Origin of the sequence: Streptomyces aureus (assembly GCF_000725495.1) — a bacterium.
Classification (GTDB): Bacteria; Actinomycetota; Actinomycetes; order Streptomycetales; family Streptomycetaceae; genus Streptomyces; species Streptomyces aureus_B.
Window position 1 is genome coordinate 114,486 of record NZ_JNZD01000001.1, and the last position, 227,263, is coordinate 341,748.

Annotated in this window: 210 protein-coding genes, 3 tRNA genes and 3 pseudogenes (2 of these 216 only partly in view); 110 read left to right on the forward strand and 106 right to left on the reverse strand. The window is 70.5% G+C overall.

From position 1 onward, the window contains the following. Positions 1–636, forward strand: the end of a protein-coding gene (locus IO36_RS42845; RefSeq protein ID WP_051899865.1) for a cell wall-binding repeat-containing protein. 1,389 nt of this gene lie to the left of the window's left edge; the window shows 636 of its 2,025 coding nt (coding positions 1,390–2,025); its start codon lies beyond the left edge, outside the window; the stop codon is at positions 634–636. Between the two features lie 208 nt (positions 637–844). On the opposite strand, the gene IO36_RS00505 is transcribed toward IO36_RS42845, so the two are convergent. The 3 genes from IO36_RS00505 to ctaD all read right to left on the reverse strand — a co-directional run bounded on the left by IO36_RS00505 (position 845) and on the right by ctaD (position 4,783). Further along, positions 845–2,308 carry an FG-GAP and VCBS repeat-containing protein gene (locus IO36_RS00505; RefSeq protein ID WP_037614700.1) on the reverse strand — a complete coding sequence of 488 codons (1,464 nt, stop codon included), beginning with the start codon at positions 2,306–2,308 and terminating at the stop codon, positions 845–847. Positions 2,309–2,627: 319 nt separating this feature from the next. After that, positions 2,628–3,191, reverse strand: coding sequence for a hypothetical protein (locus IO36_RS45650; protein ID WP_063764807.1), 564 nt, complete (start codon positions 3,189–3,191; stop codon positions 2,628–2,630). A 2-nt stretch (positions 3,192–3,193) separates the two neighbouring features. Further along, entirely contained in the window at positions 3,194–4,783 is a 1,590-nt protein-coding gene (gene ctaD / locus IO36_RS00515; protein WP_051899867.1) for an aa3-type cytochrome oxidase subunit I, read from the reverse strand. Between the two features lie 859 nt (positions 4,784–5,642). Between ctaD and IO36_RS46615 the strand changes: the two genes are divergently transcribed. Further along, a complete protein-coding gene (locus IO36_RS46615) occupies positions 5,643–6,308 on the forward strand; it encodes a DUF4142 domain-containing protein (protein WP_051899869.1) in 666 nt (221 codons plus the stop codon). Positions 6,309–6,475: 167 nt separating this feature from the next. On the opposite strand, the gene IO36_RS42850 is transcribed toward IO36_RS46615, so the two are convergent. Continuing rightward, positions 6,476–7,105, reverse strand: coding sequence for a hypothetical protein (locus tag IO36_RS42850; protein WP_051899871.1), 630 nt, complete (start codon positions 7,103–7,105; stop codon positions 6,476–6,478). Positions 7,106–7,668: 563 nt separating this feature from the next. Here IO36_RS42850 and IO36_RS00530 point away from each other — a divergent pair. Continuing rightward, on the forward strand, positions 7,669–8,013 hold the full coding sequence (locus IO36_RS00530; RefSeq protein ID WP_037614702.1) for a MerR family transcriptional regulator: 345 nt from the start codon (positions 7,669–7,671) through the stop codon (positions 8,011–8,013). Between the two features lie 92 nt (positions 8,014–8,105). Then, positions 8,106–8,453, forward strand: a complete 348-nt coding sequence (locus tag IO36_RS00535) for a hypothetical protein (protein WP_037614704.1) — start codon at positions 8,106–8,108, stop codon at positions 8,451–8,453. Between the two features lie 179 nt (positions 8,454–8,632). On the opposite strand, the gene IO36_RS00540 is transcribed toward IO36_RS00535, so the two are convergent. Together IO36_RS00540 and IO36_RS00545 are read right to left on the reverse strand one after the other, a co-directional pair. Further along, the gene (locus tag IO36_RS00540) at positions 8,633–9,454 is read right to left on the reverse strand and encodes a hypothetical protein (RefSeq protein WP_209441127.1); all 822 of its coding nucleotides are present in this window, start codon (positions 9,452–9,454) and stop codon (positions 8,633–8,635) included. Between the two features lie 91 nt (positions 9,455–9,545). Next, positions 9,546–10,757 carry a threonine/serine exporter family protein gene (locus tag IO36_RS00545; RefSeq protein ID WP_245173069.1) on the reverse strand — a complete coding sequence of 404 codons (1,212 nt, stop codon included), beginning with the start codon at positions 10,755–10,757 and terminating at the stop codon, positions 9,546–9,548. Positions 10,758–11,328: 571 nt separating this feature from the next. On the opposite strand from IO36_RS00545, the gene IO36_RS00550 reads away from it, so the two are divergent. The 5 genes from IO36_RS00550 to IO36_RS00570 all read left to right on the forward strand — a co-directional run bounded on the left by IO36_RS00550 (position 11,329) and on the right by IO36_RS00570 (position 15,797). Continuing rightward, entirely contained in the window at positions 11,329–12,798 is a 1,470-nt protein-coding gene (locus tag IO36_RS00550; protein WP_037614707.1) for a glutamate/gamma-aminobutyrate antiporter GadC, read from the forward strand. Continuing rightward, positions 12,795–13,232, forward strand: a complete 438-nt coding sequence (locus tag IO36_RS00555) for a hypothetical protein (protein WP_037614708.1) — start codon at positions 12,795–12,797, stop codon at positions 13,230–13,232. Before IO36_RS00550 ends, IO36_RS00555 begins: the two co-directional genes overlap by 4 nt. Before the next feature lie 2 nt (positions 13,233–13,234). Continuing rightward, positions 13,235–14,593: a dipeptidase gene (locus tag IO36_RS00560; RefSeq protein WP_037614709.1), complete on the forward strand. Its 1,359-nt coding sequence runs from the start codon at positions 13,235–13,237 to the stop codon at positions 14,591–14,593. Between the two features lie 58 nt (positions 14,594–14,651). Further along, entirely contained in the window at positions 14,652–15,266 is a 615-nt protein-coding gene (locus IO36_RS00565; protein WP_063764808.1) for a hypothetical protein, read from the forward strand. A 135-nt stretch (positions 15,267–15,401) separates the two neighbouring features. After that, the gene (locus tag IO36_RS00570; RefSeq protein WP_037614712.1) at positions 15,402–15,797 is read left to right on the forward strand and encodes a TOBE domain-containing protein; all 396 of its coding nucleotides are present in this window, start codon (positions 15,402–15,404) and stop codon (positions 15,795–15,797) included. Between the two features lie 16 nt (positions 15,798–15,813). On the opposite strand, the gene IO36_RS00575 is transcribed toward IO36_RS00570, so the two are convergent. Beyond that, on the reverse strand, positions 15,814–16,311 hold the full coding sequence (locus tag IO36_RS00575) for a molybdopterin-dependent oxidoreductase (protein WP_037614714.1): 498 nt from the start codon (positions 16,309–16,311) through the stop codon (positions 15,814–15,816). Between the two features lie 217 nt (positions 16,312–16,528). Between IO36_RS00575 and modA the strand changes: the two genes are divergently transcribed. The 3 genes from modA to IO36_RS00590 all read left to right on the forward strand — a co-directional run bounded on the left by modA (position 16,529) and on the right by IO36_RS00590 (position 19,504). Then, positions 16,529–17,374: a molybdate ABC transporter substrate-binding protein gene (modA, locus tag IO36_RS00580; protein ID WP_037614716.1), complete on the forward strand. Its 846-nt coding sequence runs from the start codon at positions 16,529–16,531 to the stop codon at positions 17,372–17,374. Between the two features lie 20 nt (positions 17,375–17,394). Beyond that, positions 17,395–18,264, forward strand: coding sequence for an ABC transporter permease (locus tag IO36_RS00585; RefSeq protein ID WP_037614719.1), 870 nt, complete (start codon positions 17,395–17,397; stop codon positions 18,262–18,264). A gap of 61 nt (positions 18,265–18,325) precedes the next feature. After that, the gene (locus tag IO36_RS00590) at positions 18,326–19,504 is read left to right on the forward strand and encodes an ABC transporter ATP-binding protein (protein ID WP_078942919.1); all 1,179 of its coding nucleotides are present in this window, start codon (positions 18,326–18,328) and stop codon (positions 19,502–19,504) included. A gap of 227 nt (positions 19,505–19,731) precedes the next feature. Here IO36_RS00590 and IO36_RS00595 read toward each other — a convergent pair whose 3' ends face one another. Further along, entirely contained in the window at positions 19,732–20,670 is a 939-nt protein-coding gene (locus tag IO36_RS00595; protein WP_037614721.1) for an FkbM family methyltransferase, read from the reverse strand. An 80-nt stretch (positions 20,671–20,750) separates the two neighbouring features. On the opposite strand from IO36_RS00595, the gene IO36_RS00600 reads away from it, so the two are divergent. Both IO36_RS00600 and IO36_RS00605 read left to right on the forward strand, forming a co-directional pair. Next, positions 20,751–21,209: a cupin domain-containing protein gene (locus IO36_RS00600; protein WP_037614724.1), complete on the forward strand. Its 459-nt coding sequence runs from the start codon at positions 20,751–20,753 to the stop codon at positions 21,207–21,209. A 215-nt stretch (positions 21,210–21,424) separates the two neighbouring features. Continuing rightward, on the forward strand, positions 21,425–21,847 hold the full coding sequence (locus tag IO36_RS00605; RefSeq protein ID WP_245173070.1) for an ATP-binding protein: 423 nt from the start codon (positions 21,425–21,427) through the stop codon (positions 21,845–21,847). 196 nt (positions 21,848–22,043) lie between these two features. Here IO36_RS00605 and IO36_RS00610 read toward each other — a convergent pair whose 3' ends face one another. Both IO36_RS00610 and IO36_RS00615 read right to left on the reverse strand, forming a co-directional pair. Next, positions 22,044–22,247 (reverse strand): cold-shock protein, encoded by a 204-nt coding sequence (locus IO36_RS00610; RefSeq protein WP_037614726.1) that lies wholly within the window; start codon positions 22,245–22,247, stop codon positions 22,044–22,046. A 278-nt stretch (positions 22,248–22,525) separates the two neighbouring features. Further along, entirely contained in the window at positions 22,526–22,840 is a 315-nt protein-coding gene (locus IO36_RS00615; protein WP_425535502.1) for a MerR family transcriptional regulator, read from the reverse strand. A gap of 198 nt (positions 22,841–23,038) precedes the next feature. Here IO36_RS00615 and IO36_RS00620 point away from each other — a divergent pair, with 198 nt between their 5' ends. Beyond that, a complete protein-coding gene (locus IO36_RS00620; protein WP_037614732.1) occupies positions 23,039–23,887 on the forward strand; it encodes a hypothetical protein in 849 nt (282 codons plus the stop codon). Between the two features lie 88 nt (positions 23,888–23,975). Here IO36_RS00620 and IO36_RS00625 read toward each other — a convergent pair whose 3' ends face one another. The 3 genes from IO36_RS00625 to IO36_RS00635 all read right to left on the reverse strand — a co-directional run bounded on the left by IO36_RS00625 (position 23,976) and on the right by IO36_RS00635 (position 26,328). Continuing rightward, a complete protein-coding gene (locus IO36_RS00625; protein ID WP_037614735.1) occupies positions 23,976–24,197 on the reverse strand; it encodes a hypothetical protein in 222 nt (73 codons plus the stop codon). 438 nt (positions 24,198–24,635) lie between these two features. Then, positions 24,636–25,256, reverse strand: a complete 621-nt coding sequence (locus tag IO36_RS00630) for a hypothetical protein (RefSeq protein WP_245173072.1) — start codon at positions 25,254–25,256, stop codon at positions 24,636–24,638. A 121-nt stretch (positions 25,257–25,377) separates the two neighbouring features. Beyond that, positions 25,378–26,328: a L,D-transpeptidase gene (locus IO36_RS00635; protein WP_051899874.1), complete on the reverse strand. Its 951-nt coding sequence runs from the start codon at positions 26,326–26,328 to the stop codon at positions 25,378–25,380. 111 nt (positions 26,329–26,439) lie between these two features. Between IO36_RS00635 and IO36_RS00640 the strand changes: the two genes are divergently transcribed. Continuing rightward, positions 26,440–26,994 (forward strand): SigE family RNA polymerase sigma factor, encoded by a 555-nt coding sequence (locus tag IO36_RS00640; RefSeq protein WP_051899876.1) that lies wholly within the window; start codon positions 26,440–26,442, stop codon positions 26,992–26,994. After that, complete coding sequence (locus IO36_RS00645; RefSeq protein ID WP_037614739.1) at positions 26,984–27,664, forward strand: hypothetical protein; 681 nt, start codon at positions 26,984–26,986, stop codon at positions 27,662–27,664. Before IO36_RS00640 ends, IO36_RS00645 begins: the two co-directional genes overlap by 11 nt. 48 nt (positions 27,665–27,712) lie before the next feature. Here IO36_RS00645 and IO36_RS00650 read toward each other — a convergent pair whose 3' ends face one another. Beyond that, positions 27,713–29,056, reverse strand: coding sequence for a helix-turn-helix domain-containing protein (locus tag IO36_RS00650; RefSeq protein ID WP_037614741.1), 1,344 nt, complete (start codon positions 29,054–29,056; stop codon positions 27,713–27,715). Positions 29,057–29,206: 150 nt separating this feature from the next. On the opposite strand from IO36_RS00650, the gene IO36_RS47305 reads away from it, so the two are divergent. Next, complete coding sequence (locus IO36_RS47305; protein WP_167347377.1) at positions 29,207–29,380, forward strand: hypothetical protein; 174 nt, start codon at positions 29,207–29,209, stop codon at positions 29,378–29,380. A 72-nt stretch (positions 29,381–29,452) separates the two neighbouring features. Then, positions 29,453–30,700, forward strand: a complete 1,248-nt coding sequence (locus tag IO36_RS00655; protein WP_037614742.1) for an amidohydrolase — start codon at positions 29,453–29,455, stop codon at positions 30,698–30,700. A 233-nt stretch (positions 30,701–30,933) separates the two neighbouring features. Here IO36_RS00655 and IO36_RS45660 read toward each other — a convergent pair whose 3' ends face one another. From IO36_RS45660 to IO36_RS00670, 3 genes are all read right to left on the reverse strand, one after another. Then, a complete protein-coding gene (locus IO36_RS45660) occupies positions 30,934–32,313 on the reverse strand; it encodes a hypothetical protein (protein ID WP_037614744.1) in 1,380 nt (459 codons plus the stop codon). A gap of 226 nt (positions 32,314–32,539) precedes the next feature. Continuing rightward, positions 32,540–33,691 carry a PP2C family protein-serine/threonine phosphatase gene (locus IO36_RS00665; RefSeq protein ID WP_037615326.1) on the reverse strand — a complete coding sequence of 384 codons (1,152 nt, stop codon included), beginning with the start codon at positions 33,689–33,691 and terminating at the stop codon, positions 32,540–32,542. 70 nt (positions 33,692–33,761) lie between these two features. After that, the gene (locus IO36_RS00670; protein ID WP_037614746.1) at positions 33,762–34,400 is read right to left on the reverse strand and encodes an NAD(P)-dependent oxidoreductase; all 639 of its coding nucleotides are present in this window, start codon (positions 34,398–34,400) and stop codon (positions 33,762–33,764) included. Between the two features lie 204 nt (positions 34,401–34,604). On the opposite strand from IO36_RS00670, the gene IO36_RS00675 reads away from it, so the two are divergent. After that, a complete protein-coding gene (locus tag IO36_RS00675; RefSeq protein WP_037614747.1) occupies positions 34,605–35,021 on the forward strand; it encodes a hypothetical protein in 417 nt (138 codons plus the stop codon). 342 nt (positions 35,022–35,363) lie between these two features. On the opposite strand, the gene IO36_RS00680 is transcribed toward IO36_RS00675, so the two are convergent. Continuing rightward, positions 35,364–35,918, reverse strand: a complete 555-nt coding sequence (locus tag IO36_RS00680) for a hypothetical protein (RefSeq protein ID WP_037614749.1) — start codon at positions 35,916–35,918, stop codon at positions 35,364–35,366. 248 nt (positions 35,919–36,166) lie between these two features. Here IO36_RS00680 and IO36_RS00685 point away from each other — a divergent pair, with 248 nt between their 5' ends. The 6 genes from IO36_RS00685 to IO36_RS00710 all read left to right on the forward strand — a co-directional run bounded on the left by IO36_RS00685 (position 36,167) and on the right by IO36_RS00710 (position 47,556). After that, complete coding sequence (locus IO36_RS00685) at positions 36,167–37,066, forward strand: hypothetical protein (protein ID WP_037614751.1); 900 nt, start codon at positions 36,167–36,169, stop codon at positions 37,064–37,066. Between the two features lie 408 nt (positions 37,067–37,474). After that, positions 37,475–39,409, forward strand: a complete 1,935-nt coding sequence (locus IO36_RS00690) for an FUSC family protein (protein WP_037614753.1) — start codon at positions 37,475–37,477, stop codon at positions 39,407–39,409. A 304-nt stretch (positions 39,410–39,713) separates the two neighbouring features. Continuing rightward, positions 39,714–41,702 (forward strand): VWA domain-containing protein, encoded by a 1,989-nt coding sequence (locus tag IO36_RS00695; protein ID WP_037614755.1) that lies wholly within the window; start codon positions 39,714–39,716, stop codon positions 41,700–41,702. 179 nt (positions 41,703–41,881) lie between these two features. Beyond that, positions 41,882–43,606 carry a methionine--tRNA ligase gene (gene metG / locus IO36_RS00700; protein WP_037614756.1) on the forward strand — a complete coding sequence of 575 codons (1,725 nt, stop codon included), beginning with the start codon at positions 41,882–41,884 and terminating at the stop codon, positions 43,604–43,606. Positions 43,607–43,802: 196 nt separating this feature from the next. Then, complete coding sequence (locus tag IO36_RS00705; RefSeq protein ID WP_037614758.1) at positions 43,803–46,892, forward strand: FG-GAP-like repeat-containing protein; 3,090 nt, start codon at positions 43,803–43,805, stop codon at positions 46,890–46,892. Positions 46,893–47,079: 187 nt separating this feature from the next. Then, a complete protein-coding gene (locus tag IO36_RS00710; protein ID WP_037615328.1) occupies positions 47,080–47,556 on the forward strand; it encodes a hypothetical protein in 477 nt (158 codons plus the stop codon). Between the two features lie 111 nt (positions 47,557–47,667). On the opposite strand, the gene IO36_RS00715 is transcribed toward IO36_RS00710, so the two are convergent. Together IO36_RS00715 and aspS are read right to left on the reverse strand one after the other, a co-directional pair. Further along, on the reverse strand, positions 47,668–48,591 hold the full coding sequence (locus IO36_RS00715; RefSeq protein ID WP_037614759.1) for an intradiol ring-cleavage dioxygenase: 924 nt from the start codon (positions 48,589–48,591) through the stop codon (positions 47,668–47,670). A gap of 161 nt (positions 48,592–48,752) precedes the next feature. Next, complete coding sequence (aspS, locus tag IO36_RS00720; protein ID WP_037614761.1) at positions 48,753–50,516, reverse strand: aspartate--tRNA ligase; 1,764 nt, start codon at positions 50,514–50,516, stop codon at positions 48,753–48,755. A gap of 186 nt (positions 50,517–50,702) precedes the next feature. Between aspS and IO36_RS00725 the strand changes: the two genes are divergently transcribed. After that, positions 50,703–53,114, forward strand: coding sequence for a SpoIIE family protein phosphatase (locus tag IO36_RS00725; protein ID WP_245173074.1), 2,412 nt, complete (start codon positions 50,703–50,705; stop codon positions 53,112–53,114). Here IO36_RS00725 and IO36_RS00730 read toward each other — a convergent pair. The 3 genes from IO36_RS00730 to IO36_RS00740 all read right to left on the reverse strand — a co-directional run bounded on the left by IO36_RS00730 (position 53,054) and on the right by IO36_RS00740 (position 55,921). Next, positions 53,054–54,130, reverse strand: coding sequence for an AI-2E family transporter (locus tag IO36_RS00730; RefSeq protein WP_037614763.1), 1,077 nt, complete (start codon positions 54,128–54,130; stop codon positions 53,054–53,056). The two genes, IO36_RS00725 and IO36_RS00730, sit on opposite strands and share 61 nt — an antisense overlap. A gap of 167 nt (positions 54,131–54,297) precedes the next feature. Further along, complete coding sequence (locus IO36_RS00735; protein WP_037614766.1) at positions 54,298–55,275, reverse strand: pirin family protein; 978 nt, start codon at positions 55,273–55,275, stop codon at positions 54,298–54,300. 154 nt (positions 55,276–55,429) lie between these two features. Next, a complete protein-coding gene (locus tag IO36_RS00740; RefSeq protein ID WP_037614767.1) occupies positions 55,430–55,921 on the reverse strand; it encodes an SseB family protein in 492 nt (163 codons plus the stop codon). Between the two features lie 142 nt (positions 55,922–56,063). Here IO36_RS00740 and IO36_RS00745 point away from each other — a divergent pair, with 142 nt between their 5' ends. The 5 genes from IO36_RS00745 to IO36_RS47310 all read left to right on the forward strand — a co-directional run bounded on the left by IO36_RS00745 (position 56,064) and on the right by IO36_RS47310 (position 61,363). After that, complete coding sequence (locus IO36_RS00745) at positions 56,064–57,890, forward strand: acyl-CoA dehydrogenase (RefSeq protein WP_037614768.1); 1,827 nt, start codon at positions 56,064–56,066, stop codon at positions 57,888–57,890. 153 nt (positions 57,891–58,043) lie between these two features. Continuing rightward, the gene (locus IO36_RS00750) at positions 58,044–59,336 is read left to right on the forward strand and encodes a M18 family aminopeptidase (protein ID WP_037614770.1); all 1,293 of its coding nucleotides are present in this window, start codon (positions 58,044–58,046) and stop codon (positions 59,334–59,336) included. A gap of 171 nt (positions 59,337–59,507) precedes the next feature. Further along, positions 59,508–59,753 carry a DUF6458 family protein gene (locus IO36_RS00755; RefSeq protein ID WP_037614773.1) on the forward strand — a complete coding sequence of 82 codons (246 nt, stop codon included), beginning with the start codon at positions 59,508–59,510 and terminating at the stop codon, positions 59,751–59,753. A gap of 358 nt (positions 59,754–60,111) precedes the next feature. Further along, the gene (locus tag IO36_RS00760) at positions 60,112–61,149 is read left to right on the forward strand and encodes a glycosyltransferase family 2 protein (RefSeq protein WP_037615332.1); all 1,038 of its coding nucleotides are present in this window, start codon (positions 60,112–60,114) and stop codon (positions 61,147–61,149) included. Between the two features lie 49 nt (positions 61,150–61,198). Further along, on the forward strand, positions 61,199–61,363 hold the full coding sequence (locus tag IO36_RS47310) for a hypothetical protein (RefSeq protein WP_167347378.1): 165 nt from the start codon (positions 61,199–61,201) through the stop codon (positions 61,361–61,363). A gap of 21 nt (positions 61,364–61,384) precedes the next feature. Here the strand turns inward: IO36_RS47310 and IO36_RS00765 are convergent, their stop codons facing one another. Together IO36_RS00765 and IO36_RS00770 are read right to left on the reverse strand one after the other, a co-directional pair. Further along, positions 61,385–63,226, reverse strand: coding sequence for an NHL domain-containing thioredoxin family protein (locus IO36_RS00765; RefSeq protein ID WP_037614776.1), 1,842 nt, complete (start codon positions 63,224–63,226; stop codon positions 61,385–61,387). Positions 63,227–63,309: 83 nt separating this feature from the next. Continuing rightward, positions 63,310–63,720, reverse strand: a complete 411-nt coding sequence (locus IO36_RS00770) for a cupin domain-containing protein (protein ID WP_037614777.1) — start codon at positions 63,718–63,720, stop codon at positions 63,310–63,312. Positions 63,721–63,771: 51 nt separating this feature from the next. Here IO36_RS00770 and IO36_RS00775 point away from each other — a divergent pair, with 51 nt between their 5' ends. Together IO36_RS00775 and IO36_RS00780 are read left to right on the forward strand one after the other, a co-directional pair. Further along, positions 63,772–64,914, forward strand: a complete 1,143-nt coding sequence (locus IO36_RS00775; RefSeq protein WP_078942923.1) for a helix-turn-helix domain-containing protein — start codon at positions 63,772–63,774, stop codon at positions 64,912–64,914. A 17-nt stretch (positions 64,915–64,931) separates the two neighbouring features. Further along, positions 64,932–65,426, forward strand: a complete 495-nt coding sequence (locus tag IO36_RS00780; RefSeq protein WP_037614780.1) for an LURP-one-related/scramblase family protein — start codon at positions 64,932–64,934, stop codon at positions 65,424–65,426. Between the two features lie 273 nt (positions 65,427–65,699). Here the strand turns inward: IO36_RS00780 and IO36_RS00785 are convergent, their stop codons facing one another. Next, entirely contained in the window at positions 65,700–66,515 is an 816-nt protein-coding gene (locus tag IO36_RS00785; RefSeq protein WP_037614782.1) for a carbon-nitrogen family hydrolase, read from the reverse strand. Positions 66,516–66,669: 154 nt separating this feature from the next. Here IO36_RS00785 and IO36_RS00790 point away from each other — a divergent pair, with 154 nt between their 5' ends. After that, a complete protein-coding gene (locus IO36_RS00790) occupies positions 66,670–67,494 on the forward strand; it encodes a maleylpyruvate isomerase family mycothiol-dependent enzyme (RefSeq protein WP_037614784.1) in 825 nt (274 codons plus the stop codon). Between the two features lie 64 nt (positions 67,495–67,558). On the opposite strand, the gene IO36_RS00795 is transcribed toward IO36_RS00790, so the two are convergent. Both IO36_RS00795 and IO36_RS00800 read right to left on the reverse strand, forming a co-directional pair. Then, positions 67,559–68,857 (reverse strand): MFS transporter, encoded by a 1,299-nt coding sequence (locus IO36_RS00795; RefSeq protein WP_037614786.1) that lies wholly within the window; start codon positions 68,855–68,857, stop codon positions 67,559–67,561. Continuing rightward, entirely contained in the window at positions 68,854–69,528 is a 675-nt protein-coding gene (locus tag IO36_RS00800; RefSeq protein ID WP_037614788.1) for a GntR family transcriptional regulator, read from the reverse strand. The genes IO36_RS00795 and IO36_RS00800 overlap by 4 nt, the downstream gene beginning before the upstream one ends. Before the next feature lie 213 nt (positions 69,529–69,741). Here IO36_RS00800 and IO36_RS00805 point away from each other — a divergent pair, with 213 nt between their 5' ends. Then, positions 69,742–70,638 carry a D-alanyl-D-alanine carboxypeptidase family protein gene (locus tag IO36_RS00805; RefSeq protein WP_037614790.1) on the forward strand — a complete coding sequence of 299 codons (897 nt, stop codon included), beginning with the start codon at positions 69,742–69,744 and terminating at the stop codon, positions 70,636–70,638. A gap of 209 nt (positions 70,639–70,847) precedes the next feature. Here the strand turns inward: IO36_RS00805 and IO36_RS00810 are convergent, their stop codons facing one another. Genes IO36_RS00810 through pdhA (IO36_RS00820) form a run of 3 tightly spaced genes read right to left on the reverse strand, consistent with a single transcriptional unit; the run spans position 70,848 to position 74,518 of the window. Next, on the reverse strand, positions 70,848–72,296 hold the full coding sequence (locus IO36_RS00810) for a dihydrolipoamide acetyltransferase family protein (protein WP_037614793.1): 1,449 nt from the start codon (positions 72,294–72,296) through the stop codon (positions 70,848–70,850). Between the two features lie 9 nt (positions 72,297–72,305). Further along, entirely contained in the window at positions 72,306–73,286 is a 981-nt protein-coding gene (locus IO36_RS00815) for an alpha-ketoacid dehydrogenase subunit beta (RefSeq protein WP_037614796.1), read from the reverse strand. A 2-nt stretch (positions 73,287–73,288) separates the two neighbouring features. Further along, a complete protein-coding gene (gene pdhA, locus IO36_RS00820) occupies positions 73,289–74,518 on the reverse strand; it encodes a pyruvate dehydrogenase (acetyl-transferring) E1 component subunit alpha (RefSeq protein WP_037614798.1) in 1,230 nt (409 codons plus the stop codon). Between the two features lie 412 nt (positions 74,519–74,930). On the opposite strand from pdhA (IO36_RS00820), the gene IO36_RS00825 reads away from it, so the two are divergent. After that, a complete protein-coding gene (locus IO36_RS00825) occupies positions 74,931–75,596 on the forward strand; it encodes a response regulator (RefSeq protein ID WP_037615335.1) in 666 nt (221 codons plus the stop codon). 174 nt (positions 75,597–75,770) lie between these two features. On the opposite strand, the gene IO36_RS00830 is transcribed toward IO36_RS00825, so the two are convergent. Then, positions 75,771–76,898 (reverse strand): protein kinase domain-containing protein, encoded by a 1,128-nt coding sequence (locus tag IO36_RS00830; protein ID WP_078942925.1) that lies wholly within the window; start codon positions 76,896–76,898, stop codon positions 75,771–75,773. 2 nt (positions 76,899–76,900) lie between these two features. On the opposite strand from IO36_RS00830, the pseudogene IO36_RS00835 reads away from it, so the two are divergent. After that, positions 76,901–78,235, forward strand: a pseudogene (locus IO36_RS00835) (protein kinase domain-containing protein); the annotation flags it as partial. 227 nt (positions 78,236–78,462) lie between these two features. Here IO36_RS00835 and IO36_RS00840 read toward each other — a convergent pair. Beyond that, positions 78,463–79,005: a bacterial proteasome activator family protein gene (locus IO36_RS00840; RefSeq protein ID WP_037614800.1), complete on the reverse strand. Its 543-nt coding sequence runs from the start codon at positions 79,003–79,005 to the stop codon at positions 78,463–78,465. Between the two features lie 228 nt (positions 79,006–79,233). On the opposite strand from IO36_RS00840, the gene IO36_RS42855 reads away from it, so the two are divergent. Beyond that, positions 79,234–80,121, forward strand: a complete 888-nt coding sequence (locus IO36_RS42855; protein ID WP_051899877.1) for a hypothetical protein — start codon at positions 79,234–79,236, stop codon at positions 80,119–80,121. 147 nt (positions 80,122–80,268) lie between these two features. On the opposite strand, the gene IO36_RS00850 is transcribed toward IO36_RS42855, so the two are convergent. The 8 genes and pseudogenes from IO36_RS00850 to pdhA (IO36_RS00880) all read right to left on the reverse strand — a co-directional run bounded on the left by IO36_RS00850 (position 80,269) and on the right by pdhA (IO36_RS00880) (position 89,128). After that, complete coding sequence (locus tag IO36_RS00850; RefSeq protein WP_037614802.1) at positions 80,269–81,249, reverse strand: NAD(P)H-quinone oxidoreductase; 981 nt, start codon at positions 81,247–81,249, stop codon at positions 80,269–80,271. 62 nt (positions 81,250–81,311) lie between these two features. Beyond that, the gene (locus IO36_RS00855; protein ID WP_037614806.1) at positions 81,312–82,409 is read right to left on the reverse strand and encodes a potassium channel family protein; all 1,098 of its coding nucleotides are present in this window, start codon (positions 82,407–82,409) and stop codon (positions 81,312–81,314) included. 48 nt (positions 82,410–82,457) lie between these two features. Then, positions 82,458–83,909, reverse strand: a complete 1,452-nt coding sequence (locus tag IO36_RS00860; protein ID WP_037614808.1) for a molybdopterin molybdotransferase MoeA — start codon at positions 83,907–83,909, stop codon at positions 82,458–82,460. Continuing rightward, a pseudogene (locus IO36_RS43660) lies at positions 83,906–84,463 on the reverse strand (DUF6457 domain-containing protein); the annotation flags it as partial. The gene IO36_RS00860 and the pseudogene IO36_RS43660, both read right to left, overlap by 4 nt. Before the next feature lie 474 nt (positions 84,464–84,937). Continuing rightward, positions 84,938–85,354: pseudogene (mobA, locus tag IO36_RS43665) on the reverse strand (molybdenum cofactor guanylyltransferase); the annotation flags it as partial. Positions 85,355–85,431: 77 nt separating this feature from the next. Then, a complete protein-coding gene (locus tag IO36_RS00870) occupies positions 85,432–86,958 on the reverse strand; it encodes a dihydrolipoamide acetyltransferase family protein (protein ID WP_037614809.1) in 1,527 nt (508 codons plus the stop codon). Continuing rightward, positions 86,958–87,962: an alpha-ketoacid dehydrogenase subunit beta gene (locus IO36_RS00875; protein ID WP_037614811.1), complete on the reverse strand. Its 1,005-nt coding sequence runs from the start codon at positions 87,960–87,962 to the stop codon at positions 86,958–86,960. Before IO36_RS00875 ends, IO36_RS00870 begins: the two co-directional genes overlap by 1 nt. Further along, positions 87,959–89,128 (reverse strand): pyruvate dehydrogenase (acetyl-transferring) E1 component subunit alpha, encoded by a 1,170-nt coding sequence (gene pdhA, locus IO36_RS00880; RefSeq protein ID WP_037614813.1) that lies wholly within the window; start codon positions 89,126–89,128, stop codon positions 87,959–87,961. The genes IO36_RS00875 and pdhA (IO36_RS00880) overlap by 4 nt, the downstream gene beginning before the upstream one ends. Positions 89,129–89,302: 174 nt before the next feature. Between pdhA (IO36_RS00880) and IO36_RS00885 the strand changes: the two genes are divergently transcribed. Further along, positions 89,303–89,821 (forward strand): Lrp/AsnC family transcriptional regulator, encoded by a 519-nt coding sequence (locus IO36_RS00885; RefSeq protein ID WP_078942927.1) that lies wholly within the window; start codon positions 89,303–89,305, stop codon positions 89,819–89,821. 100 nt (positions 89,822–89,921) lie between these two features. Here the strand turns inward: IO36_RS00885 and IO36_RS00890 are convergent, their stop codons facing one another. Further along, the gene (locus IO36_RS00890; RefSeq protein WP_037614815.1) at positions 89,922–90,512 is read right to left on the reverse strand and encodes a TetR/AcrR family transcriptional regulator; all 591 of its coding nucleotides are present in this window, start codon (positions 90,510–90,512) and stop codon (positions 89,922–89,924) included. Beyond that, on the reverse strand, positions 90,509–92,023 hold the full coding sequence (locus IO36_RS00895; protein WP_037614816.1) for a 3-hydroxyacyl-CoA dehydrogenase: 1,515 nt from the start codon (positions 92,021–92,023) through the stop codon (positions 90,509–90,511). The genes IO36_RS00890 and IO36_RS00895 overlap by 4 nt, the downstream gene beginning before the upstream one ends. Positions 92,024–92,171: 148 nt before the next feature. On the opposite strand from IO36_RS00895, the gene paaN reads away from it, so the two are divergent. Next, positions 92,172–93,887 carry a phenylacetic acid degradation protein PaaN gene (gene paaN, locus IO36_RS00900; RefSeq protein ID WP_037614818.1) on the forward strand — a complete coding sequence of 572 codons (1,716 nt, stop codon included), beginning with the start codon at positions 92,172–92,174 and terminating at the stop codon, positions 93,885–93,887. An 83-nt stretch (positions 93,888–93,970) separates the two neighbouring features. Here paaN and IO36_RS00905 read toward each other — a convergent pair whose 3' ends face one another. From IO36_RS00905 to IO36_RS00915, 3 genes are read right to left on the reverse strand one after another with little or no spacing between them, the layout of a single operon-like run. After that, positions 93,971–94,720: a TrmH family RNA methyltransferase gene (locus IO36_RS00905; protein WP_037614820.1), complete on the reverse strand. Its 750-nt coding sequence runs from the start codon at positions 94,718–94,720 to the stop codon at positions 93,971–93,973. Further along, complete coding sequence (locus tag IO36_RS00910) at positions 94,717–95,949, reverse strand: HTTM domain-containing protein (protein WP_037615344.1); 1,233 nt, start codon at positions 95,947–95,949, stop codon at positions 94,717–94,719. The genes IO36_RS00905 and IO36_RS00910 overlap by 4 nt, the downstream gene beginning before the upstream one ends. After that, positions 95,946–97,109, reverse strand: a complete 1,164-nt coding sequence (locus IO36_RS00915) for a DUF5819 family protein (protein WP_107065602.1) — start codon at positions 97,107–97,109, stop codon at positions 95,946–95,948. Before IO36_RS00915 ends, IO36_RS00910 begins: the two co-directional genes overlap by 4 nt. A 261-nt stretch (positions 97,110–97,370) precedes the next feature. Here IO36_RS00915 and paaA point away from each other — a divergent pair, with 261 nt between their 5' ends. The 6 genes from paaA to IO36_RS00945 all read left to right on the forward strand — a co-directional run bounded on the left by paaA (position 97,371) and on the right by IO36_RS00945 (position 102,254). After that, positions 97,371–98,411, forward strand: coding sequence for a 1,2-phenylacetyl-CoA epoxidase subunit PaaA (gene paaA, locus IO36_RS00920; protein WP_037614822.1), 1,041 nt, complete (start codon positions 97,371–97,373; stop codon positions 98,409–98,411). After that, on the forward strand, positions 98,408–98,695 hold the full coding sequence (paaB, locus tag IO36_RS00925; RefSeq protein ID WP_037614825.1) for a 1,2-phenylacetyl-CoA epoxidase subunit PaaB: 288 nt from the start codon (positions 98,408–98,410) through the stop codon (positions 98,693–98,695). Before paaA ends, paaB begins: the two co-directional genes overlap by 4 nt. Continuing rightward, positions 98,692–99,411 (forward strand): 1,2-phenylacetyl-CoA epoxidase subunit PaaC, encoded by a 720-nt coding sequence (paaC, locus tag IO36_RS00930; protein ID WP_051899879.1) that lies wholly within the window; start codon positions 98,692–98,694, stop codon positions 99,409–99,411. The genes paaB and paaC overlap by 4 nt, the downstream gene beginning before the upstream one ends. Next, positions 99,405–99,938: a 1,2-phenylacetyl-CoA epoxidase subunit PaaD gene (gene paaD, locus IO36_RS00935; protein ID WP_037614828.1), complete on the forward strand. Its 534-nt coding sequence runs from the start codon at positions 99,405–99,407 to the stop codon at positions 99,936–99,938. Before paaC ends, paaD begins: the two co-directional genes overlap by 7 nt. Further along, positions 99,938–101,002, forward strand: a complete 1,065-nt coding sequence (locus IO36_RS00940) for a 2Fe-2S iron-sulfur cluster-binding protein (protein ID WP_037614831.1) — start codon at positions 99,938–99,940, stop codon at positions 101,000–101,002. Before paaD ends, IO36_RS00940 begins: the two co-directional genes overlap by 1 nt. 118 nt (positions 101,003–101,120) lie before the next feature. Then, positions 101,121–102,254, forward strand: coding sequence for an acyl-CoA dehydrogenase family protein (locus IO36_RS00945; RefSeq protein WP_037614832.1), 1,134 nt, complete (start codon positions 101,121–101,123; stop codon positions 102,252–102,254). A 90-nt stretch (positions 102,255–102,344) separates the two neighbouring features. Here the strand turns inward: IO36_RS00945 and IO36_RS00950 are convergent, their stop codons facing one another. The 4 genes from IO36_RS00950 to IO36_RS00965 form a co-directional block, all read right to left on the reverse strand. Next, positions 102,345–102,692, reverse strand: coding sequence for a rhodanese-like domain-containing protein (locus IO36_RS00950; RefSeq protein ID WP_037614834.1), 348 nt, complete (start codon positions 102,690–102,692; stop codon positions 102,345–102,347). Positions 102,693–102,728: 36 nt separating this feature from the next. Then, positions 102,729–103,799: a hypothetical protein gene (locus IO36_RS00955; protein WP_245173076.1), complete on the reverse strand. Its 1,071-nt coding sequence runs from the start codon at positions 103,797–103,799 to the stop codon at positions 102,729–102,731. A 146-nt stretch (positions 103,800–103,945) separates the two neighbouring features. Further along, positions 103,946–105,289 carry a DUF2252 domain-containing protein gene (locus tag IO36_RS00960; protein WP_037615355.1) on the reverse strand — a complete coding sequence of 448 codons (1,344 nt, stop codon included), beginning with the start codon at positions 105,287–105,289 and terminating at the stop codon, positions 103,946–103,948. Between the two features lie 394 nt (positions 105,290–105,683). Beyond that, on the reverse strand, positions 105,684–106,052 hold the full coding sequence (locus IO36_RS00965; RefSeq protein WP_037614836.1) for a winged helix-turn-helix transcriptional regulator: 369 nt from the start codon (positions 106,050–106,052) through the stop codon (positions 105,684–105,686). Positions 106,053–106,325: 273 nt separating this feature from the next. Between IO36_RS00965 and IO36_RS00970 the strand changes: the two genes are divergently transcribed. Together IO36_RS00970 and IO36_RS00975 are read left to right on the forward strand one after the other, a co-directional pair. Then, positions 106,326–106,979: an FMN-dependent NADH-azoreductase gene (locus tag IO36_RS00970; protein WP_037614839.1), complete on the forward strand. Its 654-nt coding sequence runs from the start codon at positions 106,326–106,328 to the stop codon at positions 106,977–106,979. Positions 106,980–107,289: 310 nt separating this feature from the next. Beyond that, complete coding sequence (locus IO36_RS00975) at positions 107,290–107,874, forward strand: TerD family protein (protein ID WP_037614840.1); 585 nt, start codon at positions 107,290–107,292, stop codon at positions 107,872–107,874. A gap of 553 nt (positions 107,875–108,427) precedes the next feature. Here the strand turns inward: IO36_RS00975 and IO36_RS00980 are convergent. The 4 genes from IO36_RS00980 to IO36_RS00995 form a co-directional block, all read right to left on the reverse strand. Then, positions 108,428–110,014: a hypothetical protein gene (locus IO36_RS00980; RefSeq protein WP_158997162.1), complete on the reverse strand. Its 1,587-nt coding sequence runs from the start codon at positions 110,012–110,014 to the stop codon at positions 108,428–108,430. A 246-nt stretch (positions 110,015–110,260) separates the two neighbouring features. Beyond that, on the reverse strand, positions 110,261–111,712 hold the full coding sequence (locus IO36_RS00985) for a ThiF family adenylyltransferase (RefSeq protein WP_037614845.1): 1,452 nt from the start codon (positions 111,710–111,712) through the stop codon (positions 110,261–110,263). After that, positions 111,694–112,074, reverse strand: coding sequence for a hypothetical protein (locus IO36_RS00990; RefSeq protein ID WP_037614847.1), 381 nt, complete (start codon positions 112,072–112,074; stop codon positions 111,694–111,696). The genes IO36_RS00985 and IO36_RS00990 overlap by 19 nt, the downstream gene beginning before the upstream one ends. Before the next feature lie 11 nt (positions 112,075–112,085). Beyond that, on the reverse strand, positions 112,086–112,364 hold the full coding sequence (locus IO36_RS00995; protein ID WP_037614850.1) for a multiubiquitin domain-containing protein: 279 nt from the start codon (positions 112,362–112,364) through the stop codon (positions 112,086–112,088). 107 nt (positions 112,365–112,471) lie between these two features. Between IO36_RS00995 and IO36_RS01000 the strand changes: the two genes are divergently transcribed. Together IO36_RS01000 and IO36_RS01005 are read left to right on the forward strand one after the other, a co-directional pair. Next, a complete protein-coding gene (locus IO36_RS01000; RefSeq protein WP_037614853.1) occupies positions 112,472–112,831 on the forward strand; it encodes a helix-turn-helix domain-containing protein in 360 nt (119 codons plus the stop codon). Between the two features lie 5 nt (positions 112,832–112,836). Further along, complete coding sequence (locus IO36_RS01005; protein ID WP_037614855.1) at positions 112,837–113,409, forward strand: ImmA/IrrE family metallo-endopeptidase; 573 nt, start codon at positions 112,837–112,839, stop codon at positions 113,407–113,409. A 48-nt stretch (positions 113,410–113,457) separates the two neighbouring features. Here IO36_RS01005 and IO36_RS01010 read toward each other — a convergent pair whose 3' ends face one another. After that, positions 113,458–113,919 (reverse strand): hypothetical protein, encoded by a 462-nt coding sequence (locus IO36_RS01010; protein WP_037614857.1) that lies wholly within the window; start codon positions 113,917–113,919, stop codon positions 113,458–113,460. Positions 113,920–113,966: 47 nt separating this feature from the next. Next, on the reverse strand, positions 113,967–114,422 hold the full coding sequence (locus IO36_RS01015) for an NUDIX hydrolase (protein WP_037614859.1): 456 nt from the start codon (positions 114,420–114,422) through the stop codon (positions 113,967–113,969). Positions 114,423–114,590: 168 nt separating this feature from the next. Here IO36_RS01015 and IO36_RS01020 point away from each other — a divergent pair, with 168 nt between their 5' ends. Then, entirely contained in the window at positions 114,591–115,676 is a 1,086-nt protein-coding gene (locus IO36_RS01020) for a TniQ family protein (protein ID WP_037614862.1), read from the forward strand. Positions 115,677–115,812: 136 nt separating this feature from the next. Here the strand turns inward: IO36_RS01020 and IO36_RS01025 are convergent, their stop codons facing one another. Next, positions 115,813–117,060 (reverse strand): pyridoxal phosphate-dependent aminotransferase, encoded by a 1,248-nt coding sequence (locus IO36_RS01025; RefSeq protein ID WP_245173077.1) that lies wholly within the window; start codon positions 117,058–117,060, stop codon positions 115,813–115,815. 43 nt (positions 117,061–117,103) lie between these two features. Further along, positions 117,104–117,277, reverse strand: coding sequence for a hypothetical protein (locus IO36_RS46620; protein ID WP_158997164.1), 174 nt, complete (start codon positions 117,275–117,277; stop codon positions 117,104–117,106). Positions 117,278–117,467: 190 nt separating this feature from the next. Here IO36_RS46620 and IO36_RS01030 point away from each other — a divergent pair, with 190 nt between their 5' ends. Next, complete coding sequence (locus IO36_RS01030; RefSeq protein WP_245173078.1) at positions 117,468–117,788, forward strand: ArsR/SmtB family transcription factor; 321 nt, start codon at positions 117,468–117,470, stop codon at positions 117,786–117,788. A 107-nt stretch (positions 117,789–117,895) separates the two neighbouring features. Here the strand turns inward: IO36_RS01030 and IO36_RS01035 are convergent, their stop codons facing one another. After that, complete coding sequence (locus IO36_RS01035; RefSeq protein ID WP_209441129.1) at positions 117,896–118,960, reverse strand: permease; 1,065 nt, start codon at positions 118,958–118,960, stop codon at positions 117,896–117,898. 95 nt (positions 118,961–119,055) lie between these two features. On the opposite strand from IO36_RS01035, the gene IO36_RS01040 reads away from it, so the two are divergent. From IO36_RS01040 to IO36_RS01050, 3 genes are all read left to right on the forward strand, one after another. Next, positions 119,056–119,427, forward strand: coding sequence for an ArsR/SmtB family transcription factor (locus IO36_RS01040; RefSeq protein ID WP_037614864.1), 372 nt, complete (start codon positions 119,056–119,058; stop codon positions 119,425–119,427). A 240-nt stretch (positions 119,428–119,667) separates the two neighbouring features. Then, positions 119,668–119,949, forward strand: a complete 282-nt coding sequence (locus tag IO36_RS01045; RefSeq protein WP_158997166.1) for a hypothetical protein — start codon at positions 119,668–119,670, stop codon at positions 119,947–119,949. Between the two features lie 74 nt (positions 119,950–120,023). Continuing rightward, positions 120,024–121,625: a GNAT family N-acetyltransferase gene (locus IO36_RS01050; RefSeq protein WP_037614866.1), complete on the forward strand. Its 1,602-nt coding sequence runs from the start codon at positions 120,024–120,026 to the stop codon at positions 121,623–121,625. Between the two features lie 105 nt (positions 121,626–121,730). On the opposite strand, the gene IO36_RS01055 is transcribed toward IO36_RS01050, so the two are convergent. Continuing rightward, positions 121,731–122,702, reverse strand: a complete 972-nt coding sequence (locus tag IO36_RS01055; RefSeq protein WP_342455101.1) for a helix-turn-helix transcriptional regulator — start codon at positions 122,700–122,702, stop codon at positions 121,731–121,733. A 547-nt stretch (positions 122,703–123,249) separates the two neighbouring features. Here IO36_RS01055 and IO36_RS46625 point away from each other — a divergent pair. The 5 genes from IO36_RS46625 to IO36_RS01080 are packed head-to-tail and all read left to right on the forward strand — an operon-like array spanning position 123,250 to position 127,495. Continuing rightward, positions 123,250–123,567, forward strand: coding sequence for a hypothetical protein (locus IO36_RS46625; RefSeq protein ID WP_158997168.1), 318 nt, complete (start codon positions 123,250–123,252; stop codon positions 123,565–123,567). Positions 123,568–123,601: 34 nt separating this feature from the next. After that, positions 123,602–124,912 carry a 3-phosphoshikimate 1-carboxyvinyltransferase gene (gene aroA / locus IO36_RS01065; RefSeq protein WP_037614871.1) on the forward strand — a complete coding sequence of 437 codons (1,311 nt, stop codon included), beginning with the start codon at positions 123,602–123,604 and terminating at the stop codon, positions 124,910–124,912. After that, complete coding sequence (gene gpmI / locus IO36_RS01070) at positions 124,909–126,447, forward strand: 2,3-bisphosphoglycerate-independent phosphoglycerate mutase (protein ID WP_037614872.1); 1,539 nt, start codon at positions 124,909–124,911, stop codon at positions 126,445–126,447. Before aroA ends, gpmI begins: the two co-directional genes overlap by 4 nt. Continuing rightward, positions 126,444–126,791, forward strand: coding sequence for a hypothetical protein (locus IO36_RS01075; protein ID WP_037614875.1), 348 nt, complete (start codon positions 126,444–126,446; stop codon positions 126,789–126,791). The genes gpmI and IO36_RS01075 overlap by 4 nt, the downstream gene beginning before the upstream one ends. Next, positions 126,788–127,495 (forward strand): glutamine amidotransferase-related protein, encoded by a 708-nt coding sequence (locus IO36_RS01080; RefSeq protein WP_078942931.1) that lies wholly within the window; start codon positions 126,788–126,790, stop codon positions 127,493–127,495. Before IO36_RS01075 ends, IO36_RS01080 begins: the two co-directional genes overlap by 4 nt. Positions 127,496–127,519: 24 nt before the next feature. On the opposite strand, the gene IO36_RS01085 is transcribed toward IO36_RS01080, so the two are convergent. After that, positions 127,520–127,945, reverse strand: coding sequence for an ArsR/SmtB family transcription factor (locus tag IO36_RS01085; RefSeq protein ID WP_063764809.1), 426 nt, complete (start codon positions 127,943–127,945; stop codon positions 127,520–127,522). A gap of 262 nt (positions 127,946–128,207) precedes the next feature. Here IO36_RS01085 and IO36_RS01090 point away from each other — a divergent pair, with 262 nt between their 5' ends. From IO36_RS01090 to IO36_RS01100, 3 genes are read left to right on the forward strand one after another with little or no spacing between them, the layout of a single operon-like run. Further along, on the forward strand, positions 128,208–129,116 hold the full coding sequence (locus IO36_RS01090; protein ID WP_051899882.1) for a phosphate ABC transporter substrate-binding protein: 909 nt from the start codon (positions 128,208–128,210) through the stop codon (positions 129,114–129,116). A gap of 2 nt (positions 129,117–129,118) precedes the next feature. Further along, entirely contained in the window at positions 129,119–130,951 is a 1,833-nt protein-coding gene (pstC, locus tag IO36_RS01095; protein ID WP_245173079.1) for a phosphate ABC transporter permease subunit PstC, read from the forward strand. Beyond that, a complete protein-coding gene (locus IO36_RS01100) occupies positions 130,939–131,628 on the forward strand; it encodes an ATP-binding cassette domain-containing protein (RefSeq protein ID WP_037614879.1) in 690 nt (229 codons plus the stop codon). Before pstC ends, IO36_RS01100 begins: the two co-directional genes overlap by 13 nt. An 89-nt stretch (positions 131,629–131,717) precedes the next feature. Here IO36_RS01100 and trxB (IO36_RS01105) read toward each other — a convergent pair whose 3' ends face one another. Further along, on the reverse strand, positions 131,718–132,716 hold the full coding sequence (gene trxB, locus IO36_RS01105) for a thioredoxin-disulfide reductase (protein WP_037614881.1): 999 nt from the start codon (positions 132,714–132,716) through the stop codon (positions 131,718–131,720). Positions 132,717–132,723: 7 nt separating this feature from the next. After that, positions 132,724–133,146 carry an arsenate reductase ArsC gene (locus IO36_RS01110; RefSeq protein ID WP_037614883.1) on the reverse strand — a complete coding sequence of 141 codons (423 nt, stop codon included), beginning with the start codon at positions 133,144–133,146 and terminating at the stop codon, positions 132,724–132,726. Between the two features lie 71 nt (positions 133,147–133,217). Here IO36_RS01110 and IO36_RS01115 point away from each other — a divergent pair, with 71 nt between their 5' ends. Genes IO36_RS01115 through IO36_RS01130 form a run of 4 tightly spaced genes read left to right on the forward strand, consistent with a single transcriptional unit; the run spans position 133,218 to position 135,992 of the window. After that, the gene (locus tag IO36_RS01115; protein ID WP_037614885.1) at positions 133,218–133,532 is read left to right on the forward strand and encodes an ArsR/SmtB family transcription factor; all 315 of its coding nucleotides are present in this window, start codon (positions 133,218–133,220) and stop codon (positions 133,530–133,532) included. 44 nt (positions 133,533–133,576) lie between these two features. Next, the gene (locus IO36_RS01120; protein WP_037614887.1) at positions 133,577–134,371 is read left to right on the forward strand and encodes an aquaporin; all 795 of its coding nucleotides are present in this window, start codon (positions 133,577–133,579) and stop codon (positions 134,369–134,371) included. After that, entirely contained in the window at positions 134,368–135,408 is a 1,041-nt protein-coding gene (locus IO36_RS01125) for an ArsO family NAD(P)H-dependent flavin-containing monooxygenase (RefSeq protein WP_037614889.1), read from the forward strand. Before IO36_RS01120 ends, IO36_RS01125 begins: the two co-directional genes overlap by 4 nt. A 41-nt stretch (positions 135,409–135,449) precedes the next feature. Continuing rightward, positions 135,450–135,992, forward strand: a complete 543-nt coding sequence (locus IO36_RS01130; protein ID WP_209441130.1) for a DinB family protein — start codon at positions 135,450–135,452, stop codon at positions 135,990–135,992. Here the strand turns inward: IO36_RS01130 and IO36_RS01135 are convergent. Together IO36_RS01135 and IO36_RS01140 are read right to left on the reverse strand one after the other, a co-directional pair. Then, a complete protein-coding gene (locus IO36_RS01135; protein ID WP_037614892.1) occupies positions 135,985–136,479 on the reverse strand; it encodes a GNAT family N-acetyltransferase in 495 nt (164 codons plus the stop codon). The two genes, IO36_RS01130 and IO36_RS01135, sit on opposite strands and share 8 nt — an antisense overlap. Continuing rightward, entirely contained in the window at positions 136,476–136,841 is a 366-nt protein-coding gene (locus tag IO36_RS01140) for an ArsR/SmtB family transcription factor (RefSeq protein ID WP_037614894.1), read from the reverse strand. Before IO36_RS01140 ends, IO36_RS01135 begins: the two co-directional genes overlap by 4 nt. A gap of 112 nt (positions 136,842–136,953) precedes the next feature. On the opposite strand from IO36_RS01140, the gene IO36_RS01145 reads away from it, so the two are divergent. The 4 genes from IO36_RS01145 to IO36_RS01160 all read left to right on the forward strand — a co-directional run bounded on the left by IO36_RS01145 (position 136,954) and on the right by IO36_RS01160 (position 141,114). Further along, positions 136,954–138,315 (forward strand): NAD(P)-binding domain-containing protein, encoded by a 1,362-nt coding sequence (locus tag IO36_RS01145; protein ID WP_037614896.1) that lies wholly within the window; start codon positions 136,954–136,956, stop codon positions 138,313–138,315. A gap of 51 nt (positions 138,316–138,366) precedes the next feature. Beyond that, a complete protein-coding gene (locus IO36_RS01150; RefSeq protein WP_037614899.1) occupies positions 138,367–138,828 on the forward strand; it encodes an ArsI/CadI family heavy metal resistance metalloenzyme in 462 nt (153 codons plus the stop codon). A 3-nt stretch (positions 138,829–138,831) separates the two neighbouring features. Further along, entirely contained in the window at positions 138,832–140,085 is a 1,254-nt protein-coding gene (locus tag IO36_RS01155) for an MFS transporter (RefSeq protein ID WP_051899883.1), read from the forward strand. A gap of 594 nt (positions 140,086–140,679) precedes the next feature. Further along, on the forward strand, positions 140,680–141,114 hold the full coding sequence (locus IO36_RS01160) for a hypothetical protein (protein WP_037614901.1): 435 nt from the start codon (positions 140,680–140,682) through the stop codon (positions 141,112–141,114). Positions 141,115–141,387: 273 nt separating this feature from the next. On the opposite strand, the gene IO36_RS01165 is transcribed toward IO36_RS01160, so the two are convergent. Next, positions 141,388–141,612: a helix-turn-helix domain-containing protein gene (locus IO36_RS01165; RefSeq protein WP_037614904.1), complete on the reverse strand. Its 225-nt coding sequence runs from the start codon at positions 141,610–141,612 to the stop codon at positions 141,388–141,390. Between the two features lie 932 nt (positions 141,613–142,544). On the opposite strand from IO36_RS01165, the gene IO36_RS47875 reads away from it, so the two are divergent. Then, the gene (locus tag IO36_RS47875) at positions 142,545–142,718 is read left to right on the forward strand and encodes a hypothetical protein (RefSeq protein WP_245173080.1); all 174 of its coding nucleotides are present in this window, start codon (positions 142,545–142,547) and stop codon (positions 142,716–142,718) included. Next, the gene (locus IO36_RS01175; RefSeq protein WP_051899884.1) at positions 142,715–144,517 is read left to right on the forward strand and encodes a hypothetical protein; all 1,803 of its coding nucleotides are present in this window, start codon (positions 142,715–142,717) and stop codon (positions 144,515–144,517) included. Before IO36_RS47875 ends, IO36_RS01175 begins: the two co-directional genes overlap by 4 nt. Positions 144,518–144,712: 195 nt before the next feature. Here IO36_RS01175 and IO36_RS01180 read toward each other — a convergent pair. Beyond that, positions 144,713–144,796, reverse strand: a tRNA-Leu gene (locus tag IO36_RS01180). Positions 144,797–145,278: 482 nt separating this feature from the next. Here IO36_RS01180 and IO36_RS48850 point away from each other — a divergent pair. The 8 genes from IO36_RS48850 (at position 145,279) to IO36_RS01215 (ending at position 154,111) form a co-directional block, all read left to right on the forward strand. Beyond that, entirely contained in the window at positions 145,279–145,404 is a 126-nt protein-coding gene (locus IO36_RS48850; protein WP_280923709.1) for a hypothetical protein, read from the forward strand. After that, on the forward strand, positions 145,392–146,231 hold the full coding sequence (locus IO36_RS01185) for an FhaA domain-containing protein (protein WP_037614907.1): 840 nt from the start codon (positions 145,392–145,394) through the stop codon (positions 146,229–146,231). The genes IO36_RS48850 and IO36_RS01185 overlap by 13 nt, the downstream gene beginning before the upstream one ends. A gap of 10 nt (positions 146,232–146,241) precedes the next feature. Next, a complete protein-coding gene (locus IO36_RS01190; protein WP_037614909.1) occupies positions 146,242–146,763 on the forward strand; it encodes an FHA domain-containing protein FhaB/FipA in 522 nt (173 codons plus the stop codon). Positions 146,764–146,883: 120 nt separating this feature from the next. Beyond that, positions 146,884–148,422, forward strand: coding sequence for a Stp1/IreP family PP2C-type Ser/Thr phosphatase (locus tag IO36_RS01195; RefSeq protein WP_245173081.1), 1,539 nt, complete (start codon positions 146,884–146,886; stop codon positions 148,420–148,422). A 26-nt stretch (positions 148,423–148,448) separates the two neighbouring features. Further along, a complete protein-coding gene (locus tag IO36_RS01200; protein WP_037614914.1) occupies positions 148,449–149,897 on the forward strand; it encodes an FtsW/RodA/SpoVE family cell cycle protein in 1,449 nt (482 codons plus the stop codon). Next, complete coding sequence (locus IO36_RS01205; protein WP_037614916.1) at positions 149,894–151,375, forward strand: peptidoglycan D,D-transpeptidase FtsI family protein; 1,482 nt, start codon at positions 149,894–149,896, stop codon at positions 151,373–151,375. The genes IO36_RS01200 and IO36_RS01205 overlap by 4 nt, the downstream gene beginning before the upstream one ends. 170 nt (positions 151,376–151,545) lie before the next feature. Then, positions 151,546–153,528 (forward strand): Stk1 family PASTA domain-containing Ser/Thr kinase, encoded by a 1,983-nt coding sequence (gene pknB, locus IO36_RS01210; RefSeq protein WP_037614918.1) that lies wholly within the window; start codon positions 151,546–151,548, stop codon positions 153,526–153,528. A 139-nt stretch (positions 153,529–153,667) separates the two neighbouring features. Next, on the forward strand, positions 153,668–154,111 hold the full coding sequence (locus IO36_RS01215) for a hypothetical protein (RefSeq protein WP_037614921.1): 444 nt from the start codon (positions 153,668–153,670) through the stop codon (positions 154,109–154,111). A gap of 74 nt (positions 154,112–154,185) precedes the next feature. Here the strand turns inward: IO36_RS01215 and IO36_RS01220 are convergent, their stop codons facing one another. From IO36_RS01220 to IO36_RS01245, 6 genes are all read right to left on the reverse strand, one after another. After that, on the reverse strand, positions 154,186–154,950 hold the full coding sequence (locus IO36_RS01220) for a class E sortase (protein ID WP_037614923.1): 765 nt from the start codon (positions 154,948–154,950) through the stop codon (positions 154,186–154,188). Between the two features lie 96 nt (positions 154,951–155,046). Then, positions 155,047–156,156 carry a class E sortase gene (locus IO36_RS01225; protein ID WP_280923710.1) on the reverse strand — a complete coding sequence of 370 codons (1,110 nt, stop codon included), beginning with the start codon at positions 156,154–156,156 and terminating at the stop codon, positions 155,047–155,049. A 398-nt stretch (positions 156,157–156,554) separates the two neighbouring features. Then, the gene (locus IO36_RS01230) at positions 156,555–157,193 is read right to left on the reverse strand and encodes an aminodeoxychorismate/anthranilate synthase component II (RefSeq protein ID WP_037614927.1); all 639 of its coding nucleotides are present in this window, start codon (positions 157,191–157,193) and stop codon (positions 156,555–156,557) included. Then, a complete protein-coding gene (locus tag IO36_RS45665; RefSeq protein ID WP_037614928.1) occupies positions 157,190–157,351 on the reverse strand; it encodes a hypothetical protein in 162 nt (53 codons plus the stop codon). The genes IO36_RS01230 and IO36_RS45665 overlap by 4 nt, the downstream gene beginning before the upstream one ends. 31 nt (positions 157,352–157,382) lie before the next feature. Further along, positions 157,383–158,105 carry a class E sortase gene (locus IO36_RS01240; protein WP_037615374.1) on the reverse strand — a complete coding sequence of 241 codons (723 nt, stop codon included), beginning with the start codon at positions 158,103–158,105 and terminating at the stop codon, positions 157,383–157,385. 67 nt (positions 158,106–158,172) lie between these two features. Then, positions 158,173–158,952, reverse strand: a complete 780-nt coding sequence (locus tag IO36_RS01245; RefSeq protein ID WP_037614930.1) for a DUF881 domain-containing protein — start codon at positions 158,950–158,952, stop codon at positions 158,173–158,175. Positions 158,953–159,094: 142 nt separating this feature from the next. On the opposite strand from IO36_RS01245, the gene crgA reads away from it, so the two are divergent. After that, positions 159,095–159,349, forward strand: a complete 255-nt coding sequence (gene crgA / locus IO36_RS01250) for a cell division protein CrgA (RefSeq protein ID WP_037614932.1) — start codon at positions 159,095–159,097, stop codon at positions 159,347–159,349. 336 nt (positions 159,350–159,685) lie between these two features. Here crgA and IO36_RS01255 read toward each other — a convergent pair whose 3' ends face one another. Next, positions 159,686–160,597, reverse strand: a complete 912-nt coding sequence (locus tag IO36_RS01255) for a rhomboid family intramembrane serine protease (RefSeq protein WP_037614934.1) — start codon at positions 160,595–160,597, stop codon at positions 159,686–159,688. A 145-nt stretch (positions 160,598–160,742) separates the two neighbouring features. Next, on the reverse strand, positions 160,743–161,276 hold the full coding sequence (locus IO36_RS01260) for a peptidylprolyl isomerase (RefSeq protein ID WP_037614936.1): 534 nt from the start codon (positions 161,274–161,276) through the stop codon (positions 160,743–160,745). 475 nt (positions 161,277–161,751) lie between these two features. On the opposite strand from IO36_RS01260, the gene IO36_RS01265 reads away from it, so the two are divergent. Beyond that, complete coding sequence (locus IO36_RS01265; RefSeq protein ID WP_037614938.1) at positions 161,752–162,453, forward strand: DUF5324 family protein; 702 nt, start codon at positions 161,752–161,754, stop codon at positions 162,451–162,453. Between the two features lie 481 nt (positions 162,454–162,934). On the opposite strand, the gene IO36_RS01270 is transcribed toward IO36_RS01265, so the two are convergent. Further along, positions 162,935–163,007 (reverse strand) — tRNA-Ala (locus tag IO36_RS01270). A gap of 181 nt (positions 163,008–163,188) precedes the next feature. Here IO36_RS01270 and IO36_RS01275 point away from each other — a divergent pair. Together IO36_RS01275 and IO36_RS01280 are read left to right on the forward strand one after the other, a co-directional pair. Then, positions 163,189–163,737, forward strand: coding sequence for a helix-turn-helix domain-containing protein (locus IO36_RS01275; RefSeq protein ID WP_037614940.1), 549 nt, complete (start codon positions 163,189–163,191; stop codon positions 163,735–163,737). Between the two features lie 126 nt (positions 163,738–163,863). Further along, complete coding sequence (locus IO36_RS01280) at positions 163,864–166,050, forward strand: serine/threonine protein kinase (RefSeq protein WP_037614942.1); 2,187 nt, start codon at positions 163,864–163,866, stop codon at positions 166,048–166,050. A 54-nt stretch (positions 166,051–166,104) separates the two neighbouring features. On the opposite strand, the gene IO36_RS01285 is transcribed toward IO36_RS01280, so the two are convergent. Beyond that, positions 166,105–167,664, reverse strand: coding sequence for a hypothetical protein (locus tag IO36_RS01285; protein ID WP_209441131.1), 1,560 nt, complete (start codon positions 167,662–167,664; stop codon positions 166,105–166,107). A 224-nt stretch (positions 167,665–167,888) separates the two neighbouring features. Beyond that, positions 167,889–168,017, reverse strand: coding sequence for a DLW-39 family protein (locus tag IO36_RS47620; protein WP_003999697.1), 129 nt, complete (start codon positions 168,015–168,017; stop codon positions 167,889–167,891). 327 nt (positions 168,018–168,344) lie between these two features. On the opposite strand from IO36_RS47620, the gene IO36_RS01290 reads away from it, so the two are divergent. Both IO36_RS01290 and IO36_RS01295 read left to right on the forward strand, forming a co-directional pair. Further along, on the forward strand, positions 168,345–168,767 hold the full coding sequence (locus IO36_RS01290; protein WP_078942934.1) for a DUF6344 domain-containing protein: 423 nt from the start codon (positions 168,345–168,347) through the stop codon (positions 168,765–168,767). 1,078 nt (positions 168,768–169,845) lie between these two features. Then, the gene (locus tag IO36_RS01295) at positions 169,846–171,009 is read left to right on the forward strand and encodes an FUSC family protein (protein WP_063764810.1); all 1,164 of its coding nucleotides are present in this window, start codon (positions 169,846–169,848) and stop codon (positions 171,007–171,009) included. An 86-nt stretch (positions 171,010–171,095) separates the two neighbouring features. Here IO36_RS01295 and IO36_RS01300 read toward each other — a convergent pair. The 9 genes from IO36_RS01300 to dnaA all read right to left on the reverse strand — a co-directional run bounded on the left by IO36_RS01300 (position 171,096) and on the right by dnaA (position 184,537). Further along, a tRNA-Ile gene (locus IO36_RS01300) sits at positions 171,096–171,172 on the reverse strand. 101 nt (positions 171,173–171,273) lie between these two features. Then, positions 171,274–171,981: a DUF3566 domain-containing protein gene (locus tag IO36_RS01305; protein ID WP_037614944.1), complete on the reverse strand. Its 708-nt coding sequence runs from the start codon at positions 171,979–171,981 to the stop codon at positions 171,274–171,276. Between the two features lie 18 nt (positions 171,982–171,999). Further along, positions 172,000–174,591, reverse strand: a complete 2,592-nt coding sequence (gyrA, locus tag IO36_RS01310; RefSeq protein ID WP_037614946.1) for a DNA gyrase subunit A — start codon at positions 174,589–174,591, stop codon at positions 172,000–172,002. 42 nt (positions 174,592–174,633) lie between these two features. After that, positions 174,634–176,697, reverse strand: coding sequence for a DNA topoisomerase (ATP-hydrolyzing) subunit B (gyrB, locus tag IO36_RS01315; RefSeq protein ID WP_037614948.1), 2,064 nt, complete (start codon positions 176,695–176,697; stop codon positions 174,634–174,636). A 700-nt stretch (positions 176,698–177,397) separates the two neighbouring features. After that, positions 177,398–177,964 carry a DciA family protein gene (locus IO36_RS01320; RefSeq protein WP_037614950.1) on the reverse strand — a complete coding sequence of 189 codons (567 nt, stop codon included), beginning with the start codon at positions 177,962–177,964 and terminating at the stop codon, positions 177,398–177,400. Further along, positions 177,961–179,085 carry a DNA replication/repair protein RecF gene (gene recF / locus IO36_RS01325; protein ID WP_037614952.1) on the reverse strand — a complete coding sequence of 375 codons (1,125 nt, stop codon included), beginning with the start codon at positions 179,083–179,085 and terminating at the stop codon, positions 177,961–177,963. Before recF ends, IO36_RS01320 begins: the two co-directional genes overlap by 4 nt. Positions 179,086–179,225: 140 nt before the next feature. Further along, positions 179,226–180,101, reverse strand: coding sequence for a phosphogluconate dehydrogenase (NAD(+)-dependent, decarboxylating) (gene gnd, locus IO36_RS01330; protein ID WP_037614954.1), 876 nt, complete (start codon positions 180,099–180,101; stop codon positions 179,226–179,228). A gap of 190 nt (positions 180,102–180,291) precedes the next feature. Further along, positions 180,292–181,422: a DNA polymerase III subunit beta gene (gene dnaN / locus IO36_RS01335; protein ID WP_037614956.1), complete on the reverse strand. Its 1,131-nt coding sequence runs from the start codon at positions 181,420–181,422 to the stop codon at positions 180,292–180,294. A gap of 1,084 nt (positions 181,423–182,506) precedes the next feature. Then, the gene (gene dnaA, locus IO36_RS01340) at positions 182,507–184,537 is read right to left on the reverse strand and encodes a chromosomal replication initiator protein DnaA (RefSeq protein WP_037614958.1); all 2,031 of its coding nucleotides are present in this window, start codon (positions 184,535–184,537) and stop codon (positions 182,507–182,509) included. 398 nt (positions 184,538–184,935) lie between these two features. Between dnaA and rpmH the strand changes: the two genes are divergently transcribed. The 9 genes from rpmH (at position 184,936) to IO36_RS01385 (ending at position 191,947) form a co-directional block, all read left to right on the forward strand. After that, the gene (gene rpmH, locus IO36_RS01345; protein WP_006381191.1) at positions 184,936–185,073 is read left to right on the forward strand and encodes a 50S ribosomal protein L34; all 138 of its coding nucleotides are present in this window, start codon (positions 184,936–184,938) and stop codon (positions 185,071–185,073) included. A 21-nt stretch (positions 185,074–185,094) separates the two neighbouring features. Then, positions 185,095–185,466, forward strand: coding sequence for a ribonuclease P protein component (rnpA, locus tag IO36_RS44045; RefSeq protein ID WP_078942937.1), 372 nt, complete (start codon positions 185,095–185,097; stop codon positions 185,464–185,466). After that, positions 185,463–185,813, forward strand: a complete 351-nt coding sequence (gene yidD / locus IO36_RS01355) for a membrane protein insertion efficiency factor YidD (protein WP_037614961.1) — start codon at positions 185,463–185,465, stop codon at positions 185,811–185,813. The genes rnpA and yidD overlap by 4 nt, the downstream gene beginning before the upstream one ends. Positions 185,814–185,816: 3 nt before the next feature. Further along, complete coding sequence (yidC, locus tag IO36_RS01360) at positions 185,817–187,115, forward strand: membrane protein insertase YidC (protein WP_037614963.1); 1,299 nt, start codon at positions 185,817–185,819, stop codon at positions 187,113–187,115. A 15-nt stretch (positions 187,116–187,130) separates the two neighbouring features. Next, positions 187,131–187,640 (forward strand): Jag family protein, encoded by a 510-nt coding sequence (locus tag IO36_RS01365; RefSeq protein WP_037614965.1) that lies wholly within the window; start codon positions 187,131–187,133, stop codon positions 187,638–187,640. Positions 187,641–187,758: 118 nt separating this feature from the next. Then, positions 187,759–188,475: a 16S rRNA (guanine(527)-N(7))-methyltransferase RsmG gene (gene rsmG, locus IO36_RS01370; RefSeq protein WP_037614966.1), complete on the forward strand. Its 717-nt coding sequence runs from the start codon at positions 187,759–187,761 to the stop codon at positions 188,473–188,475. A gap of 362 nt (positions 188,476–188,837) precedes the next feature. Further along, positions 188,838–189,911 (forward strand): ParA family protein, encoded by a 1,074-nt coding sequence (locus tag IO36_RS01375; RefSeq protein ID WP_078942938.1) that lies wholly within the window; start codon positions 188,838–188,840, stop codon positions 189,909–189,911. Beyond that, positions 189,908–191,002 (forward strand): ParB/RepB/Spo0J family partition protein, encoded by a 1,095-nt coding sequence (locus tag IO36_RS01380; RefSeq protein ID WP_037614968.1) that lies wholly within the window; start codon positions 189,908–189,910, stop codon positions 191,000–191,002. The genes IO36_RS01375 and IO36_RS01380 overlap by 4 nt, the downstream gene beginning before the upstream one ends. A 327-nt stretch (positions 191,003–191,329) precedes the next feature. After that, complete coding sequence (locus IO36_RS01385; RefSeq protein ID WP_037614969.1) at positions 191,330–191,947, forward strand: GNAT family N-acetyltransferase; 618 nt, start codon at positions 191,330–191,332, stop codon at positions 191,945–191,947. 94 nt (positions 191,948–192,041) lie between these two features. On the opposite strand, the gene trxA is transcribed toward IO36_RS01385, so the two are convergent. The 7 genes from trxA to IO36_RS01420 all read right to left on the reverse strand — a co-directional run bounded on the left by trxA (position 192,042) and on the right by IO36_RS01420 (position 201,760). After that, positions 192,042–192,374, reverse strand: coding sequence for a thioredoxin (trxA, locus tag IO36_RS01390; RefSeq protein WP_037614971.1), 333 nt, complete (start codon positions 192,372–192,374; stop codon positions 192,042–192,044). A 49-nt stretch (positions 192,375–192,423) separates the two neighbouring features. Further along, positions 192,424–193,383 carry a thioredoxin-disulfide reductase gene (trxB, locus tag IO36_RS01395; RefSeq protein ID WP_037614973.1) on the reverse strand — a complete coding sequence of 320 codons (960 nt, stop codon included), beginning with the start codon at positions 193,381–193,383 and terminating at the stop codon, positions 192,424–192,426. A gap of 169 nt (positions 193,384–193,552) precedes the next feature. Next, a complete protein-coding gene (locus IO36_RS01400) occupies positions 193,553–194,461 on the reverse strand; it encodes a hypothetical protein (RefSeq protein WP_037614975.1) in 909 nt (302 codons plus the stop codon). After that, positions 194,458–195,186, reverse strand: coding sequence for an RNA polymerase sigma factor SigM (gene sigM, locus IO36_RS01405; RefSeq protein ID WP_037614978.1), 729 nt, complete (start codon positions 195,184–195,186; stop codon positions 194,458–194,460). Before sigM ends, IO36_RS01400 begins: the two co-directional genes overlap by 4 nt. A 29-nt stretch (positions 195,187–195,215) precedes the next feature. Beyond that, positions 195,216–196,934 carry a protein kinase family protein gene (locus tag IO36_RS01410; RefSeq protein ID WP_037614979.1) on the reverse strand — a complete coding sequence of 573 codons (1,719 nt, stop codon included), beginning with the start codon at positions 196,932–196,934 and terminating at the stop codon, positions 195,216–195,218. Between the two features lie 118 nt (positions 196,935–197,052). Next, on the reverse strand, positions 197,053–199,287 hold the full coding sequence (murJ, locus tag IO36_RS01415; RefSeq protein ID WP_037614980.1) for a murein biosynthesis integral membrane protein MurJ: 2,235 nt from the start codon (positions 199,285–199,287) through the stop codon (positions 197,053–197,055). Between the two features lie 46 nt (positions 199,288–199,333). Next, positions 199,334–201,760 carry a DUF6049 family protein gene (locus IO36_RS01420; protein WP_037614983.1) on the reverse strand — a complete coding sequence of 809 codons (2,427 nt, stop codon included), beginning with the start codon at positions 201,758–201,760 and terminating at the stop codon, positions 199,334–199,336. Between the two features lie 236 nt (positions 201,761–201,996). Here IO36_RS01420 and IO36_RS01425 point away from each other — a divergent pair, with 236 nt between their 5' ends. Next, a complete protein-coding gene (locus IO36_RS01425; RefSeq protein WP_078942939.1) occupies positions 201,997–203,463 on the forward strand; it encodes a CCA tRNA nucleotidyltransferase in 1,467 nt (488 codons plus the stop codon). Between the two features lie 100 nt (positions 203,464–203,563). Here IO36_RS01425 and IO36_RS01430 read toward each other — a convergent pair whose 3' ends face one another. The 4 genes from IO36_RS01430 to IO36_RS01445 form a co-directional block, all read right to left on the reverse strand. Then, positions 203,564–204,040, reverse strand: coding sequence for an LppU/SCO3897 family protein (locus tag IO36_RS01430; RefSeq protein ID WP_037614987.1), 477 nt, complete (start codon positions 204,038–204,040; stop codon positions 203,564–203,566). Positions 204,041–204,152: 112 nt separating this feature from the next. Continuing rightward, on the reverse strand, positions 204,153–205,415 hold the full coding sequence (locus IO36_RS01435) for an MFS transporter (RefSeq protein ID WP_037614990.1): 1,263 nt from the start codon (positions 205,413–205,415) through the stop codon (positions 204,153–204,155). Positions 205,416–205,494: 79 nt separating this feature from the next. Continuing rightward, the gene (locus IO36_RS01440; RefSeq protein WP_037614991.1) at positions 205,495–206,577 is read right to left on the reverse strand and encodes an inositol-3-phosphate synthase; all 1,083 of its coding nucleotides are present in this window, start codon (positions 206,575–206,577) and stop codon (positions 205,495–205,497) included. A gap of 44 nt (positions 206,578–206,621) precedes the next feature. Further along, positions 206,622–207,305 (reverse strand): PadR family transcriptional regulator, encoded by a 684-nt coding sequence (locus IO36_RS01445; protein WP_037614993.1) that lies wholly within the window; start codon positions 207,303–207,305, stop codon positions 206,622–206,624. A 568-nt stretch (positions 207,306–207,873) separates the two neighbouring features. Between IO36_RS01445 and IO36_RS47880 the strand changes: the two genes are divergently transcribed. From IO36_RS47880 to IO36_RS01460, 3 genes are all read left to right on the forward strand, one after another. After that, on the forward strand, positions 207,874–208,053 hold the full coding sequence (locus tag IO36_RS47880; RefSeq protein ID WP_245173082.1) for a hypothetical protein: 180 nt from the start codon (positions 207,874–207,876) through the stop codon (positions 208,051–208,053). Then, positions 208,050–210,452 (forward strand): transglycosylase domain-containing protein, encoded by a 2,403-nt coding sequence (locus tag IO36_RS01455; protein WP_037614997.1) that lies wholly within the window; start codon positions 208,050–208,052, stop codon positions 210,450–210,452. Before IO36_RS47880 ends, IO36_RS01455 begins: the two co-directional genes overlap by 4 nt. A gap of 108 nt (positions 210,453–210,560) precedes the next feature. After that, positions 210,561–212,066 (forward strand): glycosyltransferase family 87 protein, encoded by a 1,506-nt coding sequence (locus IO36_RS01460; protein ID WP_037614999.1) that lies wholly within the window; start codon positions 210,561–210,563, stop codon positions 212,064–212,066. 97 nt (positions 212,067–212,163) lie between these two features. On the opposite strand, the gene IO36_RS01465 is transcribed toward IO36_RS01460, so the two are convergent. From IO36_RS01465 to IO36_RS01475, 3 genes are all read right to left on the reverse strand, one after another. Continuing rightward, positions 212,164–213,195, reverse strand: a complete 1,032-nt coding sequence (locus IO36_RS01465) for an alanine racemase (RefSeq protein WP_037615001.1) — start codon at positions 213,193–213,195, stop codon at positions 212,164–212,166. A gap of 160 nt (positions 213,196–213,355) precedes the next feature. Then, the gene (gene femX / locus IO36_RS01470; RefSeq protein WP_037615003.1) at positions 213,356–214,477 is read right to left on the reverse strand and encodes a peptidoglycan bridge formation glycyltransferase FemX; all 1,122 of its coding nucleotides are present in this window, start codon (positions 214,475–214,477) and stop codon (positions 213,356–213,358) included. Positions 214,478–214,640: 163 nt separating this feature from the next. After that, positions 214,641–214,952, reverse strand: coding sequence for a hypothetical protein (locus IO36_RS01475; protein ID WP_037615005.1), 312 nt, complete (start codon positions 214,950–214,952; stop codon positions 214,641–214,643). A gap of 288 nt (positions 214,953–215,240) precedes the next feature. On the opposite strand from IO36_RS01475, the gene rpsF reads away from it, so the two are divergent. The 4 genes from rpsF (at position 215,241) to rplI (ending at position 216,958) form a co-directional block, all read left to right on the forward strand. After that, entirely contained in the window at positions 215,241–215,531 is a 291-nt protein-coding gene (gene rpsF, locus IO36_RS01480) for a 30S ribosomal protein S6 (RefSeq protein ID WP_037615007.1), read from the forward strand. Between the two features lie 74 nt (positions 215,532–215,605). After that, the gene (locus tag IO36_RS01485; RefSeq protein ID WP_037615009.1) at positions 215,606–216,199 is read left to right on the forward strand and encodes a single-stranded DNA-binding protein; all 594 of its coding nucleotides are present in this window, start codon (positions 215,606–215,608) and stop codon (positions 216,197–216,199) included. Positions 216,200–216,256: 57 nt separating this feature from the next. Continuing rightward, the gene (gene rpsR, locus IO36_RS01490) at positions 216,257–216,493 is read left to right on the forward strand and encodes a 30S ribosomal protein S18 (RefSeq protein ID WP_003949403.1); all 237 of its coding nucleotides are present in this window, start codon (positions 216,257–216,259) and stop codon (positions 216,491–216,493) included. 18 nt (positions 216,494–216,511) lie between these two features. Then, on the forward strand, positions 216,512–216,958 hold the full coding sequence (rplI, locus tag IO36_RS01495) for a 50S ribosomal protein L9 (RefSeq protein ID WP_037615012.1): 447 nt from the start codon (positions 216,512–216,514) through the stop codon (positions 216,956–216,958). A 274-nt stretch (positions 216,959–217,232) separates the two neighbouring features. Here the strand turns inward: rplI and IO36_RS01500 are convergent, their stop codons facing one another. Then, a complete protein-coding gene (locus IO36_RS01500; RefSeq protein WP_037615380.1) occupies positions 217,233–218,570 on the reverse strand; it encodes an MATE family efflux transporter in 1,338 nt (445 codons plus the stop codon). Positions 218,571–219,028: 458 nt separating this feature from the next. Between IO36_RS01500 and dnaB the strand changes: the two genes are divergently transcribed. After that, on the forward strand, positions 219,029–220,498 hold the full coding sequence (dnaB, locus tag IO36_RS01505; protein WP_037615014.1) for a replicative DNA helicase: 1,470 nt from the start codon (positions 219,029–219,031) through the stop codon (positions 220,496–220,498). Positions 220,499–220,597: 99 nt separating this feature from the next. Here dnaB and IO36_RS01510 read toward each other — a convergent pair whose 3' ends face one another. After that, entirely contained in the window at positions 220,598–221,164 is a 567-nt protein-coding gene (locus IO36_RS01510; protein WP_037615016.1) for a dihydrofolate reductase family protein, read from the reverse strand. Positions 221,165–221,380: 216 nt separating this feature from the next. Between IO36_RS01510 and IO36_RS01515 the strand changes: the two genes are divergently transcribed. Beyond that, positions 221,381–222,766, forward strand: coding sequence for a serine hydrolase domain-containing protein (locus IO36_RS01515; RefSeq protein ID WP_037615018.1), 1,386 nt, complete (start codon positions 221,381–221,383; stop codon positions 222,764–222,766). 66 nt (positions 222,767–222,832) lie between these two features. Here IO36_RS01515 and IO36_RS01520 read toward each other — a convergent pair whose 3' ends face one another. Beyond that, positions 222,833–223,285, reverse strand: a complete 453-nt coding sequence (locus IO36_RS01520; RefSeq protein ID WP_037615020.1) for a GNAT family N-acetyltransferase — start codon at positions 223,283–223,285, stop codon at positions 222,833–222,835. A 9-nt stretch (positions 223,286–223,294) separates the two neighbouring features. Beyond that, the gene (locus IO36_RS01525) at positions 223,295–223,783 is read right to left on the reverse strand and encodes a MarR family winged helix-turn-helix transcriptional regulator (RefSeq protein WP_037615022.1); all 489 of its coding nucleotides are present in this window, start codon (positions 223,781–223,783) and stop codon (positions 223,295–223,297) included. A 138-nt stretch (positions 223,784–223,921) separates the two neighbouring features. Between IO36_RS01525 and IO36_RS01530 the strand changes: the two genes are divergently transcribed. Further along, on the forward strand, positions 223,922–225,130 hold the full coding sequence (locus IO36_RS01530) for an MFS transporter (RefSeq protein ID WP_037615024.1): 1,209 nt from the start codon (positions 223,922–223,924) through the stop codon (positions 225,128–225,130). Positions 225,131–225,230: 100 nt separating this feature from the next. Beyond that, complete coding sequence (locus IO36_RS01535; protein WP_037615026.1) at positions 225,231–225,653, forward strand: GlcG/HbpS family heme-binding protein; 423 nt, start codon at positions 225,231–225,233, stop codon at positions 225,651–225,653. Between the two features lie 142 nt (positions 225,654–225,795). Here IO36_RS01535 and IO36_RS01540 read toward each other — a convergent pair whose 3' ends face one another. After that, positions 225,796–226,662 (reverse strand): GNAT family N-acetyltransferase, encoded by an 867-nt coding sequence (locus IO36_RS01540; RefSeq protein WP_037615382.1) that lies wholly within the window; start codon positions 226,660–226,662, stop codon positions 225,796–225,798. Positions 226,663–226,821: 159 nt separating this feature from the next. Between IO36_RS01540 and IO36_RS01545 the strand changes: the two genes are divergently transcribed. Beyond that, a protein-coding gene (locus tag IO36_RS01545) for an HAD family hydrolase (protein ID WP_037615028.1) crosses the window boundary here: on the forward strand, positions 226,822–227,263 show its 5' portion. 191 nt of this gene lie beyond the right edge of the window; the window shows 442 of its 633 coding nt (coding positions 1–442); its start codon is at positions 226,822–226,824; its stop codon lies off the right edge, out of view.

Below are 227,263 nucleotides of genomic sequence, written 5' to 3' on the forward strand. Positions count from 1 at the left end.
GCCGCCGGTGCCATGGGCACCTCGGGGACCGCGGTCGTCCTGCTGACGCAGGGCTCGACCATGACCGCGTCGGTGTACGGCTACCTGAACAAGTACAGCCCGAGCACGACGAAGATCATCACGGTGGGGGTCGACGCCGAGTCGGCGCTGACCAAGGCCTACAACGGCGGCAAACTGCCCCACTGGCCCAGCAAATACAGCTACTACCGGCTCACCGGCAGTCCGGCCAGGGCCGCCCTGCAACTTGCCGACTTCTGGTGGTCGTCGCCGTCGGACGCCGCGGTGGCCTCGGTCAACAGCTGGACCGGCGGCGTCTCCGCGTCGTCGGCGATGACCACGTTCGGCCCGCTGCTGTGGACCGACGTCACCTCGCTGACGTACGACACCAAGGCGTACCTGATGACCACGTCGGCGAGCCTGAACCACGTGGCCGTCTTCGGCGGCAACGGCTCCGTCGACGCGAAGGTGATCCCGTTGATCGGCAGGGCCATCGGCGTGGACAGCGCCTACACGTACACCCCGTACTACAAGGGTGACGTCCCGCAGAGCCCGGCCTCCCAGCCGTTGTCCGCGAGCACCGGCAAGCCCGTTCCGGCCCCGGATCTGGCCCCGCTCAAGGTCACGGTCTCGAATTGACCCCGTGTCCGGGCCGCCTTCCTTCCGGTCGGCGGCCCGCGGCGCGGCTGACCGACCGACTCGCCGGAACACCGCTCGTGCCGGACCCTGCCGGAATGCTGTGAGCACGGGAAACGGCGGGCGGTCCGGAGTGGGAACGCGGAGAAGGCCCGGGCGGTTGCCCGGGCCTTCTTGCTGAGCTGCTCAGAGCTGCTCAGGGGGTCGGGGTCTAGTCCGCGAAGACCGAGCCGAACTGGGGGTAGCCCGAGGTCGACAGGCCCGAGGCGCTGGCGGACAGGGCACGGGAACCCGTCGTGACGATCTTCGTGCCGTTGGAGGGCAGGTACGTCACGGCGCCGTCGGCCGTGTTCTCGTACGAGCCGACGAGGAGGTCGGCCCTGCCGTCGCCGGTGACGTCGTCGAGCTTGACGTCGGCGCCGAACAGGTCGCCCTTCTCGTCGCTGCCCGGGACGCCCACGGTGCTCTGGGCGAAGGACTGGACGCCGGAGGTGACGTTCACGCCGTCCGCGGAGCCGTAGAGCACCGTGACCATGCCGGTGTTGCTCACCCCGTCGATGTCCTCGTTCGGGGCCGAGACCACCAGGTCCTGGTAGCCGTCGCCGTTGACGTCACCGAGGTCGAGGTCCCAGCCGAAGGCGTCGCCCTTCTCCGAGGTGCCGGGCACGCTGCCGGTGTTCTGGGTGATGTACGTGGTGGCGGCCGGACCGGACGCGGAGCCGTACGTGATGTTCATGCGGCCGCCGTCGGAGGAGTCCGGGACGGTCTCGCCCTCCGAGGTCTTCGCGTCCCAGCCGACGCCGGTGACGATGTCGCCGAAGCCGTCGCCGTTGATGTCACCGATGCCGGTGACGATGCCGAGCCGCAGCTTCACGGCGGAGGACGCGCTCAGCCCGCTCGCGGTGCCGGGAAGCCAGTAGTTCACGTTCCAGTCGTCGGAGTAGCCGTTGACGACCAGGTCGGTCCTTCCGTCGCCGTTGACGTCACCGGCGGCGAGGTGCTGAGGACCGTTGGTGCCGCCGGCCACGATCGGCGGCTTGACCGTCGTACGGGCGCCGGGGGTGCCCGCCGTGGTGAAACCGCCCTTGTAGACGTAGAGGGTGGCGGCGGAGCTGCCGACGACGAGGTCGGCCTTGCCGTCGCCGTCGAAGTCGCCGGCGGCGAGCGTCATGCCCCAGTAGTCGTGCGAGGAGGGCGCCGGGTCGGTGACGGTGACGCTCTTGCCGGTCAGGCCGCTCCGGGAGCCCCAGAGGATGGCGACGGTGCCGCCGTCGGTGTCGGTGCCGACCTTCTCGTGCGGGGTGCCGACGGCGAGGTCGTCGAAGCCGTCGCCGTTGAAGTCCGCGTAGGCGAGGGCGTAGCCGAACTCGTCGCCCTTCTCCGCGGTGCCGGGAACACCGGTGGTGTTCTGGCTCAGGGTGCTGCGCCGGGTGGTGGACACACCGGTGGCGGAGCCGTAGAGCGCGACGACGGACCCGGCGTCGGCCTGACCGCTGACCGCGGCACCGGAACCGGACGCGGCGACATCGCCGATGCCGTCGCCGTTGAAGTCCGCCTGGGCGACCTTGGTGGCGTCCGCGGCGGACGCCGGGAGCGCCGCGACGGTCAGCAGACCGCCCGTCAGGGCGGCGGCCGTTGCGGTCGCGAGAGCGATCCGCAGGTGCTGCTTCTGCATGCGAGATCTCCTGCTGCGTGCGAGACGCCCGGGGCACCCCGCAGTCGATGAGGCACCGATCCGCCACGTTCGCCGGGAGTTGTCCTGGACGTCCCCGGGGCGACACGAGCGGTTCGGTGATCAAGAGACCAACGCCGGGAGGCAAGGGTTGTACGGCAGTTCGAGCGGATGACGGACACGATCCGGAGCCGCACACACGACACCCCCCGGCCGGCGGCACGGGGGGTGTCGGTCGTACGAGCGGGGGTGCGCGTCACCAAATGGAACGACCTCTGGCACATGCGCGAGCCGCCGAACCCCCTCGACCGGGAGGGGACCCTCAGGGGCGGCCCGGGTGGCGGTTCGCCGGATGGCGGCCGCCGGGCGGGTGGGCCGCCGTGGCCGCGAGCAGGAGGAACAGGGCGACCAGGGTGGCGGGGACGGCGGCCGTCAGCCAGTACGGGCCGGTGGGGCCGCCGGCCAGCAGGAGGGCCGCCGTGGCCGCCGCGGTGAGGAGTCCCGCGGCGAGCAGGGCCGCGAAGGCGTTCCGGCCGGTGCGGGAGCGGTCGTCGGCGGCCTGCGCCCTGCTCCCCAGCCGGGCCCAGTGGCGGGCCGTCTCCTCGGCCTCGCGCCGGCGCCGCAGGGCCGCCCGCGTCCGGTAGCCGCACGAGACGGCCGCGCCCGCCGCGGCGGTGAGGGCCGGAACCCACCACGGCCCGGCCACCAGGAGCAGGACCGCCGTCACCCCGGTCGCGCCCCAGGCGCTCACGCAGGCCGCGGCCGCGTCCCGGCGGGAGCGGGGACGGTCGTCCCCGGCGCGCAGATCGGCGAGGGCGGGGACGTACCAGACGCTGCCGGACACCGTCAGCAGGGCGGCGCCCAGCGCCAGAACGGGCTGCGCCACGGTCAGTTCACCGCCTCGGCCGCGGCGATCTCCGGGTGGTGCAGGTCGAACGCCGGGGACTCGGAGCGGATCCGGGGCAGCGAGGCGAAGTTGTGCCGCGGCGGCGGGCACGAGGTCGCCCACTCCAGCGAACGACCGTAGCCCCAGGGGTCGTCGGTCTCGACCTTCTCGCCGTACCGGGCCGTCTTCCACACGTTGTAGAGGAACGGCAGGATCGACAGGCCCAGCAGGAACGAGCCGATCGTGGACAGGGTGTTGAGGGCCGTGAAGCCGTCCGAGGCTAGGTAGTCGGCGTACCGGCGGGGCATGCCCTCGGCGCCCAGCCAGTGCTGCACCAGGAAGGTGAGGTGGAAGCCGACCGTGAGGGTCCAGAAAGTGATCTTGCCGAGGCGCTCGTCGAGCATCCTGCCGGTCATCTTCGGCCACCAGAAGTGGAACCCGGCGAACATCGCGTACACGACCGTGCCGAACACCGTGTAGTGGAAGTGGGCCACGACGAAGTACGAGTCGGAGACGTGGAAGTCCAGCGGCGGTGACGCCAGGATGACCCCGGTCAGCCCGCCGAAGACGAAGGTGACCAGGAAGCCCGTGGTCCACAGCATCGGTGTCTCGAAGGACAGACTTCCCTTCCACATCGTGCCGATCCAGTTGAAGAACTTCACCCCCGTCGGCACCGCGATCAGCAGGGTCATGAAGGAGAAGAACGGCAGGAGGACGCCACCGGTCACGTACATGTGGTGGGCCCACACCGTCACCGACAGGCCCGCGATCGCGATCGTGGCTCCGATCAGGCCCATGTAGCCGAACATCGGCTTGCGGGAGAAGACCGGGATCACCTCGGAGACGATGCCGAAGAACGGCAGCGCCAGGATGTAGACCTCCGGATGGCCGAAGAACCAGAACAGGTGCTGCCAGAGCAGCGCTCCGCCGTTCGCCGGGTCGAAGACATGGCTGCCGAACTTCCGGTCGCACTCGAGCGCGAGCAGCGCCGCCGCCAGGACCGGGAACACGATCAGGACCAGCACCGCGGTCAGCAGCACGTTCCAGGTGAAGATCGGCATGCGGAACATGGTCAGCGCGGGGGCGCGCATGCAGACGATGGTGGTGATGAAGTTGACCGCGCCGAGGATGCTGCCGAAGCCCGACAGCGCGACCCCCATGATCCACATGTCGGCGCCGAGCCCCGGCGAGTGGACCGCGTCCGAGAGCGGCGCGTACAGGAACCAGCCGAAGTCGGCCGCCCCGCCCGGGGTGAGGAAGCCGAACGCGGCTATGGAGGACCCGAACAGGAACAGCCAGTAGGCCAGCATGTTGAGCCGGGGGAAGGCCACGTCGGGCGCGCCGATCTGCAGCGGCATGATCCAGTTGGCGAAGCCGGTGAACAGCGGCATCGCGAACATCAGCAGCATGATCGAGCCGTGCATCGTGAACGCCTGGTTGAACTGCTCGTTCGACATGATCTGCAGCCCGGGCCGGGCCAGTTCGGCGCGCATCAGCAGCGCCATGACACCGCCGACACCGAAGAAGGCGAACGCGGTCACCAGGTACAGCGTCCCGATCCGCTTGTGATCGGTGGTCGTCAGCCAGTCCACCCAGGACGCGCGGACGGGATCCTCGGCGGGCGCGGCACCAGACGTGCCGGCTGGGCGGGGCGCGGCACCAGACGTGGCGGTTGTGCGGGGCGCGGCACCCGACCTGCCGGTTGGGTCGGGCGCGGCACCCGACGTGGCGGCGGTGTCCGGCGTGGCACCCGACGTAGCGGCCGTGTCGGGCGCGGAGGCCGCGGTGCGTGGTCGCACCGCCTCCCGCGGGTCTGTCTGTGCCTCGTCCACCGGACGACTCCCTCCCCTTCTCTCCTGGACCGCCCGCGGCACGCGTCCCGCTCGGGGCGTCCGTCCCGCCTGGGCGTCGGCGGGCCGGGAAGTGCCGCGCACGGGGGTGGACGCGGCGCCGCTTCCCGGCCGCCGCCTCATGATCGACGCGGGGGCACGGGGGCCGGATAGGGCCGAACAGCCCTCGCAAGGGCCCTGTCCGAAGGGCCCAACGGCCCCCTCCGCCCTCTCGCCGAGGGCGGACGACCCCCGGCCCGGCTCCCGCACGCGGTCCGTACGACGGGCCCGGATGCCCCCCTTTGTCCGGCGCCGCACGGGGCAACTGCCCCACGGCAGCGCGAAAGCGGGCGTGCGGAGGGAGAACGGGGCGTGCCCGGACCAGTCGTGCACCCGGGCATCCGTCCGGCCCGGTTCCTTGGGCCGTTCGGCCCTATCGGCCCCGTGCGGCGCGGTGATCTTCTGGCCGGGCGGCCGGGTGCCCCGCTCACTCGACTCCCGTTCCCCCGTGCGGGAGAGGGGTCGGAGCACTCGGTACGCGCCAAGAACGGCTCCGGCCGGTACGGACCGCACCGGCCTGGTGAAGGTTGCCGGAGAACAGCCGGTCCTCAGGGAGGCTCAGTTGCGGCGCAGCTTCATCACGATCTGCTTGATGCTGGCGATCGGCGCCACCATCGGTTCACTGGCGTACCCGGTCTTCTACTCCTACCCGCACCGCTTCGACGCGGTGAAGGCCGCCATCGCCGACCCCGGCCCCGTGGTGAACACACCGTGGGGACCGCTGAGCAGGGCCGACCGCGACCTCGTGGTGCAGGTGGAGGTCGACGGGCTGTGGGAGATATCCGCGGGCAGGCAGGCGGTCGACCGGGCCCCGACGAAGGCCATCAAGGAGGCCGGCAGCGAGCTGGTGACCGGCCACACCGCGCTCGACAAGCAGGTGAGCACGGTCGCGGCCAAGCTCGCCATCACGCTGCCGACCGGGCCGACCGTGGAGCAGCAGGGCTGGCTCGCCCAGCTGACGGCGGCTCAGGGCGACAGCTACCGGAGGGAGTTCGCGAACCTCTTGCGCGAGGAGCACGGCAGGCTCTTCCAGCAGCTCGCGCAGGTGCGCAGCAGCACCCGTAATTCGCTGGTGCGGGATCTGGCCACCGCCACCAACCGGACCGAGCTCGGTCACATCACCGCGCTGGAGAAGACCGGTTACGTCGACTTCGACACCGTCGCGACCGACGCGACGGCCTCTCCGGCCACGGCGGCCACGCAGGTTCCGGCGCCGGCGGCGTCCTGAGACGGGCGGCGCCGGCACTGCGGGTCCCACCGGCCCGGACGCCCGGCACCCCCGGTCCGCGCACCCGGCACCCCCGGTCCGCGCACCCGGCGCCCCGCACCTCCGGGACGCCGGGGAGCCTGCACGGCCCCGGCGCCATGCGGTGCGGTGCGGTTGACTCAGCGGGCTCAGGGCGCGATCGAGCAGTCCCCCCAGACCGTGGCCAGGGCGGGGGGAATCGCGGCGATGTCGCCGCAGCCGTGCGCGCTCGCCGGAAAGCCGTCGGTCGCGACGTAGGCCCAGCCGCCGCCCGTGTCACGGAAGTACTTGGTGGCGCTGCCCTCGTCCTGCATGCCCACGAGTTCCGCCTGGCCGGCGCCGGCCACGGGCTGGAAGCGGGTCGCGGCGTAGCGGACGGTGCCGCACCGGCCGTAGAAGAACAGATGCGGCACCGGTCCGATGTGCTCGAGGTGGACGACGCGCCGGTACACCCGGGTGACCTCGGCCTTCACCGGGCCGTCGGCCGTCAGGTTGCGGCAGCCGGCGGCGGGCGTGGCCGAGTGACCGGCCGGGGCGGCGGAGGCGGACTTCGCCGGCGACCCGTCGGCCGGCTCGCGCGAGGGGGTGGACGCGTCGGCGGAACCCGCGCTGGGTGACGCGGCCGGCGCGGACGTCCGTACGGCGGCCGGGGCCGAGGAGTTCGCGGAGGTCGGGCCGTCCCCCGCGGCGGAACCCGCACCCCCCGAGTCCTGACAGCCTGTCAGCAGCATGATCCCGCTCGCCAGTGCCAGCACCGCGTCACGTCTGAGACCGGACATCTCCCACCCTTGCTCTCAACGGCTTTGCCCCACAGGACAGCAGGGAACCACCTGGTAGTTGCAGGGTGAAGGAGGCGGGATGGTCACGGTTGCGCATCCGGGCGCCGGTCCGCCGCCCGCGGCTCCGCCCACCCCCTCGCCACCCGCGGCGATCGCTGCGCGCCGCAGAAAATCTGATTCCGGTGCGGCGCGAAATCTATGTTTGTCACGGTAGACATCGGGCGTCGGCGTGATTAGGGTTTCTTGTACAGACCTCGTCGGCTCGGTGGAGTCCAACTCCCGGCCCGGCGAGGGAGTGACTCCGAGCCAAGGACGGAGGAAGCAGACGCCATCAGGATCGCCCGGCCCCGGAGCAGCACGGCCGGGTACGCAAGAACCCGGAATGGACGGTGGTTCCCGGTCACGGCATACACGATCCCCGCTCACCCGCCCCGCAGTCGGGCCCGGTAGCGGAAACAGAAGGTCGGCTCCGTGACGGAGCCGTCAGATGGTGTTCAATCTCCTTCGGGGCCCTGGTGCCGTACGGCAACGGGGCCCCTCGACGCGTGCCACGACGAGGTGAAATGACAGCGGACACTCCACTCGGTGGTCGTCTCGACGACGACGACTATCCCGCGTACACGATGGGCAGGGCCGCCGAGATGATCGGCACGACTCCCGGATTCCTCCGGGCCGTCGGAGAGGCCCGGCTGATCACTCCGCTCCGCTCGGAGGGCGGCCACCGCCGCTACTCCCGCCACCAGCTGAGGATCGCCGCGCGCGCCCGGGAACTCGTCGACCGGGGGACACCGATCGAGGCCGCCTGCCGCATCGTCGTCCTCGAGGACCAGCTCGAAGAATCCCAGCGCATCAACGCCGAGTACCGGCGCGCCGAGCAGGCGGCGCCGGAGGGATCGGCCGCCGGCTGAGCACGTCCCGGCGGTGACCTTCCGGACCGTCCGCCCCGGCCCGCGCCACCCGGCGTGCCCTTGCCGGTACGACGTACAGGAAGTGGCCGACCATGATGTACGACCAGACACGCGCCCAACAGCCCGCGGACGGAAAGCCCCGTCCCGCCGGACGCCGGACGCAGGGCCCGGAGCCGCTGCTCGGGCCGGACGAACGTGCCGACGTCACCCGGCGGCTCCACCACGCGCTCAACACGTTCGCGCAGAATCCGCTGGAGGCGCTGGAGGAGGCCGAGACCGCGTTCGACGAGGCCGCGGCCCAGCTCATGAGCGCCCTCACGGAGCGGCGCCGCGACCTTCACGCCGGCTGGCACGGCCAGGAACCCGAGCCCCAAGGGGAGGAACTGCGCCACGCGCTGCGGCAGTACAGCGAGATGACCCAGCGACTGCTGCGCATGTGAGCCCGCACCGGCCCGGCGCGGCCGGCCCGGCCCAGGCGGTCGGGCGCCCCGGGTCCGGCCCCGGTGGTCCGGTGCCGGTGATCCGGGACTGGTGATCCGGAGCCGTGCGGCAGCGACCGTGCCGGTGCGGCAGCGACCGTGCCGGTGCGGCGGCGGCCGTGCCGGTGCGGCGGCGGCCGTCAGGTCACGTCGACGAAGTCACCGGCCGCGGTGGCCGAGCCCGTGGTGGACGTGCCGCCGAAGACCCAGCGCCAGTAGCCGTCCGCGTTCGCCGTGACCGTGGTCTTCAGCGCGCCGGTGGAGGACGAGGTCACGGTCTTCACCGTGGAGTACGTGGAGCTGTCCTTCGGGCGGAACTGGAGCTTCACCGACTGCCCCGCGAAACCGGTGTACTTGTGCTTCACCCAGTCGGCCCGGGTGAGGCCGCCCGTGACGGTGAGCGTCTTTCCCTTGGCGACGGGCTCGGGAGCCGCGTTCGCCGTGAGCTTCGCCCAGCGCTTGACCGCGACGCTGCCCGGAGCCGTCTTGTACTCCTCGGCCTTGAGCGAGCCGCTCGTCTTGAACAGACGGATCGACAGCCCGATCTTCCAGGTCGTGGCGTCGGCGTTGGAGTCGAGGCGGTAGCGCGGTTCGATGTACAACTCGCCCTCGCAGTGCGCCTTGTGGGTGCTGCCCGCCTCGAAGCAGGTGTAACTGCCGATGTAGATCCCCCCGCTGTCGGCACCGGCCGTCACGGTGGTGCCGTGGTAGAGGAAGGGATGGGCGTCCCAGCTCGGCTCGGGGCCCTCCACCGTGTACCCGGTGGGCAGGGTGAGGTCGAAGGTGACCGGAGGTTCCTTCACCTCCGAGGTGCCCACCACGATCGGCAGGCCCTTGTTCACGACCACGTTCGACACGGTGACGCCGGTGCTCGCGGCCTGCGCCTGCGGGGCCGTCAGCGCGGTGAGCGCCAGGGCCCCCGCGAGCGCGGCCACCGTGCCGATTCGTCTGCCAGGGTTCATTCACGCCTCTTCGATGCACGTACGCGATACGGAACCGCCCCGGACGGACAACTGTCCTGGTGACGGGACGGGGAGGGTATCAAGGACGTGATCATGTCTCCGAGGAGAGGTGCCCGCCGCGGCGGGCGGGGTGCGCCGGCTGGGCCAGCACCGCTCCGAGGACGAGGCCGACCGCGATGGCCGTGACGATCGTGACGAGTTTCAGCAGGTCACGGAAGCCCTCGATGACATAGCCGCCGGCCAGGGTGGTCAGCCCGCGCATGCCGAGGGAGCCGACGGTGAGGGTGAAGAAGCCGGGCAGCAGCAGGACGAGCCGGGGCGGCTGCTTCGGGCGCAGGGTGAGCCTGGTCGTGACGGCGGCCAGGACGGCGGCCGCGACGAACGTTCCGCCCGTCTCGCCGATCGCCTTGGTGGCCAGCGACTGCACGCCGACGGTGACGTACACCAGGGCGAGCAGGAGCGGCAGGAGCCGGAAGGGGATGGCGAAGGCCAGCAGCGTGCCGGCCGTGAAGACGATCCAGCTCAGGAAGAGCGCCCAGCGCGGCAGATCGGACGCGGCGGCCACGTCGAAGAGGGCGCGGGTGGAGGTGCCGGTGAGATACAGACCCAGCAGGACGCCGACGTAGAGCTGTACGAGGAGGAAGGCGGCGTAGACGAGCCGGATCGCGCCGGTGGTGATGAAACCGGCGGCGAGTTCGGCCGTGGCGGCGCTCAGATAGTCGCCGGGGACGAAGAAGAAGAGCGCGGGCAGCATGAGCAGGACGGGGCCGCCGTGCGCGGTGTCGCGGGCGAACACCTCGACGGTGATCACGGAGACGGTGGTCGAGACGACCAGCGGGAGCACCGGGGCGTACCGGGGGAACCGGTCCGCCGTGACGGCCAGCACGGCGGAGACGCTGCCGAGGACGGCCGTGGCGCCCACCTCGTACCAGGTGGACTGCATGAGCGGGGCGAAGCCCAGGGTGAACAGGACGATGCCGAGCAGCTTGAGCCACCAGGGGTAGGGCGGCGGGGACGTCTCGATCGCCACCAGCCCCCGGTGGGCCTCGGCCAGGCCGGTCCGCCCCGCGCGCACGTCCTGGACGAGCGGTTTGAGCGCCACGACCTGGTCGAGCCGGAAGACCTCGGGCACTCCGCGCAGGGTGACCGTCCGGGCCTCGCCGCGGACGGTGACGGTCAGCGCGGCGGCGTCGGGCACGAGGAGGACGGAGGCGTCGGCGCCCAGGGCGCGGGCGGTGTGCCGGACGGTGTGCTCGACGTCGACGGCGCCCTCACCGCTGGAGCGCAGCAGCAGCCCGGTCAACCGGGCCAGGAACGCGACGACTTCCCCCGGACCGGCCTCGACACCCGACCCGGCGCCCGGTCCACCGTCCCGCCCGGGGTCCGGCTCGGCATCCGGCCCGGGTTCCCGTCCGGCATCCGACCCGGGTTCCCCTGCGGCGTCCGGTCCGTGGTCCGGCCCGGCGTCCCGCCCGCCGTCGTGCCCGGCATCCGCCCCGGTGTCCCGCCCGCGGTCCGGCCCAGGTTCCCGTCCGGCGCCCGGCCCGGAATCCCGCCCGGAATCCCGTCCGGAATCCGGTCCCGTGTCAGGTTCCATCGGCCGCCTCCCCTCGCCGCGTGCCCCACCACCCGCCGGGATGCGCGCGGCCCCACCCCAGCCTGCGGAGCACCCGCCCGGCGGGCGAGCGAGGCGGTCCGAACGAGTGAGTGCGCCCTGGCGACGCGCGAACAGCCCCTCAGCCGGCCCGGGGTGTCAAGCGTCGGGGGCCGGTGGCGGTGGGCGATCACTCGGACGGATCACCCTGCGCGCGGAGCCGCTCACTCGGACAGAGGCTGGCCCCATCGCTCTCGACGCGCGGAACAAGGAGGGTCCGATGAGCTCGATGGACATGCCCGCGGACGCGCCACGGCCGGCGGCGCAGACGGCGCGGGTCTCGGTGCCGGCGGCACCCAGACTCACCTGGCTGACGCTGGCGCTCATGACGACCGCCTCGGTGGCGAGCCTGCGGGCCGCCCCCACGATGGCGGTGTACGGCCTGGCCTGCGTGTTCCTCTACATCGTCCCGGCCATCGTGTTCCTGCTGCCCACCGCGCTGGTCTCGGCCGAGCTGGCCTCGGGCTGGAACGGCGGTGTCTACCGCTGGGTGAGCGAAGGACTGTCGAAACCGCTCGGATTCCTCGCCGTGTGGTGCCAGTTCGCGATGACGATCTTCTACTACCCGAGCCTGCTGGCCTTCGTCGCGAGCACCATCGCGTACATCATCGACCCGGCCCTCGCCTCCAGCGGCCTCTACACCGCGATCGTCATCGTGGTCCTGTACTGGACCGGCGTCTGGGTCTCCTCCCGCGGCACCAAGGCACTGGCCGGACTGTCCAGTTGGGGCCTGGTCATCGGCACCCTGGTGCCCGGCACGATCCTCGTCGTGCTCGGCATGGTCTTCCTGGCCCAGGGCAACCCCTCGGCGGCGCCCATGACGGCGAGCCACCTGCTGCCGGAGTGGACGGGCCTGGCCAGCCTCGTCCTGATCGTCAACAACTTCCTCTCCTACTCCGGCATGGAGATGAACGCCGTCCACGTCTCCTCGCTGAAGGACCCGGCGAAGGAGTACCCGAAGTCGATGTTCCTGGCCATGGGCCTGGTGCTGCTGATCTTCATCCTGCCCGCGCTCGCCATCAGCTGGGTCGTGCCCGCCGACCAGACCAGCCTCACCGCCGGTGTGATGCAGGCGTTCGACGCGTTCTTCTCGTACTTCGACATCGGCTGGATGACCCCCATCGCCGCGGTGATGCTGATCTCCGCGTCGCTGGCGGGCATGCTGACCTGGCTCGCCGGGCCGTCCAAGGGCCTGCTGGAGATCTCCCGCAGCGAGGGCTACCTGCCGCCGTACCTGCAGCAGCTGAACCGGTTCGGCATCCAGCAGAACATCCTGGTCAGCCAGGGCATCGTGACCACGGTGATCGCGCTGGGCTACGCGTTCATCCCGAACGTCTCCAACGTGTACTGGATCTTCTCGACGATCACCACGCAGGTGTACCTCATCGTCTACCTGCTGATGTTCGTCGCGGCGGTCCGGCTGCGGAAGAACCAGCCCGACCACCCGCGCGGCTACCGCGTCCCGGCGCTCACCCTGGTGTGCGTGGTCGGCTTCCTGGCCTCGGCCGCGGCCATGGTCATCGGCTTCGTGCCGCCGTCCCAGTTCGGCAGCAACAGCGTCCTGGTGTACGTCGTCATCATCGGCTGCGGTCTCGGCGCCCTCGGCCTGCTGATCCCCTGGGCGTTCCTGAAGTTCCGCAAGCCCAGCTGGCAGTCGGAAGCCGCTCGCGAGGAGGAGGCGGGGGCATGAGTCCCACCCGGTTCGCGTCCGAGCACAAGTGGATCTACTACGGCGCGATCATCGTGCTGCTGGGCCTCGTCGTGGCCGGCCTCGTGCGCTACAAGGCCATCACGACGAACAACAAGGCCGTGAGCAAGGCCAACCAGCTCGCCGACGCCGCCGTGGAGGCCGGACTCCCGCGCCCCGACACGGAGTTGATCGCGAGTGTTCTGGGCACCGACGGCGGCCTGGTCTGCGACGATCCGGCCAGCGCCCTCAAGTCGGCACTGTGGAAGATCAACGTGTCCAACGGCGCCGCGTTCGTCGGGCAGCGGCCCGTCATCGGCGACGGCAGGGCACTCCGGGCGGAGGCCACGATCATCGAGATCTACTGCCCGGACAAGCTGGACAAGATCCAGGACCGGCTCGACGACCTGAAGACCGACGACACGGTGAGGCGCTGACCATGTCCGAACTCGCCGCGACGATCGCCGGGTTGATGGGCCGGGCCAAGACCGACCTGGCCGAACTCGTCGCGATCCCCTCCGTCGCCGACCCGCGCCAGTACCCTCCCGAGGAGTGCCGGCGCGCCGCGCAGTGGGTCGCGGACGCCTTCACCGAGGCCGGACTGCACGACGTCCACCTCGCCGAGACGCCCGACGGCAGCCACGCCGTCATCGGCCACCGCCCGCCGCCGCCCGGCGCCCCCACCGTCCTGCTGTACTGCCACTACGACGTGCAGCCGCCGCTGGACGACGACGCCTGGACCACACCGCCCTTCGCCCTGACCGAACGCGACGGCCGCTGGTACGGCCGGGGCACCGCGGACTGCAAGGGCAACATCGTGATGCACCTGACCGCCCTGCGGGCGCTCGGCGACGACATCCCGGTCGGCCTGAAGTTCGTCGCCGAGGGCTCGGAGGAGCAGGGCACGGGCGGCCTGGAGGGCTACGTCGCCCAGCACCCGGAGCAGTTCCTCGCCGACGCGCTGCTGGTGTGCGACACCGGCAACGCGGAGGTCGGCACGGGCACCGCCACCATCACCCTGCGCGGCCTCGTCAACGTCGTCGTCACCGTCGAGACACTGGCCGGAGAGATCCACTCGGGCATGTTCGGCGGCCCCGCCCCGGACGCGCTCGCCGCGCTGATCCAGCTGCTCTCCACCCTGCGCGACCCGGCCACCGGCGCCACCCGCGTCGAGGGACTGGACTGCGAGGGCACCTGGGAGGGCGTCGGCTACGACGAGGGGCAGTTCCGCGCGGACGCCGGAGTGCTGGACGGCGTGGGACTCACCGGGACCGGCACGGTCGCCGACCGGCTGTGGGCCCGCCCCGCCGTCACCGTCCTCGGCGTCGACTGCCCCCGGGTGGTCGGCTCCGCCGCCGCCGTGCCACCCACCGCCCGGGCCCGTGTCAGTCTGCGGATTCCCCCCGGCACGGACCCCGCGGCCGCCCGCGCCGCCCTCACCCGGCATCTCACCGGGGCCGCGCCCTGGGGAGTCCGGGTGAGCGTCGAGGACGAGAGCGCCGGCGCCCCCTTCCGGGCGGCCACCGACGGCCCCGCGTACGCGGCACTCGGCCGCGCCATGGACGAGGTCTACGGCAAGCCCCTGGCATTCCTCGGCCAGGGCGGCTCCATCCCGCTGTGCAACGTCCTCGCCGAGACCTACCCGCGCGCCGAGATCGTCCTCATGGGCGTGGAGGAGCCCAAGTGCCTCATCCACGCGCCGAACGAGAGCGTGGATCCGTCCGAGATCGAGCACATGGCCCACGTCGAGGCGCTGTTCCTGCGCACCTACGCCGACGCCAGGGAGCGCGGCCGCTGAACGAATCCCCCGGCCCGCGCGTCCCCGTACCGACCGGACGGCGGACGGGGAGGACCACATGAGGAAGCAGGGCAGGGCGAGGGCGATCGGCGGCATGACGGCCGCGACCGCGGTGGCACTGGTGGTGGTCCAGGGGTCCGCCGCCGGGTCGGGAGGCGGCGGGCGGGAGCCCGTCGCGGAGCACACGTCCGTGTGCGTCGGCACCCGGGCGGCGCACACGCCGCCCGGCCGGGAGCCGGCGGTGATCCGGATGGCCTCGTACGCGGACGGGATCGGCAAGGGGCGCCACAAGGACGTCTACACCGGCGTGTCCGTGGACGAGCGCCACAAGGCCGTGGACGTGTACCGGATCCCCTCCAAGGCCTTCGACGCGGACCTCTGCGCCCATGCCGAGAAGGGACTGAAGGTGCGGATCCACGACACGGACGTCACCGAACGACGGCTCATGACCCTCGTCGACCGGGTGGGCGACGACATGGACCGCTGGGACGGCCGGTTCCGGCTGAACCAGGTGGGCCCCGACATCCACGGCTACGTGATCTTCGGTGTGGACCGCCCGGCGACGGCCGAGCCCATCCTGAAGAAGGCCTTCGGCGCGTTCTGGGCCCGGCACATCAAGGTGATCCGTACGCAGACGCCGAGCACCGACTCGGGGACGGCGCGGCTCGGCTGACGGCGGCGCGGCCGGGCCCGGCCGAGGGCGGTGCGGGGCCGGTGCGCGGCCGGTGCGCGGCCGGCCGTGAACGGCCCGCGCCACGCCCGGGGTTCGGCTTGCAGGGGCGCGAACCACCTGCCTATCGTCGCGCCCATGCAGTCGTACACCATCGGCCAGGCCGCCCGGCTCCTCGGCGTGAGCCCCGACACCGCCCGCCGCTGGGCGGACGCCGGGCGGGTGGCCACGCACCGGGACGAGAGCGGACGGCGCCTGATCGAGGGCCGCGACCTCGCCGCGTTCTCGGTGGAACTGGCCGGAACCGGCGGCGAGGAGGGCGTCGCGTCCACGACCTCCGTGCGCAACGCGTTCCCCGGCATCGTCACCGCCGTCAAACTCGGTGACGTGGCGGCCCAGGTGGAGATCCAGGCGGGACCGCACCGGCTGGTCTCGCTGCTGACCCGCGAGGCCGTCGAGGAACTGGGCCTGGAGGTCGGCGTGGAGGCCACGGCCCGGGTCAAGTCGACGAACGTGCACATCGACCGCGCCTGAGAGCGGGCACGAGGGGTCAGTCGGCGACCTCGTCCGGCCAGGACGGGTAGCGGCCGTCCACCCTGATCGTGCCGATCCCGCTGATGTGCCGGGCCCCGCACCGGTCCTGGGGAAGGACGAGCTGCGGTCCGGCCCGGTCGAGCGGGGTGCCGTCGATGGCCACCGCCAGCAGTACCGGGGCGTCCGCGAAGTCGGGGTCGATCTCGGCCCAGGTGAGCAGCGCGTGATGGCCGTCCGCGCCCGCCACCGCGATGAGGAAGCGCAGCCGGTCCTTGCGGCGGGCCGGGTCGAAGCGGGGGCCGGCGTCCCGGAGCACGTCGTGCAGCAGCGGGCCCTCGAACGCGTGGTGCCGCACTCCGCTGGTGGCGCACTCGAAGGCCACCTTCACCCGGTGCTGGGGCCAGGCGAGCAGATCGGGCACGGTCAGCCGGGCGGGCCGGGCGAGATCGCCGGTCAGGGCGAGTTCCGCGAGCGGCGGGGCCGGCGGCGCCGGCCGGGTCGGGGACTGGCTCACTGGACAGCACCTCCCGGTGGACCGTACCCCGCGGGCGGCCCGGAGCAAACGCACATGCGTACATCCGAAGCTCATGGGCACAGCTCATGCGATACGACAGGAGACTTACAGCTCGCATCTGCGGAAGTATGATCAGGCCATAGCAGAGCGTGAGCCCAGGACTGAGGATCACGACGGAGGCTCCAGCGAGCCTCAGAGTCTTCGAGGGAGTAGATCCGTGACGACCCGATCCGCCCGCCGGAACCGCCGCAGCACCCGGACCCTGCAGGTGGCCGCCGTCGGTGCCGCCGCGCTGCTGGCCCTGAGCGCCTGTTCCTCCTCCGACGACAAGGCCGACTCCTCGGACACGACGAAGTCGTCCTCGTCCTCCTCCCCGAAGCTCTCCGGCACGGTGACCGTGTTCGCCGCGGCCTCCCTGAAGGAGAGCTTCACCGCGCTCGGCCAGCAGTTCGAGAAGGAGCACCCGGGCACCAAGGTCACCTTCAGCTTCGGCGGCAGCGACAGCCTCGCGGCGAGCATCACCGGCGGCGCCCCGGCGGACGTCTTCGCCGCGGCCAGCCCGAAGACGATGGCCATCGTGACCGACAAGGGCGACGCGGCGACGGCCCCCGCCACCTTCGTGCGCAACCAGCTGGAGATCGCGACCCTGCCCGGCAACCCGCACAAGGTCGCCTCGCTGAAGGACCTCACCAAGTCCGGTCTCAAGGTCGTCCTGTGCGACAAGACCGTGCCGTGCGGCGCCGCCGCGCAGAAGGCGCTGGACGCGAGCAAGCTGAAGCTCACCCCCGTCTCCTACGAGCAGGACGTCAAGAGCGCCCTGACCAAGGTGGAGCTCAAGGAGGCCGACGCCGCGGTCGTGTACAAGACCGATGTGAAGGCCGCGGGTGACAAGGTGGAGGGCGTGGAGTTCCCCGAGTCCGCCGACGCCATCAACGACTACCCGATCGCCCTGCTCAAGGACGCGCCCAACTCGGCCGCGGCCAAGGCGTTCATCGCGCTGGTCCAGTCCGCCGACGGCCAGAAGGTGCTGACGGACGCCGGCTTCCTGAAGCCCACGTCCTGACCCCCGTCACGAGTGATCCCATGACACCGTCCGACCCGTCCGCCGCCCCGGCCGACACCCTCACGGATGGGCCGCGGCGCGGGCGCGGCCGGACACCGGGCCGGGTCCGGGGCGGGACCCCGCTCCCGCTGCTGGTGCCCGCCCTCGTCGGGCTCGCCTTCCTGCTGCTCCCGCTCGTCGCGCTGCTGATCCGGGCGCCGTGGCGCAGCCTCCCGGACCAGCTCGCCAAGCCCGAGGTCTGGCAGGCCCTCAGGCTCTCGCTGTTCTCGGCCACGGCGGCCACCGCGGTGAGCCTGGTGCTCGGGGTCCCGCTCGCCTGGCTGCTGGCGCGTACGCGGTTCCCCGGGCGCGGACTCGTGCGGGCGCTGGTCACCCTGCCGCTCGTCCTGCCCCCGGTCGTCGGCGGTGTCGCGCTGCTGCTGGCGCTCGGCCGCAACGGCGTCGTGGGCCGGCTGCTCGACACGTGGTTCGGGATCACGCTGCCCTTCACGACGGCCGGCGTGGTCGTGGCCGAGGCCTTCGTCGCCATGCCCTTCCTGGTCATCAGCGTCGAAGGCACCCTGCGGGCGGCCGACCCGCGCTACGAGGAGGCCGCCATGACCCTCGGCGCCTCCCGCTTCACCGCGTTCCGCCGGGTCACGCTGCCCCTGATCGCGCCGGGCATCGCAGCCGGTTCCGTGCTGGCCTGGGCCCGGGCCCTCGGCGAGTTCGGCGCGACGATCACGTTCGCGGGCAACTTCCCGGGCCGCACCCAGACCATGCCGCTGGCCGTCTACCTGGCCCTGCAGAGCGACCCGGACGCCGCGATCGCCCTGAGTCTGGTGCTGCTCCTGGTGTCGGTCGCGGTCCTGGCCGGACTGCGCGACCGCTGGATGACGGCGGCCTCATGAGCGGCGCGCGGACGAGGACCGGGAACGACCGCCGGGCCGAGGAGGAAGAGGTGGTCGCGCCATGACCGAGGCGCACGAGGCGCATCCGGCACGGACGGCCGAACCGACCGACAAGGACACGGCCGGCGACCCGACCGGCACGAACACGGACGTCGGCCCGACCGGCACGGACACGACCGGCGACCCGACCGGCACGGACACGGGTCTCGACGCCCGGCTCGTCGTCCGGCGCGGCACCTTCCTCCTCGACGTCGAACTCGCCGCCGCCCCCGGTGAGGTCGTGGCCCTGCTCGGCCCCAACGGGGCGGGCAAGACGACGGCGCTGCGCGCGCTGGCCGGGCTCACCCCGCTGTCCGAGGGCGGCCGGCTGCGCCTGGACGGCGCCGCCCTGGACCGTACGCCGCCCGAGGCACGCCCCGTCGGCGTCGTCTTCCAGGACTACCTCCTCTTCCCGCATCTGTCCGCGCTCGACAACGTCGCCTTCGGCCCGCGCTGTCAGGGCGTGCCCAAGGCGGAGGCCCGGGCCCAGGCCGCCGTCTGGCTGGAGCGCATGGGTCTCGCCGAGTTCGCCGGGACCAGGCCGCGCCGGCTCTCCGGCGGACAGGCGCAGCGGGTCGCCGTCGCGCGCGCCCTGGCCACCCGCCCCCGACTGCTGCTGCTCGACGAACCCCTCGCGGCGCTCGACGCCCGGACCCGGCTGGACGTGCGGGCCCAGCTGCGGCACCACCTGGCCGACTTCGAGGCCGTCGCCGTCCTGGTGACGCACGACCCGCTGGACGCGATGGTGCTGGCCGACCGGCTGGTGGTCGTCGAGGACGGCAGGGTGGTCCAGGAGGGCGGGCCCTCGGACATCGCCCGCAGGCCCCGCACCGACTACATCGCCCAGCTCGTCGGGCTCAACCTGTACCGGGGCGAGGCCGAGGGCCACACCGTGGCGCTGGAGGCGGGCCCGGCGATCACCACGACCGAGCGGCTCGACGGACCCGTCTTCGTGGCGTTCCCGCCGGGGGCCGTGACGCTCCACCGCGACCGGCCCACCGGCTCCAGCGCCCGCAACCTGTGGCAGTGCCGGGTCGCGGGGCTGGAGACGCACGGGGACCAGATCCGGGTGGCCCTCACCGGCGAACTCCCGCTGGCCGCCGACCTGACGACGGTCGCCGCGGCGGAGCTGGGCCTGCACGCGGGCGCTCCGGTGTGGGCCACGGTGAAGGCGGCCCAGACGCACGCCTACCCGGCCTAGCGGGTCCGCGGGGCCGGGGCGCCGCAAGGCCGCGGGGCCGGGGCGCCGCAAGGCCGATGGACCGGGACGCCGCAAGGCCGCGGGGCCGGGGCGCCGCAGGGCCGATGGACCGGGGCGCCGCAGGGCCGGGTGCCGCATGCCCGCCCCAGCCGCTCCTCGCCGGCCGGGGCGCCCACGTCCCCGCTCCGGCGCCCTGTGCCGCTCCAGCGCCCTGTGCCGCTCCGGCGCTACGTGCCGGTGCCCGTCGGCACGGCCGTCGCGCGGACCATCACGCAGTCGAACTCCACGACCCGGCCGGTCGCCTCCTCCCGCGACACCGGGTACATGCCGGTGATCTCGAAGCCGCTCTCCTCGTACACGGCGATGGCCTCGCCCATGCGGGGGCTGCCCTCGTACAGCCGCAGCGTCGCGACCTCCGACTGCATGCCGACGAACTCCGCCGTACGTTCCCCGGCGCCCGCGAACACCTCCAGGTCGTAGCCCTGGGTGTCCATCTTCAGATAGGGGCGGGGGACGGTGATCCCGGCGAGCGCCGTGTCCATCATCCCGTCCAGACGGCGGATCTCGATCTCCTCGGTACGGGTCCTGGCGAAGCGCTTATAGCGGTCCTTGCCGTAATCACTGGGCGGGAGAAGGGAGTTCATGGTGTTCCAGCCCACGTGGATGGACTGGGTGGTGTCCTCCCGGCCGAGACCCATCCGGTGCACCTGCCAGTCGGGGTCGCCCTCGGCGGCCTGCCGGAGCTTCTCGAAGGCCTCCGAGGTCGGCTCGAAGGAGACGATCCGGCCGGTGTAGCCGAGACGGCGCAACTGGCGTCCGTACTGACCGGAGTTGGCGCCCACGTCGAAGACGCAGTTCACCTCGTACCGGCCGAGCAGGGCGGTGACGTGCTGCCCGCAGAGGTAGGAGGCGGCCGAGAGCTGGAACTTGCGTTCGTCGCCCGCCGTCTCCTTCTCGTCGAGCAGGAGACGGGCGCCGGTCCCGCCGAGCGGCACCTGCTTCCAGCCCGCCGTCCGCCCGCGCAGCACCAGGTCGGCGCCCTTGCCGAGGGCGACCCGTCTGCGCACCCCGCGCCGGTAGACCACCGCGGCTCCCGATCCGAGATCCAGTACCTGCACTCCCAGCCGGGGAAGCAGACCTAGCAGCTTTCTGTGAAGGGTCGCCATGGGCCCACCCTGTCAGAGATACGCGCGTGTCCACCGGGAGTTGGTTGAACCCCGTTTCGGCCGCGTGATACAGGCAAGGGATGACCTCTCCTGAGACCGGTGTCCCTGCCCTGGCCGCGGCCCTGGACATGCGTCCCCACCCCGAGGGCGGCTGGTTCGTCGAGACCTGGACGGCGCCGCAGGCGTTCCTGCCCGACGGCTACCCCGGCTCCCGCGCCGCCGCCTCCGCCATCTACTTCCTCCTGACGCCCGGCGACACCTCCGCCTGGCACACCGTCCGCTCGGACGAACTCTGGCTGTGGCACCGCGGCGGACCGCTGGACGTCCTGCTCGGCGGCGACGGCGCGAACCCCCAGTCCACCCCGCAGGTCGTGCGCCTCGGCCCCCGCGTCGAGGCGGGGGAGCGCCCCCAGGTCCTCGTCCCCGGCGGCGTCTGGCAGTCCGCCCGGCCGGCCGGTGACGAGGAGGTTCTGGTCAGCTGCGTGGTGGCGCCCGGCTTCGACTACGACGACTTCCGACTGCTGGACTCCGGCCGCTGAACAGGCAGGACCTCGGTGCCCGGCCCGCTCGTGGGACACCCTTGACGTGTCCGTGGCGGCTTTGTGACGCAGGTCGTTGGTTGCGGACACTCCCTGTGGGGCATCACCCGAGGGCAGGACCGTCCGCGCACCGTTGCGCGCGGGGTCCCGGCCGCGGGGACGGAGCCGCCGGCCGGGTACCGGTCGTCCTGGGAGGGGGAAGAGAAGTGTCAGTCATGCGTGCGCACCAGCGCACCGTCCGGCCGACCGCCCGCGTGGAGTACACACTGCCGCGTACGGCCGTCTCGGCGGGCAGGGCCCGCAAGCTGACGACGGCGTTCCTGACCCGGCCACGGCCACGGCTCGCGCAGCCGACCGCGGACCAGGTCGACGACGCCACGCTGATCGCCTCCGAGCTGGTCGCCAACGCCGTACGGCACGGCCGCAGCGGATGCCGGCTGCGGCTGCAGCTGGGGCACGGGCGGGTGACGGTCGAGGTGCGCGACGACAGTCCCGGACGTCCGCGGATCGGTGTGCTGGACGCGGAATCGGAGAGCGGCCGGGGCCTGGCCATGGTCCAGCAGCTCGCCCACAGCCTGGAGATCGTCAGCACGGGTTTCGGCGGCAAGACCGTGCGCGCGGTGCTGGCGGTGCGGTAGCGGGGCTTTCCCGCCGGCCCACCTTCGGCTTCGACTTCGGCTTCCGCTTCGGCGATTCCGCCGGGGCGATTCGGGTTTGAAGCAGTCGAAAAAAGGGAAAGGCCACCGAAAATTCATCGGAATTTCAATGGCCGCAAAAACGGACGGCCGGTGCCCGCACCTCGCGGTGCGAACCCCGGCCGTCCGGTGTCCCTGACTAGGCGGGGACGATGTTCTCCGCCTGCGGGCCCTTCTGGCCCTGCGTGACGTCGAAGGTGACCTTCTGGCCTTCCTGAAGCTCACGGTAGCCAGAGCTGGCGATGTTCGAGTAGTGGGCGAAGACGTCCGCGCCGCCGCCGTCCTGCTCGATGAAGCCGAAGCCCTTTTCCGAGTTGAACCACTTCACGGTGCCGGTAGCCATGCAAAATCTCCTATGGGGCTGAGCTCGAAGGTCCACACCTCGTGGACCTGCGTCGCCGCAATGAAGCCCCAACCGGAATACACCGGAAAATCTTTGGGAACCACAACTGCAACTGAAACCGACAATAGCACGTCGAACGCCTCGAAGCGGGAGCACTATCTCACCGGGGCGCGGGGAATATAAAAATCTCACGACCCTGCGCGGCAAATTCTGTATCGGCCGGTGCAGATATCCCGGGGGCGCCGGGAAACGCCCCTCGCGTGCCCCTGGAGGCCCGTTCACGCGTCCTGCGGCGCCGACCCCCGCAGCTCCGCGTTGATCCGCAGCGCCTCGTCCAGGCTGTCCTCCAGCGAGACGATTCTGCACGCGGCCTCGACGGGCGTGCCCTGGTCGACGAGGTCCCGGGCGCGGGACGCCAGCCGCAGCTGGTCGCGGGAGTAGCGGCGGTGGCCGCCCCCGGAGCGGAGAGGGGTGATCAGCCCCGCCTCCCCGACCGCCCGCAGGAAGGCGGGGGTGACGCCGATCAGCTCGGCCGCACTACCCATGGTGTAGACGGGGTGGTCGTCGTCCTCGGACCGGTCGGTGGAACTCATGGTGCTTCCCTGGAGCGCGTGCATCACCTTCCACTCTGGCAGATCCCGGGCGGTGCGGGCCGGGATCCGGGCAACGGGCCGGCGGGCGTCGCTCCGCGTACTCACCCGGACGGCCCGGTGCGCTGGTGGGGGGCCGTCGCCGGTGGTGGCGTGGAGGGACACAGCCCGACCTCGGGACCGTCCTCGGGAGGCCCTCGCATGATCCGTCCGTCCTGTCTCGTCGCCTCCGCCCTCACCGCGGGGATGCTGCTCTCGACGGCCGCCTGCTCGAACGGCGGGGGCGACGGCTCTGGCTCCGCCCGTACGGACTCCCCCGCGTCCCCCGCCTCCACAGTCCCGGCCTCTCCCGTCGCCGAGGAACCCGGCGCCGCGTCGGCCTCGCCCTCCCCCTCGGTCCGCGAGCTGACCGAGGCCGAGGCGCGGGCGGCGCTGATCACCAACTCCGACCTGGGGTCCCAGTGGACCGAGTCGAAGGGCGTGGCGGCCTGGCACGACACGCTGCTCAAGAGCAAGGTCGACGCGTCCTCGTTCATCACGGACAAGGGGAACGCCCAGCAGTGCCAGAAGCTGCTGGACGGCCTCTACTCGGAGGACCTGCTGGGCAAGCCGCGGGGGGCCGGTGCGGTCACCGGCTTCGACGACAGCGACAACAACGCCCAGATGCGCTACGAGGTGGCCTCGTACGGGAAGAACGCCCTGGACGCCCAGCTGAAGTGGCTCTCGACGCTGCCGGACCTGTGCGACCAGTTCACGGCCGTCAACGGCAAGGGCGACCGGCAGACCGTGCAGGTCATCGAGACGCAGCTGCCCCACGAGGGGGACGCCCGCCAGGGGCTGCGGGTGACGATGAACGGCAAGCTGGAGGGCGACCCCGACACGCTGACGCTGGACTTCGCGGCGGTGCGGGTCGGCGACAGCGCCCTGTCCCTCACCAACGGGGGCCTCGGGGGAACCGAGCACCAGTCCACCGAACAGGCGGTGCAGGCGGGCACGAGCCGGCTCCAGGACGTGCTCGCGGGAAAGTCGCCGGCCCCGACCCAGGGCTGAGGACCGGGCCGGCCGGAGTGCCCCGGACGTACCGCGGCCCGGACAGCCGGTGAGGCTGTCGCGGGCCGTGGGTGTCAGTGCGTGCGGGTCAGAGCCGGTCCATCCGGGTGTAGGGGCTCAGGACGCGGACCTGGCGGGCGCCGAAGTCGACGAGCATCGCGATGCCCTCTTCGACACCGACGATCGTGCCCAGGCCGTACTGGTCGTGGGAGACACGGTCTCCGAGGCTGAACTCCTTGGCCACGGGCACTACGGGCGCAGCGAAGGGGCTGGTGGGCAGGTGGCGCCGGGGCGCGGAGGATTTACTCATCGTGATTCCAGTATGGGCCCTGTTCCGGCGGGCGGTAGGGGTCGATGGTCTCGATCGCGCTCCGACTCGGCGTCCGTCAGGACTACGCGACACCGTGACCCGGCCCCCTCCCGCGCGGTCCCCGTCCGGGCCGGAGACGCGTTCCCCGAGGTCAGCCGCCGGGGCGCCGCGACGGGGGTCCTCCCGGTGTCCGGTGCGGCCCGGCGGGGCGAGTCCGTGACGCACCGGACACTCCACGACGGCGCGTCCCGGGCCTGCCGCGGCGGGCTCCGCCGGCCGCCCTCGGGGCGGGCGAGCGGGGGGCGTGCGCCGGAGCGCCCCCGGCCGGCCCGCCCTTCCGGAAGCCGGGCGTCCGGCTGACGCGGCGGGCGAGGACCGCGCGTCCGGCTGACGCGGCGGGGCGGGGACCGGCCGTCCGCCGGTTCCCGCCCCGTGGGGTCAGAGCAGGTCCAGCCGGGAGTAGACCCGGCCCAGGGTGTCGCGGACGACGACGCTCCGGGCCTCGAAGTCCGCACCGGCGGGCACGTCCGTGCTGACGTACCAGACGCCCCAGCCGGGGTGGCCCGCGAGCTCCAGGAGCTTGCCGTGCAGGGTCCCGGCCGTGGTCCGCACCGTGACGCGCGAGGCGGTGCCCTTGCCGCCGTAGTACAGGCCGGACAGCGTGTAGTGCCCGCCGGCGGTGCCCTCGATCTGGGCCGTGACGCCGGGCGTGCCGAGGTCGATGTTCCCGTCGACCACGCTGCGGAACTGGGGCTCGGTGTCGCCGGGCGACGTCCAGTGCTTGCCCTCGGGCGTCAGCCAGAACTCGGCGCCGCCGGGCTCCTTGACGTGCTCGCCCGGGGCGACGATCCGGGCCGTGGGGGCGGCCTTGGCGACCGAGGCGGCGCGGGCGTGCGCCGCGAGGACGCTGACGTGCGCCGGCCCGGCGACGGTGGTCGCCGCGCGGGCGGCGGGCGCCGCCTTCTGGGGCGCCGCCCCGTACGCCGTCGTCGGCGCCGTGATCAGCGCGGCGGCGACGGCGGCCGCGGCCGCGGCCGCGTACCTCTTCATACCTGCCATGGACGGACAACTCCTCGTGGTGGTGGCGGTGTTCGGACTTCGAAGGGGCGCCGCTCCCCCGGGGACTCCCGGCGCCCGCCGGCCGGACGGCTCCGGCCGGAGACGTTCCGCGGGGGATGCGTCAGCCGAGCGCGCTCGTCGCCCGCCACTGGTCCCAGTCCAGGTTCCAGTCGCCGTAGCCGTTGCCGACGGCGACCGTGTCCCGGGAGTTGACGACCTTGACCACGTCGCCGGGTATGACCTCGTCGAAGAACCGCTTCGCGGGACCGCCGGTGGCGAGGCCGACGCAGCCGTGCGTGACGTTCTGGCGGCCGCCGTAGGTGTTCGCCTTCGGGTTCTGGTGGAGGTAGGTGCCCGAGGTGGTGAGGTGGACGGCGTAGTAGTAATAGTCCTTGTACGCGTCGCCGTAGCCGACCGACCGGGAGTCCATGAGCACCCTGGACGCCTTGTCGGAGACGACCATCGTGCCGTTCCAGGTGTCCATCCCCGGCGCTCCCGCCGTGATGGGGATCCGGCGCGACGATCCGGCCGTTTCGAGCGTCATGAAGTGTGTACGGACATCCACTGTGGCGACGAGGGAGCGGCCCACCGTGAAGTGCCTAGTGATTCCGGCCCCGGCCCGGACGGTGACCGCCGTTCCGGGCTTCCAGTACGCGCGGGGCCGGAAGTCGACGCGCTGCCCGTCGGCGAGATTGCGGTCCTTGACCCACCCCCAGGACCCCTCGACGTCGGCGGTGACCTTCAACTGCTTTTCCACGTCGGCCCGTTCGGCCACGGGTATCGGACGGCTGAAGGTCACCGAGATCGGCATGCCGACACCGACGGTCTGCCCGTCGGCGATGTTGACGTGCGCGCCCGTCAGGGACTTGAGCGGTGTGGCGGAGGGCTTCGGCCGGGCCGTGCCCGTGGTCCCGTGCGTTCCGGCGGTCGGCCTGCCCCCCGGCTCGGCCCCCCTGCCCTCTCCGTCGGCCACTGCCTGCGCCGAGCACCCGGCGAGCGCGAGCACGCACACGGCCGCGGCGCTCCAGGTGCGGGCCAGACGGCCGCGGCCGCCTCTCCGTCCCGTGGTCATGGTGATCCCCCTGTGGTGTGTTTCGATGTGCGACGTACGGGACCTGTACGCACGGCGGGAACGGCTGGGTTGCACACGGCCGGAGAATCTTCGGAGATTCGGGCGGGGGGCATGACCGAGGAAGAGTTCGACGCGTTCTACGCGACCGCGTTCCCCCGACTGACCGGCCAGCTCTACGCGTTCACGGGGGATCACGGAGAAGCGCAGGACGTCGTACAGGAGGCGTTCGTCCGCGCCTGGGACCGGCGGCGGGAGTTCCTCGCCGACGGCGCCCCCGAGGCGTGGATACGGACGGTGGCGACCCGGCTGGCGGTGAGCCGCTGGCGCCGGGCCCGCCGCTGGCTGGAGTTGGTGCGCGGGACCCCGCCCGCCGACCACACGCCGGGCCCCGGGCCCGAGCGCACCGCCCTGGTGACCGCGCTGCGCACACTGCCCGAGGCGCAGCGGATGGCGATCGTTCTGCACCATCTGTGCGACTTGAGTGTCGAGCAGGTAGCCTCCGAAACCGGTGCTCCCGTGGGCACGGTCAAGGCCCGGCTCTCCCGCGGCCGGGCGGCGCTGGCACGGGTGCTCTCGGAGGATTCGGCGGACCTGGCCGGCTCCGCGCGTCCGTCGGGCTCCGCGGGCGTGCCGGGCAAGGAGAGGGAGGACGACCGTGTCCGATGAACTCACCTCCGCCCTGCGCGCGCTGGCGACGGAGGCGGAACGGCCCCCGGAGCTGAGCGGTGCGGAGATCCGGGGCCGGGCGACGGGCCGCAGGCGCCGCCGCCGTACGGCCGTGGCCGCGGCCGGGGTCTGTGTCGCGGGCGTGCTCGCCCTGCTCCTCGTGGTGGACCCGGGCGGCGGGACGCGGCACCGGACACCGCCGGCCGCGAGCCCCACCGTGTCCGCGAGCCCTCCGCTGTCATCGCCGGACGCCACGATCGACCTGGGCACACGCGAGCTCTCCGTGGGCGGGCTCCGGCTGACGCTCAACGGCGACAGCCTGAACGGGTACACGTCGGCCTTCCGGACGACGGTCGCCGCGAAGGCGGCCCATGTGAGGTTCTCCGGCAAGACGGTCGGCCTCGACGACAACTACTCCTTCATGGCCACCTGGGTGCTCGAACTCACCGGGCCCGACGGCAGGACGGACTACGTCGGCGCCATGCCGCACGACGGGAGCGTCTACAGCTCTCCCCGCGGCTGGATCGGCCTGGACCCGGACGACGCCAAGCTGCTGTACGAACGGCTCGAACCGGGAGCGACGGTCGAGATCAAACCCTCGTCCGGGGACACGACGGCACCGGGCACGAGCGCGGGCACAGGCACCGGCACCGGCACCTCGGGCGGCTGACGCGGCCGGGTGCCGGAGGACGGCCCGGTGTACCGCTGCCGTCCGGCTTCAGAGGGGCGGCTGGGCCGGGGCCGGGCCGAGGGTCGTCGTGCCCGGGGCGGTGCGGTGGCCCAGGCCCGTGCGGTAGGCGTCCAGGGCCGCCTCCACCCGGCCGGTGCGCCGCAGCAGGTCGCCGAGCAGCCGGCACAGGTCCGCCAGGTCGCCCGCCGCGCCCGCCCGCTCCAGCAGGCTCATCGCCCGTACGTAGTGCTCCTCGGCCGCCTCGGTGTCCCGGGTGTCCTCCGCGATGATCCCGAGCAGACGGTGCGCGGCGGCCGCGTGGATGGCGCCCCGCTCGGAGTTCAGGTCGCCGAGCACCCGCCGCAGCAGTTCGTCGGCTTCCTCGGACTTGCCGCGCCGGTGCAGCACGTCGGCGAGCTCCACCGCGACCTGGCTGGTGTAGAGCGCGGCCCGCTTCGCCGAGAGCATGGCCTGCGCCTCGCGCAACTCCTCCTCCGCACGCTCCAGTTCACCGTTCTGGGCGTACAGGTACCCGCGCATCCAGTGGCAGTTGGCGAGTTCGGTGCGGATCTGGAGCTGGCGGTACAGCTCGGCGGCCTTGGCGAGGGACACGTCGGCCTCGGCCATACGACCCTCGGCGATCATCGTCCGCGCCACCGACCGGTGCATCCGCGCCACCAGGGCCGGGTCCTGGACCTGGGAGGCGAGGGTGAGCGCGAACTCGGCCGCCTGGGCGGCGCGGGCGTGGGCGCCCATGTCCATGTAGGGCGCTATGACTCCCGTGTAGAGGAGGAGCAGTGCCTCGGGATCGTGCAGGCCGGTCCGGTTGAGCTCGTCGAGGGTGGACTCGAACAGATAGCAGGAGTAACGGAGTTCACCGGCCAGATAGTGGGAGACCGCCCGGCCGCGCACGGCGGGCACCCGCTGCGGGAGCGGCGCGTCGCCCAGCCGCTGCTCCGACTCCTCGAAGCGCCGCTGCGCCGTCTCCAGGTCCCCCGTGTCCAGGGCGCATTCGCCGAGTCCGAGCAGGGCGGCGGCCTGTTCGGCGACCAGCCCGTGGTCCTCCGCCTCGGCGAGCAGACCGGCGTACGTCGCCGCGGCCACCTCGGCCTCTCCGGTGGAGAGCGTGCGCTGAGCGTCCGTCAGTCGCAGGCGCAGATCGGTGGCGAGATGGGCGGGCCGCCCCGTCGCGAGCTCCTCGTAGGCGACACCGAGGCGGCCGGCTATGTGCCGCAGCGCGGGCTCGGAGGCCCGGACCCGGCCGGCCTCCAGAGTGGAGATGTACGCGGGCGTGTACACCGGCTCCGCGAGCTGTTTCTGCGTCAATCCGCGTTCCGTGCGCAGCTGTTGCACCCTGCGCCCGATGATCTCAGGGTCGTCCCGCTCCGCCATGGGCTAAGCATGCCATCAAGCCGAGGCGAGTCGGTCCGGCTTTTGACTACTGTCCGGCCCCGGGACCCCCTTGCGACCGAAGCCCGGAAGCCTCTACGTTAAGCGCCGGATTAAGCATGCTTAATACGCCGCTGTTGTTGCGAGGTCACCGTGCTCCGACGTATTTCCGCGCGCTACTCCAGAGGTCTCCTCGCCGCCGTCATCGCGGTCGCCGCGCTGGTCACGGCGGCGAACATCGGTCCGGCGAGAGCCGCCGAAGGGACCCCCGCGGCCCCCGCCTCCGTGCGCACGGCGCAGCATCAGGGACCGTCCGCGGGCCGGTGACGGCCCCTCCCGCCGTCGTACGACAGCGGTCGATCCCCCGTACGCGGGAAGCACGACGCCTACAGTGACCGCGTGACCTCTACCGCCGCCCGCACCGCGCTGGACCTCACGGCCGATCTTCCGGTCCCCGCCCTGGAGGACCTCTACCGGGACCTGCACCGGCATCCCGAACTGTCGCTGCGCGAACACCGTACGGCCGCCGTCCTCGCGGAACGGCTGCGCGCGGCCGGGTACGAGACGACCGAGGGCGTGGGCCGCACGGGCGTCGTCGGCGTCCTGCGGAACGGGGACGGGCCCACCGTCCTGCTGCGCGCCGACATGGACGCGCTGCCCGTCGCCGAGGAGACCGGGCTCCCGTACGCCTCCGGGACCGACGGGGTCATGCACGCCTGCGGCCACGATCTGCACGTCACCTGGCTCGCGGGCGCGGCCCGTGCGCTCGCCGACGGACGGGACACCTGGTCCGGGACGCTGGTGCTGGTCGGACAGCCCGCCGAGGAGACCGGCCAGGGCGCCGCCCTCATGGTCGCGGACGGCCTGCACGAACGCTTCCCGCGCGCCGACGTCCTGCTCGGCCAGCACGTGGCACCCGGCCCCGCCGGGCTGTACGCGCACTCCCCGGGCCTGATCATGTCGGCCTCGACCGATCTCGACATCGTCGTCCACGGGCGCGGCGGCCACGGATCGCGGCCGGAGGCGACCGTCGACCCGGTGGTGACCGCCGCCTACATCGTGACGCGGCTCCAGACCGTCGTCAGCCGGGAGATCGCGGCCCGGGAGTCCGCCGTGCTCACGGTGGGCCGGATCGAGGCGGGCACCCGGCACAACATCATCCCGTCCGAGGCACGGATCTCCCTGAACCTGCGCACCCAGTCGCCGGACATGCGGGAGCGGATGATCGCGGCCGTGCGGCGGATCGCGGCGGGCGAGTGCGCGGCCGCCGGCTGCCCCGCCGAGCCCACGGTCACCGTCGGCAACGACTTCCCGGTCACCGTCAACGACCCCGCGACCGACCACCGGATCGCCGCCGTGCACGGCGAGGTGTTCGGCGCCGGGACGATCCTCGACCCCGGACCGGCCATGGGCAGCGAGGACTTCCCCCGGCTCGCGGCCGGCCGGATCCCGTACTCCTACTGGTTCGTGACCAGCACCCCGGCCGACGTCTGGAACGCGGCTCCGGGGAGCGACGACCTCATGACCCGGCTCGCCGCCGTCCCCAGCAACCACAGTCCGCACTTCGCCCCCGACCTGTCCACGGTCGCGCCCGGCGTCCGCACCCTGGTGTCGGGCGCGCTGGCGGCCCTGTCGGACGAGGGCTGACCGACCCCGGAACGGGCGCTTCCTCCGGACCGGGCGCTTCCTCCGGACCCGGGGCCTCCTTCCGACCGGGCGGAACCGCCGGGCCTCCGGGCGGTGCGGACCCGGCGGCACCGGTCGGCTCATGCGGCGCCCGCTCAGGCTCGGGTCGGCTCGGCCTGGGTCAGCTCAGGCTCGGGTCGGCTCAGGCCCGGATCAGTTCAGGTCTGGGGGTCTCGTCAGGTCTGGGTGTCCGCTCAGGCCTGGGTCCCCAACTGGCTCAGCTGGCGCTGGACATGGTCGAGGGCGCCCTCCCGGCGTCCGGGGACCCGCCGTCTCAACCAGGCCAGTTCCGCACCGAGTTCACGGGCCCGCCCGGGGTCCTGGACCCGGCCCCACTGGTGGTGCGCGCGGTCCACGGCCGACTCCACCTCCGGGGCGCCCGGGTCCTGCCCCGCGTCCAGCCGGGTCGCCGCGAGGGCGAGCCAGCCACGGCAGCTGCGCTCCGCGTCCCCGGCGAACATCGCCAGGTCCGCCCGCACCTCCATCCAGTGCAGCACCTGCTCGGACCCGGCTCCGTGGGTCCGCAGCGCGTCCCGCTCCCACCGCCCGGCCAGCGCGAGGGCGTCGTCGTGACGACCGTCCCGGACGGCCTCGGTGATCTCCCCGTGGGGGTCGGGGACCGCCGGACCGACCCGCACCTCCGTCCGGCCGGACGACGCGGGGGAGGGCACGGACGGACCGCGCGACACCGCCGCCACGGGCACGGCCGCCACGGGCACGGCAGCCACGGGCACCGTCGACGACGTCGGCAGCACGGACACCACGGGCGCCACGGGCACCGCCATCGACACCGGCGATACCGGAGGCGCGGGCGGCGCGGGAACCACGTCCGGGGGGACGGGCGGGCGCGGCGGGGGTCCGGGCGCGGTGCCCGGCGGGGCCGTGACCGTCGTGAACTCCGGTGCCGGGGGCCATGGCCGACCGGCCCACGCCCGCCCGGGCGCGAGCACGCGGTCCTCCGCCCCCGGCCGGGCGCTGCCCTCGCCCGACACCCTCGTCAGCGCCTGCTGGTGGAGCTGGGCGGGAGGGGGCCGGTGGCCGCTGCGGAGCAGGGTCGCCACCGCCCTCATGTACGCCGGCTGCGCCACCGCCCGGCGGCCCGGCGGCGGGGCGACGCGGCCGTACAACTCCGCCGACGGGCCCGCCGTGAGGGGACGTGAGGCGATGAACTCCCAGGTGTCGGCGTCTGCGTGGAGGTCGACGAACACCGTCGTCGACCCGGGCGGGCGCAGCCGGAGTTCGTCGGCGATCCAGCGCCAGGGGAACGCCGTGTACCGGACCGTCGACGGGGTGGTGCGGGCCAGCGCGAGGTGCGGAAGCCGCTGGCGGCGGTCCAGTTGGAGCTGGCCCGTCACGAACATGGTCAGCGGTCCGGACGCCGTCGCCGCCGCGCGCAGCCGGGTCAGCACGGCCTGCGGCTCCAGCGGGTCGGCGAGTTCGACGACGTTCGCCGTGTCGGTTCCCGACAGCACCGGCGGGGCGACGGCCGCGAGCACGGGGAGCACGGAGGCCGCGTCCACCAGACACCCCTTGCCCACCGGCGAGGCCGCGAGGAGCAGCACGGTTCCGGGCACAGGTTCCCTCCCCCATCGATCGGACACAGCAGCACCGTAACGGCTGCGCATGCAAAGAGGGGAAGCGAAGGGGACGAACGCCCCTGTCCGGCCGAAGGCTTGGGCACGGGGTGGCCGCCCGGCCGGGGAAGGCGACGGCCCGGGGGAACGCCCTGTTCATCGAGGCCGCCGCCCGCCGTGGACCGGACCCCTGGGCCGCCGCCCGCCGCGAGTGAGGCCGCCGTGGCTAGGGCCGTCGCCCGCCCGGCGCCCTGCGTCGTACGGCGAAGATCGTCGTGTCGTCGGCGAGCCGTCCGCCGCAGTGGGCGAGCGTGCGGTCGCGCACGAGCCGGACGAGCCGCTGCGGGTCGGCGGCGCGCGGGTCCCGGGCCACGGCCCGGACGAGGGTGTCGCGCAGCGGGAAGAACTCGCCCGCCGTGTCACGGGCCTCGGTGACCCCGTCCGTCACCAGGAGCAGCGTCTCGCCGGGGGCGAGCGGGACCCGGATGACCGGGGGCGGAGTGGACACCAACTCGTCCATGCCGAGCGGGAGTCCGTGCTCGGGAGGCAGACTCCGCACCCCGTCGGGGGTGATGACGAGCGGGGGTTCGTGACCGAAGTTGACGACCTCGACCGTGGCCGGTGTGTCCTCGGGGAACGCGACGAGGACGCCGGTCGCGAAGCGGTCCCCGTCGTCGCGGCCCAGCGCCACGCGGTAGCGGTTGTGCCGCCGCATCCTGACCTCGAGCCGGGCGGCGACCGTGGCGAGCTCGCCCTCGTGGAAGGCCGCCTCGCGGAAGGTGCCGAGCACCGCGGCCGCCGCCTCGACCGCCGCGAGCCCCTTGCCCTGGATGTCCCCGAGCAGCAGCCGGGTGCCGTGCCGGCCGGGCTGGATGTCATAGAAGTCGCCGCCGACCCGGGCCTCGCTGTCGGCGGCGAGGTAGACGGCCGCGTGGTCGAGGCCGCCCCAGCCCGGGGGCATCGGGCGCAGCACGGTGCGCCGGGTCGTCTCGGCGACGTCCCGCATGTGCAGCATGCGCCGCTCGGCCCGCAGCCGGACGGAACAGGCGAGGGCCGCGAGACCGCTGCCGACCACCACGAGGACGAAGTCGGGCAGCCCGTTCTGGTACTGGTGCGGCCACTGCCTGTCCACGGCGCCGTAGGTGAGCAGCGACAGTGCGGCGAAGGCCACCGTGCCCAGCACCCCGCAGATCGCCGCGGCGATGACGGGGACGAGCACGAGCCAGGAGATGATCCGGAACCGGCCGGAGGTGTTGACGTCCAGCAGCGTGATCCCGATGAGCAGCAGCAGCGGGGGCAGCCAGGCGACGCTGCGGCCCCGGAGCTTCAGCGGCTGCGACCGCTGGAAGGCTCCCGGGAGCCCGGCGGACGGGTGCAGGGCCTCCCGAAGCCGGTCGCGTACGGATCTCCGGTCGGCCACCGCGCCGTACCGCCTCCCTCCCGTGCTCTCAGTAGGCGACCGACATGCGGCCGTGCGGGTGCACGGGCATCTCCAGCTGGTCGACGAAGGCCATGGCGTAGTCCTCGGCGCTGATCCGGCTCTGGCCGCCCGCGTCGGTGAGCATGCGGTCGCCGCCGATCCGGAACTCGCCCGTGCGTTCCCCGGGGCCGATCTCGGCGGCGGGCGAGATGTACGTCCAGTCGAGGTCGTCGACGTCCGTCCGCAGATACGCGAGGGCGTCCTGGTGGGCGAGTGCCTCGGGACGGTACGCCTCGGGGAAGTCGGGCTGGTCGCACGCGGCCTCGCCGGGCGCGACCTCCAGGGTGCCCGCGCCGCCGACGATGACCAGCCGGTGCACCCCGGCCGTGCGGACGCCCTCGACCAGGGAATGGTTGAGGGCGAGGAAGGGTTCCCGGGGGTCCGAGCCGTCCCGGGGCGGGACGCAGGCCGAGCCCACCGCGTCCGCGCCGGCCACCAGCTCGGCGACCTTCGCCGGGTCCGCGGCGTCGGCCGCCGCCGCGGTGACCCCGGGGACCGGGGACTGTCCGGACCGGCTGACCGCGACGACCTGGTGTCCGCGGGCCGACGCCTCCGTGGCGATGCGGCTGCCGACCATGCCGGTGGCACCGAAGAGTACGAGCTTCATGCACCTCAGCGAAGCACGCGACCATGATCACCGCATTTCGGCGCGGGGGCGGAAGGGGTGAGACGGAGGATGCCGTGCCCCGGTCCGCAAAGGCGCCGCGACATGGGCCGAAAGGGTGGCGCGAGGGGGCCGGCGTCCCGAGTTGCCAGGGGCTGGGGCGGGGTGTGACCTGGAAGGCGGGGGCGAGCAGAAAGGAGTCCTTCCATGGCTCAAGCCGCACCTGTGTCAGGGACACCACGGACATCCGGATCGACCGACGTCTTCGGGAAACAGACCCACACGATCGCCGAGTGGGCGATACCCGTCGCCGGCGGACTCGTCTACGGCTACTGGGCGGCCGCCATCAACCGCGACGCGGGCGCCATCACGGGCTGGAACGTGCTGTTCGGCTTCGTGTGCGCCATCGCCTTCGCGCTGGCGTACGTGGCCGTCCGGACGGTGGCGCCGCTGATGCGGCGCGAGATGCACGCACTGGTGTGGGCCGTGTTCGCGGGCTGCGCGTTCGGATTCCTCTACAGCCAGACCGACGCGACCATCCTGCGGTCCGTGTTCATGTCGCTGCCGGTGGCGGTGGGCGTGTACGCGGTGGCCTTCTACCGCTACTACACACACGAGGACTGACGCTCGAGGAAAGCGAGCCGCCGTCGTGAAACGCCGTTCCGCCGAAGCCGGCGGAACGGCGTTTCGACGGAGCCGGAGCGGCCCACGAGGGAACGGTGCACAGCGAGCACCACGACGGAGAACGGCGCACACCGCACGCCACAGCGGAGAACGGCGCACACCTCGCTCCACGACGGAACGGCATACGAGGGAGACGCGGACGGTCACGGCGAAGCGGCGCACTACGGAGACGCGACGGTCACGACGGAACGGCGCACAGCACGGTCACGGCGGAACGGCGCACGACGCACATGAGGCCCCGGCGTGATGCCGGGGCCTCATGCGTCTCCCTCACTCACCTACTCACCTGCCACCTGGGACCCAGTCCCAGGAGTTCGAGGAGGAGCCGGACACGGTCCAGCTCCAGGCGCTGGTGACGGTGAAGGTCCAGGAGCCGGAAGCGCTCACGCTCCAGCCGGGGTCGTTCGCCGGGTTGCGGTCGTGGTCCCAGTGCGCGTTGTGCCAGGTCCCGTCCTTCTGGTCGGGGCACGGGTCCGAACAACTCGGCACCGCCCGGCCGCCGGTGTCGACGAACGCGGCGCTGGCCCAGGCGTGGGCGCCGACGAGCCAGTACCAGACGCTGGTGCCGAGCACGCTCTGCCCGTTCACCGCGCACTGGACCCGGTCCTGACTGCCCGAGGGCAGCGCGCCGACGACGGGCGAGTTCGTGCTGGGCTGGAGCCGCAGGTTCATCTCTCCGCGGGAGATGACGGTGCCCCAGACGGGGCTGCCGGAGCCACCGTCACCGGTGTGCGCCGACTCGGCCGCGGCCATGGAGGGACCGGCGGCCAGGGCGGTCAGTACACCGCCGCTGAGCAGGGCCCCGGCAAGCGTCCGCCGGGCTGGGGTGGTGCGCATATCGGCCTCCTTGCTCCCCAGATCCAGGAAACACCCGTTCGGGTGAGGCCTCCACCCGAACGCCCGAAACCCTTGGGACAGCAGGGATGTACGAGGTCGGTGGGGCGTTCCCGGCCAGGACGGGCGGGGCGATTGCCAGGGACCCGGCGGCCCTCGTACGGCTCGTCGGCCCCCGTACGGCTCGTCCCGTGCGCCCATTTGCACGCGCCCCGCTCGCGCACGCGGCCCCGGGGGCCTTGCCTGAAGAGGTGCCCCCTCGTGTCCGGAGCGCCCTGTCGGCCGTGCTGATCGCGCTCGCCTGCCTCCTCGCGCCCCTCGGCGCGCTCTCGGCGTGGGCGACGTACGGCCTCGGGGACTCCGAACGCTACGAGGCCACCATGGCGCCGCTCGCCGCCGACGACGACGTCCGGGACGCCATCGCCGCCGGTGTCACCGAGGACATCCTGCGCGAAGTCCACGTACGGCCGCGGCTCCAGGGGCCGGTGAACCACTTCGTGCGGGACGCCGTGCGGTCGTTCACCGAGACCGAGGCGTACCGCACGGCGTGGGAGGCCGCCAACCTGGCCGCGCACGACGCCGTGATGCGGGCGCTGCGCGAGGACCGCGAGGGCGCGGTGACCGTCGACCTCGCGCCCGTCACCGAGCGGGTCAAACGCAGGCTCGCCGACGACCACATGCCGCTGGCCGACCGGATCCCGGTCGAGCACGCCGAGATCACCGTGCTCGAGGCCGAGGACCTGGCCCGGCTCCGGAAGGGGTTCCACGTGCTCGAAGTCGCCGGATTCTGGCTGCCGTCGGCGTCGGTCGTCTTCGCCGCGACCGGCATCGTCATCGCCCTGCGCCGCCGCCGGGCGGTCCTCGCGACCGGCCTCGGCACCGCGGTCGGCGCCGCGCTGCTCGGTGTCGCGATCACGGTCGGCCGCAAACTGACCCTCGACGACCTGCCGCCGGACGTGTCCCGCACGGCGGCGGGCGCGGTGTACGACGCCCTCACCGAGACGCTGCGGTTCGTCAGCTGGCTGCTGCTGGCCCTCGGTCTGACGGTGTCTCTGGCGGCGGCGCTCACCCAGGCCTACACCCGCAGACGCCGCCCGGCCGAGGCCCCCCGCCCCGCCCCCGCGGAACCACCGACCCACGTGGGCGCCTGAACCCGGCCCCGGCCAGGGCAGGGGCGTGAGCCGCGGACCGGACGTGCGGTGGACGGCGGAGCCGCACTGCCGGTGGTCGGCCGCCGGGGGCGGCCGTCGTCCCCTCTTCGTCCCGGTCTGCCTCCGCCTGCGGATGCACCGGGGACCCGGTCCGGGCAGCCCGAGCCCGCAGGTCCGACCTGAACCCGGTCCGGGCAGCCCGAGCCCGCAGGTCCGACCTGGACCCGGTCCGGGCAGCCCGAGCCCACGGGTCCGACCTGGACCCGACCCGGGCAGCCCGCATCCACGAGCGCGGCCGGGCCGGCCCAGGCCGCCTGTGTCAAGGGGTGCGGCCGGGACCCGACCCGGACGGCCTCCGCCCGCCGGTACAGCCGGGGTCCGCCTCCGGGAAACCGCCATACTTGGGGCATGTCCCGCGAGTTCCCCATCGGCCTCACGCCTCCCGACTGGCTGGTCAGGAACCTGCGGCCGCAGCGGGCCCCCGTCAACCGGCCCGCCGTCGCCCGTGCCGCCGTCGCGCTGGCGCTGCCCCTCGCCGTCGGCCTCGCCTGCGGACAGCCCGCGTACGGCGCCCTGGCCTCCATGGGCGCGCTCTCCGGAGTCATCGGCGACACCGCCGACGCGTACCGCATGCGGATCTTCAACATCGCCGTCCCGCAGCTCTTCGGCGCGATCGGCGTCACCATCGGCGCCGCGGTCTACGGGCACGGCTGGGTCGCCGTCGCGACGGTGACCGGGGTCGCCCTCGTCTCCGGGATGATCTCCTCCATCGGCGCCGTCGCCTCCGTCACCGGACTGCTGCTGCTCCTCAACTGCGTGATCGGCGCCGGACTTCCGCTGCCCGGCGCCTGGTGGCTCGCCCCGCTGCTGATGGCCGGCGGCGGTCTCCTCGTCCTCGCGCTGACCCTGCTCGCCTGGCCGTTGCGCTCGGGCGTGCCGGAGCGCTCCGCCGTCGCCGGCACCTACCGCACGGTCGCGGACCTGCTCGCCGCCGGCGGCACCGGCGACTACGAGCGCCTGCGCCTCGCCGTCACCCAGTCCCTGAACGAGTCGTACGACCTCGTCCTCGCCCGGCGCGCCTTCCACCACGGCCGCAGCCCCGACCTCGTCCGGCTGCTCGCCCAGCTGAACGCCCTCACCCCCGTCGTCGAGGCCGCCCCCGCCGCCCACCAGCGGGGCGAGCGGCTGCCCGCGGCGATCCCCGCCGCCGTGAGCCTGCTCGCCGACACCGTCGAGGCCGGCGGCACCGATCCGCTCGAACTGCGGCTGCCCGCCCCGGCCGACGAGACGGCGCGTGCCGTCGACCACGCCCTGCGGCACGCGGCCCGCGTCGTCACCGACCGGTCCCCCGACCCGCACGCCCTCGACGACCGTCTCGGCCGGCCCGCCGCGCTGCGCGTCCGCGCCGCCCGCGCCACCCGCAACGCGCTGCTGTCCGCGGCCTCCTGGCGCTACGGCATCCGCCTCGCCCTGTGCATCGGCCTCGGCCAGGTGCTCGTCTCGACCGTCGAGGTGCCGCGTTCGTACTGGGTCGCGCTCACCATCACGTTCGTCATGAAGCCCGACTACGGCTCCGTGTTCTCCCGGGCCCTGCTGCGCGCCCTCGGCACGGTCGTGGGCCTGGTGGTCGCGGCGACGGTGCTGACCCTGGTTCCGCGCGGCTGGTGGGACGTGCCCGTGCTGATGGTGCTCGCCGCGCTCATCCCGGCCCTGACGCCCCGCGGCTACGGCTATCAGACCGCCGCCATCACCCCGGTGATCCTGATGCTGTCCGACATCCTCAACCACCAGGGCACCGGGCTCGTCGTCCCCCGCCTGGTCGACTCCCTGGTCGGCTGCGGCATCGCCCTGGTGGCCGGATACCTGCTCTGGCCGGAGAGCTGGCACGCCCGGGTCGGCGACCGGCTCGCGGACGCGGTCGCCGACACCGCCGGCTATGTCGAGCTGGCCTTCGGGGACGCGGCCGATCCGTCGGCCCGGGCCCGCAGCAGGCGCCGGCTGTACCGCGACCTCTCCTCGATCCGTACGGAGTTCCAGCGCGCGCTGACCGAACCGCCGCCGAACGGGCGCCGGGCCGCGGCCTGGATGCCGCTGGTCGTCGCCGTCGAACGGATCGTGGACGCGACGACCGCCGCCCGGGTCCGGGTCCGGCAGGGCGCGGCCGAGCCGTCGGCCACCGAGATCTCCACGATCGCGGGCCAGCTGAGGGAGTTGTCCGAGGGGCTGCGCGAGACGGACGTGCTGGTCGCCGTGCGCGCCGACCTCTGCGGGCCCGAGGACAGCGTGCTCGAACCGGTGCGGCAGGAGGTCGCGGCGGCCAGGGCGATCGCCTCACCGCATTGACACGGGCGGTCCGGGCACCGACGATTCGGCCACCGCCCCGATCCACGCACGGGACGGGAGCGCTTTACGTTCTTCTTGCGATCTCTTGACACAAAGGGGACGCCAGGGGAAGGTGCGTGGCGGAACTCCGAATTCCGACAAAACCTCGTGGTAGGAAAGTGAACCCGTGGGCGCCGTAGGGGGGTTGACGTGGCCGTCTTACGGTGCGCCGCCCCTGCCGAAGATCACCATCTATGGCCGCTAACCTTACGTGTCCGTCCTGGCCAGGGATTGACGGGATCAACTCACGCGAAGGGTTGCGCACATGGGCATTCTCACTCTCCTGCGGAATGCGTTCGGCCGCTCACGCAAGGGTCGTGACGCGGACGCGGAGACCTCGCGAGAGGCCACGTCGTCCGCGACGGTCCCTGCTCCCGCCACGGAGCCGACGCATTCCCCGGAGGCCGCCGAGTCGGCCTCCACCACCGCGCCGGAGGCCGAGCCGAGGATTCCGGCTCCCGCGTCCGAGCCCGAGCCCTCGGTCGTCGACGAGCTGGTGTCGGCCGCGTTCGACAACGTCACGGTCCCCAGGCAAACGCCTCCGGCGGAGCCCACCGGCAACTCCCCCGAGCCCGAGCCGACCACCGAGCCCGAGCCCACCGCCGAGGCCACCCCGGAGCCCGAGGCTGCCCCCGAGCCCGAGACCGCTCCGGAGCCCGAGCCCACCGCCGAGACCGAGCCCGTCACCGAGCCCGAGACGAAGCCCGCGGCCGAGGCCGCCCCGGAGCCGGCCACCGAGCCGGAGGCCGTGGCCGAGCCCGCCGCCGAGGTTGAGGCGGAGCCGGTCGCGGAGACCGAAGCCGCCACCGAGCCCGAGCCCGCCGCTGTCGCGGAGCCCGAGCTTGCCGCCGAGGCCGAGGCCGCCGCCGAGGTCGAGGCTGAGGTCGCACCCGAGCCCGTCGCCGAGGCGGAGCCGGTCACCGAGACCGAGGCGCCTGCCGAGCCCGTCACCGTCGAGGCCGAAGCAGAGCCGATCACCGAGGCTGCCGCCGAAGTTGAGGCCGAGCCGGCCACCGAGCCGGAGCCCGCCGCTGTCGCGGAGCCCGAGCCTGCTGCCGAGCCCGAGCCCGAAGCTGCCGCCGAAGTTGAGGCCGAGCCGGCCACCGAGCCCGAGGCTGTCGCCGAGATCGAGGCGGAGCCTGTCGCCGAGATCGAGGCGGAGCCTGTCGCCGAGCCCGAGGCCGAGGTCGCCCCCGAGCCGGAGGTTGTCGCGGAGCCCGAGGCGGCCGCCGAGGTCGTCCAGGCGGACGAGCCCGCAGTCGCCGACGGCGGCGAGGCCGCACAGGCGGCACCCGCAGCCGACGACGAAAGCAGCACGGGTGGTGCGGGTGGGAACGACCCCGCCGAAGGCGAAGCCGAGGCGGAAGCCGCCCCCGCCGCCGAGGCGGAGCCGGTCACCGACGCTGAGCAGGCCGCCGAGGCCGAGCCGACCGCCGAGGTCGCAGAAGAGGCCGAGGTCGCAGAAGAGGCCGAGGTCGCGGAAGAGGCCGAGGTCGCGGCGGAGCCGGTTGCAGAGACCGAGCCGGAGACCGAGGCCGAGCCCGAGCCGGAGACCCAGGCCGGGGCCGACCCGCTCACCCCGGCGGAGCCGCCCGTCGCGGTCTCGGCCAGCCGAGTGAAGACCGACGCCCCCGCCCTCCTCACCGCGTACCAGGAAGCCGGCACCGCCCTCGAGAAGCACGGCCTGACCGGCACCCGCGCCAGGGTCTACCTCGTCCTGGACCGTTCCTCGTCGATGCGCGCGTACTACAAGGACGGCTCCGCCCAGGCCCTGGGCGAGCAGGCCCTCGCGCTCGCCGCCCACCTGGACCCGGCGGCGACCGTCCACGTCGTCTTCTTCTCCACCGAGCTGGACGGCACCGGCGCCCTCACCCTCACCGAGCACGAGAACAAGATCGACGACCTGCACGCCGGCCTCGGCCGCATGGGCCGTACGAGCTACCACGCGGCCGTCGAGGAGGTCGTCACCCACCACAAGGCGTCGGGTGCCGGCGACCCGGCCCTCGTCCTCTTCCAGACGGACGGCGCCCCGGACGCCAAGACCCCGGCGACCCAGTCCCTCACGGACGCGGCGAAGAACCACCCGGGCGTCTTCTTCTCGTTCGTCGCCTTCGGCGAGCACGACAACAAGGCGTTCGACTACCTGCGCAAGCTGAAGACCGGGAACACGGCCTTCTTCCACGCGGGCCCGTCCCCGCGCGAACTGACGGACGCCGAGGTCTACGACGGCGTGCTGGAGAACTGGCGCCCGTAACCCCCCGTCCGAGCGGCACCCGCCGGAGCAGCACCCGGGCCGCCCCTTCCCACGCCTCAAAACGGGAAGCGGGCGGCCCACCCATGTCGGCTACGATTTCAAGGTTCACCGGCGACGATGCGCCCACCGGAAATCCGACGCGATCGTCGCCCCCCGCAGCGACCTGGGAGCAGCCCGCGATGGCTCGACACCTCATCACCAGCGCCCTTCCGTACATCAACGGGATCAAGCACCTGGGCAACATGGTGGGGTCCATGCTCCCGGCGGACGTGTACTCCCGGTACCTCCGCCAGCGCGGTCACGACGTCCTGTACATCTGCGCGACGGACGAGCACGGCACCCCCGCGGAGCTCGCGGCCAAGGAGCGGGGCCTGCCGGTCGACGAGTTCTGCGCCCAGGCGCACGACGCGCAGAAGGCCGTGTACGACGGCTTCGAGCTGGCCTTCGACTACTTCGGCCGCAGCTCCAGCCCGGAGAACCGCGAGATCACCCAGCACTTCGCGCGCCGCCTGAACGAGAACGGCTTCATCGAGGAGCGCGCGATCCGACAGGTGTACTCGCCCGCGGACGGCCGTTTCCTCCCGGACCGCTATGTGGAGGGCACCTGCCCGCACTGCGGCTACGACAAGGCCCGCGGCGACCAGTGCGAGAACTGCACGCGTGTCCTCGACCCCACGGACCTGATCGACCCGCGTTCGGCGATCTCCGGCTCGACGGACCTGGAGGTCCGCGAGACGAAGCACCTGTTCCTCCTCCAGTCGCGGCTCCAGCACGAGGTCGAGGAGTGGGTGGCCCGGCACGAGTCCGAGTGGCCCCAGCTGGCCTCCTCCATCGCCCGCAAGTGGCTGACCGAGGGCCTGCACGACCGCGCGATCACCCGTGACCTGGACTGGGGTGTCCCGGTCCCCGCCGACACCTGGCCGGAGCTGGCCGCCGAGGGCAAGGTCTTCTACGTCTGGTTCGACGCCCCGATCGAGTACATCGGCGCGACGAAGGAGTGGTCCGACCAGGACACGGACAACCGCGACTGGAAGTCCTGGTGGTACGACGCGGACTCCGGCGAGAACCCGGTCCGCTACACGCAGTTCATGGCGAAGGACAACGTGCCCTTCCACACCGTCATGTTCCCGGCCACCGAGCTGGGCGTGCGCGAGCCGTGGAAGAAGGTCGACTACGTCAAGGCCTTCAACTGGCTGACGTACTACGGCGGGAAGTTCTCCACCTCGCAGAAGCGCGGTGTCTTCACCGACCAGGCCCTCGACATCCTGCCCGCCGACTACTGGCGCTACTTCCTCATCGCCAACGCCCCCGAGTCGGACGACTCCTCGTTCACCTGGGAGCACTTCACGGCCACGGTCAACAAGGACCTGGCCGACACCCTCGGCAACTTCGTCAACCGTGTCCTGTCCTTCTCCAAGAAGCGCTTCGGCGAGGAGGTCCCGGCGGGTTCGGAGGCCGGCGAGGCCGAGGCCAGGCTGGGCATCGAGATCGCGGGCCTGCTCGCGGAGTACGAGACCCAGATGGAGGCCCTCCAGTTCCGCAAGGCGGCCGCCGCGCTGCGCGCCCTGTGGTCCGCGGGCAACTCCTACCTGGAGGAGAAGGCCCCCTGGCTGGAGATCAAGACCGACCCCGAGGGCGCGGCGCTGACCCTGCGTACGGCGATGAACCTGATCCACCTGTACTCGGTGGTCTCGGAGCCCTTCATCCCGGCGTCCTCCCGCGCCATGCGCTCGGCCTTCGCCCTCGCGGACGACACGGCGGTCTGGGTGAGCCAGGACGAGGCCCGCGCCCTGGCCTTCCTCCCGGCCGGCACCCCCTTCACCGTTCCCCCGGTCCTCTTCGCCAAGATCACGGACGAGGACCTGGAGTCGTACAAGGAGCGCTTCGGCGGCGCGCCGGAGTAACGGCGACCGCTCGACAGGGCCCGGGAACGAACGGTTCCCGGGCCCTTCGTATGCCCGGACCGCCCCGTCGGTCCGATGAACAGGCCGGTCCACCAGCGGCTTTACCCGCCCCTGACCATCGGACCGGCCGTCACCTCCTGCTAACATCCGCGCACTTGTGCGAGGGCGCGGGCTCTCGCGGGGAGGGACACTTCACGTGGGCAGAAACGCCCCGAGACGGCGCGGCACGTCCGCCCTCGTCTCCACGCTCGCGGTCGCCCTGGCGGCCGCGGCCATCGCCGTACTTCCGGGGAGCGGCGCCTCCGCGGACCCGGCCGCACCGACCGGGTCCGCCTCGGAGATCACCCTGACCGACCCCGCCGACACGCAGCCGCGCACGGACCGCCCGCTGGTGGCCGGTACGAGCGGCTTCCTGCACCGGCAGAGCGGACTCACCGGTCTGCTGTGGACGGACTACGCCGACGGCACCAGCACGGTCGTCAAGAACGCCGACGGGGTGTACACGCCCGAGGGTTCCTGCGCCACTCTCGGCGGGCCGAACTGCGCTGTCGCCTGGTACGGCAGCGACAGCGACCTGGTCGCGCTGCCGTCGGCCGGTTCCGTCGCGCTGTGGGACCCGGCGACCCGGACCAGCACCTCCATCACCACGAAGGAGGCGTACCGGGGGCTCGCCGGACGGACGGTCCTCACCGAGCACTCGGTGCACGACCGCGTCGACGGTGCCTGGCGCTCGCGCCCGATCACGCCCGACTGGATGCGCATCACCTCGCTCGCCGTCACCGCCGCCGACGCGCACGGCGTGCTGTTCAAGGTCGACGGCTCCGTCTACTACCTCGACCTGGCGACGGCCACCGCCACCGAGGCCTTCTCCGGCCCGTACTCGCAGCAGTACGACGTCCTCGACGACGACCGGATCGGCTGGTACGACTCGGCAAGCAGCGACCTGCACCTCAAGCCCCGCACGGACCCCGAAGCCACCGAGCAGGTGATCGACCTGCCCTCGCCCGGTACCCAGCTCGACGGCGCCCCCGTGCTCTCCGGTGACTGGCTGCTGCTCCCGCTGTACACCGGCACCGGCACCAGCCAGCTGCGGGCCGTCTCCCTGAAGGACGGCTCCTCCCACACCCTCGCGGCCAAGACGGGCTCGTACCTGCTCGGCGCGTCCGGCGGCACCGCCCTCGTCAGCGGCGGCACCGGCGCGGACGACTGGTGGGTGCGGCGCTTCGCCGAGGCGGCGGACGGCACGCCCGGTCTGCAGCAGCTCGCACGGATCCCGGCGAAGGAGAACGCCAAGACCGGCCTGGCGCTCAGCCGCGGCAGTCTGCGCGTGGCCGAGGACGACCCGAGCGGCACCGCGGACACCACCTCGCTGCGCAGGCTCGCCGTGACCGGCGGACAGCTGACCGCCTCCGCTCCCGAGACCGGGGACGAGGTGCTCTCGCGCTGCCCGTACCCGGGCGTGACCTGCTCGGCGCTCTGGGGCAACCTCGGCGACGACCCGCGGGACGCCTTCCTCGGCACCACCGGCAGCGGTCTGACCGGCAAGGACCGCCTGGTCGCCATCCAGGACGGCTCCTCGAACTGGACCCTGGAGTTCGGCACCACGGGCGGCCACATCGTCGACGTCTCGGACAACTACGCGGTCTACGACTCCGGGGGCACCGCCCCGGAGCAGTACATCGGCGAGTTCGGACAGGGTCAGAAGCTGAAGCGGTCGGTGCGCGCCGCCGCCCTGAGCGGTTCCACCCTGTGGAGCGCCTCCACCACCGGCAAGCTCACCTCGTACAGCCTGGCCGAGGACAAGACCCTCGCGACGGTGACCGTTCCGGGCATGTCCTGCGTGCCGAGCGAACTCCAGGCGGCGGGTCGCTGGGTCTACTGGACCTGCGGTACGGGCTCGGCCGGCGTGTACGACGCCAAGGCCGCCACGTCCCGTGCCGTGAGCGGCGGCGACGTGCTGCTCGGCGACGGCTTCACCGTCCGCCACGACCACGCCGCAGGCACCCTGGTCCTGACCGAGGCGGCCACCGGCGCCACCCGTGTCGTCGCCTCCGAGCTCCCCGAGAAGGGCACGGCCACCGACCGGCGCTACCGCTGGACCGTGGACGAGTACACGGGCCTGGTCGCCTGGTTCGACGTGTACGAGCAGACGCACGTCGCCACGACAGGCGTCGCCCCGTCCGCCGTGACGGCCCTCAGGTCCGAGGCCACGAGCTACGTCGGCTCCGGCACGCCCTTCCAGGGCTCCTGGCTGCTGTCCCGCCCGGTCTCCTCCTGGTCGGTGACCTTCACCTCCGTCCAGAGCGGCGCGAAGGGCAAGGCCACCCGCACGGTCACCGGGGGCGCGTCCACCGCCTGGGTGGGCACGGACTGGTACGGCACGACGGTCGACAATGCCCGCTTCCCGAACGGACATTTCACCTGGACCCTGAAGGCCACCGGCACCGGCACCGCCTCGGCGGTCACCGTGGCGACCGGGGAGGGCTTCCTCCAGGGAGGCGCTCCGGTGCGGCACGACTTCGGCAGCGTGGACGGCGTGGACGGCCGCGGCGACCTCCTCACCCTGAACTCGTCCGGCGGACTGACCTTCCAGTCGGGTACGGGCACCGGAAAGTTCGGGGAGAAGATCAGCGGCTCCGGCTGGGCCACCAGCATCAAGGCGGTCCCGTTCGGCGACCTCAGCGGCGACCGCTGCAACGACGTCCTCGTCCGGTACAGCAGCGGCGCCCTGCGCCTGTACAAGCCGCGCTGCGGCGCCGCCCTCACCCCCAAGACGTCGTACACCACGCTCGCGAGCAGCGGCTGGACCCAGTACGACGTGCTGACCTCGCCCGGGGACGTGAGCGGTGACGGCCGGCCCGACCTGATCGCGCGCGTCGCCTCCACCGGGACGGTCTACCTCTTCAAGGGGACGAGCACGGGCACCCTGTCGGCCCGCGTGAAGCTCTACGACAACTGGAAGGGCTACAAGAAGATCGTCGGGGCCGGTGACCTCGACGGCGACGGCATCGGCGACCTGCTCGCCCAGGACACCTCCAACACCCTCTACCGCTACCACGGCAAGGGCGACGGGACCTTCGCCGCGCGGGTGAAGCTGTTCGGCGACTGGGGCGGCTCCTACAACGCCGTCGTGGGCGTCGGCGACATCACCGACGACGGCAGGGCCGACCTGGTCTCCCGGGACACCGGCGGCAACCTGTACCGCAACAGCGGTGACGGCAAGGGGTCGTTCGGCTCCCGCACGAAAATAGCCATCGGCTGGGGCGGATACCGGTCCCTGTCCTGACGGCTCCCGTCCGGAAAAAGGGGGCACGGGACGACTCGTCCGGTGCCCCCTTTTCGTCGCCCAAGTCCAGGTGGGAGCCGGGTGAAGGGGCGGCAAAGAGCCGGGAAAGGGAGTGCCTGCCCACTGCCGCCGATCCGTAATGGACCCCGGCACCACAAGGCCCCCGGTCACCCGTATGGTTTCCGCCATGGCAGTCCCCGAGGTCATCCCGATCGCCTACGAGCCGAAGCAGCGCACCGAGACCATAGGCCGGTACGCGGACGGTCAGTTCCTGGCGTCGATCACGTACGCCTTCCCCGAAGGGTTCCGTCCCGACGACGGCTGGGAAGAGCACAAACGTCTGTACGTGGTACTCCACACCTTCGACGCCGAGGGTCATCACCGCGACTCGGAGATCTGGTGCGCAGGCACCTGGGCCGAGCAGCAGCGCAACAAGCACGGAGACTTCTCGGTGCTCTCCCGTGCCCGCGTCCACCTGGCCAAGCTGCTCCGCAGTCTGCCCCGGCGCTCCTACACGGACATCGCGATACGCCCGTTCCGGCTCACCGTCGACGGCGTCCGCTTCGGTCTGAAGACCGGCGTGGACGAGGGCGAGGGCTGGGCCGAGCTGTACCCGGACGGCCTCGGCTTCTCCGAGCCGTGGGACGGCACGTACGACACCTGAGCACGGCCCCCGTTCCCGGGTCCTGCCGCACACCCGGGTTCCGGGCCCTCGCCTGTCAGGGGGCGAGGGGCCCGGAACCCGTTCACGCTCCGGGCGCCGCGGGCCGGGAGATCAGGACGACGTGGCCGACGGGCTCGGGCCGGTGTCGGTGCTGTCGTGGGTCTCGTCCGGGGCGACGCCCATCGTCAGCCGGGCGGCGACGCCCCGGGCGATGTGCCTCTTGTCGTACGACAGGTACAGCAGGCCGCCCTCGTGCCCGTTGCCCGGGTAGATCGTGTCCTCGTCCAGTGTCGTGCGGGTGACCGTGCTCGTGGAGTACGGCGCGACCTCGGCCGACGCCAGGACCGACTTCTCCGAGAAGAAGAGCTGGCCCGTGTGGCAGGTGTGGCCGCCCTCGTAGCCCGCGTCGGTCCAGGTGCCGTCCACATGGACCTTCACATGGATGTGGACGCAGCGGCCCTGGTACCAGCCGGGGAAGACCGTTCTGAAGGTGACCTGGCCGTGCCGGTCGGTCTTCCAGGTACCGCGCAGATACCGCTTGTCGTCGGTGGGCTCGGCGTGCCCGCCACCGCCGCCCGGGGGAGGACCGGACGGGGGTTCACCGGTCGGGGTGCCGGTCGGGACGTCCGTGGGCCCGCCGGAGGGGCCGCCGCCGCCGTTGCTCATCGACTCGTAGCCGGAGTACACACCGAGCGCCGAGCAGTGCCAGATGTCCACCGCGGCGTTCCTGACGGGCTTGCAGGTCTCGGCGTCGATCACCTTGAGCCGCAGGGTCAGGGGGATGCCCTCCTGGTCCTCGGTGATGTTCCGGCGGATCTTGTCCGCGTCGATGTAGTAGGGGCCCTCGGTGGTCTCCGAGGTCAGCGTGTAACAGGCCTCCGCCGCCGGGGAGGCCGTCGCGGTACCGGCCTCGTCCGCGAACGCGTTCACGGCGGCGGCGCCCACGCCCACGGCCGCCACGGCCACTCCGCCGGCGACGACGACCGTGCGCCGGGTCGGATTCCCTCGGTGTTCGGATCCTTGGGTCTCAGTCATGCGCGGGACCGTAGGGAGCACACCTGTCAGGAGCATGGGTGCGGGCTGTGGTTTCACCCGTCACACGAGAATGGCCCGGAACCATCGCTGGTTCCGAGCCACTTCCGTATGCGTCGCCTGCCGGGCCGCGGGGCCTGCCTACTGCGGGCCGCGGGGCCTGCCTACTTCGGCTGCGGCTTGCGGACCGAGAGGTGCAGCTCGCGCAGCCGGCTCTCGTCCAGCTCCGTGGGCGCGCCCATCATCAGGTCCTGCGCGTTGCCGTTGAGCGGGAACGCGATGGTCTCGCGGATGTTCGGCTCGTCCGCGAGCAGCATGACGATGCGGTCGACGCCCGGGGCGATCCCGCCGTGCGGCGGGGCGCCGAAGCGGAACGCGCGCAGCATGCCGGCGAACTGCTCCTCGACCGTCTCGCGGTCGTAGCCCGCGATCTCGAACGCCTTGAGCATGATCTCGGGCTCGTGGTTGCGGATCGCGCCGGAGGACAGCTCGACGCCGTTGCAGACGATGTCGTACTGCCAGCCCAGGATGTCCAGCGGGTCCTGGGTCTCCAGGGCCTCCAGACCGCCCTGCGGCATCGAGAACGGGTTGTGGGAGAAGTCGATCTTCCCGGTGTCCTCGTCCTTCTCGTACATCGGGAAGTCGACGATCCAGCAGAAGCGGAAGACGTTCTCCTCGAAGTTGCCGGAGCGCTTGGCGGCCTCGACCCGCACCGCGCCCATGATCTTCGAGACCTCGTCGAACTCGCCCGCGCCGAAGAACACCGCGTGACCGGCGGCCAGCGACAGGCGCTTGGTCAGCTCGGCGACGTTCTCCTCGGTGAGGAACTTGGCGATCGGGCCGGTCAGCGAACCGTCCTCGCCCACGCGCACCCAGGCCAGGCCCTTGGCACCCTGCTCGACCGCGTAGTCACCGAGGCCGTCGAAGAACTTCCGCGTCTGGCCGGCGACGTCCGGCACCGGCAGCGCGCGCACGTGCTTGCCGGCGAAGGCCTTGAACTCGGAGCCCTCGAAGATGTCGGTGATGTCGACGAGCTCCAGCTGGGCCCGCAGGTCCGGCTTGTCGGAGCCGTACTTCAGCATCGACTCGCGGAACGGGATGCGCGGGAACGGCGAGGTGACGTGACGGTCACCGCCGAACTCCTCGAACAGCTCCGTCATCAGCTTCTCGATGGGCTGGAAGACGTCCTCCTGCTCGACGAAGGACATCTCCACGTCGAGCTGGTAGAACTCGCCCGGCGAACGGTCGGCGCGGGCGTCCTCGTCGCGGAAGCAGGGCGCGATCTGGAAGTAGCGGTCGAAGCCGGAGATCATCAGCAGCTGCTTGAACTGCTGCGGCGCCTGCGGCAGCGCGTAGAACTTGCCCGGGTTCAGCCGGGAGGGGACCACGAAGTCGCGCGCGCCCTCGGGGGAGGTGGCGCTCAGGATCGGGGTGGCCATCTCGTTGAAGCCCAGCGCCGTCATCTTGTGACGGATCGCGGAGATCACGGCCGTGCGCAGCAGGATGTTGCGGTGCATGCGCTCGCGGCGCAGGTCGAGGAAGCGGTACTCCAGGCGCCGCTCCTCGTTGACACCGTCCTCGGCGTTGATCGTGAAGGGCAGCGGCTGGGCGGCGCCGAGCAGCTCGACCTCGCTCACCTCGACCTCGACCTCACCGGTCGGCAGCTCGGGGTTCACGTTCTCCGTGCCGCGCGAGACGACCTTGCCGTCGACACGGACGGTCGACTCCTTCGAGACCTTGTCCAGGGCCTCGTAGGCGGGGGTGCCGGGGCGGGCGACGAGCTGCGTGATGCCGTAGTGGTCGCGCAGATCGATGAAGAGGATGCCGCCCAGGTCTCGGCGATTGTGCAGCCAGCCGCTCAGCCGGACGTCGCTGCCGACGTCAGAGGCGCGGAGCTCGCCGCAGGTGTGGGACCTGTACCGATGCATCGAGGTTCATCCAGTCTTCGCGGATTGGGGGCCTGGTTTCACGTGAAACACCCCCAGAGTACCGGGCAGCCCAGGTCACCTCCCCCTCATTAGGCGCTCCGCGCCGCTCAGGGCATCCGGTGGCAGGCGCCGATGCGCGCCGGGCATCGGTGGCAGGCACCGATCACCTGTTCCTACAGTGGGCGCATGCGCACTGGTGAGCCCCTGCCCGCCGTGGGGGACGTCCTGGCCACCCTCGCCACCGGCGTGTGGCGCTGGGACAACGCCTCGGGACTCGTCACCTTCGACGCGGAGGCCGCTCGGCTGATCGGTTTGCCCGCGGAGCGGACGACGCTCTCCGCGGCGGGCGCACGCTCCCATGTCCATCCCGTCGACTGGAACGAGATGGACGGGGTGGTGCAGCTCGCGGTGGCCGAGGGCACCCTCGCCGAGGCCCGGATGCGGATCATGGACGAGCACGGCCGGGTGCTCCGCACGGTCCGTAGCCGCTCCAAGCCCCTCATCGACCCCGGGACCGGACGGTTCGAGCTGATCGGCACCCTCCAGGAGGTCAGCGAGCAGCCCCCGGGCGCCGCCGCGCGCACCCCCGTCACCGGGGACTGGCGCCGCTCGCGGGAGGCGTTCCTGCTGGACGCGGGACGGGCCCTGGCCGAGGCACGGTCGACGGCCGAGGTCCTCCGGGTGGCGGCGGGACTGTCGATGCCCGGCTTCTCACCGGACGGTCTCGCCGTGTTCGGCGCCGAGGGGGACCGGCTGACGGTCATCGGCCACCACGGGCACCAGCCGGGCGACGAGGGCCCCTTCTCCCACATGTCGCTGGCCACGGACTATCCGGCCGCCGAGGTCGTCCGCACCGGCCGGGCGGTCTACCTCTCCACGCCCGAGGACTACAAGGACCGCTACCCGGCGTCCTGGCCGCTCGCCCGGCACTTCGGACGGCAGTCGTGGGCCTTCCTGCCGCTCACGGTCTCCGGCAGCACCATGGGCGCGTGGATGGCGGCCTTCACCTACCCCGTCTCCTTCACCCCCGACGAGCGCTCCGTCCTCACGACCGTCGCCCGCATGCTCGCCCAGGCCCTCTCCCGCGCCGGAGCCGCCGAGACCGCGCGCGAGCTGACCGACGGACTCCAGCGCTCGATGATGCCGACCCTCGGCCCGCGCATGCCGGGGATGAGCGTGGCGGCCCGGTACGTCCCGACCGGCGGCGGCCTCCAGGTCGGCGGCGACTGGTACGACGTGATCCCGCTGCCGGCCGGCCGCTACGCCCTGGTCATCGGCGACGTCCAGGGCCACGACGTCCGCGCGGCGGGTCTGATGGGCCAGCTCCGGATAGCCCTGCGCGCCTACGCCGCCGAGGGCCACCGCCCCGACGCCGTGCTCTCCCGGGCGGCACGCTTCCTCTACGGGGTCACCGACTCGGTCACCTACGGGTCCAGCGGCGGCACCGACGACAGCGACGAGCCGGCCGACCCCGACGACGTGCGCTTCGCGACCTGTCTCTACGTCGAGGTGGACCCGGCGACCGGAACGCTGGACATCGCCCGCGCCGGGCACCCCGACCCCGCGATCCGCATGGCGGACGGGACCGTGCTGATGCGGCCCACGGCGGGCGGGCTGCCGCTGGGCATCGACCCGGACGCCGACTACCCGACCACCCGGCTCGTCCTGGAGCCGGGCGAGACCCTGCTGATCTGCACCGACGGGCTCATCGAGACCGGCGGCCACGACCTCGACACCGGCTGGCGCCGGATCCGCCGGACCCTCGAATCACACGACGGCGACATGGAGACCCTGGCCGACGCCCTCGTCCAAGCCGTGCACGGCCCCTCGTCCCACCACACCACCGGTCCGCTGGCCGACCGGCGGGAGGACGACATAGCGGTGCTGCTGCTGTCCCGGCTGCTCCCGGAAGGCGTCGGCGACGACACGGCCGCCCCCGTACCGCCTCCGGTGCGCCGCACGATGCTGAGCGTGGCGCAGGCCGAGCCCGAGCGGATCGCGGACGCCCGTCAGCAGGTGCGGGAGCTCCTGCACGACTGGGCCTCCGCCGACCAGCTCGACTCCGCGGTGCTGCTCGTCTCCGAGATGGTCACCAACGTCCTGGTCCATACCGACGCCGACGCGCTGCTCGTCGCCGAGGTCGCGGGCGAGCCGGGCGGCCGGCGGATGCGGATCGAGGTGACCGACGGCAGCGACGACCTGCCGCACCGGCGTCATCCCGGGGAGCTGGCCTCGTCCGGGCGCGGACTGGTGCTGGTCGAGATGCTCGCGGACGCATGGGGGGTGGACCCGCGGGGCGAGGGCAAGAGCATCTGGTTCGAGTTCTGCGAGAAGCCCGATCCGGGCCCCGACGGGGCCGGGGACGAGTCGGCGCTGCTCGACGCCTGGGCCGCGTTCGCCGAGACCCCGGACGGGGCGACGGACGAGGCCCCGGACGGGGCGCCGGACTTCGACGGACCGGCGGCCCCAGCCCCAGCCCCCGCCCCGGGCTCGGGCTCGGACTCGGACCCGCGGGAGGCCCGGGAGCGCTCCGGCGGCTACGGGGCCCCGGACGGTTCCGCCGGACCCGCCGGACCCGCAGGTTCGGCCGGCGCGTAGCGCACCCGGAGTTCGTGCACGACGCCGAAGACCGCCGCCGTCAGGGGGACGGCGAGCAGCATGCCGAGGACGCCCGCGACCGAGGCACCCGCCGTGATCGCGAGCAGCACCACCGCCGGGTGCATCTGCACCTGCCGGCTCTGGATCATCGGCTGGAGGCCGTAGCCCTCCAGCATCTGGATGGCGAGCACGACCCCGAGCGTCCACAGGGCGATGACGAACCCCCGGTCGGCGAGGGCGACCAGGACGGCCACGGTGCCGGAGATGAACGCGCCGAGGTAGGGGATGTAGGCCCCGACGAAGACCAGCGCGCCGAGCCCGACCGCGCCCGGCACCCGCAGGACCAGGAGTCCGACGGTGATGCACAGGGCGTCGATGAGGGCAATGATCGTGGTCCCGCGCATGAAGCCCTCGACGGCCCCGTAGGCCCGCCGGGCCATGGCCTCGACGACGTCGGCGGTGCCCCGGGGCGCGAGCGACCGCAGCGAGCCGGCGACCCGGTGCGAGTCGCGCAGGAAGAAGAACACGAGCAGCAGGGCGAGGAAGCCCATGGCGAGGGTCTCGGCCACGACGCTGACGCCGCTGACGACGTTGGACGCGGCCGTGCCGCCGAACTTGGCCAGCAGGTCCTTGGAGTTGGCGGCGAGGTCGTCGAGCGAGGTGCCCGCCGCGCCGAAGTGCTCGGCGACGGAACGTGAGGCATCCCGGAGCGAGGACACGATCTGGCCGCCGGTGTGGATGAGGGCCGCGACGACGACGTAGACGGCACCGCCGACGACGACGGCCACCGCGACGCAGGTCAGGGCGGCGGCCAGCGAGCGGTTGAGCTTCGCCCTGACCATCCGCCGGTACAGCGGCCCGAGCAGCGCGGTCCCGAGCAGGGCCAGCAGCACCGGTACCACCGCCGTGCGGAACTCCGCGCACAGCTGGATGCCCACCCATCCCACCCCGGCGGCCAGGAGGATCACGACACACCAGGCCGCCAGCCGCCGGGCGCCCTCGGGGAGTAGCTGCACCCTGCCAGCTGACCATGCGTCAGCCGGACCGGCTCCCGGGGACGTCCGAACGGGCGAAGGGCCCCGCCGAGGCACCCCGGCAGACGGCCTGGCGCACGGGAAGGCCCCGTCCGTGAACCGGACGGGGCCTTCCTCGAACGCTCGGAGCGGATTCCGCCGGGACGGGCCTAGCCCTGCGGTCCGCCCTCCGACATCCCGTGCACCGCCGGGATCGTCCCCAGGCGGCCCTTCTGGAAGTCCTCGAAGGCCTGCTGGAGCTCGTCGCGGGTGTTCATCACGAACGGGCCGTAGTGGGCCATGGGCTCGCGGATCGGCTGCCCGCCGAGCAGCACGACCTCCAGGTCGGGGGTGTTGGAGTCCTGCTTCTCGTCGGCACGGACGGTCAGCGAGGAGCCCGACCCGAAGACGGCGGTCTGGCCGGTGTGGACCGGCCGGCGGTCCGCGCCCACGCTGCCGCGTCCGGCGAGCACGTAGGCGAGGCCGTTGAAGTCCTCGCGCCACGGCAGGGTGATCTCGGCGCCCGGCCGGAGCGTGGCGTGGACCATGGTGATCGGGGTGTGCGTGATGCCCGGTCCCTGGTGCCCGTCGAGCTCACCGGCGATGACCCGCAGGAGCGCGCCGCCGTCCGGGGTGCTGAGCAGCTGCACCGTGCCGCCCCGGATGTCCTGGTACCGCGGGGCCATCATCTTGTCCTTGGCCGGCAGGTTCACCCACAGCTGGAGTCCGTGGAAGAGACCGCCGGACATCACGAGGTGCTCCGGCGGCGCCTCGATGTGGAGCAGGCCGGACCCGGCCGTCATCCACTGGGTGTCGCCGTTGGTGATGGTGCCGCCGCCACCGTTGGAGTCCTGGTGGTCGAAGATGCCGTCGATGATGTAGGTCACGGTCTCGAAGCCGCGGTGGGGGTGCCAGGGGGTGCCCTTGGGCTCGCCCGGCGCGTACTCCACCTCACCCATCTGGTCCATCATGATGAACGGGTCGAGATGGCGGTAGTTGATCCCGGCGAACGCGCGACGGACCGGGAAACCCTCGCCCTCGAAGCCGCTGGGCGCGGTCGTCACGGTCAGCACGGGACGCGCCACCGCGTCGGCAGGCGCGGTCACCCGGGGCAGGGCCAGCGGGTTCTCGACAGTCACTGCGGGCATGTCGGTACCTCCTTGTGCTTCGAGTTTAGTTGAGGATTGAACTTTCTGCTACCCGTAACGACGCGCGCCCGGAGGGCATTCCCTCCGGGCGTCACAGGTTTTCGGGGCATCCGGCCGAGCGGACACCGGGGCGCAGGCGGCACCCCGGCGCAGGTCAGCCGTACATACGGCGCATCGCGAAGTCCACCATCTGCTCCACGGCCTTCGCGTCGAAGACCATGCGGTGCTTGCCCTCCATGTCGATCACGAAGCCGTAGCCCGTGGGCAGCAGGTCGATGACCTCGGCACCGGTGATCACGAAGTACTTGGACTCCTTGCCCGCGTACCGGCGCAGTTCCTTGAGGGAGGTGAACATCGGGATGACGGGCTGCTGGGTGTTGTGCAGCGCCAGGAATCCCGGGTTGTCACCGCGTGGGCAGTAGACCTTCGAGGTGGCGAAGACCTGCTGGAAGTCCTCGGCCGCCATGGCGCCCGTGGTGAAGGCGCGGACCGCGTCCGGCAGGGACGGCGGGGACGGCTCGGGATACAGGGGCGGCTGCTGGCCGTACCCGCCCGCCATCTGCCCGTCCGGCATCTGGCCGGGCATCTGCTGCTGCGGCGGGACGTACCCCTGCTGGGCGCCCGCGTTCTGCTCGTAGCCGTACATGGGTCAAAGAGTAGTGGGCCACATATGGCCTACCCGGGGTTGCTTCTTATTACTGGCGGGTAGCATTATCGAAGCTACTTGTTGGTACGTGAACCAGATGCGAGGAGTCAGTGCCTCGCCGATCCCTTACGGAGCCGTCGCCATGGGGCACTACAAGTCGAATCTCCGCGACATCGAGTTCAACCTCTTCGAGGTGCTCGGGCGCGACAAGCTGTACGGCACCGGCCCGTTCGCGGAGATGGACACGGACACCGCCAAGAGCATCCTCGAGGAGCTGACCCGCCTCTCGGAGAACGAGCTGGCCGAGTCCTTCACCGACGCCGACCGCAACCCGCCGGTCTTCGACCCGGAGACCAACACCGCCCCGGTGCCGGCCTCCTTCAAGAAGTCGTACAAGGCGTTCATGGACTCCGAGTACTGGCGTCTGGGCGTACCCGAGGAGATCGGCGGCTCCACCTCGCCCCGCTCCCTGATCTGGGCGTACGCGGAGCTGATCCTCGGCGCGAACCCGGCGGTCTGGATGTACTCCTCCGGCCCCGCGTTCGCGGGCATCCTCTTCGAGGAGGGCAACGACGTCCAGAAGCACATCGCCGCGATGGCCGTCGAGAAGCGCTGGGGCTCCACCATGGTCCTCACCGAGCCCGACGCCGGCTCGGACGTGGGCGCCGGCCGCACCAAGGCGATCCAGCAGGCGGACGGCTCCTGGCACATCGAGGGCGTGAAGCGCTTCATCACCTCCGGTGAGCACGACATGGAGGAGAACATCCTCCACTACGTCCTCGCCCGCCCCGAGGGCCACGGCCCCGGCACCAAGGGCCTGTCCCTCTTCCTCGTCCCGAAGTACGAGTTCGACTTCGAGACCGGCGAGCTGGGCGAGCGCAACGGCGTGTACGCGACGAACGTCGAGCACAAGATGGGCCTCAAGGCCTCCAACACCTGCGAGATGACCTTCGGCGACCGCCACCCCGCCAAGGGCTGGCTGATCGGCGACAAGCACGACGGCATCCGCCAGATGTTCCGCATCATCGAGTTCGCCCGCATGATGGTCGGCACGAAGGCCATCTCCACGCTGTCGACGGGCTACCTGAACGCGCTGGAGTACGCCAAGGAGCGCGTCCAGGGCACCGACCTCGCGAACTTCATGGACAAGACCGCGCCCAAGGTCACCATCACGCACCACCCCGACGTGCGCCGCTCGCTCATGACGCAGAAGGCGTACGCCGAGGGCATGCGCGCGCTGGTCCTGCACACGGCCGCGGTCCAGGACGAGATCCAGCTCAAGGAGGCCGCCGGCGAGGACACCTCCGCCGCCGAGGCCCTGAACGACCTCCTCCTGCCGATCGTGAAGGGCTACGGCTCCGAGAAGGGCTACGAGCTGCTCGCCCAGTCGCTGCAGATCTTCGGCGGCTCCGGCTTCCTGCAGGAGTACCCGATCGAGCAGTACATCCGCGACGCCAAGATCGACACCCTGTACGAGGGCACCACCGCGATCCAGGGCCAGGACTTCTTCTTCCGGAAGATCGTCCGCAACCAGGGCGCCGCGCTGAACTCGCTGGCCGAGGACATCAAGAAGTTCCTCGCCATCGGCACCGGCGGCGAGGAGCTCTCCGCCGCCCGCGAGCAGCTCGCCAAGGCCGCCGTCGAGCTGGAGGCCATCGTCGGCCTCATGCTGACCGACCTCGCCGCCACCGAGCAGGACGTCAAGAACATCTACAAGGTGGGCCTCAACACCACCCGCCTGCTGATGGCCTCCGGCGACGTCGTCGTCGGCTACCTGCTGCTGCGCGGTGCCGCCGTAGCCGCCGAGAAGCTGGAGACCGCCTCCGCCAAGGACAAGGCGTTCTACACCGGCAAGATCGCGGCCGCGAAGTTCTTCGCCGCCACCGTGCTGCCGGGCGTCACCGGCGCCCGCAAGCTCGCCGAGGGCGTCGACCTCGACCTGATGGAGCTGGACGAGGCCGCCTTCTAAGGTCCCGCCGGCCCCTCCCGGGCCGCGCGGGGCACCACTCCGGCACCTGTCCCACGGTTCAGGTGTCCCGAGGTGTCCACCCTTCACATCCCCCTTACGAGGGCCCGTTCCCAACCCCGGGAGCGGGCCCTCGTGCGTCGTTAAGGTGAACCCATGAGTGCACCCACCCGCTTCGACCGCGGCCACACCGACGACCTCATGTCCTTCCTCGCCGCGAGCCCGACGCCGTACCACGCCGTGGCGACCGCCGCCGAGCGGCTGGAGAAGGCCGGGTTCCGTCAGGTCGCCGAGACCGACGCGTGGGAGGGGACCAGCGGCGGCAAGTACGTGCTGCGCGGCGGCGCGATCATCGCCTGGTACGTGCCGAAGGGCGCCGAGGCGCACACACCGTTCCGGATCATCGGCGCGCACACCGACTCCCCGAACCTGCGCGTCAAGCCGCTGCCGGACACCGGAGCCCACGGCTGGCGGCAGGTCGCCGTCGAGATCTACGGCGGACCGCTGCTCAACTCCTGGCTCGACCGGGACCTCGGCCTCGCCGGACGCCTGTCGCTGCGGGACGGCTCGACCCGCCTGGTCGACATCGACCGCCCGCTGCTGCGCGTGCCGCAGCTCGCCATCCACCTCGACCGCTCCGTCAACGACGGGCTCAAGCTCGACAAGCAGCGCCACCTCCAGCCCGTCTGGGGACTCGGCGACGCCCGCGAGGGCGACCTGATCTCCTTCCTCGAGCAGGAGTCCGGAGTGCCCGCGGGACAGGTCACCGGCTGGGACCTGATGACCCACTCCGTCGAGCGTCCCGCCTACCTGGGTCGCGACAACGAACTCCTCGCCGGACCGCGCATGGACAACCTGCTGTCCGTGCACGCCGCCACCGCCGCGCTGACGGCGGTCGCCACGGCCGACTCCGGTCTCTCCTACATCCCGGTCCTCGCCGCCTTCGACCACGAGGAGAACGGCTCGCAGAGCGACACCGGCGCCGACGGACCGCTGCTCGGCAACATGCTGGAACGTTCTGTCTTCGCCCGTGGCGGCTCCTACGAGGACCGGGCCCGCGCCTTCGCCGGCACCGTCTGTCTCTCCTGCGACACCGGCCACGCCGTGCACCCCAACTACGCCGAGCGCCACGACCCGACGCACCACCCGCGCGTCAACGGCGGCCCCATCCTCAAGGTGAACGTCAACAACCGCTACGCCACCGACGGTTCGGGCCGGTCCGTGTTCGCCGCCGCCTGCGAGAAGGCCGGCGTGCCCTTCCAGTCCTTCGTCTCCAACAACTCCATGCCCTGCGGCACCACCATCGGCCCCATCACCGCCGCACGGCACGGCATCACGACGGTCGACATCGGCGTGGCCATCCTGTCCATGCACAGCGCCCGCGAACTCTGCGGCTCCGAAGACCCGTTCCTCCTGGCCAACGCCCTGGTGGCATTCCTGGAGGGCTGAGTTCCGCCGCCCCGCCCGAACACCCTCCGCCGTACGGCGGGACGCGCGCCGCCCTCCGGAGAGGGCGGCGCGCGTCCGTGTGAGGGATCGCCTCCGCATGGGTCACGAGGTCCCGGGTACCCGGAACGCGTCCGGAACGACTCGGAGTTGCTACTCAAGGAGACGACACCCATGGGCCTGGGCGGATGCATCATCCTGATCGCCGCGGGGGCGATCCTCACGTTCGCGACCGACTGGCACATGCAGGGGGTCAACCTTCACCTGGTCGGCGTGATCCTCATGATCGTCGGCCTGATCGGCGTGACGACCTTCAGCAGCATCGCGCGACGCAGGCGCGTCGTCGTACCGCCGACGGCGACCGTCGTGGACGACGACCGCCACCGCCGCGACGGCTACTCCGACGGCTACGGCGTCTGACAGGACGTGCGCACCGACGGGTGTACGACACGTACGTCGTACGACGGACGGTGCGCACGGACGCATGTGACGTACCGTCGATAACGCGCACGGGAGGAATTCCCGTCAAGCACGCATAAAAGCAGGCAATACGCACTTTCTCCGTCTTGCCAAAATATGCTCATCGCGTGAAGACTGCGGGGCTTCCGAGGCCTGAGGGCGAGAAGTTCCACGACGGGGGAAGTCTGCCGTGCGCGACCTGGCGTTATCCGGGGACCATGATCCCGCCGTCGGCGCGGACCGCCGGCGGACCGGGCGCCACGCCCCCCGGCGCGCGCACGCCGCCCACGAGGAACCGCTCGAAACACCCCGTCTCGCGGTGCTCATACCGGCGCACAACGAACAGGACCGCATCGCCGACGCCATCGAGGGACTGTGGCGCCAGAGCAGACGCCCCGACCTGATCGTCGTCGTCGCCGACAACTGCACCGACGACACCGCCCGGGTCGCCACCGAACACGGCGCACAGGTCTTCCACACCCGGGACAACACCCACAAGAAGGCCGGCGCCCTCAACCAGGCCATCGCCTGGATCCTGCCGAACCTCGACGACCGTGACCTGCTCCTGGTGCAGGACGCGGACACCGTGCTCGACCCCTGGTTCACCGAGACCGCCCTGTCGACGTTCAACCGCAAGGTCGGCGCCGTCGGCGGGGTCTTCTACGGCGAGCAGGGCGGCGGACTCCTCGGCCTCCTCCAGCGCATGGAGTTCCACCGCTACGCCTGGGAACTGGAACGCGGCGGCGGCAAGGCCCAAGTGCTCACCGGCACCGGAACCATGTTCCGCGCCCGGGTGCTCCGCGAGGTGCGCGCCGCCCGCCGCTCGGGAGTGATCGGCGGCGGCAGCGACTACTACAGCCTGGCCTCGCTCACCGAGGACGACGAGATGACCAAGGCGGTCAAGACCCTCGGATACCGGACCATGTCCCCCGCCGGCTGCGCCGTCACCACCGAGGTCATGACCAGCCTGCCCAAGCTCTGGCACCAGCGGCTGCGCTGGCAGCGAGGCGCCCTGGAGAACCTCCGTGACTACGGCTGGACCCGGGTCACCGCTCGCTACTTCGTCCAGCAGTTCCTGATGGGCTTCGGCGCACTGTCCTTCCTCGTCTACCTGACCTTCATGGTCACGGCGGTCACGGCCTACGGCGTCCCCGGCCTCTCCCCGTTCTGGACCGCGATCGGCCTGGTCTTCATGGCCGAGAAGACCGTCTCCGTGCGCCGGGCCGGACCCCGGGCCCTCCTGGTGGCCGCGCTGATGATCCCGGAGATGCTCTACGACCTGTTCCAGCACGCCGTCTACTTCTCCTCGCTGTGGGGGCTGTTGCGCCGCAGCGAGGAGAAGTGGGTCGCCACATGAACCCCCCACGCGCTCTCGCACCAGCACGAACGCACCAAGGAGAACCACCATGTACGGAAGAGTGATCGGCGCCGGCACGACCGGTGCCGGCGGGGCCACGCTGGCCGCCACCGGTGTCTGGATGAACAGCATGGCGCTGATGGTGGCCGCCACCACGCTGGCGGCGGCCGGAATGGCCCTCTACAAGCTGGCGCCGCGCCCCCGCCGCCGCTGAACCGCCAGGAACCCCACGCGGTCAGGCCCCTTGGTCCTCCCGGTCGTCCATGCCCGCGAGGACCAGGGGCAGCCGGTCCGTTCCGCTCGGGGTGAGGCGGACCGGTACGCCCCAGTCCTGCTGGTGGACGTGGCAGGCCGGGTAGTCCTTGGCCGGGTCGTCGTCGCAGGACGCCGCCATCGCCGACACGTGCAGCACGCCCTGCCCGACGGCGGGGTTCAGCTCCAGCTCCCGCAAGAGATCGGTTCCGGCGCCCTCGCCGGCGAGCAGCAGCTCGGGCGGGGTCGCGGAGACCAGGAGCCGGGTGGACGGGCCGTACCGCGTGTCCAGCTTCTGTCCGGCCGGCGCCTGGAAGATCACGTCCAGCCGGACCGTCCCGGGGGCCACGTCGGTGGCCGCGCGCCGCGTGCGATGGGCGACCGACTCCACCCGCACGGCCTGCTCCGGCAGCCTCAGCCGGGTCAGCCGGTGCCGGGCGGACTCCACCACCACGATGTCGTCCCCCACGAGCACGGCGTCGCTCGGCTCGCGCAGGTCCGTGGCCAGCGTGGTCACCTCGCCCGTCGCGGGGTCGTACCGGCGCAGCGCGTGGTTGTAGGTGTCGCTGACCGCGACCGAACCGTCCGGCAGCGCCGTGACCCCCAACGGGTGCTGGAGCAGGGCCTGTCCGGCCGCGCCGTCACGGTGACCGAAGTCGAACAGCCCCGTGCCGACGGCCGTGTGCACCGACCCGTCCGGGTCCACCCAGCGCAGCGCCGAGGTCTCGGAGTCGGCCAGCCAGAGCCGGTCGGCGGTGGCGGCGAGCCCCGACGGCTGCGCGAACCAGGCCTCGGAGCCCGGCCCGTCGACCAGCCCCTCGTTCGTGGTGCCCGCGGTGACCTCGACGGTCCCGGCCGCCGGGTCGTACGCCCACAGCTGGTGCACCCCGGCCATCGCGATCCAGACCCTCCCGCCGAACAGGGCCACGTCCCACGGCGAGGACAGATCGATCTCGCGCGCCGGGCCCGACGTGGGCGACCCCTGCCACCACTGGCGGCCGGTGCCCGCGAGCGTGGTGACCGCGCCGGTCGCGAGATCGACCCGGCGCAGTGCGTGGTTGACGGTGTCCGCGACGACGACCGCGCCCTCGTCGAGCAGCGCGAGCCCCTGCGGCTCGCTGAACCCCGCCTCCCCGGCGGCCCCGTCCACGAAGCCCCGGACCCCGGACCCGATCCTCCGGACGACCGTCTCGCCGTCCTCCTCCAGCTCCACCAGCTGATGCCGGGTCGTGTCGCTGACCAGCAGGTTTCCCCCGGGCAGGGCGAGCGCCTTGCCCGGGAAGCGCAGCGCGGTCGGCTCGGGCTCGGGCGCCACGTACGGCCCGTCGCCGCGGCGCAGCGTGCCCTTCGCCGCGTGCTCGGCCTCCAGTTCCTCGACCAGCCGCCCGATGGCGTGGGCGTGCCCCTCACCGGCGTGCTGCGCGACGACGTACCCCTCGGGGTCGATCACCACGAGCGTCGGCCAGGCCCGTACGGCGTACTGCTTCCAGGTCACGAGCTCCGGATCGTCCAGCACCGGGTGCTCCACCCCGTACCGCTCCACCGCGTCCACGACCGCCTGGTGCTCCGCCTCGTGCACGAACTTCGGCGAGTGCACCCCGACGATGACGACGGTGTCCCGGTGCTTCTCCTCCAGCTCCCGCAACTCGTCGAGGACATGGAGGCAGTTGATGCAGCAGAAGGTCCAGAAATCCAGGATCAGGACGCGGCCGCGGAAGTCGGCGAGCCGCAGCTCCTTCCCGCCCGTGTTGAGCCACCCGCCCTTGCCGACGAGTTCGGGAGCACGGACACGGACACGGCGCGGGGCGGGCGAGGCGGCGTTCATGTGATCAAGGGTGCCACCGCGGAGGTCCGCCGCGAAAACCCCGGCCGCCGCGTGGCGGGCCGGGGCGGCGCGTGGTCCGGGGGTCAGTCCAGGGCGTGGCCCGTCGTCGCGTCCACGTGGGCCGGGATCTCCTCGTGGCGGTCGCCGACCGTGAGGGTGCCGGTGGGTTCGAACATGAGGATCGACGCACCGGCGGGGGCGGACGGCTTGTGCTCGGTTCCGCGCGGGACCGTGCAGACGGAGCCCTTGGGCAGGACGACCGTCCGCTCGCCGTCCGGTTCGCGGAGCGCGATGGTCAGTTCGCCCTCCAGGACCAGGAAGAACTCGTCCGTGTGGTCGTGCACGTGCCAGACGTGGTCGCCCTCGACCTTCGCGACGCGTACGTCGTAGTCGTTGACGGCGGTCACGATGCGCGGGCTCCACAGCTCGTCGAAGGAGGCGAGGGCGGCGGACAGGGACACGGGTTCGCCGCGGCGGGCGGGTGCGCTGGTCATGGGTTCATCGTCCGCGCCTCCCGGCACCCCCGCGAGTGCTAGAAATCGCTCATGCCGCAAGGATCCTCGCACCGCAGTCCCTCGGTCCCGGGACTGGCCGGGCCACCCGAGCCGGTGCAGTCCGCGCCGCACGGCCTCGGGGGCGCGGAGACCGTCGACGCGTGCGGGCTCGCACGATCCGCCTCCTGCCTTCCCCGAGGCGCGGAGCCCATCGGGTCCGGTCGGTCGGCGCCAGGCAGGGTGCACCGGGTCGTCGTCATCGTCGACGAGGGGACGAATCCCTTCGAAGTCGGCGTCGCCACCGAGCTGTTCGGGCTTCCCCGGCCCGAACTGGGGCGGCCCGAGCCGCTCTACGAGCTGACCCTGTGCGCCCCCGCGCCCGGCGTCCGCATGAACCACGGGTTCTTCACGCTGGCCGGGGTCCCCGACCTCGACGCGGTGGACGACGCCGACACCCTCCTCGTCCCCGGGCGTCCCGACAACGTCGTACCGCGCCGGCCGGCCGTTCTGGACGCCATCCGGCGCGGCCACGCGCGCGGGGCCCGGGTGGTGAGCTTCTGCACCGGATCGTTCGCGCTCGCCGAGGCGGGGCTGCTCGACGGGCGGCGCGCCACCACCCACTGGCGCTGGACGGACTCCTTCCGGGAACTGCACCCGCGGGTGCAGCTCGACCCGGACGTGCTCTTCGTCGACGAGGGGGACGTGCTGACGGCGGCGGGCAGCGCGGCCGCGCTCGACCTCGGGCTGCACCTGGTGCGGCGGGACCACGGCGCGGAGGTCGCGAACGCGGTGTCGCGCCGGCTGGTCTTCGCCGCGCACCGCGACGGGGGCCAGCGCCAGTTCGTGGAGCGGCCCCTGCCCGAGGTGCCGGACACGTCGCTGGCGCCGCTGCTGGCCTGGGCGCAGGGCCATCTCGGCGAGCCGCTGACGGTCGGGGACCTCGCCGCGTACGCCGCCGTCAGCCCGGCGACCCTGCACCGCCGCTTCCGCGCCCAGCTCGGCACGACCCCGCTCGCCTGGCTGACGGCGGAGCGGACCGCCCTCGCCTGCCGGCTCATCGAGCGGGGCGAGGCCCGGCTCGACGTGGTGGCCGTCCGCAGCGGGCTCGGGACCGCCGCGAACCTGCGCGAGCGGGTCCGCCGGGCGACGGGACTCAGCCCGTCGGCCTACCGGCGGCGTTTCGGACCGCCCTGAGGGGAACCGGTGACGGCATGAGATACCTCGTACGCGACCGGCTGCTCGGCATCGGTGACGACTACTGGATCGAGGACGACCACGGCGGCAAGGTCTTCCTGGTCGACGGCAAGGCCATGCGGCTGCGGGACACCTTCGAGCTGAAGGACGCCGACGGCCGGGTCCTGATCGACATCCACCAGAAGATGTTCTCGCTGCGCGACACGATGATCATCGAGCGGGACGGCGACCCGCTCGCGACCATCAAGCGCAAGCGGTGGTCCCTGCTGCGCAACCACTATCGGGTGTCGCTGGTCGACGGCACGGAACTCGACGTCAGCGGCAAGATCCTCGACCGTGAGTTCGCCGTCGACTACGACGGCGAACTCCTCGCCCAGATCTCCCGGCGCTGGCTCCACCTCCGTGACACCTACGGCGTCGACGTCGTGCGCGACGACGCCGATCCGGCGCTGCTGATCGCCGTCGCGGTGTGCGTGATCCATCTGGCGGAGAAGGAACGGGGGATCGACTGAGCGGACGGCGGCAGGGATTCCGGGCGCCGCCGGTGGCTCGGTCGGCGGCGGGGCGGCGGGCGGCGGGTCCGGTCGGCGGAGGGGATCCGGCCAGCGGGTCCGGTCAACGGGTCCGGTCAGCGGCGGGGGCTTCCGTCAGGGGCGTCGGCTCCCGTCACGAAGCCGCGGCCCCGGTCACCGGGCGGCGGCTCCGCCGAGGGGCGTCGGCTCTCTCCGGCGGGCGGCACCTTCCGCCCCCGAGCCGCGGCTCCGGTCACCGGGCGGCAGCTCCCCTCAGCGGGCCGGAGTGTCCAGGCCCAGCAGGCGGTCCTTGAGGGCCGGGAACTGTTCCCGCGTCGCCGCGACCTTCGCCGGGTCGAGGTCCACCGTGAGGACCTCCTCGCCCGGCCCCGCCTCGGCGAGGACCTCGCCCCAGGGGTCGACCACGATCGAGTGACCGGCCTGGGGAACTCCCGCGTGCGTACCGGCCGTTCCGCAGGCGAGGACGAACGCCTGGTTCTCGACGGCGCGCGCCTGGGCGAGCAGGGTCCAGTGGGCGCGGCGCCGCTCGGGCCAGCCGGCCGAGAGGACGAAGGTCTGCGCCCCCGCGTCGACGAGCCCGCGGAACATCTCGGGGAAGCGCAGGTCGTAGCAGGTGGCGAGGCCGACGACGGTCTCCGGCAGTTCCACCGTCACCAGCTCCGTGCCCGCGCCCATCAGCACGGCCTCGCCCTGGTCGAAGCCGAAGCGGTGGATCTTGCGGTAGGAGGCGACGAGTTCGCCGGCGGGGGAGTAGACGAGGGAGGTGTTGTAGAGCGCCCCCTCGGTCGCGGGACCGGTTCCGGACGCGGCGCGCTCGGGGATCGAGCCGGCGTGCAGCCACACGCCCGCGTCGCTCGCGGCCTTGCTCATGACCTCGTGGGTCGGCCCCCGGAGCGGTTCGGCCTGCGCCGCGAACTCCTCGTAGGCGAAGGCGCCGGTGGTCCACAGTTCGGGGAGCACGACGAGATCGGCTCCGGCCTGGTCACGTACCAGGTCGGCCACGCGCTCTCTGCGGGATGCGACCGATTCGTCGTCGTTTACGTCGATCTGGAGGAGCGAGGCGCGCACACTACCACCGTCCTGGCATTCGAGCCGTCGATACGGGCCTACGATCGTCACACGAAAGCACTGCCGGGGTGCCTCACAGCAGCGTAACTTAGCGTCCCAAGACACCCGCTGCCTCTGCACTGCCCGCGCCCGACCGCCCGAGGGGTCCCGTTCCGTGAGTCTGCATCCGAGCCTTCAGTCCTACGCCGACGCCTGGGCCCACTCGATCGAAGCGATATCCGAGCTGGTGCAGCCGCTTGTGGAGGGCGAGTGGAACCGGCGGACCCCGTGCCCCGGCTGGTCGGTCCGTGACATCGTCTCGCATGTCATCGGAATGGACTGCGAGATGCTCGGCGACCCGCGGCCGATCCACACCCTCCCCCGCGACCTGTACCACGTGACGAACGAGCACCAGCGGTACATGGAGATGCAGGTCGACGTGCGCCGCCACCACACGGCTCCGGAGATGACCTCCGAGCTGGAGTACACGGTCATCCGCCGCAACCGGCAGCTGCGGAACGAGTCGCGGCAGCCCGACGCCAAGGTGCGCGGTCCGCTCGGCACCGAGATCACCCTCGAACAGGCGATGCGCAACCGCGCCTTCGACGTGTGGGTGCACGAGCAGGACCTGCGGTACACGCTGGGCCGGCCGGGCAACCTCGACTCCCCCGGTTCCCAGATCGTGCGCGACCAGCTGCTGGCCGCGCTGCCGAAGGTCGTCGCCAAGGACGCGGGGGCGCCGGCGAACTCCGCGGTGGTCGTCGACGTGCACGGTCCCGTCGAGTTCCTCCGTACCGTCCGGGTCGACGCCGAGGGGCGCGGGACGGTCAGCAACTCGCCCTCCCTGGGTCCGGCGGCGAGCCTCAGCCTGGACTGGGAGACCTTCGTCCGACTGGCGTGCGGCCGCGTCCACCCCGACGCCGTGTCCGACCGCATCAAGTCCGAGGGCGACCCCGAGCTGGTCGCCGCCATCCTGCGCAATCTGGCCGTCACGCCGTAGCGGGCCGGGCGGCCGCCGCCCTCGTGACGGCCGTCCGCCACCCATCTCGGCGCGGCCCCGGCGGTCACGCCGGTACGTGCACCGTCTCCACCCGGCTGGCCACGAGCCGCTCCCGTTCCCGGCGGGCCGCCTGCTTCCGCAGCCGGAAGATCTGGCTCAGCCCGGCCGCCTGGAGCACGAACACGGCGGCGAAGGCGATCCGGTAGTTGTCGCCGGTGGCGTCGAGCAGGATGCCGATGGCCAGCAGGGTCGTCATCGAGGCGACGAAACCGCCCATGTTGGTGATCCCGGAGGCGGTTCCCTGACGCTCCGGCGGATTGGCCGGGCGCGCGAAGTCGAAGCCGAGCATCGAGGCCGGTCCGCAGAACCCGAGCACCACGCACAGCACGACCAGCAGCCCCATCGGCGCGTGTGCGCCGGGGTACACGAGGACCGTCGCCCACGCGAGGGCCGTCGCCGCGACCGTGCCGAGCGCCAGCGGCAGCCGCGCGGTGTGGTGCCGGGCGACGATCTGTCCGTAGATCAGTCCGGCGCCCATGTTGGACAGGACGACGAGGGTGAGCAGTTCACCGGCGGTGGCCCGGGTGAGCCCCTGGGCCTGGACGAGGAACGGCATCCCCCACAGCAGCAGGAACACCATCGCCGGGAACTGCGTGGTGAAGTGCACCCACAGACCCAGCCGGGTGCCGGGTTCCCGCCAGGCCGCGGCGATCTGACGGCGGACGTAGGCGGAGCCCCGGTGCGGGAACGGCTCCGGGTGGTGGCCCTCGGGGTGGTCCTGCAGGAACAGCAGCAGCAGGACGAGGACGAGGGCACCGGCGGCGGCGCTGCCGGCGAACGCGGCGGTCCAGCCGACCCCGTGCAGCAGCCGGGCGATGACGAGCGTCGAGACGAGGTTGCCGGCCATGCCGGCGAGGCCCGCGAGCTGCGCGACGAGCGGTCCGCGCCGGGCGGGGAACCACCGGGTGCCGAGCCGCAGCACGCTGATGAAGGTCATCGCGTCCCCGCAGCCCAGGAGGGCGCGCGAGGCGAGCGCCATGCCGTACGAGGCGGAGAACGCGAAGCCGAGCTGTCCGGCCGTGAACAGCAGGACGCCGATGGTCAGCACCTTCTTGGTGCCGAGCCGGTCGACCAGCAGTCCGACCGGTATCTGCATGCCCGCGTACACGAGGAGCTGGAGGATGGAGAAGGTGGACAGGGCGGAGGCGCCCACGTGGAAGCGCTCCGCGGCGTCGAGCCCGGCCACCCCGAGGGAGGTCCGGAAGATGACGGCGACGAAGTAGACCGAGACGCCGATGCTCCAGACGGCGATCGCTCTCCGGCCGCCGGGCGGGTCGCCGGGCAGGGTGGCCGCGCGGTTCATCGGACCTCGCCCCGGGCCAGGTTGGAGAACCAGCTGACGTGTCCGTGGATGAGGCCGACGACCGCGTCGGCGTCTCCGGAGCGCAGGGCCTGAAGGATCTGCTCGTGCTCGACGAGCGTCTTGGTGATCCGGTCGGGGTGGGCGTGCATCACGGCGACTCCCATCCGCAGCTGCCGGTCGCGCAGCTGGTCGTAGAGCCGGGAGAGGATCTCGTTGCCGCCGCTGCGGACGATCTCGGCGTGGAAGCAGCGGTCGGTGACGGCCGCGGCGGCCAGATCTCCGGCGGCGGCCTGCTCCTTCTGCCGCTCCAGCAGTTCCTCCAGCCGGGCCAGCAGTTGCGGCGACGCCGGTACGGCCTTGCGCGCGGCGTGCTCCTCCACGAGCTGGCGGGTCTCGACCACGTCCGCGATCTCCTGGGCGGAGACCGGCAGGACGAGCGCGCCCTTCTTCGGGTAGAGCTTGATCAGCCCCTCGGCCTCCAGGCGGAGCAGCGCCTCGCGGACCGGGGTGCGGGACACGCCCACCGCGTCGGCCAGCTCGCCCTCGGTGAGCAGGGCCCCGCCTTCGTACCGGCGCTCCAGGACCCCCTCTTTGACGTGCGCGTAGACACGGTCCGCGGCCGGCGGCTGTTTCACGGGAGGCCGCGTCGCCGCGGGAGGGGCTGAAGGCATGCGCACATCATAGATACAACACGTACGCATGGCCGGGGGCATTTCAGCATGCGGACCCCGACGGACCGTCAACAGTTGCCTCATGTAACCCAAGTCACATGAATTTCATGCGTTCGCCGCACATCCCTTTGCCGATGCCGCGAGTCTGAACGTGGGACGGCACTGCCATGTGCCTGTCTCTCAGGGGCATTTCGCGCATTCGGAGCGTTCATTTTGATTACCGGCATTAAGGGCACGCGTTTCCGCAGGGCCGCCGCTGTGACCCTCACGACCGGCGCCGTGCTGGCAGCCGGAGCCTTCGGCGCCGCACCGGCGGGCGCCGTCGCCACCCCGACGATCGCCGCCAAGGGCGGCTACGTGATGAACAACGGGACCGCCGCGTCCCTTTACACGAAGGCCGCGGACACCAAGCTGTCCACCGGCTCCACCACGAAGATCATGACGGCCAAGGTGGTTCTGGCCCAGGCGAACCTGAACCTGGACGCCAAGGTCACGATCCAGAAGGCGTACAGCGACTACGTGGTCGCCAAGAACGCCTCGCAGGCCCACCTGATCGTCGGTGACAAGGTCACCGTCCGTCAGCTGCTCTACGGTCTGATGCTGCCGTCCGGCTGCGACGCCGCCTACGCGCTCGCCGACAAGTTCGGCACGGGTTCCACCCGTGACGCCCGTGTGAAGTCGTTCATCGGCAAGATGAACTCGGCCGCGACGGCCCTGCACCTGACGCACACGCACTTCGACTCGTTCGACGGCATCGGCAACGGCAACAACTGGTCCACGCCGCGCGACCTGACGAAGATCGCCAGCAGCGCCATGAAGAACTCGACGTTCCGGACCATCGTGAAGACGAAGTCCTACACGGCGAAGACGGTCACGAAGGTCAACACCACGCGCACCATGGCGCCGTGGACCAACACCAACGGCCTGCTGAGCAGCTACAGCGGCGCCATCGGCGTGAAGACCGGCTCCGGCCCCGAGGCCAAGTACTGCCTCGTCTTCGCTGCCACCCGCAACGGCAAGACGGTCATCGGGACGGTCCTCGCCTCGACGTCCATCCCGGCCCGCGAGTCGGACGCCACCAAGCTGATGAACTACGCGTTCGCCCGCTAAGGCGCACACGGACACAGCGGCACATACCCCAAGAGGGGCCCTCCACGCACTGCGTGGAGGGCCCCTCTTGCGTTGTTCCCGCTCCACGAGCAGCGGACCCGGGCCCGGACACGCCGAGGGCGCCCCTTCCCGTGCGGGAGGAGGCGCCCTCGGCGGTCGCGCATGCGTCGGGCCGGCCGGCGGGGGTCAGGCCCGCGCGGCCGCCCGGCTCACGCCCAGGTGATCAGACGCTTCGGCTGCTCCAGGACGGCCGCCGTGTCGGCGAGGACCTTGGAGCCGAGCTCGCCGTCGACCAGACGGTGGTCGAAGGAGAGCGCCAGCGTGGTGACCTGACGGGGCTTGACCTTGCCCTTGTGGACCCAGGGCTGGAGCTTGATCGCGCCCACCGCGAGGATCGCGGACTCGCCCGGGTTGAGAATCGGCGTGCCCGTGTCGACGCCGAAGACGCCGACGTTGGTGATCGTCACCGTGCCGCCCTGCATCGCGGCCGGCGAGGTCTTGCCCTCACGGGCCGTCGCCACCAGCTCGCCCAGCGACTCCGCCAGCTGCGGCAGGGTCTTGGAGTGGGCGTCCTTGATGTTCGGCACGATCAGACCGCGCGGGGTGGCGGCGGCGATGCCCAGATTCACATAGTGCTTCCGGACGATCTCCTGGTTCGCCTCGTCCCAGGACGCGTTGACGTCCGGGTTGCGCTTGATCGCGACCAGCAGGGCCTTGGCCACGAGCAGCAGCGGATTGACCCGCAGCCCCTGCATGTCCTTGTCCTGCTTGAGCTCCTCGACCAGACGCATCGTGCGGGTCACGTCGACCGTCACGAACTCGGTGACGTGCGGCGCGGTGAACGCCGAACCCACCATCGCGACGGCCGTCGCCTTGCGGACACCCTTGACCGGGATCCGGGTCTCGCGTGCGCCGTCGTACGAGGCGGCCGGGGCCGGGACCTGCGGCTGCGCGGGAGCGGCCTGCGGAGCCGGGACCGCGGCCGGGGCCACGACCGGAGCGGGCGCCTGCGCCGGGGCGGCCGCCGCGTGCACGTCCTCGCGGGTGATGACCCCGTCCGGGCCGGACGGGGTGACCGTCGCCAGGTCGACGCCGAGGTCCTTGGCCAGCTTGCGGACCGGGGGCTTGGCCAGGGGGCGCTGCTGCGGGGCGGATCCGTGGCCGTTGAGCTCGCCCTGGATCGCGGTGGCCGCGCGCACCGTCCCGCCCTGCCGGTCCGGGGTCTCGGCGCCCTTGCGGGGACGGCGCTTGGTGGAGGACTCCGCCACGCCGTACCCGACGAGGACCGGCTTGCGGCCCTCGGGCTTGGCCTCCTCGGCGGGGGCCTCCACCGGGGCGGCGGGGGCCACGGGGGCCTCGGCGGCCGGGGCCGCCGGCGCGGGCGCCGTGCCACCGGACACGTCGACCGTGATGATCACCTGGCCGACGTCCACCGTCGTGCCCTCGGGGAAGCGGAGTTCGCTCACCACACCGTCGAACGGGATCGGCAGCTCGACCGCGGCCTTGGCCGTCTCGACCTCGCACACGACCTGGCCGTCGGTGACGGTGTCACCGACCTGGACGTACCACTTGAGGATCTCCGCCTCGGTGAGCCCCTCGCCCACGTCGGGCATCTTGAACTCGCGGAGTCCCGACGCGTTCTCAGTCATCGTCGTCACGACTCTCTCCTAGTACGCCAGCGAGCGGTCGACGGCGTCGAGCACCCGGTCCAGGCCCGGAAGGTACTCCTCCTCCAGGCGGGCCGGCGGGTACGGGGCGTGATAGCCGCCGACCCGCAGGACGGGCGCCTCCAGGTGGTAGAAGCACCGCTCGGTGATACGGGCCGCGATCTCCGCGCCCGTGCCGAGGAACACCGGCGCCTCGTGCACCACGACCAGACGGCGGGTCTTCTCGACCGAGGCCTGGATCGAGTCGAAGTCGATCGGCGACATCGAGCGCAGGTCCAGGACCTCGATCGACTTGCCCTCCTCCTGGGCGGCCGCGGCGGCCTCCAGGCAGACCTTCACCATCGGGCCGTAGGCGGCCAGGGTCAGATCGCTGCCCTCGCGGGCCACCCGCACCCCGTGCAGCGGACCGGGGATGGCGTCCTTGTCGACCTCGGCCTTGTCCCAGTAGCGCCGCTTCGGCTCGAAGAAGATCACCGGGTCGTCGCTCTGGATGGCCTGCTGCATCATCCAGTAGGCGTCGCCCGCGTTCGAGGGGGAGACCACCTTGAGGCCCGCCACGTGCGCGAAGAGCGCCTCCGGGGACTCCGAGTGGTGCTCGACCGCGCCGATGCCGCCGCCGTACGGGATACGGACGACGACGGGGAGCTTGATCTTGCCCAGGGCCCGCGCGTGCATCTTCGCGAGCTGGGTGACGATCTGGTCGTACGCCGGGAAGACGAATCCGTCGAACTGGATCTCCACGACCGGGCGGTAGCCGCGCAGGGCCAGGCCGATCGCGGTGCCGACGATGCCCGACTCGGCGAGCGGGGTGTCGATGACCCGCTCCTCGCCGAAGTCCTTCTGGAGCCCGTCGGTGACCCGGAAGACACCACCGAGCTTGCCGACGTCCTCGCCCATGATGAGGACCTTGGGGTCGGCCTCGAGGGCCGTGCGCAGCGATTCGTTGATCGCCTTGGCCAGCGCCATCTTCTCGATCGTCATGGCTACTTGCCCTCCCCGGCGTCCGCGAACGACGCCTGGTAGGCGGCGAACTGGGCGCGCTCCTCGTCGACGAGCGCGTGCCCGTCCGCGTACACGTTCTCGAAGATGGCGAAGTTGTCCGGGTCCGGCATGGCCCGCACGACGTCGCGCACTCGCTTGCCCAACGCCTCGCTCTCGGCCTCGAGTTCCGCGAAGAATCCCTCGTCCGCGTGGTTTGCGCCCTCCAGGTAGGCGCGCAGGCGCAGGATCGGGTCCTTCGCCTCCCACGCCTCGCGCTCCTCGTCGGCCCGGTACTTCGTCGGGTCGTCGGAGGTGGTGTGCGCGCCCATGCGGTACGTGTACGCCTCGAGCAGGGTGGGGCCCTCGCCGTTGCGGGCCCGCTCCAGGGCCCACTTGGTGACCGCGAGGCACGCGAGGACGTCGTTGCCGTCGACCCGGACGCCCGGGAAGCCGAAGCCCTGCGCGCGCTGGTACAGCGGCACGCGCATCTGGCGCTCGGTCGGCTCGGAGATCGCCCACTGGTTGTTCTGGCAGAAGAACACGACGGGAGCGTTGTAGACCGCGCCGAAGTTGAAGGCTTCCATGACGTCGCCCTGGCTGGAGGCGCCGTCACCGAAGTACGCGATCACGGCCGAGTCGGCACCGTCCTTGGCGACGCCCATGGCGTAGCCGGTGGCGTGCAGCGTCTGCGAGCCGATGACGATCGTGTACAGGTGGAAGTTGTTGCCGTTCGGGTCCCAGCCGCCGTTGTTCACACCCCTGAACATGCCGAGCAGGTTGGTCGGGTCGACCCCGCGGCACCAAGCGACGCCGTGCTCGCGGTAGGTCGGGAAGACGTAGTCGTCGGCGCGGGTGGCGCGGCCGGATCCGATCTGCGCGGCCTCCTGGCCGAGCATCGAGGCCCACAGGCCCAGCTCGCCCTGGCGCTGCAGGGAGGTGGCCTCCGCGTCGAAGCGGCGGCTCAGGACCATGTCCCGGTACAGGCCGCGCAGCTCCTCGGGGGTGATGTCGGCGACGTACCGGTCGTACGTGGCGTCCTTGACCCGCTTGCCTTCCGGGGTCAGCAGCTGAACGAGCTCCGGCTCGCCGCCGGTCGCACCGGGCGACTTCTTGGCGGCCGCGCCGGCGCTCCTGCTCGCGGCGCTCTTGGTACCGGTCGTACTGGCGCTCGCGGCGCTCTTCGTACCGGCGCTGCGTCGCGGCTTGCGCGCGGCAGTGCTCTCCACGGTCACGTGTGCTCCTCCGTCGGTCCGGCCCCCGGGGTTGCCGGAAGGCTGGGGTCCCCCTCGCTCGCGGTTCGAGCTCGGGAGAGCGGCTCGCCTGTTCCGGCACCCGTGCACGGGGTGGGTGCCACTCGGCCGGGAACAGGCGTGACAGGTGCCCCGGCGAGCGCCCTGCAACTGCCACGTTACCCAGTGCTTCACAATTCTGTGAAACCCCTCCTGACCTGCGATTTTGATAGGAAATCCAAGTACTTGGAAACGTGGATTTCCTACTAAGTCGAACAGATCGGAGCAGTCGCTGGTCACAGCACTGGTCACAGCCTTGCAGGGGGCCGGAACACCGGCACGTTATCCCGGCCACCCCGGGCTCGGGAAGAGTTCACCTGGGGCAATGCCCATGATCGTGTGTGACACTGACAGGGTGCGTGAAATCGGGAAAATCACCGTATTCCTCCTCGATGACCACGAAGTCGTCCGCCGCGGCGTCCACGAGCTGCTCTCGGTCGAGGACGACATCGAGGTGGTGGGCGAGGCGGGTACGGCGGCCGACGCACTGGTACGGATCCCGGCCACCCGTCCGGACGTGGCCGTGCTCGACGTGCGGCTCCCGGACGGCAGCGGGGTGGAGGTCTGCCGCGAGATCCGCTCCGCGGACGAGAGCATCAAGTGCCTGATGCTGACCTCGTACGCCGACGACGAGGCCCTGTTCGACGCGATCATGGCGGGTGCCTCGGGCTACGTCCTCAAGGCGATCCGCGGCAACGAGCTGCTCGCGGCCGTGCGGGACGTCGCGGCGGGGAAGTCCCTGCTCGACCCGGTGGCCACCGCGCGCGTCCTGGAACGGCTGCGGGACGGCGGCGCCGCGAAGGACGACGACCGGCTCGCCCGCCTCACCGACCAGGAACGCAGGATTCTCGACCTGATCGGCGAGGGGCTCACCAATCGCCAGATCGGGGAGCGATTGCACCTCGCCGAGAAAACGATCAAGAATTACGTGTCGAGCCTGCTGTCCAAACTGGGAATGCAGCGCCGCTCGCAGGCGGCGGCCTACGTGGCCCGCAAACAGGCGGAGCGGCAGAACCACTGAATCCGATTGATCCGGAACGGCGGATTCATTCGCTGCGACGTCAGCGCGGACGGCTTCATTCGGTACGACCGAACGATCTCCCCGTGAACGAACGCGCGCGCGAAGCCCGTCCGGGCCTCACGCGCGCGTGAAGGGTGTGCTCGGCCGGATCCGTGCGGATCCGGCCGGACCGGTTCAGCCCCCGTCCCCCGCGGCGGGGGACTCGGTGCCGCCGTCGCCCGGGTCGGGCGTCGTCGGCGCGGTCGTGGGCGTGGTCGGCGCGGTCGTCGGGGTCGTCGCGCTCGGCGTGGTCTTCGTCGGCTCGTCGGTCGGCTCGTCCGTCGGCGCCTCGGTGGTGGTGTCCCGGGTCGGTTGGTAAGAGGGGGTGTAGCCCCCGCCGTCCCCGGTGTTGGTCGAGTCGTCCGAGGTGCTGTCGTCCGTCGACTGGTCCGTCTGGTCGTCGCCGGGCTGCTGCTCGGTGGAGTCGTCGGTCTTGCTGGAGTGCGAGACGGTCGGCGTCGGCTTGGTGCCGTTCCCCGAGTGCGTGTTGTTGCCCATGTTGTGGAACGCGAGCGCGACACCGCCGGCGATGGCGATCACCGCGAAGAGCGCGAGGAGCCACAGCTTGCCGCGGCCGCCGCCGCCCCGGTTGCCATGGCCCTCGAAGCCGCCGTCGTCGCCGGTCCCGTACTGCGGGATGAGCGGCGCCGGGATCTGCGTGGTGCCGTAGTCGCCGGGGTGCGGCAGCGCGGCCGTGCCGGCGAAACCGGAGGCCGGGCCGTGCGGGCCCTCCGGCAGGGCGACCGGACCGGTGTTCCAGGTGCCGGTGTGGCTGCCCTGGTCGTAGAGCATCTGCAGCGCGTACTGGACGAGCCCGCGCATCTCCTCGGCGGTCTGGAACCGGTCGTCCGGGTCCTTCGCGAGGGCGCGCATGACCAGCCCGTCGAGCTCCGGCGGCACCTCGCGGTCGACCTCGGAGGGGGGCAGGGGGATGTCCTGGACGTGCTGGTAGACCACCGACAGCGGCGTCTCACCCGTGAACGGGGGCCGCAGCGCCAGGAGTTCGTAGAGGAGACAGCCGGTCGCGTACAGGTCGGAACGGTGGTCGACGGCCTTGCCCAGCGCCTGCTCCGGGGAGAGGTACTGCGGGGTGCCCATGACCATGCCGGTCTGGGTCATCGTCGACTGCGCGCCGTGCAGGGCGCGCGCGATGCCGAAGTCCATCACCTTGACCGCGCCGGTCTCCGTGATGATCACGTTCGCCGGCTTGATGTCGCGGTGGACGATCCCGTGCTGGTGCGAGTAGGCCAGCGCCTCCAGCACACCCGTACATCGTCATGGAGTACATCGAGGGCAAGCCGCTCGGCTCGGTCCTCGACGCCGACATCCGGCAGTACGGCGCGATGCCCGCCGACAAGGCCCTGAAGATCACCGCGGACGTGCTGGCCGCCCTGGAGATCAGCCACGAGATGGGCCTGGTCCACCGGGACATCAAGCCGGGCAACGTGATGATGACCAAGCGCAACGTGGTCAAGGTCATGGACTTCGGCATCGCCCGCGCCATGCAGTCCGGCGTCACCTCCATGACCCAGACCGGCATGGTCGTCGGCACCCCGCAGTACCTGTCCCCGGAGCAGGCCCTCGGCCGGGGCGTCGACGCCCGCTCCGACCTGTACTCGGTCGGCATCATGCTGTTCCAACTGGTCACCGGACGGCTGCCGTTCGAGGCGGACTCCCCGCTGGCCATCGCCTACGCGCACGTCCAGGAGGAGCCCGTCGCGGCCTCCTCGGTCAACCGCTCGCTGCCGCCGGCCGTGGACGCGCTGATCGCCCGCGCGCTGAAGAAGAACCCGAACGAGCGCTTCCCGAGCGCCGAGACCATGCGGGACGAGTGCCTGCGGGTCGCCCAGTCGTTCCAGGCCGTGGCGCCGAACATCGTTCCGGGCGCCCAGACGCCGAGCGGCTCGGGCGTCGGCTCCGCCGTGTTCCCGCCGGTCGACCAGGGCACCCCGGCCCCCGGCCCGGTGCAGACGCCGTACCAGCCGGGCCCGTACGGCACGCCGACCCCCGCGCCGTCGTACGGCTACCCGCAGCAGGGCGGCTACCAGGCCCCGCCGCAGACCTCCGCCTACGCCGGACAGCACGGTCCGTCCACGCCTCCCCCGTACAACCTCTCGCCCCAGCCGGCCACCGGCGGGTCGCAGGGCGGTGGCAAGAGCAACCGGGCGGTCGTCATCGGCGCGGTCCTGGTCTCGATCATCGCGGTCGGAGGCCTGGTCACGGCGCTCGTCCTGAACGGCGGGAGCGGCGACGACAACAAGGGCGGCGGCGACAGCACCGCCAGCTCGTCGACGACCGCGGTCGAGGGGCACAAGGGCCCGGACACGTCGAAGACGATCGACACCGAGAAGTGCACGGACCCGACGGAGTCGTACAACGACCCGAAGAAGATCCAGGTCCCGAATTTCCAGTTCAAGGACCTCAGCTCGGTGAAGTCCTGCTTCCAGGCCGCCGGTTGGCAGATGAAGATCACGCGCGTCGACGAGAACACCTACGGCGAGGACTCGATCATGGATCAGTTCCCCTCGGCCGGCACGGACGTCGACCCGAAGGACATGCCCGAGATCGAGCTCAAGGTGTCGACGGGCGACCCGTCCTAGGAGCTGTCCGGGCTGTCCGGCGTCCTCGGAGCTGCGCTGGGCCGCTGGGGGCGGCTGGGTGTCCGGGCTTCCGTCGAACCTCTGCGGCGTCCGGGCCGCCTGGGTGTCCGGGCCGATCCCACGGCATGTACGGGAAATGGCCCGGCACGTGACGTGCCGGGCCCCTCGCGGCCGGGGTGACCGCGGATCGTCGGGATGACGGGGCGGTGCCTCCACCGCCCGCGTGATTACAGGTACGGTCCGCCCGAGCGGCCTCCCGTACGGGGGTCCTCGTCGCCCTCCAGACCGCCGACACCCGGAGGAAGCGCACGGCGCATCTGCTCCAACTGCGCCCTGGCCGCCATCTGCTGGGCGAACAGGGTCGTCTGGATCCCGTGGAAGAGTCCCTCCAGCCAGCCCACCAACTGAGCCTGCGCGATCCGCAGTTCGGCGTCGCTGGGGGTCCCCTCGTCCGTGAAGGGCAGGGAGAGCCGCTCCAGTTCCTCCACGAGCTCCGGGGCGAGGCCGTCCTCCAGCTCCTTGACGGAACTCGCGTGGATCTCCTTGAGGCGGACGCGGCTGGCCTCGTCCAGGGGTGCCGCGCGCACTTCCTCCAGCAGCTGCTTGATCATGCTGCCGATGCGCATCACCTTGGCGGGCTGCTCGACCATCTCCGTCACCGGGATCTCGCGGGAGTCCTCGTCCCCGGTGCCGCCGAGCGCCATCCCGTCCTGGCCGACAACCAGGATCTGAGGGTTCTCCGGCGACCGTTCGTTCCTCGGCATCTCCATGCCGCCATTCTCTCGCACCCACGTACTCCATCACGGTGGTGCCCCCCGTACACGGTGATCCACCGGCTCCGTGGGCCCAGTTGGCAAATCCATGGGGTTCCACGACCTCTGAAGTGCGCGAATGGCATCACTTTCGGCCGAGATGCCGGGATCACGGCCTCATGTGAGGCTGGTTGCGTCGATCACGGCACCCGTCTTGGCGAACCGTTCCGGGAGGGGGTCACCGACGTGACTCCAAGGCTGCGCACCCTGCCCACGGCCGGACTCCTCGCGGCCGTCCTGCTGACCGGCGCCGGTCCCCTCGCCCGCGGCGCCGCTGCCGCCCCGGGGGTCCCCGCCTTCACCCTCCTGGCCTACTCGGGAAGCCTCGCGTCCCTCGTGTCCGCGGGCTCCGGCCCCTCCTCGGGCACCGCTCCCGGCGGCTCCAGGAACGCCCGCGCGCACGCGGCTCCCGGGGCGCCCGCCGTATCCGGGCTCTCCGCCGTCTCTGGGGTTTCCGAGGTCTCCGGGGCGTCCGCCTCAGCCGGGCCCTCGGGCGGGGTCACGCCGGTCCCGTCCGCCGACGAGAGCGCCTCGCCCGCCCCGTCCGGTCCCGGGACCACCTCACCGGCCCCGTCGACCCGGCCGACGGCCTCCGGGGGCCCGTCCGCCCCCGGGACCGGCTCACCCGCTCCGTCCGGCCGGGGGTCCGGTGCCCCGGGGTCCGGCGGCCATGGGTCCAGCAGCCCGGGCGCGCCCGGCCCCAGCGCCTCCGACCCCGCGCGGCCCACCCCCACGGCGGACGACCCCTCCCGCGCGGGCAGCATCGCGGGTGAGGGACGCGAGCGGCCCGGCCGGACGGCGGAGCCGGACGCCACGGACAGCGCCGCCCAGGACCCGGACGCCGCCGTGAGCCCCGACCTCCAGGACACCGCCCCCGCTGCCGACACCGGGATCACGGACCCGGTCACGGCCGAGCCCTCGGCCGAGAACGCGGCCCCGGTCCAGCAGAGCGTCGTGGGCCCCGGTTCCCCGCCCGGAGCGAACCTGGCGATCCTGCCCCTGGGCAGCGGCCTGGTCCTCATCGGCCTGGGCCTGGGCCTGGCACTTCTGGGCGTGCGGGTACGCCGGGGCTGAGCGGCCACGGGGCACCCGCCTGGGCGGGTCCGGAGCGACGGACCCGCCCAGGAACGGCTTCCCGGGGCGCTGCACCCGGACGTGGCAGGCCCGGGGCGGCGGGCCCGGACGCAGGGGGACAGAGGCGGTCCCGGCATCGGACCCTGCCTACGGGGCGACCAGCAGGACCTTCCCGATGTGGCTGCTCTCCTCCAGCACCCGGTGCGCGCCCGCCGCGTCGCTCATGGGCAGCTCACGGTCGACGACCGGGCGGACATGACCGGCGTCGATCAGCGGCCACACGTGCTCGCGCACGGCCGCCACGATCGCCGCCTTCTCGGCGAGCGGCCGGGCCCGCAGCGACGTCGCGCTGATGGCGGCGCGCTTGTTCAGGAGGGTGGCGATGTTCAGCTCCGCCTTGATGCCGCCCTGCATGCCGATGATGGCGAGCCGTCCGTTGACGGCGAGGGCGCGCACGTTGCGGTCGAGGTATTTGGCCCCCATGTTGTCGAGGATGACGTCGGGGCCCGCCCCGCCGGTGGCCTGCTTGATCTCCTCGACGAAGTCCTGCTCGCGGTAGTTGATCAGGATGTCCGCGCCCAGCTCGGCGCAGAAGTCGAGCTTCTCCTTGGTGCCCGCCGTGACCGCGACCTTCGCGCCGACGGCCTTCGCCAGCTGGATCGCCATGGTCCCGATGCCGCTGGAGCCGCCGTGGACGAGCAGCGTCTCGCCGGGGCGCAGATGGGCGACCATGAAGACGTTCGACCAGACGGTGCAGGTCACCTCGGGCAGCGCCGCCGCCTGGCGGACGTCCAGGCCCGTCGGCACGGGCAGCAGCTGCCCGGCCGGGACGGCGACCTTCTGGGCGTATCCGCCGCCCGAGAGCAGCGCGCACACCTCGTCGCCGACGGCCCAGCCGAAGACGCCCGGGCCGACCGCGGCCACGCGCCCCGAGCATTCGAGTCCGGGATAGGGGGAGGCGCCGGACGGCGGGTTGTAGAGGCCCTGGCGCTGCAGCAGATCGGCTCGGTTGACGGCGCTCGCCACCACCTCGACCAGCACTTCGCCCTCGGCCGGCACCGGATCGGGGACCTCGTCCCACACCAGCGCCTCGGGTCCACCGGGTTCAGGAATCGTGATCGCGTACATGAGAGGGACGCTACTCCTGACGGACTCCGCCCACTCCTGACCGGCCCCGCCTACTCCTACTCCTACTCCTGCGACAGCGGCCGGATGCCCGGCACCGGCCGGATGCCGCGGGAGACCCGCGCGATCGTGATCAGCCGGTCCGTCAACTCCAGTGTGCCGACGTCCGGATCGTCGTATCCGAGCACACGGTGCCCCCGTACGACGCTGACCACCAGGTCGGTGGTCTCGCGGGCGCCCAGGCCCACCTCGGCCTTGGTGACGGGCCGTTCCACGATGTCCAGCCCGGTGCCCTGATGGATCAGGTCCTCCATGACCCTGCCCGCGGCGGGCGAGAGCACCGAGAGCCCGAGGAGCCGGCCGGCCGCGCTGGCGCTGGTGATCACCGCGTCGGCGCCGGACTGCCGCAGCAACGGCGCGTTCTCCTCCTCCCGGACGGCGGCGACGATCTTCGCCCCGCGGTTGAGCTGCCGCGCCGTCAGGGTGACGAGCACCGCGGTGTCGTCCCGCTGGGTGGCGATGATGATCTGCCGGGCCTTGTGGAGCTCGGCCCGCATCAGCACGTCGCTGCGCGTGGCGTCCCCGATGACCCCCGCGTAGCCCTCGGCCGCCGCCGCATCGACGACCCGGGGACTCGGGTCGACGACCACGACCTGCTCCTTCTTGAGCCCGGTCGCGCAGACGGTCTCGATGGCCGACCGCCCCTTGGTCCCGAACCCGACAACGACGGTGTGATCCCTCAAGGCCGCCCTCCAGCGGTTCAATCGCCACTCCTCCCGGGTGCGTTCCGTGAGGACCTCCAGCGTGGTGCCGACCAGGATGATCAGGAACAGCACCCGCAGGGGAGTGATGACCAGGATGTTGACGAGCCGGGCGAGGTCACTGGTCGGGGTGATGTCGCCGTATCCGGTGGTGGAGAGGGTGACCGTCGCGTAGTAGAAGGCGTCGAGCATGTCGACGCTGCCGTCGGAGTTGTCGGTGTAGCCGTCGCGGTCGACCCAGACGATGAGCGCCGTGAGCACCAGCAGCAGCAACGCCATCGCGAGCCGCTTCGCCACCTGACGGAGCGGGCGCTGCACCACCTTCTGCGGCAGCTTCACCTGGTAGGTCACCAGGTGCTCGTCCGCCTGGCGGGCGATCGTGTCGTCGCCCGGAAGTTTCACGTGAAACACTCCCCGATCGGATTCATGCCGTTCGCGTTCTCGTCCGGCTCAGAAGCACGCGTCGATCCCCGTGACGGCCCACGGTAGGTCGATGAGTTCCAGCTCCTGCCCGGCCCGTGCACCGCCGGGCGGCACGACCGCGAGCGCGTCCGAGGCCGCAATGCCCCGCAGCATGGCCGGACCGTTGTAGTGCAGCGGTACGGCCCGCTCGCCTCGCAGCGAGACGGGGATGAGCCGGGTGTCATACGGATGCCCCTGCACGGCCTCACCGAGCGGCAGCGTGTACGGCTCCGGGGCCGTGCGCCCGGCCAGGGTGCGCAGCAGCGGCTCGGCCAGCGTGAGCAGGCCCGAGACGGCGGCGAGGGGGTTGCCGGGCAGGCCGACGAGATGCTGGTTCTCCTGGGTACGGGCCAGCAGCATCGGGTGTCCCGGCCGCACCTTGACGCCGTCCACCAACAGCTCGGCGCCGATCCGGCGCAGCGTGGGGTGGACATGGTCGACGGGGCCACCCGCCGTGCCGCCGGTGGTGACGATCAGATCGGCGCGAGAACCGGTGATCGCCTTGTGCAGCGCCTTGGCGTCGTCACCGAGCCGGCGTACCGCGACGACCTCGGCGCCGAGCGCCCGGAGCCACGGCGGCAGCATGGGGCCGAGCGCGTCCCGGATGAGCCCCTCCCGGGGCAGTCCCTCGGTGAGCAGCTCGTCGCCCAGGACGAGCACCTCGGCGCGCGGCCGGGGGACGACGGCCAGCGTGTCGTACCCGGCGGCGGCCGCGAGGCCCAGCACGGCGGGGGTGACCAGCGCTCCGACCGGCAGCAGTTGGTCGCCGCTGCGGCATTCCTGGCCGCGCGGGCGGATGTCCTGCCCGTGGGCCAGTGCCAGGACGCCCCGTGGACGGCCGGAGCCGGGCGTCTGCGGGACGCCTGCGTGCAGCCTTCCCTTGTCGTCGAGGCGGCCGTGCTCGCTGCGCAGGACGGCGGTGGCGTCGCGCGGGACCCGTGCCCCGGTGGCGATCCGGACCGCCTCGCCGTCGCCGAGCCGTTCCGGCTCCGCGTGCCCGGCGAGCACTCCGTCCTCCCGCACCTCCCAGGGCCCCGGTCCGGCGACCGCCCAGCCGTCCATGGCGGAGGTGTCGAAGGAGGGCAGGTCGGTGAGGGCTGTCAGGGGGGCGGCGAGGACGAGGCCGAGGGCGGCGTCGAGGGGGACCGGGACGGGCACCCGGCGGGGCAGCGAGCGGGCGGCCCGCTCGGCGACGGACCGGGCCTCCGGCCAGGGGGTGGACCGGTGGCGGGCGTGCTCGTCCTTGCCTCCGTCCCGGGCTCCGGGCGCCGGGACCGGGGAGTCGGGTCCCTGGGGACCCGGGACGGCACGCTCCGCCCGACCAGGCTCACCGGCACCGCGGCTGCTCGTGCCCTTGACCAGGGCGAGCGCCTCCTCGACGTCGAAGTCGTCGGCGTCCTGGCCCTCGCGGCTGTCCCGGGTGGAGCGGGCGGCGGTCATCCGGCGTCCGGCTCGGCGGCGGGCGGGGCGGGGGTGGCGGACGCCGGGGCGTCCGGCCGGGCCTCGGGGGTGTCCTCGTCGGCCCAGCGCAGCGCGAGCGCGGCGGCCTTGCGGGCGGCCTCGGCGACCGCCTCCGGTCCTCCGCCCGCCCGCGCGGCGGCGTAACCGACGAGGAACGTGGTCAGCGGCGCGGCCGGCCTGGCGACGCCGTGCGCGGCGTCGCGGGCCAGGTCGAGCAGAACGCCGGTGTCGACGTCCAGGTCGATGCCCAGCTCGTCCTTGACTGCGGAAATCCATTCATCCAGCACGTGCCCATGCTCCCTGATGCGTGCTCGAGCGGCGGCGATGTCGTCCCAGGTGTCGCAGTCGAAGGACGCGACGGGGTCGGTGATGCGAGTGAGGTCGAGTGCGGCGACGACACGTCGCAGCGGCAGCCCGGAGAGCCCTCCGTGCGCGGCGGAGAGCCCGTCGAGCTCGCGGCGCAGCGCGTCCGCGCGATAGACGGCCACCAGCGGCTGATCCCGCCCACCCGGGTCGGTGAGGAGGACTCCGTCGGGGCGAGCGGTTGCTGGACCGGGGTGAGCCCCGCCGGCCTCGGGGCGGGCGTCGTGGCGGGCGGGGCGGGTGCTTCTGCCCTCGGCGCGGGGGTCCTCGCCGACCAGACCGGCGTCCTGCCCACCGGGCCGGGCACCTCCGCCCTCGGCGCGAAGATCCCGGCCTCCGGAGGCGGCGTCCTGCCCGTCAGCGGGGCCGGCGTTCTGCCGACCGGGGTGAGTGCCTCCGCCCTCGGCGCGAAGATCCCGGCCTCCGGAGGCGGCATCCTGCCCGCCGGGGCGGGCGGCCGGCTCGTCAGGGGCGGTGTGATGCCCGCCGGGGGCGGTGGCTCTCTGGCCCTCAGGGCCGGTGCGGTGCCCACCGGGGACGGTGTCCTGGGCCTGGGAGCCGGTGTGGTGCTCGTCGTGGGGCGCCCGGACCTCGGAGCCACGCTCGGGGGCGTCCGGTGCGGGTGGGGTCGTGTGGGGGCCGGTTCGGAGGGTGTCCAGCAGGCGCTGGACCGTCTTCTCCTCCAGGAACGGCAGATCGGCCGAGAGCACGAGCACGTACGGTGCCGCGGTGCGGCGCAGCCCCGCGTCCAGCGCGGCGACCGGTCCCCCGCCCGGAGGGTCCTCGCGGGCCCACTCCACGGGGCGTGCGGTGGCCCTCGGTTCGGCCACGACCACCGTCCGACCGGCGTCGGCACACGCGGCCAGCACACGGTCCAGCAGCGTCCGTCCGCCCACCCGTACACCGGGCTTGTCCTCGCCGCCGAGCCGACGGGCGGCGCCGCCCGCGAGCACGACGGCGTCGTACCCGGAGTCGGTGTGCCCGGCGCCGGCACCGGCGGTGCCCCGGGAGTCACGGCCGCCCGGCCCCCCGGTCGCGCCCTCGGGCTCGTACGCGGTCATGCCCCGAGTATGGGCGCCGAGGAGATCGGCGCCACCCTCGGGGCACGGCAGGGGCCCGGGGAGCCGGGCCCCGGGTCCTACAGCGTCCGCAGCAGCACCGCCGGCTGCTCCACGCAGTCCGCCACATACCGCAGGAAACCGCCCGCCGTACCGCCGTCGCAGACCCGGTGGTCGAAGGTGAGCGAGAGCTGGACGACCTGACGCACCGCCAACTCGCCCTGGTGGACCCAGGGCTTGGGGATGATGCGTCCGACGCCGAGCATCGCGGCCTCGGGGTGGTTGATGATCGGCGTGGAGCCGTCGACACCGAACACGCCGTAGTTGTTCAGCGTGAACGTGCCGCCCGTGAGGTCCGCGGGCGTGAGTGTCCCGGTCCGGGCCGACTCGGTCAGCCGCCCGAACTCCGCGCTCAGACTCTCCGCGTCCCGGACGTGCGCGTCCCGCACGACGGGGACCACGAGTCCGCGCTCGGTCTGGGCCGCGAAGCCCAGGTGCACCTGCTCGAGCCGGACGATCTCCCGGGCGTCCAGGTCGACCGTCGAGTTCAGCTCGGGGAAACGGGCCAGCGCCGCGGTGCAGATCCGGGCGAGGAGTGCCAGCAGGGAGATCTTCGGACCCCCGGCCGCGTTCATCGCCCTGCGTGCCTGCATCAGCTCGGTGGCGTCGGCGTCCACCCAGCAGGTCGCGTCGGGGATCTCGCGCCGGCTGCGCGAGAGCTTGTCGGCGACGGCACCGCGCACCCCCTTGAGGGGGACGCGCACGCCCTGCGGGGCCGAGCCCCGGGAGACACCCGCCGCGCCGGGCACGACCGAGGTGATGTCCGCGTACGAGGTCATCGGCTCGGCCCGGTCGTCGTACGCGGGCGCGCCGGATCCGGCGGCCGGGGCGTACTGAGGCGCCGCGGTGCCGGACGGCCGGAGCCTGCCGGTGGCCGCCGCGCGCAGCGCGTACTCGACGTCGGCCCGCAGGATGAGCCCTTCGGGACCGGAGCCCTCCAGCTCGCGCAGGTCCACACCGTTCTCCCGGGCGAGCCGTCGCACCAGGGGCGAGATGACGGGCACGGGCCCGTCGCCACGCGCCGGGGCGACGCCGTTGCGGGGGGTCCCCGAAACGCCCGCCGTGGCCGACGACGCGGCGGCGACCGGCTCGGGGCGACTCGGCGCGGGTGGCACGGGCGAGGTGCCCGAGCCCGCGGTGGACGGCGCGCGGGAGGGCCCGGCGGCCGGGACGCCGCCCGCGGGCCGCACCCTCCGGCGCCGCGCCGGGGGCGCTCCCGTGCCGTACCCCACCAGTACGTTCCCGGAGCCCTCGTCGCTCCGTTCGTCCGCGGCGGTCCCGGCGCCCTCGCCCCCGGCCGGGGCGCCCACGGCGACGGTCAGCAGCGGTGCCCCGACGGGCATTTCCGTGCCCTCCTCGCCGAAGCGGGCGGTGACCACACCGCCGTAGGGGCAGGGGACCTCGACCATCGCCTTGGCCGTCTCGACCTCGACGACGAGCTGGTCGACGGCGACGACGTCACCGACCTCCACCAGCCAGCGGACGATCTCCGCCTCGGTCAGTCCCTCCCCGAGGTCGGGGAGCTTGAACTCCAGCACCTGTGCCATCAGCTCTGTGCCTCCCATTGCAGACGTCCCACGGCGTCCAGGATCCGGTCGACGCCGGGCAGGTGGTGCCTCTCCAGCATGGGCGGCGGATACGGGATGTCGAAACCGGCGACGCGCAGAACCGGCGCCTCCAGGTGGTGGAAACAGCGCTCCGTGACGCGGGCCGCGATCTCCCCGCCCGGTCCGCCGAACCCGGTCGACTCGTGCACGACGACCGCGCGTCCGGTCCGCCGCACCGAGGCCGCGACCGTCTCGTCGTCGAAGGGCACCAGCGAGCGCAGGTCGACGACCTCGAGGTCCCAGCCCTCGGCCCGCGCCGCCTCGGCGGCTTCGAGGCAGACGGGCACCGACGGCCCGTACGTGATCAGCGTGGCGCTGCGGCCCTCGCGCCGCACCACCGCGCGGCCGATCGGCTCGACGGCCTCCGGCTCGTCCGGGTTCCACGAGTCCTTCGACCAGTACAGCCGCTTGGGCTCCAGGAAGACCACCGGGTCGTCCGAGGCGATGGCCTCCCGCAGCATTCCGTACGCGTCGGAGACGGTCGCGGGCATGACGACGTGCAGGCCCGGGGTCGCCATGTAGTACGCCTCGGAGGAGTCGCTGTGGTGCTCGACGCCGCCGATGCCGCCGCCGTAGGGGACGCGGATCGTGATGGGCAGGGGCATGGCGCCGCGGGTGCGGTTGCGCATCTTCGCCACGTGCGAGAGGAGCTGCTCGAACGCCGGGTAGGCGAACGCGTCGAACTGCATCTCCACGACCGGCCGCAGGCCGTACATGGCCATGCCGACCGCCGCGCCGAGGATGCCCGCCTCGGCGAGCGGGGTGTCCGTGCAGCGGTCGTCGCCGAACTCCTTGGCGAGCCCGTCGGTGACCCGGAAGACACCGCCGAGCGTGCCGACGTCCTCGCCCATCACGTGGACGGAGGGGTCGGCGGCCATGGCGTCGCGCAGGGCCCGTCCGAGGGCCTGCGCCATGGTGGCCGGTTTGAGGGCAACCGTGGTCATCGCCCGGCTCCTTCCGGGCCGTGCGGGCCCGCTCCGAGCGTGCCGTCCGCCTCGGCGTCCAGCTCCGCTCTCAACTGGCTCTCCTGCTCAAGCAGTTGAGTAGTGGGCTGGGCATACACATGGGCGAACAGGTCCATGGGGTCGAGCACCGGGTCCTGGTTCATGCGCTCGCGCAGGTCCGCGGCCATCGCCTCGGCGTCGTCGCGCACGGCCTGTAGAGCGGCCTCGTCGAGCAGACCGCGCTCGGTCAGCTCGCGCTCCACCAGCGTGACGGGGTCGTGGCCGCGCCAGGTCTCGACCTCGGCGTCGCCCCGGTAGCGGGTGGCGTCGTCGGCGTTGGTGTGGGCGTCGATGCGGTACGTCACGGCCTCGACGAGGGTCGGGCCGCCGCCGGCGCGGGCGTGCGCGATGGCCTCGCTCAGGACCTGGTGCACGGCCACCGCGTCGTTGCCGTCGACCAGGCGGCCCGGCATCCCGTAGCCGACGGCCTTGTGGGCCAGCGACGGGGCGGCGGTCTGCTTGGCGAGCGGGACGGAGATGGCGAAGCCGTTGTTCTGCACGAGGAAGACGACGGGCGCCTGCCACACGGCGGCGAAGTTCAGCGCCTCGTGGAAGTCGCCCTCGCTGGTGCCGCCGTCGCCGACCAGGGCGAGCGCGACCACGTCGTCGCCCTTGAGGCGGGCGGCGTGGGCGAGGCCCACGGCGTGCGGGAGCTGGGTGGCCAGCGGGGTGCACAGGGGCGCGATCCGGTGCTCGTGCGGGTCGTAGCCGGTGTGCCAGTCGCCTCGCAGGAGCGTGAGGGCCTGGACCGGGTCGAGACCGCGCGCGACGGCGGCGAGGGTGTCGCGGTAGCTCGGGAAGAGCCAGTCACGATCCTCCAGCACGAGCGCGGCCGCGACCTCGCAGGCCTCCTGCCCGGTGCTGGACGGGTACACCGCGAGACGGCCCTGCTTGGTGAGGGCGGTGGCCTGGACGTTGTACCGGCGGCCGCGCACCAGTTCCGAGTGCAGGCGGCGCAGCAGGGCCGGGTCGACCTTGGCGGCGGCGTCGGTGCCGAGGACGCGGTGGGGCAGCGCGTCGGGCAGCAGCGGCGCAGGGTCGGTGCGGGGCTGCCAGGCGGGCGGCGGCGTGGGCCGGTAGGCCCCTCGCTGCTCCATGACCGTCATGACGGCACCTCCTCGTGGGAGCGGCTTCGGACGCATCACGGGTGTGATGCGCCTCACCTACCGATTGTTCGGTCGTCGGCACATTTTGGCTACAGGCGCCGCCAGGCTGTGGACAAACGGTTCTGCGCAGCCTGAGATGGATGCAGTACGTCCATGGTAGGGAGGCGGGGGGACATGGCACCTGAACAAATGGCCGAGCCGCCGGAGGCCGGATCCTCCGTGCCCTCCGCGCCGGCCGTGCCGCCCGCCCGTCCGCTCGACGCGATCGATCAGGACATCCTGCACATGCTGCAGGCGGACGGCCGGGCCTCCATACGCTCCGTGGCCGAGCGGGTCCACGTCTCGCGGGCCAACGCCTACGCGCGGATCAACCGTCTCATCGAGGACGGCGTGATCCGAGGTTTCGGGGCGCGTGTCGACCACGAGCGCGCGGGGCAGGGCACCTCGGCGTACATCACCCTCAAGATCGTGCAGAACTCCTGGCGCACGGTGCGGGAGCGGCTGAGGGTGCTGCCCGGCGCCTCGCACATCGCCCTGGTGGGCGGCGACTTCGACGTGCTCCTCCTGGTGCACACGCCGGACAACCGGGCCCTGCGCGAACTGGTGCTCACCCGGCTCCAGGCCATCCCCGAGGTGCTCAGCAGCAGGACGCTGCTGGTCTTCGAGGAGGAGGACCTGGAACCGGAGGGCTGAGGTCGCGGGGCAGCAGGCCAGGGCCCGCCGAGGACCGAAGCCGCGGGAAGCCGGCCAGGCCCAGCTGAGGCCGGGCCCGGCGGCCGGCCAGGGCCCGGCCTCAGGACTCTCGGCGGAGGCCTCCGAAGACCAGCACCACCACGGCGTCGGCCACCTCCCGCGCGCCCATGCCCCGGGCGTCGGGGCGGTACCACTCCACGAGCGAGTTGATCATCCCGAAGACCAGCCGGGTCGCGAGCCGGACCTCGACGTCACCGCGGACGTCCCCGTCGGCGGCAGCGGCCTTCAGGAGTTCGGCGACCCGGTGGTCGAAGTCCCGGCGCCGCTCCAGGGCCCACCGTTCGGTGTCCGTGTTGCCGCGCACCCGCAGGAGCAGCGTCACGTACGGCAGCTCGGAGGTCAGCACCTCGACCATGCGCCGCACCACGTACTCCAGGCGCTCCACGGCGCGTCCCACGCGCGCGTGCTCCTCGTCGAGGATCGCGAACAGGCCGTCCAGGGCCCGGCTCACCGCGCGCCGCAGCAGCTCCTCCTTGCCCGCGACGTGGTGGTAGATCGAGGACTTGGAGATGCCGGCCGCCCGGGAGAGGTGCTCCATGGAGGTGCCGTCGTAGCCGCGGTCGTTGAAGACCTGGACGGCGACGGAGAGCAGGGTCTCGGGCGTGTAGGTGTCCCGCTTGGCGGTCGTCACCGGTCGCCCTCCCGCTTCTCGTTGGCGTACGCGTGGCGGTAGAGCGCCAGCGACGGGGCGTAGCGCCCTGAGGAGTCGCGCACGTGCAGTTCGTCCAGGACGTCGTACGACCAGGAGGCGCCGAGCCTGCGGCTCCACTCGAAGGGGCCGAGGGGGTAGTTGACGCCGAGACGCATCGCGGTGTCGATGTCCTCCTCGGTGGCGACGCCCTTGGCGACCGCGTCGTGGGCGAGGTCGACGATCCGGGCCACCGTGCGGGCGACGATCATGCCGGGGCAGTCCCCGATCACGCTGACGTCCTTGCCCAGCGCCTGGAAGAGTCCGATGGCCTCGGAGAGGGTCTGTGGAGCGGTGTCCTGGGAGGCCGACAGGGCGATCCGGGTGGCCTTGCGGTAGTCGAGGGCGAGGTCGAAGTACACGACGTCACGGAACTCGACCGAGGTCTGGCCGTCGGCCAGGACCAGCTGGCCGCCGCTCGGCAGCACCAGGCGGGTGCCGTGGTCCTCCTCGTCCTCACGGACCTGGATGCCGGCCTCGCGGATCAGGGCGAGGACGTCGGCGGCCGGGCCGAGGTCGCCCTCGGCGACGACGTACGCGGGCGGCTGCGCCTTCTCCGCCGTGTGCGGCTCGGCGGGCTCGGCGCCGTCCCCGTAGTCGTACCAGCCGTGGCCCGTCTTGCGGCCGAGGCGGCCCGACTCGACGAGCCTCCGCTGGGCCAGCGACGGTGTGAAGCGCACGTCCTGGAAGAAGGACCGCCACACGGAGTGGGTGACGGATTCGTTGACGTCCTGGCCGATCAGGTCGGTGAGCTCGAAGGCTCCCATCCGGAAACCGCCGGACTCGCGCAGCACCGCGTCGATGGTGGCGGGGTCGGCCGCCTGGGACTCGTGGACCGCGAAGGCCTCGGCGTAGAAGGGCCGCGCGATGCGGTTGACGATGAATCCGGGCGTGTCCGCGCAGGCGACGGGCGTCTTGCCCCAGGAGCGGGCGGTCTCGTACGCGCGCGTGGCCGACGTGACGTCGGTCGCGAATCCGGAGACGACCTCCACGAGGGGCAGCAGCGGCGCCGGGTTGAAGAAGTGCAGCCCGAGGAAGCGGCCCGGGTTGCGCAGCGCGCCGCCGATGGCCGTGACGGACAGCGAGGAGGTGTTGGTGGCCAGCAGGCAGTCATCGCCGACGACGTCCTCCAGCTCCCCGAACAGCTGCTGCTTGACGTCGAGTTGTTCGAGCACCGCCTCGACGACGAGCGCGCAGTCACCGAGGTCGGTGAGGCTCTCGGCCGGCCGGAGCCGGGCACGCGCGGCGTCCCGGTCGGCGCCGGTGAGCCGGTCCTTCGCGACGAGCCGGTCGAGACGGGCGCCGATCGCTTCGGCCGCCGCCGCGGCACGCCCGGGAACGGCGTCGTGGAGCCACACGGGGTGGCCCGCCACCAGCGCGACCTGGGCGATGCCCTGGCCCATGGTGCCGGTGCCGACGACTGCCACGGGGCTGCTGAGGTCGAGTGCTGTCATGTGCGCGATCCTCCCGCACGACGTTTTCCACGGATGCGGCGGACCCCCTTGTCCCGACCGATCGTTCGGTTACTCTAACCCTGACTGTCCATTCCTGCCCAGCTCGCGAGCTCGACGAGGAGCTCTTGAGACAAGGAGTTGGTCCTTGATGGCCGCCGAACTCACCGCGCACCAGTTGATCGCCCAGCACCGGCCCACCCTGGATCAGGCGCTGGAAGCGATCCGCACCCGCGCGTACTGGTCCCCGCACCCCGAGCATCCCAAGGCGTACGGCGAGAACGGCAGCCTGGGCATGGCCGAGGGCAAAGCCGCCTTCGACGCCCTCCTCGGCACCCGCCTCGACCTCGGCCAGCCCGGCACGGACGACTGGGTCGGCGGCGAGGTCTCCCCGTACGGCATCGAGCTGGGCGTCACGTACCCGCACGCGGACATCGACGTCCTGCTGCCCGCCATGCGCGCGGGACAGCGCGCCTGGCGCGACGCGGGCGCGGAGATCCGCGCCGCGGTCTGTCTGGAGATCCTCAAGCGGATCAGCGACCGCACCCACGAGTTCGCGCACGCGGTCATGCACACCAGCGGCCAGGCCTTCATGATGGCGTTCCAGGCGGGCGGCCCGCACGCCCAGGACCGCGGCCTGGAGGCCGTGGCCTACGCCTATGTGGAGCAGGTCCGCACCCCCGACACCGCGGAGTGGAGCAAGCCCCAGGGCAAGCGCGACCCGCTCGCGCTCACCAAGCAGTTCACGCCCGTCCCGCGCGGCATCGCGCTGATGATCGGCTGCAACACCTTCCCGACGTGGAACGGCTACCCGGGCCTGTTCGCCTCCCTGGCCACGGGCAACGCGGTCCTGGTCAAGCCCCACCCGCGCGCGGTGCTCCCGCTCGCGCTCACCGTGCAGGTCGCCCGCGAGGTGCTCGCCGAAGCGGGCTTCGACCCGAACCTGGTGGCGCTGGCCGCCGAGCGTCCCGGCGAGGGCATCGCGAAGACGCTGGCCACCCGCCCCGAGATCCGCATCGTCGACTACACCGGCTCCACCGCCTTCGGCGACTGGCTGGAGACCAACGCCCGCCAGGCGCAGGTCTACACGGAGAAGGCCGGCGTCAACACGGTGATCGTCGAGTCGACCGCCGACTACAAGGGGATGCTGTCCAACCTGGCCTTCTCCCTGTCGCTCTACAGCGGCCAGATGTGCACCACCCCGCAGAACCTGCTGATCCCGCGCGAGGGCATCTCCACGGACGAGGGCCACAAGTCCTACGACGAGGTGACCGCGGATCTCGCGAAGTCGGTCGGCGGGCTCCTCGGCGACGACGCCCGTGCGAACGCCCTGCTCGGCGCCATCGTGAACCCGGACGTCAAGGCCCGGCTGGAGGCCGCCGCCGGACTCGGCGAAGTCGCCCTGCCCTCACGGCAGATCGAGAACCCCGAGTTCCCGGGCGCCGTCGTGCGCTCGCCGCTGATCGTGAAGCTCGACGGCGCGCGCAAGTACTGGGAGAACGCCGCGGACGGTGACGACGAGGCCGCCTACATGAGCGAGTGCTTCGGTCCGGTCTCCTTCGCCGTCGCGGTCGACTCGGCCGCCGACGCCGTGGAACTGCTGCGGCGCACCACTCGGGACAAGGGCGCGATGACCGTCGGGGCCTACACGACCGACGAGGCGTTCGAGCGCGAGGTGCAGGAGGCCTGCCTGGAGGAGTGCGCCCAGCTCTCCCTGAACCTCACCGGCGGGGTCTACGTCAACCAGACCGCCGCGTTCTCGGACTTCCACGGCTCCGGCGGCAACGGCGCGGCCAACGCGGCGCTGTGCGACGGTGCGTTCGTGGCGAACCGCTTCCGGGTGATCGAGGTACGCCGGGAGGCGTGAGCCCGACGCCGTCGAGCGTCCAGGGGCCTGTCCGACAACTCGCGTCGTCGCCCGCCGGGCGGACGGGAGTTGTCAGGCAGGCCCTAAGCCGTTGCGTCCCCCGTGGCGCTCCAGTGGAACAGCGTCATGGCCACGCTGGTGGCGAGGTTGTAGCTGGAGACCTGGGGGCGCATCGGCAGCGAGACCAGATGGTCGGCGCGGGAGCGCAGTTCGGCGGACAGCCCGCTGCGCTCCGAGCCGAAGGCGAGCAGGGCGTCGTCGGGGAGCTTCGTCCCCCGGATGTCCTCGCCCTCGGGGTCCAGCGCGAACAGCGGGCCCGCCGGCAGCTCGTCCACCGTCAGGCGTTCCACGGCGGTCGCGAAGTGCAGCCCCGCTCCGCCGCGTACGACCGTGGGGTGCCAGGGGTCGAGCGTGCCCGTCGTGACCACACCGGTCGCCCCGAAGCCGGCCGCGAGCCGGATCACCGCGCCGGCGTTGCCGAGGTTGCGCGGATCCTCCAGGACGACCACGGGCGCGGTGCGCGGCGCCCGGGCCAGCGTCTCCAGGTTGGCGGCGCGGGAGGGACGTACGGCGAGAGCCGCCACGGACGTGGGATGCGGACGCGTCACGAGGGACGCGAACACCGTCTCCGGGACCTCGGTCAGCAGCTCGTCGAGGGTTGCGCGGACGTCCGGGGCGAGTTCCTCGGCCAGTTCCAGGACGGCGGCCCGGCCGGTCGTGACGGCGACCGGGACGCGCGCCCCGAAACGCACCGCGTGCTTGAGGGCGTGGAAGCCGTCGAGCAGGACGGAGTCGTCGGAGAGCTGGCGCCACACACGTACCGGGTCGTTCATGCGGTGAAGCCTACGTGCGGGTGCTCGGGCTCCTCCCGAACGCCCGCTGCGGGCTCCCGGGGGCCCGGAACCGCCCGGCCGCCGCCGGGAAGGAGCCGGTCACGCACGCGTGCGGCCTGTCCGCCGAGCCGGTGCAGGAACGACGTCGGCAGGAACACCGAGTCCGCGGCGATCATCGCGAGCGAGAAGAACGGCAGCCCGAGGACCACCGCGATCACGGCGTGCTCGGTCATCATGGCCGCGAGCAGGACGTTCTTGACCCGCCGGTTGAACAGGGTGAAGGGGAAGGCGACCTGGACGAGGACCGTCCCGTACGTCACCAGCATCACGATCGTGCCGTGCGCGGACATCAGGTCGGACAGAGCCGGCCACGGGGAGAAGGACTCCAGGTGGAGCGGGTAGTAGACGGCCGTGCCGTCCTGCCAGCGCGAACCCTGGATCTTGTACCAGCCGGCGGTCGCGTAGATCAGGCACGCCTCGGCCATGATGATCATCAGGGCCGCGTTGTGCACGAGGTTGGCGACGACGTCCAGCAGGATGCGCGGCTCCGCGGTGCGGGCGAATCGGCCGACGGCCCACCACAGGCCCTGCACCGCCCACAGCCCCCACAGGACCGTGAGCCAGCCGCCCAGGAAGCCCCCGTCCACGCGTCCCGCGCCGGTCGCCACCGCCAGCGCGATGCCCAGCACCGCCCACAGCACGGGGCCGGCCCGGTCGGGTCCGGTCCGCTCACCCCGCGCGCGTGAGGCACGTTCGCGCCGGTCCCGGCGCGCGTCGAGTGACCACACCTGGGCGCAGCGCACGAACACCAGATAGATGGCCATCAGGTGCAGGACGTTGTCCCCGCCGTCCCCGATGAAGATGCTGCGGTTCTGCAGGGACAGCACGCCGATCATGAAGACCACGGAGGTCGCGCGGGTCCGCCACCCCACCAGGAGCAGGGCACTGGACAGGACGGCGAGGGCGTAGACGGTCTCGAACCAGATCTGGCCGCGGGACCACATCAGGACCGTGAAGGCGTGGTTCCCCTCGACGAGCTGCCGGGCCAGATCCCAGCTCCAGGGCGAGTCGGGCCCGTACATCTCCTGACGGTGGGGGAACTCGCGCAGCAGGAACAGCAGCCAGGTGGCGGCGAAGCCGATCCGGATCACCGCGCTCTGGTACGGGCCGAGAGCGGACTCGGTGACCTTGGCGATGCCCCGCGCGGCCGTGGAAGCGAATCGGGTCATCGGGCGCTCGCCTCCGTCGGCCCGTCCCCGCGCTCGCCCGCGGGAACGGCCCACCAGGGCAGCTCACGGACGACGGGCCGGTCGGACACCTTCTCGTCGCTCCACCGCGGCGGCGGGACGTCGGTGGTCAGCGAGCGGAACTGGACCCGCTCGACGTGTGCGCCCTCGCCGCCCGCGTGCTCGCGGTCGAGCCGCAGGACGCCGATGCGGCGCAGATAGCTCTCCGACAGGTCGCCGCGCAGGCCCACGGGACGGTTCTCGCCGTCGTGCGTACCGAGGTAGAAGTCCCAGGCCCGCCTCAGTTCGTTCTGCTGGGTGTGGCTCGGCAGCGGATTCCGGTCGATGGCCCGGCCGTCGAGCGCGGACAGGTCGTACCAGCCGGTCTCCCGGCTGGTGCCGTCCGCCAGGCGCACCTCGGCGCGGACCTGGACCGCGATGTCCTGCTGCAGCGGGTTGGGAGCGAAGAGCTTCCAGTTCTGCTCGAACTCGGGGTAGATCCAGTCGTCGATCGCGCGGCCGTGCTGTTTGGTCACCGTGTTCGAGGGAGCTACATGCAGGAACACCATGCCGAGGTGCACACAGGCCACGACGGCGACGAGGGCCAGGGCGAAGGCGGCGGCGAGCTGGTAGCGCAGGGGCAGGGCCGCGAGACCGGCGGGAGCACCGGTTCCGGGCTCGGGCAGCGGGGCGGGGGCCGGTTCGGGGGCTGGACCCGGGTCCGGGGACGGTTGAGGGCCTGATCCCGGGTCCTGGGCCGGTCGGGGGCCTGAATCCGGGTCCGGGTCCGGGTTCGGCGCGAGGTCCAGAGCTGCGGCGGTCGTCGGCACGGGATCCGCGAGACCTGCGGATGCCTCGGGGACGGTGCTCTCTGGTTCCTCTTCTCCCGCCGGCTCGGAAGCCTCGTCCGCGGCCGGCGGTGCGCCGGTTCGCGGAGCGCTGGGCCGCGGAGCGCCGGTTCGCGGGCCGCCGGGCTGTGCGTCGGCGGAAGGCGCGTCGGCGGAGGGCGGCCCACCGGTGACCGCCTCGTCGGCCGGCCGCGGGCCGGGCAGCGGCGGACCGTCCGTGGCACCGAGCGCGCCGCCGGTCGCGGCGCCGGGACCGGCGCCCTCGGGCGCGACCGAACCCGGCTCCCGCTTCGAGCCCTCGTTCCTCGCGTCCATCCCGCCCCGATTCACGATCCCGGATCCGTCTGCCGGCCTTCGGACTGCGGGAACCGTACCGCCACGTCGTGCCGCGCCACGACGATCGCAGCCGAACCGTAGTCGGAGCCCACCGTCCGGCACAGCCCCGGGCGCCGGGGCGGCACGCCGACGCGCACGAGGTTATCCACAGCGGTTGACACCGTACGGCGCTCGACCGACCATTGTTGCGAATGGACCGAACGATCGGTCGGTCGGGAGCGAGAGGTCGAGGGGGACCGCATGGCGACAGCATCAGCGCACCACACGGCCCGCACACAGGCGGACGAAGCCGCCGACGAAGCGGCGCGCACGGCGGCTTACGAGGTCGTCTTCGACGCCGCGGTGGCGGCCGACGAACGCATCGAGCCGCGGGACTGGATGCCCGACGCCTACCGCTCGACCCTGGTCCGCCAGATCGCGCAGCACGCCCACTCCGAGATCATCGGCATGCAGCCGGAGGCCAACTGGATCACGCGCGCGCCCTCGCTGCGGCGCAAGGCGATCCTGATGGCGAAGGTCCAGGACGAGGCGGGACACGGGCTGTATCTGTACAGCGCGGCCGAGACGCTCGGCGTCGGCCGCGACGAACTGCTGGACAAGCTGCACTCCGGCCGCCAGAAGTACTCGTCGATCTTCAACTACCCGACGCTGACCTGGGCGGACGTCGGCGCCATCGGCTGGCTCGTGGACGGCGCGGCGATCACCAACCAGGTCCCCCTGTGCCGCTGCTCGTACGGCCCGTACGCGCGCGCCATGATCCGCGTGTGCAAGGAGGAGTCCTTCCACCAGCGCCAGGGGTACGAACTGCTGCTGGCCCTGAGCCAGGGCACCCCCGAACAGCACGCGATGGCGCAGGACGCCGTCGACCGCTGGTGGTGGCCCTCCCTGATGATGTTCGGCCCGCCCGACGACGAGTCCTCGCACTCCGCCCAGTCGATGGCCTGGAAGATCAAGCGCCACTCGAACGACGAACTGCGCCAGCGTTTCGTCGACATCGCCGTCCCCCAGGCCGAATCGCTCGGCCTGACCCTGCCCGACCCCGACCTCGTCTGGAACGAGGAGCGCGGCCACCACGACTTCGGCGCCATCGACTGGACGGAGTTCTGGGACGTCCTCAAGGGCAACGGCCCGTGCAACGACCAGCGGATCACCCAGCGCCGACGCGCCCACGAAGAGGGCGCGTGGGTCCGGGAGGCGGCCGCGGCGTACGCGGACAAGCACACGAGCCCGGCCGTCGGCACGACGAGCACGACCGGTGAGACAGGAGCGACCCGAGCATGACGAACACCGACTGGCCGCTGTGGGAGGTCTTCGTGCGCTCGCGCCGCGGACTGTCGCACACCCACGCCGGCAGCCTGCACGCGCCGGACGCCGAGCTGGCGCTGCGCAACGCCCGCGACCTGTACACCCGCCGCGGCGAGGGCGTCTCGATCTGGGTCGTTCCCTCGGCGGCGATCACCGCGTCCTCGCCCGACGAGAAGGACCCGTTCTTCGAGCCGGCCGCCGACAAGCCCTACCGGCACCCGACGTTCTACGAGATCCCGGAAGGGGTGAAGCACCTGTGACGCTCACCGTGAACACCGCGGCCGCCCTGGCCCTCGGCGACGATGCCCTCGTGCTCTCGCACCGGCTGGGGGAGTGGGCCGGCCACGCGCCCGTCCTCGAAGAGGAAGTGGCCCTGGCCAACATCGCGCTGGACCTCCTCGGCCAGGCCCGGGTTTTGCTGTCGATGGCCGGCGACGAGGACGAGCTGGCGTATCTCCGCGAGGAGCGCGCCTTCCGCAACCTCCAGCTCGTGGAGCAGCCGAACGGCGACTTCGCGCACACCATCGCCCGGCAGCTCTACTTCTCGACCTACCAGCGGCTTCTCTACGCGCACCTGGCCTCCGGGGACGGCGAGTTCGCCCCCCTCGCGGCCAAGGCCGTCAAGGAGGTCGCCTACCACCAGGACCACGCCGAGCAGTGGACGCTGCGCCTCGGCGACGGCACGGACGAGAGCCGTGCCCGCATGAACGTCGCGGTCCAGGCCCTGTGGCGCTTCACCGGCGAGATGTTCCAGCCGCTCGACGGAGTCGACGTCGACTGGGACGCCATGCAGACCGCCTGGCTGGAGTCCGTCGGCGACGTCCTGCGCCGCGCCACTCTGACCGTCCCCGAAGGGCCGCGGACCGGCGCGTGGACGGCCGGGGCGGGACGTCAGGGCCTGCACACCGAGTCCTTCGGCCGGATGCTCGCGGAGATGCAGCACCTGCACCGCAGCCACCCGGGGGCGTCGTGGTGACGGCCACCGCCCTGGAGGAGGAGCTGCGCCGGCTGGCCGGCTCGGTGCTCGATCCCGAACTGCCCGTCCTCACGCTGGAGGACCTAGGCGTGCTGCGCGCCGTCCACGTCCGGGCCGAGGACAGCGTCGAGGTCGAACTGACCCCGACCTACACCGGCTGCCCGGCGGTCGAGGCCATGTCCATGGACATCGAACGGGTGCTGCACGAGCACGGCGTGCGCGAGGTGTCCGTGGTCACGGTGCTCAGCCCGGCCTGGTCGACGGACGACATCTCGGACGAAGGCCGCCGCAAGCTGCGGGAATTCGGGATAGCGCCCCCGCGCGGCAACCGTCCCGCGGGCCCGGTCTCCCTCGACCTCGGGCCGACACGGACGGCGACGGACGGCCCGGAACTCGAGCCCGTCCGCTGCCCCTCCTGCGGATCGGCCGAGACCGAACTGCTCAGCCGCTTCTCCTCCACCGCGTGCAAGGCGCTGCGCCGCTGCCTGTCCTGCCGCGAACCGTTCGACCACTTCAAGGAGCTGTGATGGCCCGCTTCCACCCGCTCACGGTGGCCGCGGTCGACCGGATCACCGACGACTCCGTGGCCCTGACGTTCGCGGTGCCCGCGGAACTGCGCGAGGACTACCGGCACGCGGCCGGCCAGCACCTGGCACTGCGCCGCACGCTCGACGGCACGGAGATCCGCCGCACGTACTCCATCTGCTCACCGGCACCCGCCCCCGACGGCGAGGCGCCGCGCACCCTGAGGGTCGGCGTGCGTCTGGTCGACGGCGGCGCGTTCTCGACGTACGCGCTCAAGGAGATAGCGGTCGGCGACCAGGTGGAGGTGATGGTCCCGGCGGGGCGCTTCACGCTGGAGCCCTCGGCCGGTCTGTACGCGGCGGTGGTCGGCGGCAGCGGCATCACCCCGGTGCTGTCGATCGTCTCGACCCTGCTGGCACGGCAGCCTGACGCGAGCTTCTGCCTGATCCGCAGCGACCGCACGGCGGCCTCGACGATGTTCCTGGAGGAGGTCGCCGACCTCAAGGACCGCTACCCGCAGCGGTTCCAGCTGGTGACGGTCCTCTCCCGGGAGGAGCAGCAGGCCGGACTGCCGACCGGCCGGCTCGACCAGGAGCGGCTGACCGGGCTGCTTCCGGCGCTGCTGCCCGTCGAGCAGGTGGCGGGATGGTTCCTGTGCGGGCCGCTGGGGCTCGTCGAGGGTGCCGAACGCGCCCTGCGCGGGCTCGGGGTGTCCCGGAGCCGCATCCACGAGGAGATCTTCCACGTGGACGCCACGCCTGTCGCTCCCTCCGCGATCCCGGCACCCGCGCACAGCACGGTGACCGCACGGCTCGACGGACGCGGCGGCACTTGGCCCGTCCAGGACGGCGAGTCGCTGCTGGACGCGGTCCTGCGCAACCGTCCGGACGCGCCTTACGCCTGCAAGGGCGGTGTCTGCGGCACCTGCCGGGCGTTCCTCGTCTCGGGCGAGGTGCGGATGGACCGCAACTTCGCGCTGGAACCCGAGGAGACGGAAGCCGGATACGTACTGGCCTGCCAGTCCCATCCGGCCACGGAGAAGGTCGAGTTGGACTTCGACCGCTGAGAAGGAGCGGCCGGTGACCGGCCGTTCCCTTCTCATAGAACCTGTTCTATCTTGACGCACCGTCAGATCAGGCTTTCCGTCTGGTCGTTGGCCCCGGCGCGTGCGGAAGGACGGGATCGTGGACTTCACCTTCACCGAGGAGCAGCAGGCGGCGGTCGAGGCGGCACGGGCGGTGTTCGCCGGGGTCTCCCCCGACGGGGTGCCCAGTCCCGCGCTGACCGCGGGCGCCGTCGCCGAGGACTTCGACCGGCCCCTGTGGGCGAAGCTCGCCGACGCGGATCTGCTGAGCCTGCTGCTCGACGAGGACGCCGGCGGGGCGGGCCTCGACGCGGTCGCGCTGTGTCTCGTGCTGCGGGAGTCCGCCCGGGTGCTGGCCCGGGTGCCACTGCTGGAGAGCAGCGCGGCGACGGCGGCAGTGCAGCGCTTCGGCGGCACGGAGGCCAAGACCGAACTGCTGGGGCGGGCGGGCCGGGGAGAGCTCGTGCTGACCGTCGCCGCCAACGGCAGGACCGGTCACGACCCGGCCGAACGCGCCGTGACCGCACGGCAGGACGGCACGGCATGGGTGCTGGACGGCGTCCAGACGGCGGTGCCCTGGGCCCTCGACGCCGACGTGGTCGTCGTCCCCGCGCACACGGACGCCGGCCGGACCGTCCTCACGCTGATACCCCGCGGCCACGAGGGAGCCGTGATCGCCGAGCAGATCTCCACCACCGGTGAGCGGCTCGGTGAACTGCGTCTGGAGAACGCCCGGATCGCCTCCCGGGAGGTCATCGACACCCCGGGGGCGTGGGAGTGGCTCCGGGACCTGCTGACCACCGGCACCTGCGCTCTGGCGCTCGGGCTCGGGGAGGAGGTTCTCCGGATGACCAGCGCGTACACGAGCAAGCGGGAGCAGTTCGGATTCCCGGTCGCCACGTTCCAGGCGGTCGCCGTGCAGGCCGCCGATCGCTACATCGACCTGCGCGCGATGGAGGCGACGCTCTGGCAGGCCGCGTGGCGGATCGGCACGGGAGCCGACGGCGCGCTCCCGGCGGGCGGGGACGTGGCCGTCGCCAAGATCTGGGCCTCGGAAGGGGTGCGCCGGGTCGTGCAGACCGCCCAGCATCTGCACGGAGGGTTCGGCGCCGACACCGAGTACGCGCTGCACCGGTACCACGCCTGGGCCAAGCACCTGGAACTCTCGCTCGGCCCGGCGGCGGCACACGAGGAAGCCTTGGGCGACCTGCTGGCGGCGCACTCCCTGAGCTGAGGATCAAGGCATCCGCCGCCGCCTCGGGGCCCGGCCAGCCGCATCAGCGGCTCAAGGCCGCCCCCGATGGCGGACGCGAGTGGAGCACGGCTAGAGCACGAAGCCGGGCTCGCCCTTGGCGTTCACGACCGGGCGGCCTGCGGCCTCCCAGATCTGCATGCCGCCCTCGACGTTCGCGGCGTCGATGCCCTGCTGGACCAGATACATGGTGACCTGCGCCGAACGGCCGCCGGAGCGGCAGATCACGTTGACGCGGCCGTCCTGCGGGGCCGCCTCGGTCAGCTCGCCGAACCGGGCGACGAAGTCGCTCATGGGGATGTGCAGCGCCCCCTGGGCGTGACCTGCCTCCCACTCGTCGTCCTCGCGGACGTCCAGCAGGAAGTCGTCGACCGTGAGGCCGTCGACCCCGACCGTAGGCACACCAGCTCCGAAACTCATGCCTCCGACGCTACCCGACCGCGCAGGTCCGAAAGGTCAGGGAGCCTGGGAGATCAGAGTCGCCAGCTCGTGCTCCCGCTCGCCGACCTGCGTCAGCAGCTGCTCGGCGATCTCCTCCAGGAGCCGGTCCGGGTCCTCCGGAGCCAGCTTGAGCATCGCGCCGATCGCGCTCTCCTCCAGCTCGCGGGCGACGAGGGTGAGCATCTCCTTGCGCTGGGAGAGCCATTCGAGGCGGGCGTAGAGCTCCTCGCTGCGGCTCGGCTTCCACTCGGCCGGCGTGGGACCGGCGGCCCACTCGGCGGCCAGTTCCCGCAGCAGCGCCTCGTCGCCCCGGGCGTACGCGGCGTTCACACGGGAGATGAACTCGTCCCGCCGCTTGCGCTCCTCGTCGTCCTGGGCGAGGTCGGGGTGGGCCTTGCGGACCAGCTCGCGGAAGAGCTTGCGGGCCTCCTCGCTGGGACGCACCCGCTGCGGCGGCCGCACGGGCTGGTCCGTGAGCATTGCCACGGCCTCGGGGAACAGACCGTCGGAGTCCATCCAGCCGTGGAACAGCTCCTCGACACCGGGCATCGGCATGACCCGCGCCCGTGCCTCGTGCGCCTTGAATATGTCCTCCGGGTCGCCCGTGCGCGCGGCCCGCGCCTCGGCGATCTGGGCCTCCAGCTCGTCGAGCCGGGAGTACATGGGGCCGAGCTTCTGGTGGTGCAGCCGGGAGAAGTTGTCGACCTCGACGCGGAAGGTCTCCACGGCGATCTCGAACTCGATCAGCGCCTGCTCGGCCGCCCGCACAGCCCGCTCGAGACGGGCCTCGGGCCGGTCCTGGTCAGCCGCGGCCGGGCTCTGACTCTGCCCCTCCTCGGACCGAGCCTCGCCCCGCCGCTCGCCCTGTCCCTCAGACACCGTGTCCTGCGCCGCGTCCCGGGATCCGGACGCGGCGCCGGAAGAGGCGTCCGAGCCCTCCGCCTGCGCCGCACCCTCGGTGCCGGTGCCGCGGCCGTCGTCGCCGGGGGAGGTCTGGGGCGTCGTCGCCTCCGGGGCAGGGGAGGGCTCCCCGGTCCCCTCGAAGGCGGGCTCGGGCTGGCTCTGATCGGCTTCCGGGGTCGTCACCCGACCAGCGTAGGCCACACTCCCCCGGGGCTCACTGCCTTCCCGGCCCCTACAGCCACCTGACCGGCCACAACGACCCCATTGACCCCAACCACCCCGATCATCCCCCACCCCGGAACAGCCCGCGGCGGCACGGCGGCCCCCGGTCACACCCCCGCTTCGGAAGCGATGCGTCCGCTGCGGACCGCCGCGATCAGGGTCGCGTGGTCGGCCTCCGTGCGGTCGGCGTAGGAGACGGCGAAGGAGGCGACGGCCTCGTCCAGCTCCTCGTTCTTGCCGCAGTACCCGGCTATCAGGCGCGGGTCGACGCTGTGGCTGTGGGCCCGGGCCAGCAGGGCACCGGTCATACGGCCGTAGTCGTCGATGTGGTCGGCGGGCAGCGCCGCCGGGTCGACACTGCCCTTGCGGTTGCGGAACTGGCGCACCTGGTAGGGAAGGCCGTCGACCGAGGTCCAGCCGAGAAGGATGTCGCTGACGACCTGCATGCGCTTCTGACCGAGGACCACCCGGCGCCCCTCGTGCGCCACCTCCGGCACCGGGTGACCGATGGTCGCCAGATGCGGCAGCAGTGCCGAGGGACGGGCCTCCTTGACCTGGAGGACCAGTGCCTCGCCACGGTGGTCCAGGAGCAGCACGACGTACGAGCGGGTGCCGACGCTGCCGGTGCCGACGACGCGGAAGGCGACATCGTGCACCGCGTGACGGGCGAGCAGGGGGAGACGGTCCTCGGAGAGCGTCGTCAGATAGTGCTCCAGGGACGCCGCGACCGCGGCGGCCTCCGCGTCGGGGACGCGGCGCAGCACGGGTGCCGCGTCGACGAAGCGACGGCCCCCGCCCTCCACGGCCTCGGTCGACTTGGCGGCGAACCGTCCGCTGGTGTTGGCCCGTGCCTTCTCGGAGACCCGCTCCAGGGTGCCGAGCAGGTCGTGGGCGTCCGTGTGCGAGACGAGTTCCTCGTCGGCGATGGCGTTCCAGGCGTCCAGGACCGGCAGCTTGGCCAGCAGGCGCATGGTGCGGCGGTACGCGCCGACGCAGTCCCGGGCCGCGTCCCGGCAGGTGTCCTCGTCGGCTCCCGCCTCCCGGCCCGCGAGCACGAGCGAGGTGGCGAGGCGCTTGAGGTCCCATTCCCAGGGGCCGTACACCGTCTCGTCGAAGTCGTTCAGGTCGATGACCAGGCCGCCACGCGCGTCCCCGTACAGACCGAAGTTCGCCGCGTGGGCGTCGCCGCAGATCTGGGCGCTGACGCCGGTCATCGGGGTGCGGGCGAGGTCGTAGGCCATGAGGCCGGCGCTGCCGCGCAGGAACGCGAAGGGGGTGGCCGCCATCCTGCCGACCCGTATAGGAGTGAGCTCGGGGATCCGGCCCCGGTTGGACTCCTCGACCGCGGTCACCGCGTCCGGCCGGTCGTCGTCGATCAGGAGCTCGGCGTGCGCGGACCGCGGGACCCGGGTGCGCAGGGCCTTCCCCTCCTCCTTGGGCGAGCCCTTCACCGGCCAGGCGGAAAACCCGGGAACCGCGAAGCCGCGGGCTCCGAACGTCCCTGCCGCCGACCGCCCCTCGGACGAAGAGCGTGCCCCGGACCCCGTCGGGGCCGTGCTCCCGGACTCTGTGACAGAGACGTTCGTGGACGGCCCGCCGACGTGCTCCTGCGGCACCGGACCGCCTTGGTCCACCAGGCCCGGCCGGCCCGCCGGCACCGTCTGCCGTTCCGCCCCCGCTGTACCGACCTCGGTCATCACGACCGCCTCCCCCGCACGCACACGAACATCAACTCGTGCAGACCGTACAGCCGGCCGGGAAAACGCGTCAGACCCTGTGGACAACTCCGCGGGCACGGCCCCTCCGGCAGCGCCGGAAGAACGACCCAGCCCCTGCCGGGCCCGGCTACCGCACCCGTTCCGGGCAGGCTCCGCCCTCGGGCAGGCACTTCTCCGCCCAGGCGCCCAGTTCCTTGAGGGCGGGCTCCAGCGCCGCCCCCGCGTCCGTCAGCGCGTAGCAGACCCGCAGCGGGGGACCCTCGGTGACCTTGCGCACCACGAGCCCGGCCGCGCCGAGTTCGGTGAGCCGGTCCGACAGCATCCGCTCGCTGATGCCCGGGATCGCCCTGCGCAGCTCGGCGAAATGCGCGGGCTGCTGCATGAGCACCGCGACGACGAGGCCTGTCCATCGTTTGCCGAGCAGCGCGAAGACACGGGTCATGACGTCGTCGACCTTCTGGCACGGCCCCGCGCCGTGGCTTCCCGGATCTGCCATGAGCCCAGGGTACTGCGTCCTCACAAGGGGATGAAAAAAAGTAAGTACCTGTGTTATCTCTAGTTAGGCACGAAAGAGAAGCCCGTCGGGGCGGTTCGGCTCCCTGCCACAGCTCTGCCCCGATCCGGTTCGCGGCCCCACCCCGGGCCCGGCACCACCCGGACCACGCACCCGGCTCCGAGTCCGACTCCGAGCCCAGCTCCGGCTCCGGCTCCGAGCCCGGTCCCGAACCCGGCGGCCGACCCCATATACCCCTTTTGCCTGGAGATCATCATGGCCACCCTCCTCCACATCGACTCCTCCGTCTCCCCGGACGGCGCCTCCACCTCGCGTGCCGTGACGCAGGCCTTCCGCGCGGCCTGGGAGGAACAGCACCCCGACGGCACCGTCGTCTACCGGGACCTCGACGCGAACCCCGTGCCGCACATCACGTCCGACGCCCACACCGCCGGCTTCGCCGCCCCCGACTCGCACACCCCCGGCCAGGCCGAGGCCTTCGCCGCGCGGCTGAAGCTGATCGAGGAGGTGGAGAACGCGGACGCGATCCTGATCGGCGCCCCCATGTACAACTTCTCCATCCCCTCCACGCTCAAGGCGTGGCTGGACAACGTCGTCCTCATCGGACGCACCGCCATGGCGGAGGACGCGAAGACCAAGGGCACTCCGGTGACCGTCGTCGCGAGCCGCGGCGGCTCGTACGCCCCCGGGACTCCGCGCGAGGGCTTCGAGTACGTGCAGAACTACCTGGAGGCCGTCCTGCGGGACATGCTGGGCCTCGACGTGGAGTTCATCGTCCCGGAGCTCACCATGGCCCCGCACAACCCGGCGATGGCCGACCTCGTCCCCGTCTTCGAGGCGTCCCGGGACAAGGCCCTCGGCGACGCCGCCTCCCAGGCCAAGAAGATCGCGGCGCGCCTCGCCGCCTGATCACGGCCTCACCCGGACCGTCCGCTCCGCCTGCCTGATCACGGCCTCACCGGACCGCCTGCTCCGCCCGCCTGATCACGGCCTCACCAGGCCTCCCGCCCGCCTGATCGTGACCTCTCCGGGCCGCCCGCTCCGCCCGCCGGACACGGCACGGCCGCACGAAGCCCCGCAGGGCCGGACACCCCTGCGGGGCTTCGGCGTCGACGCGTCGCCGTCGAAGCCGGTCAAAGCAGCCCCCGCGTCTGTGGAACCAACGAAGGCCCAGGCACACTCTGCGTGTTGTAGCCCTGTTGGAAAGGATGGACCGGACATGATCACGCTCACCAAGGAAGACGGCCCCGCGGACCTGGATGGAGTGACCCATCTGGCCATCGGCGTCTCCTGGGACCCCACGGCCGGCAGCAGCGGCGGCGTGCTGGGCAAACTGCGCCGCAAGACGGGCACCGATCTGGATCTGATCGCCATCGCCATGCAGGGCCGCGACCCGGTGCGCCTCGCCGGCCTCGACTCCCTCGACCCCATGGGCAACGGCTCGTTGATGCACAGCGGAGACAACCAGACCGGCCACGGGGACGGTGACGACGAGACGGTGACCGTCGAGTTCGCCCGGATCCCGTCCCACATCACCTCGATCGTGTTCGTCGCCGCCGCCTACAAGAAGGGCAGCGCCTTCGAGAAGGCGCGCAACATCAGCTTCAAGGTGTACGACGCGACCGGCGGCAGCTCCCAGCAGGTCGCCGACATATGGCCGAGCCTGCTCACCCAGGACAACGGCTGCGCCGTGGCCAAGGCGGTGCGGGCGGACACCGGCTGGAAGCTCCAGGTGATCAACACGACGGGGAAGATCAAGCAGGGGGACGAGCACGCCCTGATGCGCTTCGCGGTCAGCAAGTAGTCCACGGGCGCGGCCGGGTACGGCGGTGCGCTGCCGGGTACTTCGCAGCGCTGCCGGGTACTTCGCAGCGCTGCCGGATACGGCGGAGCGCGGCGGTGGCACCCGGGCCGCCCGACGCCCACGCCGACGCCCATCGGCCGCTGCACGTCACGCGACTGACATCGCCCGAAGCGGCAGAAGATCCACTTTCGGCTCCGCGCCGGCGCCGAGGGCTACAACGGATAGGCAAAGAATCCACGGGCCCGGTCGCCACGGCACCGCCACCGCACCGCCACGGCGACCGCCACGGCGACCGCCCGACGAAAGAGCCACGCGGCCCCAACAGGCAGGGCCCGACCGTGAGATACCTCACCGCCGGGCCCTGTCGTATCGCCGTCGTATCGCCGTCCGGCCGCGTTCGGCCGCCACAACGCAGAACGGGCCTCCCCTGGGGGAGACCCGTTCGTCTGTGGGGAACCGACGGAATGCGCTGGTCAGCAGCTACCGAGGAGCACCCAAGATCGTTTCCCGGACAATCGTTGATCATTTCCCGCCCTGCACGTCACCTGAATGATCAGGCACCGGGCCCGCTGCCGAGCGCTTCGTCAATCAGCGTCGACAGGTTCTTCGTGGCATTGGGTGTAAGGCGTCTCACCTTCTCCACAAACGCCTCCCAGGCGTCGGTGTCGTCGCCAAGCTCTCTCTGAAGCAGTTGGGCGACCCCTGAAGCCTGCGCCGTGCTTCCCAGAGCGATGTGGGCCGGCAGTTGCCGGAGGAGGTCAGCGTCCGCGAACCGGGATGCGGCAATCGCCTCGGCGACCTGACGCTTGTACGCCGCCGGTCCTTTGAGAGGCAGGAAGGCAGCCAGTTCGGCTCGTGGGTCCCCACTCTCGGCCAGGACCTCGTCCAGAGGCACCGCCAGACGCTCAGGCTCCTTTCGGGAGGTCCGTGCACCGTGACGCTCGCTGCGCATCTTCCCGATGGCCTGAGCAACGACCTCTTCCACCGCCTTCCGCACCTGTTCATCCGGGTGCTGGACGAAGCGAGCGGCAACTGAGGGGCTGAGGAAGGGAGCAATGAGAGCTAGGGCGACCGAGGGAAGCAAGGGGTTCACGGCCAAGGCATCGGCGGCCTTTGTCCGGCCGGTGCCCCATTCAGGATCGGGCCCCGAGCCGCGCTGCCAAGAGGGCCGAACGGCAGTCGACAGGAGACTGGCGACATCGGCGAGCACCTCGGGACTCGTGCACACGGCAGCGAACGGCTCGAAGTGCGACCAGTCCCACTTCGATATGCCCTTCTCTCTCGAATCAGCCACGGCCAATGCAGTCAATGCCGCCACCCGGGGGCGGAGAGTCGTTCCGTGCAGAAGAAGAGCGCGAGGATGACGGTTGATGATGTCCGCGATCCGCTCGAGCTCCAGCCATGCTTCCCAGCCCCGGAAGTCAGGGTCGGAGTCGGCCCTAGGAGCACCATCGGCGAACGCCGACTTCAGGCAGGCCGACAGCGTCCCATCGGTGAGTTCTTCGGCCTCACTGAGCAGCAAGTTGACGATGAGGCCGGTGCTGTCGTGGTCCACACCGCGGGCGATGAGCTCCGGCCACATCCCCTTGGCGGATTCGGCCGACAGCAGCGCCCAGATGTCGTTGTGCCACGCCTCCACCTTGGCCATCCAGGCATCACGCTCGGCCTTGCGCCCGGTATCGGAGGCAACGCCCTTCTCAAGAGCCTTGGGCCTGTCCCGAACGGCGACGTCGATCAGCGCCGTACACAGCTCGCGACCGACGTAACCCCACGACTCAGCAACGCGACGAGCCGAGGCGTGATCCAGCCTCTCGATGAGCAGCAACTGGGCCTCCTGGAGGTCCCATCGCGTCCGAGCAACCTCGATCAGGACAGTCTCAGCGCCCAGCTTGTCGGCAGCGAGCAGCAGCATCTCCGTGGTCACCACGGGCGTGGCCAGCACAGCCTTGATCACTTGCCGGTCGTAGGCCTCCTGGATCAGGTGAGCGCGGGTCTCTGCTGTCACATCCGCCCGAGTGAAGAAGCGAGTTGCCGTCTCAGTGCCACCCCGCTGAGCCACAAGCTCGGCCAGGACACGCTGCTGTGAAGGAGACAAAGAGGGAGCGTCGACCAGCGCTTCCCAAAGCGGTTCAAGAGCCATGCGCGGACGCTAGCGGACGGCACTGACATCAAACACGGGAATCCAAGTACAGCCGTAGCACGTCAAAGGTGCACAGGAAGCTGCAACTTGCACCGCGAACTCTCGACGCAAGGCCCGCCGATGGTGGGCCTTCGTTGGAAGGTCGCGTACGAAGAAGTGTCGTAAGCCGAAGTGCCGTAAGCGAGTGGGACCCTAGGGATGTAGGCCGTGCCTACGGCAGGACTCTTGGGATGGACGCCGCCTTGACTACCTGGTTGGGAGGGGAGTGCCGTTCCCCTGGCCCAGGCGACCTGTGCCAGAGCATTCCGTACAGCCCGCGCTGGCCCGGGGGATGTCGCACCTGACGCGTTGGAGTGCGGTCGGCGCCAGGGGATGGAACCGGCGCCAGCGCGGCTCGTACGCAGTCGGGAGAAGACCTGTGACCGTGTGCAGGTAGTCGTCCACGGCGTGGGCTGCCGCGACAGCGTTGAGGCTGATAACGCTTGGAGCGTGTACGGCGTCGTCCTCGACATAGCGCTGCTGGCGTAGCTGCTCAGCCGTCAGTGCCTCTTCCTGAAGTCTGGCCGGGCTGATCAATTCGTTGCACCAGAGGCATCCGAACCCGGGGGCGACCGGCCTCACGACGCTGAAGACGTCGGTAACAGCGCCTCCGGGCCCCACCTGGACCTTTGCGCCGACCTGGACGCCAGAGATCAGATATTGGTGGATGAGCGCGTTGACGACGAGTCGCGCCTGCATCGAGTCGGCGGCAAGAAAGATGTAGTCGCAGTCGACGAGGCTCGCGGCAATCGCAGTCTGGGTGACGTCTGCCTGCAACGCATGGACGCGGATGCGCTGGTTGGCCTGACGTGCCAAGCGACGGGCCACTTTCACCTTCGGAGTGGCCCACCTGCGGCCCAGGGTCTGGAGCCATTGCGGCTTTGAGGGTTCTGTCATCCATACGTGCGCGTCGCGGGCTCGGGCACCGACGAGGCGGGGCAGGTTGGTCCGTTCGACCCGGTCAGGATCGACGATCACGAGTTCGCCGACCCCGAGGCGGGAGAGGTATTCAACGATGAGGGAACCCGCCCCGCCGGCGCCGATGACGGCCACTTTCTGCCCCGCGAGGATGGCCTGACCGCGGTCACCGAAGACGCGGCTCTGTCGGTCGTAGGTCAGATCTGACGTCGGAGGAGTTGGGGGTTCGGAATACAGAGTGGTGATCGGCCATCCGGTGATCACCGCCCGGTCGAGTTCTGCACGTGCGCCGTCGGGCAGCCACAGGTCACCCGCGACGGCATCGGCGGCGAAGACCAGCCCGCCGGCGGGCGTCGTGCCGAGGATGTCGCGCAGGGCGGGGTATCCACGTTCGTGAGAGGCGAGGTCTGTGCGAGAGAAGCTCACGCGCGTGCTTCCGCCGTGGCAGTGGACAGCCAGGTAGGCCAGGCCTTGAGATCGGCAGTCTCGGACGCGGTCGCCTACGAACGTTGCAGTCAGCATCCGGTAGCCGCGTTGTCCGGCGACGTAGTCGGTGCCGTCTTTAGCCAGGTACAGCCTGCGTGCGAGCAGGCGTGTGCCGCGAGGGGTAGTAACGACACTCGCTCCGATCACTGCGCCGTGTTCGTCACCGTCGCCGGGGAACAGGTGCTCGCGCAGTGTGGCTGCCATCGCAGCAGGCATGCGCAGCGTCCAGGGCCCGGTCATCGGCTGCGCAGCCATGTCAGCACCTTGTGGAGTTTGATGACGGCGGTGTCGATAGCCGGGTTCAGATTGTTGGAACGCCTGGAGATCTGCACTGCAGGACGGTCCTCGAAGGCGGTCACGGTCATGGCCTCTCCGAGGGGGCCACCGTCGCCGCGAGCTAGGTCTCCGCGCACGAAGTGGGGGTACACGTCCGAGTAGGGGTACTGGAACGTGATCCGGAAACCGATCCAGGTGGATCGCTGCTGGTACTGGGCGCCGGGGTCGACGTCCTCGACCAGGACCACCGCGCCGCCGTCCGCCTCTTCCCGGACACGGACTTCCGAGTCCGGGAAGGCGGCACGTACCTCATCGACGGCCTTGCTCACCGCAGGGTTCACGTGTGCCGCCGTCAGGAGTTGTCGTCGCCGGCAACGGCCGTGAAGACGGACTTCTTGTTGACGGTGACCACGTCGGTGTCGCCGATGATGCGAGTCTCGCCGGACGGCAGCTCCTGGGAGAGCTGGAAGTCCAGCTGGATCTCCACGCCCTGGGCGATGGCGGCCTCCTTGATCTGCAGGCCGGTGGCCTTGGGGCCGATGACCTCCACGGCCTTGTTGTTCACCGTGATGGTGACCGTGTGTCCCTTGCCCGGAGCGTGCAGATCCGCCTGCTCTACTGTGCTGCTCATACTCAACACCCCATGATCGTAATTGCGCTGTCGGCGCTCGATTGCTAGAGTCGAACGGTACCAACATAGACGCTCGATTGCGAGATTGCAATCGACAGGAGATTCCCGTGGGTAAAAAGGGATGGTTCGATGCAGAAGGTTTCTACGCGGCCCTGGATGCGGCACGGCTCGCTAGAGGTCTCAACTGGAAGCAGGTGGCATCAGGCTCGGGAGTAAGCGCATCCACACTGACCCGGATGGCTCAAGGCAAGCGACCGGACGTGGACGGGCTTGCAGCACTATGCGCGTGGTCCGGTCTGGACGCGGACGACTTTGTCCGTTCCGAGGCCGATGACCGGCCTCAAGCGGAACCGCTGGCGATGATCTCCACGTACCTGCGCAGCGACCGCAATCTATCTCCGGAGTCTGCCGCCGCCCTGGAGGAGATCATCAAGATCACTTACGAACGGTTGCGTCAAAAGGACTAGGCAACATGGCGTTTCGATGGGGCTTCAAGACAGAGGCCAACTCCCTCGCCCTCGATGTCCGGTCAGAGCTCCGCCTCGGGGCCCTCGACCGGCTCGACCCCTTCGTGCTCGCAGACCACTTGGCCATACCCGTTGTCGCGCTCTCCGGCATGGGGGCGTCGTCAGCAGGCGCCGATCACCTGCTCAACCACGATCCCAGCGCCTTTTCAGCCGTCACCGTCTTCGCCGGATTGAAACGCACCATCTTGCACAATGACGCCCATTCGGACGGCAGAATCAGCAGCAACATCACCCACGAAGCGGCGCACGGCCTCTTGCACCACCGCCCCACTCCGGCCATGGACGACCGCGGGTGCCGTCTCTGGGACCAGGACATCGAGGACGAAGCACAGTTCCTCTCCGGAGCGCTGTTGGTGCCAGAAGACGCGGCTCTGGCTATTGCGCGAGGTCGATTCACCAAGCCCGAAGCAGCGGCGCACTTCGGCGTCAGCGAGCAGATGGTCCAGTACCGCCTGAACATCACCGGAGCTGTCGGGCGCGTCGAACGTGCCCGACAGGCGGGCTACCGGTCGCGCTGAAAGCCGAGCGATCCACCTGAGCACGACCGGCCGTACGCGCGAGGGAACTCATGGTGCGATCTGCCGCGCCGCCGCGCCAATGACTTCCTCGGCGCTGTAGGTGTTCAGCAGTTCGATGAGGCGACACTCCAACTGGGCCTGGCGAGTTGACCGGTCACGAGCCAGCGCCTGCGCGATCGCCTGCTGCAGGTACTCCTCGGGAGTCTTCTGTTCAGCCGCTGCACGACTTCGGATCCGGTCGTGGATCTCCTCGCTCATGGGAATGCTCATGAGGTACTTGCCGTCGGGTCCCGGAAACAGGCTGCAGAGCACGTCGATGGGAAGTGCGTCCTCCAGCCGCTTCCAGATCTTCCGCATGGCCCGCCGTTCGTTCTTCGCCGATACCAGGACCACGATCCGCTTGCCGTCGTTGGAAGCAGCCAGAGGCAGGGCACTTTCCTGCCGCGCGGCTCTGAGTTCGACCGATTCCACGGACCGAGTCAGAGCGATCTCGATGGCGTACAAGGTCACTGCTCGTCCTCCTTTGGCGGGTTCGATGTGCGAGCCGGCACGACTGGTCACTCCAGCGAGATCTCTCCGTCCGGCAGCCACCCCTCCCAGTAGCCGTCCATGAAGTCGAGAAGTTCAGCGGGCTCGACCTGCTCTCCGGACCGCCGCAATTCGGCCGTCGTCCACCACTCGGCTTCCGGAGCGAACGCGAAGCGGATGGCCGACGGCCTGCCTTCTCCTGCTGGCCGCACCACGACGACGTACTGATCGCCGTGCGGGACGTCGCTGCGGGAGAGGCGACCGATGAGCGGCTGGATGCGAAGCGCGGGGAGATGGGCGACGCGACGCAGGTGCCTCATGGCCGCGCGGCGAACGGTCTCACCGGGACGCATGGGGAACGTCGGCACGGTCCAGCAGTCGTCTTCGGTGTCGGGCGCGGACGGGATCAGGAGGAGTCGGCGTTCCGAGGAATCGATGAGGACAGGACGTACGACGTTGCGGCAGTCCGTGGGGGGATCGTCCATGTCCTCACTCTCTCGTTGTGTTATTCGAATAGCACCCTGGGAAGTTCCAACAGGGTGATCTACGAGAGGCCGGGATCCCGCAAGGAAGGACGTCTCCGGGTCACCCACATCGGTGGTCTCTTCGTAAGCCACGGTTCGCCGGAATGCGCCTGCCCCAGGATGCGCGTCGTGAGTACTGAGAAGAAGACGGTGCAGAAACATCGTCAGCCGCCCCGCACGCTGACCCTGCCCGCGGTTGAGCCGATCTCCGGGGAGTCGCTGACCAGTTGGATCGGTGCACTCGCCCAGCAACAGGAAATCGAGATGAAGCCGCTCCTCCGGGAGCTTCACCTCGACCGGCTCGGGGGTCTCTCCGGGGCCGAGATGCGGATATCCGGTCCGGTAGTTCAACGGATGGAGAAGCTGACGGGGATAGGAGCCGAGCGCCTGCACGCGATGACGCTCGCGCGCTATGCCGGCAACGCGCTGCCGCATCTGCCGCCGTTCTCGTCCGACGGCGTGGCGGTCGAGCAATGGCACAAGGGGGCCTGGTTCCACCACTCACAGGCACGCTGGTGCCCGAAGTGCTTGCGCGGCAAGAGCGGTCCGCGCTGGCTTCTGCGCTGGAAACTTCCCTGGTCGTTCGCGTGCGTGGACCATGCGGTGTACATGGTGACCGAGTGCCAGGCCTGCTGGGACACCGTCCGTTTCCGACATGACGCCCGACCCGAGCGAGCCTGTGAGAACTGGACCGATGAGGGGAAGGGCAATTACAGCCTTGGAGAGCCGTGCGGTTTCCCGTTGGCCCTGGGCCAGCCGACGCCGGTGAGCGACGAGTCCGTTCTGACCCTGCAGACTCGCGTCCACGCCTGGCTCGACGGGACACCCTCGCACGAGGACAGAATGCTCGTGGCCCTTGCCTCGGTCCTGATCCCGCTCATGTCCCCGTCGATGCTGCGGCGCGGTGATCCTCTCCTGCGGTACGCGGTGCGCTCTCCCAGGGGCACCGCCCAACAAAAGAGGGACGGGAGAAGACCGTGGACCGACTCACTTCGGGTGGCGGCCGCCGTTTGCGCCGCGGACTGGCTTCTGCGTCGTGAGTATTCCCCCGCGGAGGTCGCTGACTGGGTCACCGACCTCCGACTCATCGACCATCGGCGCACGCCGTGGCGCATGGACGTGGCAGAGTTGGCGTACGGGCCTTCGCTTCGGCCCAATCCCTTCGTTGAGCCGCTGGTGCACCGCGGTTTGATCGTTCTTGGCGGCTGGCTCTGAGAAACGAGGCTCTCCGTGCTGGGGCGGGAAAGAGCCCTACTGGGTTCTCGGGCTCGTCACGGAGACCACACCAGAACCTGCCGAAGATCCGCGGCACTGCAGGCGAGGTCGAAGACACTCCGTGGCCATGAGGCGCCTACGCAGTCCTCTTCTCGAGTCCGCCCACAAAGGCCGCGAGCCGCGCCAGCGCCTCCGTGAGGCGGTCCGGGGGGACCGTGTAAGAGATGCGGACGTGGTGCGGGGCCGCGAAGTCGGCGCCCGGGACGACCGCGACGTTGGCCTCCGTGAGGAGCAGGTCCGCGAAGTCCGCGGCGGAGGTGATGGGGCGGCCCGCCAGCGTGCGGCCGTAGGTGCCGGAGACGTCGGCAAGGAGGAAGAAGGCGCCCTCCGGATTGCCGTCGACCTCGATGCCGGGGGTGTCGGCGAGGGCCTTGGTGGTGGTCTGGCGGCGCTCGTCCAGCTCCAGTCGCCGGCGTTCCAACTCGATGGTGAGGTCTGCGGTCAGGGCGCCGTGGGCTGCCTTCTGGGAGATGGAGGACGGGGCGGAGGCGGTGTGGCTCTGGATTGCCGTGATCGCTTGGGCCACCGGGGCGGGGGCGGCGACCCAGCCGATGCGCCAACCCGTCATGGCGAAGGTCTTGGAGACGCCGCCGATGGTGAGCGTGCGCTGCGCGATCTCGGGGCTGAGGGCGGCGACGGAGACGTGTTCGGCGGTGCCGAAGACCCAGTGGTCGCAGATCTCGTCGCTGATGATCGCCAGGTCGTGATCGATGGCGACCTGGACGAGGGCGGCGAGCTCGGTCCGGTCGTAGACGACGCCGGAGGGGTTGGCCGGGTTGTTCAGGAGCAGGACCCGGGTACGGTCGGTGACCGCTGCACGCAGCTGGTCCGGGGTCACCTTCAGGCCTGCGCCGGGGGCGGGCTGGATGGGGACGAGGGCGCCGCTGGCCAGGGCGGCCAGGTGGGGGTAACTGACCCAGTAGGGGGCCGGGATCAAGATCTCGTCGCCAGGTTCGACAAGTGCGGTGAACGCGTAGTGGAGGGCCTGCTTGGCGCCGGCCGTGATGACCACGTCGTCCTGGCCGTACGCCGTCCCGTGCCGGTTGAGGAAGTCGGCGGCGGCCGCACGCAGTTCGGGGATGCCAGCGGCGGGGGTGTACCGGGTGAAGTCTGCGGCGATTGCGTCGCGGGCGGCCTGGGCCGCCGGTTCGACGGTCGGGAAGGCCGGCTCGCCGCTGGTGAGGTTGATGACGTCCACCCCCTGGGCGATCAGCGCCTTCGCCTGGGCATCCAGGGCGGCGGTCGCGGACGGCGGGACCTGCGCTGCCCGCCGGGCCAGGCGGACGTGGCTGATCGCTTCGGGGGTGGGCGTTGCAGTGCTCACGGCGTTCCTCAAGGTGGGGTTCAGTGCGCGGGCGTGACGGTGGTCAGATGCGTGCGCCGTGAAGGGCGATTGCGGAGGTCTGGACGCGGCGGAACTTGTCGGAGCGGCTTACCGGATCGCTGACTTCAGCGCATCCGTCGCAGAAGCGGACGTGGGCGACGAACGCGTCGTTGCGGGCTTGACGGAACTCGCGGATGAAGCGACGAACGGACGGCATGACATCCTCAATTCATAGATGAGCGTCTATGACTCACAGGATGACAGAACACATAGACGATCGTCAATGGATTTGGTGTCGCGTCCCGACTCTCGGGCGGATCTGGACGAAGGTGGCTCCGATCGGCCAGATTGGGCGCATGATCGAGCCTGCACCTGCCGGGATATCCGCACCCTGCTGCCCTGAACCCATGACCGCTGCCGAAGCGGCCGATCTGGCGGCCGCGTTCAAGGCGCTGGCGGACCCGGTGCGGCTCAGAATCGCCAGCATCGTGGCCTGCTGCCCGGCCGGCGAGGTCTGCATGGGAGAGATCGCCGCGGAGTTCTCCGTCTCGGGGCCGACCATCAGCCATCACTTGCGGAAGCTTCGGGAGGCCGGAGTGCTGTCCTCCGAACGCAGGGCGACCGAGGTGTACTACCGGGTGCGCTCCGACCGGCTGGACGCCCTGATCGGTCAGCTCTCCGCGATGAAGGCGATGCTCGGGCAGGGCTCCTGCGCCACCCCTGCCTGACCGCAGGAGAGCCGGTGCGCGCTCCCGCCCCGAACATGGCTGCGGCCCGCCCCGGAGCAGGGGGCGGGCCGTTGCCGTCTGTTGCGTTGGCGCTCAGGCCAGGTGGATCAGAGCCATATCGGGGCGGTGTAGCCGAGGATGACCGCACCGGTGAAGAGGATGCCGACGACCAGGGCCACGACGCGCCAGCGGGCGATGAGGAGCATGCCGCTGATGGCGCCGACGCTGGTGCCTGCGCCGGTCATCAGGAAGGCGAGCGCCGGACCGGGGCCCATGCCGCCCTTCATCAGGGTGGCGACGAGCGGCAGCGAGCCGTCGGAGTTCAGGTAGACCGGGATGCCGATGAGCGCGGAGAGCGGCACGGAGTACCAGTGGCCGCCGCCGAGGTACTCGGTCAGGTAGTGGGTAGGGATCGAGTTGATGATCAGGAAGCCCAGGGTCGCGAAGCCGAGGAAGTAGAGCGCGAGGCGCTTGCTGGTGACCAGGAGCTCGTTGCCGAACTCGTCGAGCTTCCACTGCTTGACCAGGCTGGTCTCGACCGGGGCGGGGGCCGGCGCCGGGGCGATGGGCCGGTTCAGCAGGGCCGTGCGGGCCAGGCCGCCACCGCCGGAGCCGGTCGGGGCGCTGATGCCACCGCCGCCCGAGACGTCGTCGGCCTCGGTGTCACCGCCGGTGCAGCAGCTCTCTTCGGCCTTCTTCTCGGCCTCGGTGGAGGTCAGGCGAGCCTGGCCCTCAAGCCAGCCGGTCTTTTCGATGAACCAGGTCACGAGACCGGCGAAGAGGCCGATGACGATCGCCGCCACGAAGAAGGTCATGGCGAAGTTGGAGCCGAACAGGCCCGTGGAGTAGACGAGTTCCTCCGGGCTGGTCAGCGGCGAAGCGACCATGAAGGTGATGACCGGGGTCCAGGGGACGCTCGTGGCGAGGGCGCCGAGGACGACCGCGGTGGTTCCGCAGGAGCAGAACGGCGTCAATGTGGCCAGGACGACCGCCCCGAGGACCGCCCAGAGCGTCTTGCGTCGCAGCCAGGAGGAGAGCCGGTCCGCTCCGACGTACACCGGGATGGCCGAGGCCACGACCACGCTGATCAGCAGGAAGGGCCAGTTCGCGGAGAGGGAGTGGCCGACGTCCGAGGCCGTGCGGCCCAGGACGTCAAGGACGGTATCGAACACGGGGAGCTCCAACTCAACTCATAGACGGCTGTCGATGGGTTGAACTCTGCCCGACTCATAGATGACTGTCAATGTGTTTGGGGAACAATTCATAGATGACCGTCGTTGGATCGGGTATGCCTACGCCCATCTCGGAGCTCTGCTGCTCCCCCGTGCTCGCCGGCCCGCTCACCCCGGAGGCCGCCGATGACCTCGCCGCCGCGCTGAAGGTCGTCGCGGACGCCACCCGGCTGCGGCTGCTCGGGCTGATCCGCACCCAGCCGGGAGGCGAGGCCTGCACCTGCGACCTCACCGAGCCGCTGGGGCTGACCCAGCCGACAGTCACGCATCACCTCAAGGTGCTCTTCGAGGCCGGCTTCCTGGAGCGTGAGCGGCGCGGGCGTCAGACGTACTACCGGATCGCGCCGGGGAGCATGACCGTGCTGTGCCAGGCTCTGGATCCTTCGCCGGACCTTCTCCCCGCCTGACCCAACTCGTTTCAGCCAAGGGCTGGTTACCCTCGCGCCGCGCGCAGGTGACCGGCCCTTTGGCATGTTCAGGCATGAGGGTGCCGGGCGCGCTTCATGCCAGCAGTGATCTCTTCCGCACCCTGGGTGACCTCGGACAGACTCATGGACACCGGGAGGGCGACAAGCCCCCAGGACCACCGGAACCGGCCATCAGGCCGCCGGTCGCCAAAAAGCCACTGTCATTTCAAGGGGAGAGCCATGTCTGTTTCGCGTACCTCGATGAGCCTTGCCGCCGCCGTCCTGGTGTCCGTGATCGGACTCGGCTCCGCCTCTGCACTGGGCTCCTCGCAGCTCGACTCCCGGGTCGGCGCCGGCTGGGACACCGCCCCCGCGAACCTGGCCACCGGCGCCGGCTGGGACACCGCCCCCAAGACCCTGGCCACCGGCGCCGGCTGGGACACCACCCCCGTGACCCTGACCGGTGCTGGCTGGGACACCGCTCCGATCAACCCCTCCACCAACGGCGCGGGCTGGGACTGAACCTCCTGCCCTCGTAGCCACGACCCGTTGCCCCGGCCTGCCACCCCAGAGCCACCACCCGAGGAGAAGAAGAGATGAGCACCACCTGCTGCAGCGCCACCACTGAGGAGCCGGCCCCGGCGCTCGTGGTGCTGGAAAAGCCGACCGACGGTTGCTGCTCGGCCCCCGAGGCCACTGAGACGCCCGAGGCCGCCAAGCAGGAGGAATCCTCCTGCTGCGGCGCGGCGGAGGAAGCCGCACCCGCGAAGGCCGAGGAGCCCTCCGGCTGCTGCGGACCGGCCGCGGACCCCGAGCCGGAGCCGGTCGAGGCCGCCACCGGATGCTGCGGTCCCGCCAAGCCCGAGCCCGTCTCCTGCTGCGGCAGCACCGAGCAGGAAGACCCGGCCGACGTAAGGACCGGCCTGTCGCTCGACGACGCGGTCGCGGCCCTCGGCGGCAGCATCCCGCAGGTCACCGATCCCGCGCCGTACATCCTTCCGCACTGGCTCCGGGCCACCGAGGCCAGCCTCGAAGGCGCCAAGCCCTGGTACACCGTGGCCGACCGAGGCGAGGGCGAGCTCGCCTTCCTGCCCGGCTTCCTCTTCGACGCCGACCCGATCGTGGACGCCGACCCGCGCACCTACCTGGGCTGGCAGCCCCAAAGCGGCGCCGTGGCCTGCTGCTCAGCCACCGCCTGCTGCGACACCACCAACGACACCGTCGAGACGCTCGGCGCGGACGCCTTCTTCCCGGCGCTGCTGCTCGGCTCCCCGCTCGGCTACCGCTCCGAGGCCTCCGCCTCGGTCGAGGATCCGCTGCTGGTCGCCGACCTGATCGACCGCATCGTCCCAGCTGCCGCGGAGGCGGGCGTACGGTCGATCGTCGCCCCCTGGCTGCACGACAGCCCGCACAGCGAAGTCCTCGCGCTCGCCCTTCAGGCGTACGGCGGTGACATCGCCTTCCACGGCGAGAACAACCTTCTGGATCTCCAGCACGACAGCTACGACGCCTACCTGGCCTCCCTTCCGGCCCGCAAGCGCCGCCGCGTGAAGGAGGACCGCGACCGGGCCGATGGCTCCGGCACCCGCATCGAGCGCAAGGACCGCGAGGAGCTGCGCCCGCTGGTCGGCCGGATCTCCGAACTCATCACCCAGAACCGCCAGAAGTACGGCGGCGGCGAGGACGAGGCGCACATCGGGGCCCTGCTCGGCGCGCTCGTCGAGGGCGGCGCCGACGTCCGCGCGTACCTGGTCCACAAGGACGAGCAGCTCGTCGCCGTCTCGGTGACCGTCCGCCAGGGCAAGCGCCTGTTCGTGAAGTGGGCAGGATTCGACTACGAGGCGCTCGGCGAGCGCAGCGGCATCTACTTCGAGATCGTCCTGGACCGCCCGCTGCGCGATGCGTACGCCGAAGGCATCACGTCCATCGAGGCCGGCCCGGGTGCGGACGAGGCCAAGCGGCTGCGCGGCTTCAAGCCTCGCCAGATCCGCTCGGCGATCCTGGTCACCGACACCGCCCTGCGTGCCGAGGTCGCCAAGCTGCATGCTGCCTTCGGGCAGGCCCGCCGCGAGGCGCTGGGCGCGACGACGGAAGAGGCGCCGGCCACGGCCATCGGCCGCCTGAAGGCCAAGCTGCTCGGCGGAAACGCCTACGAGCCGATCCAGCCCCTCCAGCCGGAGGGCGGCTGCTGCGGCTGACCCCTGATCCACAACTCGACACCCCCCAAGGCCCGGTGTGCGACTCGTCGCACACCGGGCCTTGCTCGCGCTGCGGGAGGGGGTGCAGCGCGAGGGGAGGGAGTCTCAGTCGGTCCAGCCGGCTTGCGACGCCAGGACGCCGGCCTCGAAGCGGCTGCGCGCGCCGAGGCGGGCCATCAGTTCCGACATCATGCGGCGGGCCGTGCGAAGGCCGATGCCGAGCTTCTTCGCCGCGATCTCGTCGGTGGCCCCCTGGGTGAGCTGGCGCAGCAGCTCACGCTCCTGCGCTGTGAGGCCGGCCTGGTCGCGGTCTCGAGTGCTGCCGATCGGGGCCGCACACTCCCACACCTGTTCGAACAGGGCGGCGAGGGCGGTGAGCACACCGGGGCCGGTCAGCTGGACCGCGCCCTTCTTGGTGTTGTTCGGGTCCACCGGCAGCAGGGCCACTTCGCGGTCGAACAGGACCATGCGCAGCGGGAGGGCCGGCACGGTGCGGACCTCGCCTCCGTCGCTGTGGAGCCACTGGGCGTATTCGACCGTGGGGTTGTCGTTGCGGACGCTGTCCAGATAGACGGTAAGGACTCGTACGCCCCGGCGCATCAGGTCCTCGTCCAGCGGTCGGCTCGCATCCAGGCTCGCCGCGGACTGCGCGCCGCCGGGCATGAAGGACAGGCACTCGCTGGTGGAGCGATGGGCGAGCTCTTCGAGGCGGGTCTGGATGGCGTCGATGCCCTGGAGGTACTCGACGCCGTGCCGCTCGCCCGTCCGAAGCTCGGAGTACTCGTCCAGGAGCTTGCTGATAGCAGCCTGACTCTCGGCGAACTGCTGCTGCTGGGCGAGCAGATGAGCCTGCTGGCGCTGGAGCAGCAGCTGGAAACCGAGATCTGGGCTGACGGGTCTGAGTCCGCCGGGTGCCTGCATGGAGCGGCGCAGCAGGTTCAGTTCGGCCAGCCGGTCCAACGAGGACCGTACAGACTCCTCCGAACAAGCCAGGTGGACCGCGATTTCCGCAACTCCCCAGTCCTGCTGGGTGAGCATCAGCCGGTAGACAGACTCGGCGTCGGCATCCAGTCCCAAACTTGCCAGCACAGCGACCCCCCGCTTGGCGTCTCATACATCGAGACGATCCGTTAATACATCGGCGGGCGCCGATCTTGGCAGGTCAGGGGACTGCGCGACAAGGGATGTTCGCAGAGTGATCACCAGCGTGGGCACGTTTTGGGTCGTCGGGGATCGCAGGTCAGCCCGCTCTTAGGCAGGTGCCTGCCGGTCGCACTTCGTGCCAGCGGGGAACTCTTCCGCCCCCTGGAAATGGTCAGCAAAATAGTGATCACAGGACGGCGGAGGTCCTCGGACACGAAATCCGCAGCGCGTCGAGAACGCCCCCTGATCTGAGCGAAAAAACCTTCATTCCACCACACGGAGGACAGCCATGCCTGCTGCGCGGAGAGCCCTGCGCCTGATCAACAGAGCCGCCGCGGTCGCGCTGGGCTTTTCCCCCGCCGGCGGGCACGGCTGCGGCCCCAAGTGCCGCCACACGGAGCTCTACGACGCCGTCACCCAGGCTGAAGCCGACCAGCACGTGTGGTCCGTACCAGGGCTTACCGCCCGGCCTGGAGGCCCCATGTTCATGGCCACCGCCACGCTCGTCGCCGCCAGGGAAGCCGAGGCCGCGAAGCTGGAATCGGCAGTGGTCACCGACATCGTGTGGGCTGCCGCAATGCCGGGTGACGACCTCGAACACGTCCACGCGAAGACGACTTCTGGACGCATAGACCTGACGTTCTTTCACCAGACCAGCAGCCCCGACGGCGCATTGTCCGCAGCGGCCCAGATTTGCCGTCGCGCACTCAATTCCAGCCCCACGTTGGCCAATTGGCGAATTTCCGCTGGCCCTCAGCTTCCCGACGCCCTGCCCGGCTCGGGTGCCGCGTTCGCGTGACACAGATCACTCACCATCACCAGGAGTTCCACCCATGAGCGGTATCAACGACCCGCGGCTGAAGGCCGAGCAGCTCACCGTCGAGACCATCGACTCGATCGACCACGAGGTGAAGGTCCTTGGATCCAAGTCCTACACCAACCGCCAGATCGCGATCGCGGCTCTGGCCGCCCTCGACGGCAAGACCGGTGTGATCGACGGCGCCCTGGTCTCCGACGACACCATCTACTTCGCCGACGCCGTGGCCTCCTTCGGGCACGTCAGCGTCGCGATCGACCACGACAACTACCGCTTCACCCTCACGCCGACCGGCAAGCCGATGGTCGCCCCCGAGGACGACATCTTCGTCGGTGGCGCGGGCACCCCGCTGCGCTTCCTGATCTCCATGGCGGGACTCGCCGAGGGCGTCACCACCATCACCGGCAACACCCGTATGCAGGAGCGCCCCTTCGGCGACCTGCTTGCGGCCCTGCCGGGCCTGGGCGTCGAGGCGGTCGCGGTCCGCGGCAACGGCTCCCCGCCGATCCAGGTCACCGGCGGCAACTTCGTCGGCGGGAAGACGAAGATCTCCGGCGCCATCTCCTCCCAGTACACGTCCTCGATCCTGATCAGCTCCGTCCTCGCCCAGCAGGACACCGAGATCGAGATCGTCGACGAACTGGTCTCCAAGCCGTACGTCGAGATGACCCTGGCCACCCTCGCCGAACACGGCATCACCGTCGAACGCGACGGCTACCGCCGCTTCAAGATCGCGGCCGGCCAGTCCTTCAAGGGCGGTCACGCCGTCGTCGAGCCCGACGCCTCCGGCCTGTCCTACTTCATCGCCGCCGCCGCGATCCTCGGCGGCCGGGTCACCATCCCCGGCATCGGCTCCACCTCCCACCAAGGGGACGTCGGCCTCGCCGAGGTCCTGGGCCGGATGGGCGCCCACGTCGAGATCACCGAGAACTCGATCACGGTCAAGGGCGGCGACCTGCGCGGCATCGAGGTCGACATGGACGCCATGCCGGACGTCGTCCCGTCCCTCGCCGCGGTCGCTGCCTTCGCCGAGGGCAAGACCCACATCACCAACATCGCCAGCCTGCGCGTCAAGGAGTGCGACCGCATCGCTGCCGTCACCACCGAGCTGCGCAAGATGGGTATCACCGTCGACGAGTACGACGACGCCATGACCATCCACGGCGGCACCCCGCACGGTGCGGTCATCGACACCTACGACGACCACCGCATCGCCATGACCTTCGCGATCATCGGCCTGCGCACCCGCGGCGTCGTCATCAACGACCCCGGCTGCGTCGCCAAGTCCTTCCCGGCCTTCTGGAACACCCTGGACACCCTGCGGTGACCGGTTCCGACACCTCCGCCGGGACTCCCGGGGTCCTGCTCGTCCTCGACGGCTGGGGCCACGCCGCCCCCGGGCCCGGCAACGCGCTCACCAACGCCCACACCCCCGTCCTCGACGCGATCGCCGCCAAGCACCCCTCCACCTTCGTGGAAGCGTCGGGCGAGCACGTCGGCCTGCTCCCCGGCACCGTCGGGAACTCCGAGATCGGCCACATGGTCATCGGCGCCGGCCGACCGCTCGACTACGACAGCGTCCTGGTCCAGCGGCAGATCGACTCCGGCCTGCTGCGGGACAACCCGCGCCTGACCGAAGCCCTCAACCGGCTCGCCGCCAACGGTGGTGCCCTGCACCTCATCGGCCAGGTCTCCGACGGGATGATCCACGCCCACGTCGACCACCTCCACGAACTCCTGTCCATCGCGGCGTCCCGCGATGTGAAGCGCGTGTGGGTGCATGCCATCACCGACGGCCGCGACGTCGCCGACCGCACCGCCGGCCACTACCTGGGCCGGGTCGAGGAGTTCTTCGCCGCCACCGGCACGGGCGCCCTGGCCACCGTCTCCGGTCGCGGCTACGGCCTCGACAAGAGCGGCGACCTGGAACTGACCGCCAAGGTCAGCGAGGCCATCACCGACGGCAAGGGCGCGACCGCCCGCGACTACCAGCAGATCCTGGCCGGCGCCCAGAACGGGGACGTATGGATCACCCCGACCGTCCTCACCGACGCCGGCGGTGAGCCGCTCGCCACCATCCACGACGGCGACACGATCCTCTTCACCAACTTCCGCAGCGACCGCATCCAGCAGCTCGCGGACGATCTCGTCCAGATCCTCACCGACACGGACGTCGACATCCTGTCCCTGACCCAGTACGACACCCAGGCGGCCATCCCCGCCCTGGTCGGACGGGCCGACGCCTCGGGCGGTCTGGCCGACGCGCTCGAAACGCACGGCCTGCGCTCCGTACGCATCGCGGAACAGGAGAAGTTCGAGCACGTCACCTACTACATCAACGGCCGCGACGACCGGGCCCGCGAAGTCGAGGAGCACATCCGCATCACCGCGGACACCACCCCCGACTACGTCGCCCGACCCGAGATGAACCTCGCCCGGGTCACCGAAGCCATCACCGCCGCCGCCCGGCGTGACGACGTGGCCCTGGTGATCGCCAACCTCGCCAACATCGACGTCGTCGGCCACACCGGCAGCCACGACGCCACAGTCAAGGCCGCCGAACACACCGACCGCGAGGTCGAGAAGATCCTGACCGCCGCCGCGGCAGCAGGCCGCTGGGTCCTCCTCGTCGGCGACCACGGCAACGCCGAACGCATGTCCAAGCCCGGCCCCGACGGCACCCCGCTCCCGTACGGCGGTCACACGACCAACCCTGTGCCGGCGGTCGTGGTCGCGGCACCCGGGCAGCTCCTTCCCGAGCACCTCGCCGATGGCGGCAGCCTCGCCGACATCGCACCCACCGTCCTGCACCTGCTGGGCCGCCCGAGCAGCCCAGCCATGACCGGCCGGAGTCTCCTGTGACCACAGCCCAGCTGATCACACCCACCACCCCCGGCGGCGCCGCCTTCGCCTCCGCCTTCACCACCGAGGCCGCGCTGCGCGACCTGGACCTCGGTCCGGCTCTCAAGGCCGACATGCGCACCAACACGGCCGGCACCGTCCACGTGTTGAGCGTCCACAACACCACCGACGAGATCCAGGAGTTCCAGCCCGAGGTCCTGCTCCCGCAGACCGACGGCCCGCTTCTGTTCCTCGGAGGCGGCTCGACCACCGAGGAGCGCGACGGCCGGCTCGTCGCCCGCCTCGCGCCCCACGGCTTCGTCCAGCTCGGACGGATCCACGACAGCCCGCAGGAGCACGCATGACCACAGCCCTCGGACCCCGGCCGCGCATCGCGCTGATCGGTGACCACGGCAAGTCCCCCGCCCATGCCCGGCTCGACAGCTTCCGGCACGAGCTCGACGTGGACACCGAGTGGGTCCCCACCGAAACCGTCACGGGCCCCGAGTCCCTCGAAGGCTTCGACGGCATCTGGGTGGTGCCCGGCTCCCCGTACGAGAACAAGGACGGCGTGCTGTCAGCCGTCCGGCACGCCCGGGAGAACGGCATCCCCTACCTGGGCACCTGCGGCGGCTTCCAGCACGCGCTGATCGAGTACGCCCGTACGGTCGTCGGTCTCACCGACGCCGACGACGTGCAGTACGACCCGGAGGCTCCGACCCCGCTGATCGTGCCGCTCACCTGCTGCCTGGCGGGCGAGCAGGCGCCGCTGCTGCTCACGGCGGGCAGCCGGCTGGCCGCCGTCTACGACAACGCGGAGCTGACCACCGAGACGTACCACTGCAAGTACGGCCTCAACGGCGAGTTCGTCGAGCGCCTCACGGACGCGGGCGTTCTGTTCAGCGGCTGGGACACCGAGGGCGCCCCGCGTGCCGCCGAAGTCCCCGGTCACCCGTTCTTCATCGGCACGCTGTTCCAGCCGGAGCTGGTCTCCGGCCCCGGCAACGTCCATGCGCTGATCAAGGCATTCGCGGCCGAGGTGGCCGCCCGCTCGGCCATCAGCGCCTGACACTCCTACCGCACCCCGGTCGGGTCATGTCTCCACCATGACCCGACCGGGGTTCTGCGTTTCCCCGGCTGTCTCCTCATCGCCCCAGATCAGAGCATGGAGCAGGGCGCGCCGCTCGGGCTTGACCGCGTACCAGGCCCACGTACCGCGCTTCCTGCGGCTCACCAGGCCGGCGTCCACAAGGACCTTCATGTGCTGGCTGACTGTGGACTGGGCCAGTCCCAGGAGCGGCGTCAGATCGCATACGCACGCCTCACCCTCCGGGGCCGCGAGCAAGACGCTGAGGATCTGCAGCCGTGTCGGGTCGGCTATGCCCTTCAGATTCCTCGCGAGCAGCTCCGCCCGTTTCCTGGGCAGTGGATCCACTTCAAGGGGCGGCCCGCAGGACGGATCCTCGTCGATGAAGGGCAGGAGGCCTGAGGAGCGGCCGGTCGCCTGATCTGCGGGCATGCGATTCACCCTACGACCGCGGGTGCGGCGTCCGGCGGCGCAGATGATCCTATTCAGCCATTATTTGCCTGCCGTTCAACTTGGCCGGGCCACGCTCCCGACTCTCCGCCAGGCAGGTGGGTGCCGCACGCGGTTGATGCCACCCGTAACCCCTTCTGCTGCAGCTTCCCGCCGAGCAGACTCTTGATCGTCAGGGTTGTTCACCCGCCCTCAACTCTCAATCAACTCACTGTCCACTAGCAAAGGCACCGCCATGTCTGTCATGACCACTGAAACTCGTCAGACGCCGTCACTCCGCATCGGAAGGCAGAAGCAGCTCGGGTTCGCCGCTTCCGCCGCGCTGCTTCTCGCCACCGCGCTGACGGGCTGCGCGGGTTCCGCCAAGGCCGACTCGGCCGCACTGCAGGCCAGCGGGTCGACCACCGTCGCCCCCGTCGCGGCCGACGCCGCCGAGGCTCTCAAGTCCAAGGGTCTGAACATCACGGTGGCCACCCAGGGCGGTTCGGCCGGCGGCATCTCCCAGCTCGGCTCGAAGCAGATCAATATGGCACTGAGTTCCAAGCCCCTGGCGGACGAGGACCGCAAGGCCTACCCCGACACCGACTTCGTCCCGACGCAGATCGGCGCGGACGCGGTCGGCGTCATCATCAGCAAGAAGGTCGCCGACGCCGGAGTCAAGAGCCTCACCAAGGAGCAGGTCAAGGGCCTGTTCGAAGGGAAGATCACCAACTGGTCGCAGGTGGGCGGCCCGGACCTGAAGGTCTTCGTCTACGACAAGGAGCCCGGTCGCGGCACCCGCGAGGTGCTCGACAAGTTCGTCTACGGCGAGGAGAAGGCCCCGCCGCCCCCGAAGTCCGACAACTACGCCATCGTCGGCGGCAACACGGAGACCCTCAACAAGCTGGAGTCCACCCCGGGTTCCATCGGCCCGCTGTCGACCGGCTTCATCGCGGGCCATGACGACCTGGTGGCCGTGGCCCTGGACGGCATCGCCCCCACCCTCGACAACGTGAAATCCTCCAAGTACCCGATGACCCGACCGCTGTTCATGATCACTGATGGCAAGCCGAAGGGCACCGCCAAGCAGTACATCGACTACGTCCTCTCGCCGGAAGGCCAGAAGCTGCTGCCCAAGCACGGCTACCTGACCCTCAAGCAGATGGGGAAGTGACGGTGAGTCTCACTCTGGAGCGCCCTCCCCAGGCGCCCGGACCTGCCACGCCGCGGCCGCCCGCCCAGGGCGGCCGCCCCGGGCGGGCACGATGGGTCTGGGGATGGATCTACACCGGGATGTTCTCGGTCGCCCTCATCCTGACGGTACTGATCGGATACCTGGCCACCGGCATCGCGAGCGGCGACGTCGACTGGTCCGACCTGGCCACCAACCCGACGTGGGACCCGATGAACGGCACCTTCGGTGCCCTGGCCATGATCTACGGTTCGGCCGTCGTGTGTGCCCTCGCGCTGCTGCTGGCCGTCCCGGTCGGCTGGGCGGCGGCCGTCGCACTGACGGAGTACCTGCCACCCCGCCTCGCCAAGCCCCTGAGGCTGAGCGTCGAACTCCTGGCGGCAGTCCCCTCCATCGTCTACGGCCTCGTCGGCGTCATGGTCGTCCGCCCGTTCGTCGCCGCGCTGGGTGACGTGCCGGGCGGTGACAGTCTGCTCGCCGCGGGCATCGTGCTCGCCGTAATGATCATGCCGACGATCGTGGCCGTGAGCGTGGACGCCCTCGCCGCCGTCCCCGGCCGCTATCGGGAAGCCGCCTACTCCCTCGGACTGACGCGCCGTGAGGTCGTACGGTCGGCCGTGCTGCCCCAGGCACGGTCGGGGATGCGCGCCGGTGTCCTGCTCGGTCTCGCCCGGGCCCTCGGCGAGGCGATCGCGGTCTTCCTGGTCGTGGGACGGGCCGACGGAAGGCTTCCGGAGTCTCTCGGGGGCTTCTTCTCCTCCCTGGTGCACCCCGGCCAGACCCTGACCGCCAAACTCGCGGGCCCCGAGCCGATGCTCGCGGGAACCTCCGGCCCCTACTTCGCGGCGCTGTGCGGTCTGGGCATCATCCTGCTCGCCCTGGTGGCCGCGGCCACGGTGTGGGGCACCCGAGGGACATCGAGCCGTGCCACGAAGCGCGGGCTGCGCCCCCGCCGGGCCTCCGCGTGGCTGCGCATTCCGCGGGACCGGCTCGCCACCCTGCTGCGACTGGGAGCCCTGCTCCTGCCGGGAACACTCCTCGTCGGGATGCTCGCCATCCTCGTGACACGAGGCAGCTCCGCGCTCAACCCGGCCTTCTGGTTCTCCCCTGCCACCGGTGCGGCCAGCGGCGGTGTGAGCGGCCAGATTCTCGGGACACTCCTGCTGATCGCCACCGCGGCCCTGATCGCGCTGCCCCTCGGCTACGGCGCGGGCATTCTGATCGGCGCCCACGCCTCCGCGAGGACGGCGCGTGTGCTGGAGACCGTCACGGTGGCCATCGGCGGAACACCGACCATCCTGCTGGGCCTGGCCGGATACGTCCTCTTCTCCATGACCATGGGATGGGGCCGGTCCTGGCTGGCCGGGGCCATCGTCCTGGTCCCCGTGGTCGTACCGGTCGTCGCGCTGACCACCGCGGGCCGCATCCGGAGCATGCCGAGCGAACTCACCGAGAGCGCCCTGGCACTCGGTCTGACCCGGGCGCAGTACATCCGCTCCGTGGTCATCCCCTACACCTGGCCGGCCACACTCACCGGTCTGCTGCTCGGCCTGGCCCGGGCAGCGGGCGAGACAGCCCCTCTGATCTTCACCGCCACGGTGTTCTTCGGAGCACCCGCCCTGCCGACCGGGATCGTCAACTCCCCGGTGCAAGCGCTGCCGACCCACATCTTCACCCTGTCCCAGGACTCGAACGCCCCCGAGGCGATCAACCAGGCATGGGGCAGCGCGCTGGTCCTGGTCCTGATCACCGCGGTACTTCTCAGCCTGGCGGTGGCACTGCGCAACCGCTTCGAAGGAGCACGATGGACAACGTGATAGCCGTCCGCGACCTGCGGGTTCTCGACGGCAAGAAGACTCTCGTGGGCCCGGTCACCTTCGAGCTGGCAGCCGGATCGACCACCGGCCTGTGCGGCCCCTCCGGTGCCGGCAAGTCCACGGTGCTGCGCGCCCTGGTCGACCTGCTGCCCCACGGCCTCACCCGCGACGGCCATCTGGAGGTTCAGGGGCGAACCATCCGCCGCGGCAACGGGGACGCGGACTTGCGGAGCACGGTCGTCCTGGTGCCGCAGACACCCGTGGTCTTCGGCGGCAGCATCTTGGACAACGCGCTCTTCGGCCTCCGGCACCTGGTGCGTGCTTCCCGAGCGGACATGCGCGACCGTGTGGAGCAGGCGCTGCGAGAGGCGAGTCTGTGGAACGAGGTCCGCGACCGGCTGGACACCCCGGCCCAGACGCTCTCGAACGGCCAGCGCCAGCGGCTGTGCCTGGCCCGTGCCCTGGCCCTGGAACCGGCGGCCCTGCTGCTGGACGAACCCACCAGCGCCCTGGACGAGCGGAGCCGGGACACGGTGGAGGAGTCGGTGGCCGCCCTTCGCGGCAACCGCACCGTCCTCCTCGTCTCGCACGATCCGGCGCAGGTGGAACGGCTCTGTGACCACACGGTACGTCTGGAGCTGCCGGAAACCCTGGCGCTCTCCTCGGCAGCCGTCTGAGCACGGGGCGCAAAGAGCAACAGCAGGTATCGGTAACCGGGCCCGGTCCGTCGTGTCGCAATCACGACGGACCGGGCCCGGCGTCTGTTTCAGCCTGCCGCCACAAGCTCGGGTTCACCGGTCGAGGCAGCGTCGCCGAGGGCCGCGAGGTACCGCTCGGCATCCAGGGCGGCGGCGCAGCCGGAGCCGGCCGCGGTGATGGCCTGGCGGTAGATGTGGTCCACCACGTCCCCGGCGCCGAAGACACCGGGGATGTTGGTGCGGGTGGTGGGCGCCTGGGTCTTGAGGTAGCCCTCGTCGTCCAGTTCGAGCTGGCCGGCGAAGAGTTCCGTACGGGGGTCGTGGCCGATGGCGACAAACAGGCCCGTCGCGTCGAGGTCGCGCGTCTGGCCGGTCAGGACGTCGCGCAGGACCAAACCGGAGAGCATGCCGCCGCTCTCCTTGATCTCGGCGACCTCGCTGTCGAAGGCGAAGGAGATCTTCTCGTCGGCGAAGGCCCGGTCCTGCATGGCCTTGGAAGCGCGCAGGGTGGAGCGGCGGTGGACGATGGTGACCGAGCGGGCGAAGCGGGTGAGGAAGGTGGCCTCTTCCATGGCGGTATCACCGCCGCCGACCACGACGATGTCGCGGTCGCGGAAGAAGAACCCGTCGCAGGTGGCGCACCAGGAGACTCCGCGGCCGGAGAGCGTGTCCTCGTTCGGCAGGCCGAGCTTGCGGTAGCCGGAGCCGGTCGCGATGATCACGGCCTTCGCGCGGTGGACGGTGCCCTCGGAGTCGGTCAGCAGCTTGATGTCGCCGCTGAGGTCGACGGAGACGATGTCGTCATCGATCATCTCGGCGCCGAACTTCTCTGCCTGGGCCCGCATGTTGTCCATCAGGTCCGGGCCGTCGATGCCGCTGGGGAAGCCGGGGAAGTTCTCGACCTCGGTGGTCGTGGTGAGCGAGCCGCCGACGAATATGGAGCTGCCGAACAGCAGCGGCTTCAGCTGTGCGCGGGCGGTGTAGAGAGCCGCGGTGTAGCCGGCCGGGCCGGAGCCGATGATGATGACCTCGCGCACGTCCTGGGCGCCTGTCGGGTTGGTCGTCATGATGCGGTCAGCTCTCCTGCTTCTTCGCGTCGATCTCGGCGATGAGGCCCTCGATCAGGCCCTTGATCTCGTCCCGGATGGGGCGCACGGCCTCCACGCCCTGCCCGGCCGGGTCCTCCAGCTGCCAGTCCAGGTAGGTCTTGCCGGGGAAGTACGGGCAGGCGTCCCCGCAGCCCATGGTGATGATGTAGTCGGAGGCCTGGGCGGCCTCGGTGGTGAGGACCTTCGGCTTCTGGTCGGAGATGTCGATCCCCAGCTCGGCCATCGCGGCGACGGCGGAGGGGTTGATCTGGTCTTCGGGCACGGAGCCGGCGGAGCGGACCTCGACCCGGTCGCCCGCGAGGTGGCGCAGGAATCCGGCGGCCATCTGCGATCGGCCTGCGTTGTGGATGCAGACGAACAGCACGGATGCGAGCGGGGTGGAGGACATCGTCTCTTCCTTCAATCCAATGACTCAGCCCGGACTGGTATCAGCCCCGAGTGATGTGAGAGTATCAGCACATGATGATGTCAGTCGACACTGATCTGTTCCGGGTTCTGGCCGACCCGCTCAGGCTCCAGATCGTGACCCTCCTGGCCAAGGAGACGCTCTGCGCCACCCACCTCGTGGAGGAGACGGGTGCCAAGCAGACGAACATCTCGAACCACCTGAAGGTGCTGCGCGAGGCGGGGGTCGTGGAGACGGAACCGTGCGGAAGGTTCATGTACTACCGCGTGCGCCCTGAGGTCATCGAAGCCATCGCCGGTCAATTCGCCGACCTCGCCCGGACCGCGCGTGCCACCGCCGAAGCGAACCTCAAGCGGGCCTGCCCGTAGCCCGGAGTCGCTCTTTTGCCTCATCTGCCCAAGGAGAACCTGCCTTGACCGCCACCGAGCCCGTCGGCACCGCCCCCGCAGCGGAGACCGTCATAGCCGCCGACGCGCCCCAGCCTGTACCCGGCGCGACCCCGCCCCGCACCCCGCTCATCGCCCGGGCCGCCGCCGAGCTGGTCGGCACCGCCGCGCTCGTGGCGGTCGTGGTCGGCTCCGGCATCCAGGCCACCGAGCTCACCCAGGATGTAGCCCTCCAGCTCCTGGCCAACTCCACCGCCACGGTCTTCGGCCTCGGCGTACTGATCGCCCTCCTCGGCCCGGTCTCCGGCGCCCACTTCAACCCGGCCGTGTCCCTGGCCGAGTGGTGGACCGTCCGCCGCGGCGGCGCAGGCGTCACCGCCCGCGAACTCGCCGTGTACGTGCCCTCCCAGATCGTCGGCGCCATCGCGGGCGCCATCCTGGCGGACGCGATGTTCGGCGAGCCGCTCGTGAAGTGGTCCACCCACGACCGCTCCGCCGGCCACCTCCTCCTCGGTGAGGTCGTCGCCACCGCCGGCCTGATCCTGCTGATCTTCGGCCTGGCCCGTACCGACCGCCTCCGTTTCGCCCCCGTAGCCGTCGCCTCGTACATCGGCGCCGCCTACTGGTTCACCTCGTCCACCTCCTTCGCCAACCCGGCCGTCACCATCGGCCGCGCCTTCACCGACACCTTCGCCGGCATCGCACCGGCTTCGGTCCCGGCCTTCATCGGCGCGCAGCTGGCGGGCGCGGTCGTGGGCCTGGCTCTGGTGACGGTCATCTTCATGCGCGGCGAGACCGACAGCGGGCAGTCCGCCGCATGACGCGGCACGCGGATGTGGTGGTGGTCGGCGGCGGCCAGGCCGGACTCGCCGCCGGCTACTACCTGCGCCGGGCGGGCATCGACTTCACCATCCTCGACGCTCAGGCCACCCCAGGCGGAGCCTGGCAGCACGCCTGGGACTCGCTGCACCTGTTCTCCCCGGCTGCCTACTCCTCGCTGCCCGGCCGGCTCATGCCCGTGCAGGCAGGCAAGACGTTCCCGGACGTGTCCCACGTACTGGATTACCTCGCCGACTACGAGAAGCGGTACGAACTCCCGATCCAGCGGGGCGTCCACGTCGAGGCCGTCCACGACCAGGCACCTCTCCTGCGCGTCCAGACAGACTCCGGCGCTTTCACGGCCCGCGCCGTGATCAGCGCGACCGGCACCTGGTGGCGTCCCTTCCTCCCGGCCGTTCCCGGCCGCGAGCACTTCCAGGGCCGCCAGCACCACACGGTGGACTACCGCAGCCCGCGGGACTACGCGGGACAGCGCGTCATCGTGGTGGGAGGCGGCAACTCCGGTGCTCAGATCGCCGCCGACCTCGCCCCGCACGCCACCGTCCGCTGGGTCACCCAGCGCCCGGCCCGCTATCTCCCGGACGAGATCGATGGCAGCGCCCTCTTCGAACTCGCCACCCGGCGTGTCCAGTCCGGCGGACCCCGCATCTCAGACCTCGGCGACATCGTCGCGGTCCCGCCCGTACGCGCCGCCCGCGACGCCGGACTCATCCCGGACCACCGGATGTTCCACAGCCTGACGGCCGACGGAGCCCACTGGGCCGACGGCGGTAGCTGGCCCTGCGACGCGATCATCTGGTGCACCGGGTTCCGCCCCACCCTCTTGCACCTGTCGCCCCTGGGCCTGCGCACCGAGGGCGGCCGCATCCCCACCGAGGGCACCCGCGCCGTAGCCGACCCCCGGATCCATCTCCTCAGCTACGGCGACTGGACCGGCCCCGCCTCCGCCACCCTCATCGGCGTCGGCCACACAGCCCGCGGAGCCGTCCGCGAGATCGCCGAACTCCTCGACGCCTGAACCCGCCTGGGGGCGGGAATCATCGCAGTGGACAGGAGCGAATGATGAACGAGACGGCGATGGACCGACAGGCCGTGTCCGCGGAGTACGAACACGCCCGGCATACCTTCCACGACCTGCTCGACGCCGCCACGAAAACCGACCTCGCCCGCCCCACCCGCGGTACCCGATGGACCAACGAGCAGCTGCTGTGGCACATGCTCTTCGGCTACATGGTCGTTCGGGTGCTGCTGGTCCTCGCCCGAGTCTTCGGGCGGCTGCCCCGCAGCACCAGCAGGGTCTTCGCCCGCGCGCTGAATGCTGCGACGGTCCCGTTCCACTGGGTCAACTACGTCGGCCCGTGCGGGGCAGTGAAGGTCTTCGGGCCACGCCGCACGGGCGCCGCGTTCGACCGGGTCATCGACTCCCTGCACCGCCGACTCGCGGTGGAATCCGATGCCGACCTGGCCCGCGGCATGCACTACCCCGTCCGCTGGGACCCGTTCTTCCAGGACTTCATGACGCTCGCCGACATCTACCGCTACCCGACCCAGCACTTCGACTTCCACCGTCGCCAGCTCACCCTGAACGGCGAGCTCAGCTGATCCACGGGCTCCGACGCTCGAGCAGGACCACGTCGCGCCACACGCCGTGGTGGCGACCGATGCGCTCACGGGTACCGATGACACGGAAGCCGGCCCGCTCGTGGACGGCGAGGCTGGCGACGTTCTCGGGGAAGATCCCGGACTGGATCGTCCAGATCCCCGCTGCTTCGGTGGAGGCGATCAGCGCGTGCAGAAGCGCCTTGGCGACGCCTTGTCCGCGAGCGCCGGGGTGTACGTAGACGGAGTGTTCGACCACGCCTGCGTACGCGCAGCGGTCTGAGACCTTGGTGGCCGCCACCCAGCCGAGGACCTTGCCCGACTCGTCAAGTGCGACGAAGCGGTGATCCGAGAGTTTGGCCGCATCGAAGCCCGCCCAGGTGGGGGCCATGGGCTCGAAGGTGGCGTTTCCCTCGTCGATGCCCGCCTGATAGATCGCAAGGACCTCTTCGGCATGCACCTCGCTAAGAGGCGTGATCGCCGCGCTCACGCGGCACCCGCGCGGGTCAGGAGCTGACCCATGGCGGCGAGGACCGCGGGCTCCACCCGGTAGAAGACCCAGGTGCCTCGGCGCTCGGAGGAGAGCAGCCCGGCCTCCTTGAGCTTCTTCAGGTGGTGGGAGACGGTCGGCTGGGACACGCCGACGTCGGAGATGTCGCACACACAAGCCTCGCCGCCTTCATACGAGGCGACAAGCGAGAACAGCCGCAGCCGTACGGGATCGCCGAGCGCCTTGAACATCACGGCACTCCGCTCGGCCTCCTCGGCCGTCAGCGGGCGTTCCGTAAGTGGCGGGCAGCAGGGGGCCACGCCCCCCGGCTCCAGCAGGGGCAGCACCTTCGCAGTGGACATGTATCCATCATGCGGCGAGATTCGACAGAAGTCTATATTGACGAACGTCGATTCATCGTCCACTCTGGTGGCCTAGAGACATCGACGTCCATCAAATCAATGGGAGTCTGCCGTGACCACACACACCGAAGCTCTGCCTGTCGTCGTGATCGGCGCCGGTCCTGCCGGCCTCGCTGCGGCTTCACACCTGGTCGAGCGCGACATCGCACCCCTGGTCCTGGAGGCCGGGCCAGCCGCCGGCAGCGCGGTGCGCGAGTGGGGTCACGTACGACTCTTCTCCACTTGGTCCGAGCTCGTCGACCCGGCCGCCGAGAAACTCCTCGCACCCACCGGCTGGACCGCCCCCGACGGCTCGACCTACCCCTCCGGGGCGGACTGGGCCGAGAAGTACCTCCAGCCGCTCGCCGACGTCCTGGGCGACAAAGTCCGCTACGGCGCCCAGGTCACCGGCGTATCCCGCCTCGGCCGCGACCGCATCGTCGACGCCGACCGTGAGCAGCAGCCCTTCACCATCAGCATCCTGAACGCCGACGGCACCGAGCAGCGGATCACCGCCCGCGCCGTCATCGACGCCTCCGGCACCTGGTCCACCCCCAGCCCCATCGGCGGCGACGGCCTGCCCGCGCTCGGCGAGAAGGCGGCGGCCGCCCGGATCTCCTACCGGATCCCCGACCTCAAGGACCCGGCGGTCCGAGCCCGGTATGCGGGCAAGCGCACCGCCGTCATCGGCTCCGGCGCCTCCGCATTCACCGCCCTCGCCTACCTGGCCAGCCTCGCCGAGGAGACCCCCGGCACTCACGCCGTATGGATCCTGCGGCGCGGTATCAGCGGCTCCACCTTCGGCGGCGGCACAGCCGACCAGCTGCCCGCCCGAGGCGCCCTCGGCCTCGCCGCCAAGGCAGCCGTCGACAACGGCCGCGCCGACGCAGTCACCGGCTTCCGCACCACCGCCGTAGAACGCGACGGCGACCGACTGGTCCTGGTCGCCGAGGACGGACGCCGCCTCGACCCGGTCGACGAGGTCATCGTCCTCACCGGCCTGCGCCCCGACCTGTCCTTCCTGTCCGAGCTGCGCCTCGGCCTCGACGAACGCCTCCAGGCCCCGACGGAACTCGCCCCGCTGATCGACCCCAACCAGCACTCCTGCGGCACCGTCTACCCGCACGGCGTCAACGAGCTGTCCCACCCGGAGAAGGGCGTCTACCTCGTCGGCATGAAGTCCTACGGCCGCGCCCCCACGTTCCTGGCGATGACCGGTTACGAGCAGGTCCGCTCGATCGCCGCCGCCCTCGCAGGCGACCAGGAAGCCGCCGAGCGGGTCGAACTGACCCTGCCGGAAACCGGAGTCTGCGGCGGCGCCGGCCTCTTCGACGACCCCACCGCCGCCCAGGACAACGCCGGCGGAGGCTGCTGCGCGGCCCCGACCACCCTCCAGATCGGCGTCGGCGCCCCGGCCCAGTCAGGCGGCTGCTGACCCACAGCTCCAGACCTGCAACCCCATCCATCACCCAGCAGGAGGCTCGCCATGTCCCGCGTACAGCTCGCCCTCCGCGTCCCCGACCTCGCCGCGTCCATCGCCTTCTACACCAAGCTGTTCGGCACCGAGCCCGCCAAACTCCGCGACGGCTACGCCAACTTCGCCATCGCCGAGCCCCCGCTCAAGCTCGTCCTGATCGAAGGCGCCACAGGTGAGGCAACGCGCATGGACCACCTCGGCGTCGAGGTCGAAACGACCGAAGCGGTGCATGGCGCCACCGCTCGCCTGGCCGACGCAGGCCTGGCCACCGACGTGGAGAACGACACCACCTGCTGCTACGCCCTCCAGGACAAGGTCTGGGTCCACGGCCCCGGACAGGAACCCTGGGAGGTCTACGTCGTGAAGGCCGACGCCGACGCCCTCGCCAAGCAGCAGGGCAGCACCTGCTGCACGGTCCCGAGCGAGGACACGCGGGACGAGCCGACGGCCTCGTCGGCGAGCTGCTGCTGACCGTTGACGACCAACCTTCAGACCAGTGGGGCCGCGACCGGAACCGGGGACCGGTCGCGGCCTCGCGCAGCCCTGCCCGCCCTGTGCCTCACCCAGATCACGAGCTGGGGCGTCGTCTACTACGCCTTCCCTGTGCTGCTTCCGCGTATGACAGCGGACACCGGTTGGTCGAGGGGTGCCACGACCGCTGCATTCTCAGCAGCCCTGCTCACGTCGGCCCTTGCGGGGATACCGGTCGGCCGCATACTCGACCGGCGAGGGCCTCGTGCCGTCATGACCGCCGGCTCGCTGCTGGCTGTCGCGTCGGTCCTGAGCATCGCCGTGGCCCCCAACTTCTATGTCTTCGCGGCTGCCTGGCTCATGGCTGGTACAGCCATGGCAGCGACGTTCTACCAGCCCGCCTTCGCCGCACTCACGCGCTGGTGGGGCCCCGACCGCATCCGAGCCCTGACCACCGTCACCCTCGCCGGCGGCCTCGCCAGCACCGTGTTCGCGCCGATCACCGCAGTACTTGACGACCACCTCGGGTGGCGTGCCACCTACGGCGTGCTCGCGATCGTCCTCGCAGCAGTCACCGTTCCGGCCCACGCCCTGGCTCTGAGAGCCCCATGGCCGCCCGCACCGGAAACCGCGGCGGACCACGACCGCACGCCGATCACCCGCAGCCGCCCGTTCATGCTGCTCGCCACGGCCTTCACCTGCTCCGGATTCGCCATGTACGCGGTCGTCTTCGGGATGGTCCCGCTGATGATCGAGCGCGGCGCCTCTTCCTCAACGGCCGCCTGGGCACTGGGACTCGGCGGAGCCGGACAGACCCTCGGGCGCACCCTGTACGCAGCGCTCGCCCGTACGACCAGTGCTACAACCCGCACAGCCGTCCTGATCGCAGCGGGCGGAGCCACCACCACGGCCCTGGCACTCGTGCACGGCCCCATCCCGCTGCTGATCCTGCTGGCCGTTCTCGCCGGAGTCGTACGCGGCAATCTCACCCTGCTCCAGGCCACGGCCGTCAGCGACCGCTGGGGAACATGGCACTATGGGCGGCTGTCCGGGCTTCTGAGTGCCCCGGCCACCGTAGCGGCGGCCCTTGCCCCTTGGGCCGGTGCAGCCCTGTCCGATCGGCTGGGCGGCTACGCCGGACTGTTCCTCGCTCTTTCCGTGCTTTCCGGGGGAGCAGCTGTACTGGCCCTTGCCTCGGGTCAGGCGGTGTCACCCCGGCGTGAAGTCAGTCCTCCGGGCTCTCGCCGGCACACGTGAGCCCCTTGAATTTCCGCTGCCACTTCCTCGGCCACGTGTCCTCACGGCCCTGCTACAGCGCGCACAGGCCTGTGCGCGATGGCCTGGCGGCGCTCCCTGTCCTGTCATAGCGCTGGCCTAGAAGCACGGAAGCCACTCGGCGCCCGCAGGATCTGGCGTGCAGTCGAGACAGTGGCAGCGGCAGGAACGAGGCGACAGGGGCAGCACGGATGTCCCCTCCCGCAAGCCCTCGCGGGGCGGACAGGCCTTCCCGGACAACCATGCAGTCCGGCATCTACCCACAGTGTTCCGGGGGCGACACCTGCCGCTTCCTCAGACAGGGCTGCCTATTCCCGATCGCTGCAATTGCCAATGACAAGGGGCTGCAATCGCAGGCCATTGCCCGACGACAGACATACCCGGCGGAAGCGGAGAATCCACATCCGGGTAATGGGCAGGGTCCTACATTCCTGTCAGGCCTGTGTCACAGCAAACAGGCCGACTTCCCTTTCCTCGGACATGCAGCGGTCAGGGTAACTGATCAGGTCGCCACATCGAGTGAACAGGCCCTTGCGGATTGGGTATGTTGTGCCCTCTCATAGATAGGGTCCTGGAATGATCGAAAGCCTTCCATGGGAAGACGTCGCCGGTAATCCGGAGAAGTTCATCGAGCTCCTGGAGGAGAAGGAGGCGGAGCTGCAACGGGAGACGCACAAGGTGCGCATGGAGTTGCGTCTCGTACGTCAGATCAAGAAGCAGATGGATATCGCGGCCGAGTGGCGTGAGTGCGGTATCCCCGAGCAGCGCCAGCCCGAGCCTGGTCACGACAGCCCCGCACCGATCGCCTCCATGGAGGGGAGAGCGCCCAGCCGCAAGGAGCGGATCCTCCACCTCATGAGCCAAGAACCAACACGGAGCTGGAAGGCGTTGGAAATGGCGGTCGCCCTGAACGAAACCGACAAAGGAAAAAGCGTTCGGGTCGCGCTGGACGAGCTGTCCCGAAGCGGAAGAATCGCGAAACTTCCGAACGCTTTCTATCAGCACGCTTAACGGAATCAGGCCTTCCGGAATCAATGAAAGAGGCCGCCACCGAGGAGTAGAGGCCAAGGTGGCGGCCAGTGTCGACGAACCCCACCGAAAACCTTCCAAAGCGCCGGATCAGTTCGTCACGTTGCATTTTACGAGCGGCAGCCCGCCGCCGGTAGCACTGCGCGAAAACTGGTCCTGCCCTTCGCCCGAAGGGATGACTGCCTCGTGTTCAGCCTCGAACAGCCCTTCCGCGCCAGATTGGCGCGAACCGGCACGGTGCCTTATCCGCTTCCGTCACACCTGTCGACCCGGCCACAGATCCGTCTCCAGCGCCTTCTCCAGGTTGGCGATGGTCAGCAGATCGGGCCACGCCTCCCCGTTGAGCGCCTTGCTGATGGTGAACCGGGCGACGCCGCTGTTGCGGGACAGCTCCGCAACGGTCCAGCCCTTGCGCTCGATGGCCGCCCGCAGCCCGAGGGCCAGCGCCTGGGCGACCCGCGCCCCATGGTGCTCTTCCATGACCGCCTCAGGCCACACGCCGCCGGCGCAGTAAGCACGCGGCGGCAGGTGACGGGCATTCCCTTGAGGCATGAGGTGAATTCTGACCCATCCGGTCCTTCCCGGTCGCGCGAGGCCGCTGCCAGAGGTACATGTTATTCGAATAACACCCCACCTGCCGGGGTGTTGGTGTGGCGACATGTGATGAGTCAGCGGATTGATTCCTACGGCCCGTCCGGCTCCCCCGCGGGGTGGAGCCGCGTCGGCGACGAGGTGCGCCGCGTCGTCCGTCTCGCCGACCCACTGCTGCCCTATCAAGCGCGTGAACTTCTCTCCGCTCTGGCTCAGTTGGCGCTCTTCTGCAATGGCGAGGGCCTTCCCGGAAAGGCCGAGGTGTGGCTGTCCCGGGAGGTGATCGAGCGGTTCATCGCGGTCGGCTGCCCCAACGTGAGGCCGAGCACGCGCGGCAACTACCGGACCAGGCTGCTGCGGCTCAGCGAGGTCGTTCTGGGCGGTGCATGCCGGACGGGGAAGCCCGCGAAACTGTCGGCATCGGTGCCCAACAGCCCCTACAGCCCTACTGAACTCGCGGATCTGTGGGGCTGGGTCAGCGGGCAGCCCACCGAGGAGCTTCGGTGGGGCTGCAAGACGCTCATGGCGCTCGGACTCGGCGCCGGCCTCGACTCACCCGAGGTCATCCCGCTCCGTGTCCACGACATCCGCAGAGCCTCAGGCGGTGGCGGTCCGGTGGTCGTGGCCACACGCGGCCCCCGCACGAGGGGATCCTCTGCCGCCGGCCCTGGGAAGGAGTCCTGGCCTCCGCCGCCGAACGACTCGACACTGCAGGCACAACCCACTATCTGTTCCGCCCCAACTGCTACAGCCGTGGCACCAACACCGTCACGAACTTCCTCGCCCGCACGCAGCCCGGACCGAACGTCCCTCGTCTGGTCATGGGCCGTCTCCGGTCCACGTGGCTGGTCGAACTCTTCGAAGAGCGGCTTCCCATCACGGTCATCGTGGCCGCGGCCGGAGTCGACACCCTCCACGGCCTCTCCCGCATCCTGCCGTTTCTGCGTGCTGTCCCCGCCGAAGAAGCCGCCCGCCTACTGCGAGGCAGCCGATGACGGGGCCGAACAGCCTGCCCAGCGATCGCCACGAGCGTCTCCTGTCGATGCGCGCCGAGCGCAGATTCATCGCCGACGCCGACGTCGAGGCTGCGATCGGGGAAGTCGACCACAGCCAACTCATCCCCCTGCTGGAGGAGTTCGTTCACCTTCCGCGCGGCCGACACCGCACCCTGCACCTCAGAAGCCTCCTGGTAGGCCTCCACCTCTGCACCCAGGACACCGTCGGCAAGATCGTCCTGGAACGGGTCACCGACATCCTGTACTTCCGTATCAGCCCGCACCTGCGCGCCCGGCTCGACATACCCGAGTACGAGGACCACGACCGTGGCTTCGAAGCGGCCTACGCGGTCGTCCGGCGTCTCTTCCACGCGATGAAGGACGCGATGAACCCCTCACCCCTGCCGCCCAACGGGCACCTCGCACGTGGGAAGGCGAACTCGCTGACAGCGGCGGCCGACGTCGACGACCTGGCAGAGCGGGAGCAACGGCTCGCTCTGTTCACCGAGTTCGTGCTGGATGCCTCCGTACGCCCTCTCCACAGCCTGTTGACCGAGCTGGCAGAGGTCTCCCTGGGCGTGGACGCCACGCCCGTGCGCACGTTCTCCCGCGGCCGTCGTACGAACGGGCCCGAACTCGCCACCGACCCTGACGCCGGCTGGTACGTGCGCGAAGGCGACCACAGTGACCCGGACGCACTGGTATCCGACTCGATGCGCCCTCCTCCGCCGCCAGCCGCCCCGAAGGGCAGGGTCAAGACTGCCTTGGGCAGGAAGAGGACCTCGCTCAAGAAGAAGTACCTCTTCGGCTACGACGCCCATCTCATCGTGACCCGTGACGCCGAGCACGACGCCGTACTCCTCGACGACGGCACCCCGAACCCAGAGGTCCTCCCGGTCGTCGTCCTGGGCATGGCCCTCGACAAGCCCGGCCAACGCCCCGCGTACAACGGCCTGAAGATCCTCGGCCGGCTCCGCGAGCGGGGGTACCGACCCGGCTACCTGGCCGGAGACCGTGCCTACAACAACTCCGAGCCCGACGAATGGCAGCTCCCCGTCCGGGCCATGGGCCACAAGCCCGTCTACGACTACCGGGCGGACCAGCTCGGCAAGCAGGCCTCGTCGGACGGCGCGATCCTCGTCGAGGGCCGCTGGTACTGCCCGTCCATGCCCGAGCCCCTCATCACCGCCACCATCGACCTGCACGCCGAACGCATCGACCAGGAGACCTGGATCAGGTTGATCTCAGCCCGCCGCGGCTACCGCGTCATGCCCAAGGAGAACGCGGACGCCGACGGCCACCAGCGGATGATGTGCCCTGCCGAAGCGGGCAAAGCCCAGTGTCCGATCAAGCCGCACACCCTCGGACGTGGGATCCACCTGCCGCTCGTCGACCCGGAGCCCAGCCCAGCGGGCCCGCTCAAAGTCTGCCGCCAGCGCACGATCACCGTCAGCCCGGAAGCTGGCGCCAAGCACTGGCAGTCCCTGGACTACGGCAGCCTGGAGTGGCAGAAGATCTACTTCCGGCTCCGCAACAGCGTCGAGAGCTACAACGGATACGCAAAGAATCCACTGGCCGAGAGCGTCGAAGCGGCAGGCTCACGCCGTATCCGCGGCATCGCCGCTCAGACGATCCTCCTGGCCTTCCAGCTCGCCCATGCCAACCGTCGCAAGATCCAGAAGTGGCTGGAGACGCTGGCGCTCGGCGGTGATCGTCCTCGCCGTCGAACCCACCACAGGCAGAAGCGCAAAGCCACCGGAACCTGGACACCCACAGGCCATCTGTTGAGAGCCGGCTGACTCGGCCGACTTCGCCCAGCACCAACCCGAAGAACAACCAGCAGCGAAAAAGCAGGGCCCTGCCCGTGAGATACCTCACGGGCAGGGCCCTGCTCGCGTCATCAACCGGGCCTGACAGCCCGCCGCCACAACGAGAAACGGGCCTCACCAGGACTTTCGTCTCCGGTGAAGACCCGTTTCGTCGGTTCTTCTCTGTGCGCGAGGGGGGAGTTGAACCCCCACGCCCTTTCGGGCACTGGAACCTGAATCCAGCGCGTCTGCCTATTCCGCCACCCGCGCATTGGGTGTGTCTTCCGTCTCCCGCGTTTCCCCGGGTGCCTTCCGACATGCAGAAGATTAGCACGCTGTCAGGGGTGGAATCACATCCCTTTCCGCGGGCCCCGGGCCCGCGGCCGCGCACCCGCCCGCCCCGCGTCCCCGGGCCGAGCGCCCCCCGCCCGGCCCGGCCGCCGGCTCCGGGCGCCCCCGCACCCGGCGCCCCTCGGCCTCCCCACCTGCGCCCCGGCCCGCGTCACACGTTTCAGACAGAACCGGTTCACGTATCAACCTCGTACCGGTCATGCGCATCTCCACAGGAGTCGGACGGGCTGCACAGTCAGGTGCGGGACACTGGTCGTGGGGCGCCTCTACGATCCATGGCAGAAGCAGTGCCGGGAAGAGTTCGAAGAGGGGCCTCTCAGGGAACTTCGGGAGGGGACTTCGGAAGGTGTCGACAACCCGTCGACCGTGCCGACAGGGGGAACCAGCCGATTTCCCGACGCGTGGATACGATCAGTAAGCAGTACCAGCAAGGCCCACTGGGCCGGCTGGTCCAGCAGGGCCAGGAAGACGACAGCAAGCTGTACCAGGACGGCAACGACGGAGGAGGTGCCCCATGGGAGTCCTGAAGAAGTTCGAGCAGCGTCTCGAAGGTCTGGTCAACGGCACCTTCGCCAAGGTGTTCAAGTCCGAGGTCCAGCCCGTGGAGATCGCTGGAGCGCTGCAGCGCGAGTGCGACAACAACGCCACGATCTGGAACCGCGACCGGACCGTCGTCCCCAACGACTTCATCGTGGAACTGAGCACACCCGACTTCGAGCGGCTCAGCCCCTACTCCGGCCAGCTCGGCGACGAACTCGCCGGAATGGTCCGCGACTACGCGAAGCAGCAGCGCTACGCCTTCATGGGCCCCATCAAGGTCCATCTGGAGAAGGCCGACGACCTCGACACCGGTCTGTACCGGGTCCGCAGCCGTACGCTCGCCTCCTCCACCAATCAGCAGTCCCCCGAGCGCGCCCCCGCGGGCCCCGCCCCGGCGGGCCGCGGAACCCCGGGTGGCTACGGCTACCCGCCCTCGGCCGCTCCCCCCATGCCGTCCGCGCCGCCGCCCGGCGGCCGACCGGGCTCGGCACCCATGGGTGCCCGGCCCCCGGCCGGCCCGGCGGCGGGCGGCCGTATGCGGCACTGGGTCGAGATCAATGGCTCACGCCACCAGATCTCCCGCCCGACGCTGGTGCTGGGCCGCAGCACCGAAGCCGACGTGCGGATCGACGACCCCGGCGTATCGCGCCGGCACTGTGAGATCCGGACCGGAACGCCCTCGACGATCCAGGATCTCGGGTCCACCAACGGCATCGTGGTGGACGGGCAGCACACCACCCGCGCTACGCTCCGCGACGGCTCGCGGATCGTCGTGGGCAGCACCACCATCATTTACCGGCAAGCCGAAGGGTGAAGCGGGGGCAATGTCAGAGCTGACCCTCACGGTCATGCGGCTGGGTTTCCTGGCCGTACTGTGGCTGTTCGTGATCGTGGCCGTGCAGGTCATCCGCAGCGACCTGTTCGGAACGCGCGTCACACAGCGCGGCTCGCGCAGGGAGGCCGCGAGGCCCCAGCAGGCCGCGCGGCAGGCCGCGCCTCCGCAGCAGCGCCAGCAGCAGGCGCCCGCCAGCGGCGGCCGCCAGCGCCGTGGAGCACCGTCCAAGCTGGTCGTCTCGGAGGGCACCCTCACGGGCACCACCGTGGCCCTCCAGGGCCAGACCATCACCCTGGGACGGGCGCACGACAGCACCATCGTGCTGGACGACGACTACGCGTCGAGCCGGCATGCCAGGATCTACCCCGACCGGGACGGCCAGTGGATCGTCGAGGACCTCGGCTCCACCAACGGCACGTATCTCGACCGGAGCCGGCTGACGACTCCGACGCCCGTTCCGCTGGGCGCGCCGATCCGCATCGGCAAGACCGTCATCGAGCTGCGGAAGTAGTACGACAATGAGCGAGCGGAGCGAGCACGCAACGGCGGTCCACACAAGGGACCCCGGCGCGCTCCCGACCGGAGGGTGGGCACCGTGCGGATGTACCCGGAGCCGACGGGCGAGGTGCGCATGAGTCTGTCACTGCGCTTCGCCGCCGGATCGCACAAAGGCATGATCCGCGAGGGCAACGAGGACTCGGGCTACGCCGGTCCGCGTCTGCTCGCGATCGCCGACGGGATGGGCGGCCAGGCCGCCGGTGAGGTCGCCAGCTCCGAGGTGATCTCCACCATCGTCGCGCTCGACGACGACGTGCCCGGATCCGACATCCTCACCTCGCTCGGCACCGCCGTGCAGCGCGCCAACGACCAGCTCCGGATGATGGTCGAGGAGGACCCGCAGCTCGAAGGCATGGGCACCACGCTCACCGCCCTGCTGTGGACCGGCCAGCGGCTCGGACTCGTCCACGTCGGCGACTCCCGCGCGTACCTGCTGCGCGACGGCGTCCTGACGCAGATCACCCAGGACCACACCTGGGTGCAGCGCCTCGTCGACGAGGGCCGCATCACCGAGGAAGAGGCCACCACCCACCCGCAGCGCTCCCTGCTGATGCGCGCGCTGGGCAGCGGCGACCACGTCGAACCCGACCTCTCCATCCGCGAGGTCCGCGCCGGCGACCGCTATCTGATCTGCTCCGACGGCCTGTCCGGCGTCGTCTCCCACCAGACGATGGAAGACACCCTCGCCAGCTACCAGGGTCCGCAGGAGACCGTGGAGGAGCTCATCCGGCTCGCGCTGCGCGGCGGCGGCCCGGACAACATCACCGTCATCGTGGCCGACGTCCTCGACATCGACTCCGGCGACACCCTCGCCGCCCAGCTCTCCGACACCCCCGTCGTCGTCGGCGCGGTCGCCGAGAATCAGCACCAGCTGCACGACAACGGCGCCATGCAGACCCCCGCCGGCCGCGCCTCCGGTCTCGGCCGGCCCGTGCCCGGACAGGGCGGCGGCGAGTTCGGCCCGCCCGGAAGCGGCGACACCGCGGGCTACGCCCCCGGCGGCAGCTTCGGCGACTACACGGACGAGGACTTCGTGAAGCCGCGCTCCGGGCTCCGGTGGCTGAAGAGATCCCTCTACATCGTCCTGACGCTCGCCGTCCTCGGCGGCGGCCTGTACGGCGGCTACCGCTGGACGCAGACGCAGTACTACGTCGGCGCCCAGGACGACCACGTCGCGCTCTACCGCGGCATCAGCCAGGACCTGGCCTGGGTCTCGCTCTCGAAGGTGGAGAAGAACCACCCCGAGATCGAACTCAAGTACCTGCCGCCCTACCAGCAGAAGCAGGTCAAGGCGACCATCGCCGAGGGCGGCCTCTCCGACGCGCAGGCGAAGATCGACGAACTCGCCGTGCAGGCCTCCGCCTGCCGCAAGGACGCCCAGCGCCGCGCCGCCGAGAGCCAGAACAGCGCGAAGCCCAGTTCGGCCAAGGCCGGCAAGGTCACGGGAACCACAAAGACCTCGCTGACGTCCAAGGCCACGTCCAGCCCGAGCCCGACCCCGTCGAGCTCGGCACCCACGTCCTCCAAGTCCACGACCGCACCCACTCCCACACCCGGCCCCAGCCTCTCCGACGAGGAGCAGAAGCTGGTCTCGCTGTGCGGTAAGCAGTAAGAAGCCGTGAGGGGCCCTGTCACACGATGAGCAGTAGTACGAACACGCCGACGCACCACACGTCCACGATCGGATCGATCGGCACACCGAGCCGACGCAACACCGAACTGGCCTTGCTGGTGTTCGCCGTTGTCATCCCGGTGTTCGCCTACGCCAACGTGGGCCTCGCCATCGACGACCAGGTGCCCGCCGGCCTGCTGAGTTACGGCCTGGGCCTCGGCCTGCTGGCCGGCGTCGCCCACCTCGCGGTGCGCAAGTTCGCGCCCTACGCGGACCCGCTGCTGCTGCCGCTGGCCACGCTCCTCAACGGGCTCGGCCTGGTGATCATCTGGCGGCTCGACCAGTCCAAGCTGCTCCAGTCGATCAAGCAGGCGGGCAGCGCGGCACCACGCCAGCTGATGTACACCGCGCTGGCCATCGCCCTGTTCATCGGCGTGCTGTTCTTCCTGAAGGACCACCGCGTCCTGCAGCGCTACACCTACATCTCCATGGTCGGCGCCCTGGTCCTGCTGCTGCTCCCGCTGGTTCCGGGCCTCGGCGCGGACCTCACCTACGGCGCCAAGATCTGGATCTCGGTCGCCGGATTCTCCATCCAGCCCGGCGAGTTCGCGAAGATCGTCCTCGCGATCTTCTTCGCCGGCTACCTGATGGTGAAGCGCGACGCGCTGGCTCTGGCCAGCCGGCGCTTCATGGGCCTGTACCTGCCGCGCGGCCGTGACCTGGGCCCGATCATCGTCGTCTGGGCGATCTCGATCCTCATCCTGGTCTTCGAGACCGACCTCGGTACGTCGCTGCTGTTCTTCGGAATGTTCGTCATCATGCTGTACGTCGCCACCGAGCGGACGAGCTGGATCGTCTTCGGTCTGCTGATGTCCGCGGCCGGCGCCGTCGGTGTGGCGAGCTTCGAACCGCACGTCCAGACCCGTGTGAAGGCCTGGCTCGATCCGATGCACGAGTACCTGCTCAGCCAGGCCGGGGTCCAGGACGGCGTCATCCACTCCGAGCAGGCCATGCAGGCACTGTGGGCGTTCGGCTCCGGCGGCACCCTCGGCACTGGCCTCGGCCAGGGTCACTCCGAGCTCATCCGCTTCGCCGCCAACTCCGACTTCATCCTCGCCACGTTCGGCGAGGAGCTGGGCCTCGCCGGAGTGATGGCGATCCTGGTGCTCTACGGCCTGATCGTCGAACGAGGCATCCGCACGGCCCTCGCGGCCCGTGACCCGTTCGGCAAGCTCCTCGCCGTCGGCCTCTCCGGTGCCTTCGCGCTGCAGGTCTTCGTGGTCGCCGGCGGCGTCATGGGCCTGATCCCGCTGACCGGTATGACCATGCCGTTCCTGGCGTCCGGCGGTTCCTCCGTCATCGCCAACTGGGCCCTGATCGCCATCCTGATCCGCATCAGCGACACCGCCAGGCGCCCGGCGCCCGCGCCCGCACCCAGCCCCGACGCCGAGATGACCCAGGTGGTCCGCCCGTGAACAAGCCCCTGCGCCGGATCGCGATCTTCTGCGGGCTCCTCGTCCTCGCCCTGCTGCTGCGCGACAACTACGTCCAGTACGTCCAGTCGGACAGCCTGCGGTCCGACCCGCACAACCGCCGCGTAGCCATCGAGCGGTACGCAACCCCGCGCGGCGACATCGTCGTCGACGGCACCCCGATCACCGGGTACGCCAAGTCGAAGAAGAACGGCATCAACGACTTCGTCTACAAGCGCACCTACAAGGACGGCGCCATGTGGGCGCCGGTCACCGGGTACGCCTCGCAGGCCTTCGACGCCTCCCAGCTGGAGAAGCTCGACGACGGCATACTCACCGGCAACGACGACCGGCTCTTCTTCCGCAACACCCTCGACATGATCACGGGCAAGCCGAAGCAGGGCGGCAACGTCGTCACCACCCTCAACGCCGCCGCGCAGAAGGCCGCGTACCAGGGTCTGCTGAGCCGGGGCAAGGGCGCCGTCGCCGCGATCGACCCGCAGACCGGCGCGATCCTGGCACTGGCCTCCACCCCTTCGTACGACCCCTCCACCTTCGCCGGGAACACCAACACCGACGCGAAGGCCTGGAACAAGCTCCAGAAGAAGAACGACCCCGACGACCCGATGCTCAACCGGGCGCTGCGCGAGACCTACCCGCCCGGCTCCACCTTCAAGGTGGTCACCGCGGCCGCGGCGCTGGAGAACGGGCTGTACACGACGGCGGACCAGCACACCAGCACCCCGCTGCCGTACTTCCTGAAGGACACCAGGACCGAGCTGAAGAACGAGGGGAACATCCCCTGCAAGAACGCCACGATGCGCGTGGCGCTCCGGTTCTCCTGCAACACCGTCTTCGGCAAGATCGGCACCGACCTCGGCAAGGACAAGATGCAGGCCGAGGCCGAGAAGTTCGGCTTCAACTCCGAGCAGCTCACCCCGGTGCGCTCGAACGCCTCCGTCTTCCCCAAGTCGATGGACCCGGCGCAGACCGCGCTCAGCTCCATCGGCCAGTTCGAGACCGCCGCGACCCCGCTGCAGATGGCCATGGTGGCCTCCGCCGTCGCCAACAACGGCACCCTGATGAAGCCGTACATGGTCGACAAGCTCCAGGCACCCAGCCTGGACGTCATCTCGCAGACCGACCCCGAGAAGCTCAGCCAGCCGCTCTCCGAGGCCAACGCCCAGATCCTTCAGTCGATGATGGAGACGGTCGTCAAGGAGGGCACGGGCACGAAGGCGCAGATCCCCGGTGTCACCGTGGGCGGCAAGACCGGTACCGCCCAGCACGGTGTCGCCAACAGCGAGAAGCCGTACGCGTGGTTCATCTCCTACGCCAAGCTCCCTGACGGCAGCTCCCCGGTCGCCGTCGCCGTGGTCGTCGAGGACGGCAGCGCCAACCGCGGCGACATCTCCGGTGGCGGTCTGGCCGCCCCCATCGCAAGGGACGTGATGAAGGCAGTCATCGACAGCAAGAAGTGACCCCGCTCACGTCCCCATCACATCGGTGCACGTTGCGATACCGGTCCTGTCACGGGTGACGGTCTAGGCCAGGTCACAGGAAGCGATCCGGGTACGGTATGCCCGGACAGCACACCGCCGGACCACACAAAGGTGCGGTCGGGACCGACGGAGAGGGCTGGTAGGTAGCTATGGAAGAGCCGCGTCGCCTCGGCGGCCGGTACGAGCTGGGCCACGTGCTCGGCCGTGGTGGCATGGCCGAGGTCTACCTCGCGCATGACACCCGGCTCGGCCGTACCGTGGCGGTGAAGACGCTGCGGGCCGACCTCGCACGCGACCCGTCGTTCCAGGCCCGCTTCCGCCGGGAGGCCCAGTCGGCCGCCTCGCTCAACCATCCCGCGATCGTCGCCGTCTACGACACGGGTGAGGACTACATCGACAACACCTCCATCCCGTACATCGTGATGGAGTACGTCGACGGATCCACGCTGCGCGAACTGCTGCACTCGGGCCGCAGACTGCTGCCCGAGCGGTCGATGGAGATGACCATCGGCATCCTCCAGGCCCTGGAGTACTCGCACCGCGCCGGCATCGTCCACCGCGACATCAAGCCCGCCAACGTCATGCTGACGCGCAACGGCCAGGTCAAGGTCATGGACTTCGGCATCGCCCGCGCCATGGGCGACTCCGGCATGACCATGACGCAGACGGCCGCGGTCATCGGCACCGCCCAGTACCTCTCCCCCGAGCAGGCCAAGGGCGAGCAGGTCGACGCCCGCTCGGACCTCTACTCCACCGGCTGTCTGCTCTACGAGCTGCTGACGGTGCGCCCGCCCTTCGTGGGCGACTCCCCCGTGGCCGTCGCCTACCAGCACGTCCGCGAGGACCCGCAGCCGCCGTCGGTCTTCGACCCCGAGATCACGCCCGAGATGGACGCGATCGTCCTGCGGGCGCTCGTGAAGGACCCGGACTACCGCTACCAGTCCGCCGACGAGATGCGCGCCGACATCGAGGCCTGCCTCGACGGCCAGCCCGTCGCGGCCAGCGCCGCCATGGGCTCGGTCGGTTACGGCGGCTACGGCGACGACCAGCCGACCACGGCCCTGCGCTCCACGGACGCCCAGGCAACGTCGATGCTGCCGCCCATGAACCCGGACGACGGCGGCTACGGCTACGACGACCGCCCCGACCGCCGGCGCCAGAAGAAGAACAACACCTCGACGATCCTCCTGGTCGTCGCCGGTGTCCTGGTGCTCATCGGCGCGATCCTGATCGGGAAGTACGCCTTCTCGGGCAAGGACGCGGGCGGCGAGACGTTCGACGTGCCCAACTTCGTCAGCCAGTCGCTGCAGGACGCCCAGGACATGGCGGACAACCGCGATCTGAAGCTCGCGCCGACCCGCAAGCCGTGCGAGAAGGAGCCCAAGGGCAACATCTGCTCGCAGAACCCGGCCTTCGGCTCGAAGGTGCACAAGGGCGACACCGTCAACGTCGTCGTCTCCACCGGGGTGCCGAAGGTCACGGTGCCCGACGTCACAGGCCTCACCTTCGAGAAGGCGAAGTCCCAGCTCGAGGGCAAGGGATTCACGGTCGAGAAGAAGACCCAGGAGTCCGACCAGACCCCCGGCGTCGTCATCTCCCAGGACCCCAACGGCGACAAGGAGGCGGCGAAGGGCTCGACCGTCACCCTGACCGTGGCCACGGAGAAGAAGCAGTCCACCGTCCCGGACGTGACCGGCAAGAGCTGTGACGAGGCCAAGGCCCAGATGACGGCCAACAACCTCGTCGGCGAGTGCGTCGACACGGACACCGCCGACCCGAACCAGGTCGGCAAGGTCATCCAGACGACCCCGACGGCCAACAGCCAGGCCGACCCGGGCTCCAAGGTCCAGATCCAGGTCGGCAAGGCCAAGCAGCAGTCGACGGTGCCCAGCGTCGTCGGCAAGACCGTCGCCGAGGCGAGGCAGATCCTCCAGGGCGCCGGCTTCAACAACATCCAGTTCGCCCAGGGCAGCGACGGAAGCGACGACGCCCGGGTGATCAACCAGGACCCGCAGGCCAACAGCCCCGTCGACAGCCCGGACAACACGACGGTCACCCTGACGACCATCAAGCTCGGCGGTAACAACAACGGAGGCAACAACAACGGAGGCGGGTTCATCGGCGGCAACTAGCGGCTGAGACGCGGAACCTCCCATCAGGGGCCCGGTACTCCTCGGAGTACCGGGCCCCTGTGTATCTGGCTTGCGATCCATATCCCGGACATGTCAAATGGGGCTGACCAAGATTTACTGATTACCCAGGGGGAAACCCGTGAAGCGTTCCACCGCACGGCGTATCACCACGTCCATCGTCACCTTGCTCGCTCTCAGCGCGGGCGCGGTGAGCCTGGCGGCTCCCGCGAATGCGGCGAACGTCGCGATCAAGTTCAACTGCAGCGACCCGAACAACACCTTCCAGGCCCACGTCACGATGAACGGCAGTGGCGAGCCGAAGGCCAAGTACGACGTGGACATCCAAATCATCGACAAGAGGAGCGACGGCCTGAAGCCCAAGCTCCGGCTCGTCTCGTTCAACTACGACGGGACGACCACCGAATACCCCTGGCATTCGGGCAACGAAGGCGCCGGCGTCATCCTGCACACGTCCAGCACCCTGCAGAACTCCCACGGCCTGAAAGCCGTTGTCATGCAGGCGACCAGCAAGCCGAACGACAGCTTCTACACCTGCTCGGACTACCAGCCCAAGTCCGCGTGACCAAGCGCTAGCCGGACCACCGAAAGGTCACCAGCACAAAACAGCGCGCAGAGCCTCCGAAGGAGCCGCGTCGGTCAGCCGCGCAGTTCCTTCGGAGGGGTCCGGGCGTTGTCGACCTTCTCCACTCGTTCCAGTTCACCCCACACCACGTAGCGGTAGCGGGAGGTGTACACCGGGGTGCAGGTCGTCAGGGTGATGTAGTGGCCCGGCTTGGTCTTACCGGACTCCTTCGGGACCGTCTGGAGCACCTTGACGTTGTACTTCGAGGTCTCCGGAAGGATGTCGAAGACCTTGTAGACGTACCACTTGTCCCGGGTCTCGAAGACGATCGGGTCACCCTTGACGATCTTGTCGATGTTGTGGAACTTGGCGCCGTGGCCGTCCCGGTGGGCGGCGAGGGTGAAGTTGCCGTCCTTTCCGGTCATCGGCAGGGACGACTTGACGGGCTCCGTGTAGTAGCCGGCGACGCCTTCGTTCAGGACCTTCGTCGCCGTGCCCTTCTGGACGAGCACCTCGCCGTTCTTCATCGCCGGGACGTGCAGGAAGCCGATGCCGTCCTTGGTGTCCAGAGCACCCGGACCGGTCGGGGCCTGCGCCCAGTGGTCACGCACCTTGTCGCCCTGCTTGTGCGCCTCGCGGTCGGCCACGACGTTCGTCCACCACAGCGAGTAGACGACGAACAGACCGAGCACCAGCCCCACCGTGATGAGGAGTTCACCGAAGACGCTGACCGTCATCGCGAACCATCCCATGCGCCTGCGCCCGTCGGGCAGGTCGTCGAAGGACGTGAATCCGGCCTGCGATCCGGCGCGTTCGTCGTGGTCGGTCCTCGCTGCCACTGTTCATCTGCCCCGTCTGGTGTGTCTCAGGTTGTCTCTCGTGCACGTCACGCGCGTCGCACGCGCGTCCGTCCGTCCGTGCGCCGGCGTCCGTGCTCAGCCGAGCAGCGCGTCGGGCTTGCCCTTGCTGCGCGGCCGGTCCTCGACCATCTTGCCCCAGACGATCATCCGGTACTTACTGGTGAACTCCGGTGTGCAGGTGGTCAGTGTGATGTAGCGGCCCGGCCCGGTGAAACCAGAACCCTTGGGGACCGGATCGAGCACGCTCGTGTTGCTCGGACTCGTCGCCGGCAGGATCGACGCCATCTTGTAGACGTAGTAGTCGTCCTGGGTCTCGACGACGATCTCGTCCCCCGGCTTGAGACGGTTGATGTAGCGGAACGGTTCGCCGTGGGTGTTGCGGTGTCCGGCGAGCGCGAAGTTGCCGGTCTTGGCATCGGGCATCGCCGTCTTGAGCGGCGCCTCCCCGTAGTGGCCGACCATGCCCCGGTCGAGCACCTTCGTCTTGCTGATGCCCTCCGCGATCGGCGCCACCACGTCCAGCTTCGGAATGTGCAGGATGGCGAATCCCTGCCCGGGCGAGAACGTCCCCGGGTTCCGCTTGCCGTTCGCCCAGTCCTGCTGGAGGCTGCTCGCCTCGCTGCCCGCCTGCTGGTGCGCCCGCACGTTGGACCACCACAGCTGGTAGGTCACGAACAGCAGCATCAGCACGCCGGTGGTGATGAACACCTCGCCGACCATCCGGCTGACGAGGACCGCCTTGCCGGGCTTGGACGCCCGGGCCGCCCGCCGGGCGTCCATCCGGCTCCGAGGGCCCCCAGCGGCCTCCTGAGCCGCCTCCTGGGACTCCTGGGGGTCCAGGGGCCCTCCGTGCCTCCCGTGGCGCCTGGCGGCCTTACGGCGGGCCGCACGCCCCCCGGACGCCGGTCCGGCCCCGTCGTCCTCCGTCCGCGCGCGCCGCTGCGCCCTCGTGGGCGATCCGGGAAGGCGCAGGGCGACCGTCTCGTCGTCCCGGGGCAGTCGCGGCGCGGCCGGTTCCGGCACGGGTGCGGTCGTGGGAGGGGTCATGAGGACGCTCATGGGCGTCTCCGCGGGAGCGGCCGCCTGTCCGCGGTGGTGCGGCATGGCCTGCTCCTGGTACGGCGGGGCATACGCCCGCTCGTACTCGTCCGCGTACGAGGGCGCCGCCGCCGGGGTGGCGGGCATCGCCTGAGTCGCAGCCTGTGCCGCGGCCGCACGGGCCTGCGCGGCATACGCCTGTGCCTGCGCTTGGGCTTGAGCCTGGGCCTGGGCCTGGGCTTGAGCCTGGGCCTGCGCGGCGTACGCCTGCGCCTGCGCCTGTGCCTGCGCTTGGGCCGCCTGTGCCTGGGCGGCCTGCATCTGCGCGGCCTGCAGCAGAGCCGCCTGCTCCTGCTGCTGGGCGGCGTACCAGTCGGGCCCGTACCCGGCCTGCGGATACCCCTGCTGTGCGGGCCCTCCCTGGCCCGGAAGCGGATCCGTCAGCGGATCCCCGAGCCCTCCCACCGTCGCCTCGAACGCGCCGGCGCCCCCGTACGCGGCCTCGCCGCCGTAGGGGGAGCTGTCGCGCTCGGGGCGCAGCGCGGTCACGCCGTGGCCCTGCCCACCACCGGGGCGAGCCCCGCCGACCTCGCGACGGCCACCTTGTCACCGCACTCGAGGAGCCAGTTGGCGAGCATCCGGTGCCCGTACTCGGTCAGCACCGACTCCGGGTGGAACTGCACGCCCTCGACCGGAAGTTCACGGTGTCTGAGGCCCATGACGATCCCGTCGTGGGTACGGGCGGTGACCTCCAGCTCGTCCGGGACGGTGTCCGGCTCGGCCGCCAGCGAGTGATAGCGGGTCGCCGTGAAGGGCGACGGCAGTCCGGCGAAGACACCCTTGCCGTGGTGCTCCACGAGCGAGGTCTTCCCGTGCAGCAGCTCGGGCGCCCGGTCGACCACACCCCCGTACGCCACCTGCATCGACTGCATCCCGAGGCAGACCCCGAAGACGGGGACACCGGTCGCGGCGCAGTGCCGGACCATGTCGATGCAGACACCGGCCTGTTCGGGAGCGCCGGGCCCCGGGGACAGGAGCACGCCGTCGAAACCGTCCTGGGCGTGCGCGGTCGACACCTCGTCGTTGCGCAGCACCTCGCACTCCGCGCCCAACTGGTACAGGTACTGGACCAGGTTGAAGACGAAGCTGTCGTAGTTGTCCACAACGAGGATGCGCGTACTCACTGGTTGTCCACCGTCACATCGTTGAAGGGCAGCAGCGGTTCGGCCCACGGGAAGATGTACTGGAAGAGCACGTAGACCACCGCCAGGACGAGGACGAGTGAGATCAGCGCCCTCACCCATACGCTCCCCGGCAGATGCCGCCAGATCCAGCCGTACATGCCGTCCCTTCCGTCGCCGTACGCCAACAGACTAACGGCGCAGAGCCGCCGGTTTCCCTGCCTCCACAGGCTGTGTGGAGTCGAGATGTGCCCACACGATCAACCGATGGCTGTGCCCCCACTCCGGATCGCAGGTGGTCAGCGTGAGATAGCGCCCCGGACGCGTATACCCGGACTTACGTGGCACAGGGTCGATCACCTCAACGTCGGAGGGGACGGTTTTGTAGGGCCCTTTGTCGATCCGATACGTGAACCAGGTCGTCCCGTCCGTCAGCACCACGGCGTCGCCCCGGCGGAGCAGGGGAAAGTCCTTGAACGGATCACCGTACGTACGCCGGTGACCGGCCACCGAGAAATTGCCCTCCTGGCCGAGCCGGGCGGTCCCCCGGTAGTGGCCGAGCCCCTTCTTCAGCACCTGTGTGGCCGTGCCCTCGAGCACGGGCTTGTTCCACGTGAAACCAAGACGCGGGATGTACATGACCGCGAACGGGCCGCCGTACGTATAGGGGCCGGGTGCCTTCGGGGTGCCGGCCGCCGACCCGTTGCCGCCCGTGCCGCCCCCCGAGCCCGACCGGGGCGTGGGCGACGGGGCCGCCGCACCCTTCGACCACTGCTCCTGGAGCACGTCGATCTGGTGGTCCATCGCCCTGTCGGCCTTCACCCCGGTCCAGAACAGCACGTAGACCACGAAGAGCACGATCAGGGTGCCGACGGTCAGGCACAGCTCGCTGATCGTCCTGACGACCACTCGCACCGACACAAGGCCCTCCGGCGGCAGCTAGCTCCCCAGGCTTCGCCCACTGCTGCGCGAGGTCCGGCGACTAGTCCACGGGCTTCGCGTAGTGCAGATCCACTGTGCCCGAGTAGCCGGGAAGAGTCACCGTCCCGTTCTCCTCGACTTTCCAGCCGAGCCCGTAGACGTTGACGTACACCATGTAGTTCTGGATCGCCGGCGAGGCGGCGAGCGACTTCTGGAGCTTCGCCGGGTCCCCGACGGCGGTGATCTTGTACGGGGGTGAGTAGACGCGGCCCTGGAGGATCAGGGTGTTGCCCACACAGCGCACGGCGCTGGTGGAGATCAGCCGCTGGTCCATGACCTTGATGCCCTTGGCACCGCCCTGCCACAGGGCGTTCACCACCGCCTGGAGGTCCTGCTGGTGGATGACCAGGTAGTCCGGCTGCGGCTCGGGGTAGCCCGGGAGCTTGGCCGTCGCGTTGGGCGGCGCGTCGTTGAGCGTGACCGTGACGGCCTCGCCCTTGAGCTTCTGGGTGCCGGCGTTCTTCTCCAGCGCCGCGAGCCGGGCGTCGCCGGCCGCGCTGCTGCCGTCCTCGCTGCCGGCGAGCGCGTCCACGTCGCGGCGCAGGCTGCCGTTGGACTCGTCCAGCGTGGCGTTCTTGTGGCTGCGCTCCTGGATCAGGTCGGAGAGCTTCAGCAGGGAGGAGTCCGTACGGATGTTCGTACCCTTGGCTGTGTCGAAGCTCGTGAAGAAGATGAGGCCCGCGAGGGCGAAGACGGCCACGGTGAGAACGCGTACCGGCCGGAAACGGTGCGTACCGCCAGGACTGGAATTCGTCCCGGGGGAGTCGGCAGAATTGCTCAACGTACCCTTATCTCCTTCGGCGCCGCGGAAGCACTACGCTAACGGACGCCCGGGGGAGCGCTCAGTGTCCCCTTGTACGCTGCCCCGGAGCCCGCCCCAGTTCCCTGCGCGGCCACGCAGCGCATCGACAGGAGAGACCCTCGTGCCGAAGTCACGTATCCGCAAGAAGGCCGACTACACGCCGCCCCCGGCGAAGCAGGCGACCAACGTCAAGCTGACCAGCAACGCCTGGGTGGCCCCGGCCATGCTGGCCATGTTCCTCATCGGCCTCGCCTGGATCGTCGTCTTCTATGTGACGGACGGCTCCCTGCCGATCGACGCGCTCGACAACTGGAACATCGTGGTCGGCTTCGGCTTCATCGCGGCGGGGTTCGGCGTCTCCACCCAGTGGAAGTGACCCTGCTCGCTCCCCTGGGAGCGGCACGGGCACGAGCTCTGCCCACAGCTGTCCACTGAGTTATCCACAACACTTGTCCACAGGTGGAAAAGAAAGACGATCTGTGGATAACTAATCCGCGGTTGACGCCGGTGTGACTGGCCGGCCGAACCCCGCAAACCTGTTCGCCCCCTGTCCGACCTGGGAAAACTCGGGTCAGTGACAGGGGGCACAGTTGTTCCCGGACACCGTGCACAAGATCGCCCACGATCTGTGGACAACATCACTTCTCAGGTGAGCTGTCCAGACCCTCAGGTGAGCCGAGCGTGCTCCACCGGGAAGCCGGGGCTCGCTCGCTCAGGTGAGCTGAGCCGTCCTGAGCAGCGTCGTGACGACCACGGCCAGCAACATCAGCGCGGAGACCCCGTACTGGACGAGGTTCCTCCGCTCGCGGGGCGCGTGGACCATGGCGTAGCCGACGATCACACCGCCGATCAGACCGCCGACGTGTGCCTGCCAGGCGATGTTGAAGCCGGGCGAGAAGCTGATGATCAGGTTGACCACGAGCAGGCCGATGACCGGACGCATGTCGTAGTTGAGCCGGCGCATCAGGACCGCGGTGGCGCCGAAGAGACCGAAGATCGCGCCGGAGGCGCCGAGCGACGGCTGGTTGGGTCCGGCGAGCAGATAGGTGAGCGCGCTGCCCGCGAGTCCCGAGACGAAGTACAGCGTGATGTAGCGGGCGCGGCCGAGGGCCGCCTCCAGAGGGCCGCCGATCCACCACAGGCTGACCATGTTGAAGAGGATGTGCATGACACTGCCGTGCAGGAACATCGACGTCAGCATGCGGTACCACTGGCCCTCGGCCACGCCCTGGACCTCGCCGGAGAGCCAGGCCCGGCCGAAGAGGTCGAAGTTGTTGGTGAAGGCGTCACCAACGGCGACCTGGACGAGGTACAGGGCAAGGTTGAGACCGATGAGGACCTTCGTGACGAGCCGGGGGTCGGAGGTGACCGCGCCGCCCGCGAGGGTGCGCGGCTGATTGGCCGCCGGGGCGTGTCCTGTGCCCGAGCCGCCGCGGACGCAGTCGGGGCACTGGAAGCCGACGGAGGCGCTGACCATGCACTCGGGGCAGATCGGACGCTCGCAGCGGGTGCAGCGGACCCCGGCCTCGCGGTCCGGGTGCCGATAGCAGCCGGGCCCGCTCCGGGCGTCCGGCGGTCCCTGATCGGGCGGGCCCTGCGGGCTGCCGGGCGGCTGCTGATCCATGGGGTCCCCTCAATCTGCGTACGGCGGCTCGCACACGGTCACGGCGGTTCCGGTGCAACGCACCGCCCCGTCCATCCTTACGGATGAACGGGGCGTTTGGTTCCCTGCGGGACGCTCCGGACCCGCGGCGGGAGGCCGCGCGGACTCAGCGCTCGCGGGTCTCGACGACGACCGACTCGATGACGACGTCGTCGAGGGGGCGTTCGGTGCGGGGATTGGTCGGGGTGCCGGCGATGGCGTCGACGACCTTCTGGCCGGCCGGGTCGGTGATCTCGCCGAAGATGGTGTGCTTGCGGGTCAGCCAGGCCGTCGGGGCGACGGTGATGAAGAACTGCGATCCGTTGGTGGCCGGACCCGCGTTGGCCATGGCCAGCAGGTAGGGCCGGTCGAAGCGGAGGTCCGGGTGGAACTCGTCCTCGAACTGGTAGCCGGGGCCGCCGGTGCCGTTGCCCAGCGGGTCGCCGCCCTGGATCATGAAGCCGCTGATCACCCGGTGGAAGACGGTGCCGTCGTACAGCTTGTCCGTGGACCTCACACCCGTCTGCGGGTTGACCCACTCGCGCTCACCCGTGGCGAGTTCGACGAAGTTCCGGACCGTCCTCGGCGCGTGGTTCGGCAGGAGCCGGATGTCGATGTCGCCGTGGCTGGTCTTCAGGGTGGCGTAGAGCTGCTCGGCCACGAGGTGCCTTCCGTTGCCTTGTCTTGACGGCCCGATCCTCGCACGGACCGGGCCGTCGGGCCCCCGCCCGCCACCGCCGTACGCACGTGCGGTCGACCGCTCATGGGACGGATCACGAAGCAGCCCGGGATGCCACCCGGAAACGGCGGGAGAACGGGACATCACGCGGACGGAAAGTCGTACAGACAGAAAATCCCGTCGAGTCGTGCCGGACGGGGGCGGGACGGGACGATCCGTGGCATTGTCGACGACAAGCTCCCGTTGCCCGTATTGATCCGCTATCTCACTTGATCGACACCTGACCGGCTCCGTACCCGGGAGTCTTTGGGAGTCGGCACCCGTGACACGGATGCCCGCCCTCACATGCCCCGGACCCCCGGGGCGGGCATGATCCCGCTAGGGGCGGAAAGGTGAACTGTGTGTCTTTGGGGGTACCTGGTACCCCCGACGTACGCCACCGAGGAGGAGGAAACCCGTGACCCGCATCGACAGCGTGCGCGCCGCGACCGGCTCGGCGAAGGACAGCGTGCTGCACGCCGCGGAAGTGGTGGCGCCTTACGCCGACACGGCCAAGGACAGGGCCTCGTACTACGCGAGCGAAGCACGTGTACGGCTCGCGCCGAAGGTGTCGCAGGCCGCCGAACAGGCCCGCGTCCAGTACGACGCCCATCTCGCACCGCGCATTGAGCAGGCCCGTACGCATGTGCCGCCAAAGGTCGAAGAGGTCGCCCAGGAGGCGGCCGTCCGTACGCGCAAGGCGGCCCGGCAGGCCGCCGAGTACTCCAAGCCCAGGATCGAACAGGCGGTGGCCGCCGCCCAGCCCGTCCGGGAAGAGGCGACGGCCCGTGGCGCGGCGGCGATCGCCGCGCTGCGCGGCCAGGTCACGCCGAAGGAGATCCAGAAGCTGGTCCGCAAGCACGAGCGCCGCGCGAGGGCCGGCCGTTTCGTGAAGGGGCTGGCCGTACTGGGACTGCTGGCGGGTGGCACCTTCGCCGCCTGGAAGTGGTGGGACAAGCAGGCCAACCCCGACTGGCTCGTCGAGCCTCCGGCCGCGACGGAGGTGCCCGAGACAGGACGTCTTTCGTCGGTCGACGGCAGCGGGCAGTCCGACCTGGACCCCGAAGTCCAGGCCAAGGAGGCCGAGGAGAAGGCCGCGGAGCGCGACGACCGCCACTGACCGGCCCAACATCACTGTGGGGCAGCAGACTTGACGTCTGCTGCCCCACAGTGATGTTTCACGTGGAACATCGACACGGGAAGCGCGTACGCCCCCGAGGGATTTACCCAGGCACCTCGCGATGACGTTTGCAACGGACTCCGTGTGCAGCATCCATGGAGATCTTGTTGACGCAGTGCGTCGAACCGGTCACCCGACGACCCCCACAGCCGCTCACACAAGGGTCCTGACCGCTCCGCCGCCCGTCCGCCCGCGCACCGGCCGCCCGCACGGCGGGCCCAGGGGCCATGCGCCGACCAGGTCGTTTGCGCAAAGATCTGCAACGCCTGCAAAGCCCTTGCTGTGATCCAGGTCACTGAAGGGCTGCCGCCCGAGCCGTTCCGACCCGGAAACCGCCTCAGTGCGGGGTCGTGCGGCGGACGAAGGGGGACATACGAAAACCGGCCAGCCGCCGCGATGGGCGTCTGGCCGGTCCTCTGTGTGGAGCCTAGGGGAGTCGAACCCCTGACATCTGCCATGCAAAGACAGCGCTCTACCAACTGAGCTAAGGCCCCGCAAAAGAAGCGTCCGACCACAGGAACCATCCGTCGACGGGCGCCGCAGACCAGAGTACCGGGTCACCCAGGGGATCTCGCAAAATATTGGGGGTCCCCGTGGACGACCACTCTCCGTAAGATGCTCGACGTGGTTCGCTGTCGCGAACCGCGGTACTTGGGGAAGCGATGGGGAGACGCAATGGACGCCGCACAGCAGGAAGCAACCGCGAGAGCCCGGGAGCTGCAGCGGAACTGGTACGGGGAGCCGCTGGGGGCGCTCTTCCGTAGGCTCATAGAGGACCTGGGTCTGAACCAGGCGCGTCTTGCCGGGGTGCTGGGCCTGTCCGCACCGATGCTGTCCCAGCTGATGAGCGGTCAGCGGGCCAAGATCGGCAATCCCGCCGTGGTCCAGCGCGTCCAGCTTCTACAGGATCTCGCGGGCCAGGTCGCCGACGGGAGCGTCAGCGCGGCCGAGGCGACCGAGCGGATGGACGAGATCAAGAAGTCCCAGGGGGGATCGGTGCTCAGCAACACCACGCAGTCCACGACCAGTTCGGGAGCCCCGACGGTCAAGCGGGTCGTCCGTGAGATCCAGTCGCTGCTGCGCTCGGTGGCCGCCGCCGGGGACATCATCGACGCGGCGGACACGCTCGCCCCGACCCACCCGGAACTGGCAGAGTTCCTCCGGGTCTACGGCGCCGGCCGTACGTCCGACGCGGTCGCGCACTACCAGTCCCACCAGAGCTGAGCCGAGCCCGGCCGCCGACCGCCCGGCGCCGGAGGCACCGACGCCTTCCGGCCGCCGCACGTCTCGCAGCCGGGCACCTCGGAAGAGGTCTCCGGACCGACCGCCGAAGGGGAGCGACTTACGACCATGGGTGAGGTCTTCGCAGGCCGGTACGAACTGGTCGACCCGATCGGGCGCGGGGGAGTCGGTGCGGTGTGGCGCGCCTGGGACCACAGGCGGCGCCGTTACGTGGCCGCCAAGGTGCTCCAGCAGAGCGACGCCCACGCCCTCCTGCGGTTCGTGCGGGAGCAGGCGCTGCGGATCGACCATCCCCATGTGCTGGCTCCCGCCAGCTGGGCCGCGGACGACGACAAGGTCCTGTTCACCATGGACCTGGTCGCCGGGGGCTCCCTGGTCCATCTGGTCAACGACTACGGCCCCCTGCCTCCCTCCTTCGTCTGCACGCTGACCGACCAGCTCCTCGCGGGTCTCGCCGCGGTGCACGCGGAAGGCGTGGTGCACCGGGACATCAAGCCCGCCAACGTGCTGCTCGAAGCGACCGGAACGGGGCGGCCGCGGCTGCGCCTGTCGGACTTCGGCATCGCCATGCGGCTCGGCGAACCGCGGCTCACCGAGACCAATTACGTGGTGGGGACGCCGGGTTACTTCGCTCCCGAGCAGATGCTGGGCTCCGATCCCGACTTCCCCGCCGACCTGTTCGCCGTCGGCCTGGTCGCCCTGTACCTCCTCGAGGGCGCCAAGCCCGACGCCAAGGCACTGATCGAGTACTTCGCGGACCACGGCACGCCGTCCGCGCCGCGGGGCATACCCGAGCCCCTGTGGCAGGTGGTGGCGATGCTTCTCCAGCCGGATCCGCACGCGCGGTTCCGCACCGCCACAGGGGCGCGCAAGGCCCTCGCCGCGGCGGTCGAGTTGCTGCCGGAGCCGGGGCCCGACGACGAACTGATCGAGGTCTTCGACCAACTGGGGCCGCTGCCCGAGGGGTTCGGGCCCTCGGGACCGCTGCGTCCGGGGGGAAACGCGACCGGGGGTTCCCGGACCCTGTCCTCGCCCGGACTTCCGGACACGACGGCCGCGGCGCCGGGGCCCGACACCGACCCCAGCACCGGATCGAGCCTCGGAAACTTCTTCGGCACCGGCTTCGGGACGGGTGCCGGCTCACGGCACGGCCGGGGCGGCCCGGGAGCCCCGGGCGACTTGGGGGACCTGGGGGACTTGAGCGACTCGGGTGTCTCGGGGTTCTCGGAAGTATCGGGTGTCTCGGGTGTCTCGGGTGAGCGATCGGGCTCCGTGCCCGGTCCGGGAGTCAACGACCCTGGTGAACCCGATGAGTTGAGGGAATCTCAGGAGCCCCACGAGAGCGTTCCCGGGGGCGTCCGGTCCGCCTCGGGCACCGGCACCGGAGGCCTGCACGGCGGCACCGGAAGCCTGCACAGCGGCTCCGGCACCGGAAGCGTGCCCCCGGTGCCCCGTCCCGCCGGCACGGAGCAGCGCTCGGCCCGGGGCGGGCCGGAAGCGGGGCCCGCCGGCGACGGCACAGGCCCCCGCGCTCGACCGGGCCGGACGCAGGCGGTGGCCGAACCCGGCGATGAACAGCACGTATCGCCTCCGGCCGTGCCCGACGGCGTAGACGCGCCCTCGGCGCTCGACGGCCCAGCGACCCCGTCGGCGTCCGGCGGCACGGAAACTCCGTCCGCGTCCGCGCACACTCCCGCCACCACCGCCCCGGACGCCACCCCCCGGCATCCCGCCTCCCGGAGCCACGCCCCTCGAAGCGCCCCCGCCGCCCCTCCCCGGCCGTCCTCGATGTCGGACACCGGAAGTTTCCATCTGCCTCCGCCGAGGCCCGCTGCCACCGACCCCAGGCGGCAGCACGCGGCCGAGCCTTCCGGCAACACCCCGTCCACGCACCCCTGGACCCCGCGACGCCCGGATTCCCCGCCGGACACGCTGACGCCGACTCCCCCCACCTCGGTCCCGCTGCCGCCGCCCGCGTCCGCCCTGCTCCGCCCGCCGCCCTACGACCCGACCCCCACGCCGACACCGACCCCGACTCCCCCGACGGCGTTCCTTCCCACCCAGGTGTCCTCCCCCGAACCGACACCGGTGCCGCCCGCGGCGATGCCGCAGCACCCGTACACCCCCACCGCTTCGTACACCGCACGGTCCGTTCAGGTTCCGCCCGCGAGCCCGGGACACCGGAGGAGGCGCGCACGACCGCGTCCGGGGCCGCCGGCCGTGGTCGCCGTCCCGATGCTGCTGCTCGCCCTGGCCTGCTTCGCGGTGGGCTTCTGGGCACTGGCCCAGGTCTGAGGCCTCGGAGGAACGCGGAGCCTCGGAGGAACGCGGAAGAGGCGGCGGGAGCTGCTAGCGGCCCCGTGTCGCCCCGTGCTCCCAGGGGGCCGGCAGCGGCAGCGTGGCCGATGCGGTGTCCGCGTCCTGCGGTGCGGGCCGGGCGGTCCGCACCGCGCGGCGGCGCGCGATCGCCGTCCACAGGCCGAGTGTGAGCATCAGCAGGGTTCCGGTGCCGATGCCGCCGGCGGCGAGGAGTTTCATGGAGGTGGAGTGGCCGGCGCCCGCGCCGCCTTTCCCGGTGGCCGGGGTGCTGTCCGCCGGTCCGTCGCCCTGCGCGCTGTCGGAGCCGCCCGCCGGAACCGCGAACACGTCCTGGGGCGACGGCGCCCCCGCGTAGGCGGGACCCGTCCCCGCGGCCCCGGACACACGTACGCGCAGGGTCAGCCCGAACGGGCCGTCGCCGAAGCGGTCGGCCACCTGGGCCGCGAGATGGACGACGAGGTAGTAGGAGCCCGCGAACCGCATGCCGCTCACCCGGTCGTTGAGCGCGAAGCGGTTCTCGTAGGCGACAGGAGGCAGGGGGTCGAGCCCGGCGGAACGCTGGCTGCCGTCGTACCCGGCGCCGACGCCGTCGACGAGGCCCCGTACCGGGTTGTAGAGGGACAGGACGAGGGCGGTGCCGATGGAGCCCTCCCCGCCGCTCGCGCTGCCGAGGTCCGCGGTCGCGTAGACCTGCTGTCCCCAGTCGACGGGCACCTTGTAGAAGAGGGTCTGCCCCGGGCTGATGCCGTCCTTCCAGGCTCCCTGTTCGAGCCGGGTGGCCTCGCCGAATCCCGCGCCGCCGCCGCGCTTCCTCGGCTCCCCGACGAGGGCCTCGGGCGACGCCGAGTTCCAGGCGTCCGGGGCGCGCGTCGGGCCGGACGTCGTCTTCAGGGCGGGTTCCGTCACGAAGCCGAGTTCCAGGTCCCACGGACGGGACGCGGACGGCTCCGTACCGGAGAGGGACGACGTACCGCTCGACGTGCCCGCCGCGCCGACGCGTTCGACGACCATGTAGTACGTCCCCGCCGCCCGGCAGGCGTAAGGATCACCGCTCGACTCGCGGGAAGCCCAGGCGGCGATGGGATGCGGGCTCTGGGTCGCGCCGAAGTGGACCGTGCCGGTGAAGGAGCAGTTGCGGCCGTTGGCGTCCTGGAGGGAGACCTTGAGGCCGTCCGAGTAAGTGACCGTGGTCCCGGGCCGGGGAACGGCGGTGGCGGAGACATAGGCGTCGGAGGTGTCGTCGAGTTCGACCCGGTAATACAGCCTGCCGTCCTTTCCCGCGACTCCGACGGAGCTCCGGTAGGTCCGGCCGGACCGCAGGAGCGCGGCGTCGGTCGAGTCGGCCGTGCCCTTGACGGTGGCGTCGTCCTCGCCGAAGGCGTACGGCCCGGGCGCATCGTCGGCGGCCGTCCTCACGCCCTGGGCGGGCGCCCCCGAATCGGCCGTCCCGGAAGCGGCGTCCGCGCGGCCCCCGGGTGCGAGGGCGGCGCACAGGGCGGCCACCGCCGCCGCGGCGGCGAGCGTCCGGCCGTGCCACGGCCTCCTCGCATAACGGTCCCCTGCCCGCCGGCCCCGTATGCGCCTCCCCATCCCGCGCCACCCCTCGTCGTAGCCCCCTGGCGCGGACCATCCTGCCCCGTCGGTCACCGCCGCACCGGGCTATCGGGACGACCGGCCGGAACCCGGCGGCCGGATCGCCGTCGTTCTCGCCCGTGCGACCGGTCCGCCCGCCTCGGTGGAGCGGCGGGAGCCCGGGAAACACAAAACCCCGACCGCGAGGCGGCCGGGGTCTGCTCCGAGACTGTTGTCGATCCTCACGAACCCGTGGGCACGGAGTCGGTCGCCTCCGTCCACAGATCCTGCTCGGCGCGATCCGCCTGGATCTGGCGGTACACGAGGAGCCCGCCGATGGCGGCCAGTGCGACCAGGAGAAGCTTCTTCACCGCGCGACCTCGTCTTTCGTTGACGTAGGGGACTTCTGGCGCCCGACTATACACACCGACCGATATCGATCGGTGACCTGGATCGGCCCTCAACTGGGGCCCCGCGCCCAGCGGTAGAAGGGCGGACGACCGCTCCGATCACACGGTGATCACACGTCACAGGCTGTGACTTTCACGGGCGTCTACGGACTTTTCCGATCACTTGCGACCATCCGGGTGGTGTTCATCTGAACATCACCGCGCCACGGACTCAGGTCCACCACTTCGCGCCCCGCATACACATCATGAGGAAAGTACGCAAATCGCCCGACCCGAAAGTGAGGGGCCGTGACCCAGAACAAGGTCATGAAGCTGTGGAGCGCGATCGTCACCGCCTTCCTGGCGCTGTGCACGACGCTCGGACTCGTCACCACCACCGCGGCCGCCGCCGTACCGCAGGCCGGCCCGGCCCGCAACGCCGAGACCCCGGCGGCGGCCCCGGAGACCGCGCCGGCCCAGGTCTCCTGGATCTGGTCCCTCAACCGGGCACTGCCCCCCACGATGAAGCAACGCATCCGTGCCGAGGCGCACGGCTCCTCCCCGGCCTGCCGCCACCGGGCACCCGCGGACGGCGAGAGCGCGAACCCCGCCGCCCTGGGCAGCCTGGAAGGCCTCTCAGCCCCCGACGCCTGTTCCGGGCCCGAAACCCCCGGGGAGCCCGTCACGGAGCTCCTGGAGCCCCTCACACCCGCGGCACAGCTCCAGCACTGAGCCGGACACCGACCCGGGCACCGGACGGGCTTCACCCCGGCAGTGGGACGGACTTCGCCCCGGACGACAAGACGTGCTTCATCCCGAGTTACGCGACCTGGATCATCCAACGCGACGAGACGGGCCTCGACCCAGACAGCAGGGACGGGCCTCGATCCGGACGGCAGAGAAGGTCTTCCGTCCCGGCAGCAAGGCAGGCTTCGGTCCGACAGAAGGACAGAAGGACAGAAGCCGACAGCGGTACAGGATTCGGTCCTACGACGGGACAGAATCCGGACCCATGGCAGGACAGGCCCGACGCACGACAGGCTCCGACGGCACGACAAGCTACGACGGCACGACAGGCTCCGACGGCACGACAGGCTTCGCTCCGGACGGCGGGACGACCCGCGATCCGGGCACCGAGACACGCGGCCCCTTCCCAGACTTCACAGCACCGGTGCTTCCAGGTCCCGGCAGATCACCGCACCCGTGACTCCCGGTCCTTCCCCGAACCCGTGGCTCCCGGCTCGTCCATGAACCCGCGGCTCCCGGTTCCTCGTGAACCCGTGATGCCCGGTTCCCCGCTGCGTCCGTGTCCGGCTCCCCCATGCCCCGAAGCCCACGGCTCCTCCCCGGAGCCCGCCTCTCCGCTCCTGCCTGCCCCGCCTCTCCCGTCCGTCCGTCCGTCCGACGGGTCCACCTGGGCACCCGGCCGTGTCCGTTCCGGCCGTGCCCGTGCGCCTCTCGGCGCACCGTGTGGCACCCGGCGGTATCCCCACTGCCCCCCTGACATAACGGCGAACTTGCGTACAAAGCACCCAGGGAAAGGCCCGGCGACCCGGAAGTCGCCGGGCCTTCGGCATGTCACCGAGTCCACGGCGGGTCGCTTCGGCCTCAGAACCCACTTGAATCGGAGAATTCGTCATAGAAATCTACATATCCGATATTCAAGTGAGGCAGGGCGGCCGTGGCCGGTGAGAGCAATCGAGCAGCAGAAAGCAGTCGAGCAGCACAGCCCGATCGCGGGGGGACGGCCGGAAGCCGGCTTCCCCACGTCTTCGGGCACGGCACCGCCGGGCCGGACTGGCCGCGCGCGGTGCTGTTCCTGGACGTGGCGCTGGTGCCGCTGCTGGCCCTCTGGGCGACCGGCTGCGAGCAGTACCTGCCCAGCGCCTTCTTCGGGCTGCTCTTCGCGGCCCTGACCTCTCCAGGCGGCCGAAGGCAGCGGGCCTTCGACGTCGGTGTCCGCACAGTGGCCGGGGCCGGGGTCACCGCGCTGGCCTTCGGCATCGGCGCGGACTCCTGGAGCCGGCTCGCCCTCGCCGCCTTCGCGGTCACGCTGGCAGCCGGTGCGACCGCCGTGTCCGGGGGGCGCAGGATCACCGGCGCCTCGCTCCTGAGCCTCTGGTTCCTCGTCGCCGCAGCGCTGGGGTCCGGCTTCCATGCCTCCGACCTCGTCACCAGCCGCACCTGGGCCCAGGTGCTCGCCTGGACCGCAGGGGCGGTGCTGTGGACCGCGGTGGCCTTCGCCCTGCGGCGCATCCGCGGTGGCGTCGAACGGCCCGAGCTCCCCGAAGAGCGGTTCGGAGACGCCCCGTGGGAGAAGCCGGCCCGGCCGCTGCTCCTGTTCGCGATGATCCGCGCCCTGGCCGTCGCCGGCACCGTGGCGCTCGCGTACGGGCTGGAGCTGCCGCACGGCGGATGGATCCCGGTCGTGGCCCTGATCGCCATGACACCGAACCCGGAACAGACCTGGACCGTCGGCACCCAGCGGCTCGCGGGTGCGCTGATCGGAGCCGGCCTCGCCGCCGTGCTGCTGCTCATGCCGCCGGGTGAGCACGGAGTCAGGCTGTTCGCCGTCGAGCGCGGCCTCGAGGCGGTGGCGCTCGTCCTGTTCGCGCACGGGGCGGCCATCCGCTCCTGGAGCCGCACGTACTGCACCGCCGCCGTCGTCGCGGGGGCGCTCGTCCTGATGGACCTTCCGCAGCACTCCGGGCACACGGCGGACGGCTACCGGGTGCTGTGGACGCTGTGCGGGGCGGCGACCGGACTGTTCGTCATGTGGCTGGCGGGCCGGATGACCGGAAGCGCCACCGCGGGCCACGACGGCCGGCCGGGCACCGAGGCCCATGGCGGCCGTCCCGGCGCCGAGGTCCCGTCGCCGGCCGCAGGCGCCCGTGTCCCGGGCGAACCGGCGCACCTCCTGCCCGGAGACCGCAGCCCCGCCGACCACGCGGCCACGGCCGATCAAGGCCGCTGACAGGAACGCGGGACGCACGCCGGACAGTCATCGGACTCCCCGAACGACGAAGACCCCCGGTCCAAGTGGACCGGGGGTCTTCGTGCTGGTGGGGCTAACAGGATTTGAACCTGTGGCCTCATCCTTATCAGGGATGCGCTCTAACCAACTGAGCTATAGCCCCGCCGCGCTTTGCGGTGTGTGTCCCGCGCGCTGACCTCTGAAGATTAGCGCACGACGCGGCCAGTCCCAAAATCGATAGTCGGAGGGCGTTTGAAGGCGCCCTCACTCGTCCTCTGCGAGGGTCAGTTCCACTCCGCCGACGAAGCCCGCGGAGAGGTTGTAGATGAACGCCCCGAGGGTCGCCAGGGCGGTCGCGAGGACCACGTCGATGACCGCGATCACCGACGTGAACATCAGGACGTGCGGGAGCGAGAGGAACGACTGCAGGTCGAAGCCGTTGGACTCGTTCGACCCGGTCGCCTCGGAGATCGTGCCGCCGACCGTCGAGAAGACGCCCATCGCGTCCATGACCATCCACAGCACCGCCGCCGCCACGATCGTGCAGATGCCGAGCGCGATGGAGAGCAGGAAGCTGACCTTCATCACCGACCACGGGTCGGCCTTGGCCACCCGCAGCCGCGCCTTGCGCACGCGCGGGGTCGTGCGCGCGCCGGTGCGCGGACGGCGGACCGCGCCCGCCTGCTGCTGCGCCGGGTACGCCTGCGGCGGGTGATACGGCTGCGCGGCCTGCTGGCCGGGCCGTTCGCCCGGCAGCGGTGAAGGCGCCGCCGGCGGTGCCACGGGCGGTACGCCCGGAGCGACCGGGGCCGCCTGCCCGCCCGCGTGCTGCTGGGCCTGCTGGCCTCGGGTGTCCGTCACAGTTCCCCCCTGGGATCCATGAGAGTCATGGGAGTCAGTCCCGTTCATGGCGGTGCCACGGCCGCCGTCCGTATCCGTACCGGTCGATCCGGCGCCCGTGGCTCCACTCACGACGACTCACTCCTCGCGCTACTCGGCCGAGGACGGCTCGCCCTCTTCCGTACCGACGGCCTCGACGCCTTCGGCGGTCTCGTCCACGGCGTCATCGCCGTCGACCTCCTCCGCCTCCCGGCCGGCCTCGGCGTTACGAGCGATGCCGACCACGGCATCGCGCTTGCCCAGGTTGATCAGTTGGACGCCCATGGTGTCACGGCCCGTCTCCCTGACCTCGTTGACTCGCGTACGAATCACACCACCGGACAGTGTGATGGCGAGGATCTCGTCGGTCTCCTCGACCACCAGCGCGCCGACGAGGGAGCCGCGGTCCTCGACGATCTTGGCGGCCTTGATGCCGAGGCCGCCGCGACCCTGGACGCGGTACTCGTCGACGGCGGTGCGCTTCGCGTACCCACCGTCTGTGGCAGTGAACACGAACGTACCGGGTCGAACAACATTCATCGAGAGAAGCTCGTCGCTCTCGCGGAAGCTCATGCCCTTGACGCCCGAGGTCGCACGGCCCATCGGTCGCAACGCGTCATCCGTCGCGGTGAACCTGATCGACTGCGCCTTCTTGCTGATCAGAAGCAGATCGTCCTCTGCCGAGACGAGTTCGGCTCCGATCAGTTCGTCGTCGGATCCGTCCTCCGTCTCGCGCAGGTTGATCGCGATGACACCCCCGGAACGGGGCGAATCGTAATCCTTGAGCGGCGTCTTCTTGACCAGTCCGCCCTTGGTGGCGAGCACCAGGTACGGAGCCGCCTCGTAGTCGCGGATCGCGAGGATCTCGGCGATCGCCTCGTCCGGCTGGAAGGCCAGCAGGTTCGCGACGTGCTGTCCACGCGCGTCACGGCCGGCGTCGGGCAGCTCGTAGGCCTTGGCGCGGTAGACCCGGCCCTTGTTCGTGAAGAACAGCAGCCAGTGGTGCGTCGTGGACACGAAGAAGTGGTCGACGATGTCGTCCTGCTTCAGCTTCGTGCCGCGGACGCCCTTGCCGCCCCGCTTCTGCGAACGGTAGTCCTCGGTCTTGGTGCGCTTGATGTAGCCGCCGCGCGTGATGGTGACGACGATGTCCTCTTCGGCGATCAGGTCCTCGATGGACATGTCACCGTCGAAGGGCACCAGCTTGGAGCGCCGGTCGTCGCCGAACTTCTCGACGATCGCGGCCAGCTCCTCGCTGATGATGCCGCGCTGGCGCACCGGCGAGGCGAGGATCTCGTTGTACTCGCGGATCTTGGCCTGGAGCTCGTCGTGCTCCTGGATGATCTTCTGACGCTCCAGGGCCGCCAGCCGGCGCAGCTGCATCTCGAGGATCGCGTTGGCCTGGATCTCGTCGATCTCCAGGAGGCCCATCAGGCCCTCTCGCGCGATCTCCACGGTGTCGCTGCGGCGGATGAGCGCGATGACCTCGTCGATGGCGTCCAGGGCCTTCAGGAGGCCGCGCAGGATGTGCGCGCGCTCCTCGGCCTTGCGCAGCCGGAACTTCGTCCGGCGGACGATGACCTCGATCTGGTGCGCCACCCAGTGACGGATGAACGCGTCCAGGGACAGCGTGCGCGGCACACCGTCGACGAGCGCCAGCATGTTGGCGCCGAAGTTCGTCTGCAGGTCGGTGTGCTTGTAGAGGTTGTTCAGGACGACCTTGGCGACGGCGTCCCGCTTGAGGACGATCACGAGCCGCTGGCCGGTACGGGAGCTGGTCTCGTCCCGGACGTCCGCGATGCCGCCGATCTTGCCGTCCTTGACCAGGTCGGCGATCTTCTGGGCGAGGTTGTCGGGGTTGACCTGGTACGGGAGCTCGGTGACCACCAGGCACTGGCGGTTCTGGATCTCCTCGACCTCGACGACCGCGCGCATCGTGATGGAGCCGCGGCCCGTGCGGTAGGCCTCCTCGATGCCCTTGCGGCCCACGACCAGCGCGCCGCTCGGGAAGTCCGGGCCCTTGATGCGCTCGATCAGCGCGTCCAGGAGGTCCTCGTGGGAGGCCTCCGGGTTCTCCAGGTACCACTGGGCACCGGCCGCGACCTCGCGCAGGTTGTGCGGCGGGATGTTGGTCGCCATACCCACGGCGATACCGGCGGAGCCGTTGATCAACAGGTTCGGGAAGCGGGCCGGCAGGACGGTCGGCTCCTGGGAACGGCCGTCGTAGTTGTCCGTGAAGTCGACGGTCTCCTCGTCGATGTCGCGGACCATCTCCATGGACAGCGGCATCATCTTGCACTCGGTGTACCGCATCGCGGCCGCCGGGTCGTTGCCGGGAGATCCGAAGTTGCCGTTGGAGTCCACCAGCGGCATGCGCATCGACCACGGCTGCGCGAGGCGGACCAGCGCGTCGTAGATCGAGGAGTCGCCGTGCGGGTGGTAGTTGCCCATGACGTCGCCGACGACGCGGGCGCACTTGTAGAAGCCCTTCTCGGGCCGGTAGCCGCCGTCGTACATCGCGTACAGCACGCGGCGGTGGACGGGCTTGAGTCCGTCCCGCACGTCGGGCAGCGCACGCGACACGATGACGGACATCGCGTAGTCGAGGTACGAGCGCTGCATCTCCGTCTCGAGCCCGACGGGCTCGATGCGCAGGGTCGAGTCGTCCTCTTCAGGAGTGCTCGGAGTGTTCTGGTCGGTCATTGCTGGTGAAGATCCTTTCTGACGCGGTCAGCTGAGACCGACTCAGATGTCGAGGAAGCGGACGTCCTTGGCGTTGCGCTGGATGAACGCGCGGCGCGCCTCGACGTCCTCGCCCATGAGGACCGAGAACAGGTCGTCGGCCTGGGCGGCGTCGTCGAGGGTGACCTGGCCGAGGACGCGGTGCTCGATGTCCATCGTGGTCACGCGCAGTTCCTCGGCGTTCATCTCACCGAGACCCTTGAAGCGCTGGATCGAGTCCTCGCGGACGCGCTTGCCGGCCTGGCGGCCGAGCTCGATGAGCGCGTCGCGCTCACGGTCCGAGTACGCGTACTCGAAGTCGTCCCGGCCCCACTTGATCTTGTAGAGCGGCGGGCGGGACAGGAACACGTGCCCGGCCTCGACCAGCGGCCGCATGAAGCGGAACAGGAAGGTCAGCAGCAGGGTGTTGATGTGCTGGCCGTCGACGTCGGCGTCCGCCATCAGGATGATCTTGTGATAGCGGAGCTTCTCGATGTCGAAGTCCTCGTGGACTCCGGTGCCGAAGGCGGAGATCAGGGCCTGGATCTCCTGGTTCTGCAGGATCTTGTCGATCCGCGCCTTCTCGACGTTGAGGATCTTTCCTCGGATCGGGAGGATCGCCTGGTACTGCGGATTGCGGCCGGACTTGGCCGAGCCGCCGGCGGAGTCACCCTCGACGATGAAGATCTCGCACTTGGTGGGGTCGTTCGACTGGCAGTCGGAGAGCTTGCCCGGGAGGGACGCCGACTCCAGGAGGCCCTTGCGGCGGGTGAGGTCACGCGCCTTGCGGGCAGCCACGCGCGCGGTGGCCGCCTGGATGGACTTGCGGATGATGTCCGCGGCCTCGTTCGGGTTGCGGTCCAGCCAGTCGTTCAGGTGCTCGTAGACCGCCTTCTGGACGAAGGTCTTGGCCTCCGTGTTGCCCAGCTTGGTCTTGGTCTGGCCCTCGAACTGGGGCTCGCTCAGCTTGACCGAGATGATCGCGGTCAGGCCCTCGCGGATGTCGTCGCCCGTGAGGTTGTCGTCCTTCTCGCGGAGCAGCTTCTTGTCGCGCGCGTACTTGTTGATGAGCGAGGTCAGCGCCGCACGGAAGCCCTCCTCGTGCGTACCGCCCTCGTGGGTGTGGATGATGTTGGCGAAGGAGTACACGCCCTCGCTGTAGCCGCTGTTCCACTGCATCGCGACCTCGAGGGACAGGCTCTTGTCCTTGTCCTCCGCCTCCAGGTCGATGACGGTGGGGTGCACCACGTCTCCCTTGCGGGAGTTGAGGTACTTCACGAAGTCGACGATGCCGCCTTCGTAGTGGTACGTGACGGTCTTGACCTCGGCCTTCTCGTCGGCGCCCGCCTCGTCGGCACCGGAGGTGGCCTTCGCCGACTCGCGCTCGTCGGTGAGCTTGATGGTCAGGCCCTTGTTGAGGAACGCCATCTCCTGGAAACGCCGCGACAGCGTCTCGAAGGAGTACTCCGTGGTCTCGAAGATGTCCGCGTCGGCCCAGAAGGTGACCGAGGTGCCGGTCTCGGCGGTCTCCTCGTGCTGGACCAGCGGGGCGGTCGGGACGCCCATCTTGTAGTCCTGCGTCCAGCGGTGGCCGTCGGTCCTGACCTCGACGGAGACCCTGCTCGACAGGGCGTTGACGACGGAGACGCCGACGCCGTGCAGACCGCCGGAGACCGCGTAGCCGCCGCCGCCGAACTTGCCGCCCGCGTGCAGCACGGTCAGCACGACCTCGAGGGCCGGCTTGCCCTCGGAGGCGACGATGCCGACGGGGATGCCTCGGCCGTTGTCGACGACGCGCACGCCGCCGTCCGGGAGGATCGTGACCTCGATCGTGTCCGCGTGGCCTGCCAGCGCCTCGTCGACCGAGTTGTCCACCACCTCGTACACGAGGTGGTGGAGTCCACGCTCACCGGTCGAACCGATGTACATGCCAGGTCGCTTGCGGACCGCGTCCAGACCCTCGAGGACGGTGATGGCACTGGCGTCGTACGAGGATGTGACCTCGCTGTTCGCGCCGGCGTCGGTGGACGGGATGTTCTCGTTGGGGTTGCCGGAATCGGCCACGAAGCGCCCTTTCTGGCACAGCACAAGCCGAACTCCCGGCGGGTGGCCGGAGCGGCTGCGGCGTGTTGCGTTGGTAAGCCTTAGTCAGCGTTGCTCGGTGCGTCCCACTAGTGGGGCGGGATTAGCTTCCAGTCTACCGGTAGCGCTGACAGTGATGGGGGTTTGCCGGTACCTGAGTCCGCATGTGCCGCCCTGAACCGGTCTCGCCCGACTCCCCATATGCGGACCCGGGCCCAAAGAGGCTTACAGCGGCACTCAGCCCTTCCGGGTGTCAACCCTCGGCTGCCGGCGGTCCGGGTCCGCGTCGGCGGTCGCGATCGGTCACCCGCGGAGGCTCGCCGAAGCCCTCCGAGCGGCGTCCCGCGGGCGCGCAAAGGAGCCTCACACAGGGCGTTCGATACGCCTCTGACCTGCATATATGGACGGTTCCCCGGATCGCTGGGCATGGGGTGGCGAAGGACGGAGCACCGCCTGGGCACCGGCCCGGACGCACTCACGGGAACAGCGGGTCACCCAGGGGCGGGAGCGGTGGGGGACCCCGGCGCACGGCGGTCGGCCGCCGCCCGTCCTCCATGACGGGGGCGGGCACCCGAAACCCGGGTGGGAAGTGGCCCGAGGGCACCACGGACGACGGCCGGAAATCGACCACCGCATCCGCCCGGGAGTACGGCATCGAAGGGGCCGGCGGGGCCCGTCAGGAAAAAAGAAGCCCGGAAGAGGCCGGTCAGCCGTAGGTGTCGCCGGGTCCGGAGCTGCCCGGCGCCCGCAGCGGCCCGTAACGGCGCGCGGGGCCCGTCGGCCCCTGGACCTTGATCAGACGCACCGTGCCGTGCCCGAGGTCCTGGTTCAGCCGCGCGACCAGCTGCGGCGCCAGCAGACGCAGCTGCGTGGCCCAGGCGGTCGAGTCGCACTGCACGGTCAGCACCCGCTCGGCCGGGTCGTCGTCGTAGCGCAGCGGTACACAGTGCTTGGCCAGGTCGTCGCCGACGATCTGCGGCCAGCGGCCCATCACACCGCCCACCGCGGCCGGGGTCTCCCAGCCGCGCTCGGTCAGCAGCCGGTTGATCGCGGAGCCGAGCGCCATGGGGTCGCGCCCGTCGGCACCGGAACCCGAGCGCAGTCCGCCGCCGCGGCGCGCCTGCTTCTTCTGCTGGGCCGCGTCCCCGCGCGCCCGTGCCTGCTCCTTCGCGGCGCGCAGCGCCACGCGCGCGAGGTCGACGCCGGACGGCTCCGGGGTCTTCTTGCGGGGAGCGGAGCCCTCGGCACCCGCTCCGGATGTGTTCTCCGTCATAGGCGCTCCACCGTGCCTTCGGACACCGCGTACCGCGTCCCGGTCAGAACATCCGGTACGTCGTCGTCGACGGCCGCCGTCACGAGCACCTGCTCCCCGGGGGCGACCAGTTCCGCGAGGCGCTCGCGCCGACGGCTGTCCAGCTCGGCGAAGACGTCGTCCAGGACGAGCACCGGTTCGTTGCCCTCGGCCTTGAGCAGGTCGTACGAGGCCAGGCGCAGCGCGAGCGCGTAGGACCAGGACTCGCCGTGCGAGGCGTATCCCTTGGCGGGCAGCTGGCCGAGCTTGAGCAGCAGGTCGTCCCGGTGGGGCCCCACGAGGGTCACACCGCGCTCGATCTCCGGCTTACGGGCCTCTTCCATGGCGGCCATCAGCTGGGCGTAGAGCTCCTCGCGGGCGTTACCCACGATGCCGGGCGAGGACGCCTTGTACTCCAGGGCGAGGGGGCCGCCGCCGGGCGCCAGCTGCTCGTACGCCTTGTCGGCCAGCGGCTGGATCGCGGCGACCAGGTCGAGCCGTTGGGCCATCAGCTCGGCTCCCACGCGCGCGAGGTGCTGGTCCCACACGTCGAGGGTGGACAGGTCCAGGGTGCGGCCGCCGTGCCGGCGGGCCAGCGCGGCGGACTTCAGGAGGGTGTTGCGCTGCTTGAGGACCCGGTCGTAGTCGGAGCGGACACCGGCCATGCGCGGGGAGCGGGCGGTGATCATCTCGTCGAGGAACCGCCGCCGCTCCCCGGGGTCGCCCTTGACCAGGGCGAGGTCCTCGGGCGCGAACAGGACGGTCCGGACGATGCCCAGGACGTCACGGGGCCTGACCTGGGAGGACCTGTTGATGCGGGCGCGGTTGGCCCTGCCGGGGTTCAGCTCCAGCTCGATGAGCTGCTGGCGCTCGCCCTGGCGGACGTTCGCCCTGATGATCGCCCGGTCGGCGCCCATGCGGACGAGCGGCGCGTCCGAGGAGACGCGGTGGCTGCCGAGGGTGGCGAGATAGCCGACGGCCTCGACCAGGTTCGTCTTGCCCTGTCCGTTGGGCCCCACGAACGCGGTGACGCCCGGGTCGAGCGGGACCTCGACCCGGGCGTACGAGCGGTAGTCGGCCAGCGACAGATGCGTGACGTGCATGGTCGTTCGCCGACCTCCCCCAGCGTGGTGTCCGGTGTTGCGGATGTGTCCCCGGGGTCCGGGTGGACCCGGTCCCCAGGCTGTTTCCCCGGCTGTGGACAACCGGGTCACCCCGGAGTGCGAGGACCCCGGGGCTTCGATCAGGCCTTCTCGACGGCGTGGCCGCCGAACTGGTTGCGCAGCGCCGCGATCATCTTCATCTGCGGCGAGTCGTCCTGCCGCGAGGCGAAGCGGGCGAAGAGCGACGCGGTGATCGCGGGCAGCGGCACCGCGTGGTCGATGGCGGCCTCCACGGTCCACCGGCCCTCGCCCGAGTCCTGTGCGAAGCCCTTGAGCTTCTCCAGGTGCTCGTCCTCGTCCAGCGCGTTGACCGCGAGGTCGAGCAGCCAGGAGCGGATGACCGTTCCTTCCTGCCAGGAACGGAAGACCTCGCGCACGTCCGTGACGGAGTCGACCTTCTCGAGCAGTTCCCAGCCTTCGGCGTAGGCCTGCATCATCGCGTACTCGATGCCGTTGTGGACCATCTTCGCGAAGTGGCCCGCGCCGACCTTGCCCGCGTGCACCGCGCCGAAGTCGCCCTCGGGCTTGAGCGCGTCGAAGACCGGCTGCACCTTGGCGACGTGCTCGGCGTCGCCGCCGTACATGAGCGCGTAGCCGTTCTCCAGGCCCCAGACGCCGCCGGAGACACCGCAGTCGACGAAGCCGATGCCCTTGATGCCGAGCTCGACGGCGTGCTTCTCGTCGTCCGTCCAGCGGGAGTTGCCGCCGTCCACGACGACGTCGCCGGGCTCCAGCAGGGCGGCCAGCTCGTCGACGGTGGACTGGGTCGCGGCACCCGCGGGGACCATGACCCACACCACGCGCGGGCCCTTGAGCTTGCCCACAAGTTCTTCGAGGCTGTGGACATCGGCGAGGTCCGGGTTGCGGTCGTATCCGATGACGGTGTGACCTGCGCGGCGGATCCGCTCGCGCATGTTGCCGCCCATCTTGCCGAGGCCGACGAGACCGAGCTCCATCAGTTGTTCCTTAGGGGTTGCGACGTGGCGTGAGGGCACTCTCGTACCTGGGTCCGAGCCTAAACCGGGGGGTACCACCCACGCCTTTCGGGCACCGGTGGAAACTCACGCACATCTGTGGGCATATCCGCTCAGACGTATGCCCTGCCCAGGAGCGCCCGCCGGTCCGTGGGACCGGCGGGCTCCGGGATCAGCCGGACAGGCGCACCGGCATGATCAGGTACTTGTAGGCCTCGTCCGCCTCGGCGTCCACCGCGGGCTTGCCGCTGAGCAGCGCCGGCTTCGTGGACGTGGTGAAGGAGAGCTGGGCGACCGGCGAGTCGATGGCGCTCAGGCCGTCGAGCAGGAACGTCGGGTTGAAGGCGATCGAGACGTCGTCGCCCTCCAGCTGGGCGTCGACCCTTTCCACAGCCTGTGCGTCGTCGCTGGAGCCGGCCTCCAGGATCAGCACGCCCTGCTCGAAGCTGAGCCGCACGGGGGTGTTGCGCTCGGCGACCAGGGCCACACGCTTGACGGCCTCCACGAAGGGGGCGGTCTCGATCACGGCGACGGAGTTGAACTCCGTCGGGAACAGCGAGCGGTACTTCGGCAGGTCGCCTTCGAGCAGACGGGTGGTCGTGCGGCGCCCGGCGCCCTCGAAACCGATCAGGCCCTCGCCCGCGCCGGAGCCGGACAGCGCCAGGATCACGCTGTCGCCGCCCGTGAGGGCCTTGGCGGTGTCCAGGAGCGTCTTGGCGGGCACCAGGGCGACCGCGGACGCCTCGGGGTTCTCCGGCTTCCACAGGAACTCACGGACCGCGAAGCGGTACCGGTCGGTGGAGGCCAGGGTGACCTTGTCGCCCTCGATCTCGATGCGCACACCGGTGAGCACCGGGAGCGTGTCGTCACGGCCGGCCGCGATGGCGACCTGGGCGGCGGCGGAGGCGAAGACCTCACCGGGGACGGTGCCGGTCGCCGACGGCATCTGGGGCAGCGCCGGGTACTCCTCCACAGGCAGGGTGTGGAGTGTGAACCGCGAGGAGCCGCAGACCACGGTCGCCCGTACACCGTCTGTGGAAATCTCCACCGGCCGGTTGGGGAGGGCGCGGCAGATGTCGGCGAGGAGGCGGCCGGACACGAGGACCGTGCCCTCCTCGTCGATCTCAGCGTCCACGGAGACCCGCGCCGAGACCTCGTAGTCGAAGCTGGAGAGGCTCAGTGCGCCCTCCTCGGCCTTCAGGAGGAGGCCGGCGAGGACAGGAGCCGGCGGACGGGCCGGGAGGCTGCGTGCCGCCCAGGCCACTGCCTCCGCGAGTACGTCGCGTTCCACCCGGATCTTCACCGTTGCCGCCTCCGTCTGTTGCCGGCGCTCTCGCCCTGCTGGCTTTCGTCGTCCCGGTGTCGTTCCGACCGCTGAGGGGAAGGACACCGGGGACCAGTCTGACGCACCTCGCTGACAGTCGTTGCCTCTCGGGGTCAAGTCGTGCCGGGCGGCAGTCGGGCAGCTGAGAGCAAGTTGTGCACAGCCCCCTCTTCGAAACGATTCCCAGGCTCTCTCTAGTTGGTCTTAGTAGTAGGGCCTGTGGATACCGTGGATAACCCCGTTTTCGCAGCTCAGAGGCGATTTTTTGTCCACTGACCCTGTGGGCGGAGGCGGTGGACAACTCGGGGTTTCTGTGGACGGCGAAAAGTTCTGCACACCCGGTCCACAGCGAGGGGCGACTTCTCCCCAGCGTCGTCCCCAGCTTTACCCCCGTTCCCCACAGGCCAATCCGGCACCTCGGTGTGACGCCTTTCACTCGACGCGGTGAGACGGGTCGGCGCGTTGCCGAACAGTGGACAGAGGTGTGGAGAAGCTGGAGATCGCTGGGGACAACCGGCCCGGACCTGTGGGCCGACGGTGGACAACCTTGCGCACAGCCTGTGGATCTCTTCTTGGTCCACAGCCTGTGGAGAATCTTCGTCCACGAATCCACAGGGGGCTGACCTGGTCTGATGGTCTTTCAACAGTGCTGCCTGTGGACAGGATCTGGACAACTTCCCAGTCCCCAGGATGTGGAAGGAAAAAAGTCACCACATCTGTGGAGAGAGGCCGTAACCCGGCTCGGATTCGAACAGCAGATGTCGGACCGGTAGCGTCGCGAACGGCGTGGGAGCCGCCCGGAACGGGGTTCCGGAGCCCTCGGGAGGCGGTTGCGGAGCCGTCTCGGGGCGGTCCAGGACCTCTCAGGGCGCGGTGGCGGCCGTCGAAGAACACCCCGATGAGCGCGCTGAAGAATCGGCGGGGAAGCCCGCCAGCGGTGACGGGCGCGCCGTAGAGCGCTCCGTAGAGCGCGTCGAAGGGCTGGCGGAGACGCCCGAAAACGGCGAAGGGCGCCCCGGGACGGTGTCCCCGGGCGCCCTCGGGCGGGTACGGCCTGCGGCGGTCAGCCGTTCTTGATGCGGTTCGTGAGCTCGGTGACCTGGTTGTAGATCGAGCGGCGCTCCGCCATCAGAGCGCGGATCTTGCGGTCGGCGTGCATCACGGTCGTGTGGTCACGGCCGCCGAACTGCGCGCCGATCTTCGGCAGCGACAGATCGGTGAGCTCACGGCACAGGTACATGGCGATCTGCCGTGCCGTCACCAGGACGCGGCTGCGCGAGGACCCGCACAGATCGTCCACCGTCAGTCCGAAGTAGTCGGCGGTGGCGGCCATGATCGCGGTCGCGGTGATCTCGGGCGCCGAGTCCTCGCCGCCCGGGATCAGGTCCTTGAGCACGATCTCCGTCAGACCGAGGTCCACCGGCTGCCGGTTGAGCGACGCGAACGCCGTCACCCGGATGAGCGCGCCCTCCAGCTCGCGGATGTTGCGCGAGATCCGGGACGCGATGAACTCCAGCACCTCCGGCGGGGCGTTGAGCTGCTCCTGGACCGCCTTCTTGCGCAGGATCGCGATACGGGTCTCCAGCTCGGGCGGCTGGACGTCGGTGATCAGACCCCACTCGAAGCGGTTGCGCAGCCGGTCCTCCAGGGTGACCAGCTGCTTGGGCGGCCGGTCGCTGGAGAGCACGATCTGCTTGTTCGCGTTGTGCAGCGTGTTGAAGGTGTGGAAGAACTCCTCCTGCGTCGACTCCTTGTCCGCGAGGAACTGGATGTCGTCGACGAGCAGGATGTCCATCTCCCGGTAGCGCTTGCGGAAGCTGTCGCCCTTGCCGTCGCGGATGGAGTTGATGAACTCGTTCGTGAACTCCTCCGAGCTCACGTACCGCACCCTGGTACCGGGGTAGAGGCTGCGGGCGTAGTGCCCGATCGCGTGCAGCAGGTGCGTCTTGCCGAGCCCCGACTCCCCGTAGATGAACAGGGGGTTGTACGCCTTCGCCGGAGCCTCGGCGACGGCCACGGCGGCGGCGTGCGCGAAGCGGTTCGAGGCGCCGATCACGAACGTGTCGAAGAGGTACTTCGGGTTCAGCCGAGCGGTGGGTTCACCCGGACCGGGCGCCGGCGCGGACTGCGCGGACTTCGCTCCGGGGGCACCGCCCACGGACGGCGGCACGGGACCGCCCCTGCGGCCCTGAGGGCTCTCCGAGGGGTCCTGCAGTTCGCGGCGGTCGGGGCGCTGGTCGTAGTCCTGGCGCTGCTGCTCGTAGGGCGGGCGTTCCACCGACTGGGGCCGGTAGTCCTGCGGCGGGGAGGCGTAGGGGTCGCGCTCGGGGAAGCCGAGGCGCTGCTGCTGCCAGCCGTAGTCGTCCTGGGAGTGGCGCGGCCAGGCGCCCGGCTCGGGGCGCTGGTAGTCCGGGTACGCCGGACGGGCGGTCGGGAGCTGGTCGCCGGGGGCGCCGGGCAGCGGCTCGGCGCGGCCGCCGCGGTGGTCGTCGGCGCGGTGGCGGCCGTAGCCCTCGTACGCGTCGCGGCGGGAGTCGTACGGAGCGCGGTCGTCGCGGTTCTGCGGCTCGTAGCCCCCCCGGTCCTCGCGGGACTGGGCACCGTCGTAGGAACCGCCGTCGTAGCCGCCCCGGTCGTCCCGGCCCTTGTTCTCGTAGGCCCCGCGGTCGTCCCGGCCCCCTGACCCGTCGTACGGGCCGCCGTCGTAGCCGCCGCGGTCGTCACGGCCCTGGTTCTCGTACGGGTCGCGGCCCTGGCCGGCCGAGGCGGGGAGCTCGGGCTCCTCGTAGCGCGGCGGGGCGGGCACCGCGGGCTCGCCGGCGGAGTCGTCGACGGTGATGGCGATGCGGATGGGGCGGCCGCACTCGCGGCTCAGGGTCTCGCTGACGATGGGGGCGAGACGGCCTTCGAGTACGTTCTTGGCGAACTCGTTGGGGACGGCGAGCAGAGCGGTGTCCGCGACCAGCGCCAGCGGCTGGCAGCGCTTGATCCAGTGCTCGTCCTTGACCTCGACACCCTGCCCGCGGCCCTCGCCCAGCAGTTGTTCCAGTACGCGTGGCCACACTGCGGCAAGATCGGCAGGTACGTCAGCCACGGGGCACGCTCTCTCACGGGTCCCACGAACGTGTGGTTCTGGGAACGGGTTGGGAAGTCAGTCGCTTGGGGCGGGGGGAACAAAGCCGCTGGGGCGGCGGGATGGGAACGAATCGGAGTTCAGCCACGGTAGTCAGGGCGACGGGTGCGGTTCAAGTTGTTGTCCCCAGCCTGTGGATAGTGTCCCTCGTCGGCGGTTGGTTTGACCGGATGGCGTAGCCGCGCGTACCGTAACCAGGTCGAGTTGTCGATGGCTGCTGCCGCCTGCCTCCGATGGGCACAGATCGCGAAGAGTGATCGGGAAGCGGTGCACTCGGGCGTAATGCGAGTTTCCTCGTGGGCGCACGGTGACAGCCAGGACGGCACCCCGCCACCACCGATTCTTTCTGGAGCCCCCGAGTGAGCAAGCGCACCTTCCAGCCGAACAACCGTCGTCGCGCCAAGACCCACGGCTTCCGCCTGCGGATGCGCACCCGTGCCGGCCGCGCGATTCTCGCGAACCGCCGTGGCAAGGGTCGCGCCAGCCTGTCCGCCTGATTACTCACAGGTCATGATGTCGTGCTGCCTACCGAGCATCGGCTGAGGCGGCGCGAGGACTTCGCGACCGCGGTACGCCGAGGACGCCGGGCCGGACGCCCGCTTCTCGTCGTCCATCTACGTAGCGGTGCACCGGACCCGCACGCGCCTGGGGAGAGCGCTCCCTCGACGCGTGCGGGTTTCGTCGTGAGCAAAGCCGTGGGCGGAGCCGTCGTCCGCAACAAGGTGAAGCGCAGGCTTCGCCATCTGATGCGGGACCGGGTCGCCCTGTTGCCCCCCGGTAGCCTGGTAGTCGTACGAGCGCTGCCCGGTGCGGGTGACGCCGACCATGAACAGCTGGCCCGAGACCTGGATGCCGCCCTGCAGCGGCTGCTGGGAGGGGGCGCGCGATGAAGTACCCACTGCTTGCACTGATCAAGCTGTACCAGTGGACGATCAGCCCGTTGCTCGGGCCGGTCTGCAAGTACTACCCGTCGTGCTCCCGATACGGCTACACAGCCATCGACCGGCACGGTGCGATCAAGGGAACGGCACTCACCGCCTGGCGCATCCTCCGGTGCAATCCGTGGTCGCTGGGCGGCGTGGACCATGTTCCGGAGCGCAAGCGTCCGCGGTGGCACGAGCTGCTGCGCAACGCCTGGCGTGCACGCAAGGGCGGGACCTCCGCCGAACCGGCCACCGGGGACACCACTGCCCCGGTCCCGGCCGCAGAGACCCCGTCCCATGCTCAAGGAGCTTGATTAGTGGACACGATTGCCAATCTTTTCAGCTTCATCACGACACCCGTTTCCTGGGTCATCGTCCAGTTCCACACGGTGTACGGCGCCATCTTCGGCCCCGACACCGGGTGGGCCTGGGGCTTGTCCATCGTGTCCCTGGTGATTCTGATCCGGATCTGCCTGATCCCGCTCTTCGTGAAGCAGATCAAGGCCACCCGGGCGATGCAGACGCTGCAGCCCGAGATGAAGAAGATCCAGGAGCGCTACAAGAACGACAAGCAGCGCCAGTCCGAAGAGATGATGAAGCTGTACAAGGACGCGGGCACCAACCCGCTCTCCTCGTGCCTTCCCATCCTGGCGCAGTCCCCGTTCTTCTTCGCCCTGTACCACGTGCTCAACGGCATCGCGTCCGGTGAGACCGTAGGTGTGATCAACCAGAGCCTCCTGGAGAGCGCGCAGAAGGCGCACATCTTCGGCGCCCCGCTGGCCGCGAAGTTCCTGGACAGCGCCGCGGACGTCGAGAAGCTCGGCGCCTCGCTGATGGACGTCCGCGTCGTCACCGCGATCATGATCGTGCTGATGTCGGGCTCGCAGTTCTACACGCAGCGCCAGCTGATGACCAAGAACGTCGACACGACGGTGAAGACGCCGTTCATGCAGCAGCAGAAGATGCTGATGTACGTCTTCCCGATCATGTTCGCCTTCTTCGGTATCCGCTTCCCCGTCGGTGTCCTCATCTACTGGCTGACCACCAACGTGTGGACCATGGGCCAGCAGATGTACGTCATCCGCAACAACCCGACCCCGGGTTCGAAGGCTCAGGCCGCCTACCTGGAGCGCCTGCAGAAGCACGTCACGCAGCACGGCAAGACCCGTGGCCGCGGCCAGAAGGCCATCGTCAAGGCCATCGTCGCCAAGGGCCGCGACCGCAACGAGTTCGAGCGCAAGTTCATCAACGGGCTGACCAAGGCGGGCCTCGTGGCCCAGCCCGACGGCCTCGTGGTGGCCGGCGAGAACGTGACGGTCGTCGAGTCCGAGGACGGCACCACCGCGACCACCGCGGCTGCCGCTCCCAAGCGACAGCAGCCGAAGCGCCAGACCAAGGCGCAGCGCCAGTCGGGTGGGACCTCCGGCAGCACGCCGGCGGACGAGCCGGAGCCGAAGACGTCGCTGACCAAGTCCGACGAGCCGCAGGACACCAAGCCCTCCGCCGCGAAGCCGGCCCCGGGAAGCGGCAACAAGCCCGGCACCGGTAGCCGCAGCAAGGCCCAGTCCGGACAGCGCAAGGGCCCGCAGCGGCCCAAGTCCCCGTCCAAGAAGTAAGAAGGAGTCCATCCCGTGACGGAAGGCACCACCTCCGCCGCCGCTGAGGGCGACACCCTGACCCGCCTGGAGCAGGAGGGCGAGATCGCGGCGGACTACCTCGAGGGTCTGCTCGACATCGCCGATCTCGACGGCGACATCGACATGGACGTCGAGGCCGACCGCGCCGCTGTCTCGATCATCAGCGACTCGGGCGGTCGAGACCTGCAGAAGCTGGTCGGCCGCGACGGCGAGGTGCTGGAGGCGCTCCAGGAGCTCACGCGTCTGGCCGTGCACCGGGAGACCGGTGACCGCAGCCGGCTGATGCTGGACATCGCCGGTTTCCGGGCCAAGAAGCGCGAGGAGCTCACCGAGCTGGGTGCCAAGGCCGCCGCCGAGGTCAAGAGTTCCGGTGAGCCGGTCAAGATGGACCCGATGACGCCCTTCGAGCGCAAGGTCGTGCACGACGCGGTCAAGGCCGCGGGCCTGCGCAGCGAGTCTGAGGGCGAGGAGCCGCAGCGCTTCGTCGTCGTGCTCCCCGCCTGATCGGTACGTACGTTCCTTCGGCCCCGTCTGTTGCGCAGACGGGGCCGAATTTTGTCAGCCTGATAGTCCTGGTGATCAGCGCTCAGTGCGCTCAAGCGGTACGGAAGGACGGTCCCCCGTGACGGAGGCAGCGGAGCTTCCCCCCGCGCCCGAGCAGGCGCGTGAGGTATTCGGTGATCGCTTCGCGGACGCGGTCCGGTACGCGGAGCTGCTGGCCGAGGCGGGAGTCCAGCGTGGGCTGATCGGCCCCCGTGAAGTCCCCCGGCTCTGGGAGCGGCACCTGCTGAACTGCGCGGTGCTCTCCGAGGTCGTGCCGGAGGGCGTGACCGTGTGCGACGTCGGCTCCGGGGCGGGGCTGCCTGGCATCCCGCTGGCGCTCGTCCGCGAGGACCTCAAGATCACCCTGCTGGAGCCGCTGCTGCGCCGGACCAACTTCCTGACCGAGGTCGTGGAACTGCTCGGCCTCGACCATGTGACCGTCGTGCGCGGCCGCGCCGAGGAGGTCATGGGGAAGGTGCAGCCGGTCCACGTGGTGACGGCCCGGGCGGTCGCGCCGCTCGACCGGCTGGCTACGTGGGGCATCCCGCTGCTGCGCCCGTACGGGGAGATGCTGGCGCTCAAGGGCGACACCGCCGAGGAGGAGCTGAAGGCCTCTGCGACCGCGCTCAGCAAGCTCGGCGCCGTGGAGACCTCCATCCTCCAGGTCGGTGAGGGCATCGTGGACCCGATGTCCACCGTGGTTCGGGTCGAGGTGGGCGAGAGCCCGGGCGGCGTGCGGTTCGCGGCCAAGCGGGCCAAGGCTGCCAGGACGGGCCGGACGCGTCGCCGGCGCTGATCCATGGCGCGGTGAGGATCGCTGCTCCCGGTTCCCGCACGGCGGGGCCGGGAGTTTTCCGTCCGGTGCCAGGAGTTGTTTCTCACTCCCTCGCGATCGACCCCACCAAGGGGAGTGATTGTGCAAAAGCTGACAAACCTGTGCATATCGGAGTGTCGCGCCGTGATGGCCTGAGCGGCTCGGCATCGTTGTTTCACGTGAAACGTCGCTCACTGTTGCACGGCATCATCAGTCGCGGCCGAGCTGCGGCCGAACCCCGCGAGCGGAGGCCCCTCGGGTCACTCGGAGGGGCCCCGGAGTTGTCCACAGAGGTGGATTTCTCCACAGAACAACGGGCCTCGCTGGTTCACGACCCCAATGGCATGGGAGGCTCTGTTCATTGCGAGCCTGAAGTCGAGGAGAGTGAATCCTTGCGGTCCGACGCCAACATCGCGGGACCGATGACCGATCCGGTCCCCGGTCCCCGTACCGAGTCGATGGGGGAGGATGTTTCACGTGAAACACCGCCTCCGATGGACGACACTCCCATCGGTCGTGCTGCCCAACTGGCTGTGGAGGCGCTAGGTCGCGCCGGCGAGGGTCTGCCACGACCCGAGCAGACCCGAGTCATCGTGGTCGCCAACCAGAAGGGTGGGGTGGGTAAGACCACGACCACGGTCAACCTTGCGGCCTCCCTGGCCCTGCACGGTGGCCGGGTTCTGGTGATCGACCTCGACCCTCAGGGCAATGCCTCCACGGCGCTGGGGATCGATCACCATGCCGAGGTTCCGTCGATCTATGACGTGCTGATCGACAGCAAGCCGCTCTCCGAGGTCGTCCAGCCGGTCCCTGATGTCGAGGGTCTCTTCTGCGCCCCTGCCACCATCGACCTCGCCGGTGCGGAGATCGAGCTGGTGTCGCTGGTGGCGCGTGAGAGCCGGCTCGACCGGGCGATCCTGGCCTACGAGCAGCCGCTGGACTACGTCCTCATCGACTGCCCGCCGTCGCTCGGTCTGCTGACCGTCAACGCGCTGGTCGCCGGAGCAGAGGTCCTCATCCCGATCCAGTGCGAGTACTACGCCCTCGAGGGCCTGGGTCAGCTTCTGCGCAACGTCGACCTGGTCCGCGGGCACCTCAACCCGGAGCTCCACGTCTCGACGATTCTGCTCACCATGTACGACGGACGGACCCGCCTCGCGTCGCAGGTCGCGGAGGAGGTGCGCAGCCACTTCGGTAAGGAGGTGCTGCGGACGAGCATCCCTCGCTCGGTACGTATCTCGGAGGCCCCGAGTTATGGCCAGACAGTTCTGACCTACGATCCGGGTTCAAGCGGTGCTCTCTCGTATCTTGAGGCAGCACGCGAAATCGCCCTGCGAGGGGTCGGTGTGGCGTACGACGCGCACCATGCCCATGTGGGCGGACAGAACGATCAGAACATGGTGGAGGGGATCCAGTGAGCGACCGACGAAGGGGTCTGGGGCGGGGCCTTGGCGCGCTGATCCCAGCGGCTCCGACAGGTGACCGGCCGGGCGTCTCGGCGAGTGGGGCACCCTCCTCGCCGGCCGCCGGTCCCGTGATCACCGCGGAGCGCGGTGTGGCGGCGGCGAAGGTGACAACGCTGCCGTCTGTTTCACATGAAACGGAGGAGGCGTCGGTTGTCGGATCGCTGGAGTCGCTTCAGGCTCCGGTCGGCGCCCATTTCGCCGAGCTGCCTCTCGACGCCATCACGCCCAACCCGCGTCAGCCGCGTGAGATCTTCGACGAGGACGCTCTCGCCGAGCTGGTCACCTCCATCAAGGAGGTCGGTCTCCTCCAGCCCGTCGTCGTGCGCCAGGTGGCCTCCGGGCGCTACGAGCTCATCATGGGCGAGCGCCGCTTCCGCGCCTGCCGTGAGGCCGGGCTCGAAGCCATTCCGGCGATCGTGCGTGCCACGGAGGACGAGAAGCTTCTCCTGGACGCTCTCCTGGAGAACCTCCACCGGGCTCAGCTGAACCCGCTGGAAGAGGCGGCGGCCTACGACCAGCTGCTCAAGGACTTCAACTGCACGCACGACCAGCTGGCCGACCGGATCGGCCGGTCGCGGCCGCAGGTCTCCAACACCCTGCGTCTGCTGAAGCTGTCCCCTGCGGTCCAGCGTCGTGTGGCGGCCGGAGTCCTCTCCGCAGGACATGCTCGCGCACTGCTCGCGGTCGACGACTCGGAGGAGCAGGACCGCCTGGCTCACCGCATCGTGGCCGAGGGGCTCTCGGTGCGGGCCGTGGAAGAGATCGTGACGCTGATGGGGTCGCGTCCGCAGACGGCTCAGCGTGCCAAGGGGCCGAGGGCCGGCAGCAGGGTCTCTCCCGCGCTGAGCGATCTGGCGACGCGTCTCTCGGACCGCTTCGAGACCCGGGTGAAGGTCGACCTGGGGCAGAAGAAGGGCAAGATCACTGTCGAGTTCGCTTCGATGGAAGACCTCGAGCGCATCCTCGGCTCCCTCGCTCCCGGTGAGGGCCCCGTCCTTCAGAAGAGCCTTCTGGACGACGATTCGGACGACGCGGAAGGCTGAGCCGGCCTTCCGGTGGATCGACGACCGATCGGTCCTCTCAGAAGCGGGCCGTGTCCGGCGAGAGCCGGAACACGGCCCGCTCTTTGCTTTCTGCCGGTATCGAGGGAATCGCATCGTGGATACGATGCGATGGGGTATGGCGCATTTACCTGGCAGCACCTTCATCGGGGAGGCGGGGGTCATGCAGACCGTGAGCCGTACCGGACTGGTGACCGCGGGTCTGGGCCTGGGAGCGGTCGGCGGGTTCGTCGGCAGCCTGCTCAGAGAGCGGAGCCATCTCACAGCCGCCCGTGACGCCGCGGGCGAGGGAAGCGAGGAACAGCCTTCATGGGGCGCCGGTTCGTACCGCTCACGCTGGACAACCTTCCGGACCTTCCCCAACGCTGTCGTGCGTGCGTCTTCTGGGAACTGGATCCTGTCAGCGGGGAAGCCGCGGTAAAGGCGGGCACGAGCACCCTGGAGAAGGAAGGGTGGATCTCCTCGGTCCTGCTGGACTGGGGATCCTGCGGCCGGGTCGCCTACGTGGACGACGTGCCGGTGGGCTATGTGCTCTACGCGCCGCCGGCGTATGTCCCCCGCTCCACGGCGTTCCCCACGAGCCCGGTGGCACCGGATGCGGTCCAGCTCATGACGTCGTTCATCATGCCGGGCTATCAGGGTCAGGGACTGGGCCGGGTGATGGTCCAGACGGTGGCCAAGGATCTCCTCCGTCGTGGCTTCAAGGCGATCGAGGCGTTCGGAGACGCCCGGTGGAAAGAGCCCGCCTGCGTGCTCCCCGCCGACCATCTCGTCGCGGTGGGATTCAAGACCGTGCGCTCACATGCCCGGTACCCCCGCCTGCGCCTGGAACTGCGGACGACGCTCTCCTGGAAGGAAGACGTGGAACTGGCACTGGACCGGCTCCTCGGAGCGGTTCAGAAGGAGCCGGCGCTGCGTCCACTGTGACGGTGCTCGACGACACGGCGAAGGGGCCGACCCGAGTGGGTCGGCCCCTTCGTGTTTCACGTGAAACAGCTGCCGCGTCCGCGGCCGTCGACGACTAGTCGGCGATGAAGTCCTCGAGGTCGCGCACGATCGCGGCCTTCGGCTTGGCGCCGACGATGGTCTTGGCGACCTCGCCACCCTGGTAGACGTTCAGGGTCGGGATCGACATGACGCCGTACTTGGCGGCCGTCGCCGGGTTCTCGTCGATGTTGAGCTTGACGATCTCGATCTTGTCGCCGTGCTCCGCGGCGATGGCCTCGAGCGACGGGGCGATCTGGCGGCACGGACCGCACCAGGCGGCCCAGAAGTCCACCAGGACGGGCTTGTCGTTCTTGAGGACGTCCTGCTCGAAGGAGTCGTCGGTCACGTTCTTGAGGGTGCCGGCCACGGCGGGCTCCTTAACTTGTTTCTGCGGTGGGGAGGGAGGAGGGAGGGAATCAGACGGTGGCGGCCGCGGTCTCGCTGTCCGCAAGGGCGGCGAGGTAGCGCTCGGCGTCGAGGGCGGCGGAGCAGCCGGTGCCGGCCGCGGTGATCGCCTGGCGGTACGTGTGGTCGACGACGTCACCGGCGCCGAAGACACCCGTGACGTTGGTGCGGGTCGAAGGCGCGGAGACCTTCAGGTAACCCTCGCCGTCCAGGTCGAGCTGGCCCTTGAAGAGTTCGGTGCGCGGGTCGTGGCCGATCGCGATGAACAGACCCGTCACCGGCAGCTCCGAGGTCTCGCCGGTCTTCAGGTTGCGGAGCGTCAGACCCTCCAGCTTCGGGTTGCCCTTGATCTCGGCGACCTCGCTGTCCCAGATGAACTTGATCTTCGGGTCGGCGAAGGCACGCTCCTGCATCGCCTTGGAGGCACGGAGGCTGTCCCGGCGGTGAACGATGGTGACGGACTTCGCGAAGCGGGAGAGGAAGGTGGCCTCCTCCATCGCGGTGTCGCCACCGCCGATCACGGCGATGTCGTGGTCCTTGAAGAAGAAGCCGTCACAGGTCGCGCACCAGGAGACGCCACGCCCGGAGAGGGTGTCCTCGTTGGGCAGACCGAGCTTGCGGTGCTGCGAGCCCGTCGTGACGATCACGGCCTTGGCGCGGTGCACCGTGCCCGCGGTGTCCGTGACGGTCTTGATCTCACCCGTCAGGTCGACGGCGACGACGTCGTCCGGGACCAGCTCGGCACCGAAGCGCTCGGCCTGGGCGCGCATGTTGTCCATGAGCTCGGGGCCCATGATGCCGTCCTGGAAGCCGGGGAAGTTCTCGACCTCGGTGGTGTTCATCAGCGCACCGCCTGCGGTGACGGCGCCTTCGAAGACCAGCGGCTTCAGCGACGCGCGCGCGGTGTAGAGCGCCGCCGTGTAGCCGGCGGGCCCAGACCCGATGATGATCACGTTACGGACGTCGCTCACGGCTTGATTCCTCGTCTCTGGAGACTGCTGCGTACCGGTGGGAGCATCTCTCAGTACTCTCACCCCACCCAACGGATCCTAAGGGGCTTCAATTCCCGCTGTGGCAGGGCACACGGAGATGCCTTGGCAGGGCCAACGCGGACCGGGTGCCGGACGGACGGGGACGCCCTCAGGAACGTGCGTACGACCGCGTCAGGAGCAGCTTGCCGGGTGACGGAGAGGACTGCTTCTGACAGGACGCGTCCACGATGTACGCCGTGACCTTGGTCGTGTCGGAGCTGTCGGAGACGACCAGGAGATAGACGCCCTTCCCCTGGAACGATCCTTCCTTGGCGGCGAGGAGTGCTCCGGGGTCTCCGGTTCCCTGCTGGACGCACTGGGGAACGGCGGGGGTGGGAGTGATCAACGTCTTCACGCCGCCCGACTCCGTTCCGGCGTCCTGAGACTGGATGCCCCAGGGCTTGGCGCTGGCCGAGCCGTCACCCGACTTCTTGGTCTTCGCGAGAAGGGCCGAGACATCACCCTGAAGCGACTTCTCGGAGAAGGTCTTCAGTGCCCCCGACTCGTGCCCCGAGGCGGTCTGTGTCGTCTTGCCGGCCCCGTCGTCGCCCAGGGACTGGACCAGGATCGCTCCCAGTCCCAGAGCCACCGCTGCGAGGGCCCCGGTGAGGACGACCGTCCTGCGACGGGCACGACGTGCTCGATGGGGGCGGCCGGGTCCGGTGGCCCCGCGGGGATGCCCCGACGGGCTGCCGACGGTCGACGTTTCACGTGAAACATGGGCTCGGTCGGCGTCCGCGTCGGCCGCCTCGTCGGGGGCCGTTGCGCCCAGCAGAGCTTCGGCGGCCAGAGCCGCGTTGATGCGTTCGGCCACATCGTCGGGCATCCGTGAGGGGCCCGGCAGGGTGCCGAGGAGATCGCGGATCTCCTCCAGGGAGTCGTACACGTCCGAGCAGAGCACACATGTGCCGAGGTGGTGCCGAACCTCCTCGGCGCGGGAGAGCGAGAGCAGACCTTCGGTGAGGTCGGAGATTTCCGCGACGTCCGGGTGTCCGGCCTTGTCCGTCGTGGATGTCACGCCCGCCCACCTCCGCCCTTCACAGCAGCTGAATCGCTTGGCCCCGTGTCGCGGGGTCCCGGCTCGTGAGCTCCCGCTGCGGGTGGGACGGATGTCCCCTGCGTCCGGTTCCGTCCGCCGCCCGACTTCTTCTTCTCCTCGTCCGGGCTCTTCGCGCGGAGATGGGTGAGGAGGGGAAGGAGTCTGGCTCTGCCCCGGGCGCAGCGGCTCTTCACCGTGCCGGTCGGGACGTCGAGGATGCGGGCCGCCTCCGCGACGGGGTAGCCCTGCATGTCGACGAGGACGAGCGCGGCCCGCTGGTCGGGGGGAAGCGTGCCCAGAGCGCCGATGAGTTCGCGGTGGAGGTCATTGCGTTCGGCCGGGGCCGCGGCGGACTCGTGCGGCTCCAGGAGCTGCTCCAGCCGCTGGGTGTCGTCGACGGGGGAGGTCTTCCTGGAGGCGGCCTTGCGGGCCCGGTCCAGGCAGGCGTTCACCGTGATGCGGTGCAGCCAGGTCGTGACGGCCGACTGGCCCCGGAAGGTGTGGGCGGCCCGGTAGGCCGAGACGAGCGCGTCCTGGACGGCGTCAGCGGCCTCCTCGCGGTCTCCCAGCGTTCGCAGGGCCACGGCCCACAGCCGGTCGCGATGGCGCCGTACAAGCTCACCGAAGGCGTCCGGATCGCCTTCGACGTGGCGGGCCAGGAGGTCCTGATCGCTCGTACCGCCCTGTGCGGCTTCATCGGCCATCGGACCCCCCTCCCCTCCGTCGACGAGCGTCAGCCGCTGAACTTCACGTCCGTGATCGCCTGCTTGTAGCCGGCGCCGCTGTACTCGTCCTTGCCCGAGTAGGGGGCTGCGGTGATCCACACCAGCACATAACGCGTCTTCACCGGCTTGGCCGCGGAGAGCTTCAGCAGGTTTCCTGAGGTGCTGGTGGGGCCCGTGATCTTCGTCATGGAGCCGATGGGCGCCGACGACGACATCGAGTCGGCGGCGTACAGCGACATCGTCGTGCGGTTGCCGCCGTAGTTCAGCCCTATCGAGGCCGCGGACAGGCTCTGCGTGGACCCGAGGTCGTAGACGATGCCCACGCCCTCCTTGTACGGCGCCAGGACGGGACCGCCGCTGTACGAGTAGGTCCGCCAGTACGTCGTGCTGTCACCGTCGTAGGTGAGCTTCACGTCGGACGGGTGCTGGGGCTTGCCGTCCGGGTAGTACTCCTGGGCGTCCTTGATCGTGATCGGCCTGACCGGCGTGGTCTTGTTGCCGCTCTTCTCGTTGCCGTCGGTCGTCTGGGTCTTCTTGGTGTCGTCGGGCTTGTCCTGGTGCATGAGCGCGTCCGCGAGCTGCCAGCTGCCCAGACCCAGGGCGGCGATGAGGAGGGCCGAGACGGCCCACTTCAGGGCCGTGCCGGTACGGCTCTGCAGCGGGGGCGGCGGAGACGGCAGGGGCTGGGTGACGCCGGGACGCGGCGCCTGACGGCCGTAGGTGCCCTGCTGGTACGTCGTGCGCTGGTACTCGGGCGGCGCGGTGAACGCGGGCTCCGGCGGGCGGATGCGGGGCATCTCGCCGATCGCCTTCACCAGCTCCTCCGGCGTGGTGCACGGGGACTCGTGGCGGGAGGCGGTCGCGCCGTCGTTGGCGAGCGCGCGCATGGCGAGCTCGGACAGGCCGCGGTGGACGCCTGCGCGCACCTGGTCGGGCGCGATGAGACCGACGCCCTTGGGCAGGCCGGACAGGCCGTAGGCGTCGTTCTCGTAGGGCCAGCGCTGGGTGAGTGCGGCGTACAGGAGTGCGCCGATCGCTTCCGTGTCGGTGCGCTGCGGGGTGTCGGAACTGATGCCGCGCAGCGCGGCGTTCACGGCGAGCCCGCGGATGCGCCACTGGCCCGTCGACGTGCGCAGCACGGCGCCCGGGGTCAGCTTGAGGTGTGCGAGGCCTTCGCGGTGCGCGGCGGCCATGGCCCCCGCGACCTGACTGACCATCTGGTACGCCTCGTGCACCTCGAGGGGTCCTGAGGCGAGGAGGGCGGTGAGCTCCGTGGCGTCCGGCAGCCACTCGTGCACCACGTACACGAGGTCGTTCTCCTCGACCGCGTCCAGGACCTGGACGAACCGGGGATCGCCCAGCAGGGCGGAGGAACGGGCCGCCGCCAGCACCGAGCGTGCGCGCGGATGATCGGCGGGAAGCAGATGGACTCCGACGGCGCGGCGGAGCTTCTCGTCCATCGCGCGCCAACTGCTGAAACCGTCCAGTCGGGTGACGCACTCTTCGAGGCGGTAGCGCCTGGCGAGTTTGTAACCGCTGTGCAGTTCGGGCGGTGAGGCCTTTCCGGGACCCTCGGTCCCGCCGCTCCCCTGTGCCTCTTCGCTGTCCGTGTCCCGCTCCTGGTCGAGGGCCACCCCGTCGGACGTGGTTTGGTCCGCCTTGGCGGTCAGCGGCTCGTCACCGCTGTTGTCTGCCACGTCGACGGCAGCCGTGCTCCGTTCCGCCACCGTCGTCCCTGCCTCCCCATCCATTGCGCGCTGTCCGACGCAGAAACCAATTGTGCCCACAGTCCGGCGCTATGCACGACACACGGCGACGGACGATGGTTGTGCGCGTACCCCCGCCTCAGCGCCCCAGGCGCCCGCGGACCATTCCGACCATTGAGTTGAGTTCTTCGATGCGCATCTTGCGCGCCGCGACGTAGAAGACCCCGAGCAGGGCGGCCGATCCGAGGACGAGCGCCGCGATCGAACCGATCGCGCCGTGTCCGAGGACCTGGGTGATCGCGAAGCCTACGGCGCCGCCCACCACGGCGCCAGGGACGGAGGCCAGGCACAGACGGGCGTACGTGCGCAGCACGCGGGCGCCGTCCAGGTCGCCGCCCAGGCGCCTGCGCAGCCGCTGCCAGGCGACCCCGACGCCCACGGCGTACGCGAGCCCGTACGCGCCGGCCATGCCGACGACCGCCCACTGCGCGGGCAGCACCAGGTAACAGACGGCCGAGGCGGCCGCGTTGACGGCGGCCACGATGACCGTGTTGTAGAAGGGGGTGCGGGTGTCCTCGTAGGCGTAGAAGCCGCGCAGGACCACGTACTGCACGGAGAACGGGATCAGACCGAGCGCGAAGGCCATGAGGACGTAGCCCTGGGACTCGGCGGACTCGATGCCGCTGGAGCCGAAGAGCAGGGTGCACATGGGGATGCCCAGGGCGAGGAACATGAAGGCCACCGGGACGATCGCGACCGCCGAGGTCCGCAGACCCTGTGAGATGTCGTCCCGGACGGCGCCCGGGTCTCCGTCGTGGGCCGCTCGCGAGATCCGCGGGAGCATGGCCGCCATGACGGAGACGGTGATGATCGCCTGCGGCATGCCCCAGATCAGCTGGGCGTTGGCGTAGGCCATGATGCCCGCACCGCTCTTGCCGGAGGCCTTGCCCGCCGCGGTGGCCAGCTGCGTGACGACGAGGACGCCGGCCTGGTTGGCGAGCACGAAGAGCACGGTCCACTTGGCGAGCTTGATGGCCTTGCCGAGACCGTGGCCACGCCAGTCGAAGCGGGGACGGAACCGGAAGCCGGCCTCGCGCAGATAGGGGACCATCGCCGTGGCCTGGACGACCAGGCCGAGCAGGGTGCCGACGCCCAGCAGGCGCACGCCGTCCGGCGGGATGTTGGTCACCGTCATGCCGGAGTGGCGGGCGGTGCCGTAGACCCATAGGAACATGCCGAAGGTGAAGATCATGACGATGTTGTTCAGGACCGGGGTCCACATCATCGCGCCGAACTTCCCGCGGGCGTTGAGGATCTGGCCCATGACCACGTGCACGCCCATGAAGAAGATCGTGGGCAGGCAGTAGCGGGCGAAGGTGACCGCCACGTTGTTGGCCGCGGGGTCGCTCGCGATGGGCGACGACATCAGCTGGATCAGCAGCGGCGCGATGAAGACGGCGGCCGTGACGATCACACCGAGGGCGACCATGACGAGGGTCAGCAGGCGGTTGGCGTAGGCCTCGCCCCCGTCGTCGTCCTCCTTCATGGAGCGCACGAGCTGGGGCACGAAGACCGAGTTGAGGCCGCCGCCGACGGTCAGGATGTAGATCATCGTCGGCAGGGTGTAGGCGACGGTCCAGGCGTCACCGAGGGTCGCCGCGCCCAGGGCGGCGGTGATGATCATGGTCCGGACGAAGCCGGTGAGACGGGACACCAGGGTGCCCGCCGCCATGACGGCGCTCGACTTCAGCAAGCCGGAGGCGCGGCCGCCGGACTTCGCCGGAGCGGCCGCGGGCGGCTGAGGGGCCGGAGCCGGCTCGGGGGCCGGTGCCGGGACCGCGGCGGAGGCGGCATAGCCCTGGCGGACGCCGCCCTGCTGCTGGTCACGGAAGAGATGAGCGAAGGCGTCGGGCTCATGCTGTTCCTCGCCGGCCTGGGTGACCAGATCGTCCACGCCCACGTACTGGGTGGTCCGGGCGTCGTCGCCGTAAGGGAGGTGGCGCGTCGGGCCGGACGGCTCCGGAGCGGGCGTCTGGGCCCACAGCCGGGGGTCGGGTGCGTACTGCGCGGCGGGCGGCTGCGAGTACAGGGGCTGCTGGGGCGCGTACGAGCCCGGCGCCGGCGGGGGGTGGGCGGCACGGTCGTACAGCGCCTCGGCCACCGGGTCCTGGGCCGAGAGGTCCTGGGCCCGGTAGGGGTCCTGGTCGTAGGCGTCCTGGAGGTACATGTCCGCGGGCGAGCCCGGCGGCATCTGAGCGGTCTCCGGCGTGCCCTCGGGGTGGCCGGGGCGGCCCGCGTCCCGGTCCGGGTAGTCCTCGGGGTAGCCCGAGGATCCCGCGCCCTGGCCGCGGTCACCGTCGTACGGCGCGTTCATGGTTACCCCACCTCATCGTCCCCGGGCCAACCGGCCACGACATCGCTCAACGGTCCACTCTCTCACCCGTGCCGGACGGGTCGGCGCTTTCCGGTGCGGTGTCCGGTGATGGGTCACTCGGCTGCTCCGGGTCGTCTGCCCCGGACTCCGGGCCGGAAGCCTGTTCGGAACCGGCCTCGGAGTCTTCGGTGGAGTCAGTGTCCACGGTGCCTTCCGCGGCCTTGCTCTCGCCCCCTGCCTCGGGACCGTCCTCGGGGCTCCCGGCGTCCTCCTCGGCCTGCCGGGCCCCCGCGCGCTTACGCTGCGTGTACATCCGGAAACCGGCGAGCACGAGAAGCAGGACGCCGCCACCGATGACGAGCATCACGGTGGAGGTGATCTCGGTGACCTTCACCTCGAAGGGAATCGGGTCCCCGTACGGCTGGCCGTCCTCGGTGTAGAGCTGGGCGACGACCTGCACCGGGCCGTTGGCCTTGGTGGACGTCGTGAACTTGACCGACTGGCTGTGCTCGCCCGCGACCTGGATCCGCTGCTCGTCGTACGGGCCGTCGCCGATCTTGAGGCGGGTGGGCTGCTGCGAGGTGAGGCGCAGCACCAGATGGCCGACGCCCTGCACGAGGTTGTTCTGGACCGTCACGGGGATCGTGGCGCTGCGCCCGGACAGCTTCGCGTCCGACTTCTGGATGAGGTGCACCAGGCCCATGAGGCCGTCGAGGTACGTCTCCACACCCTGCCGGAAGTCCGCCGCCTCGGGGGCCCGGCCGCGCCAGGAGGCGGACATGCCCCGGTCTATGGCCCGTCCGAACGGTGTGACCACGCGGGACTCGTCGGTCAGGATCATGCGGAACGTGTCCAGCTTGGCCTGGGTGGCCTGGATCCTCTCGAACGCCGAGCGCGGCAGTTCACGGTGGCGCAGCGACGACGGGTACGAGGACGCCGAGGGGACCTTCGTGGTGGCACCGGGGTCCGGCTTGGCCTTGGCTGCCTCCGTGAGGCTCTGCGGCTGCGACCAGTTCCCCTGCTGGAGCGCGGTCAGCGCCTGGGCCATGGACTGGGCCTGGCTCGTCGTGGGCATGCGCTGCGGAGCGACGACGATGCTGCGCTCGTTCTTCGACTCCTGCAGGTTGATCATGAGGCTCTGCGCGAGGAACTTCTGGACGGCGAGCGTCGAGTCGTCCGCCTTCATCATGTCGCCCTGGAACGCGGTCGACATGCGCTCGTCCGCGACGACCGCCGTGGTTCCGCCGCCGATGGGACGGGCGGCGGAGGGCGTGTAGGACAGGCCGCCGGTCTCGCGCAGGCTGTCGCTGCGGGCGATGACCTTGTCCGCGCCGGCCGACGTGGCCACCTTGATGATCGACGGGTCCACCGCGCCGTCGGCGGGCCAGGCGAACTCCGTGCTCGGCTTCACATGGACGATCGTCTCGACCGTGTCGGCCGCCACGTCGGTGGCGTCCTTGAGGTGGCTCAGCGAACCGGTCACGTCCTTGCCGTGGTGGGCCAGCGAGGCGAGGTCGGGGTCGGCGAAGGGCAGGGCGACGATGCTCTGGCCCTGGACCGTCTTCTCCAGCTTGTCGAGCCAGGCGTTGGCGACCGCCTGGTTCTTCCCGGCGACGGTCGTGCCGTCCGCCTGCTGGATGCGGTAGCCGCCCCTCATCGCGTCGACGGAGGCCAGCAGGTCGGGGTCCAGGACCCAGGTGACGTCGAGCTGGCTGCCCAGCGACAGGAGCTGCTCCAGCCGGCCTCCCGCGGAGATCTCCTTGGCCAGGTCGTCGTTCTTGAAGACGGGCGTCTGCTGGGCGTCCGAGCCGGTCTCCGCCGTGAGGTGCACGGTGGAGATCAGCGGCCACAGATACGTCGTCTTGGTCTTGGTGTCCGACCCCTCGGGCTGCCACGGCAGGAAGGTCCGCTCGATCCCGAGCACCTGGTCCCACGGCTGCGCGGTGGTCCGGCCCGTGAGCGACACACCGAGCTGGTAGACGCCGTCGGTGCCGAGGTCGAGGTCCTTGACCGGTACCGAGATGCTGAAGTGCTGCGAGCCGCCCGCGGGGAGCTTGGTGACCTTCGCGACGTACTTGCCCCCGACCTCCAGCGGGTCGACGCCGGGCTGGAAGCTCGTGCGCCGGGCGACGGTGTCGATGGCGGTGCGGGTGTTCAGGGTCGGGCCCACGCGGATGCCCACGTGCGCGTCCGTGACGGCCTGCTTGCCCGTGTTGGTGACCGAGCCCGAGACCGTGACCGTGTCGCCGTCGGCGGGGGCGCTGGGGCTCAGCGAGTCGAGGCTGATGTCCACGGGCCCGGAGGACCCCGCGGCGGCCGCGGAAGCGGTCTCCGCGGCCTGGGAGGGCGTGCTCAGGGGCAGCTGGAGCAGCCCGGCCAGCAGCGGGGCCCCGGCCAGCAGTGCACCGCTGCGCCGGAGCCACCGGCGGGCAGGTGAGGGACTGGTCCCTTGGAAGTCTGCCGCCTCGGCCACGCGCTCGCCCGTCCCTCGTCGTCGTCAGTGGTCGTCGGAATGTGCGTCCACGCATGGTAACGAGGTGCGCTGAGAGTAAGTGCCGCGGAGTGGTCCGCAAGATCGGGTATGGGGGCCCACGGTCCTGTATGTGCGCGTATTCTGCCCGCGAAAAAATATGGGGCGCGGGTGCGGGGCACCGGTGGGCAATTTATCCGGGCGCTCCCCGGGGCTCCGGCCACGTACCCTTTTCTGTTGTGCCGAACGCCAACGAAGACAATTCCAGTGCCCTGAGCCAGGTGCAGCGCCGCGCGGTGAGCGAACTGCTGCGGGTGTCCCCTGTCGCCGACGAGCTCGCCCGCCGTTTCCAGGAGGCCGGGTTCTCGCTCGCCCTGGTCGGCGGCTCGGTCCGGGACGCGCTCCTCGGTCGGCTCGGCAACGACCTGGACTTCACGACGGACGCCCGGCCCGAGGACGTACTGAAGATCGTCCGGCCCTGGGCGGACGCTCTGTGGGAGGTCGGCATCGCCTTCGGCACGGTCGGGGCGCAGAAGAACGCCCGCGTGGACGACGCGGAGCAGTCCTTCCAGATCGAGATCACGACATACCGCTCCGAGGCGTACGACCGGACCTCGCGCAAGCCGGAGGTCTCCTACGGCGACTCGATCGAGGAAGACCTCGTGCGCCGCGACTTCACGGTGAACGCGATGGCCGTGGCGCTGCCGGAGAAGGAGTTCATCGACCCGTACGGCGGTCTCGACGACCTGGCCGCCCGTGTTCTGCGGACCCCGGGCACCCCCGAGGCGTCGTTCTCCGACGATCCGCTGCGGATGATGCGTGCCGCACGGTTCTCCGCGCAGCTCGACTTCGAGGTGGCCCCCGAGGTCGTCGCGGCCATGAAGGACATGGCCGGCCGGATCGAGATCGTCTCCGCGGAGCGGGTGCGGGACGAACTGAACAAGCTGATCCTGTCCGCCCACCCCCGCAAGGGTCTGACGCTGCTCGTGGACACGGGACTCGGGGAGCATGTACTCCCCGAGCTTCCCGCACTGCGGCTGGAGCGTGACGAACACCACCGGCACAAGGACGTCTACGAGCACACGTTGATCGTCCTGGAGCAGGCGATGGCGCTGGAGGAGAACGGGCCCGACCTGACCCTCAGGCTCGCCGCGCTGCTGCACGACATCGGTAAGCCGCGCACGCGCCGCTTCGAGCAGGACGGGCGGGTGTCCTTCCATCACCACGAGATGGTGGGCGCCAAGATGACCAAGAAGCGGATGACGGCGCTCAAATACTCGAACGACCTCGTCAAGGACGTCTCACGTCTGGTCGAACTGCATCTGCGGTTCCACGGGTACGGCACCGGCGAGTGGACGGACTCCGCCGTGCGTCGCTATGTACGGGACGCGGGCCCGCTCCTCGACCGCCTCCACAAGCTGACCCGCTCGGACTGCACCACGCGCAACAAGCGCAAGGCGACCGCTCTCTCCCGCGCCTATGACGGGTTGGAGGAGCGCATCGCCCAGCTCAAGGAGCAGGAAGAGCTCGACGCGATCCGCCCCGACCTCGACGGCAACGAGATCATGGAGATCCTGGGCATCGGCCCCGGCCCCGCGATCGGCCAGGCCTACAAGTTCCTGCTGGAGCTGCGCCTGGAGAACGGGCCGATGGAGCACGACGCCGCGGTGACGGCCCTCAAGGAGTGGTGGGCCGAGCAAGGCTGAGCAGAGCCGGCGTCGATGTTTCACGTGAAACATCGACGCCGGGCAACGCGAAGGGGCGGTGTTTCACGTGAAACACCGCCCCTTCGCGTTGATGCAGGTGCTACTTGGAGGACAGCTCCTCCAGGCAGAGGGTGAAGTCGTTCTTACCCGTCTCGGTGTACTCGGCGTACTTGGTGCGGTCGCAGCCCGAGTTGTCGCTCTTCTTCTGGGCGACCTTGAACTTCGCCTTCGAGTCACCGCAGTCCACGACCTTCAGGCCCGGGTCCGTGGAGCTGTCCGGGTTGCTGATGCTCATGCAGTCGCCGACCTTGGCGGTGTCCGGGTCGTGCCGGCTCGCGAACCAGCCCACGGCGGCGGCTATGACGACAACCACGGCGACGCCGCCCCGCAGGTACTGCTTGATGGGGCGCTTCGGGCGCTCCGGCGGAACCGGGGCGTAGCCGGCCTGCTGCGGGAACCCGGGCTGGCCCGGCTGCTGCGGGTATCCCTGCGGCGGCTGCTGGCCGTACGGCGCCTGGCCCTGGGGCGGCTGCCCCTGCGCGAACGGGTTCTGGCCCTGAGGCGGCGGAGTTGTCACGGGGGTCCCCCTGGAACCTAGATGCGTGAAGCGAACGTAAGACCTACGTAAGTTAGCGGTCTCCTGTGACAACGCAGGGGTCGGATGGGGCTCTGTGGCACTGATGTGACACTTACTGGAGCTCAAAGCGGGCCATAGCAGCCGCAATTGACGCGTAGACAGCGGCCACCGTGAGGACGAGGGAAACGGACCGTCCGTCAGAAGGCAGCATCAGCGCGGCTACCGCGGCCGCGCCGACGAAGGCGACGTTGAACAGGACGTCGTAGACGGAGAAGATCCGGCCGCGGAATCCGTCCTCCACCGAGGACTGCACGATCGTGTCCGTGGCGATCTTCGCCCCCTGGGTGGTCACGCCCAGGACGAGGGCGGCGACCAGGGTGGGGGTGGGCGCGAACGGAAGGAAGAGCGCGGGGACCAGAACCGCGGCGGCGCCGGCGCAGACGGCGATCCAGCGGCCCGGGCCCAGCCGTCCGGCCGCCCAGGGCGTCACCACGGCCGCGACGAAGAAGCCGGCTCCCGAGACGCCCACGGCCAGCCCCAGGAGCGCGAGCCCGCCGTCAGAGCCGGACGTCCACGCGTAGCGGCAGAGCATCAGCACCATGACCGTCAGGGCGCCGTAGCAGAAGCGCATCAAGGTCATTGTCATCAGGGCCCAGGCGGCCTCCCTGCGCGGAGGCTCCGCGAGATGGCGCACTCCCGCGGCGAGGCCCCGGGCGGTCCCGGCGAGGGCGGTCCCCACGTACGGGCGGACCAGGTCACGGTCCGGTCCGAGGAGCTCCGGGGCCAGGCGCAGCGAGGCGAGGGCCGCGCACAGGTACAGGGCCGCTCCCAGCAGGACCACCGCCGCGTCGGAGTCGGCGGCGACCAGTCGTACGGCGAAGGCGAGGGCCGCACCGGCGGTGGCCGCGAGGGTGCCGGCGGTCGGCGAGAGCGAGTTGGCCACGACCAGACGGTCCCTGTCGACGACCCGGGGCAGCGAGGCCGACAGTCCGGCCAGGACGAAGCGGTTGACGGCGGTGACACAGAGCGCGGAGGTGTAGAAGAGCCAGTCCGGTGTCCGGCTCAGCATCAGGACGGCCGTCCCGCACGCCAGTGCCGCGCGCAGCAGATTGCCGTACAGGAAGACCTGCCGCCGCCGCCATCGGTCCAGCAGGACGCCCGCGAAGGGACCGACGAGGGAGTAAGGGAGGAGCAGCACCGCCATGGCGGAGGCGATGGAGGCCGCCGAGGTCTGTTTCTCCGGGGAGAAGACCACGTAGGTGGCCAGCGCGACCTGATAGACGCCGTCGGCGCCCTGGGACAGCAGCCGCACCCCGAGGAGTCGTCTGAATCCCTGGAAGCGCAGGAGGACGCGCAGGTCACGCACGACGGCCATGGGGCACAGCCTCACATACGAGGAGGGTCCCCGGGCGGTAAGCCCGGGGACCCTCGACAGCGCGCACGAAAAGTGTGCTTTAGCGCTCGACCTCGCCCTTGATGAACTTCTCGACGTTGGCGAAGGCCTCGTCGTCGAAGTACTGGACCGGCGGGGACTTCATGAAGTAGCTCGACGCGGAGAGGATCGGGCCGCCGATACCGCGGTCCTTGGCGATCTTCGCGGCGCGCAGGGCGTCGATGATGACACCGGCCGAGTTCGGGGAGTCCCAGACCTCGAGCTTGTACTCCAGGTTCAGCGGGACGTCACCGAAGGCACGGCCCTCGAGGCGGACGTAGGCCCACTTGCGGTCGTCGAGCCAGGCCACGTAGTCCGAGGGACCGATGTGGACGTTCTTCTCGCCCAGCTCACGGTCGGGGATCTGCGAGGTGACGGCCTGCGTCTTCGAGATCTTCTTCGACTCGAGGCGGTCGCGCTCCAGCATGTTCTTGAAGTCCATGTTGCCGCCCACGTTGAGCTGCATGGTGCGCTCGAGACGGACACCGCGGTCCTCGAACAGCTTCGCCATCACACGGTGGGTGATGGTGGCGCCGACCTGCGACTTGATGTCGTCGCCGACGATCGGGACGCCCGCCTCGGTGAACTTGTCCGCCCACTCCTTGGTGCCGGCGATGAAGACCGGGAGAGCGTTGACGAAGGCGACCTTGGCGTCGATGGCGCACTGGGCGTAGAACTTCGCCGCGGCCTCGGAACCGACGGGCAGGTAGCAGATCAGGACGTCGACCTGCTTGTCCTTGAGGATCTGGACGACGTCGACCGGCGCCTCGGCGGACTCCTCGATGGTCTCGCGGTAGTACTTGCCGAGACCGTCCAGGGTGTGACCGCGCTGGACCGTGACGCCCTTGTTCGGGACGTCGCAGATCTTGATGGTGTTGTTCTCGCTGGCACCGATGGCGTCGGAGAGGTCGAGGCCGACCTTCTTCGCGTCGACGTCGAACGCGGCGACGAACTCGACGTCACCGACGTGGTAGTCGCCGAACTGGACGTGCATCAGGCCGGGCACCTTGGTCGCCGGGTCGGCGTCCTTGTAGTACTCGACGCCCTGAACCAGCGAGGCGGCGCAGTTGCCCACGCCGACGATGGCTACGCGAACCGAACCCATTCCGGTTGCTCCCTGTGTCTATCGGTGAAACCCCGAGCGGGGTCTCACGTGGCGGTGTCGTCGGACGGATCCGGCCGGGGGCTGTCCCGGTGCCGGGGCAGGCCGCCCGTCTCTCCAGATGTGTTGTCCTGCTGAGCGGAACCTTCGAAGCCGGGACGCTTGACGTCCCGTCCGGCCCGCTCGCTCTCGATGAGCTCGTTCAGCCAGCGCACTTCGCGCTCCACGGACTCCATTCCGTGGCGCTGGAGCTCAAGCGTGTAGTCGTCGAGGCGCTCCCGGGTGCGCGCCAGCGAGGCGCGCATCTTCTCGAGGCGCTCCTCCAGACGGCTGCGGCGACCTTCCAGTACGCGCATGCGTACATCGCGTGACGTCTGCCCGAAGAACGCGAAGCGAGCAGCGAAGTGCTCGTCCTCGTACGCGTCGGGACCCGTCTGCGCGAGAAGCTCCTCGAAGTGATCCTTACCTTCCGCCGTCAATCGGTAGACGATCTTGGCGCGACGCCCCGCGAGTGTTGCCGACAGGGCGTCTTCGGGCGTGGATCCTTCTTCCTCGATCAACCAGCCGTTGGCGACCAGCGTCTTGAGGCAGGGGTACAGCGTTCCGTAACTGAAGGCACGGAACACACCCAGTGACGTATTGAGTCGTTTGCGCAGCTCATAGCCGTGCATCGGGGACTCGCGGAGCAGGCCGAGTACGGCGAACTCGAGGATCCCGGCACGCCGGCTCATCGTCGCCTCCTCCCTGTCGCTCGCCTCGTCGGCGCGGTCTTTATGCCGTGCTGATGTATCGACTCGATACATCAGCACGATAGAACGACCTTGTGGATGCGACAAGAGGGAGCAGAGTGAACGGCGTCACATCACCGATTCATACGAAGCAAGTTGCCTGATTTGGGGTGAATTTCGGTGCTAGGTGTGTTTTGACGGTGCGTACTCTGTGCGGGATGGAGACCACCGGGAACCGAGTGACGTCTGAGTACGTCAACGTCTTTGGTGCAGTACGGGTGAATGCGCAATCGACCGCATCCGTACTTCGGGGGGACCGGAAACCAGCCGCCGTTTCCAGGCGCGCAAAGGTGCGCCTGCCCGAGGAGTAATCGTTCGATGAGCGAGCACCGTCGCAAACCGCCGCAGCCGCAGGGCGGCGGACGTGCCGCGGCCCGGCGCGGCCAGCCGCAGGCAGGTCCGTCCGCAGGCCGCCGCGATGCACCGCGAGACGTCACCGGGCCCCCTTCCGATCCGTATGGCCGCTCGGGGGGAGACGAGACCCCGTACGGCAGCCGTGCCGAGGCGCGGCGTGCCACGCAGCGTGGAAGCGGCGGAGGCCGGCGCAGAGCCGCCGACGGCGCGGGCCAAGGAGGTCCCGGAGTTCCTGGAGGTCCTGGAGGAGGGGGCGGCCGACGTGGCGGTCCCCAGGGCCCGGGCGGTCCCGGACGCGGCCGCGGCCGCGCTCCCGAGCCCGCCAAGAAGCGCATGATCGACTACCCGCGTGCCGGCCGGTACGGCGCCTCGCGCTGGGTGCCGTCCTGGAAGCTCGTGACCGGCCTGTTCATCGGCTTCATGGGCAGCCTGGTCGCGGCCGCCGGTGTCGGGTACGCCCTGGTGGGCATTCCGGACATCGGCAAGACCGCCAAGGCGCAGAACAACGTCTACTACTGGGCCGACGGCAGCGAGATGGTCGCCACCGGCGGTGAGGCCAACCGCCAGATCATCGGCTACGCCGAGATCCCCAAGGAGATGCGGTGGGCGGTGATGTCGGCCGAGAACAAGACGTTCGAGTCCGACAGCGGTGTCGACCCGATGGGTATCGCCCGCGCCTTCGTGAACATGGCCAAGGGCGGCCAGACCCAGGGTGGCTCCACCATCACCCAGCAGTACGTGAAGAACGCGATGCTCGAGGACCAGTCGCAGACGGTCTCCCGCAAGCTCCGGGAGCTCTTCGTCTCGATCAAGGTCGGGGCCAAGGTGCCCAAGGAAGACATCATGGCGGGCTACCTGAACTCCGCCTACTACGGGCGTAACGCCTACGGGATCCAGGCCGCCGCGCACGCGTACTTCAACAAGGACGCGACGCGTCTGACCCCGAGCCAGTGCGCCTTCCTGGCGGCCGTGCTCAAGGGCGCCACGTACTACGACCCCGCGGGCGCTGTGTCGATCGACCCGTCCGCCACTCCCGAGAACAACCGCAGGCGCGCCGAGGCCCGCTGGAAGTGGATCCTCGACGAGGAGGTCAAGGACGGCCGCCTGGACGCGGCCACCCGCGCCAAGATCACCACGTTCCCCACGATCCAGCCCCCGCGGTCGAACGCCGCACTGGGCCGACAGATCGGTTATCTGGTCGACCTGGTCAACTCGTACCTGGTCAACAACAGCAAAGACACCGGGATCACCGAGACGAGCCTCCGGCGGGGCGGGTACCAGATTCACACGACCTTCAACAAGGCGAAGGTCGACGCGCTCGAAGCCGCGGTGAAGAAGGTGCAGAAGGCCAACATCAAGCCGAAGCTGCGGCCGAAGAACGACAAGTTCGTCCAGTTCGGCGGCGCGTCCGTCGATCCGAAGACCGGCGCGATCGTCGCCATCTACGGCGGTTCGGACGCGACGAAGCACTTCACCGACAACGCCGACCAGACCGGCGCCCAGGTGGGTTCGACGTTCAAGCCCTTCGTGCTGGCGGCCGCCATGACCTGGGGTGTGAGGAATCCCGACGGGCGCGAGGAACAGGCGCAGGACGAACGCACCATCGTGTCGCCGAAGAGCCTGTACAGCGGCAAGAACAAGCTCAAGATCAAGGACTACGACCGGACCGACTGGAAGGACGACAAGGGCCGGGAGTGGCTGCAGCAGAACGACGGCCAGCAGTCGTACAACCCGCCCTCGTACCAGATCGACCTGCGTGAGGCGATGCGCGAGTCCGTCAACTCCGCCTATGTCCAGCTGGGCATGGACGTCGGCCTGGACAAGGTGAAGGACTCGGTCCTGCGCGCCGGCATCAAGGAGTCGAGCCTCGCGAGCTCCCGGTTCCCCTCGTTCTCCCTGGGCACCTCCTCGCCGAGCGCGATCCGTATGGCCGGGGCGTACGCCACGTTCGCGGCCAGCGGCAAGCAGCGGGACCCGTACTCGGTCGAGAAGGTGACCAACGCGGACGGCACGGTCTTCCAGCACGACAGCGTCGCGAAGACGGTGGACGCCTTCACCCCGGCCGTCGCCGACAACGTCACCGACGTCCTGAAGACCGTGGTCGAGAAGGGCACCGGTACCAACGCCCAGCTCCCGGGCCGTCAGGTGGCGGGCAAGACCGGTACGACCGACGGCAACAAGTCCGCCTGGTTCGTCGGCTACACCCCGCAGCTGTCCACGGCGATCGGCATGTACCGCCTGGACGACGACGAGACCAACAAGAACCGCCAGTTCCTCCAGATGTACGGCACGGGTGGCGAGAAGACCATCCACGGTGCCTCGTTCCCGTCCCAGATCTGGCGGGACTACATGATGGAGGCGCTCAAGGGCCAGAAGGCCGAGGCCTTCCCGGTGCCCGAGGACATCGGGACGATCCTCAACGACGCCCCGAGCCCGACGCCGACGCCCTCGGCCACCGAGAGCGCGACCGAGAGCCCGAGCCCGACCCCGAGCGCGACGCTCACGTCTCCCACGCCCTCGGCGACCGAGACCTGCAGGAAGTTCGACTTCCGCTGCCAGAACAACGACGGCGGGACGGACACCGGCGGCACGGACACCGGTGGCACGGACACGGGCGGTACGGACACAGGCGGCACCGATGGCGGTGTGACCACGTCGCCGACGGCGACGACCAGTACCGGCAGCACCAGAGGAAACGGCAACGGCAACGGCGGCCTCTTCGGAGGCACCGGCTGACGGTCGACGGCCATCCTTCGCGCGTGCGCACCTTCGGGGCGCACGCGCGAAGCCGTTTCAGGGTCATCCCTGCTTCGGTTCTCAGACACGTACGGCAGGATGTGCGGCATGCCCAGTGCAGAGACGACGCGAGCGAGCGAGCACGAGCCGGAGCTGGTGCGGCCGACCCAGGACGACGAAGTCGCCGCCGGCGGCAGTGAGCTGATCGGCGGCCCCATCGGGCGGCGGGCGCTGCTCGGGACGTCCTGGTGGACGCCCGTGCGGGTCGTCGCCCTGGTGATGATCGGCATGTTCGCGCTCGGCATGATCCAGAAGATCCCCTGCTACGACGGCGGGTGGTTCTTCGGAGCCAGTTCTCAGTACACGCACGCGTGCTACTCGGACATCCCGCACCTCTATCAGGGGCGCGGTTTCGCCGACGGTCTCGTGCCGTACTTCGACAAGATCCCCGGCGACATGGACTACCTCGAGTACCCGGTGCTCACCGGTGTGTTCATGGAGGTCGCGGCCTGGCTCACCCCGGGCGGCGGGACCATCCAGCACCAGGAGCAGGTCTACTGGATGGTCAACGCGGGGATGCTGATGGCCTGCGCCGCCGTCATCGCCGTGTGCACCGCGCGCACCCAGCGCCGTCGCCCCTGGGACGGCCTCCTGGTCGCCCTGGCACCCGCCTTCGCGCTCACGGCCACGATCAACTGGGACCTGCTCGCGGTGGCCCTGCTGGCCGCCGCCCTGCTCATGTGGTCCCGCGGCCGGGTTCTCGCCTTCGGTGTCCTCATCGGGCTCGCCACGGCCGCCAAGTTCTACCCGTTCCTGGTCCTCGGACCGCTCTTCCTGCTGTGCTGGCGCACCGGGAAGTGGCGGGAGTTCGGTACGGCGCTGCTCGGCGCCGTCGGTGCCTGGCTGGTCGTGAACGTTCCGGTCATGTACCTCGCGCCCGAGGGCTGGGCGAAGTTCTACAGCTTCAGCCACGACCGCGGCGTCGACTTCGGCTCGGTCTTCCTGTTCGTCTCGCAGTGGATGAAGATCGCGATCACACCGGACACGGCCAACACCTGGGCGCTGGTCCTGATGGTGATCATCTGCGCGGGTCTGGCGGCCGTCACGCTCACGGCCCCGCGCCGCCCCCGCTTCGCCCAGCTCGCCTTCCTGATCGTCGCGGCCTTCATCCTCACGAACAAGGTCTACTCGCCGCAGTACGTGCTCTGGCTGGTCCCGCTCGCGGTGCTGGCCCGGCCGCGCTGGCGGGACTTCCTCGTCTGGCAGGCGTGCGAGGTCGGGTACTTCCTCGGGATCTGGATGTACCTCGCGTACACGACCAGCGGTGACGCCCACAAGGGACTGCCGACCGACGGCTACCAGGTCGCCATCGCCGTCCACCTGCTGGGAACGCTGTACCTGTGCGCGGTCGTGGTGCGGGACATCTTCATGCCGGAGCGCGACGTGGTGCGCCGCGGGGGCGAGGACGATCCGGCGGGCGGCGTCCTCGACGGCGCAGAGGACGTCTTCGTCCTCGGCCCGGCCGCCCGTCCGCGGCGGCACGCGGCGCATTTCGACGGCGACCCCCGGATCGAATGGCGCGAGGACGCGGCACCCGGAGACCGTTCGCTCTGAGCGAACAGGGCAGGCGGGGGCCGCAAGAGGCACGCGAAAGGCCGTACACGGACACCGTGTACGGCCTTTCGTCGGTCCGGAGCGCTCCGGCGCCGGGTCAGTGCTCGACGACGCGGTCGAACTGCGTCGTGGTGTGCCGCAGATGGGCCACCAGTTCGTCGCCGACCTTCGGCTCCGTGGCGTCGTGCGGCACGAAGAGGATCGAGACCTGCATGTGCGGGGGCTCGGCGAACCAGCGCTGCTTGCCCGCCCAGACGAACGGAGAAAGGTTCCGGTTGACCGTCGCGAGGCCGGCCCGCGCGACGCCCTTGGCCCGCGGCATGACGCCGTGCAGTGCCTTGGGGGCCTCCAGGCCCACGCCGTGCGAGGTGCCGCCGGCGACGACCACGAGCCAGCCGTCCGAGGCGGCCTTCTGCTGGCGGTAGCCGAAGCGGTCGCCCTTGGAGACCCGCGTGACGTCCAGGACGGCCCCGCGGTACTCCGTGGCCTCGTGGTCCCCGAGCCACAGCCGCGTCCCGATGCGGGCGCGGAAGTGGGTCTGCGGGAACTGCTGCTGCAGCTGCCGGAGTTCCTCGGCCTTGAGGTGGCTGACGAACATCGTGTGCAGGGGCAGCCGGGCCGCCCGCAGGCGGTCCATCCAGCCGATGACCTCCTCGACGGCGTCCGAGCCGTCGGTGCGGTCCAGCGGCAGGTGGATGGCGAAGCCCTCCAGCCGCACGTTCTCGATGGCGGAGTGCAGATGCGGCAGGTCGTCCTCGCTGACCCCGTGCCGCTTCATCGAGGACATCACCTCGATGACGACACGGGCTCCCACGAGCCCGTAGACGCCGTCGATGGACGACACCGAGCGGATGACGCGGTCGGGCAGCGGAACGGGCTCCTCGCCGCGCCTGAACGGCGTCAGGACCAGCAGGTCGCCGCCGAACCAGTCCTTGATCCGGGCGGCCTCGTACGTGGTGCCGACGGCGAGGATGTCCGAGCCCAGGCGGGTGGCCTCGTCCGCGAGCCGTTCGTGGCCGAAGCCGTAGCCGTTGCCCTTGCAGACGGGGACGAGCCCCGGAAACTGCTCGGACACCTGCTTGTGGTGTGCCCGCCAGCGCGCGGTGTCGACGTAGAGCGTGAGCGCCATGGCCGGTCCCGGAACCTTTCTCGTGGCTGCGGTGTATCAGAGGTGTGAAAAGGAATTGTCGCCGATTCGACGGGCCGATGGGGCTGTCCCGGGCCGGTTCGGCGGGGCCCGGGATGCGATTCGGGGCGTCCGTGGCGGCCCGGGACGTGTTCCGGACGGCTCAGCGGCGGGACATGTACATGTCGAGGGCCTTGTGGAGCAGCTTGTTGAGCGGGAAGTCCCACTCGCCCAGGTACTCGGCGGCCTCTCCGCCCGTGCCCACCTTGAACTGGATCAGACCGAAGAGGTGGTCCGTCTCGTCCAGCGAGTCGGAGATGCCGCGCAGGTCGTAGACCGTGGCACCCAGGGCGTACGCGTCGCGCAGCATGCGCCACTGCATCGCGTTCGAGGGCCGTACCTCGCGCCCGATGTTGTCCGAGGCGCCGTAGGAGTACCAGACGTGTCCGCCGACGACGAGCATCGTCGCCGCCGAAAGGTTCACTCCGTTGTGCCGCGCGAAGTACAGCCGCATGCGGTTGGGGTCCTCGGTGTTGAGGGCCGTCCACATGCGCTGGAAGTACGAGAGCGGGCGCGGCCGGAAGTGGTCGCGGATCGCGGTGATCTCGTAGAGCCGCTGCCACTCCTCCAGGTCCTGGTAACCGCCCTGGACGACCTCGACGCCGGCCTTCTCGGCCTTCTTGATGTTGCGGCGCCACAGTTGGTTGAAGTTCCTGTGGACCTCTTCGAGGGAACGGTTGGCCAGCGGCACCTGGAAGACGTACCGCGGCTGCACGTCGCCGAAGCCGGCGCCGCCGTCCTCGCCCTGCTGCCAGCCCATGCGGCGCAGCTTGTCGGCGACCTCGAAGGCGCGCGGCTCGATGAAGTCGGCCTCGATGTCGCGCAGGCGCTTCACGTCCGGGTTCTGGATGCCGCCCTTGATGGAGGTGGCCTCCCAGCGGCGGATGATCACCGGCGGGCCCATCTTCACGGAGAAGGCGCCCTGCTGCTTGAGGTGCGCGAGCATCGGCTGCAGCCAGTCGTCGAGGTTCGGCGCGAACCAGTTGATGACCGGACCCTCGGGCAGATAGGCGAGGTAGCGCTTGATCTTGGGCAGCTGGCGGTAGAGCACCAGGCCCGCGCCGACCATGTGGCCGGTCTTCTCGTCGAACCATCCGAGGCTCTCGGAGCGCCATTCGGCCTTCACGTCCGCCCATGCGGGGACCTGCATGTGGCTGGCCGCGGGCAGGCTCTGGATGTACGCCAGATGCTGCTCTCGGCTGATGGTCCTCAGGGTCAGGCTCATTAGGGGGGCTCCTCGGGCTGGTGTGTCCCCATGGGTACAAGGGCTCCGGCTCTCGCGCCGAAGCCTACTGCGCCCTGCGAGCGCCCCGAATGGCCGTATGGAACCTGGGACCTCGGGGCGCGGTGCGGGGCGCCCCGAGGTCAGGGGAAAACGGACGTTCGACTCAGATCACACCGCCGAAGAGGCCGCCGTGGGCCAGTCCGAGGTAGAAACCGACCCCCGAGAGACCGAGTCCGACGATCAGTCCGAACCGTTCCCGGGTGGTCTCGGAGATGAACTGGCCGTAGGCACCGGCGAGGATCCCGACCAGTCCGGCCCACGAGCTGAGCAGATGGAGGCTGTGGAACATCGACGTGACGAAGGCCAGGACTCCGCACACCAGGGTCACCGCGAGCAGGGTGTCCTGGAGGGGATGAGGCTTGCCGTCCGTGGCGAAGAGTGAGCCGGTGGTACTGGGACGCATTGTCTGTGCCATAGGGCACCTCCTGCGGAAGGCGGCGCATCGTAGCGCCATACACACCCGATGTGTACAGATTGACCGCCAACCCGCTCGGATTTCAACCGGAAGCGGGTGTGCAGGTAGTCTGTACCCTCTGCACCGGTGTCTGCCCAGGCTCTGAGCCAGGTCACGACAGGGAATGCCGCTCGGTTCACCGAATCGGCGGCCCCGTTGTCAGTGGCGGCCGATACCGTTGCGTACGCATCACAACCCTCCTGCCACGGAACGACCGTGGCCGCTGAGTCCAAAGGAGGTGGGTTCCACATGCGTCACTACGAAGTGATGGTCATCCTCGACCCCGATCTGGAAGAGCGCGCTGTCGCCCCCCTGATCGAGAACTTCCTCTCCGTCGTCCGTGAGGGCGCCGGCAAGGTGGAGAAGGTCGACACCTGGGGCCGTCGTCGTCTCTCGTACGAGATCAAGAAGAAGCCCGAGGGCATCTACTCGGTCATCGACCTGCAGGCCGAGCCTGCGGTCGTCAAGGAGCTCGACCGCCAGATGAACCTGAACGAGTCGGTCCTCCGGACCAAGGTCCTCCGCCCCGAGACCCACTGAGCTCTCCAGCTCAGCTGATCTCGGGCATCGAGTAGTACCAGCAGCCAGCAGCAAACCCGCCGAGAGGTTCCCCCATGGCAGGCGAGACCGTCATCACGGTCGTCGGCAATCTTGTCGACGACCCCGAGCTGCGCTTCACCCCTTCCGGTGCGGCGGTCGCGAAGTTCCGTGTCGCGTCCACTCCCCGCACCTTCGACCGTCAGACCAATGAGTGGAAGGACGGCGAGAGCCTGTTCCTGACCTGCTCGGTCTGGCGTCAGGCGGCGGAGAACGTCGCCGAGTCGCTCCAGCGCGGCATGCGCGTCATCGTGCAGGGCCGCCTGAAGCAGCGGTCCTACGAGGACAACCAGGGCGTCAAGCGCACGGTCTACGAACTGGACGTAGAGGAAGTCGGCGCCAGCCTGAAGAACGCCACGGCCAAGGTCACCAAGACCACGGGCCGGGGCGGTCAGGGCGGTTACGGCGGCGGCGGTGGCGGCGGCCAGCAGGGCGGCGGCTGGGGCGGAGGCCCCGGCGGCAACCAGCAGGGCGGCGGCGCTCCCGACAACAACGACCCCTGGGCGACCGGCGCTCCCGCCGGTGGCAACCAGGGCGGCGGCGGTGGCGGTGGCTGGGGCGGAAGCTCCGGCGGCTCTGGCGGCGGCTACTCGGACGAGCCCCCCTTCTAGGCCTCAGGGCCGAGGGTGGGCCGTACTCCCACTTCTTGATCACACAGGAGATACACCATGGCGAAGCCGCCTGTGCGCAAGCCGAAGAAGAAGGTCTGCGCGTTCTGCAAGGACAAGGTCACGTACGTGGACTACAAGGACACGAACATGCTGCGGAAGTTCATTTCCGACCGCGGCAAGATCCGTGCCCGCCGCGTGACCGGCAACTGCACGCAGCACCAGCGTGACGTCGCCACGGCTGTGAAGAACAGCCGTGAGATGGCACTGCTGCCCTACACGTCCACCGCGCGATAAAGGAAGGGTGACCGACACATGAAGATCATCCTTACCCACGAGGTCTCCGGCCTCGGTGCCGCCGGCGACGTCGTCGACGTCAAGGACGGCTACGCTCGCAACTACCTGATCCCGCGGAACTTCGCGATCCGCTGGACCAAGGGCGGCGAGAAGGACGTCGAGCAGATCCGTCGTGCTCGCAAGATCCACGAGATCGCCACCATCGAGCAGGCCAACGAGATCAAGGCCCGCCTCGAGGGTGTCAAGGTCCGCCTGGCCGTCCGCTCCGGCGACGCCGGTCGTCTCTTCGGTTCCGTCACCCCGGCCGACGTCGCTTCGGCGATCAAGGCTTCCGGTGGCCCCGAGGTCGACAAGCGCCGCATCGAGCTGGGCTCGCCCATCAAGACCCTGGGCTCCCACGAGACGTCCGTGCGTCTGCACCCCGAGGTTGCCGCCAAGGTCAACATCGAGGTCGTCGCTGCCTGAGTGCAGCACTCGGCATAGCTGAGAGGAAGGGCCGCACCCCTCGGGGTGCGGCCCTTCTGCTGTGCGTGATCGGGCCGGTCCTGGAGCCGGTGAGCGCGGCGGCCCTGTTGTTCGTTCGGGAGGTGGGGCATCGGCTTGCGGATGTGTCCGGGTCCTTCGTCGCCCGGGGCCGTCGTTTCACGTGAAACCGGGTCCTGGTTTCCCGTGAAACATCCGGGCTTGCATCCTGAGGGCGCTCCTGGGCTGTTCCCCGGGCGAGCGCTTCAGCCGTACGTCAGCGCGTGGCGCCCGTGACGATCCAGCGGCCCGAGCGGGAGCGCAGCCACAGAGTCAGCATCCGCACCGTCATCATCAGCGTCATCGCACCCCAGAGGGCGGTGAGCCCTCCGCCGAGAACGGGGACGAGCAGGGCGGCCGGGGTGAACACCGCCAGGGTGAGCAGCATGGCCCGGGCCAGGTAGGGCCCGTCGCCCGCGCCCATCAGTACGCCGTCCAGCACGAAGACGATTCCGCAGACGGGCTGGGAGAGGGCCACCATCACCAGGGCCGGCAGGGCCGCGTCCCGGACACCCGGGTCACCGCTGAACAGCGGAAGGAACAGGGGGCGAGCGGCGATGAGGAGCAGACCGAGGACGATTCCGGTGACGATCCCCCACTGCACCATGCGATGGCAGGCCTCACGGGCACCGCGGGCGTCGCCGGCTCCGAGGTAGCGCCCGATGATCGCCTGTCCAGCGATGGCGATGGCGTCGAGCGCGAAGGCCAGCAGACTCCACAGCGACAGGATGATCTGGTGGGCGGCCATGTCGGCGTCCCCGAGCCGGGCGGCGACCGCCGTGGCGATCAGGAGGATCGCCCGCAGCGACAGGGTCCGGACGAGCAGGGGGGTGCCGGCCTGGGCACAGGCTCGAATACCGGCAGGGTCCGGTCGCAGGGAGGCGCCGTGTTTCCGCGCTCCCCGGAGGACGACATGGAGATAGACGACGGCCATGCCGCATTGGGCGATGACCGTGCCCCAGGCGGAGCCCGCGATGCCGAGGCCGGCGCCGTAGACGAGGACCGCGTTGAGTATCGCGTTGGCGACGAAGCCGCCGACGGCGACATAGAGAGGAGTCTTCGTGTTCTGGAGCCCTCGCAGGATTCCGGTGGAGGCCAGCACGACGAGCATCGCGGGGATGCCGAGCGCCGAGATCCGCAGATAGGTCGTCGCGTACGGGGCGGCGGAGCCGGATGCTCCGAACAGCTCCATGAGGGACGGTGCGGTGGGCAGGGCGACGGCGATCACGGCGACGCCGATGAACAGGGCGAGCCAGACGCCGTCCATGCCCTGGCGGATGGCGGCCCGCAGATCACCGGCGCCCACCTTCCGGGCGACCGCGGCCGTCGTGGCGTAGGCGAGGAAGACGAAGACTCCGACAGCTGTCATGAGGAGGGCCGAGGCGACGCCGAGCCCGGCCAGCTGTGCGGTGCCGAGATGGCCGACGATGGCACTGTCGGCGAGCACGAACAGGGGCTCCGCCACGAGCGCGCCGAACGCGGGAACGGCCAGGGCGACGATCTCTCGGTCGTGCCGGCGCGACGCCGTCCTGGGTGCCTCGGGAGCCTGTGTCATGGGCATCAATCTAATCTTCCACAGGTAAGAGATGCAACAGGCTAAAGACCCTTACTCCGGGGGGCGCGGGGTGTGGGATGGCGCACGGTTCGAGGCGATCTTGATCCTGCTGGGGAAGTTTTTCTTCTGCACAGCCGGTGGACGGGAAAGCGCCAGGTCAGGGCAGGTTCCGCGAGAGGGCTGAGGGCTTGTTCACAGGGCTGTCCACCGGGTCGTGCACAGGTTTGGCGGAGTTCTCCACAGCATCGGGGCCGTCGTCCACATGGCCTGTGGATAACCAGATTGGCTGACGGTGCCCGCGGGCCTAACGTGGTGCGGCGCCCGTTCTTTCCCGCGTCCTCGGAAAGCACGCAAAACCGACGCGCGAGATCGGGAGTCGGGCCGCTCACTTGTCAGTGCGGTGCCGTAGAAATTAAGGCACTGCTAGGTCCGCTCCGCGGACGGGAGGAGGTGTCTCGGTGACCATTTCCGAGCCCTTGGACGACCCCTGGGCGGACAGCGGGCCCAGTGATCGTCTGCCCCCGTCCCGTCGGCGCGGCAACGGCGGCCGCGGCCGGGACGAGCAGCACGACCGGGACAACGGATCGTGGGAGAGCGGCGGTTCGTCGTTCGAACGGGTACCGCCCCAGGACCTCGACGCCGAGCAGTCCGTCCTCGGTGGCATGCTCCTGTCGAAGGACGCCATCGCCGATGTCGTCGAGGTGCTCAAGGGCCACGACTTCTACCGGCCCGCGCACGAGACCATCTACGGCGCCATCCTCGACCTGTACGCCAAGGGCGAGCCGGCCGACCCCATCACGGTCGCGGCCGAGCTCACCAAGCGCGGAGAGATCACCAAGGTCGGTGGAGCCCCGTATCTGCACACGCTCGTCCAGACGGTCCCGACCGCCGCGAACGCCGAGTACTACGCGGAGATCGTGCACGAGCGCGCGGTCCTGCGCCGCCTCGTGGAGGCCGGCACCCGCATCACCCAGATGGGATACGCGGCCGACGGCGACGTGGACGAGATCGTCAACAGCGCCCAGGCCGAGATCTACGCGGTCACCGAGCAACGCACCACCGAGGACTATCTGCCGCTGGGCGACATCATGGAGGGCGCCCTCGACGAGATCGAGGCGATCGGCTCGCGTTCGGGGGAGATGACCGGTGTACCGACCGGCTTCACCGACCTCGACTCGCTCACCAACGGTCTGCACCCGGGCCAGATGATCATCATCGCGGCCCGTCCCGCCATGGGTAAGTCGACGCTGGCCCTGGACTTCGCCCGCGCGTGCTCGATCAAGCACAACATGCCCAGCGTGATCTTCTCGCTCGAAATGGGCCGCAACGAGATCGCGATGCGTCTGCTGTCCGCGGAGGCCCGCGTGGCCCTGCACCACATGCGTTCGGGCACCATGACGGACGAGGACTGGACCCGGCTCGCCCGCCGTATGCCGGACGTCTCGGCCGCCCCGCTCTACATCGACGACTCCCCGAACCTGTCGATGATGGAGATCCGCGCCAAGTGCCGCCGTCTCAAGCAGCGCGCCGACCTCAAGCTCGTGGTCATCGACTACCTCCAGCTGATGCAGTCCGGCGGCAAGCGCTCCGAGAGCCGTCAGCAGGAGGTCTCCGACATGTCGCGAAACCTGAAGCTGCTGGCCAAGGAGCTGGAGTTGCCGGTGATCGCGCTGTCGCAGCTGAACCGTGGTCCCGAGCAGCGTACGGACAAGAAGCCCATGGTCTCCGACCTGCGTGAGTCCGGATCGATCGAGCAGGACGCCGACATGGTGATCCTGCTCCACCGCGAGGACGCCTACGAGAAGGAGTCGCCCCGCGCGGGCGAGGCCGACATCATCGTGGGCAAGCACCGTAACGGCCCGACGGCGACGATCACGGTCGCCTTCCAGGGTCACTACTCGCGCTTCGTGGACATGGCACAGACCTGATCCGCGACCCCCTGCGGTCGCGGATCTCGAGGCCGTGTCCCACGGGCGACGGCTGAGCGACGGGGTGTCCGACACGCGTCCAAGGCGGCGGGAAGCGGTTCAGCGCCTCGTCTCGTACCTGGTCAGGGTCACGCCGCCGGGAAGCGTCCCCGTTTCCAGCAGGTTCAGGTTCACCCAGCCGTCCAGCGCGGTGAAGAACGGTGTGCCGCCGCCCACCAGGACCGGATGGGTGACGATCACGTACTCGTCGATCAGCCCGGCCCGCATGGCCGCCGCGGCGAGCGTCGCACCGCCGATGGTCATCGGACCGCCGTCCTCGGCCTTGAGCCGGGTGATCTCGGCGATCGCGTCGCCGGTGACCAGGCGGGTGTTCCAGTCGACCTTGTCGATCGTCGAGGAGAACACCACCTTCGGTGTGTCCCGCCAGTTCCTCGCGAACGCGATCTCCGCCGGGGTGGCGTCGGGCTTCTCGTCGCCGGTCGGCCAGTGGGAGCTCATCGCCTGCCACAGCTTGCGCCCGTACAGCGACAGGGAATTCGCCTGCTCGTGCTCCAGCCACCGCTGGAACAGCTCTTCGCTCGGCGGTCCGCTCCAGCCGATGTCGTCGCCGGCCGCGGCGATGTAGCCGTCCAGGGTCAGGTTCATGCCGTAGATCAGTTTCCGCATGGCCCAGCCTTCCGTCCGTGGGTGTCCGGCGTAGAGACCAGTGCGGCTCGGGAAATTCATCGCTGCGCGATCCGGGCTCGCCGGCGGTCCTCGTGCTCGGACTCAGCGTGGTGGACCCGGCCGGCACGGGCAAGCCGCCCGAAAGCGACCTCGGCATCGGGCGGGCCCGGGCACAATCCGCTCGACGTCCGGCGCCGGTGCGGGTGGACTGGTGCCATGACGACATCCCACGACGATCTGCTTCCCGGCACGCGCCGGGCCCTGCTGCACCGCATCGCCGTCGCACAGAGCGAGGGACGGACGCCGTCGCTCGTCGCGACGGTGGTCCGGGGCGGGAAGGCGGTGTGGACCGGGGCGCGGACCTCGGTGCCCGGTCACGGTCCCGACGAGAACGTGCAGTACCGGATCGGCTCCATCACCAAGACCTTCACCGCCGTCCTGGTACTGCGCCTGCGCGACGAGGGGCTCCTGGACCTCGGTGACCCGCTGGAGAAGCATGTGCCGGACACCGGCGCGGGGGAGGTGACCATCGCCCAACTCCTCGCCCACACCGGAGGGCTGGCCGCCGAGACACCCGCGCCCTGGTGGGAACGCACCTCCGGCTCGCTGCGTCCCGAACTGGGCGACGTCCTGGGCGAACAGCCCTTCCGGCATCCGGTGGGGCGCCGGCACCACTACTCGAACCCGGGTTACACGCTGCTCGGGGCGCTGGTCGAGGAGGTGCGCGGGGCGCCCTGGGAGGACGTGCTGCGCCGGGAGATCCTCGAACCGCTCGGCCTCCACCGGACGAGCCCTCGACCGCAGGCGCCGCACGCGGGGGGATGGGCGGTCCACCCCTGGGCGGACGCGATGATGCCGGAACCCGCGGAGGACCTCGGCCGGATGGCCCCGGCCGGTCAACTGTGGTCCACGACCGGTGACTTGGCCCGCTTCGCGGTCTTCCTCGCGACCGGTGACGACCGAGTGCTGAGCGCCGAGTCCGTGCGGGAGATGCGGACGCCCGCCGCCCCGCCCGAGGCCGGGGAGCCGGCCGCCGGGTCCTCGTACGGGTTCGGTCTGCAGATCGTGCACCGTGACGGGCTGTCCCTCGTCGGGCATTCCGGGTCCTTGCCGGGCTTTCTCGCCGGACTGGTGATCAGCGTGGACGAGGACGTGGCGGCGGTGGTCCTGTCCAACTGCACCTCCGGGCCGGCCGTGTTCACCGTGGCCGGCGATCTGGTGCGGATCGTCGCCGAGGCGGAGCCGCGGATCCCTGATCCGTGGCGTCCGATGGCCGAAGTGGAGCGGAGCGTACTGGAGTTGGCGGGGCCGTGGTACTGGGGGACCCAGGCCTTCGGGCTGAGGCTGCCGGCCGGAGGAGGTCTTGTGCTGGGTCCGCTCTCGGGCGCCGGCCGGGGTGCCCGCTTCCGGGCGAACGACGACGGGACCTGGACGGGGCTCGACGGCTACTACGCGGGTGAGGTTCTACGGCCCGTACGACGGCCCGACGGCTCCCTGAGCCATCTGGACCTCGGGTCGTTCGTGTTCACGCGGCAGCCGTACGACCAGGAGGCTCCGGTGCCCGGTGGAGTGGATTCCGAGGGCTGGCGGGGGATTCCTTAGCCGCCACTTGCCACGAGGGGCCTGTTTCACGTGAAACAGGCCCCTCGTGCTGTTGAAGCGAGTGGGTCACAACGGGAGCTTGAAACCGATGTGGGAGGCCTCGAAACCCAGCCGCTCGTAGAAGCGGTGGGCGTCGGTGCGGGAGGCGTCGGAGGTCAGCTGGACCAGACGGCAGTCCTGGCGGCGGGATTCCGCGACCGCCCACTCGATGAGTTCCGTGCCCAGGCCGCTGCCACGCTCGTCGGCGTGGATGCGCACGGCCTCGATGACGGACCGCGTCGCCCCTTTGCGGGACAGTCCGGGGATCACGGTGAGCTGCAGGGTGCCGACGACCCGGCCGTCGCGGACGGCGACCACCAGGTGCTGGTTCGGGTCGCGACGCAGTCGCTCCAGGGCGTCCAGATACGGCGTCAGATCGTCGGGCGATTCCCGCTCGGCGCCCAGCGGGTCGTCGGCGAGCATCGCGACGATGGCGGGAACGTCGTCGGCATCTGCGGCTCGTATTTCAAGATCTGCCATGACCGCACCCTACGAGGGCACGGCCGCGGAGGGCGCGGGGCGCGTGGGCGCGTTCGCGGACTCCACGACCCGGACCAGGGGGGCCAGGTCGGGGTTTCCGGCCGCCTCGTCGAGCGCCTCGCGCAGGGCGGCGTCATTGGTGGGCCGTGCCTCGGCGAGCAGCTTCAGCCCGGCGTCGCTGACATTGGTGTAGATGCCGCGCCGGTCGGTCGGGCAGAGATAGCGGGCGAGCAGTCCCCGGTCCTCGAGGCGGGTGACCAGCCGGGTGGTGGCGCTCTGGCTGAGGACGACCGCGTCCGCCACCTGCTTCATCTGGAGGTGGCCGCCTTCGCCGTCGTGCTGCCGGCTGAGCACGTCGAGCAGGGAGTACTCGCGCACGCTGAGCTCGTGCCGCGTCTGCAGGGCCCGCTCGATATGGGCCTCGATCCTCCCGTGCAGCAGGGAGAGCGCACACCATCCCTGTGCGAGGGCGGTGAGAGCGGGGTCCGTGGCTGTCATGGCGTTTCCTCCGTCCCGGAGCGGCTCACACCAGGATAGGGCACCGGCGCAATAGCCCGCTGTTGCATATAACCCGCGTCCGCAACTATTGTGAACGCAGGCAAAGCGCCCGTGCAATCTTCTGGAAGGTGTGCCCACATGCCTCTCGCGCTTCTGGCCCTCGCGATCGGGGCCTTCGGAATCGGAACGACCGAGTTCGTCATCATGGGCGTTCTGCCCGAGGTCGCCGGAGACTTCGGGGTCTCCATTCCCACCGCCGGACTGCTGGTCACTGGCTATGCCCTGGGGGTGGTGATCGGCGCGCCGATCATGACCGCGCTCGGCACGAAGGTGTCCCGCAAGCGGATGCTGATGGTGCTGATGGGGCTGTTCGTCCTCGGCAATCTGATCTCCGCCGTGGCCCCGGCCTTCTGGCTGATGTTCGCGGGACGCGTGGTCGCCTCCCTCGCGCACGGTGCCTTCTTCGGCATCGGCTCGGTTGCCGCCGCCGAACTGGTCGCGCCCGAGAAGAAGGCCGGCGCCATCGCGATGATGTTCAGCGGACTCACGGTCGCCAATGTCGTGGGCGTCCCGCTGGGCACGCTGATCGGGCAGTCCGCCGGCTGGCGCGTCACGTTCGCGGGAGTCGCCGCGCTCGGGGTCGTGGGCCTGCTGGGCATCGCCCGGCTGGTCCCCGAGATACCCAGGCCCGAGGGAGTCCGGCTGCGCCACGAGCTGGCGGCCTTCAAGAACGTCCAGGTCCTGCTCGCGATGGCGATGACCGTCCTCGGATTCGGCGGCGTCTTCGCGGCCGTGACCTACATCGCGCCGATGATGACGCACGTGGCCGGCTTCGCCGACGGATCCGTCACCTGGCTGCTGGTCCTCTTCGGGCTCGGCATGGTCGGCGGGAACCTCATCGGCGGCAGGTTCGCCGACCGCGCGCTGATGCCGATGCTCTACGTGTCCCTGGGCGGCCTCGCCGTCGTGCTCGCCCTCTTCACCGTCACCGCGCACAACAAGGTCCTCGCGGCCGTCACGATCGCCCTCATCGGCGCTCTCGGCTTCGCGACCGTGCCTCCCCTGCAGAAGCGCGTCCTCGACCAGGCGCACGGCGCCCCCACGCTGGCCTCGGCCGTGAACATCGGCGCCTTCAACCTCGGCAACGCCCTGTCGGCCTGGCTCGGCGGCGTCGTCATCGCCGCGGGCCTCGGCTACACCGCCCCCAACTGGGTCGGTGCCGCACTCGCCGCCGGCGCGCTCGTTCTGGCCGTCCTCTCGGCCGCCCTGGAGCGCCGGGCGTCCCGGCCCACCGTCGTGGTCGCCGCAGGCGTCCCCGCGGAGGCCAGGACCGCCGTCCACCACTGACCGGGTCCCGGCCCGCCCGGGCCCGGGCACCACCGCCGTCTCCCGCTCGGGCACCGTCCGGAACCGAGCGGAACACCACCCCCACAAGGAGAAGAACCCGATGAGCACCACCACCGCCGTCGCCCCGCTGACCACCGAGGACGCCGAGGTCCTCGTGACCGCCGCCCGGCACGCCGCCGAGGCCGCCGGTGTCCGGATCAGCGTCACCGTCCTCGACGCGGGCGGCCACCTCCTCGCCTTCCGGCGCGACGACCAGGCCGTGCTGATCTCGGGCGAGACCAGCACCCGCAAGGCCTACACGGCGCTCCAGCTCGACTCGGCGACCGCCGACCTCGTCGACGCGGTGCAGCCCGGCGGCCTCTTCCACACCCTGCCCACCGCGCTCGACCGTCCCCTGCTGTTCATCGCGGGCGGCGTCCCGGTCCACCGCGACGGCCGTCTGATCGGAGCGATCGGGGTCGGCGGCGGCATGCCCGACCAGGACCACGGCTTCGCCCTCGCCGCCGTCGCCTCACTGGTCTGACGCCTGCCCGCCGAGGGCCCGTCCGCGGCGCGGCAGGCCCGAAAAGTGCCGGTCCCCATGAATCCAGGGGACCGGCACAGGCGTGCCACGTGATGCCTGCGACCCAGCCGGCTGACCTGGCCGGCTGACCTGGCCGGCTGACCTAGCCGGCGGCCACGGTCAGCGGCGCGAAGCGCCGGGTCCAGTCGCCGGGCAGTGCCGGGATCTTGTGCGTCATGACCGCGTTGAAGCCGACGGACGCCAGTCCGCGCGCCTTCAGCCAGCTCAGCAGTTCCTCGTGCCGGACGTCGATGTCGGTCCGCAGAGGACGGTCGGTGTGAGCGGCGAGCGAGGAGACGAGCGCCTTCGCCGTCCGTGTGTCCCGGGCGACCAGGGGGCCGACGACATGGGTGGCCATGTTGGGCCAGGCGGCCGCGTAGCCGACGATCCGGCCGTTCTCCTCGGCCACGCGCAGTTGGTCCGCGAAAGCGGGCAGCCGGGTGATCAGATGGGTGCGATCGACGCCGAACACCTCCTCGTCCAGCCGGAGGATCGGGGCGAGATCCTCCGCCGTCGCAGGACGGGTGAAGGCCCCGGGCGGCGAGCCGTCGGGGGTGAACATGCCGCGGACCATCTCCGCCTGCCCGGTGACCTTGAATCCCAGCTCCTCGTAGAGCGGGCGGCCGTACGCGGTGGCGTGCAGGGTCAGCGGGGTCGGGCCCGCCTCCTCGATGACGTACCGCATCAGACGACGGCCGACACCTTGACGGGCGTGCCGCTCGGCGACCAGCACCATCCCGATCGCGGCCAGTTCGGGATCCTCGTGCGATCCGTATCGCGTCACCACGCAGGCGGCGACGAGACCACCGTCGGGGTCGTCGATCCCGTAGCCGGTTCCCCCGGAGAGCAGCAGGCCCCACTTGTGTTCTTCACGGGGCCAGCCCCGGTCCTCGGACAGGTCGGCGCAGGCGGCGAGGTCGCGGGGCGTCAGACGGCGGATGGGCAGAGCGGCGGGGGAAGGAGTCGGCACGCAGGTCAGGCTGTCCGACAAGGGCCGCTGCCGTCCACCGCTTTCCCGGCGCTTCTACCGGCTTTTGGCCATCGTTCCGGCCCGCAGCGATGTGCGGTCGGCCGTTTCACGTGAAACCACTTTCCGCACATGCGGGGTGCCCCAGTAGCCTCGGCGGCCATGGCGAGACTTCACCTTTTCGACCTCGACGGCACGTTGCTGCACGGCAGCACCGCACCTCTGGAGATCTCCCGGCAACTCGGCCGGGAAGCCGAGAACATCGCGATCGAACGAGCCATCTCCGAAGGGCGCATCGGTCCTCCGGAGTATGCGACGCAGGTGCACGCCCTGTGGACGGATCTCACGGAGGCCCATGTCACGGCGGCCTTCGACGGCGCGCCCTGGTTGTCGGGCATCGAGGACGTCTGGACGGAGATCCGGCGCAACGGCGACTACTGCGCCGTCGTCTCGCTGTCGCCCTCGTTCTTCGTGGAGCGTCTGCTGTCCTGGGGAGCGCACGCGGCGCATGGATCGCGTTTTCCGGCGGTGCCGTTCGTGGAGCCGCTGGACCTGGCGGGCATTCTCAACGCCGCGGCGAAGGTGCGGATCGCCGACCGGCTCT

Bases quoted from the DNA above. Each gene is read 5' to 3' on its own strand.
- IO36_RS00610 (WP_037614726.1), bottom strand. From the start codon at position 22,247: ATGGCTACCGGCACCGTGAAGTGGTTCAACTCGGAAAAGGGCTTCGGC.
- IO36_RS01510 (WP_037615016.1), bottom strand. From the start codon at position 221,164: ATGCGGAAACTGATCTACGGCATGAACCTGACCCTGGACGGCTACATC.
- IO36_RS00800 (WP_037614788.1), bottom strand. From the start codon at position 69,528: ATGCCTTCAGCCCCTCCCGCGGCGACGCGGCCTCCCGTGAAACAGCCG.
- IO36_RS00860 (WP_037614808.1), bottom strand. From the start codon at position 83,909: ATGACCGCCGCCCGCTCCACCCGGGACAGCCGCGAGGGCCAGGACGCC.
- IO36_RS00565 (WP_063764808.1), top strand. From the start codon at position 14,652: ATGAGGAAGCAGGGCAGGGCGAGGGCGATCGGCGGCATGACGGCCGCG.
- IO36_RS01440 (WP_037614991.1), bottom strand. From the start codon at position 206,577: ATGGGTTCGGTTCGCGTAGCCATCGTCGGCGTGGGCAACTGCGCCGCC.
- IO36_RS42850 (WP_051899871.1), bottom strand. From the start codon at position 7,105: ATGTCCGGTCTCAGACGTGACGCGGTGCTGGCACTGGCGAGCGGGATC.
- IO36_RS00770 (WP_037614777.1), bottom strand. From the start codon at position 63,720: ATGACCAGCGCACCCGCCCGCCGCGGCGAACCCGTGTCCCTGTCCGCC.
- IO36_RS00630 (WP_245173072.1), bottom strand. From the start codon at position 25,256: ATGGCAGGTATGAAGAGGTACGCGGCCGCGGCCGCGGCCGCCGTCGCC.
- IO36_RS00590 (WP_078942919.1), top strand. From the start codon at position 18,326: ATGACCGAGGCGCACGAGGCGCATCCGGCACGGACGGCCGAACCGACC.
- IO36_RS01285 (WP_209441131.1), bottom strand. From the start codon at position 167,664: ATGGGGAGGCGCATACGGGGCCGGCGGGCAGGGGACCGTTATGCGAGG.
- IO36_RS01280 (WP_037614942.1), top strand. From the start codon at position 163,864: ATGGGTGAGGTCTTCGCAGGCCGGTACGAACTGGTCGACCCGATCGGG.
- IO36_RS47875 (WP_245173080.1), top strand. From the start codon at position 142,545: ATGGGCCGTCTCCGGTCCACGTGGCTGGTCGAACTCTTCGAAGAGCGG.
- IO36_RS01320 (WP_037614950.1), bottom strand. From the start codon at position 177,964: ATGACGGAGAACACATCCGGAGCGGGTGCCGAGGGCTCCGCTCCCCGC.
- IO36_RS01030 (WP_245173078.1), top strand. From the start codon at position 117,468: ATGACCGCTGCCGAAGCGGCCGATCTGGCGGCCGCGTTCAAGGCGCTG.
- IO36_RS01225 (WP_280923710.1), bottom strand. From the start codon at position 156,156: ATGCCCGCCACCCCGGCGGCGGCGCCCTCGTACGCGGACGAGTACGAG.
- IO36_RS00555 (WP_037614708.1), top strand. From the start codon at position 12,795: ATGAGTCCCACCCGGTTCGCGTCCGAGCACAAGTGGATCTACTACGGC.
- IO36_RS00885 (WP_078942927.1), top strand. From the start codon at position 89,303: ATGGCACCTGAACAAATGGCCGAGCCGCCGGAGGCCGGATCCTCCGTG.
- IO36_RS00875 (WP_037614811.1), bottom strand. From the start codon at position 87,962: ATGACCACGGTTGCCCTCAAACCGGCCACCATGGCGCAGGCCCTCGGA.
- IO36_RS01455 (WP_037614997.1), top strand. From the start codon at position 208,050: ATGATCGACTACCCGCGTGCCGGCCGGTACGGCGCCTCGCGCTGGGTG.
- IO36_RS01085 (WP_063764809.1), bottom strand. From the start codon at position 127,945: ATGCCCGCAGATCAGGCGACCGGCCGCTCCTCAGGCCTCCTGCCCTTC.
- IO36_RS00670 (WP_037614746.1), bottom strand. From the start codon at position 34,400: ATGAAGCTCGTACTCTTCGGTGCCACCGGCATGGTCGGCAGCCGCATC.
- IO36_RS00980 (WP_158997162.1), bottom strand. From the start codon at position 110,014: ATGGCTCTTGAACCGCTTTGGGAAGCGCTGGTCGACGCTCCCTCTTTG.
- IO36_RS01255 (WP_037614934.1), bottom strand. From the start codon at position 160,597: ATGGATCAGCAGCCGCCCGGCAGCCCGCAGGGCCCGCCCGATCAGGGA.
- IO36_RS01115 (WP_037614885.1), top strand. From the start codon at position 133,218: ATGATGATGTCAGTCGACACTGATCTGTTCCGGGTTCTGGCCGACCCG.
- IO36_RS00635 (WP_051899874.1), bottom strand. From the start codon at position 26,328: ATGACCACGGGACGGAGAGGCGGCCGCGGCCGTCTGGCCCGCACCTGG.
- paaB (WP_037614825.1), top strand. From the start codon at position 98,408: ATGACGAACACCGACTGGCCGCTGTGGGAGGTCTTCGTGCGCTCGCGC.
- IO36_RS00550 (WP_037614707.1), top strand. From the start codon at position 11,329: ATGAGCTCGATGGACATGCCCGCGGACGCGCCACGGCCGGCGGCGCAG.
- IO36_RS01080 (WP_078942931.1), top strand. From the start codon at position 126,788: ATGACCACAGCCCTCGGACCCCGGCCGCGCATCGCGCTGATCGGTGAC.
- IO36_RS00740 (WP_037614767.1), bottom strand. From the start codon at position 55,921: ATGTACGGCTACGAGCAGAACGCGGGCGCCCAGCAGGGGTACGTCCCG.
- gyrA (WP_037614946.1), bottom strand. From the start codon at position 174,591: ATGACCGACCAGAACACTCCGAGCACTCCTGAAGAGGACGACTCGACC.
- IO36_RS00715 (WP_037614759.1), bottom strand. From the start codon at position 48,591: ATGACTGAGACCCAAGGATCCGAACACCGAGGGAATCCGACCCGGCGC.
- IO36_RS00965 (WP_037614836.1), bottom strand. From the start codon at position 106,052: ATGGCAGATCCGGGAAGCCACGGCGCGGGGCCGTGCCAGAAGGTCGAC.
- IO36_RS01110 (WP_037614883.1), bottom strand. From the start codon at position 133,146: ATGTCCTCCACCCCGCTCGCATCCGTGCTGTTCGTCTGCATCCACAAC.
- pdhA (WP_037614813.1), bottom strand. From the start codon at position 89,128: ATGACGGTCATGGAGCAGCGAGGGGCCTACCGGCCCACGCCGCCGCCC.
- IO36_RS01460 (WP_037614999.1), top strand. From the start codon at position 210,561: ATGCCCAGTGCAGAGACGACGCGAGCGAGCGAGCACGAGCCGGAGCTG.
- IO36_RS47310 (WP_167347378.1), top strand. From the start codon at position 61,199: ATGTACGGAAGAGTGATCGGCGCCGGCACGACCGGTGCCGGCGGGGCC.
- IO36_RS01100 (WP_037614879.1), top strand. From the start codon at position 130,939: ATGGACAACGTGATAGCCGTCCGCGACCTGCGGGTTCTCGACGGCAAG.
- IO36_RS01195 (WP_245173081.1), top strand. From the start codon at position 146,884: ATGAGTCTGTCACTGCGCTTCGCCGCCGGATCGCACAAAGGCATGATC.
- IO36_RS00640 (WP_051899876.1), top strand. From the start codon at position 26,440: ATGACCGAGGAAGAGTTCGACGCGTTCTACGCGACCGCGTTCCCCCGA.
- aspS (WP_037614761.1), bottom strand. From the start codon at position 50,516: ATGCATCGGTACAGGTCCCACACCTGCGGCGAGCTCCGCGCCTCTGAC.
- IO36_RS00970 (WP_037614839.1), top strand. From the start codon at position 106,326: ATGGCCACCCTCCTCCACATCGACTCCTCCGTCTCCCCGGACGGCGCC.
- IO36_RS00620 (WP_037614732.1), top strand. From the start codon at position 23,039: ATGATCCGTCCGTCCTGTCTCGTCGCCTCCGCCCTCACCGCGGGGATG.
- IO36_RS00585 (WP_037614719.1), top strand. From the start codon at position 17,395: ATGACACCGTCCGACCCGTCCGCCGCCCCGGCCGACACCCTCACGGAT.
- IO36_RS01090 (WP_051899882.1), top strand. From the start codon at position 128,208: ATGACCACTGAAACTCGTCAGACGCCGTCACTCCGCATCGGAAGGCAG.
- IO36_RS01500 (WP_037615380.1), bottom strand. From the start codon at position 218,570: ATGACACAGGCTCCCGAGGCACCCAGGACGGCGTCGCGCCGGCACGAC.
- IO36_RS01275 (WP_037614940.1), top strand. From the start codon at position 163,189: ATGGACGCCGCACAGCAGGAAGCAACCGCGAGAGCCCGGGAGCTGCAG.
- trxB (WP_037614881.1), bottom strand. From the start codon at position 132,716: ATGACGACCAACCCGACAGGCGCCCAGGACGTGCGCGAGGTCATCATC.
- IO36_RS01375 (WP_078942938.1), top strand. From the start codon at position 188,838: ATGGGAGGCTCTGTTCATTGCGAGCCTGAAGTCGAGGAGAGTGAATCC.
- IO36_RS00605 (WP_245173070.1), top strand. From the start codon at position 21,425: ATGCGTGCGCACCAGCGCACCGTCCGGCCGACCGCCCGCGTGGAGTAC.
- IO36_RS00895 (WP_037614816.1), bottom strand. From the start codon at position 92,023: ATGACAGCACTCGACCTCAGCAGCCCCGTGGCAGTCGTCGGCACCGGC.
- IO36_RS01465 (WP_037615001.1), bottom strand. From the start codon at position 213,195: ATGGCGCTCACGCTCTACGTCGACACCGCGCGCTGGCGGGCACACCAC.
- IO36_RS00735 (WP_037614766.1), bottom strand. From the start codon at position 55,275: ATGCCCGCAGTGACTGTCGAGAACCCGCTGGCCCTGCCCCGGGTGACC.
- IO36_RS00950 (WP_037614834.1), bottom strand. From the start codon at position 102,692: ATGAGTTTCGGAGCTGGTGTGCCTACGGTCGGGGTCGACGGCCTCACG.
- rplI (WP_037615012.1), top strand. From the start codon at position 216,512: ATGAAGATCATCCTTACCCACGAGGTCTCCGGCCTCGGTGCCGCCGGC.
- IO36_RS00910 (WP_037615344.1), bottom strand. From the start codon at position 95,949: ATGACCCGATTCGCTTCCACGGCCGCGCGGGGCATCGCCAAGGTCACC.
- yidD (WP_037614961.1), top strand. From the start codon at position 185,463: ATGAAGTACCCACTGCTTGCACTGATCAAGCTGTACCAGTGGACGATC.
- IO36_RS01150 (WP_037614899.1), top strand. From the start codon at position 138,367: ATGTCCCGCGTACAGCTCGCCCTCCGCGTCCCCGACCTCGCCGCGTCC.
- IO36_RS01520 (WP_037615020.1), bottom strand. From the start codon at position 223,285: ATGGCAGATCTTGAAATACGAGCCGCAGATGCCGACGACGTTCCCGCC.
- IO36_RS00940 (WP_037614831.1), top strand. From the start codon at position 99,938: ATGGCCCGCTTCCACCCGCTCACGGTGGCCGCGGTCGACCGGATCACC.
- IO36_RS00905 (WP_037614820.1), bottom strand. From the start codon at position 94,720: ATGAACGACCCGGTACGTGTGTGGCGCCAGCTCTCCGACGACTCCGTC.
- IO36_RS01040 (WP_037614864.1), top strand. From the start codon at position 119,056: ATGACCGTCGTTGGATCGGGTATGCCTACGCCCATCTCGGAGCTCTGC.
- IO36_RS00795 (WP_037614786.1), bottom strand. From the start codon at position 68,857: ATGAACCGCGCGGCCACCCTGCCCGGCGACCCGCCCGGCGGCCGGAGA.
- IO36_RS01515 (WP_037615018.1), top strand. From the start codon at position 221,381: ATGACGACATCCCACGACGATCTGCTTCCCGGCACGCGCCGGGCCCTG.
- sigM (WP_037614978.1), bottom strand. From the start codon at position 195,186: ATGGCCGATGAAGCCGCACAGGGCGGTACGAGCGATCAGGACCTCCTG.
- IO36_RS00765 (WP_037614776.1), bottom strand. From the start codon at position 63,226: ATGAACGCCGCCTCGCCCGCCCCGCGCCGTGTCCGTGTCCGTGCTCCC.
- IO36_RS00530 (WP_037614702.1), top strand. From the start codon at position 7,669: ATGACAGCGGACACTCCACTCGGTGGTCGTCTCGACGACGACGACTAT.
- IO36_RS01185 (WP_037614907.1), top strand. From the start codon at position 145,392: ATGGGAGTCCTGAAGAAGTTCGAGCAGCGTCTCGAAGGTCTGGTCAAC.
- IO36_RS00560 (WP_037614709.1), top strand. From the start codon at position 13,235: ATGTCCGAACTCGCCGCGACGATCGCCGGGTTGATGGGCCGGGCCAAG.
- IO36_RS00815 (WP_037614796.1), bottom strand. From the start codon at position 73,286: ATGACGATCGAGAAGATGGCGCTGGCCAAGGCGATCAACGAATCGCTG.
- IO36_RS01435 (WP_037614990.1), bottom strand. From the start codon at position 205,415: ATGGCCGTCGTGCGTGACCTGCGCGTCCTCCTGCGCTTCCAGGGATTC.
- IO36_RS00540 (WP_209441127.1), bottom strand. From the start codon at position 9,454: ATGAACCCTGGCAGACGAATCGGCACGGTGGCCGCGCTCGCGGGGGCC.
- IO36_RS00650 (WP_037614741.1), bottom strand. From the start codon at position 29,056: ATGGCGGAGCGGGACGACCCTGAGATCATCGGGCGCAGGGTGCAACAG.
- IO36_RS01015 (WP_037614859.1), bottom strand. From the start codon at position 114,422: ATGGACGATCCCCCCACGGACTGCCGCAACGTCGTACGTCCTGTCCTC.
- IO36_RS00725 (WP_245173074.1), top strand. From the start codon at position 50,703: ATGCGCACTGGTGAGCCCCTGCCCGCCGTGGGGGACGTCCTGGCCACC.
- recF (WP_037614952.1), bottom strand. From the start codon at position 179,085: ATGCACGTCACGCATCTGTCGCTGGCCGACTACCGCTCGTACGCCCGG.
- rpsF (WP_037615007.1), top strand. From the start codon at position 215,241: ATGCGTCACTACGAAGTGATGGTCATCCTCGACCCCGATCTGGAAGAG.
- IO36_RS00710 (WP_037615328.1), top strand. From the start codon at position 47,080: ATGGCAGTCCCCGAGGTCATCCCGATCGCCTACGAGCCGAAGCAGCGC.
- IO36_RS01385 (WP_037614969.1), top strand. From the start codon at position 191,330: ATGGGGCGCCGGTTCGTACCGCTCACGCTGGACAACCTTCCGGACCTT.
- IO36_RS01445 (WP_037614993.1), bottom strand. From the start codon at position 207,305: ATGAGCCGGCGTGCCGGGATCCTCGAGTTCGCCGTACTCGGCCTGCTC.
- IO36_RS00675 (WP_037614747.1), top strand. From the start codon at position 34,605: ATGGCTCAAGCCGCACCTGTGTCAGGGACACCACGGACATCCGGATCG.
- IO36_RS01200 (WP_037614914.1), top strand. From the start codon at position 148,449: ATGAGCAGTAGTACGAACACGCCGACGCACCACACGTCCACGATCGGA.
- rpsR (WP_003949403.1), top strand. From the start codon at position 216,257: ATGGCGAAGCCGCCTGTGCGCAAGCCGAAGAAGAAGGTCTGCGCGTTC.
- IO36_RS00600 (WP_037614724.1), top strand. From the start codon at position 20,751: ATGACCTCTCCTGAGACCGGTGTCCCTGCCCTGGCCGCGGCCCTGGAC.
- IO36_RS01140 (WP_037614894.1), bottom strand. From the start codon at position 136,841: ATGTCCACTGCGAAGGTGCTGCCCCTGCTGGAGCCGGGGGGCGTGGCC.
- IO36_RS00985 (WP_037614845.1), bottom strand. From the start codon at position 111,712: ATGGCTGCGCAGCCGATGACCGGGCCCTGGACGCTGCGCATGCCTGCT.
- femX (WP_037615003.1), bottom strand. From the start codon at position 214,477: ATGAGCCTGACCCTGAGGACCATCAGCCGAGAGCAGCATCTGGCGTAC.
- IO36_RS00745 (WP_037614768.1), top strand. From the start codon at position 56,064: ATGGGGCACTACAAGTCGAATCTCCGCGACATCGAGTTCAACCTCTTC.
- IO36_RS01005 (WP_037614855.1), top strand. From the start codon at position 112,837: ATGGCGTTTCGATGGGGCTTCAAGACAGAGGCCAACTCCCTCGCCCTC.
- IO36_RS00695 (WP_037614755.1), top strand. From the start codon at position 39,714: ATGGGCATTCTCACTCTCCTGCGGAATGCGTTCGGCCGCTCACGCAAG.
- IO36_RS00570 (WP_037614712.1), top strand. From the start codon at position 15,402: ATGCAGTCGTACACCATCGGCCAGGCCGCCCGGCTCCTCGGCGTGAGC.
- IO36_RS00750 (WP_037614770.1), top strand. From the start codon at position 58,044: ATGAGTGCACCCACCCGCTTCGACCGCGGCCACACCGACGACCTCATG.
- IO36_RS00850 (WP_037614802.1), bottom strand. From the start codon at position 81,249: ATGTACGCGATCACGATTCCTGAACCCGGTGGACCCGAGGCGCTGGTG.
- IO36_RS00755 (WP_037614773.1), top strand. From the start codon at position 59,508: ATGGGCCTGGGCGGATGCATCATCCTGATCGCCGCGGGGGCGATCCTC.
- IO36_RS00625 (WP_037614735.1), bottom strand. From the start codon at position 24,197: ATGAGTAAATCCTCCGCGCCCCGGCGCCACCTGCCCACCAGCCCCTTC.
- IO36_RS00915 (WP_107065602.1), bottom strand. From the start codon at position 97,109: ATGGACGCGAGGAACGAGGGCTCGAAGCGGGAGCCGGGTTCGGTCGCG.
- IO36_RS01525 (WP_037615022.1), bottom strand. From the start codon at position 223,783: ATGACAGCCACGGACCCCGCTCTCACCGCCCTCGCACAGGGATGGTGT.
- murJ (WP_037614980.1), bottom strand. From the start codon at position 199,287: ATGAACGCGCCGTACGACGGTGACCGCGGCCAGGGCGCGGGATCCTCG.
- IO36_RS00780 (WP_037614780.1), top strand. From the start codon at position 64,932: ATGAGATACCTCGTACGCGACCGGCTGCTCGGCATCGGTGACGACTAC.
- IO36_RS01160 (WP_037614901.1), top strand. From the start codon at position 140,680: ATGATCGAAAGCCTTCCATGGGAAGACGTCGCCGGTAATCCGGAGAAG.
- aroA (WP_037614871.1), top strand. From the start codon at position 123,602: ATGAGCGGTATCAACGACCCGCGGCTGAAGGCCGAGCAGCTCACCGTC.
- IO36_RS01045 (WP_158997166.1), top strand. From the start codon at position 119,668: ATGTCTGTTTCGCGTACCTCGATGAGCCTTGCCGCCGCCGTCCTGGTG.
- IO36_RS01050 (WP_037614866.1), top strand. From the start codon at position 120,024: ATGAGCACCACCTGCTGCAGCGCCACCACTGAGGAGCCGGCCCCGGCG.
- IO36_RS00840 (WP_037614800.1), bottom strand. From the start codon at position 79,005: ATGGAGATGCCGAGGAACGAACGGTCGCCGGAGAACCCTCAGATCCTG.
- IO36_RS01485 (WP_037615009.1), top strand. From the start codon at position 215,606: ATGGCAGGCGAGACCGTCATCACGGTCGTCGGCAATCTTGTCGACGAC.
- IO36_RS00690 (WP_037614753.1), top strand. From the start codon at position 37,475: ATGTCCCGCGAGTTCCCCATCGGCCTCACGCCTCCCGACTGGCTGGTC.
- IO36_RS01475 (WP_037615005.1), bottom strand. From the start codon at position 214,952: ATGGCACAGACAATGCGTCCCAGTACCACCGGCTCACTCTTCGCCACG.
- IO36_RS00595 (WP_037614721.1), bottom strand. From the start codon at position 20,670: ATGGCGACCCTTCACAGAAAGCTGCTAGGTCTGCTTCCCCGGCTGGGA.
- IO36_RS46625 (WP_158997168.1), top strand. From the start codon at position 123,250: ATGTTCATGGCCACCGCCACGCTCGTCGCCGCCAGGGAAGCCGAGGCC.
- IO36_RS00505 (WP_037614700.1), bottom strand. From the start codon at position 2,308: ATGCAGAAGCAGCACCTGCGGATCGCTCTCGCGACCGCAACGGCCGCC.
- gnd (WP_037614954.1), bottom strand. From the start codon at position 180,101: ATGGAGCTCGGTCTCGTCGGCCTCGGCAAGATGGGCGGCAACATGCGC.
- IO36_RS46620 (WP_158997164.1), bottom strand. From the start codon at position 117,277: ATGCCGTCCGTTCGTCGCTTCATCCGCGAGTTCCGTCAAGCCCGCAAC.
- IO36_RS45665 (WP_037614928.1), bottom strand. From the start codon at position 157,351: ATGTACGGCTGGATCTGGCGGCATCTGCCGGGGAGCGTATGGGTGAGG.
- IO36_RS01165 (WP_037614904.1), bottom strand. From the start codon at position 141,612: ATGGAAGAGCACCATGGGGCGCGGGTCGCCCAGGCGCTGGCCCTCGGG.
- IO36_RS00535 (WP_037614704.1), top strand. From the start codon at position 8,106: ATGATGTACGACCAGACACGCGCCCAACAGCCCGCGGACGGAAAGCCC.
- IO36_RS00975 (WP_037614840.1), top strand. From the start codon at position 107,290: ATGATCACGCTCACCAAGGAAGACGGCCCCGCGGACCTGGATGGAGTG.
- IO36_RS00615 (WP_425535502.1), bottom strand. From the start codon at position 22,840: ATGAGTTCCACCGACCGGTCCGAGGACGACGACCACCCCGTCTACACC.
- IO36_RS01190 (WP_037614909.1), top strand. From the start codon at position 146,242: ATGTCAGAGCTGACCCTCACGGTCATGCGGCTGGGTTTCCTGGCCGTA.
- IO36_RS01175 (WP_051899884.1), top strand. From the start codon at position 142,715: ATGACGGGGCCGAACAGCCTGCCCAGCGATCGCCACGAGCGTCTCCTG.
- IO36_RS01530 (WP_037615024.1), top strand. From the start codon at position 223,922: ATGCCTCTCGCGCTTCTGGCCCTCGCGATCGGGGCCTTCGGAATCGGA.
- IO36_RS00870 (WP_037614809.1), bottom strand. From the start codon at position 86,958: ATGGCACAGGTGCTGGAGTTCAAGCTCCCCGACCTCGGGGAGGGACTG.
- IO36_RS01535 (WP_037615026.1), top strand. From the start codon at position 225,231: ATGAGCACCACCACCGCCGTCGCCCCGCTGACCACCGAGGACGCCGAG.
- pknB (WP_037614918.1), top strand. From the start codon at position 151,546: ATGGAAGAGCCGCGTCGCCTCGGCGGCCGGTACGAGCTGGGCCACGTG.
- paaN (WP_037614818.1), top strand. From the start codon at position 92,172: ATGGCCGCCGAACTCACCGCGCACCAGTTGATCGCCCAGCACCGGCCC.
- IO36_RS00680 (WP_037614749.1), bottom strand. From the start codon at position 35,918: ATGCGCACCACCCCAGCCCGGCGGACGCTTGCCGGGGCCCTGCTCAGC.
- IO36_RS01130 (WP_209441130.1), top strand. From the start codon at position 135,450: ATGATGAACGAGACGGCGATGGACCGACAGGCCGTGTCCGCGGAGTAC.
- IO36_RS00995 (WP_037614850.1), bottom strand. From the start codon at position 112,364: ATGAGCAGCACAGTAGAGCAGGCGGATCTGCACGCTCCGGGCAAGGGA.
- metG (WP_037614756.1), top strand. From the start codon at position 41,882: ATGGCTCGACACCTCATCACCAGCGCCCTTCCGTACATCAACGGGATC.
- IO36_RS01125 (WP_037614889.1), top strand. From the start codon at position 134,368: ATGACGCGGCACGCGGATGTGGTGGTGGTCGGCGGCGGCCAGGCCGGA.
- IO36_RS00775 (WP_078942923.1), top strand. From the start codon at position 63,772: ATGCCGCAAGGATCCTCGCACCGCAGTCCCTCGGTCCCGGGACTGGCC.
- paaA (WP_037614822.1), top strand. From the start codon at position 97,371: ATGGCGACAGCATCAGCGCACCACACGGCCCGCACACAGGCGGACGAA.